This is a genomic window from Zobellia sp. B3R18 (genome assembly GCF_018860715.1).
In the GTDB taxonomy this organism is placed as follows: domain Bacteria; phylum Bacteroidota; class Bacteroidia; order Flavobacteriales; family Flavobacteriaceae; genus Zobellia; species Zobellia russellii.
Genome location: NZ_JAHKQG010000006.1, coordinates 1 through 220,876, shown reverse-complemented (window position 1 = coordinate 220,876; position 220,876 = coordinate 1). Strand labels below are relative to the sequence as shown.

Below are 220,876 nucleotides of genomic sequence, written 5' to 3'. Positions count from 1 at the left end.
CAAGGAGAAGTTGGTCCTCAAGGTCCACAAGGGGATACGGGAGCCACAGGAGCGACAGGTCCACAAGGTGAAGTTGGTCCACAAGGTCCGCAAGGGGATACAGGAGCTACAGGAGCCCAAGGCCCGCAAGGAGAAGTAGGCCCACAAGGTCCACAAGGAGCTACAGGAGCTACAGGAGCAATAGGTCCTCAAGGTCCACAAGGGGATACAGGCGCTACAGGAGCCCAAGGTCCACAAGGTGAAGTTGGTCCTCAAGGTCCACAAGGAGATACCGGTGCCACAGGAGCAACGGGTCCACAAGGTCCTCAAGGCCCGGCCGGTCCGCAAGGAGCCCAAGGTCAACAAGGTCCACAGGGGCAACCAGGTCAAAACGGACAAAACGGACAAGACGGTCAGGATGGGGCTCGGGGTCCTCAAGGCCCTCAAGGTCCTCAGGGTCCTCAGGGACAACCAGGTCAAGATGGTCAAGACGGTCAAACTGGAGCTACCGGCCCTCAAGGCCCAGCAGGTGATCCTGCCACAGACGATCAGACCCTTAGCCTATCAGGAAGTAATTTGGCAATCTCTGGAGGGAATAGTGTTGATTTATCCAGTTTGTCAGATCATGATTGGTACGAGGTAGGTACATCAAATGCTCCGAACAATATAAACGATAATATTTTTACTCAAGGAAATGTTGCTATCGGTAGAACCTCTATTACGGCTAATAGGGCTTTAGATGTTGAAGGTAATGTTGAAATAAACGATTACCTATATATGAATGGTAAGAATACTTTGAGGGCAACTGACGATAATTATTTGCGTATTAATTGGAGCAACGACTATGCCTTAGGAACATTTTTTAATGGAAATGTAAGAATGTATGACGGTTTGGTAGTAAATGAAAGGGGAGCAAATAGTGATATGAGAGTTGAAGGAGACACTGAAACATTTTTACTATTTACAGATGCTTCTTCCGATGAAGTAGGTATTGGTACCAGTTCACCAGATGCTAGATTAGATGTAGAAGGTGGTACAGTACGTTTTTCTGATTATGGATCAAATGCCGTAACGGGTAATGCTACTACGTTAGTAGGTGTTGAGGCAGATGGCGATCTTGTTGAAGTAAACTCTTTAAAAGCGTCGAAGATTTTTTATCCACCATCAATTGAAGTAGATGCTTCAACAAATGGTACTGGAAGAACTATAGACTTGCACGCTCAATATGTTGCGCAATTCGGTTCGCCAATGGTAGCTAGTGCCTCGGCACCAGCAGCTATTCCAACGTATGCCAATACGGAGTTGTATTACTATGTTACTTTTTACGACACGGCAGTTTTTGACAATGTATCCGTAAATGCATCCGGAATAATGACCTATGATGTTATTGGACAACCAGCAAGCTATAACTCGTTGATCAATGTAGTTTTTGTAGTAAAATAATTTAAACGGTAACCAATCGATTTGAAAGCGATAACTACATATAAAAAACTGGCCCTCAGTTTGGTTTTTACCATTCTGGGGTTTGCCGTCTCCAATGCTCAGTATTTATTACGCGCTCCAGATGACACCCCAGAAGAAACCAGAACCAACTTTCGCTGGTATGAAGCGCAGGACACCAGTACCATTCTAAGTACGGATTCCTTCTTGGAAGTAAATGATCAAGGGATTTATTTTGCAACGTACGATGGTACCTTATGTGGTAAGAATGCAACCAGTTATTTTATAGTAACCAATTGTAATTCGCCTTATAATGAAGTAACTCTTGATATTAGTGATAATACGGATAACCTTTCTTCGGGAGCAACAGTGAGTTGGAACCCTCCTTTGCCAGGAGACCAAAGTGCTCCTATGGTTATTGCCACACAAAACGTGGAGCGCTATATAGCTACTATAACTAAGGCTGGTAATGCAAAAAGTCTACCTAGTTTTACAGTCGTCTGTATTGATGAGTCGGCCATTCTGGTCGATGATCTCGTTACTGTAGACGAAGATGATTCAGTGGTAGTGGATATTTTTGACAATGATAGTGAGCTGCCTACACAAGGTACACTTACTGCAACCAATCCGGTAAACGGAACGGTAAATATTGATAATAACGGAACACCTAACGATCCTACAGATGATATTGTGACTTATATTCCGGATCCAGATTACAATGGTCAGGATACGTTCAATTATACGGTCTGTAATATTTTTGGGGACTGTAGTACGGCTACGGTTACAGTAGATGTGCTACCTATTTTGGATACTCTTGATGATAGCATAGCTACTACAGAAGATACGCCGGTTGAATTGGATATTCTTGGGAATGACAATGATATTCCAACAATAGGAACTTTGACGACCACGGACCCAACAAATGGAACGTTAGTATTGGATAACAATGGTACACCCAACGATCCATCGGATGATAGGGTTACATACACTCCTAATGAAAATTTTGATGGAAGCGACTCATTTACTTATACGCTTTGTGATACGGTAGGTAATTGTGATACGGCTACGGTAACTATTTTGGTAACAGATGCCATTGATTTGGATACAGATGATGATGGAATCTTAAATAGTTTTGAAGATTTGAATTTAGATGCCGATAATGATCCGTCTACACATCCAACGGATACGGACAATGATGGCATTCCGGATTATTTAGATATTGATAGTGACAATGATGGTATCCCGGATAACGTAGAGGCTCAAACCACTATTGATTATATCCCGCCTGGCGGATTGGATTTAAATGGAAACGGAGTGGATGATGCCTATGAAAATAATGGTGGATTGGGAATTATCCCAGAAGATACGGACGGAGACGATTTACCGGATTATGTTGATGATGATAGTGATAATGATAATGTTCCGGATAGAATAGAAGGGCATGATCATAATAGAGACGGTATTCCTGACGTTACTTTAATTGGTTCGGATAAAGATCGCGATGGTCTTGATGACGGGTACGAAGGCGAAACGGCAATTGATCTTGATGTTAATGATGAAATAAACGATCCATATAACGATTTGCCAAATACGGACGGCGATGGAGAATCTGATTATAGGGATACGGATGATGATAATGATGGTATCCAGAGTAAAGACGAGGATATAAATATTGATGGGAATTATGCCAATGATGATACGGATGGCAATGGCATACCGGAATATTTAGAGCCTAATGCAGAGGAAGAACCTATTGAGGTATTTAACGTAGTGACGCCAAATAATGACGGAGCCCATGACGTACTGACCATAACTGGGTTGGAAAACTACCCGGATAACTCAATTAGGATTTATAATAGATGGGGTGTTCTTGTATATACTACACAGGCTTACAACACCGAAGGAAACGTGTTTGACGGAACCTCTCAAGGAAGGGTTACTGTTGATGCAGATAGAAAATTACCGGTTGGTACGTATTTCTATATTTTAGATTACAAAGATGCTCAAGGTGAACAAAAATCACTTTCAGGATATATATACATTAACAGATAGCAGTAATGATGATCCCAAATCTCAGAATAACCGCTTACAAACTAGGTGCGCTACTCGCCGTTCTTATTACGGTTGGTATACAGAATGCCGTTGCACAACAAGATTCTCAGTATACCCAATATATGTATAATACGGTGAGCGTCAACCCTGCTTATGCGGGTTCTCGAGGTCATATTAGTACAGCACTCTTGCACCGTTCCCAATGGGTAGGGTTGGATGGAGCTCCTACAACGCAGACTTTCAATATACATTCCCCTATTGGGTATAGGGGTGTGGGCCTAGGTGCTTCAATAGTTAATGATAAAATTGGCCCTACTTCTGAGACTTATATTGATATAGACTTTTCATATACGGTATACACATCCTCGGAAGGTAGATTAAGTTTTGGGCTAAAGGGAAGCGCCCATTTACTGGACGTTCGTTTTTCGGAACTCAATCAATTTACAACAGATACAAGTTTACAGAATGATATAGACAACAAGTTTTCGCCTAATGTTGGTGCAGGTATTTATTATCATAATGAGAGGTTCTATGCAGGTCTTTCCGTTCCACGTATATTACAGACCCTTCATTTTAAAGATGGTCCGGCACCGTCTACGGCCAAAGAACAAATGAACTTTTACTTTATAACAGGCTATGTTTGGGATTTAAACGATAATACAAAGTTTAAACCCGCTTTATTGACCAAACTGGTTACTGGAGCCCCATTGCAAGTTGATATTTCGGCAAACTTTATGTTTAGCGAAAAATTTATCCTTGGAGCGGCCTACCGTTGGGATGCGGCATTCAGTGGTATGCTAGGGTTCAATATTTCCAAGAAGTTCTTGATTGGTCTTGCTTATGATCGCGAAGTTACCGAGCTGGGTAAAGCGGTCTATAATTCGGGCTCTTTTGAAGCCATTTTAAGATATGACTTCATAAGCACAAAGGGTAACTTAAAATCACCTCGTTTCTTTTAGAAGTTTTTATAAAATTGACTCACTTTCCTTAATTTATCATCTTCTCTTCACACGATACTAACTTAAAGGTATTATTTTTGTCCGGAGGCGCTTTTTTTGTGCTTTATAAAAAAGGAGATATTTGAAAGAAGAAGAAGTAATCTTGGTAGACCAAGACAATAACCAAATAGGAACAATGCCTAAAATGGAGGCGCATGAAAAAGCTATGCTTCATCGCGCATTTTCTGTTTTTGTAATGAATGATAAAGGTGAGACTATGTTGCAGCAACGAGCTGCCCACAAGTACCACTCTCCCAATTTATGGACCAATACGTGTTGTAGCCATCAACGTGAAGGCGAGAGCAATATAGAGGCGGGAAAGAGAAGATTACAAGAAGAGATGGGTTTTGTTACCGAACTTAAAGAACTGTTTTCTTTCATCTATAAAGCGCCATTTGATAACGGGTTAACGGAACATGAGTTTGATCATGTTATGATGGGTAGTTATACCGGAGAACCAAAAATTAACCCGGACGAGGTAGCGGATTGGAAATGGATGAAGCCTTCTGATATTAAAAAAGATATGGCACAAAATCCGGATACGTATACGGCGTGGTTCAAAATTATTTTTGAGAAATTTTATGACCACATAAGCCAAAATTCAATTGAGGATGAAAGTAAAGGTTAGTAGAAAGGCCCATTTTAATGCCGCCCATCGTTTGTATCGTAAAGATTGGAGCGATGATAGGAATGCTCAGGTCTTTGGTAAATGCAACAACCCCAATTACCACGGCCATAATTATGAGTTGATTGTTAGCGTTACGGGAGAAATAGACCCCGAAACGGGCTTTGTTATGGATATGAAAGTTTTAAAGGATTTAATTGGCGATAAAGTAGAAGATGCTTTGGATCATAAAAATCTGAATGTTGAAGTTCCGGAATTTAAAGACGTTAATCCAACTGCAGAAAATATTTCAATTGTTATTTGGAACAAACTAAGACCTCATATTAATGAAAGGCACGAGCTTGAGGTTGTATTATATGAAACCCCCCGAAATTTTGTCACCTTTTCAGGATAGAACATAAACTAATAACTATAAAGAAACACTATGCATCCCTTAAAATTCAATCCTATTTTAAAAGAGCGCCTTTGGGGCGGCACTAAACTTAAAGACGTTTTGGGCAAGCCAATTGAAAACGATATCACTGGCGAAAGTTGGGAGCTTTCTACGGTTCCGGGAGATATTTCTGTGGTTTCCAACGGAGATTTGGCGGGTGCGTCATTACAAGACCTAATAGAAAAAGATCCAGAAAGTGTATTAGGAAAAAGTGTTTATGAACGTTTTGGAACCGATTTTCCAATATTAATCAAGTTTATAGATGCCAAACAAGATCTATCCATTCAGTTGCACCCCAATGATGAGTTGGCCAAGAAACGTCACAACTCTTTTGGAAAAACTGAAATGTGGTATGTTATGGATGCGGATGATGACGCTAGCTTAATTGTTGGTTTCAACAAAGATGTTAGTAAAGAGGAGTATGCAGAAAGCATGAAAAACGATACGCTTCTAGACCTTTTAAACTATGAAAAAGTTAAAGAGGGCGATACCTTTTTTATCAATACCGGAAAGATTCATGCCATAGGTGCCGGTGTACTCTTGGCAGAAATCCAACAAACATCAGATGTTACATATCGTGTTTTTGATTTCAATAGAAGGGATAAGAACGGAAACCTAAGGGAATTGCATACAGAGCAGGCTTTAGATGCTATAGACTATAATAAGAAAGATGACTTTAAGGTAAAGTACGATAATACTAAAGACAAGGTCAACCAAATGGTTGATTGCCCATATTTTAAAACGGATTTTCTGGATTTGAATGCAGGAATGACACAAGATGTTACCAATCGTGATTCGTTCACCATTTTTATGTGCGTAGGAGGTGCGGCTACTATTGCCAATGAAAATGGCAGTGTACAAATCCAAAAGGGAGAGACTACTCTTTTACCGGCATCATCCAACACTATAAAAATAACAACAGAGGGAGCGAAACTTTTAGAGGTAACCATTTAACCTCTTAAATATTTCACTCTATATATTTTGTTCAAATTGAGTATAAATAGCGTATTTTTGCGTAAAATTTATTGATAATGGCAAGTGTAAAAGAATTAAAGAAGGATATTAATAATGTCTTGGGAGACATCATAGAAGCGGTATACATTGTAGAAGCTGCCAATGCTAACCAAGAATCTAAAGAAGGAGCAAAGGTTATTGATGAAGCTATTGAGACTTTTGATGACCTTATTCAGAAAGTGAACCAAAGAGGTGTTGAGAATAGAAAGAAGCACCTAAATGCTGTTCGCCAAGAATTGGAAACAAAGGCAACAGGCCTTGTTGAAAAAGTGAACAAACTAGGTTAGACCTAACAAGAATTAAATAAAAAGCCCGCTATTGCGGGCTTTTTTACTTTTTGATCTTTTCTAGATACGTTTTTAATTGTTTACCGTATTTAGATTCCGAGACTTCGGGCGTTAGTACATTATAAATAGAATCAAGATATTTTACGTTGGCATCGGGAACTTCGGTCAAAGCTATATAAGGCGCTATGTAAGAGTTCTTGTTGTTAAGCGCGTAGTTTAAGGAAAAAGCATAACCGCGCTGAAGATTACGGTCGCTAAGCTTCTGAATGGAATCCAATTGCAATGAATCCAAAACGTTTTTAGGGTCGTTGGCCAATTGAATGATCTCTAAGGTTTTCATGTTAAAGCGAGACATGGTTTTTCTGTACTCTTCCAGTTTTATCTGGCTTTCAGAACCCGCAATTTTAGCATTGGTATCAAAAGTGTTCCAAGACGTGTTGATCGTAATTGTACCAGGCTCTCCAAAAAAGGTGATACGGTCGTTTACTTCATTGGCGTCCTTTTTATTTAAATAGAGATAGAAAATCTCTGGACTTTCTAGCTCAGTTGTAAACGTAAAATTACCATCGCCTTCTATTTGTAAAGAATCTATAGTAGTCAGAACGCTATCCGGTACGTGTTGTAAGTAAAGCGTACCTTTTTTTAGTCCCTTTACGTTCCCGGTTACGGTCATGGTGTTTTTTGTGCTGCCTCCACATGATAGCAACAGTAAAGAAATTGCACTTAAAAGAAATATGTTTTTCATGTTCAGTTTTTGGTGGCGCAAATATCTATATTTTTTTTGGTTTACTCATTAATCGGTATTTAAATGCTTTCGGGTACGGGTTGTTCTTTAAATAGGTCTAGTGGTTTAACCTTTGGGTAGTTTACTCAAGAAGCTATTTTTAAAATTGATGAGCAGTTCATAAATGTGCAGTATTTTTGTTTGGATGAGAAGAAAGAATATAGCTAAAATTACGACCAATAAGGGCTATGATTTTATAAATAATTCAATATCTTCTCAATCATTAATTTTTTAATACGGAAGAATATATGAATGCTGAAAATGAAAAATGGATTGCGGCCATTGCTTCCGCGGATTATGTAAAGAACGGAATGATCGTGGGCTTAGGGTCTGGATCTACGGCGGCTTTTATGATTGCGGAATTAGGCAAGCGGATTGCAGGCGGACTGATTATGAAAGGTGTGCCGTCATCCGATGCTACGGCCAGACTGGCCAAACAGGCAGGCATATCACTGCTTTCTTTGGATGAAGCGGGTACCATGGATATCAACATAGACGGTGCCGATGAGTTTGATTCCAAATTTCAGTTGATAAAAGGTGGGGGAGGTGCATTGCTCCGAGAAAAAATATTGGCCCATAATTCAAGATTCAACATCATCATAGCGGATTCGGGCAAACAAGTTGAACGTTTAGGAAAATTTAAGTTGCCCGTAGAGACCATTCCTTTTGCAACGGAAACTATCATTTCAGAATTGAGCACAATGGATTTGAACCCTCGGTTACGCATGAAAAATAATGAGGTGTACAAAACAGATGAAAACAACTGTATTTTAGATATCGATATTTTTCAGAAGGATGATTTAAAAGCGTTGAACGATGTGCTCATTCAAATTCCCGGGGTAGTGGAGACGGGACTTTTCCTTTCTTCTACGGATATAGTTCTTATGGGCCTGGGAAATAAGGTGGTCACTTTAAAAAAGTAGCTTTTTGCCCTCTCGGAAGTTATGGGCAATGGAAAAATGAAACAGATGAAATTCAATATACAAGAGACGTTCAATAAGGAATTACCGGCTGATCCCATTATGGAGAATAGCAGAAGACAGGTAGAAAAAGCTTGTTTTTCATATGCTACTCCCAAACAAACGACTAACCCAAGCCTGATTCATGTTTCACCGGAAATGGCGAACGAACTCGGTATTTCTGTAGAAGACACTCAAACCGAAGAATTCTTGAACATCTTTACCGGTAATAAAGTCCTTGAAGGAACTACACCCTATTCCATGTGCTATGGCGGGCACCAATTTGGTAATTGGGCCGGGCAATTGGGTGATGGTAGGGCCATTAACCTTACGGAAATAGAACATAACGGGAAGCATTGGGCACTGCAGCTAAAAGGAGCGGGTGAAACCCCTTATTCCAGAACGGCGGACGGGCTGGCGGTTTTGCGCTCTTCTATTCGGGAATATCTGTGTAGTGAGGCCATGTACCATTTGGGCGTACCTACTACACGAGCTTTGTCCTTGGCGTTGTCCGGAGACCAAGTGCTTCGGGATGTGCTTTACAATGGTAATGCCGCCTATGAGAAAGGAGCTATTGTTTGTCGTGTTGCCCCTTCTTTTCTTCGTTTTGGCAACTATCAGATTTTTGCCGCACGTGAAGATATCGCTACCATGAGAACATTGGTGGACTATACTATAAAACACTTTTTTCCGGAATTGGGAGCGCCTTCCAAGGCGGTTTATGTACAGTTTTTTCAGGCTGTGGCAGATGCTACTTTAGATATGTTGGTACATTGGCAAAGGGTAGGTTTTGTTCACGGCGTTATGAATACGGATAATCTTTCCATTCTTGGTTTGACCATAGATTATGGCCCTTATGGCTGGTTGGAAGGTTACGACCATGGTTGGACACCAAATACCACAGACCGCCAGCATAGTAGATACCGGTACGGGAATCAACCTAATATTGGGTTGTGGAATCTATACCAATTGGCAAATGCGTTATATCCTTTAATTGATGAGGCAGCACCTTTGGAGAATGTCCTAGAGGGTTTTAAAAACAAGTTTGAGGAAAAGTATTTAGATATGATGAAGTCTAAAATAGGGCTTTTTGAAAAGGATGATTTGGACCAACAATTGCTGAACGATTTGGAAGAAAACCTTCAGCTTACCGAAACCGACATGACGTTGTTCTTTCGGAATTTAGCCGATATTAAAAAGGATGCGGGTAATGTAGATTCTTTCTTGAAAACCATTGGTGAAGCCTTTTATACGCCTGATGAGGTAGAAGGTGCAGTTCTGGATAAATGGACACTTTGGTTTACGGCTTACCAGAATAGATTGATAAAAGAAATGCTCTCAGATGCCGAAAGGAAAGAAAAAATGAATGCGGTAAACCCCAAATATGTGCTACGCAATTATATGGCACAATTGGCGATTGATGATGCGGATAAGGGAGATTATGCTTTAATTGATGAGCTGTTTGTTTTGTTGAAGAAGCCGTACGATGAGCAACCGGAGTATGAAAAATGGTTTGCCAAACGTCCGGATTGGGCACGTAACAAAGTAGGTTGTTCCATGTTATCCTGCAGTTCGTAAAACTAAATGTATGACAGAGAATCCGTCTAAAACAAAAATTGGACTCGGTATGGCCGCTTTGGGTCGTCCGGAATATATAAACATAGATGATGGCAATAGGGATAAGTCCTTAGTTGCTTTCAGGGCCAATGCTTTTAAGGTGTTGGATGCCGCTTATGAGAAAGGGGTGCGATATTTTGATACCGCCCCGTCTTATGGAAAAGGTGAGGAATTTCTAAAAGATTGGCAGGATAACCGGGCACATACAGATGTAGTAGTGGGTACCAAATGGGGCTATACCTATGTGGCCAATTGGCAATTGGGTTATGATGGTCCGCATGAAGTAAAAGAACACTCCCTGGAAAAGCTCACGGAGCAATGGGAGTTCTCTAAGGGGCTTCTTCCTTTTTTGGAGTACTACCAAATTCATTCTGCAACATTTGAAAGCGGCGTGCTACAGAATAAACCCGTATTGGAAAAACTACTGGAGATAAAAAGAACGACCGGACTTACCATTGGGATTTCTACAAGTGGGCCTAATCAAAAGGAGGTTATAGAAAATGCTCTCCAAATACGAATTGATGGCGAGGTGGTTTTTGATAGTTTTCAGGTTACTTTTAATATGTTGGAACAAGCCGTTTTGCCAGTTTTTCGTGATATAAAATTACAGGATAAAAAATTGTTAGTTAAAGAAGCCTTGGCCAATGGCCGCATATTTGAAAATGAAAAATATCCTCAGTATCAATCTTTGTATACCAAATTGAAGACTTTGGCTGAAAAGTATAAAGTAGGTGTAGATGCTATTGCATTACGGTATGTAATGGACAAGGTACAACCGGACTATGTGCTGAGCGGTGCTGCGGATATACATCAGCTGGAACAAAATTTAAAGGCGAATTCCTTCACTTTATATGAGGAAGAATTAGCAGCGCTTACCAAGGAAAAAGTAAACTCCAAAGCCTACTGGGAAGAGCGTAGTCAGTTGAGTTGGGATTGAGTTTCTATTGTAGTTTCGCGTTCATGCTTAAGTTATTCGTATGAACAAAATCTTATTTAATTCAATTTAACTCTGTGCCACATTCAAGACAGTTGTAGTTTCCTTTATCGAAATCTCTGTATGAAATGGACTTGCATACTTCAGATTTACATCGTCTAACCTTGTTATTAGTGAATTCATCCATCAATATAGCTTTACAAGCGAATCTACCCGCTCGAATATCGGTAAATGCATATTCGTTAACAGCTTTTTTATTTTTTCGTTTGATGGTGCCAATTTTTTTTATGAGACTTGTGGTAGACCATGGTTGAATAATATTTCTTATGGCAGGCGCATCTGCGGCAACCTTATTTACAACTAGTTGTTCTATTGAGAAAGAAATACAATTTACTTTTGCAAGGTGATTTTTGTTATTACGATTTTGGAGGAATTCATTAACTTTTTCTACACAAAATAAATCAATTGAATTGTTTACAACTTCCATTGTAAACTTTTTGGATTTTGCATTTTTCTTTAGTTGTTCAGATAAAATTCGATTGCAAATTCTTATACAATCTCTAGGTGAAAACTCAGAAAATAAAATAGTTCTACCTAATCCTCTTTTATCTTCGAACAATGAACCAGCATCCATTATTCTTTCGGAGCTAAAAGCGCTTAATCTTTTATTGAGCATTGTTTGAATTTGTTTAAATTCCCAATTCAATGTGAATGGAAATATACGGTCAGGTCTAGCCTCCTTTTCACAATAAGGTTTTAGAGCGTCCCAAAGAAAAAATTTGAATCCAATACCATTTGTTTCTAATAATTCTAAATCTTTTATTAATTCGGAAATGAATTGGTAACTGGCCTTAGGGTCATTACCCGTTAAGCTTTGTTCGTCAACTTTATCAACTAAAATATAAATAGTTGATATTCCAAGTCGTTTTAGGAATTCTTTTAGATTGATGAAATTATCTTTATGAGAAAGTTTTAACTTTTTATCTAGTTTAATTTTTGAGATGTCTATTTCAGCACCTTTTGATTTGCTAATCACTTTTATTACATCAGAAATAGGTTCTTTGAATCTTTTCCATAAATCAACAAATCTATCTTCAATAGTTTTTAACGAATTGATTGCTTGTTTGGGAAATGATGCGGGCGTTTTAAACAAATAAATTCTACACAGCTTATAAATAAACTGTCTTTCGGAATAGTCAAATTCATAGATATAGTCAAAGTCTTTTATTGAGTCAAGACGGTCAAAAAAAGAAAGCAATAATAATCTATTCAAATAACTAAGGTGATAAGATATACCTATTTCATCGGCTGAAGTAAACTCTGATAAATCGTGGTCAGTGTAACTTATGGTGAGGACGTTGTCGTGGTTTTTAGCTCTTTTTTCAATCATTAAACGTTGAGCAGTTTTACCACCTCCTCTAGGTGCATATATTATGTTAGAAACTGGTGACTCAGGGTCTCCCCAGACATCTTCAAAATAATCAGGATAGATGAAATACTGTTCGATTAAACCACTTTCCTTGTCAGCATTTGTATACTGAAAAGGGTTTTCATTCAATCCTAAACTTTGGATGTATTCTGTTTTGGTCATTGCTTAATAATTAGCTTTGTCCAGCTTTTTCGTATTTATAAAAATACCATATTAGAATTCATAGACAAAGATGCTGATATTTAATTATCATAGGTATTAAATTTCTGTTCCTATTTACAGTGCCGAAGCAACTTCCATCAAGTAGGCACATAGCAGTGCACCGCCCGTACCCACTACATAACCAAAAACAGCTAGAAGTACCCCAACGGAAGTCAACGATGGGTGAAATTCCGCAGCTACAACTGGGGCCGAAGCTGCACCGCCTACATTGGCCTGACTTCCCACGGCCAAGAAAAAGAAGGGTGCTTTTATCAGTTTTGCTACAAGAATCAATAGTCCCGCATGAATAGAAATCCAGACAAGGCCAATGGCAATCAATCCCGGGTTTTCGAGTACTTTACCCAAATCCATTTTCATACCAATAGTGGCCACAAGTAGATAAATGATCATACCGCCTATTTTACTGGCACCGGCACCTTCATAGTTTTTAGCTTTGGTAAAAGATAAGGCTATACCTGCCGCTGTGGCAATGACCACCATCCAAAAGAAACTGGATCCCAAGAAAGAGAGAAAGCTTTTTTGATCACGAACACTTTCAAACGAACTGGTCAGCATATCGCTAATATGATTACCAAAGAAATGTGCAATGCCAGTTGCGGTAAACGCAAAGCAAAGCATCATCATATAGTCTTTTAAGGTAGGTACACGGGTTATTTTTTCGGCGAAAGCGGTAACCTTGACCTTTAAAGTTTCAATAGCGGAAGTATCGGCTTTAAGCCATTTGTCAATTTGTTTGGTGCGGCCTACGCCTAGTAGAATAACAGCCATCCAGATATTGGCCACAACAATGTCTACCAGCACCATGGCGCCGTATTTTTCAGGATTGTATTTAAAGATTTCGTACATGGCCGCTTGGTTGGCACCGCCACCGATCCAACTACCGGCAATAGTAGAAAGCCCTCTCCAAATAGCATCAAAATCGTTTCCCCCTACGGTATCGGGAGAAAAGATAGAAACAACTAAAATAGCAATAGGTCCGCCAATAATAATACCAACACTACCTGTTAGGAACATGATAAGTGCCTTGGACCCTAAGCTCATAATCGCCTTTAAATCTATACTTAATGTCATAAGCACCAGTGCTGCAGGCAGTAAATACCTACTGGCAACATAATACAGACTGGAAGTATGGGTGATAACTTCACCGGTATCGCTCAAGGTTTCCCATTTTTCGGCAACAATACCTGTAGATGCCAATATACCTGGCAATAGGTAACACATAAGCACCCCTGGTACTATACCGTAGAATTTGCTCCAAAAACCGGTCTTTTGGGAAGAGCCATAAAAAATAAAGCCTAGACAGAGGGCTAATAGTCCAAAAACAACGGTATCATCGGTTATTAACGGGGCAGGTAATAAAGGTTCGGTCATATGATTTGTGGGTGCTTTTCCTCAAATATAATCAAATTACCAGATGCTTTTTAATATAGTCTGCTACGCCATTTTCTGTATTGGGTAGGGTAACGGCATTGGCAATGGCTTTTACTTCTTCTCTAGCATTACCCACAGCAACACCACAACCGCTGCTTTGCAGCATTTCAATATCATTGTAATTATCACCAAAAGAAATAACATGTTCTAGTGATTCATCTTCTTGTAACAAAGATTTTATGGCAGATAATTTTGAAACGGATTTTGGCGCAACTTCAATGAGCGTATCATTTGAGCGGTACAGGTTTAGGTGTTCTCCCAGTTTTTTTTCAAGAACAGGGTAGAGGTTATCGGCATCCTCTTTTGTGCTCATTAGCATTATCTTATGGGCACCAATATTGCGTTTTTCCCAGTCCAAAAGCGTTTCGGAGGTAGGTCTAAAGACCGGAGTGGTCTTGGTATATTTTATTTCTTTTTGAACACGTTCAGAATCTTCTTCAACATACCACTCATTGTTGTAATATAAACCGAGTTTGGTATCGTTTACTTCGGCTAAATGATATATTTCATCAAGATGGTCCGTACTAATATGTACGGAGGAAAGTTCTTTATCGCCATCCAGCACCAAGGCGCCATTATAGCAGATGATAGGTTGCTCCTCAATGGCCAGGTCTTTTTGTAAATACGTCATAGCACTTGGCATACGCGCAGACACCAAAATTATTTTTACCTGTGATTTAATTCGATTGATTTCTGCTATCGTAAATTCGGAAACATCACTTTTTGTGGTCAATAAAGTACCATCTAAATCTGAACAGAGTATTTTGTAATTCAAGTCGTTTGGTTTTAAAGTTTGTTAGGTTTGGTCTCAATTTCCTTGTCTGAACTTTTTGGTTTTCTTTTTGTCCGGGTTTTTGAACAAACGCTTAAAAAACCCGTCCCGTTTTACCGGTTCACAGTCCAACATCTCTAAAGTTGCTGGGTTGGGCCGTTTAAACTGCGCCTTTGTAATTTCATTATAGTAGGGATGCTTGTTCATTTCCTGCATCCATTTGGCAAAGATAGGAAGAGCTGCGTTAGCGCCTTGCCCTAAACTGGTGCTTCTGAAGCCTATCTCATGATTGTCCAGTCCCACCCACGTTACATGCACCAATTTTGGCATAATGGCTACGAACCATGCATCCTTATTATTTTGCGTGGTTCCGGTTTTTCCGGCAATGGCATTGTTCAATTTATAAGTAGAGCGGATTCTAGAGGCCGTACCCTTATCAATTGTACCTTTCATCATTTCTACCATAATTTGCCTCGTTTCTTCCGAAAAAGCGGTTTCACGAGCTCTTTTTGGCTTAAATTCGGTTAAAAGGGAATCTTTTCTATCCGTAATTTTTTCAATGAGATAAGGTAAAACAGCTTTTCCATCGTTTACATAACTGGCATAAGCACCCGCTAGTTCATTTAAATATATTTCTCCGGTACCTAAGGCCAAAGAGGGTTGCGCAGGTAGTTTGGAGAAAATACCCATATTTTTGGCCATAGTGAGCACATTGTTGATACCCGCTTTTTCCAAAACTTTTACCGCTACGGTATTTACAGAATGACTTAAAGCTTCTTCCATGGAATAGTTGAGGTAAGCCTCATCTTTCTTTCCGGAATTACTGGGAGACCAGCCTTTTAAATTTTCGTACGCTACTTCTTCCGCAGAAAAATAGGTGCAGGGCAAAGTGCCGGTTTCTAATGCCGTTGTGTAGACAATAGGTTTAAAGGTAGAACCCACTTGGCGTTTACTTTGCGCTACATGGTCATATTTAAAATGCTCAAAATCTACACCACCGATCCATGTTTTAACGGCGCCCGTTTTAGGGTCTAATGCCAAAGAACCGGTGTTCAAGAATTTCATATAATGCGTGATACTATCAATAGAACTGCCCTGAACGGTCTTTTCTCCCTCCCAATCCGTTAAGACCAATTCCTTTTTTATGCTTAGGGAGTCCATGATTTTGTCATGCTCCAACCCTTGTTTCTTCAATTTTCGGTAAACATCCGAGTTTTTAACGACCTTTTCTATCAGCTTCTTATTGGCGCTCCATGGGGCATTTTTTCCATAGCTTTTTTCAAAACTACTTTGTAATGCGGTCATATGCTCACGCATGGCTTCTTCCGCCCAGAACTGCATATTGTAATCTAAAGTGGTATACACTTTTAGGCCGGAAGTGTAGATATTATATTCATTACCTTCCTCTTTTTGCTTGTCATTCCATTTCAACAGTTGTTTTCTTACTTCTTCCCTAAAATAGGGCGCAAGTCCGGCATTGCTGTCAAAATCACGATAGTCCAGTTTTAAGGGGAGGTCGATAATGCTGTCTTTTTGCTCCGCGGAAATATAATCGTTATTGGACATGGCCAGAAGTACCAGGTTTCTTCTGGTTAAACTTCTCTCGGGAAAAATACGAGGGTTATAGCCATAAGTGGCCTTGAGCATGCCCACTAAAACCGCTCCTTCTTCTACCGTTAAATCTTTTGCTTGTTTATTAAAAAATTTAAGGGAAGCACTTTCTATTCCAAAAGTATTGTCGCCAAAAGAAACGGTATTCAGGTAATGCGTAAGGATTTCATCTTTGGAGTAAATGTCCTCTAGTCGGGAAGCAATGAACATTTCCTTTATTTTATCCACTACGATATTGGCTCTTTTTCTATCCCTCCGGGGATATAAATTCTTAGCAAGCTGTTGGGATAGGGTACTGCCCCCACCGGCAGATTGGTCTTGCATAAGTATGGTCTTTACAGCTACACGCCCCAAACTTTTATAGTCTATGCCGTTATGCTCATAAAAACGTTCATCTTCAATGGCTACCAATGCGTTAAGTACATTTTTGGGAATAGCCTCAAAAGCTATGGGCTGCCTGTCGTACAAATAAAATTTACCAATAAGGACGCTATCTGCCGTGTATACTTCCGAAGCCCTTTGGTATTGAAAATCCGAAAGTTCTTCCTTGCCCGGTAATTTACCCCAAGCTCCCCAGTAAATACTTTTTATAAACAGAAAGGAGAAAACTATGAGTGCTATTAGGGCTAGCAGGGTATATCTTAATATTGGAGACTTTATTTTTTTTAAGATCAAATCCGTGAATTTTAGGTGTGCAATATCAAATTAAAAAATGAAACCCTAGGGTTTCTTAACAATAGATTTAACTTCAATTTTCTACTTTTGCGGCTAAATAAATTTCATGCGAAAAATAGTATTCTTTCTGTTCTTAATAACAACACTTTCTAACGCAAATGATGGTGAGTGGTCAAAAACCGGACACCGCACCGTGGGCGAAGTGGCTCAACATCACCTTTCAAAAAAAACCAGAAAGGCACTTAAAAAGTTGTTGAACGGAGAGAGTCTTGCTTATGTATCTACGTTTGCAGATGATATAAAAGCCGACAGGGCCTATAAAGAATTTAGCGCTTGGCATTATGTAAATATTCCCCAAGGAAAAAATTACTCAGATATAGAGCCCAGTGAGCACGGAGATCTTATAATGGGTATCAATAAATGTATTGAAATTATCAAAGACGATAACAGCAAAAAAGAGGATAAGGTTTTTTATCTGAAAATGCTGGTACATTTAATAGGAGACCTACACCAACCCATGCATGTAGGACGTTATGAGGATAAGGGAGGCAACGATATTCAGTTGCAATGGTTCAATACCGGAACTAACCTGCATAGAGTTTGGGACTCCAATATGATAAATGATTATGGTATGAGCTATACCGAGTTGGCTTCTAGTTTACCCCAACTTTCAAAAGAACAAGTAAAATTTATTCAACAAGGTACAATTTATGATTGGGTAGAGGAATCTCAAGAAATTGCAGATAAACTTTATGATTCCGTTGAAGTAGGAGAGAAGCTATATTACCGTTACAGTTACGAATGGTGGGGCACGGTTGAAACCCAACTACAAAAAGGAGGGTTGCGTTTGGCCAAGGTCCTGAACGAACTTTTTTAGATTTAAAAACGAAATAGTTTACCGTTTGGAAATTTTGTTCATAGATATATGGCGCTGCCGTGTACTCTTGAACCTATGGTCTTCCGTATTATTTAACTTGGCATGTTTGGTATTTCTGCCCTGAACTCGTTTACGCCACATCCTAAAACTTTTGGGTTTAAGGTGGTATCTCATAAGTTCAATAGTTTCCTGTTCCGATATGCCAAATTGAAAAGTTATAGCATCAAAAGGAGTGCGGTCTTCCCAGGCCATTTCAATAATTCGGTCTAATTCTCTTTCCGTAAATGTCTGTCTCATAGCATAACAAAAGTAATTAAGGACAAATTAATATTTGAACTCAATAGAACTAAAATTTTGGCTTCTTAACGACATAATACATTTTTAAGTAAAAGTCTATGTTATATTAGAGTAGATGGTTGCGAGGACATTAGTTGGCACCCGGCGGCTAAAGGCAGTGATCTTCTCATAAGTAAAGGGTAAAAAAAATCGGCTATTTTTAATGGCCGATTTTTTTATGTAATAATTCTAAACGTCAGGTTTATGCGCTCATTAATAACTCTGGCCGTTTTTGGAACCTGATGCAGCCAATGTTCTTGTGTAGCACCTTTCATTAGTAAAAGACTACCATGTTGTAATAGAATTTTTTGTTTCAGGTTTTTATCCTTTCTATGTTTTAGGTGAAAGAAACGCTCTTGCCCTAAAGTCACCGATGCAATAATTGGGTTCTTGCCCAACTCCTTCTCATTATCTGCATGCCACCCGTTACTATCCTGACCGTTCCTGTAGAGGTTGAGTAAGCAAGTAGTAAACACTACCCCAGTACATGTTTCAACTTTGTTTTTTATTTCTAAAAGCTGAGGTGTAAACTTATGGGGCGCCATTACCAACTTGGAATAGGAGTAGGGCTTACCGTTATTACCATATAAAGCCGTTAGCCTTGGTTGGGCATAGGTCTTACCGAATACCGTAATATTATCTTGTTGCCAAGGGGTTTCTTCTTTAAGCGACTGAAAATAAGAATCGGCCGTTGCCCTTTTTATAAAATTTGGATAATAGGTAATATCACTATCCGGTAGGTTCAAATTCATTTCGTCCGGGAACAGACCATCTATCATTTAAGAACCGTTTTTAACTCATTCCTGTATTCAGATGGGTTTTGACCTGTAAATGCCTTAAACTGTTTGTTAAAGTGAGAAAAGTTGTTGAAACCGCTTTCAAAACACACCTCGGTAATACTTAAAGGTTGTTCTGCCAAAAGTTTGGAGGCATGCACTAAACGGTACTCATTTACAAACTGAACAAAAGTTTTATTGGTAATCTTTTTAAAGTAACGACAGAAAGAGGGTACGGTCATACTTACCATGTTACTTATTTCATCCAATGTTATTTCTTCCTTAAAGTTGTTCTTAACGTGGTTAAAGACTACGTTAATACGATCATTGTCCTTCACTTCGGTTTCCATAGAGAATCCTTCGGCATTAAGAATCTTAAACTCTTTGGAGCTGCCCAATTCGTTTAAAATATTCAATATGGAAAGTAAACGCTGAAAATGGGTCTGGTATTCCAGAATCTGCATTTTCTCTCCAATCTTTCTTTTGGTCTTTCCGGAAAAGGCTATACCACCTTTTGCCATTTCAAAAAGCGATTGAATCTTTTTCATTTCGGGAATATTAAAAAAATCGTTTCCCAAGAAATCCAATTTCATTTGAATGACCGTTTCGCTTTCATTACCGGTAAGTGTATTGGTAAAACCGCAATGGGGTAAATTACTACCTATTAATATAAGGTCTCCTTTTGAGTAATACGAAACATGGCTTCCGATCTGTCTTTTACCAGACCCGCCATTTACGTGAACGAGTTCTATTTCCGGATGGTAATGCCATACGGTGTTTTTATTATTCTTTGTCGCATCAAACCTTTGATACGTATAAGAATGCCCAAAACTAGGTTCTATGGCCTCAAAAGCGGGCTTCTGATTTGTTAGCGGGGGTTTGCTCATAATACAAAATTAAACAAGGCTAATTCCTTCTTTCTTTGCAAAATTAACTAAAATATGTTCAATATTACCTTATGGGCAATATTGCTGTATATGGAATGGTAAAATAGCACATTTATTGGCGAATTGTGGAGTAGTGAGAGCAGGATAACGGCAGTATGTTTGTATCATATTATTAACCTACCCTGTGTAACAGCGGGATATAAAAAAAAACGATATGAGAAAAGTAGTAAGAACCGCCGCAATGATCGCTTTGTTATTGACTACAACTGCTAGTATCGCCAGCGAGCCCAAGCTTAGTGTTGTACCAAATGAAAATGTAAAAAGCTTTGTTTATGAACTAGATGCCCATGCGGGAAGAACAACCATCAAGTTTATGGATGCAGAGCAGAACGTTATATTCTTTGAAACTGTTGAAAAAGAAAACTATGCCAAGAAGTTTGACCTTTCTAAACTTAAAGATGGTCTATATTTCTTTAAATCAGAAGATGATTTAACTACAATTTCCTATACAATTAGTGTAAACGGAAGCAATGTAGAGGTAATAGACAAAAAAGAAAACAGTAAACCGGTCTTTAGACAAAAAGATGGAATGGTTTATTTAAACCTTTTAAACCTAGATAGCAAAGACGTAGATATTCAAGTTTACGATAGTAGTAACAGACTAGTTTTCTCTGAAAAAAGAGAGAATGAAATGGTTATTGAAAAAGCATTTGATTTTACCAAAGCTTACGAAGGTGAGTATACCGTTGTAGTAAGAGATAGCAAAGAAACTTATTACAAGGAGATTTCGGTAAACTAAGATAGTTTAAGTTGAGTTGAGTTAATTGCCCCTAATGTTGTTGAGAGCGTTAGGGGCTTTTTTTATAGTAATAGATAGCTATAGGCCCAATACATCAAGACCAGTTGTAAAGGCAATCTTGCTATTAAGAGCCACTTGGGAAATCCGGCCGAAGCTTTTTTGCTGGATAGCATATAAAAATGTACCAGTAAGAACACGGCTAGCATGAGTACAATTCCGTAGATAGCATAGTTCTTCGTAGCAGGAATGCAAACACCTATACCTAATAAAATTTCTGCAATACCGCTAAGTTGCACCAATAGCTTGTGGTTGGGTAGATACCGGGGCATAATGCGCATATAGGCTTTTGGTTTTACAAAATGCATAATACCTGCCATTACGTAAACGATTCCCATTACGTACAAGTGCCATGGATAATTCATGATTTAGGAAGGAATTTCTTTAAACGTTCGCGTTTATACTCGGGCAAAGAAGTATTGGTCAAGGCCAACTGTAGTATTTGCGGGTCTTTTTGGCGGGTAAATAATAACTGATAAAAATCCTTAACGGTAAGCGCGTTTTGAGATTGCTCCACCAGCAGTAATTCGTCTCCTACCTTTACTTTACCCTCTTCTAGGATGCGTACATAAGTGCCTGGAAACCCATAATCTATATACTGTTTTAAAATACTTTGGTTTTGAAACCGGATACCCAACTTATAACAAGGCTCTCTAGGTTGTGATACTTGAACCAAGGCACTTCCTATCTTATAAATATCGCCTATACGTATAACGGATTCATCAAAATTACTAACGCTAAGATTTTCTCCGAACATACCCCAGTTCCAATCCAAACTTGGGTATAAGCTTTTCCAGTACTCATAATGTTCCGTGGAGAATAGAAAACAGGCCTTGTTCACGCCTGCATGATATTTACGGTCAATTACGGTATCATTAGCTACATCCGTTTTTCCTAAAAACAGGGGGGCTTCTACCGGGTATTTAAAAATGCCCGTTAGTTCTTCTTTACCGTTCCAGGTAATGGTAGTTGGGCTACCAATGTTAGTTGATATAATTTTCATGAATTAAAAATAAGTAAACCATCCGCAATTAACGAATGATAACTGCGGTTTAAAAAACAATTGTGATGGGTAATCTATTTGCGCTAGTACATTACTAGATTAGTCTATGTTTGTGATCAGTGAGTGTATTTTGTCTTAATATTTCGTTTGCGCACACGAAATGTTTGTGAATATGGTAATTTATTCGTTTTTTTTGTGTTTATTTGATATTTATCTAAGGTAATTTTTTGCAATTTAATCCCCCTGGGCACCTTCTTATGGCGTTATTGACCTTTTTACTCTTTACCGGTTTTGTTGCTTTCTATGCAACATACAAGCTTAGACGCGATAAATTGAACACCAAAGACGGCTATTTCTTGGGAGGTAGATCCTTAACCGGAATTGTAATAGCAGGTTCTTTACTCTTAACCAATATTTCTACTGAGCATTTGGTGGGAATGAACGGTTCCGCATATCGAAACGGAGCTATTATTGTAGCATGGGAAGTTACATCTGCCTTGGCTTTGGTCATTGCGGCCCTGTATTTTGCCCCTCGCTATTTAAAAATGGGATTGACTACCATTCCAGAATTTCTGGAAAAAAGATTTGACGGTCTCACCCGTACTTTTGTGGCGCTCCTGTTAATTATTTCTTTTGTAGCCACTCTGCTGCCTATTGTGCTTTATACAGGTGCTTTAAACATAGAAGCTATTTTTGAAATTTCCGAATTATTGAATGTCACCCAAAGTGAAGGTATATGGATAACTATCTTGATCGTAGGTAGTATTGGTGCCGTATATGCCATTTTTGGCGGCTTAAAAATGGTGGCCTATACAGATACGATAAACGGGTTTGGCCTATTGGTAGCAGGGTTATTGGTGCCTATTTTGGCTTTGCTAAGCATTGGCGAAGGCAATTTGTTTGAAGGAATGGCAACAGTATTCAAGCACAGCCCAGAGAAATTCAATGTGGTAAGTAAGGAGTCGGGAATAGGGGAGGGAGCACGTTCCGCAATTTTACCTTTTGAAGTGCTGTTTACGGGGCTTATGATCAATCAGATATATTTCTGGACCATGCACCAATCCATTATTCAACGGGTTTTGGGAGCGGTAAGTCTAAAAGAAGCCCAAAAGGGATTACTTTATACGGGTTTACTTAAGATATTGGTGCCTTTGGTAATTGTTTTGCCGGGCCTTATCGGCTTTTACTATTTTGGGGAAAGTCTTTATGACAATCCGGATAACGTTTATCCACTTTTGGTAAAAAAAGTTTTACCTCTGTGGCTCACTGGTTTCTTTGTCGCAGTAATGATGGGAGCTATCTTAAGTACTTTTAATAGTGCATTGAACAGTGCTGCCACTGTATTTAGTTTAGACGTTTTTAAAAAATACATACAAAAAGATGCCAGTGAAAAAAAATTGGTGGTCATTGGCAAGAGTACTTCTGCTATTTTGGCCGTTTTGGCAATAGGTATAGCGCCTTTTGTAGCTAATGCGCCAGATGGACTTTACCAGTTGTTACAACAGTTGAACGGAATATTCTTTATACCCATTGCCAGTGTAATTATTGCAGGTTTTCTATTTCCTAAGGTTAGTGCTATTGGGGCGAAAGCCGGACTTATGTTTGGATTGGTATTCTACGTGGCCATGTATTACATTTTTGAAGTGAATCTTCATTTTATTCATATTTGGGGAATAGAATTCGTGCTGAATATATTGATTATGCACCTAGTTTCCGCATTAGGAGAAAAAGAAGAAAAATTTATAATGAAAGATGCGGGGGTATTAAACCTTCAACCTTGGAAGTATGCCAAACCCTTTAGTCTCTTTCTAGTGGTATTTACTATTATTTTATATCTTGTTTTAGGTAATGTGTAAAGCATAACCAATGCCGTGGTGTAGATTAATAGTCGGAGTAAGTAGTTTAAAGCTAAATTGTTAAAGATGGAAAAAACGTTCAGGGATTATGAGGCTGTAGATGTGTCGGCGGCCGTTAAGGAGCATTATAGAAAAATGCGGTCAAAGCAAACGGTAGACTATGTTCAACGTATGCACAAGAAATATTTGACCTATGACAAACCAATGGACCTATGGGAGGCTATGGGACATTTGAATAGATTGATAGACGTTAGCGATCCTGATTTGGATTTGCCCAACGTACAGCATTTAATTCAAAGCGCGGAGGCTATTAGAGAAGACAATCGCCCAGATTGGATGCAGCTTACCGGTCTTATTCATGACCTAGGAAAGGTGATGTTCCTATGGGGAAGCGATGAGGACGGTACCAGCCAGGACGAGCAATGGGGAACCGTAGGTGATGTGTTCGTAGTAGGTTGCGAATTGCCGGATACTTGTGTATATCCTGAGTTTAATAAATTGAATCCGGATATGGCCGATTCCCGTTATAATACGCCTACAGGTATTTATGAAAAAGGTTGTGGTATGGACAATCTTAACCTAGCATGGGGGCATGATGAGTATCTGTTTCAAGTACTCTCTAATCATAAAGAGAACCAACTGCCCAAAGAAGCTATGGTAATGATACGTTACCATTCCTTTTACCCATGGCATACGGGAGGTAGTTACAAAGAGTTGTTGAACGAAGGTGACAAAGAATATTTAGAACTTATTAAAGATTTCAATAAGTACGATTTGTATACTAAGTCGCAAAAGATATATGATTTAGAAGATGTAAAGGATTATTACCAGCCTATTGCAGAAAAATATTTGGGTAAAGGTCCTATAAATTGGTAATAACCCTCTTAAAATTTACAAACGGCCCCTTACTATTAAGTATAGCGGCCGTTTATTTTTTTACCGCAAGAATTTTGATGTTTATAGTGTTTTCACCAATATTTTCTAAATCGTGAACCATTTCTTCCCCACTGCAGGCCCAATAAAAATGGTCACCTTCTTCCAAACGCAGCAAGGCTATTTGTCCGTTAATATTTCTTGAAATCATAAGACCGTCCGTAAAACAGGTGCAACTATAGTCATTAGTATGCCTTCTAAACGGAGTCCGTTCCTTAGGTTTCAATACTATTTCGGTTAGAATTAGTTCTTCATTTTCAAAAAGAGTATCACCAATATTTTCGCTAAATTTTTCTTCTTCTATTTCTTTTAGTTTCTTTTTATCCCAACTGTCAAAATTACCCTTGGGATTAAGTTCTGTAAATACCATACAAAATGTGCTTAGTTTCAATAAACGGAGCAATAACCTGGGCGGAATAGTGTGCTCTTCTTATATTTAGTGTAAATTAATTCTGTCTCCAAAGTTCCTTAAGATTTAACAATTTAGAAAGATTAATAGTACAAAATGTGATTTATTTTTGTTTGATTTTGATATTTAGTGTTGGATTCCTAACATTATTTTGGATTAAAGAATTTATAGAGTAGGTGTAAATTTTGGAGATATCTGCAGTATTTCTAGCTATAATCTATTATAAATAATGAGCGTAGTTTACAAAAAAATCTATGCATAGGGGAAACTCATACTATTTCATGGTTTTTGAAATTTTTCGGGAAGATATGAATTTTAACAAGAAAAAACGCCCAATTGCAAAGTTATGCAACTGGGCGTTTTGTAAGTTTATTTATTAAGTGCTACTTCACCATCTCGTAGCTACGTTTTATAAAATTGGTTAATTCTTCCCCTTTCAACAGACCTTTTGAAAGACGGGCCAAGTCAATAGATTGACTAATTAATCGTTCACGTTTTTTTGCGGTTTTGGTGTTCAATATTTCACCTACCAGCTCGTGATTTGTATTTACGATAAGGTTATACATGTCAGGCATTGATCCCATACCAAACATACCGCCACCACCTCCAGTCTGTTGCATCTCTTTCATACGACGCATAAATTCAGGCTCGGTAATGATAAACGGAGAGGCATCACTATCCATGGCTTCTAGTTGAACGGTATAGCTCTTGTCCGTAATGGCTTCTTCAAGATTCTTTTTAAGGGTTTCCTTTTCCTCATCGGATAATTTAGAAATCTGAGTGTCCTCTTTTTTAATCAAGTTATCCAAATGATCTGCATCTACACGGGCAAAAGAAATCTTCTCTTTAGAGGTTTCCAGTTTTTGCATTAAGTGACCAATGATTGGCGAATCCATCAGCAAAACTTCATAACCTTTAGCTTTTGCAGCTTCAATATAACTATGCTGCGAAACTTTGTCGGAAGCATAAAGAATAACAAGTTTGTCATCCTTATCCGTTTGGTTTTCCTTTATTTTGTCCTGAAGCTCCTCAAAAGTAAAGTAGCTGCCGTCTACGGTAGGGTAGAGTGCAAATTTGTCTGCTTTGTCAAAGAATTTATCTTCGCTTAGCATTCCGTATTCAATAACGATTTTAATATCGTTCCACTTTTGCTCAAAATCCTCTCTACTGTTCTTGAACAGTGAGTTTAATTTATCTGCAACCTTTCTTGTGATGTAAGAAGAAATTTTCTTTACGGCACCATCTGCCTGTAGGTATGATCTGGAAACATTCAAAGGAATATCCGGAGAATCAATTACACCACGCAACATGGTTAAAAATTCAGGAACAATACCTTCTACATTATCCGTTACAAAAACTTGGTTTTGGTACAGTTGAATGCGGTCTTTTTGAACGTTAAGGTCATTGGTCAACTTTGGAAAATAAAGTATACCGGTAAGATTAAACGGGTAGTCTACGTTCAGGTGAATGTGGAACAAAGGTTCCTCAAACTGCATTGGATACAGTTCCCTGTAGAAATTCTTGTAATCTTGATCCTCTAAATCAGCCGGTTGTTTGGTCCAGGCAGGGGTAGGGTTGTTAATAATATTATCTACTTCTTGAGTAGGTGCTGGATCTTCTTCTTTGGCATCTTCTGGCTTAGGAAGCGTCTCTGTTTTCATTCCAAATTTAATTGGAATTGGCATGAACTTGTTATACTTGTTCAGAAGTTCGCTAATACGGTTGTCTTCTAAAAACTCAGTCGAATCTTCGGCAATATGAAGAATAATCTCTGTACCGCGTTCTTGGCGATCACCTGGTTCCAATGTAAAATTTGGAGAGCCGTCACAGCTCCATAATACCGGTTCTGCATCTTCCTTAAAGCTTCTGGTACTGATCTGTACCTTATCTGCAACCATAAAGGCAGAATAGAAACCAAGACCAAAATGACCTATAATGCCGGACTCTTTGGCTCCGTCCTCATACTTGTTCAAGAATTCTTCCGCACCGGAAAAGGCAAGTTCGTTAATATACTTTTTAACCTCGTCTTCGGTCATACCGATACCTTGGTCAATCACGTGAATTTTTTTTCCTTCTTTATCTACTTTTACCTCGATCATAGGGTTGCCATATTCAACTTTGGCTTCGCCTATGGAAGTAAGGTGCTTTAGCTTTAAAGTAGCATCCGTTGCATTGGAAATAAGCTCTCTTAAAAAGATTTCGTGGTCACTGTACAAAAATTTCTTAATCAGAGGAAAAATGTTCTCTACTGAAACATTGATTTTACCTGTAGCCATAAATTATAAATTTTAGAAATGTTCGCGCTAATGCTTGAACTTTGTTTAATACTATTTTTTCATTCTTCGGCATAGAAAAACATAGGTGATGTACACCTGTTTGCTGTTTGTCAAAAAAAATACCATACAGAGAGACTGTGACAAACTGACACGTTCGTATGACGGAATGGTTGCGGTTTGTAATTTTGTTTAATTAATTTTTATTTTAGTTAAACATTTATTATCTTTGAGGAAGATGTGATGAAGATTGCTGTGAAAGGGAAAATTTTCGATCAATATCACGTTTATAATCATTTATTGGTTAGGTTGTTTTTAAAACGTGCTTTCATCTGAAGGCACGTTTTTGTCTTTTGTGATAAAATTGGTATTCCCTTAACAACGAATGCGCGCTCTTAGGCGTAATTTTATATAACTAAATTGTTGGAAAATGGTGGCAAAATCTAAAGCAAGTAAGGTAACGGAAGATAGTATAATCTCTATGTATATGGATTATGTTCTAGAGCATGAGAGCGTACCTAAATCCATTTATAAATTTTGTAAACAAAATAAATTATCGGAGGCCGATTTTTATAGATTATTTGGTTCTGTAGAGAGTTTGCAAAAGGAAATATGGAACAAATTCTATACAAACACAGAAGCTCTTATTCTCAAAAATGAAGCGTATAATAACTTTTCCAATAAGGATAAGATGCTTACTTTTTTCTATACATTTTTTGAAATGCTCACCCTTAACCGTAGTTATGTTCTATTCGCTTTAAAAGAACATAATAGTCCTTTAAAAAATCTAGGACAACTAAAAGGGCTGCGCAAGCATGTTAAATCTTTTGCGGCAGAACTTATTAATGATGCCAATGCTAACAAGAATCTTAAAATTACCAAATATAATCCCCAAGTGTTTTCGAAAGGAGCATGGTTGCAGTTTTTATTCTTGCTAAAATTTTGGATGGACGATACTTCTCCCGGATTTGAAAAAACCGATGTAGCCATAGAGAAATCTATACATACCGTGTTTGATATTTTTGATAATACCCCACTTGAAAACATTCTTGACTTCGGTAAGTTTCTTTATAAGGAAACATTTGCTTAGCCAACTTATAACATACTCACTTTTCCAAAAGAGACGATATGAAAACAATTGATAGTATACCTACAGGTAAAATAGAAAGGGCAGGAAAACTGGTTAAAACAGGTGTTAAAATTGGGGGCAATTATGTTAAATATTACAGTAAAAAGTTGGTGAATCCTGAAATGGATAAAAACGAACTGAACGAAAACAATGCGGAGGATATTTATGACGGACTTAAGAGCTTAAAGGGTAGTGCCCTAAAAGTTGCTCAAATGCTTAGTATGGAGAAAAATATACTCCCAAAGGCGTATGTAGACAAGTTTTCGCTCTCACAGTTTTCCGTACCACCTCTTTCTGCTCCCTTGGTACGTAAAACATTTAAGAAATATTTGGGCAAATATCCAGAGGAGCTGTTCGATACTTTTGAAAAAGATAGTATAAATGCCGCTAGTATAGGCCAAGTGCATAAGGCAACAAAAGACGGTAAGGAATTGGCGGTAAAGATTCAATACCCGGGTGTTGCGGAAAGTATTTCCAGTGATTTGGCATTGGTGAAACCCATTGCCATAAAGATGTTTAATCTTCAAGGAAAAGACTCTGATAAATATTTTAAAGAAGTAGAAAACAAACTCATAGAAGAGACCAATTATTTTTTAGAAATTGAGCAGAGCATTAGTATTACTAAAAGTTGTTCCGGGATTAAAAATTTAGAATTCCCCAAGTATTATGAGGAGCTTTCAAGTGAGCGAATTATTACAATGGATTGGATGTATGGCCAACATCTGGGCGAATTCACCAATAAAAATTTTAGTCAGGAAATAGGTAATAAATTGGGGCAGACCCTTTGGGATTTTTATATGTTCCAAATTCATGGTCTAAGAAGGGTTCATGCTGATCCTCATCCCGGAAATTTTTTGGTAAGTGAGCAAAATACGTTGATTGCCATAGATTTTGGCTGTATTAAAGAGGTACCCAACGAGTTTTATGTGCCTTATTTTGAATTGGCCCAAAAAGAAAATATTGAAAACGACGCAGTTTTTATGGCGAAACTGTATGAGTTGGAAATATTAACGGAAACCGACTCGCCCGAAGAGCTCAAATTCTTTAAAGCGCTATTCAAAGAAATGCTCACACTTTTTACTTCGCCTTTTCATGAAACTAGTTTTGACTTTGGTTCTAATGATTTCTGGGAGAAAATAGCAGATTTAAGTGAACGCTATTCCAAGGATAGTCAGATTCGTAAAATGAACGGAAACAGAGGGTCTAAGCACTTTCTATACATGAACCGGACATTCTTTGGGCTCTACAATTTACTTCATGACCTTAGGGCAAAAATTGATGTAAATAGCTATAAGCAATACCTTCAATAAATAGCATAAGGTTAAATTCATCCTATTAATTTTGCTTATCTTAGAAATTTACGGGTTAATTTGCACCCTGGTTTAAAGCCTTAGCTTTTTAAATTAAAAAAAACCTTCTATGTATAATTCAAAAATTACGGGACTTGGATACTTTGTGCCCGAAAACGTAGTGACCAATGATGATTTGGCCAAGGTAATGGATACCAATGATGAATGGATCCAAGAACGAACGGGTATCAAAGAAAGAAGACATGTCGTAAAGGGTGGTGATACTACAACAACCATGGGCGTAAAGGCTGCAAAAATAGCTATAGAACGTGCAGGCATAGATAAGGATGATATAGATTTTATCGTCTTTGCTACGCTAAGTCCTGATTACTATTTTCCTGGGCCGGGCGTTTTAGTACAAAGAGATCTTGGGATAAAAACGGTTGGGGCCTTAGACGTAAGAAACCAATGTTCCGGTTTTATATATGCGCTTAGTGTTGCAGACCAGTATATCAAAAGCGGTATGTACAAGAATATTCTTGTAATTGGTTCTGAGTTACATTCCCATGGCCTTGATATGACTACCAGAGGTAGATCTGTGTCCGTAATATTCGGAGATGGAGCTGGAGCAGCGGTTGTAAGTAGGGAAGAAGATACCTCAAAAGGGGTTCTTTCTACACATTTGCACAGTGAAGGCCAGCATGCTGAGGAGTTGTCCTTAATAGCTCCGGGTATGGGCAAACGTTGGGTTACGGATATTATTGATGAGAACGACCCTAATGACGAGTCTTACTTTCCATACATGAACGGGCAGTTTGTATTTAAAAATGCAGTAGTCCGTTTTAGTGAGGTAATTATGGAGGGTTTAAAAGCTAATGATTTAACACCTTCGGATATTAATATGTTGGTGCCGCACCAGGCCAACTTGAGAATTTCCCAGTTTATACAGAAAAAGTTTGGTTTAGGAGATGATCAGGTTTTCAACAACATTATGAAATACGGTAATACCACTGCAGCGTCTATCCCTATAGCGCTTACGGAAGCTTGGGAAAGCGGTAAGATAAAAGAAGGAGACCTTGTGGTTCTTGCCGCGTTCGGTAGCGGTTTTACTTGGGGTAGTGCTATTATAAAATGGTAAGCTTATAAAACACAAAACCCCGATGTCTCCATCGGGGTTTCTGTCGTTGATTCTGCTATACTAAACACTAACCATTAACTATAAACATATAGCTTTATCACCGACCAATATTTTTTGAAAGTTTACACTTTTTAGAACGACTTTTATAATAGACGTATATTTTACTAAAAAGTTACATCCTTAAAGAACTTTAACATCATATTTAACATATGAAAAATACCCTTGTATTCGGAGCTTCTCTAAAAACGAATCGATATAGCAATCTAGCGGTTAATCGGCTTTTAGACCATAGCATCAAAACTGAAGCATTCGGTTTACGCGAAGGTAAAATCAGGGATATACAAATAAAGACCAATTTAAATGAATTTCAAAACATTCATACCGTTACTTTGTATATAGGTCCAGCACGTCAGCCTGAATATATCGACAAAATCTTACAAATAAATCCGAAACGTGTAATATTTAATCCGGGCACTGAAAACCCTGAATTTTACAAATTACTGGAATCCAAAGGGATTGAAGCGGTCGTGGCTTGCACCTTGGTCTTATTGGCTACAGGGCAATATTAATTGATCGACGAAAAACATGTAGGTTTTTTCGCATAAAACTTTAACGTTTTAAAGTTTTCTTCTCAACTTGTTATTTCTTGACTGCTTTTATTACGAATAAAATAAAGTCCTATAAATGTTAATAGGCCATTTAAGGGGAGTAGCTCGTAACCTACTTTATACCCGCCCAAATATTCAACAGGAACATTGGCCAGCGCTACAATACAAAGTACGGATAACAGCGCTATAATCCACACATAACCGTCTTTTACGGCGTATTTGGTGAATATACCAAAGGTAAAAAGACCTAGTAAAGGTCCATAGGTATAGGTGGCAACTGTCAATAGGCCATCAATAACATTTCTGTCCAGAATATATTTGAATGCAATAACTGTTACTATGAGCAAGATGCTCATGCCAATGTGAGTGGTTTTCCTAATTCTATTCTGGTCTTTTTCGGCCTTTTCATCAATGCTGAGAAAATCTACGCAAAAAGATGTGGTCAGAGAGGTTAGCGCACTGTCTGCACTACTGTAGGCCGCTGCTATTAAACCTAGCATAAAGGTAATGGCAACTACCATGCCCAGACCACTGTTAAGTGCTATTTCTGGAAATAACAGGTCCGGTTTTGCTTGGCCGTCCATTAATGGTGTTGCAATATTGAACTTAGCAGCATATATGAACAAGAGCGCACCTAGTAAAAGAAAAACAAAATTTACGATTACCAATACCACGCTAAAGGAAACCATATTCTTTTGCGCATCTTTAAGAGATTTACAGGTAAGGTTCTTTTGCATCATATCCTGGTCTAACCCTGTCATGCAAATGGTAATGAACATACCGCCAAGAAAAGACTTTAGAAAGTGGTTCTTGTTAAAAAAACTATCGGTAAATAGTACTTTGTTGTATTGTTTTAGTTCTTCGGACGCTAGGAACTCCGTAAAACTCCAGTCCAGTTTTTGGTTAATGAAGTAGATGCTTAATCCAACGGATAGGAGCATAAAGGCGGTTTGCAACGTATCTGTCCAGACAATAGTTTTTATACCACCTCTAAAAGTGTAGATCCAGATTAGTAAAATAGAGAGAACCACTGTAATTTCAAAAGGAACACCTAATTCGTCAAAAACAAACTGCTGCAAAACAATGGCTACTAAGAAAAGTCTGAAAGCGGCGCCTAAAACCCTGGAAATAAAGAAAGATAAGGCACCCACTTTATAACTTACGGTTCCAAATCGCTTTTTAAGATACTCGTATATAGAGGTTACATTCAGCTGATAATAGATGGGAAGCAAGATAAAGGCGATTACAAAATAGCCCGCCAGATAACCAAAAACCACCTGCATGTAACTAAATTCCGAGGCCTCTACCCAACCCGGTACCGATATAAATGTAACTCCGGAAAGCGAAGCGCCCACCATACCAAAAGCAACCAAGTACCAAGGCGATGATTTCCCCGCTTTAAAAAAATCAACGTTAGAGTCATTTTTTCCCGTAAAATAGGATATCAATAAAAGCAGGAGAAAATAAGCACCTATTAAGATCAGGATGTGGGTGGCGGTCATGTAATAAAATTTCAAACCAAAGTACAAAAAGTAAAAATAGTACGTAATTTTGTGTCTATGGATTTTTCATCTAAACTTCTAGAAAATGCCGTATACGAAATGTCGCAGTTGCCGGGTATCGGTAAACGAACGGCACTTCGTTTGGTACTTCATTTACTAAAGCAGCCAAAGGAACAGACAGACAGGCTCTCTAATGCGTTGTTGGATTTGCGTAGCGAGATAAAGTTTTGTGAGAACTGTCATAATATTTCGGATGTGGCTATATGCGAAATTTGCGCCAATCCCAAACGGGATAGAAGTTTGGTCTGCGTGGTTGAAGATATTAGAGATGTGATGGCCATTGAAAATACGAGCCAATATAAAGGGTTGTATCACGTTCTTGGAGGTAAAATATCGCCAATGGAAGGAATTGGCCCGCAGGATTTAACCATTGGATCTTTGGTAGACAAGGCAAAAAAAGGAGAGGTCAAAGAGTTTATTTTTGCGTTGAGCTCCACCATGGAAGGCGATACCACCAATTTTTATATTTATAAGCAATTGAATGGCTTGGATGTTAATACATCTACCATTGCCAGGGGAATAGCCGTGGGGGACGAGTTGGAATATGCAGATGAGGTTACTCTAGGACGGAGTATTTTAAACCGAATTCCGTTTGAGGGCTCATTGAAAGCGAATTAAAATATAGTAAGTTTAATAAATAGGCGTTTTTTTTGGTATTTTTGCGACCAAATTAGCTTAAAAGCAGAATAAAATAAGAATATGTCAAAGTTTGAACTGAAATTACCGAGAATGGGTGAAAGTGTTGCAGAAGCAACTCTAACCACTTGGTTAAAAGAAATTGGGGATACTATTGAGTTGGACGAGCCTGTTTTTGAAATAGCTACGGACAAAGTAGATTCTGAGGTTCCCAGTGAGGTTGAAGGTGTTTTGGTGGAGAAGCTTTATGATATAGACGATGTAATAAAAGTAGGGGATACCGTGGCTATCATTGAAACGGAACAATCTGTTGAAGTGGCCCAGACCAAGACATCTACCGCTCCGGTTGAAGCATCTAAAGCCACTAAAGAGTCTGCCGCTTTGGTAGAGGAAACTGTAAAAGTGGCCAAAGAAACGGTAAGTGCTCCTGTGCATCAAGTCCAAAAATCGGATTCTGACCGTTTTTATTCGCCTTTGGTGAAAAATATTGCCAAGCAAGAAGGTATTTCTATTGCTGAGCTTGATACCATAGAAGGTACGGGCAATGAGGGGCGGGTTACCAAAAATGATATTCTGGCCTATCTTGAAAATGGCAAAAAAGCAAAGACCCAGCAACCTGTAGCTCCTGCTCCTGCTCCAAAACAAGCGGTGTCTTCCATTGCTGGTCAAATTACTTCGGATGTTGGTATGGCCAATGGTTCAGATGTAAAACAGATAGAAGATGGCGAGGTTATTCCGTTGTCCAGAATGGGCAAACTTATTGCTAAGCATATGGTCAGCAGTGTATCTACTTCTGCTCACGTTCAAAGCTTTATAGAGGTAGACGTTACAAAAATTGTGAATTGGAGGAACAAGGTAAAGAACGCTTTTGAAAAGAGAGAAGGAGAGAAGCTTACGTTTACCCCAATTTTCATGGAAGCCGTTGCAAAGGCACTTAAGAAATACCCTTTAATGAATATTTCTTTGGATGGTGATACGGTAATTAAAAAGAAAAATATAAATATAGGTATGGCTGCCGCCCTTCCGGATGGGAACCTTATTGTTCCCGTGATAAAAAATGCGGATCAATTGAATTTAGTGGGAATGGCCAAGGTGGTAAACGACTTGGCAGCTAGGTCAAGGGAGAACAAACTAAAACCGGACGAAGTTCAAAACGGTACCTATACCGTTACCAACGTGGGTACGTTTGGCAGTGTTTTTGGCACCCCGATCATTAACCAGCCTCAAGTGGGTATATTGGCATTGGGCGCTATCCGAAAAATTCCATCTGTTATAGAAACTCCGGAAGGAGATTTTATAGGTATACGAAGCAAAATGTATCTTTCCCATAGTTATGACCACAGGGTGGTAAATGGAGCTTTAGGTAGTATGTTCGCAAAAGCGGTGGCAGATTATTTGGAAGCTTGGGATATGGATCGTGAAGTGTAAGATTTGGAGACAACACTATTTTGTTAAGGCATTCTCACTTAAAAAGCGTATTTGTTTTAAATCCGTAATTTATTTCGGTTTTTCATTGGGCTTTCGCTATAAATAGATTAATAGTCTTATTTTCATGCGATAGATAAATAACCATCAGGTCGCCAAACCAACAATGCCAATACCAGATTTTAAAACGTTCCCAATACGAATTTTAGATTCGTTCCTTTTCCTTTTATTTTTGACTCCTGTTCTTATGTTTGCGCAAGAGGCAAGTGTAGATCAAGAAGAAAAAGCACCCCTAAAACTTTATATAGATTGTAATTGCGAAAAGAATTATCTAAGGCAAGAAATAAACTATGTAAATCACGTTCGTGATCAGGCACAGGCCAATGTTAAACTCTTTATTTACGATATAGCCAATGGTAGCGGAGGACGTACCTATATGTTGGAGTTTGAGGGTGTAGAGGATTATAAGGATATTTTTGGAAAACTTACTTACGATAGTACCGCCAGCATGACGGATGATGAGGTGCGCAAGGGACTTTTAAAGAAAGTACAATCCGGACTTCTTCAATATGTTTTGGAATCGGATTTAGCGGAGAATATTACGTACACGGTCAATAAAGAAGGACTTGGTGAGATTCAGGAGGTAGATTTTAGGGATCCTTGGAACAATTGGATTTTTGAAGTTTATGGGGAAGCCAAGCTTAAAAGGGAATCTAGTCGTAAAGAGTTTGAATATGAGTTGGGCTTTCAAAGTGATCATGTAACGGAAAAATTACGGATTCGTACGGATGTTGAACTCAATCAGGCCAATAAAGAATTTGTTAGGAATGAGGAAACGTTTACCAGTGAACGTTTTAGGTATTCTGCAGATGGTAGTATCGTTGCCAGTCTATCGGACCATTGGTCTGCCGGTATTTTTGGAGGTGTGCAACATAACACCTTTACGAATCTTGACTTTAAATATTACGCAACCCCGGCCATAGAATACAATATCTACTCGTACAAAGAAGTGCTCCGTAGAGAAATCGTTTTTGCATATAAAATAGGCTACTTTCATAATGATTATATAGAACCAACCATTTTTAGTAAAGAAACGGAAGGTGTTTTTAATCATTCATTAGATGTACAGATAAGGTATCGTCAGCCTTGGGGTAACGTTTATGCACGGCTAAGGGGGTCTACTTTTTTGAATGATTTTGCCAAAAATAGAATTCAGTTGAACGGAAGTTTTTCAGTGCGATTGTTAAAAGGTTTAGCGGCACGGTTTTCGGGCAGGTTCGAGATTATAAGGGATCAGATCAACCTGCCGGGAGGAGATGCATCTCTAGAGGATGTGTTACTGCAGCAAAAACAGATTGCTACTGATTTTGAGACCAGCCTTAGTGTTGGTCTTAGCTATACTTTTGGTTCCGCGTTTAATAATGTTATAAATACTAGGTTGTAGTGCTATTTTTCTTTAATAAGAAAAGTATGGATATGTTTTCTTGAACCTTGTTAAAGGTTATCTTTGTTTAAAAAAATTGCTAAAAACATGGAACTTAATCTTACGCGTCCCATTTGTTTTTTTGATTTGGAAACTACGGGAACTAACGTTGCCAAAGACCGGATCGTAGAAATATCTGTTTTAAAAGTATACCCTAACGGGAATAAGGAAAGTAAAACCTGGTTGGTAAATCCGGAAATGGAAATCCCGGAAGAGGTGGTTGCTATTCATGGTATTTCAAATGAAAAAGTTGCCAATGAGCCAACTTTTAAAGACCTTTCCCGGACCATCTACGCCATGATTAAAGACTGCGATTTAGGAGGGTTTAATTCAGACCGTTTTGATATTCCTCTGTTGGCCGAAGAAATGTTAAGGGCAGAGCTAGACTTTGATATGAAGAGTATGGTCTCCATAGATGTACAGACTATATTTCATAAGATGGAAAAGCGTACCCTAGCGGCAGCATACAAGTTTTATTGTGATAAAGACCTTACCGATGCCCATAGTGCCGAAGCGGATACATTGGCTACTTACGAGGTGTTATTGTCCCAATTGGATAGGTACCCGGAACTGGAGAACAATGTAAAGAAGCTGGCCGAATTTTCTACCCATAGGCAGTTTGCGGATTTTGCAGGCTTTTTAGGATATGATGAGGATGGTGTTGAAATTTTTGCCTTTGGTAAACACAAAGGAAGAAAGGTTCTGGATGTATTGGAAAAAGAACCTGGCTATTTCGGGTGGATTCTTAATGCAGATTTTCCGCTGTATACAAAAAAGGTGCTGACACAGGTTAAATTAAGTCAGCTGAACAATAAGCTAGGTTAAGAACTAAGAGGGTTTCCATGAAAATTATCTGTATCGGTAGAAATTATACAGAACATATAGAGGAATTGGCCAATGAAAGACCAGATGAACCTGTAGTGTTTATTAAACCGGATTCCGCAATTCTACCCAAAGAACAGGATTTCTATATTCCTGAATTTTCCAATGACATACACTATGAAGTAGAGGTATTGGTCAAGATTAAAAAAGTAGGGAAGCACATTAATGAAAAATTTGCCCATACCTATTATGACGAAGTTGGCTTGGGAATAGATTTTACCGCTAGAGATTTACAATCAAAGCTCAAAGAGAAGGGTTTGCCGTGGGAAAAAGCAAAGGGTTTTGATGGTTCAGCGGTCATAGGAGAGTGGCTTCCGAAAACGAATTTTAAAGATTTAAACAATTTAAATTTCTCTTTGTTGAAGAACGAAGGAGAAGTTCAAAAAGGGAATACCGGTCTCATGCTCTGGAAGATAGATGAGCTGGTCTCGTATGTTTCCCGGTTTTTTATGTTAAAAAAAGGCGATGTAATTTTTACGGGTACACCGGCCGGTGTTGGTAGAATTGAAGCAAATGACTACCTTTCAGGTATTCTGGAGGGTCGTGAACTTTTTCATTTAAAAGTAAAATAATGATTTACAGTCTTGATAAAATCAATGAAATGGCAGAAGGAGATGAAGATTTCATCAACTCTGTTATCTCTGTTTTTTTAGAAGAGGTGCCGCAGGATTTAGAAGATCTAGAAGCTGCCCTAAATGAGCAAAACCATGACCAGGTTTACAAATTAGCTCATAAAATTAAACCTAATGTAGATTTGTTGGGTATGGAACAGACGCGTGCCGCTGCCTTACAGATTGAAACGTTGGGAAAAGCAGAAGCCAATATGTCCGAGATACAAGTGGTTTTTCCCTTGTTGAAAAAAGACATAGACCAAGTAGTGGCCGAGCTTAAAAAAGATTTCAATATCTAATGCTTGCTGAAATCATTACCATTGGCGATGAGATTCTAATAGGTCAGATTGTTGATACCAATTCCGTTTTTATCTCCAAAGAACTTAATAAAATTGGGGTATCTGTCTACCAGATTACTTCAATTCAAGATGATAGGGAGCATATTCTTCAGGCGTTGGAAGACGCCAAAAAGAGGGTTCAAGTTGTTATCATAACCGGAGGTCTTGGCCCTACGAAGGATGATATTACAAAGCACACGCTATGTGAGTTTTTTAATGACACCTTGGTAGAAAATGCAGGTGTTTTGGCACATGTAGAAGAACTTTTTAGGAAGTATATTACCACTACGCCAATATCGGATATCAACAGAAAACAAGCTTTGGTTCCTTCTAAGGCCACGGTTTTGCACAATGCCTTTGGTACGGCTCCTGGCATGTGGATCCAAGAAGATGGTGTAGCCTTTGTTTCGTTGCCGGGAGTGCCCTATGAGATGAAGAATTTAATAACGGATAAGGTAATTCCTAAGATCATTTCGGAATTTAAGCGTCCTTATATTTTGCATAGAACAGTGGTTACCTATGGTCTGGGCGAAAGTTCTATTGCGGATAAAATAGAAGATTGGGAAAATAACTTACCTGCTTCCATACGATTGGCATATCTACCCAGTTTGGGTAAAGTAAGGTTACGATTGACCGCTAAAGGTCCGGATAAGAAAGCGCTTGAGGATGCCGTTGATGCCGAGGTACAAAAATTAAATCCGTTGATCGGTGATATTATGTACGGCACTGAGGATGAGGAAACCTTGGAACAAGTTGTGGCCAAACTATGTACGGAAAAAGGATTGACCCTTTCTACGGCCGAAAGTTTTACAGGAGGGAAAATTGCGGAGCAACTAACAGCCTTGCCAGGAGCGTCAGCTTACTTTCAGGGTAGTGTGGTGAGCTATGCCACAGATGCGAAGATAAACGTGCTTAAAGTGCCAAGGGACGTTGTAACAACTTACTCTGTAGTGAGTGCAGAAGTAGCTAAGGAAATGGCAGAAAACGTTAGACACCTGTTCAAAACGCATTATGCTATAGCCACTACAGGTAATGCCGGTCCTACAAAAGGAGATTCGGATGCGGAGATCGGAACGGTCTTTATAGGCATTGCAACACCAAACGGAGTTTATGCCCATAAGTTTAATATGGGAAGCCATAGAGAACGCATTGTAGAGAAGTCCGTTAACAAGGCTTTGGAGCTGTTGCAAAAAGAAATTTCAAAAATCTGAAATATTGTTTTGTGCATCCATAAAAATGATATAAATTTGCACCCTGTTTAAAGAAAAATCAGCGCGATGTCAAAAGTTTGTGAAATTACGGGGAAGAGAGCGATGTTCGGTAACAACGTATCGTTTTCTATCAATAAGACCAAAAGAAGGTTCAATGTTAATCTTTCTAAGAAACGTTTTTATATTCCCGAAGAAGACCGTTGGGTAACCTTGAAGGTTTCTGCAAAGGCGTTGAAGATTATCAACAAAAAGGGTATTTCTGCTGTATTGAAAGATGCAAAAGCAGAAGGATTGGTAAAATAAGCTTAGAATACGATGGCAAAGAAAGGAAATAGAATACAAGTAATTTTGGAGTGTACCGAGCATAAAGAATCGGGACAGCCAGGTACTTCACGGTACATTACTACCAAGAATAAAAAGAATACTCCCGAAAGAATGGAGATTAAAAAGTTCAATCCTATTTTAAAAAGGATGACAATCCATAAGGAGATTAAATAAGTTTTCGTTTTAGCGAGAACATAAAAGCATATTAGTCATGGCAAAGAAGACGGTAGCAAGTTTACAGACAAGTTCAAAAAGATTGACAAAAGCCATTAAAATGGTGAAGTCTCCAAAAAGTGGTTCTTACACTTTTGTAGAATCTGTTATGGCCCCAGAAGCGGTCAACGAATGGTTGTCTAAAAAGTAAGATACTTTTTTAAAGTATGATAAAGCCTCTTCATAAAGAAGGGGCTTTTTTTGTTGTTTACCGCACAGGTTGAAGAAGTTTCAGGGCATAGCCCGTGGGTTTGAATTCACAGTAGTGCTATTTATAGTAAAAACTTCCGCCTTACTTTATTATCTTTGAGCCTATTAATACAAAGAGCACATGAGTTTATTCAAAAATATATTTTCGTCAAAGAAAAAAGAAAGCCTTGATAAGGGCCTGGAGAAATCCAAAACTTCTTTCTTTTCAAAGCTTAGCAAAGCGGTTGCCGGTAAGTCTAAGGTAGATGATGATGTATTGGATAATCTTGAAGAGGTGCTAGTTTCTTCGGATGTAGGGGTAACAACGACCTTAAAAATTATTGAACGTATAGAAGCCCGCGTTTCCAAGGACAAATATATGGGCACGGATGAGCTTAACACCATTCTTCGTGAAGAAATTTCCGGCCTTCTCTCAGAAACCAATCTTGGCAACCAAACGGAATTTTCGATTCCAACAGATAAAAAACCGTATGTAATTATGGTGGTGGGCGTTAATGGCGTGGGTAAAACAACTACCATTGGTAAATTGGCCCATCAATTTAAAAAGCAAGGTCTAAAAGTAGTCTTGGGTGCTGCAGATACTTTCCGTGCTGCAGCCATTGACCAATTGCAGGTATGGGCAGATAGGGTAGATGTACCCATCATAAAACAGAAGATGGGCAGCGATCCGGCCTCAGTAGCTTTTGACACTTTGAGTTCCGCCGTAAAACAGGATGCCGATGTGGTTATTATTGATACCGCCGGACGTCTACACAACAAAGTGAACTTAATGAACGAGCTCACGAAAGTAAAGCGCGTAATGCAAAAAGTTGTGGATGATACCCCGCATGATGTTCTGCTCGTACTTGACGGATCTACAGGTCAAAACGCTTTTGAGCAGGCTAAGCAATTTACAAAGGCTACGGAAGTAACGTCTCTTGCGGTTACTAAACTAGATGGTACTGCAAAAGGCGGAGTGGTTATCGGAATTTCTGATCAGTTTCAAATTCCTGTTAAATATATTGGCGTTGGCGAAGGTATAGAAGATTTACAGGTGTTTAATAAACATGAATTTGTAGATTCATTTTTCAACGTATAGTATCTAGGTTTTGGGGTGGCCAAGTATAAGGTTGCACTAATTGATTACCGCATTTATTTTACCCCATAATTCGTTGTCAAAGCTAGAAAGACCCAATTGGGTTTCTCCCGCACTATCACCACAGCGTACCACCACTAAATTTCTACTGGGAACCACATATATTTTCTGGTCGTTAGCACCTAAAGCGGCGATCATATCTGTTGGAGCATTAGGTATTAGCGAACCTGAAACTACGGTTTGTGAAGTAGTGCTCATGTAGCTTTCTTTGCCATTTAGCCACCATAAATAGCCGTATGATTTATTAATGTCTTGGGAAGTGCTGGTCATTTCATCAAAGTAAGTTTTACTAATAATACGTTCTGCGTCCCAGATCCCTTCATTCTGGATCAATAACCCCCAGCGCGCCATACTTCTAGTGTCGCTAGCGTACAAAGTCAATAAAATCTGTTCGTTCCAAGAGCCGTTCATTCCAATTTTGTCCCTGATTTTGGTGTAGAAATAATCATTAAAGTCTGTTCCCGTAGCGTTGGTTACGATGTCTTTTAACATGGTAAAAGCACCTTGGTGATAGGCCCATCTTTCACCGGCATCGGCTTCATAATTAAAACAGGAGGGTTGTGTACAAATCCATTTTAAGGTCTGTCCTACATAATCTTGCAACCCTGTGCTCATACTCAAATGATTTTTAACAGTTATTAAATCTTGTTTTTCGGTAGTTAAGGAAGACCAATTGGTTCCTAAATAGTCGGAAGATGTATCATTTATAGATAAATAACCTTCGTCTTGAGCAATGCCCACGGTGCTGGAAACCAGCGTTTTTCCGGCCGAGTACCAAATCCAGTTGTCATTTTGGGAATGACCGTTAAAATACTTTTCTATTACGATGCGTCCGTTTTTTAGAACAATAAACCCTTTTGAGTTCTTGGTTTCTAGGTAATCATATAAATTGGGTAGTTTGTCTTCGTTCCAATTTAGTTGTTGTGGGCTAACCGTTTCCCATGATGTACTTCCAGCCTCAGGAAAATACATGCCACTTGGTTCGGTTTCTATTTCCGGCTCAACTTGGGGAGTATCTTTTGAACAGCTACTGAGGAAGGCTAAGATTAAACCTATGATAATACAATTCTTATATTTCATGACTTTGGTTTCATGTTGGACATCAGATGTATATGAAAGTTTAACGTAATTCGGTAAGAAATCGTACCAAAACGGAGCTGTTCGTTCAGCTTGTTGTATTTTTGCGCTGAATTTCTAGTTATGAGAACAAAATCGCAGAAGCAGAATAAAATCAATGTAGTTACTTTGGGGTGCTCTAAAAACGTTTACGACTCCGAAGTACTCATGGGGCAATTGCGTGCCAACGACAAAAAAGTGGTACATGAAGAGGAAGGTAATGTTGTGGTAATCAATACCTGCGGATTTATCGCGAACGCAAAAGAAGAAAGTGTCAATACTATCTTGGAATATGTTCAAAAAAAGGAAGCTGGACAAGTAGATAAGGTGTTTGTGACCGGTTGTCTTAGTGAGCGCTATAAACCGGATTTGCAAAAGGAAATTCCAAACGTAGACGAGTATTTTGGAACTAGTGAATTGCCAAACTTGTTAAAGGCACTTGGGGCGGATTATAAGCACGAGCTTATAGGTGAAAGGCTGACTACTACGCCTAAGAATTATGCGTATTTAAAGATTGCTGAGGGTTGTGATAGACCTTGTTCATTCTGCGCTATTCCAATAATGAGGGGTAAACACCGCAGTACACCAATAGAAGATTTGGTGACCGAGGCCCAAAAATTGGCTGCAAAGGGGGTTAAAGAGTTGATTCTTATTGCGCAAGATTTGACTTACTACGGACTTGATCTTTATAAAAAGAGAAATTTAGCAGAGCTATTACAGGCTTTGGTTAAAGTTGATGGTATTGAATGGATCAGGTTGCATTACGCTTTCCCAACAGGATTTCCTTTGGACGTGCTTGATGTAATGAAGGAAGAACCTAAAATCTGTAATTACCTAGATATTCCGCTTCAACATATTTCCGATTCCATTTTAAAAAGTATGCGGCGTGGTACTACACAGGCCAAAACAACAAAATTGTTGAAGGAATTTAGGGCCGCCGTTCCAGAAATGACCATTCGTACTACCTTGATAGTTGGTTATCCTGGTGAAACCGAGGAAGATTTTCAAACCTTAAAAGACTGGGTTACCGAAATGCGTTTTGAGCGTTTGGGTTGCTTTACCTATAGTCATGAAGAAAATACGCATGCATATACTTTAGAAGATGATGTGCCGGAAGACGTAAAGCAGGAAAGAGCCAATGAGATTATGGAAATACAATCTCAAATTTCATGGGAGTTGAACCAAGAGAAAATAGGGGAGACTTTCCGTTGTATCATAGACCGTAAAGAAGGGCAGTATTTTGTAGGCCGTACGGAGTTTGATTCGCCCGATGTTGATAATGAAGTGTTGATAGATGCCGCTCAATTCTATTTAAAACAAGGAGAATTTGTAGATATAAAGATTACCGAAGCGGCTGATTTTGATTTATACGGTGAGCCTGCGTAATGGCGTAAACTCTTTATTAAAAATTAGAACCTGTTCAGCAATGGACAGGTTTTTTTGTGGCAAATAGTTGTGTATTAGGGTTATTTTAAACGTAATAATTACACTTCAAAATTATTCATTACTTTAGGGGAAACTAATTTTAGCGGTGCGTACTGCTAATTGAACGTATTTAATCAACCTTAAGAATTGTAGTGGAGTATGGACGACTTACGAATTGAAAAAATAGAACTTTTTAAAGTGCCACCACGTTGGCTTTTTCTGAAAATAACAACAAAAAGTGGAATTATAGGTTGGGGTGAGCCTGTTGTAGAAGGTAAAGCGGCTACTGTGGAAGCTTGCGTACAAGAACTATCTCAATATATAATTGGACGTTCGGCCAATGATATAGAAGATATTTGGCAGACTCTGTATGGCGGCGGCTTTTATCGTGGTGGACCTATCCTTATGAGTGCTATTTCAGGTATAGATCAAGCCCTTTGGGATATTAAAGGCAAACATCTTGGAGTACCGGTCTATGACCTTTTGGGTGGTGCAGTACGTAAGAAAATGAAAATGTACTGTTGGATTGGAGGGGACCATCCGGAAGTTGTTCTTGAGCAGGCTCGTGAAAAAGTGGAGCAAGGCTATAAAGCCGTAAAAATGAATGCTACTGGAGCTTTTGCCTGGATTGACTCCTTACAAAAGATAAAAACCGTGGCCGACAATATTAGGTTGCTTCGCGAAGAGTTTGGAGATACGTTGGATATAGGACTTGATTTTCACGGAAGAATCCATAAAGGCATGGTCAAGCGTTTAATTGATGAACTGGCACCATACAACCCTATGTTTATTGAGGAACCCGTACTGAGCGAGAACAAGGAGGCTTTTGATCATATTTATCCATATACCAGTATTCCTATTGCAACCGGAGAGCGTATGTTCTCTCGTTGGGATTTTAAAGAACTCTTACATAGTGGCACCGTAGATATTATTCAGCCAGATTTAAGTCACGCAGGGGGTATTTCCGAAGTACGTAGAATTGCTGCAATGGCAGAGGCTTATGATGTAGCATTGGCACCACACTGTCCATTGGGACCTGTAGCCCTTGCTTCATGTCTTCATGTAGATTTTAACTCCATAAATGCCGTTATTCAAGAAAGTAGTTTGGGCATACATTACAACAAAGGTTTTGATTTGTTAGATTATATGGATAATCCTGAAATTTTTGATGTGAAGGATGGTTATATAGAGCTTCTAAAAAAACCGGGTCTTGGAGTAGAAATTAATGAAGAAAAATTAAGGGAGGGCCAAAAAATTGGTCATAATTGGGCAAATCCCGTCTGGAGAAATGAGGACGGAAGTTTTGCGGAGTGGTAAAAAAATCTGTCTAAATAGCAGTTTTTGAACGATTTACTTCTTAATTTAAAAGAAAATTAACCAACCCGCTATGCTTTATGTTATTGCTTTAGTCTGCGCCCTTACATTTATTATTCTGGGTATTGTTCGCTGGAAAATCCATCCGTTTTTTGTGTTGCTGTTGGCGGCCATAGGCTATGGTTTTATAACCGGAATGAGTGTTACGGCAATAATTGATTCTGTTAATAATGGCTTTGGAAGTATAATGGGTAAAATTGGTCTCATCATTTTCTTTGGTGTGGCCATCGGTACCGTTCTTGAAAAATCGGGAGGAGCAATGGTTATTGCAACCCGTATGATTCAACTTATTGGAGAGAAATCCATTCACTTGGCCATGATGTTAACGGGGTATCTTCTTTCCATACCCGTTTTTGCAGATAGTGCTTTTATTATTATGAATTCGCTTAATAAGGCACTTTCGGAAAAAGCAAAGGTTGCCTACGCTGGTACAACGGCAGCTTTAGCGTTGGGACTTACGGCCACACATGTAATGGTACCGCCAACACCTGGGCCTATTGCCGCAGCGGGAATTTTAAATGCGGAATTGGGTAGTGTAATTCTGTGGGGATTGGTAGTAAGTTCACTGTCATTGGTCAGTTGTTATTTTTTTGCCGCTAAGATTGCTTCTAAGGTAAATGTCCCTATTCGTATGGAAGTTGCGCCAGATGTGGTGCACAGGCCAAAATTGTCACTTTCATTATTATGCATCATAGTACCTATTATTCTAATTGTATTAAAATCGGTTTTTGATTATCCGGAACTAGATATGACAGGCTCTGCTGTGTACCCCATCATAGCTTTTTTGGGAACACCGGTTATAGCGCTTTTAATAGGTGTTATTTTGTCCTTGCTGCTTCCGGAGAAATTAGACCAACATGTATACTCCGCAACCGGTTGGCTCGGAGATTCGTTGCGTATTGCCGCTCCTATTATCCTAATTACCGGTGCAGGTGGTATTTTTGGGGCAATGCTTCAAAATTCAGGTTTTGCAGAGTTGATTACGGAAAGCTTTTCGGGTATGTCCATCGGTTTGTTTTTCCCTTTTCTGTTAGCGGCCTGTTTAAAGACCACACAAGGTTCTTCTACGGTGGCTTTGATTACTACCGCTTCTATTGTGGCACCAATGATGCCTGCCCTTGGTCTAGATGAAACTTTTATGAAGACTATGACCGTTTTAGCTATTGGAGCAGGCTCTACAGTGGTCTCACATGCCAATGATAGTTTCTTTTGGGTATTTACACAATTAACGGGAATGGATGTCAAACAAGGAAACCAGATACAGACCGTAGGCACCTTAATATTAGGTACATCTGCAATGACTTTGATTTTCTGTATTTCTAAAATTATGGGGTGATGTTAAATCGATATTTTACCTTAAACAAATAATTATGAGAAGATTTTTTTTGTTTGCTTTGGTGTTAGGACTTCATGTTACCATCCGATCACAAGAAAAAAAGGATACCTTTTCGGTAGAAATACTTGATGACAGAGCGTTACAACTCATTGATAGTGATGCTGAAATAAAAGTACTGGGAAGCGGGTTTACCTGGACAGAAGGGCCTTTATAGATTGCAGATGGTGATTATCTATTGTTTTCGGATATACCTAACAATACGGTTTTTAAGATTGATGCTTTAGGAAAGCAAAGTGTTTATCTAAAACCTTCTGGATATTTAGGGGAAAGCGATTATGGGGCCGAACCTGGTTCCAACGGATTACTTTTAAGTCCCCAAGGGGAATTGGTGTTAATGCAACACGGAGAACGACGTGTGGCTAAAATGAAAAGTGCATTGAACGCTCCAAAGGCCGAGTATGAGGCGTTGGCGGATTCTTTTGAAGGTAAACGTTTCAATAGCCCTAATGACGGGGTATATGATGCAGAGGGAAATCTCTATTTTACAGACCCTCCTTACGGATTGCCCGAACAAATGGATGATTCACAAAAAGAACTGGACTACCAAGGAGTGTATTGTTTAAAGACATCTGGTGAGGTTGTTTTGGTTGATAAATTATCTCGCCCCAATGGTGTTGCGGTGAGTAACGATGGCTCTAAACTTTATGTTGCGGTTTCCAATCCTGAGCATGCGGTATGGTACCAGTATGATGTTTTTGCACCCGGTAAGGTAGATAATAAAAAGCTGTTTTATAATGTAACTGAACTGGTGGGTCAAAAAGAACAACAAGGTTTACCCGATGGTATGAAAATGCATAGCAAGGGGTATTTGTTCGCTACGGGACCCGGGGGTGTTTGGATTTTTGATGATATGGGAAAACCTATCGCCAGAATCCTTACAGGTGAAAAGACGGCCAACTGTGTTTTTGGGAAGGATGAAAAAATACTGTATTTAACCGCTGATGATTATATATTGAGTGTTTCGCTTAAATAGAATCTGTGGCTAAAAAAACAAAATCCCCACGGTACACTGTGGGGATTTTTGGTTTATGACCTTGCTGTAAATTAAACTATGGTATTTACCTTTTGGGCCCATTTTTCTGCGGTTTGCAATTCTCCGTTAAGTTGTAGGTTGTTCTGAGTGTTGAACAACTCAAAAACCACATCACGACTTGCAGATGGGCTAGTGGTGAAAACAAGTTCTATACGTTCAATAATTTGTTCTACCTTTCCATTTTTCCGTACAGATTTCCCTATTTTGGAGACATTGCAATTTTTTACATCCTTCAGGTCAACAGATAGTTTCTCTAGAGTATCCTTCTCTTTCTTATAGAAGAAAACCACATTTTTAGTGGTGTCCATTCCTATTATAAAATCACCAATATATTCATGCTCGTGTATTTTGCAGTTGTCAAGATTTGCAAAATCGTTCAAAGCGCGAAGCATTTCTTTTTCTTTTTTCTTTACACTTCTGGTAACCAAAACAAAAGGGGCTACACAAATTACTACTGATATGGTCCCAATAAGGGTTGTACCTAAATCTAAATTCATTTTTAAGTTTTTTAAATTGATAAATGGAGCTATGCGCGATGCAAGCCCAATGAAAAAGTGTCAAATTCAGGATTTGACTACGAGTGACTTAAAAATGATTTACCAGAAGTAATGAAAAGGAAATATAATATCCGTTTTACCTAAAGAAACCAGCAGGTTTTGCGAGAAACGGGTGTATTGCGCCAGCTTGCTTTCAAAGCTGCTTTCGCTTATTTTTTGCGTTCCCCATAAGTGGTTTGAACCTTCAAGTTGATTGGGAATGCTGTTAGATGGGGCATCAACTAGGGTTTCGGATTCCGAGGTATGGCAATAAAGCTTGGCACTTACCGCAGCAACCGATTCTTTTTGGGAGTGATTGGAGCTTTCGGTCGTAAGGGTTTGGTCAGTATTTAATCTCATGCCAATGGCACAGCAATAAATTGCTGTTAGCATGAACAGACCAAATAATTGTTTAACCGATTTCATGAGAACAAAGGTAGAATTATATTTACCTGAAAATGCTAAAAAAATGTTATTGATTTAAACATTCCTGAACCTCGTTCAGCCCTTCCATATTATCGGAAAGCACTACTAATGTATCACCGTCTTCAATAACTGTAGAGCCTTTTGGGGTAATATAAACGTCTTCTCTTTTGATCATGGCAATAATGGCGTTCTTGGGGAAACTCAAATCCACTATTTTCTTATCTACCGCAAAACATTGGGGCGTAATTACAATTTCTTTCATGACCGCCTTGGGAACTTCTGCAAGGAACTTCTCTTTTTCATAAATACGTTTTGCTTTTTCGGGCAAACCTACATGAAGCCATTTGGCAACCAGTGCCAACGTGGTGCCTTGTATAAGCACCGAGGTAACCGAAATAAAGAAAACGATGTTAAAGATAATATGTGCCTTGTCTATACCGGCCAATAGGGGGTAAGTGGCAAATACAATGGGTACGGCACCACGTAGGCCCACCCATGAAATATAGAAACGCCTGCGGAGTTTCATTTTTATAAACATAAGGCTGATAAATACGCCTACAGGCCGTGCTACAAAAATCAGGAACAATGAAATGGTAAGGCCAATTCCTATATACGGCACAACGTGACTGGGGAAAACCAGTAGTCCTAAAGTCAGGAAGAGTACAATTTGCATTAGCCAAGCCAGACCATCAAACATACGGAAGATGGTTTTTTTATGGATAAGGTCTTGGTTCCCTAAATAAACGGCACAAATGTAAATGGCCAAAAATCCGTTTCCACCAATAAAATCAGTAGCAGAAAAGGTGATGAACATCAAAGCAATAACCAATACGGGGTAAAGCCCTTCAAAATCTAACTTAATTTTGTTGATAACCAGTTTACTCACCTTTCCAAACCCAAACCCAGCTGCTCCACCAAGTATCATTTGTTGTAGAAAAAGAGGAATAATGGATAGTAAACCTTGGTCTTGATTAATTACCAAAGAAAGAAAGGCAATGGTAAGCACATAGGCCATGGGGTCGTTACTACCACTTTCTAGCTCTAATGTGGGTCTAAGGTTGGTTTTTAAGGCTAGGCTTTTACCTCTTAAAATAGAAAAGACCGCTGCAGCATCTGTTGAAGATACAATAGAGCCCAATAACAGGCTTTCGTAAATTGTAAAGTCGGTAACAAAATGCACGAAGGTTCCCAATGAAACGGCGGTAAGCAATACACCAATGGTAGAAAGTAGAATACCCTCTTTAAGAATGGGTTTTACCGCGGGCCAACTCGTGTCCAATCCACCGGAGAATAGAATAAAGTTTAGAGATACGACACCAATAAATTGAGCTATTTTGGGGTCGTCAAAAACAATTCCTCCAATTCCTTCCGATCCGGCCAACATACCAATACCCAAGAAAAGTAATAAGGTAGGAACACCAAATTTATAAGATGTTTTACCAACAACAATACTAATAAACAGTAATAGAGAGCCAATTAAAACAATATTTTCAATAGTAAGATTCATTCCCTTTGTATGCTTAAAAAGTATCTGTGCAAGATATTGTTTCTAAAGAAGGAAATCAATCAAAAACAAGGGCGAGTTGCCGTAAAGACCAATAAAAAATACAATAGGCGTAGTTGCAGTGTTATATTTAGCGCAACCATTTTTAAGAAAAATTATCTAAGTAAGAGAAAAGAACGTTACAGCATGAAGAAAATACTAATTCTAATTATAATGGGGGTAGCTTTTTTAAGTTGTTCCGATAACGATGAAAGTTTAAGCAATTGTGATTTTGAAACTATAGTAAGTAATGAACAATACAAAAACTCACCGTCTGACCATATAAACATAAATAGTATGGAAATTAATGAAAACTGCTTGAAAATTAGTTTTAGTTCTAGTGGTTGTAGCGGAGACACTTGGGAATTGAAGCTTATAGATTCAGAAGATGTTCTAGAATCAAACCCGCCTCAAAGAAATTTGAGATTGTTATTGAAGAATGAGGAAATGTGTGAAGCATACATCACTAAAGAGCTAACATTTGATATTTCTAACCTGCAAGTAAACGGAGGCCAGGTCCAACTGAATTTAAAAAGCTTTGAGAAAAACATTTTATACAAGTATTAAAAACCAAGATATAACGGTGTTTGAAGGGTGTTGCTTGTTTCGTCCACCTTTTAAAACCCTAAAATATTTTAGTTTATTGCTTACAGTTTGGGTTAAGCGTTAACCAGATTAACCAGTACCTAAGATAGTTAGAATGCCAGTACCATTATAGCTATGCGAAGAGCAAAGTTTATAATACTACTGGCAAAATCTAATTTTACACTATTACTTTTTCTGACTTTTTATAATACTTCTTCCGCAACCAGAAGGAAACCCTAACCAGTAAAATAAGAGCGGGTACTTCTACCAGGGGACCAATTACCCCGGCAAATGCCTGTCCGGAATTTAATCCAAAGACAGCAATGGCTACAGCTATGGCCAACTCAAAATTGTTGCCGGCAGCCGTAAAGGCTACAGAGGTAGTTTTATCATACGTGGCACCAGTTGCTCTAGTAACGAAAAAACCAATGATGAACATTAGTAAAAAGTAGATGAGTAGAGGAACGGCTATAATGAGCACATCCATAGGTATTTCAACTATTAATTCACCTTTTAAAGAAAACATCACCACAATCGTAAAAAGAAGGGCTATAAGTGTCATAGGCGAAATGGTAGGGATAAACTTCGTTGAATACCATTCCTCTCCCTTTAACCAAACCAGAATAAAGCGGCTCAATATTCCCAATACAAAGGGAACACCTAAGTATATAACAACACTTTCGGCAATTGTAGCAATTGAAATATCAACAATAGCACCTTCAAAACCAAAATAGGGAGGTAGTACGGTGATAAAAATGTATGCATAAAAACTATATGCAAACACTTGAAATATACTATTGAGAGCTACCAGTCCGGCACCGTATTCACTACTTCCTTCAGCCAAATCGTTCCAGACCAAAACCATGGCTATACAGCGCGCCAGACCTATTAAAATTAGCCCCACCATATACTCAGGATAGTCCTGAAGAAAGATTATGGCCAATAGAAACATCAATACGGGACCTAAAACCCAATTTAATAATAAGGAAATCGATAGAATTTTTACATTCTTAAAAACCTTGGGTAGCAGTGCATAATTTACCTTGGCCAATGGCGGGTACATCATAAGAATAAGTCCTATAGCAATGGGTATATTGGTTGTACCACTACTAGCGGAATTTATAAGCTCAGGGAGTTGTGGAAATAAATTTCCAACGCCCACTCCTATAAGCATGGCCGCAAAAATCCATAGGGTCAGGTAACTGTCTAAAAAGCTTAATTTCTTAGCCATTGCTATGCGTTTATTTTTGAAAAGACAAAGTAGAGCTCAGTAGCTATCTGTATACTTCTTTCATGATACTTCTCTGCCTGTTGAGGAGTATTGTCAAAAGCTTTAGGGTCTTCAAACGTAATGGGAATACGCTTCTCCGCTCCAGCAATAAAAGGACAACCACCATCTGCCTGGCTACAAGTCATAATTGCAGCAAAATTGGATTGCGGATTAAAATCGTCGTCCAATGTTTTTGAAAAACAGATTACCGGATGTTCGTTCTCTGCATACTTAATGCTGTAAACAGGGTTTTTGTCCTCTGAACGCTTTACCACATCAAAACCCGTATTTTTTAGGGTCTCGGCAGCCATTGGAAAAAGTGCTGTTGCTTCAGTTCCTCCAGAATAGCAAAAGACGTTTTTAATATTGAAATGATACGCCATGGCCTGGGCCCAAACTTGTGAAAGGTGACTTCTTCGTGAGTTGTGAGTACAAATAAAATTTAATCGTATTTCTTCGTTCGCGTCTACCTTACTTTGTATAAAGTCTGTTAAGGGTTGCAATACTTCTCTACGCTCGCTAGATATAGAGTTCACTTCCAAAGAAGCAATGGTCTTTTCAATCTGTTCAAAAGTTTTCATTATGTTCTATTTAGTTGGATATTATAGAATAGTTAACAACAGCCGCTTTTTGGGTCGCAAGAACTACCCTGGCCTAGATTTGAGAATTGTAGTTTAGGTTTTTCGGCAGGAATACCACAATTATCCTTTGCAAGACAATCTGTTTGTTTGGTGGTCAATAAAAAGTTTGTGCCGTCAAAGTCCAATCCAAACTTACCTATAGTTTCCGCTTGGTATTCCACTTCTATTTCCAAGTCTTCAATTCCCAAAGTTTTTTCGGAAAGCTCTATGATGTGAACTAACTTTTCAGGATGTAGCCTGTGGTCGTAGTCATTGGCGTTCCAAAGTTGAAAGTTCACCACCTCTTCTTTACGAACCGTTCCTCCACAGTCTATAAAATGTTTGGTAATCTTACCTACTTCTGTAACATGAAAGTGGTTTGGTACCAATTCCCCGTTAGGTAATTGAAAAGCAATTTTGTCTAGTTTAGAAAGCTCCGTTTTAATTTCTGATAGTTTCATATTGAATTTTTATTAATTGTATTTTTACGATAAAAGGATATAAATTTTTTTAACAGCAATCGCTTTTAGGCAAGTCTTGGTCTAAAAATTTGAACATCACTTCTTTCATTTTTGTCCAATTTTCTTTGTGAATGCAATAACAAACACTTGTACCTTCAACCGTACCCTGTATAAGGCCTAAATTCTTTAGTTCCTTTAAATGTTGTGAAATGGTAGGTTGTGCCAAACCGATTTCATTTACTAAATCGCCACAAACACAGGTGTCAATTTTAAACAAATGCTGTAAAATTGATACTCTGGCCGGATGTCCAAAGACCTTGGCATAAAGTGCAATTTCATTTTGTAGATCGGTGAATATTTCTGTTTTAGCTAATCCCATGTATTTATTTCATAAGTACATTGCAATATTACGATTAATATATTTTCTGCTACGAAGAAAAATGAATTTTAACAGAATTTTGAATAAAAGGTTTTACAGATTATAGTTTTAGAAGACAGTTCAATCGTAACGAGTTTCCTTTGTCGTCATCCGTGACCAGTGCAATTCTGATTTTTCCATCGGGAGTTTTTTCGGCCACGGTAACCGATTCAACTTTAATCGGAGTATCTGAAGATGGAATGGAGGCAACGCTGTATTTGTCCGAAAAGGTATTGTTCTTTATAGGAATGGCGCCTATAAAACTTCCGGCTATTTCACCATCATTATATGCAGTACCTGTTTTTTCTACAGAAGCCGTGAATATGACCAGGTTTTCGTCCTCTAAAATAGTAGCTCCGGAAAAACCGGATTGGAACCCGTCTATTATAGGTAATTCGTAAAGAAGTGTCTCTGGTTCAGGAAATACAGGGCTTATCCCTTCAATATATCCGATTAAATCTGCATATTTAAAACTGAATACAACGTTTTTTCCTCGGTTAAAAAGGTAAATTATGTCATGATAGATCGCTACACCTTCAATGTTCAAGTGTGCGCCACCAAGGGTTTTGTTACTTCTTAAATGATTGTATAATTCTGTAATTTGATAGGTTTTAAAAGAGGTGCTATCTTCTAGTGAGATATGAAGGAAAATGTCTCGCTCCGGAGATTTGGCACCTGACCCAAAAGCCAAGATTTCATTTCCGTTTATAGTTTCCAAAGCCTCAAAGTCGGGCTTTTTTACTTTATCCAGCCTATTACCATTTAAAAATTCCGTGGAATAAATAGTGGTTTGGTCTAGAACGGTTCCCTTATCATCAACCTTGAACAAATATGGGGAATCATCTCCTACCACATAAAAATTTTCGCCAGCTTTGGTGATGCCAGAAGCGCTGGGAACGTTGTGTATCAATTTGGTGTCTACTACCTCAATTTCTAATGCTTGCCTATTGCACGTAGCGGCAAGGGTTATCAGTAATGAAAAGAAGGCGATTTTCATATGAAACGGTAATTTGGATTTTGTGTTGACTGCTTATAGGGAGGAATTGTCCAATCAACCTTTAATTATTTTTTTGGAGTGCGAATTTAAAAGTATTATTGAAATATTTTGAGCCTTGGCATAGGTTTAACACCTTGTTTTTCAAAAATTAAACGGTAACGTTTGTTATGGAGTAAAGTAAAAGTTCTAAGGAGTCATTTGGTAGGATAACTGTACTGGTTTTAGATAGTCCAAGCTTGTTTAATAGCCTCTGAGAAGGAAGGTTGTCCTTTCCCGTTATAGCGATTATCTCGTTTAAATGAAATTCTTTAAATGCTAGGTCCAATAATTTTGACGATGCTTCAAAAGCATAACCTTGGTTGGCATATTCGGGCAGAAAAGCAAACCCTATATCTATACCCTTTAAACCATCTCGATCATGCAATCCGCATGAGCCCAGTTTTGCACCATCTTCTTTGCGAACTACAGTATAGTTGCCAAAGCCTAATCTATTGAACTGTGGTTTTATTTTAGTTTGAATATAGTTTTTGGCGGCATCTGTGGAATGTATGTTTCTATCCCCTATATATTTAATCCAATCCGGAGTATTGAATAGTCTAAGTATGAATGCGGCGTCTTCCTCAGAAGTTGGTTTTATCTCAAGTCTATTGGTGTAAAAACTTTTCATGTATGTTTTTGTAAGAGTAAAATTTCAACTTCTACAGAGGTTTCTATTTTTGAAAGTCTATTTTCTTAAAGTTTAGATAGTTTCGTTAAAACAAAGGCCATTCTATGTCTAATATCAACTTTAATGCGGTTTTTTACGTATAATAAATAAGATTAGTCCTTTTTAGATCTGGTCTTGACCAAAACCAAATCAGTTTTAATACAAAACAATGTCTAAAAATAGTAAAATAGAGAATAGGGGAGGTGTAATAATTATAATACTCGTGGCCTTATTAGCTGTTATGAAAGTAGTTAACAGTAAGTTGGAGGAGAAGATAGCCAGGGCCAATTATAAGCACGTGAGTTATTCCAGTTGGTACAATGCCAAAAGTATCAAACAGATACTAAAAGAGAACCAACGCGATTATTTGGAGTCATTGCGGGGTACGGGACTTGTTGCAGATGATAAACTGGAACAGTTAGATTTTAGAATAGAACTTACAGATGACCTTATCCGAAAATACGAAGAAGAAAAGACCGAGATTCTTTTAGGCTCGGATAATATACCTAGAGAGGCTTGGTCTCAAGATTTGGATGGTGAAATGGGTAAAATTGTAGGTCTGCGGGCATGGGAGGAAATAGGCCTTACAAACCGCGGTTTAGTGGCCCAGATAGACATAGGAATTTTGTTTCTTCAAATAAGTATCTTATTTGGGGTGTTAGGACTGATTATTAATGAAAACCGTAGATTGCAAGAGGTTTTTACCGGTTTTATGATTGGTGTAGGTTTTATAGGTCTGGGGGTTTGTTTTTACGGATACTACTCCATACTTTAATAATCGGTCTTTTGTAGCGGACTTTTTAAATTCCCTAAAAAACTTACCACCATTTTTCTTCAGTACAATTATCAAGGGCGTATAACGCGCCTAACTTTGGAAAAGTTACCTCAAGTTTTTGTTCCTTGGCGGCCTGTTTAAATCTATCTGCGGGTTCTTTCCAATCATGTTGGGCCAAGGCAAATCCGGCCCAGTGTACCGGCATTACTTTTTTAACTTTGGCATCTAGCGCCGCTTGTATGCTTTCTTCCGGGAACATATGTATCTGATGCCATTTTTGGTTGTACTGACCATTTTCCATAAAACCAAAATCAAACGGACCAAGTTTCTCACCTATCTCTTTAAAATGGGAACCATAGCCACTATCTCCGCTAAACCAGATGTTTTGATTCTTAGATGTAAACGTCCATCCTCCCCAGAGCGATCTGGACCTATCCGTTAATCCCCTGCCCGAAAAATGTCTGCTTGGAGTAAATGTTACTTTTATATCATGGAATGTAGTATTGTCCCACCAATCGAATTCCGTTATCAACTTCGGGTCAATGCCCCAAGTGACCAGATGCCGTTTTACTCCCAAGGCTACATAGTACTTTTTGGTTTTGTTTTTTAGTTTTAAGATACTGTCATAGTCTAAATGGTCATAATGGTCATGGCTCAGTACCATCAAGTCTATTTCTGGAAAATCATCGATCAAGCCCAGTGTGTTTTCAGAAAAGCGTTTGGTTTTGAACGGTGCTATGGGAGACGCATTGGGCCCTAACATGGGGTCTATTAGAATGGTCTTGGCATTCATTCTCATTAATACTACGGAGTGTCCGTACCATATGTATTTAAAAGGGGTATCATCCAACAGGAAAGATTCTTTATGGAACGAAGCAACAGGCACTGGAGCGGCAGGTTCTCTTTTCTCCGTATCCGTAAATTGTTTGTACAAAAGTTTTGGAATATCCCAAAAGTTAATGGACATACTGGTTTCTTCAAGATTAAGAAACTTGCCGTCTTTCCAATTTTCCGATTGGCCGTAACGTTCGGTTAAGTCATTTGTTAATTTACCTCCGAACTGCTTTTTAAAATTTTTCATTTGACTGCTCTCCCTTAGATAAACAAATATAGGAGTTTGTCAAAGGTGCGCGGCGTTTTGTAATTGAAAAAGGAAGTGTAAAGTCGTTATATTTTAGCGAAAAGAAGTTTTGAAATTTAGTCTACCATAAAAAGTGCATTGGCAAAAAATAGTTTTCCGTTTTCCCAAAACCCACGAAATAGAGGATTGTCAACAAAATAGATCAATTTTCCCTTACCGTGGGATTCTACCCCAAACACCAAGCTTTCCCCAATTTTCTTTTTGGCATCACTTCCTGCAAAACCAGCAGCAGGTTTGGTGTCTTCTTCCTGCAGATAAACTACTGTGCCTTTGTCCAGGTACTTATAGGCGGCCCCACCTAATTTTAGGCTAAAGTAAGTGTCATTATAACCATAGGCCAAAGGGTGGGTTTGGTCTACTTTGGTCTTGAATATAGCTCCTGTAATTTCTTTTCTAATCTGTTCCCGCTGATTATGGTCGTAAACGGGGATGGCAGAGTTGGAATCTTCTTCGGTTTCCTTTGGTTTCAGTTGAAATTTATCTTCCTTGGCCAGGGCCTTTAAGGCTCCACCTAAAGCTAACAACTTTCCTCCATCGCTTATCCAATCTTTTAACTGGCTCATTCTGTTTTCGGTAAGGAAGCTACTGTAATGACTTCCGTCCGGAAGGATGAGAATATCGTATTGTGAAAGGTTTACATTTTTAAAGTAATCCGTATCCAATATGGTAACAGGGTATTTTAACTGTTGTTCAAAAAAATGCCAGATTTCGCCAAAATTTAGAGTGTAAGTAGGTTCTCCCGAGAGGATGGCTACTTTAGGCCGCTTTATGATTTGTACGGAATTGGAGCCAAAGTCTTTACCATCCTCAACAAACCCTGTTGTGGAGGCTTTTAGGGTCTTATTATGGTTGTTGGCAATGGCGGAAAGAGACTTTAAAAAATCAGGATTGTTTTTATTATCGGCTTTGGTAATTAAAAGTGTACCACGGTTGTATTCGGTGCCCTCCATTGAAAAAGGATTCTTAGCATGCCTAGCTTTAATGCCGCTATTCAGAAGCTCAGCTAAAAATTGGGCGTCGCTAAAGCTGTTCCATTCTACTATAAATGCGTAAGCTTCCTTGGTGATTTTAGCTTTTTCCGGCGCCGATAATTTCGGTTCACGGGTATCTGCGTTTACTCTGGTTTCCGAAGCTACGGCATCAAGTCCGTATGCATAGGGCAAAGACCAAGCGGTAATATCGTAAGTAAGGGAGTCCGTAAGTTTGGTGTTGGGTTCAAAAAGTACTTTTACAAGTGTAGCCTTTTTTTGTTCGGTGCCAATAACTAAGGTGTTTGTATTGGTTTTTATACTACTTACTTTACCTGTACTGTAATTGTAGCCTTTGGCGATTTTATCCGTGGCCCAACCATAATTTATTTCGTGTTGCTCCAATAAATGGGTAAGAGCTTTCAGCTTATCCGTATTGCCGTTAAGAACATAACTCTTGTATTTATAGTCTTTAGGGCGATAGAATTTTTTGAATTCCTCGTTTAATCTTGATACGTTTTTAGAGGCAATCTCTAACGTAGATAATCCGGTGGTGTGATGATGTAGGATTCTGTCCTTTAAGGTAAGGGTGTCACCTGAACCTGTTATGACCCCTAATCCGGCGCTTCCGCTACCACCTTGTTCGTAGGTCATGCCAATACTTCCACTATACGTAGGGTAGGTATCTCCGTAACTAGGATAAAGGAGGTCAAAAATTTCTTTTGTAAAATAAAACCACCCGTTGGCATCAAAATATTTAGCATGGTTCTTCCCCATGGTGGTCTGGAATTCTCTCTGAAAATCCGTAATAACCTCATGAAACGGTTCTGCGGCAGGGGCAAAATAATAAGGGTTGTCTACACCCTGTTCATGAAAATCTACATGTACATGGGGCAGCCATTTATTGTAAGCTTTAATGCGCTGTTGGCTTTCAGTCTGTGTAAGCCATGCCCAATCCCTATTTAAATCAAACATATAATGGTTAGGTCTACCGTTTAGCCATGGCTCGTGATGCTCCTTACTATTAGGGTCTATGGTATTAGGTGCGTTTTTATATTGATAGTACCAGTTTACATAACGTTCCCTACCATCCGGATTCATACAAGGGTCTATGATTACCATGGTATTCTTTAGATATTCCGTTTTCATAGTCAGAATTTCATAGACTGTTTTCATAGAGGCTTCAGTACTTACGCTCTCATTGCCGTGTACATTATAACTCATCCATACAATGGCCTTTGTGGGGTTCCCTTCACCATCTGTGTTTTTTAAGTGTTCTTGGCGGATGTTTTCAATATTTTTTATGTTTTCCGGAGCGGATATGTATGCAAGTAACAAAGGTCTTCCTTCATTGGTTTCGCCATAATTCTCTAATTTCACTCTGGTCGGGTCAGTTTGGGCCAGATACTCGTAATAGTCCATTACACGATGGTGTCTGGTAAACTGTGAGCCCAGTTCATAACCTAAAAAATCAGAGGGCGATTTTATTTCTTGGGACGAGAGTGTAAGGTAAAAACAAAAGGCAAAAACAGATAAGAGAATTTTCATTTGTAAGGTGTTTCCAGAGAATACTACCAAAGCTAATGATTATGGTTAAATAAAGATGCGGTTTCTCCATTAGTGGTATGAAAATTAGGTTGAAGTAATTAACGTATTTTTAGGAAGTCGCATTAGCGAAGAGTTTTATATTTACACCCTTATGGATATTGACTGTTTACCCTTTTACCGGACCGGCTATTTTTCGGAATTTATATGTGATTATCTTGCCCAAGAACCGCAGGTACGCAACTTTTACAACCGGTTTCCCAATCTAGAGAATTTTGAAGGTCAAATAGCTGAAAAGGCTACAAGTTTTCCCGATGCCCATAGGGAAGTGCTCTACGAAGCATTACAAAAGCAATACCAGGGGTTTGATGTAACGGATGAAACCCAGACACACTTAAAAAAACTAAAGGAACCCATTACTTTTACTATAGTTACCGGGCACCAATTAAACCTTTTTACGGGACCGTTATATTTTCTCTATAAGATAGTATCTACCATAAATCTTACAAAGGAGCTTAAAAAAGCATATCCAAAATACAATTTTGTACCTGTGTATTGGATGGCTACGGAAGACCATGATTTTGAGGAAATCAACTATTTTAACTTTCAAGGAAAAAAGTTAAAATGGAATAGAACGGCATCTGGGGCCGTAGGTCACTTGGATACGGAAGGTTTGGATGAAATTTTTGAAGCGTTTTCAAATCAAATAGGGAATAGTACCAATGCCCTTGCGTTAAAAGAGCTTTTTAAGAAAGCTTATTTACAGCATGATAATTTAACCAATGCAACGCGTTATTTAGCCAATGCACTTTTTGGAAATGAAGGTTTGGTCATTGTAGATGGTGATGATAAGAGTTTAAAAAGTCTTTTAGTGCCTTATGCCGAGAAGGATATTTTTGACCAATTGGCACACCGGAAGGTTTCCGAAACCATAGCGGAATTTGAAGCTTTGGAGCAGAAATATACCATTCAGGTAAACCCTCGTGAAATCAATTATTTTTACCTAAAGGAGGGGCTCAGGGAAAGAATTGTGGAGCAAAACGGGGAATATTTTATAAACGATACTGAAATTCGTTTTACGAAAGAAGAATTGCAAAAAGAATTAAAAGCTTACCCGGAACGGTTCTCTCCCAATGTAATCGCAAGACCATTATACCAAGAGGTAATCCTGCCTAATCTATGTTATATAGGTGGAGGAGGGGAAATAGCTTATTGGTTGGAGCTGAAAGCCATGTTCGAGGCCATGCAAGTACCTTTTCCTATTTTGTTGCTGAGAAATTCGGCATTGGTGATAACTGAAAAGCAAACGGAAAAGTTGGCTAAAATGAACTTTGCCGTAAAAGACCTGTTTTTAAAACAAAGTAGCTTCATTAATAAAAAAATCAGGGAAATATCTAATATTGATATTGACTTTGCCCCTCAAAAACAACTGTTAGAGGAGCAATTTAAAGCTTTGTATGATTTAGCAGAACAGACCGATGCTTCTTTCTTGGGAGCCGTAAAGGCCCAAGAAGTAAAGCAAAAGAAAGGTTTGGACCATCTTGAAAAAAGGTTGCTGCAGGCTCAAAAACGAAAACTTAAAGACCACGTGCTTCGCATGACGGAAATTCAGAACGAACTTTTTCCGAATAAGTCTTTACAGGAGCGGAACGTAAATTTCTCCGAGCTTTATTTGGAGTTAGGAGAAAGTCTAGTGCCTATGCTTTTGGATACCTTAAAGCCACTTCAACAAGAGTTCACAGTAGTAAAGGTATAGTTGGCAGTACAAGTTAAGGGGTTAAAAACTCCCCTTCCCAAGATGCATCGGTTCTGGAAAAAAGTACCCTAATATGGTTGGGTCGCTTTAATTTTAGGTACTCAATAGTGTCAGGTACTATTTCAATAGCGCAAAAATGGTTGCGGTCATCTAAATATGTAATGGTATCCGGTGCTTTTATAATACTCCCGGGGGCGACATGGGTAGTGTAGTCTTTTTTATTGCTGTCCGGAACAGCACTCCAGTATTCTTTTAGTATTTCAGGTTTAGTAATTTTTGATGCTTTTCCTTTTATGACAATCTGCAAAAGATTTTCAGGATGATAGAATAATAAACTTACATCTGCTTTATTCTCAATATCCTTAACTTTTTGGGAACGCTTGTCCGTATAGAATACAAGGCTTAGGTTGTCATTAAAATGTCTAAAGACCACTGTACGTTGACTTGGAGTCCCAGATTTGCCCATGGTGGCCAATGTAAAAAACCGAAAAGGATGTCCTCTTTCTGCAATTCCCTTTTTTATTTCGCTTAGGGTTTCATCCCAAAAAATAGAAGTCATTTATATGCTTTTAAATAAAAGTAGAAAAAACTTTTAAAAACGGGTAGGGTATTTGTCAAGTAGAGTGTTATTAGTAAAAATGCTATGAAAAAGTTTTTTAACTAAACGATTTCATGTGTTTAGGTTGGTTTTTTTGATTTTGATGAAAAGTCCGGGTTTGGTATCCCGGACTTTTACTTTTTAAGGATTTCCGTTTAATTCATATTCAATCACCTTTTCAGTAAGTTGATATCCCGCAAAGACGCCTACCCCGTTTTTTCCTTCAATATTGTTAGGCATGATGCTGTACTCAACAAAAGGATTACCATCATTATAATCGTTTAGATAAGTGGCCCGGCGGTTCAAATAAAGCATTTCTTCTACATTAGCCACTTGTAAGGTTATTTTGGCGGTAGTTGAATTTTCAACGTCGTAATTGGTGATAATGGTATTAGCACTAAGAGTTTCCCCATCTCCGATAACATCTGTTAAAAAACTGCTTAGTTCAAAATCTATTATGTAAGGGTAGATCTCTCCTTCGTACGTTTCTTCAGCTATTGCTCCTATTATGTAATAGTTTTTTGAGCCGCTAATATCTTGAAAAGCAATATCCAGATTATAATCTTGGTAGAATTCGTTTTTTTCTCCCGCGGTTATTTTTTCCGTAATGGGCTCAATCTTTTTGGGAATGCTACAGGATGAGGTAAATTCTTGGTTGTTAGCGGAAACCCTTAAAAAATAAGTTGCCTCTCCTTTAATATCAAATTCGGAAGCATCTACCTGATAATTTCTACTTTCCGGATTATAGGTAAGTTGAATTTCATTGTCATCTTCATCACTAATGAGAACGGTTGCATCCTTTATGATGAATGGGTCTGTGTTTGACCCGTAGCCCATGTCATCCACATGGTCATATATAGGGGTTCCTACGGCAGGAACCGCTGTTGAAACATGAACGGTAAGCACAGTATCGGTAGGGGATAGATATCCAATAATATAGATGCCGTCGTCTACATTGAGCAACTCATCTGCATCTACAGGGTCTTGGCACGCGCTACACAGCAGAACTAACATTAAACTTATCTGAATGTATTTGCTCATGGTTAAAATTTAAAGGTGTAGTTAATAGAAGGTATCAATATGAGTACGGAGGTCCGGGTCAGTTGCTTTTCTTCCGGAGCATCTGGGTTGTAAAAATCGTAATCCTTATTCTCAATGGTGTATATAAACGGATTTTTACGGGCATAGGCGTTGTAGAGCGAAAGTCCCCAAGTGCGTTCTCTGTTCTTCTTTTTCTTTTTATGGAATTGAACGCCCAAATCTAACCTATGACTGGTTTCACCTCGAAAATTGTTTCGTTGTGTGGTGAAATTTTCCATTCCCGAATAGTTATAATACGTTGGATAATTGGCAACCGGGAAATTTACCGGTTCCGCAACATGCTGTTGGTTGGGCAAGGTGTAATGGTTGCCGGTAGAAAGTACCCAAGTACCCGATAAGGTTATTTTTTCACTTGGTTTGTAAATACCTACTAGTGATATATCGTGTCTGCGATCATAGCGATCATAGAACTTCTTACCCAGGTTCAATTCATCAAATTGCCTTTCGGACCATGCTAAAGTATAGCCTAGCCAACCCGTAAAAGGGCCTGTTTGCTTTCTAAAAAGTATTTCGGCACCGTAGGCCCACCCTTTTCCGGAGGTAATATTTTCTTCCCAATTGGTATTCTTTCCACTTTCAAAATCGTCAATTGCTAAAAAAGAGGCTCCTTCTTTATAGGCAATGACATCATCTAAGGTCTTGTAATAGCCTTCTAAGCTTATGGAGTAATCTTTGTCAAAGAAATCCTTTGCGATACCTACAGCGAACTGCTGGGAGGTTTGCGGTTTTATATTGTCCGTAGATGAGACCCATAAATCCGTTGGTAGGCCTATGCCGGAACTGGACAGTAGGTGAATATACTGGTTCATCTGCGAATAAGAGGCTTTAAAGGCCAGGTCGGTTTTCATGTTATAGGATAATGCCAGCCGGGGTTCAGGGTTTACATAGTGTTTATCCTTATAATTGAAATAGCTAAGTCTAAGGCCGGGAGACAGACTCAATTTATCCGTCAATTTCCAGTCGTCTTCCGCATAGATGGCACCTTCAAAGGAATTTAGTTCTTGTTCTTTATCTATATCCGCGTTAAATTCATCTTTTAGCAATAACCGCTGTGGTGTAAAGTTGTGCATGGTTGCGTTGGCACCAAACCGGATTGTATGCTGATTGTTCGGATAATAGTCAAAATCAGTCTTTAAGGTATAGTCATTAATACCCGAACTGCTTTTAAACAGGTATTGTTGGTCATCAAAATCTTCCTCAATTGATATTTTAAACTTGTAGTTACTGAAAATCAGTGAGGTGTTAGAGAAAAGTTTATTGTTAAACTGGTGGTTCCAACGAAGGGTAGAGGTGATATTTCCCCATTGCAACCTTGATTTGTCTCTGTTTCCATCATCATAAACACTATTGTCATAGAATTTGTCTTGTCCCAAGTAGTTGCTCCAGAACAATTTGTCTTTTGGACTAAAAATATGATGAATCTTAAAATTGAAATCGGTAAAGTAATACCCCGTTCTATTGCCTTTTTTACTATCTATAAAGGGCCGTGCCATAATATCTGCATAAGTACGGCGCCCGCTGGCAATGAAAGAAGTCTTACCTTTATTAATAGGGCCTTCAAGTAATGCGGATGAGGAGATAAGCCCAATGTTAACCTTGCCTGAAAGTTTTTCTTTGTTCCCATCTTTCATATCCAATTTAATGACGGAGGAGAGTCGGCCACCAAAACGGGCGGGGAAACCACCTTTAAAAGCTTCTACGGATTTAATGGCATCACCGTTAAAGACCGAGAAAAATCCAAAAAGGTGATTGGAGTTGTAGACCACCGCATCATCCAAGATAATAAGGTTTTGGTCCGGTGTGCCCCCGCGAACAAAGAAACCGGAACTTCCTTCGGAACCTCCTTGAATTCCGGGCATGAGCTGCAAGGTCTTCATTACGTCTTTTTCACCTAATAGTGCAGGTATATCCTGAATATCCGCAGGATTGATCTGTACTTTACTCATTTGGGTGACCTTGCTTTCCTTTATGCTCTCATCTGCCGTTACAACAACTTCGTCCAGATTTTGGGTAGATGGTTTTAGGGTGACGGATAGAATTTTGTCCTCCGTTAAATTAATTTGTCGTTTTTCATTTCCGTAACCAATGTATGAAATGATGACTTCATGGTTTCCTTCGGGTAGGGTCAATGAGAAAAAACCATAGTCATTTGTGGTGGTGCCCAATTTTAATTCAGGAACATAAACGGATACCCCCAATAGATGTTCCCCACTTCCACTTTCTGTAACATATCCGCTAACGATATATTTTTCATCCGCTTGATTGGGGGTAAAAAAGTTGTCTTTGAAAATAAAAGGTGTTCTGGAATTTTTTTGAATTCCCTTTTCTATCCTGCAAGGGAGTCTACTCATTTTTGAATGTCCTTGTTGAAATAGAGCAAGAAAAAATGAGGTGCAACAGATGGCTTTTTTCAAGATGTGTTCGTTTTTTGATTGATGTAATTACTGCTTTTGTGCACTGATGAAATGTTTTTATAGCAGTAAATTCTTACGCAAGAAAGTTATAATCTTTAAAGCATGCTGTTAACAAAAAGATAAATAAAATGAACATCAAGAGAGGTCAAAAATGGTTTTTGGTTTTTTCTGCGTCCGTAACCCAATCGGCCAAGATTACCGCGTAAAATAGCTAAAAAAGGTCAGTTTTAACATAATTTAACATTTTGTAGGAATTAGTTTAATTTATTTAAAACCAGTATTTTAAATTATTTGTAATGAAGTGTTGATTTCGATTTTTGCATTTTCTTCGAAATCGCCCTTTTTTGAGCGAAATCCTTGGTAATTTTTGTGAAAAAATTGAAAAATGAACGTTGAGATGGACTTTTGGGTATTGTGAAAAATTTAGCTTTTGATGAGTCTTTTGGGTGGGTATTTTTTGAATTGTAGGAATTTTAGTTTTCAATTTGGCTTACTCCCTACTGTTGTAATTCTGTTATTTGGGGTGATTGTTAAAAACCCGATTATAAATATGTAAAAAGAGTCTTTTTGGGAGAATGGAATTTGCTATTTTTGGCCATGCAAAACAACGTCCTTATACTCGATTTCGGTTCTCAGTACACACAACTCATCGCTAGAAGGGTTAGAGAACTCAACATTTTTTGTGAAATAAAGCCGTATAACAAGCCTCCGGAGGACTTATCCTCTTATAAGGCGGTAATCCTGTCGGGTTCCCCGTTCTCGGTGCGGGCCGATGATGCTCCGCATCCGGATCTGTCCGAAATCAAAGGCAAGAAGCCTTTATTGGCGGTTTGTTATGGAGCGCAATACTTGGCTCACTTTGGTGGCGGCAATGTGGCGCCTTCCAATACTAGGGAATATGGTCGTGCAAATCTGTCCTATATTAAATCTGGCGAAGCGTTTTTTGAAGGTGTTTTGGAAGGTAGTCAAGTCTGGATGAGCCATAGTGATACCATACAAGAACTTCCTGAAAACGGAGTAGTTTTGGCAAGTACACATGATGTTGAACGTGCTGCGTATAAGATTGAAAACGAGGATACTTATGCTATTCAATTTCACCCAGAGGTTTATCACTCTACAGATGGAAAAAAAATACTGGAAAACTTCCTGGTAAACATCGCTGGAGTGGAACAAACTTGGACGCCGGATGCGTTTGTTGATTTGACCGTGGCAGAGCTAAAACAGAAAATAGGTAACGATAAAGTTGTGCTCGGTTTGTCCGGTGGAGTAGATTCTACGGTTGCAGCTGTGTTACTCCATAAGGCTATTGGAAAGAATCTTTATTGCATTTTCGTGAATAACGGTCTTTTAAGAAAGAACGAGTTTCAGGACGTACTTGATCAGTACGAGCATATGGGGCTTAATGTAAAAGGAGTTGATGCTTCGGCACGCTTTTTGGATGCCCTTGCCGGAGAAAGTGACCCGGAGAAGAAAAGAAAGATAATAGGAAAGGTGTTTATAGATGTTTTTGATGATGAGGCGCACCTAGTGCAGGATGTAAAGTGGTTGGCACAAGGCACTATTTATCCAGATGTAATTGAGTCGGTTTCTGCTACCGGAGGTCCATCGGCAACAATTAAAAGTCATCATAATGTAGGTGGTTTGCCGGATTTTATGAAGCTAAAAGTGGTAGAGCCTTTAAAAATGTTGTTCAAGGATGAGGTTAGGCGCGTAGGTAAGAGTATGGCCATAGGTGATGAGCGCTTGGGAAGACATCCTTTTCCTGGTCCTGGACTAGCAATTCGTATTTTGGGTGACATTACGCCGGAAAAGGTGTCTATACTACAGGAGGTGGATCATATCTTTATACAGGGATTGCGTGATTGGGGCCTTTATGATAAGGTTTGGCAGGCCGGAGCAATGCTTTTGCCCGTAAATAGTGTAGGGGTTATGGGAGATGAGCGTACTTACGAAAAATGCGTAGCTTTGCGAGCTGTAGAAAGTACCGATGGTATGACCGCCGATTGGGTGAATTTACCCTACGAATTCTTGCAAAAGACATCAAACGATATTATCAACAAAGTGCCGGGCGTTAACAGGGTTGTGTACGATATAAGTTCTAAGCCGCCGGCAACCATTGAATGGGAATAAATATGAATCAGTTTTTTAAAGTAGGTCTAACATTATTATTGTTCGTTTTTGTGGGGTGCAAAGCTTCTGCACAGAAGTTTACCACGCATGCCGTAAAGAAGGGTGAGACCTTGGAGGGTATAGCAAAACAGTATAGGTTGGATACTGAAACCATACTTAAATTAAATAAAGAGGTAAAACGCGGTGATGAGCTGAGGGCTAATACAATATTGGTTATTCCTAAGGATAGTAAAGCCAAGGAAGTTGCCTCTCAATCTACAAGAAAAGTAGAGCCCGCATCCGTGAAAAAAGATGTTGGCGAAGCGCAAGAAGAACCTATTGGATTTACATCGTACCGAGTAAAGAAAAAGGAAACATTGTACAGTATTGCGAAACGGTTTCACATTACCGAAGAAGCAATTAAGAAATACAATCCAGAATTATACTCTTCGCAACTAAAAAGAAAAATGACATTGAAGATTCCGAAATACCGCAGTGTAAGACCGGAAGACGAGATTGTTGTTAACGAAGATGATTTTGAAATCTATGAGGTAGCTCCCAAAGAAACCAGATGGAGTATTGCTTATAAGTATGGCATTACTGTAGATAGTATGGTGGTCTTAAATCCTGAGTTGTCAAAATCCAATGACTACTTAGCCGTAGGGCAAGAGTTAAAATTGCCAAAGATTGCGGGAAGCACTGTAGATAACCAGCAAACAGAACTGTATACTTCGTACACGGTTCCTCCTAAAATGAATTTCTTTCAGTTAGAGCAGAAATTTGGAGTAAAATCGGATGAAATCGTTCGCTTGAATCCTGAAATTACAGAAAGAGGTGGCTTAAAAGAAGGTATGGTAATTCGTATACCGCAGAAAAAAGCGGATAGCGGAGCCATTAATACGGAGAACTTTAATTTTTATGAGGTAAAGCCAAAACAAACCGAATTCTCACTTACCCGTAAATTCGGTATAAGTTATAAAGAACTTTTAGCATTGAATCCGGATTTGTCCCAAGGGTTAAAAGCGGGTATGATACTAAAATTGCCTAAAGAACAGGAAGGTAATTTTGAGGTTCGTAATTCATTGGTGTTGGATAAAATAAATCTTGTGGATAGTGTTAACACGCAGAACAAGCCAAAGTTGATGTTTCTTTTGCCTTTCCGATTGGATAAGTTGGACCTAAGTGATAAAGATCGTGTAGCTAATATCATAGATAAAAGAAATAGCCTTAAGTATAGTTTGGGGCTTTACTCGGGGGCATTGGTGGCAATTGATTCTATTGCAGATTTAGGAATTTCAGTAGATGTTAAAACTTTTGATAATCAACTGAGCTTGGCAAGAACCAAAGAAATCCTTCAAGGAGAGAACCTTTCCGGGTACGGTGCAATTGTAGGTCCGTTGGATATGCCTTCCTTGAAAGAGACTGCGGTAAGGGCTAGTGGTAAACAAGTTCCTCTTGTAGCTCCTATTCCCGCTAAGAGCGATTTAAGTTTGTCCAATGTTTTCTTTTCGTATACTTCTGAGGAGGTGCTACGTGACCGTCTGATTAGTTATGTACAGGAAAAGCGTACTGCTGAGCAGCATATCATCATTATTGCAGATGACAAGAACAAGGCTGTACAAAAACAACTGTTAGCAAGCTTTCCCGGTGCCGATACATTAAAAGTGGCCCAAGAGGAAAAGAACATCGGTATTAACATAGAAAAGTTAACGGAGCTTCTTTCTGAAGATTCGGATAACTGGGTTTTTGTAGAGACCGATAATTTCAAATTGGTTTCAAGTGTAAGTTCTATTTTGAACTCTAGAAATACAGAGGATATAAAAGTGCGCATGTTCACTACAAATAAAAACAATGCTTTTGATAACGAGGTAATCAGTAATGCCCACTTATCAAATTTACATTTCACTTACCCATCTGTGTATAAAACAGCTTCAAACGATTCATTTTCTAAACGATATGAAAAACGATTTGGAAGTACTCCGGATAGATATGCCGTGCGTGGTTTTGATATTGCGTATGACCTTCTGTTGAAGCTGGCGTACAAGAATAACCTAATGGAAGCTTCCAAGGTTATTGGTGAAACGGAGTATTCCGGTAGTAAGTTTGATTATGAAAAGCATGGTGCTTCTGGCTACTTTAATCAATCATCCTATGTTTTAATGTTTGAGGACCTTCGGATAAAAGAGGCGGAGTAAGTTTAGAAATCAGTAAAATTTATTTCTTTTTTGAATCAGGTAGTACTAACTTAGGGTTTACGAATAGAACAATTAATTCTAAACCCAATTTAGTATGACTTCAAAAGTAACCTACAACGGAGAATTAAGAACCACTTGTGAACATGTGCGCTCCGGTAACACTTTCATTACGGACGCTCCCGTAGATAATAATGGTCTGGGACAGGCTTTTTCACCAACTGATACAGTAGCTACCGGGTTGGGGAGCTGCATGGTTACTATGATGGGGATAAAGGCCAAAGGACTAGGAGTAAAGTTGGATGGTTCTACGGTGGAAATCAAGAAGCACATGGCTGCCGGACCAAGACGTATCTCTAAAATTGAAGCCAAACTCATTTTGCCTTTGGATGTTTCGGAGAAGGATAGAAAAATCTTGGAGCATACGGCAATGACGTGCCCCGTGCACTACAGTTTGCATCCGGATATAGAAAAGGTAATCACATTTCATTGGGAGCTCTAAAAAACAGCCTTTGGGCCATTTGCTTGTTGGTGACCGGTATGGTTTTTTCCCAAGAGGAAGAAATCATGGTTTGGGATGCGGACAGAAAACTGCAATGGTCCGATTTTAAAGGCAGTTATTTTAAAACCGAATGGGCCGCAGCAACAACGGCCAGCGGTATTAGTTACTCGTTTTCATCTTTTAAGAAAGATGGGCAGCTCTATTTGAATTTTGTAGTGCAGAGCGAATTTTACCCCAATAAATCATGGTATCGCCCGGAATTATGCGATTCAATTATTTTAAGCCATGAGCAGTTGCATTTTGATATATCCGAGCTCTATGCCAGGAAAATGCGGGAACGGTTGGCCAAGACTCAATTTACAATGGATGCCAAGGCGGAAGTGAGGGCTATATATAAATCTATTTTAAAAGAGCTAAGCAACTTTCAGAACAAATACGATAGGGAGACCAATTTTTCCAGAGACTTGCAAAAGCAGTTGCTCTGGAACCAAGAAATTAAAGCTGCACTTAAAGAAGAAAAGCCTTCTCAGAATTAAATTCTAAGAAGGCTTTTAATATTTTATTTCTAGGCTGTTAGAATCTAAAAGAAGCTCCTAGTGTTAGGAAGGCAGCACCATAACCCGCTTCTGCAAAACCGGCAATACTGTCTGTAAAATACCAACGACCACCAACAAAAGCGGTTGCGCCAGGTCTGCTATTTAGGTCGTTAAAATCATCTCCGTTATAAATACGCATAGATATCATAGCTCCACCGTATACATCCAGGTTATCAATATCAAAACCGGTATAGTGATAGGCGCCACGAGCTCCTATGACCGTATAGGACCAGCTATAATCCGCATTGTTGAAGTTGCTGTCATAGGTGAATTTTTTGTAACCAAGGTATCCACCAAGACTAACAACACCGGGGCCAGGAACATCCCAAACGCCTCTTTCGTAGCTAGCACTGAACACGGGACTTTGTGTAGAAGTGTCGTATCCGCCGTAATATCCTCCTAAGCCAAGACCTACGTTAATTACGTTTGAGCCTACTTCAAATTCCTGGGCGGATGCAAGCTGCACTACAAACGTAAAGGCAGCTAATAGTGTAAGTGTTTTTTTCATTGTAATAGTGTTTAGTGTAATGTTGTTATTTAGAATAAAATTCTGGGTAAAATTACGTACATATTTTTTAATTGGCTTCTTTCGGCTTGTGAATTCGGTATAGAACACCATTTTATTTAGAGGTTGCAAAAGCATGTTTTTTCTTTGTATAGGAGCTATTCCCACGTAATAGTGCCGTTCATGGTCAAAGTTACTTTCGTTTCGGTATTAACAACTGTGGTTTCATTAAAAACCATTTCCTTTTTATCAAAATCTATATTGTAGTCGGCGCCGCAATCAATAAAGTTTCCGCCGCTAGGTACGGAACATCCAAAGCGGTATTCTTCACCGTTAATAAATATGACCATAGAGATGTCTTTTTCCGCAGAAGTAGTTCCACCGGCATTAAGGTCGTCTCCACCTATAAGAACAAAGCCTTTGTCAAGGTTTTTAGGTTCTGGTCCTTCTTCTGTAATTGGAGTGTTTTCGTCCGTTAAAATCACTGATTTTTCCGTGCCTGTCAAATCTGCACGACCAACGGCAATGTGTCCAACAACGAGCTCAGTGCCAACATCAGAGGTTTCATCACCGGACAATTCAATAGTGCCAAAATTGTTAGTTGTTTCTTCTTCTTCTTCTTCTTCTTCTTCTTCTTCTTCTTGCGGACTTTCTTCCACTTCCTCTTCTTCGTTGGTTTCCACTTCTTGTTCCTCTTCTTGTTCCTCTTCGGAGGTACTCTCGTTCTCTTCTTCTGTAACCGGGTCTTCTTCGCTTTGCTCTTTTGGAACGGGAGGGTCTATGGTTGAATTATCTTCGGAACAGGATATGGTGGTGCTCAGAAGGAGTATAAGTGTGTATATGGATACTATTTTCGGTAAATTCATTGTTCGCGATGTTTAGATGTTTGCGTTTTTAGTTTTGGAGTTATGTCCAGGTTACTGTGCCGTTCATGGTCAAGACAGAATTTGTTTTAGTATTGACAACTTTTGTTTCTAAAAATTGAATTTCCTTTTTTTTCAAGTCGATGAGGTAACTGGTCGTTTGCTGTAACTTGTTATTGGAAATGGGTGGGGGAGTGGTGTATTTGTACGCTACCCCCTCCATTGTGATATTTACGGACAAGGAGCTGAAAGAACTGTTGGCAGATGTTGTTCTTAGGTCTAGGCCAGTGATCAGAAAATAGTTTTGACAATCTTTGGGCTTAGGGCCGTAATCATTTATTTTGGTGTGGATATCTGTAAGTAAGATGGTTTTTCCAATAGCGGAGCTGCCTACGGCAAGGTTTCCGATTTTTAAGGACGTTCCCAAATTTGGGGTCTCTTTTCCGAACAATCGTATCACTCCTGAAATACTACAGGTGTCCTTTTTGTTTTTTCTCTTGCTTAAGTACTTGCTTTTTGGGAGGGATAGATTTAGACCCAGTAGCAGCAGATTAGTGCGGTAATGGTTCAGGTTTATTGCATTCATTTAGAAAAACAAAGTGAGGTTAAGTTTATTGTAATATCATTAATTGGCTGTGTCGCAATTTGCGGCATAGAATTCCAGTTGAGATTTTTGTTCTTCGCTTATAAAATCTTTACAAGTGTCCAGAATTTTTGCTACATCAGACTTTATATCATCACAATCTCTATTCTCGTCGTCCCATTTTTCATCAATGTCTTCAATTAAACGGGCGCAATCAAGTGCTTTTTGTGTGTCGCTAAGGTCGTCTACAACATCTTTTACGGAGCAATTAATAAAAGTAGACAAGGCTAAAAGAAAAGCTGAAAAATAGATTATAGATTTTTTCATGGTTTTGAGAGGTTTGTGGGTGAGGTTGTTATTGTTCGTTATATTCAAAATAGTAATCGGTAAACTTGCCATCGGTTACGGTAATGGATGTGCCGTCTTCAGTTTTTCCCGCAAAATTGAACTCACCAGAAAATTTTTGATTTTCGAAATCAATTGCAGTAATTTTTAGATAAATATTATCTACTTCTTCAAGGTTAGGGTCATCGTCTTCGTTCTCATTGTCATCTGTCACTTCACTTTCGTAATAATTTGCAATCACTCCTTCGTGGAGAAAATCTACTAGGGGGGAATCCCAGGTTTTGCCTGCTTTGAGAGTGGAAAAGTCTTCTCCTACGGCCCATAAAATAATTGTTTTAGCATTTACCAGCCCTAAGCTTATGTCGTAACCTGAGATGTATACCATAAATAGCTCATCGTTCTTTGTAATGCTTGCATAAATGGTATTGAATTGTTTTAAATATTCAGATGATTGAAATTCATTGCTGTTAGCAATAGCAGTCATGGAACCAGTATATAAGGCTTCTTCTTCTTCTTCTTCTTCTTTCTGTTCTTCTTGTTCTTCCTCTTGTTTCTGTTCTTCTTGTTCTTTGTCTATTTCTTCAAATTCATCTGAAAGGTCTTCGGCTAATTCGTTTATGGGATGATTGTCACATCCAACAGCAAAGCAAAGGGAGAGTGCGATGAAGATAATTAAAAATTTGTGTTGGTAGTGGTTCTTCATCATGGGAGTTGGATGTTTGGTTTGGTACGATGAAAGTAAGAAGAAGCGGCCTACTGTACCATGGGCATTTATTAACCGTGATAATCGTTGGGGTATGTGTTGGTTTTTTTGATATAATCGTAATTTCTGCATTTTTATATGTACAAACCTCAAAAAGAACAATTTATCACAATATTTCTTTTGTCTGTGTGGTGCTCACTTCTGCTAAACTGTTAAATTTGGAGAACCATATACCAACTGCGCCAATGCATTTTTTTAGAATAACCAGCCTTGTCATATTCCTTCTGTTATCAGTGTATACAGTAGAAGCGCAGCGGTCCAAAATTGATAGTTTAACTCTTCTTTTACGTAAAGCCAAGAATCAGGATTCGGTTAGGTTAAAAACTTTGAACGAGCTAGCGTATACCTATTATTCCGTTGATCCCAAATCTGGGGTAGATACGTCTCAAGAGGCTATTGATTTGGGGCTTCAATTGCAAAATTATGAAGGCACGGCTACTGCATATGCCTACAGGGGCCATAACTATAGCGCATTGGGTATGGACTCGCTGGCTTTGGAATCGTATGACTTGGCTATGAAAATACGAGAGGAGAACAATGACCTAAAGGGTGTTGCCAGGTTAATTTATAATAAGGGTTTGGTGTATTTTAATGAATCTGACTATGCCAGGGCCAACGATAACAACCGTAAGGCGTACGAGGTTTTTGAGCAAGCCAAGGATAGCTTTTTGATGGCTAAAATGTTAAATAGCATCGGCATTAATTATATGTACCTCTCTAAATATCCTGAGGCCATCAAAAGCTACTTGGATGCTAAGCGTATTTATGAGGATTTGGGGCTTACTCAGAATCGTCAATATGCATCTATTCTTAGCAATATAGGACTGTTGTATGCTAGATTGGAAAAGTTTAAAGAGTCGGAAAAATACCAAAAACAGGCCCTTTTATTTTTTGAAAAGAGTGATTTTCAGGAAGGTGTGGCCAATGCGCTAACCAATCTTGGGCGGGTTTATAATGACACCGGAAACTCGGAAAAGGCCATTGAGAGTTATAGGAAGGCTTATGATATCATGGAGAGTAATACCAATGAAAGAGGTATGGCCAGTGCGTTGACCAATATGGGAATCGCATATACTGAAATGGGAAAATACGCTAAGGCAGTGCCCTATTTTAAACAGACACAGAAAATATACGAGAAGTTAAAGAATACTAATAACCTGGCAATAGTACATCGTTCTTTGGGCGACTGTTATTTTTTAGGAGCGGATAAAAAAATGGCGCTTGCCGAAGAAAATTACGAGACTTCGTATAGATATGCCAAAGAAGCAGGTAGTATAAACTTACAGTTCAATGCTCTTGAACAACTGGCAAGTTTGCAAAGTGCAACGGGAAATTATAAACAGGCGTTTAAGAATAAAACCGATGCCGTAGTGTTGCGAGATAGTTTTGCTTCCGTAGAGAAAAAAGAAGAAATAGCAATTCTTGAGGCAGATTACGAGTACGAAAAAGAAAAATCTGCCCTTTTGGCTACCCATGAAAAGGAACAGGCTGTATCTAATGCAGAAATGGAACGTCAAAAACTTATGATAACGGGTTTGTCCCTCGGGGCACTTTTGATTGTTATTTTTTCGGTTATTGCTTTTCAACTGTATAAAAAAAGAGAACGGGTCTTGTCCGAAAAGAAAATTTCCGAATTCAAGACCAAGGTAGCGGAAACCGAACTAAAGGCACTTCGCTCACAAATGAATCCCCATTTTATTTTTAATGCCATGAACTCCATTAGTGATTATATGGCCAAGAATGATTTGCAGACCGCCAATACATTTTTGGTGAAGTTTTCTAAACTCATTAGGGCCATTTTGGAGAGTTCCGAGAAAAAATGGATTCCGCTAGAAGAAGACCTTGAACTTACGGAACTCTATATGCAAATTGAAGGATTACGTTTAAAGGACAAATTCGTGCATTCCTTTAAGGTGGGCGAAGATGTAGATGTTGAGAATACCATGGTACCACCACTAATCTTGCAGCCTTTTATAGAAAATAGTATCTGGCATGGGGTATCAAAAAAAGAGGCTATGGGGCATATAGATATTTCGGTGAAAACCGAGGGGCAGTTTTTAGTCTGTACGGTAGATGATGATGGGGTAGGGCGAAGAATGAATGGTGCAGCAAAAAAAGGAAAGACTTCAATGGGACTTAAAATAACCAAGAACAGACTTGATATTATAAACCAGTTGAAAAAAGAAAAAGGAAGCATCCAAATGTTCGATAAGGAAGAAGGGCTTCGCGTGGAGTTAAAACTGCCATTGGAACTTCAATTTTAAAGAATTTATGTTGAAAGCGATTATAGTTGATGACGAAAAGCATTGTCAGGATAGGTTACTTTTATTGCTGAAAACCTACGGTACGGTAGAAGTACAGGAAGTGGCCTCCTCGTACGAGGAAGGTCTGGACGCCATAAAAAGATATAGCCCACAAGTAGTTTTTTTGGATATACAGTTACACAATAAAACCGGGTTTGAATTGCTGCAGGCGGTGCCGAGCATTGATTTTGAGGTTATTTTTACAACGGGTTATGATAATTACGCTCTGGAGGCTTTTAAGTTTTCTGCATTGGACTATCTCTTAAAACCAATTGCGGAAGATGACTTGCAAACAGCCTTGGAAAAGCTGAAAAAGAAAATTTCGCTCCAAGAGATATCGCAGAAAATGGAAGTCTTGTTCCAAAATCTTGAGGGGCAAAAGACCAGTGATTTTCAGAAAATAGCGGTACCTACTGTAGATGGCCTTTCTATGATTGCCATAAAGGATATTGTTCGCTGCCAATCGGATATTAACTATACGCATCTGTATTTAAAGGATGATAAGAAACTTACCGTAGCCAAAACATTGAAGTATTTTGAGGCATTGTTGGATAAGCATCATTTTTACAGGACACATCAATCGCATTTGATCAATTTAACTTGTGTGGATAAGTATGTAAGGGGTAAAGGTGGCTACGCACTTATGAACGATGGTTCACATATAGAAGTGGCGGTGCGGAGAAAAGAAGATTTTTTAAAGAAATTAATGGGCTAAAAAAAACCTCCCCGAAGGGAGGTTAATAATTTTATACATCACAAATGGTAACGCCTTCTTTTAAGGCTGCAATTTGATCGTCCCATGTGGGAATGAATTCTTGGGCCACATAGCCTTTAAAACCTGTAGCAAGAATTGCTTTCATGATTGCAGGGTAAAAAAGCTCTTGAGTATCGTTTATTTCGTTTCTACCTGGATTTCCACCGGTGTGGTAGTGTCCAAAATATTGATGGTAATCTTGAATATTTCTAATAATGTCACCTTCCATAATTTGCATGTGGTAGATGTCATATAATAGTTTAAAATGCTCTGAACCTATAGCTTTGCAAAGTTCTACGCCCCAAGCACTGGTATCGCACATGTAATCCGGGTGGTTTACTTTAGAGTTCAAAAGCTCCATTTGAAGGACTACGCCATGTTTCTCTGCAATAGGCATTATTTTTTTAAGTCCTTCAGCGCAGTTTTTAAGTCCTTCTGCTTCATCCATTCCGTTTCTGTTACCGCTAAAGCAAATAAGGTTGGTATAGCCTGCTTCAGCTACTTTTGGAATGTGTTGTGAGTAATCTGCAATAAGTTCTTCGTGCAAAGAAGGGTCGTTCCAACCTTTTTCAATGCCGAAACCAGCGCCCCAGCACATAGAAGCATGAATTCCGTATTTTTTCATTAAAGGCCAATCTTCAGGACCAGTAAGGTCCATTGCTTTAATACCAAGTTCATTTAAGCTTTTTAGGAAATCTTCCATAGGAATATCCTTGTAGCACCAACGGCAAACGCTATGGTGAATATTTTCTTTTAACTTTACACTTTCAGCAGTTGGAGATGCCATGGCATTTGTAGTTTTGCAGGCCACCAATCCAACCGATGCGGCTGCAGATGTACCAATAAATTTTCTTCGTTTCATAATTTTGGCTATTAGGCGAAAATAAAGATAAAATTTTTAGATTTAAAAATGAATATAGCTCCGGATAAAGAAAAGTTAATAGAATTGGCACACTATAGAATGCCATTTGGGAAATTTAAAGGTAGGTATCTGGTGCAACTTCCGGAACCCTATTTGGTTTGGTATCAACAAAAGGGGTTTCCTGACGGAAAATTAGGAATACTACTTAAATCTATGTTGGAAATTAAGATAAATGGATTAGAGCCGTTAATTCATAAGATTCAAAAAGATTTTCCTAGGTAATACCTATGATTTCACTAGGGGATTTATATCTTTGTGCCCCGTAACAAAGAACACCAATATGTCGCAGACAAAGTATATTTTCGTTACGGGAGGTGTTACTTCTTCTCTAGGGAAAGGTATTATAGCCGCATCGCTCGCCAAATTGCTACAGGCACGTGGCTATAAGACAACGATACAAAAATTAGACCCGTATATCAACGTAGATCCAGGTACGCTAAATCCGTATGAACATGGCGAATGCTATGTAACCGATGATGGAGCGGAGACCGATTTGGATTTAGGGCATTACGAGCGTTTTTTGAACGTTCGTACCTCACAGGCCAATAACGTAACTACAGGTCGTATCTACCAAAGTGTAATAGAAAAGGAACGCCGCGGCGAATTTTTAGGTAAGACCGTTCAGGTGGTACCTCATATTACCAACGAAATTAAACGACGTGTTCAATTATTGGGCAATAGTGGCGAATATGATATTGTAATTACCGAAATAGGAGGTACCGTAGGTGATATTGAATCCTTACCTTATATAGAGTCCGTTAGACAATTACTTTGGGAACTTGGTGAAAATAATGCCATTGTAATACATTTAACCCTTGTTCCGTTTTTATCCGCAGCCGGAGAGTTGAAGACAAAGCCTACTCAACATTCCGTTAAAACGTTAATGGAAAGTGGAATTAAGGCCGATGTTTTGGTGTGCCGTACAGAGCACGAGATTTCTGACGAGATAAAAAATAAATTGGCGCTATTCTGTAACGTAAAGCGTGAAGCGGTCATTCAGTCTATTGATGCTTCTACAATTTATGATGTTCCCCTGTTAATGCAGGAAGAAGGTTTAGATACCGTGGTCCTAAAGAAATTGGCTTTGGCCGATGACGTAGAGCCGGATTTAAACCAATGGAAAGATTTCTTAGATCAGCATAAGAACCCGCAGAACGAGGTAAATATTGGCTTGATCGGTAAATATGTTGAACTTCAGGATTCTTACAAATCTATTTTGGAGGCGTTTATCCATGCCGGAGCAGTAAATGAAGTTCGTGTAAATGTGAAGTCCATTCATTCCGAGCATTTATCGGGTAAAGGACTTGAGAAAAAACTTAGTGACTTAAACGGTATACTCGTTGCACCAGGTTTTGGCGAACGTGGAATTGAAGGAAAAATACAGGCCGTACAGTATGCACGAGAGAACAACATTCCGTTTTTAGGTATTTGTTTGGGCATGCAAATGTCTGTTATTGAATATTCCCGTAATGTTTTGGAGCTTGAAGATGCCAATTCAACCGAAATGGATGAGAAAACACCTTATCCGGTAATTAATTTAATGGAAGAACAGAAAACCATCACCAATAAAGGGGGTACCATGAGATTGGGTGCATGGGACTGTGAGCTGTTGGATGGTAGTCTGGTAAAAGAAATTTATAAAGGAGCCGATAATATATCGGAAAGACACCGTCACCGTTACGAGTTCAATAGTGATTTTAAAGAGCAACTGGAGGCAAGTGGACTTAAAGCTACAGGTATAAACAAAGAAACAGGTCTTGTAGAGATTGTGGAAATACCTGAGCATCCTTGGTTTATAGGCGTTCAATACCACCCGGAATACAAAAGTACGGTCGCTAGCCCGCATCCGTTGTTCGTAGGGTTTGTAAAAGCGGCATTAAAACATAAAAAACAATAAACTAATGCCATTCTGGCATAATTTGAGCAATTGGGCATATATTTGCTAATTGACTGAACCAAACCCCTGTACATGATCGCTTTCTAAAATTGAAAGCGGTCTATTAACAATTATTTAGATGGAAGAAAAGAAAGTAGATATAAATTCCATAATCGGTTTTGTGCTGATTTTCGGGATATTGATATTTATGTTTTATCAGAATCAGCCCACTCCCGAAGAGCTAGAGGCCGAAAAAGCACAACAGGAACAAGTTGTTAAAGAGGAGGGCAGTGAGGCTTTACCATCTGAAAATTTAGCACAGTCTCCCACAATAAACCTTCAGGATTCTACGGCTGTAGCTAATTATCAAGGTAAAATAGGTGCCTTTGGGTATACGCAGCCAACCGATAAAATTACCAAGTTAGAGAATGATTTGGTTTCTTTGGAAATAAGCAACAAAGGCGGGCAGATTGTAGAGGCGCGTATGAAACAATACCATACGTACGATTCTATTCCTGTATATTTAATACACGAGGGTAATGCTTCGTTTGGTCTGAACTTCACAACCTCGGACAACCGTGTGCTGAACACCCAAGACCTTTATTTTGAGCCGTCCTTAACAGAGAGCAACGGTAACAGAGTGCTTTCTATGAAAGCCAAAGCGGGCCCTAATAACTTTTTAGAGTACCGTTATGAGATGAAAGAAGGAGATTACCTTGTAGATTTTACCATACGTTCACAAGGACTTAACGGTATTATAGACAGTAGCAGGCCTATAGATTTAGAATGGAATTTAAAGGGTATTCGTCATAATAAAAGTGTAGAGTACGAGAATAGATATACGGAACTTACCTACAATCATGATGATGGTAAAATAAGCTACTTATCACTTACGAGCGATGATGAGGAAACGGAAGAAGATGTAAAATGGCTATCCTATAGACAACATTTCTTTAGTTCTATTTTGGCCGGTAAGACCAACTTTAAGAATGCCGTACTTACTTCTAAAAACTTGGTGGAAGAAGAAAGTAAGGAAACGAAGTTTACTAAACTGTTTGGTGCAAAAGTGCCTTTGGAACTAACAGGAGGTGAGCTAGCGCAGAGTATGCATTGGTACTATGGGCCAACAGATGTAAAAGTGTTGAGTCAATACAAAGAATTAGGCTTGGATGATTCCATACCATTTGGATGGGGAATTTTTGGTTGGTTAAATAGATATTTGTTTACACCATTCTATTCTTTCTTAAGTTCTTTCTTACCGTTTGGTGTGGCCATTGTTGTTATGACCATTTTGGTAAGATTGGCAATGTCTCCCGTAACGTATAAATCCTATTTATCCCAGGCTAAAATGAAGGTGCTAAAACCTGAATTAGCGGAATTAGGAGAGAAGTACAAGGATAATGCTATGAAGAAGCAGCAAGAAACAATGAAGCTGTACGGAAAAGCTGGGGTTAGCCCAATGAGCGGATGTATACCGGCGCTATTACAAATGCCTATTTTCTATGCGTTGTTTATGTTTTTCCCTACATCTTTCGCTTTGCGCCAGAAATCATTTTTATGGGCAGATGATTTATCATCCTATGATGTTGTGGCCAATTTACCTTTTGATATTCCATTTTATGGGGATCACGTTAGCTTGTTCCCAATATTGGCTTCTATTGCCATATTCTTTTATATGACCATGACAACCGGTCAGAATATGCCGCAGCAGCCAGGTATGCCTAACATGAAGTTTATCATGTACTTAATGCCGCTTATGATGTTGTTTTTCTTCAATAACTACGCGAGTGGATTGAGTTTGTACTATTTTGTATCTAACATGATTACTATTGGTATTATGTTGGTTATTAAAAACTTCATTCTTGATGATGAGAAAATTCATGCCCAGATTCAAGAGAACAAGAAAAAGCCTAAGAAAGAGAACAAGTTCCAAAGAAGAATGCGTGAGATGATGGAGCAGGCCGAAGAGCAAAAGAAAACTGGCAAGAGGTAGTTCTAAAATTTACTTACCATCTTTATTATAATAAAAAAACCCTGACGTTAAGTCGGGGTTTTTAGCATAAAGTTAGGTTGGTTTGATAAGATTTGGGACTGTAAAGATGCAGCTTAATCAAGCTTTAAAAAAAAGAGAGTTGTAAAGAGCCCTTTTTTGTATGCTAACACAGGCAGCGGTGTTGTTTATTATTTCGGCACTTGAATTAATTGTTGTTTAACTCAGCATCGTCTTCAAAAAATATACGGGTCATATGCCATTTCAACGCTCTATTCAATCTTACATATCTTATATTAAATCAGTACTTTGTAAAAAAATGTCAATAAAAAAAGGTTGCTAACTTAGCGACCTTTTTCAACAATTGTAATAGTTTAGATTAGTCTTCCGATGCGCTAGGAATAAGAACCATATCTACTGCGTGAATGACACCATTTATGGCCTGAACATCTGCTTTTACTATAGCAATTCCCATATTTCCGGCTCCATCGGTAATTTCAAAAGAGTCTCCAGATGCGGAAAAAGTTAAAGCATCACCTTGTAATGTTGCAGGAGAAACCAAACCATCCGATAAATCGGAGGAAACAATGTTTGCTTCAGCAATTACATGATGCGTAAGTACAGCGGTTAAATCTTCACCTTCAGGAACCGCGGTAAGAGCAGCAAAAGCACTGTTCACCGGTGCAAAAACCGTAAATGGATTATTCTCGGTAGTAGAGCTTAAGATAGAAACAAAATCAGGTTGTCCTTCAGAAGTAAGTGCACCCACTAAAGATGAAAAGTTTTCACTGTCAGCAGTGGCAAACGTTACAACAGTTGGTAAATCTATAACGGTATCTACGGCGTGTATAATCCCGTTTGTAGTAACTACATCAGCTATAATCACCTTGCTGGAACCATTTAAGGTTACACCATCATCTGTATTAACATAGATACTTAAATTATCACCATCTTCATTGGTAGCGGCAGTATTCGCATAGCTATTGCTCAAATCACCTGCGGCTAAAGCTGCTCCCGCTATAACGTGGTTAGATAGAATAGAGTTTAATTCGTTTCCGTTAGAATTTTCAAATGCGGTAAAAGCATCATTGGTAGGAGCAAAAACAGTAAATTTTTGATCGGTACCGCTTAATAAATCCGTAAATACGGTGTTTCCATCTGCGGTCAATGCACCTACCAATTCCGTAAAAGCACTATTGTAAGTAGCGTGATTTACAACATTTGGTAAACCAATAACCTTGTCCACAACATGAATAGTTCCATTGGAAGCTTCAATATCTGCCGTAGCTACAGAAGAACCGTTAATAGTTACCCCATCCATAGTATTCACGTATAGACTTAGGTTTTTTCCATCTACACCGGCTGTAGAAGATGAACTATAATAAGCAGTTTCTAAATCTGCGGCCTTAACGTTACCTGAAACCACATGGTTCAAAAGTACTTGCTTTAAGGTTTCTTCGGGAATATCATCCAAAGATGAAAAATTGTTATCTGCTAAAAAGGCTTGAAAAGCCGAATCCGTAGGAGCAAATACGGTAAAAGGACCGTTACCTTTAAGGGTAGTTACTAAATCGGCTTCGTCAAGGGCTTCTACCAAAATAGACAAATCGGAATCGGAAATGGCGACATCTACAATTGTAGTTTCAGGCATTTCCTGTGGAATTTCGGGAGCGTTGTCATCATCACTACACGAAACAAATAAGATAGATACTAGGGCAAGGGGTAAAAGACCCTTAAAGTTGTTGAGAATCATAATAAAAATGTTAATGGTTTATATTAAAGCGAATAGAATTAAAGATTGACTAAAATCTAATCTGCTTTCTACGTTAAATCTGCGGCAATCTATGACAAAAATATTATTTTGTTTAACTCTTTTGACAAAAAGCTGAACACTTTTGAATTTAATGAAATGCTAAAATTGAATTAGAAAAGGTGGTATCCGTGTTTATTGATTAAATTTGTAGCTTTATTTATATTCATGAAAAAAGTAGTTGTAGGCCTCTCAGGAGGTGTGGATTCAAGCGTAACCGCATACCTTTTAAAAGAACAAGGGTATGAGGTAATAGGCTTGTTTATGAAGAATTGGCATGATGACTCGGTAACTATTTCGGAAGAATGTCCATGGTTAGAAGATAGTAACGATGCTTTGATTGTTGCTGAAAAACTGGGTATACCTTTCCAAACGGTAGATTTAAGTGTGCAATACAAAGAGCGTATTGTAGATTATATGTTTGCGGAATATGAAAAAGGACGTACGCCTAATCCAGACGTGCTCTGTAATCGAGAAATTAAGTTTGATGTCTTTATGGATATCGCCTTGGGATTGGGAGCGGATTACGTAGCTACGGGCCATTATTGCAGAAAAGGGACTATTACAAATGATGATGGGTCCGAAACATATCAGCTTTTGGCAGGTGTTGACGGCAACAAAGATCAGTCCTATTTTCTATGTCAGCTTTCGCAAGAACAATTATCTAAAACCTTATTTCCAATTGGGCATTTGAATAAACCTGAAGTACGACAAATTGCCGCAGATAACAATTTGATTACTGCCGATAAGAAAGACTCCCAAGGTCTTTGCTTTATAGGAAAAGTGCGTTTGCCAGAGTTTCTTCAGCAAAAACTGAAACCTAAAAAAGGGGTTATTGTAGAGGTGCCTTCGGATGTTATCCAGTATCAAAAAGAATTGCCTCAGTTTAAGAACAAATATGCAGAACTGTCTTTTTTCTCTGAGAAACCGGTTTATCAGGTTCAAGACGGAAAAATTGTGGGCGAGCATCAAGGGGCGCATTACTTTACCAAAGGGCAAAGAAAAGGTCTTGATGTTGGGGGGACTAAAGAGCCCCTGTTTGTAATTGAGACAGACGTAAACGAAAACGTAATTTACACAGGACAGGGCAAATCGCATCCTGGTCTATATAGAAGAACACTTTTTGTAACGGATGATGAACTCCATTGGGTACGAACAGATCTAGCGCTCAAGGAAGACGAAACTATGGAGGTAATGGCGCGCATTAGATATCGTCAACCTTTACAAAAGGCTGTTTTGTATAAAATTGATGGTGGTCTATACGTAGATTTTGAAGAAAAACAGTCCGCTATTACCGAAGGACAATTTGTTGCCTGGTACTTAGATGACGAGCTTATTGGCTCGGGCGTAATTTCATAGACAGGCTTTAATATATTTTCCATGCGGAACAGGATTACGGAACTTTTTGGTATTGAATATCCTATTGTTCAAGCGGGTATGGTTTGGACTAGTGGTTGGCGATTAGCTTCTGCCGTTTCCAACGCCGGTGGTTTAGGCCTGATAGGAGCTGGTAGTATGTATCCGCAAGTATTAAGGGAGCATATTCAAAAATGTCAACAAGCAACCCGTAAGCCTTTTGGTGTAAATGTGCCCATGCTTTATCCTGATTTGGATAAGCTCATGGAAATTATAGTAGACCTAGGTGTAAAAATTGTATTTAGTTCCGCAGGGAACCCAAAAACGTGGACCTCCTATTTACAGGAAAAAGGAATCACCGTAGTTCATGTGGTCAGTAGTTTAAAATTTGCGCTAAAATCTCAAGAGGCTGGGGTAGATGCCGTAGTTGCCGAAGGTTTTGAGGCCGGCGGACACAATGGCCGGGATGAAACTACAACCCTTACTTTGATTCCCGCTGTAAAGGAAAAATTAGATATCCCCATAATTGCCGCAGGCGGAATTGCAACCGGAGCCGCAATGCTTGCTACAATGGTATTGGGTGCGGATGCAGTACAAGTGGGGAGTCGCTTTGTGGCGAGTGATGAGGCATCATCACACCTATTGTTCAAACAAAAAGTAGTAGAAACAGGTGAAGGTGGTACACAGCTTACCTTAAAAGAATTGGCTCCCGTCAGGTTGATAAAAAACAAATTTTATAACGATGTTCAGAATGCCTATGCTAAAGGAGCTTCTAAAGAAGATTTGATTTCTTTACTGGGCAGGGCCCGTGCCAAGCGAGGTATTTTTGAAGGTGATATGGAAGAGGGCGAACTCGAAATTGGGCAAGTAGCATCACTGATCCATGATATTAAACCTGCTGCAAGAATTGTAGAGGATATGATGGCCGAATTTAAAATGGCAAAAAAGGCCATGGCATCTTTATAATAAGAATGGCATAAATGGAAACCCCATGATAAAAAAAATCCCTCCGGTTATGGAGGGATTTTTTTTCTTATTAGCCTTCTTTTAAATTGGCCAAGTACTCTATTAGGTCCCGTAATTCCCTTTTAGAAATTAAACGGCCCATTGGCGGCATCGCTGATGGCATATTTTCTCGTTTCTCTATTCGGGATATAGGAATGTCCAAAGGCTCTGCTTCGGAAGTTCTAAGCGTTAGTTCTTCATGGTTTTCGGCTTCAAGGATTCCGTTTACTTTTTGACCGTCTTTTAAAGTCAGCGAGACACTACCATATCCGGGCGCCAATCGTGCGCTCGGTTCTATAAGTGCTTCCAAGAGTTGTTCTCTGGTCAAAATATTACCAATGTTCTCTAGAGAAGGTCCAACATCGCCTCCTGCGCTACCTATGGCATGGCAGCGGGTACATTGTGCTGTTGGGTTTTTGTTGAAAACGTTTCGCCCATTGCGGTAATTACCACCTACTAGAGTTTCCTTAAACGCGTCCATTGAATTCCCATTTTCTTTAAGGGGTTTCAACTGTGCAATTAAGTTTTCGTCTTCTGTGGCTTCCACAGCCTCAATAAGGTCTAGAATAACACTTTGTTTTAGGCGGTCTGCGCTAGCTTGTTTTATCAACCCTTCTAAAACTTCTCCACTTTTCTCAACGGGAAGTTCACCTAGAACACTCAATAATTGTTGTTGCTCACGAACCGAACCTTTTTTGAAAATAGGACCTATAATACTTGGTAGATTCTCTTTTGAAATTTCCATTTTGGACATCAGTCCTATAGCAGTAGTACGAACATCCTTGTCAGCATCTTTCATACCATACTGCATGGCCGTTTCAATTTTGTCAAAACCTAGTTTTCCTAAGGCATTTAAAATTTCGGACCTAACCATTGGCGACTTATGTTTTTTCATAATGGAAAAAAGAGCGTCGTTATGAGAGTCGATTCCCAAATTGGCCAGTGTGTTGGTAATACCGATTAAAATATCTGTATTGGTGTCCTCGATAAAATCTGGAATATCCTTTTCAATTTTTTGCTTTACAACCTTAGGGTCTCTCTTAATTTCACCACGGTAGCGACCATCAACTCTATCCAGTACGGACGGTTCTGCCCAAGTACCAATTGTAGCGAGAGCTTCACCTCTTAGAATATTGGACCTGTTTTTGTCCTTGGCAAAAGTAATGAGGTTCTCAAGGGCTTTATCGTCTCCTACACGAAGTGCTGCATTAATTGCTCTTCTCAACAAAGGCTCCGAGTTGAATTTTTGCACTGTTAACATGTTCGCAAGTGCTGGAAGTGCGGCTTCAATGGAAAAATCATCATTGATTGCCCTTGCAGCCTCAGTAACAATGTATTCGTCTTCGTCATTTAAAAATTCAGCAACAGCAGGGTCTTGAAGTCTTCGTAAAACGAGTACGGCCGCTATTCTCAAGCTTCGGTTTGGATTGTGAGCCAGAGTAGTAATGGATTCGGTTTTACCAATTCTGGACAATGCCAAAACGGCCGCATGTCTCAGATACACATCCTCGTCATTGTTGGCTACAATAAGGTCCAATAGTGGTTGAATGGCGGCTTCGGTTTTAAATCTTCCCAAAGCTTGTGCCGCAAAGAACTTCACTCTTGGATTGTTATGCTTTAGAAGCGGTATTAATTTTGAGCCCGCTTCAGTATATTTTACATCGCCTAAAACCTTAGCGGCCTGGGCAATTATTTCAGGGTCATTGTCGGCTAACAAGGCAACAAGTGGCTCGGCCTCCGATGCCTTTTTATCGGCCAATTGGCCTATTCCCCAAATAGCATGTATACGTGCAAACTGGTTGGAATTTTTAGCGGCCGCTTCTTTAAGGGCCTTGTAGCCTTTTGAGCCATTTTTCACCAATTGAAACTGTGCTTTTTTTCTAATACGCATATCACCATAAGAGAGCAATTGAGTCAACTCGTCCGTAGATTGCTCTTCATAGTCCAAGGTCATAAGACGTTCTGTTTCTTTTCGCTCTGCGGATAAATCGTTTTTGGCATCGCTAACATCAAGTTTCCAAACGCGTCCGTAGTTTTTAGTTTTCCATCCGTTTACCCAGTCGGCCACGTACATGGCACCATCCGGACCAAATTGAATCCCCGTTGGTAGAACGCCACTCAAGATACTTTTGTCCGTATTCAGTTCAAAAGAAGCACCTTTAGGTTTTAAGTCAAAGGCCCAAATATTGGATCGGTCAGGGTTACCCACGAACTCTACTAAAAAGAATTTGTTGAGCCAATCCTTACCTAAAGCGGTACCCGGGTTAAAGGTCATACCGGTAGGGCCGTTATGGAAGTTTTTAATGGGCGGTACAATATATGCGGCCTGTCCTTCCCAACGTGGGGTAAACAGTTTTTCATCCATCCAAACCTTGTAGCCATTGTTTTTAGGGTCTGTGTATTTACCGTACTGCCAATTGGAACGCCAACCGGAATCAGAACCTTCAACAAGGTGTACCAGTCTTTCGCTTTCTCCGGCATGGTCGCCATCGTTATCGGAAGAGATGATGTTTCCATAGGCATCAAAAACAAATTCATGGGTATTTCGTAATCCTCTGGCAAAAACTTCAAAGCTGCTTCCGTCAGGATTGGAGCGTACAATAACCCCTTGGTTAGGGTATTTCAGGGTTTGGCCGTCTGCAGTGGTAAGGTTAGCCCCAATATCGCCAATACCCCAGTAAATCTTACCGTCTGGGCCTTCTATGGCACCGGACATTCCGTGGGCGGCAAAACCTATATGAACGGCAAAACCGTGTGCTAGTGATGTTTTTTCATCTAGGATTAAATCATCATTGGTATCCGTTAAACGCCACATATCCGGGCCTACACCAACAAAAACGTCATCTTCTCTTACTAAAAGAGCTCCAGCAACGTCTGTAATTTCGTCATTAAAATCTTCCAGTATTCGGGTAGATTTATCTGCAATGCCATTGTTATTGGTGTCTTCTAGCATCCAGATTTCATCCTTTTCTACGGTAAGGTCTTTCCAGTCATGGCTACCGTCTTCATTAAGGTCCGGGAACCATTCATTTTCTTCGCTCTTTTCCGGGGCAAATGTTTCATGAAGGAATTTGCGACGGTCCTCTACGGATTGTAGGGAAATAGAAGCGGTCATCCAATCTTGATGCCCTCTAATGTCAAATTCCGAGTTTTTCTGACGATTGGTACGTGTAAGGTACACTTTGCCTTCATCGTCAATTTGCATGGCAATAGGGTCCGGAGCCAAAGAATCTGACGCCCAAAGCGTTAGTTCTAGTCCGTCTGCGATTTTAGGACTTATGCCTTCTCGCATTTCTTTTGCTCTACTGACTTCGGTAAGGGAATCTTCTACAATAACCAGAGGGGTTTCCTTTGGTTTTTTTGGCTTGGATTCACAAGCGCAGAACAGGGTGATTAGAAGCGATACTGCAACTAATTGAGTGAGTTTGGTTTTGTTTGTCATTACTGTTTTGTATTCATTGGTAAGTAGCTGATAAAAATAGGCAATTATGAATACAGTAAACAACTAGCTTTTAATCTTTTTGCTGCGCATGTATGGCCCTTACGATAATCATAGCCTTGTCTTTTTCATCATCTCGCACATAAATGTCCAATTCGCCATTAATGTTAGCGGCAAAACCTGCTAAACGGGCAGATTCAGTAGCATCTTTAATGATAGGGTTGATGTCTACTTCCTTTAACTTCTCTTCAATACGTTGGGCGGTAAAACGGTTTCCCGAGTAAATTTTTACTTCTTTAGATTTCATAACTTTATTTTTATAACAATATGAAGTTAGTGTGTTATAGTAAAATTATGACCTCATAAAAAGTTAATTTTTGATGCTATGGCTTCTATTGATGAAAATGTTATTTGTTTTATGATTTCGTTAGAAAACTGATGGTCACCAAAAGTTGTCCCACATGGCGTTGGCTATGTTCAGCGGCATGAAAAAGAAGCCCTAAAGTGGTTGACGGTAATTTTTTGCGACCCACGGTACGCGGTTCTTTTAAGGTAGCTTCGTTCAATGTCTCGAAAAACAATAATGCTTCCTTAGTTTTATTTTGAAAGTTGAGAACTAAATCGGCGGCGTGTAGTTCTGCAGTCGGTTTTCCTTCATTGGCAAGGTAGGAAAATTGTGAATCCGTTAAACCCTTAGACTTGGCATAGGTAATCATACGGTCCAGAACTCCGGTAATATGTTTTAGGTGAAACCCTACAGAAGCCCTTCCGGCAATTTTAGTCCAGAGTTGGTCTTCGGGAAAACCCTGTAAATAACGTTCTATTTCTTCTGAAGATTGTAAGAGGGCATGAGCAGCGGGCTGCAAAAGCGAGGGAATTCCTGGAACCGGACCTCGCAGCCAAACTTCGGGCTGTGAATTTTGCATGAGTTATAGATTTTAATTTTTAATGGTCTTCGTGGTAATGTTGTTTTAAAATATCATTTCCAAAATCATTGGTCAGATCACGAATAACAGTGTGTACATGGTTGGCGTTGTTTTGGGTATTGTCATATTCAATTAAAATGGTAGGTCCTTGTAAACGGTAGTAGTGGCCTTTACCAGGTTTCAAACTACCTGCCCAAGCAAAAGAAAGCTTGTTTATATCCGCTTTGTCTATTTTTGACGACATAGATTTAGAAAATTCGGCTTCATAGTTGTTCAAGTAGAGGTGTAGAAGTTTTTGAAAGATTGTTTTTTGTTCTTGTGACAGGTCGGAATACCATACGCCATTGGGCTCTAACCTAGATGTGTTCCTGTTATTTCGGGTAAATATTTCGAAAGGTGCTTCATTAGAAAATACGGCTTGTACCAATTGTTCCTTAGATAGGGAGTTGAGCAGTTCAAAACCTAGTTTGGTCTCTTCTTTGAGTACTTCTTTCCCTTTTAAATTTCCGCTTGGCACAACACCTGGATTGGAACCCATAAAAGAGGGTGTAGCGGATACAATAGCTCCTTTGGAGGCTACAAAGTTCAAGGATACATGATGACCTTCAAAGCGCCAACCCCAATATGCTCCTTCCGCAGGTTTCCCAAATATTGAAAAGTGATAGTTTAAGGCGTCTCGCATTGGAGTGCCGTCCGGCATGGTACGTTCGTTGTTTTCTAGCACCGCTAAAATATTTTCCAGCGCCATTATTTCTGAGGTCTTTCTAAACCCTTCATGGCTCAAAGAAGCTTTTAATAGATGGGTGGCAGCCTCTTTTTGTTCTTCATTAAAGTCGTGAAAAGTGGGTCCTTTTCTTGCTATGGGTACATAGTTAAAATTGAAACGCTCTTCGTCGTTAATTTTAAATTGGGCCTTCACTAGAAGGTCTGAATCTAAAGTGTACAAAAAAGTTTGGGCAATATCGTGAAGGTCTTGAGCCTGTGCCTTTACAAATAGGAATACACAACAGGCTAGGAGTACGAATGGTTTTGGTCTCATTTCTATGGTTTTTGGTAAGGAGGTGAGCGAAACTAGTTTAAATTTAATAAACTCTACCCCAATTTACGAACCATAGGATTTGTACCCAATTTTAGTAAACGCTGTAATTGAGGTGGTTTAGTGTAGGTTTGCGCAAGAGGTCTAGTTCCTTTGAGTACCCGGATTTTTTAAAACTACGTAACAGTGCCTCAAAGTTTGAGCCGTTGGTAATCAGTTTTAATTGGTACTCTGCGCATTTAATAATAATCTGGGTCTCGGAAATTTTATACTCGGAAGGGTAAACCTTAAAATATCTTGATATACGGCTAGGTACGCCCAATTTTGTTAAAATATGCATTGGCGATAGATAAAAGGTATCTATAGTTTCTTTGCCTCGAACCAAACTAATGGATTCTATCTCTTCCTTTAAAATGGGAATGATACTGTCATGATTATCAAAATTACCAACAACCATAACCCCCATTGGTAAAATGTCTAGATTGCACTTTGTCTGACTTAAAAGTAAATCCGTTTTGTAATCCTTGTTTTTAAAATCTACAAGACGAAACTTGTATTTTGGATTAGGCTTTAAAAACTTAAAAAGGCTTGCAGCGGGTTTTGCAGTTAGAGGAGAAGTGCTTTTCATTCCTGTTCTGTAGGTTTGGTTCGTTGTTAGGCTTTTAGGGCGGTATTCTACATACCATGAGGGGACTGCAATTTACAGAATAATGATGATATTTTTTGGCTGTTAGTACCATGTTGCGGCATAAAACAAGGTTATCAAAAATGCGTTTTATCGATCAGTAATAGTGTTAGTAAGGGGTGGGAATTTCTTTTTATTCCATTTAAAAGTTATCAACATAAACGTTGGTGATAACTTGTTGAAAACTTTTTTGAGCTTTATTCGTTGTTGTAGCTGTTTGTTTTTTATGGGGACCTTTAGAGAAGCCCACGAGCCTTGATTTCCAGATACTTATTAATGGTGTTCATGGTTAGGTTTTCTGGCTTGGTCAAAATGGTTTGAATGCCATATTTCTGAAGTTCCTTTTGCATTAAGCGTTTTTCCAAGGCAAATTTTTCGGCAATAGTCTTGTGGTAAATGGCCTGAAGATCTTCTGCATCCGTAGAAATTAGTGTATCCAATTCTGTGTTCTCAAAAAAGATTACAACGAGCACATGTTTTTTGGAAATAGCGCTCAAGAACGGAAGCTGTCTTTTTAAGGCCGATATGTGTTCAAAGTTAGTGTAGAGCAGTAAAAGGCTTCTTTGATTCACTTTTCGCTTTATATGCGCGTAAAGCATGCCAAAATCCGAATCTGAAAATTGAGTGTCAATACTAAAAAGTTTTTCCAGGATGGTATTCAAATGTGTGATTTTCTGGATGGCCGGAACAAAGGATTCTATTTTTTTTGAGAATGTAATCATTCCCGTTTTGTCGTTTCGCTTTAGGGCAACGTTTGAGAAGGCTAAAGCGGAATTAATAGCATAATCTAAAAGTTTAAGCTCGTTAAATGGCATTTTCATTACTCGGCCCGTATCAATTATGGAATAGATTGGTTGGGAACGTTCATCTTGATATTGATTGACCATCAACTGATTTTGTTTGGCGGTAGCCTTCCAGTTAACAGTTCTAAAATCGTCACCTTGTACGTACTCCTTTATCTGTTCAAATTCTTGAGTATGCCCAATGCGGCGTATTTTTTTTAGGCCAACCTCGGTCAGTCGGTTATTGATGGCCAAAAAGTCATATTGCTGCATCTGAATGATACTTGGGTATACGGGTACCATTTGATCCTTTTGAAAGACAAACTTGCGCTTTACTATTTTTAAAGGCGATGACGCAAATACGTTTAAATTTCCAAAAACATACTCGCCACGGTCAACAGGTCTAACGGTGTAGCGGTATTCTTTTTTATCCCCTTTTGATAAACTGGTTTTATATTCAAAATTGCGCTTCTGAAATTGAGCGGGAAGTTCATCTATAATTGATACATGGACTAGAAATGCATACTGACTCTCAAACTGTATTAAAATAGGGTTTAAATCGCTGTTGGATAATTTTTTTGGTAATATCCTAGATGCTTTTATACCTGTTTTAGCGGTATATAATAAATACGCATCAAATAAGAAGAGCGCAATTAAAAGTAGGGTTAAAAGCCATGTAATAGGGTAGAGCATCGGCACCCAATAGCTGAGTATAAAGCTGGCGGAAAGAACAGTGATATACCTGAAAAAAACGTTGTGTATGTAGAACGATTTTAAAAATTGCATGCCTATCTCGGAATTTCTACCGACTCCATTATCATTTGAATTACGCTTTCCGTGGTCATGCCCTCCATTTCACGTTCGGGAGTTAAAATTACCCTGTGGTTAAGAACTGGCACCAAAGCTTTCTTAATATCTTCTGGAGTTACAAAATCCCTTCCGTTAATTGCAGCAAAGGCTTTTGCGGCATTTAAAGTAGCAATGGAAGCCCTAGGTGACCCACCCAAATAAAGATGCGGGTGGTTTCTTGTTTTGGAAATGATTTCGGCAATGTACCGTATAATTTTTTCCTCAACTATAACCTCTTGAATGTTCGCTTTAAAACCAGCTAATTTTTCGGGTGTAAGCACACCGTTTATCATTTCTTTTACGACAGTACCTTTGCGTTCATGATGAGTTTTTATAATCAGAATTTCCTCATCAAGCGAAGGGTATTCTACTTTTATTTTGAATAGAAAACGATCTAGTTGCGCTTCTGGTAAGGCGTAAGTTCCTTCTTGATCAATTGGGTTTTGCGTAGCCAATACCATAAATGGAGCTTCCATTTTGTAAGTGGTACCGTCCATGGTTATTTGACGTTCTTCCATGGTTTCGAACATGGCGGCCTGGGTTTTTGCCGGAGCCCTGTTTATCTCATCAATAAGCACGATATTGGAGAAAATAGGTCCTTTCTTATATTCGAACTCGGAAGTTTTTATATTAAAAATTGAGGTACCTAGAATATCGCTTGGCATAAGATCCGGTGTAAATTGAATCCTGCTAAAATCGGTTTTTAAAGTTTTGGCAAAAAGCTTTGCGGTAATGGTCTTGGCAATGCCCGGGACCCCTTCAATAAGCACATGCCCATCTACTAAAAGGGACACAATGAGAAGTTCAACAAAGTTTTCTTGGCCAATAATAACCTTGGAAAGCTCGTTTTTGATTTCGCCAACGGCGTTCTTCAAATCTTCTAGAGGAACGCGATTGTTAAAGTTGAGGTCTTCATTTTGAATCTCATTATTTTCCATGTGATTTCTTTTTAAAATTTTCTATGGCCGAATTCAGTTTTTGTAACTCATTATCGGTTAGGTTATCCTTTACTTCCAATTGTGCTATAAGTGAGAAAAGTGCTTTAATTTCTTCCTTGGTATGATGGCTTCGCGATGCTAAATTGATGTAAAACTCGTCGTCCTTATTCAATGTATTCAAATAGAAACGGGAGCGGATGTATTCCAGAAAATGAACCACCTTATGTTCCGCAATTTGTTTTCGTTCCCCTTTTTCAAAGTACATATCGGCAATGGTACGGGTAAAGGCCAGCGTTTGGTTTTTAAGCGGGTTAATTACCGGTATGGCCCTTTGCTTACGTTTTCCTTCAAAAAATACATAGATAACAATACCGATCAGGGCAAGATAGTAAGCCCACCTAAATTCTTTGGTATTGAGAAAAACGTGCATAGGTGATGTGTAAACCGCTTTTCCGCTTTTGTAATGGTTATCCATATAAATTGTTCGGGAATCGTCTAAATAGGATAGAAGCCCCGCCGTATATGTTTTGTTGTTGTCCTTTAGAATAAAGTAGTTTGTAAAAGCTTTAGGAAAAGTACTTAGAATAATCTCTCCTTTTCCAAATGACCTTTTGATTACGTTGTTTACTTCTTCATCTTTCTTTTGGGTCTTCTCTATATTGGTTACAGTTCCTAAGATAGTCATGGAATCCGTCCCGTATTTCACAAAATACGTAACGTAATCTTCTTTGTTAAAAACGTAGCCGTCTTCTGAATCTAGCGCAGGGTTCACCAATCTGTGTTTATGGGACCGTATGTTTTCTAATCCGCTAAAAAGGGTAGCGGTATTTAGCTTAAGAGTGTCCAAAAGTTTTTCTTCGTAATCTTCAGAAGCTATAAATAATGTATTGCCCTTTTCTACCCAGTCTAAAAGAGAGAACAGTTCCGAATCACCAAAACTTACATTGTTGTTTACAAAAAAGTAGGTTCCGGAAGCTTCTTCGTTAGTTTTAAGGAATTCAAAAGGAGGAATATTAACCTGCTTAATTTTATTCGGAAAAAGATGTTCCATAACATCGTTCAACACAAAAGTGCCATAGGGTATTTTGTGCTTGGCCACGTAAGAGTTGGTCCAGTTGATCTGTTTGGGACTGTTATATTGAATAACCATTAACAGGGCCACCGTAGCTATGGATACCACAATATATTTTAGACCTTTTTTATCCATTGGAGCTTATGATTTTTTCAATGGATTCAAATGTTCCTTTTGCTTTTTGGTAGGCGGTTTCATCAATATAAAAACCTCCGTACCAAGTAAAATTGTATAAACGGGTAATTGCGGTAAACGGACTTTGGAGATCGGTTTTTGAAATTTCTTTTAAGTAGTCATCATTGGTTTTTTGCAGTTCCCATGAAATGAGTTCTTTCTCGCTCATTAATTTTAATACCTGTAAATAGGAGTATCGTACCGCCAACCGGAAGTCCTTTTGGGAAAGGGCTTGGTTAATTAAATCCTGAATATTTTCATTTTTAATTATATGCTCTTCCTCTGAAAGGGAAACCAAGGCCTTGTTTTTTGAGGCTTGTTTAAGTGCACTGGCGTTGATATTTAGAAAAAACCGAATGAGAATATAGATCAGTACACCTAGAAGCAAATAAGGTACAAGGCGTATGAATGCGGCAAGAATGCCAGAAGCTTCCTCAACACCAAAAATATTCTCAAGAATACGGAGCATGAGGTTGTTGAGCCAGCTTTTAAAATCGTCCCACCAAGTGGGGTCTATTTCGACAACTTCATACTGAAAATCCTTATCCTCATAAAATTTGCTTAGATCGGAGTCGCTAATAGTCTTGACTTCAAGAGGAGCGGAGTCATAGACAATATTTAGAGAATCTTTCTGCGCAGAAAGAATTCCGGCCCAGTATATGCCTAGCAGTAAAAGGAAATGCAGTTTTCGCATATTTATTCGTCAGCCGTTCCTCCAAGATTTTTTATACGTTCGTAAGTACCCGTAAAGTTCTTTTTTTCGTTTAAATCAAAATAAATTAAGACACTGGCCACAATAGAAATGATGTTCAATAGAAACTGGGCAAGCGTACTTATAATTCCCAAAACAATAGAAATAGGATCTGCAACGGTAAAATTTTCGGCATCTATTTCACCGGAAAGTATACCCATCTTGGCGTAGGTATATATCGTAGCCGGTAAGGCAAAAGCATAACCGGTAACCGTAACTATGATACCCACAACAAAAAGTGAAGCAAAGGTTACCCACCAATATTCTTTTACCAAAGTAAAACTATTGCTAAAAGCATCTGAAACTCCTTTTCCTTCAAAAGCAAGGATACTAAAGGATAGCACCAGCGGTACATAAAGAAAAACACCGGGAATAATACAGAAGAGAAAACCGCACCCAACACATAGTGCCACTAAAAAGCCGAGCCCGATAAATTTCCAAAAGGAGCTATAAACGTTTTCCTTAATTTCGGTAAAGTCTATATTTCCGTTGTACTTTATATATGATTTGATGTAAAACAAGGTAGTAGCTTGGGCCATTACATAGGTAGTGACGGTGGCGATAAGAAATACTAGGGCAACCACAAAAACGACCAAGCCACTAACGGCGGAGTTGGAGCTACTTATGCTAAAGTTCATGAAATCTCCTATCTGGAACATATAAAAACCGTAGCTAATAAGCATAACCACTAGAAAAGGAGCGATAATCTTAAAGAAGACACCAAAAAACGTTTTGAATTCGTTTCGCAAAAAGCCAAAGGTGTCCGATAAAATTTGGCTCATTTCCCGTTGTTTTTTGAACTCTATAAACTGTTTCATGCGGTTGGTTTTTTGTGAAGTTGTTTAGGATATATAACGTAGTAAAAGAGAATTAGTACCAAGGAAGATAAAATTATAAAAATGGCCAAAGCATCCGGCATTTCTGTATGTCTTGTGACAAAGCCTTCTAAAAAACCGGCAATGATGAAAAAAGGAACCGTACTGAGCATAATTTTTAATCCGTTTTGCACCCCTCTTTTAAAAGATTCCAGCCTAGTATATGTACCTGGGAATAGAATGCCGTTGGCCAACACCAGTCCGGCACATCCCGCAATTATAATTACGGATATTTCTATGGTGCCATGAATCCAAATGGTACGTGCAGACTCCCAAAGTAATCCTTTTTCGTAAAAGAAATATTGAAAACTACCCAACATAATTCCGTTTTGCATCATAACGAACAAGGTGCCAATACCCAATAAAATACCGTATGCAAAGGCCATAAGCGCTACCCGAATATTGTTGATGGTTATGCCAAGAAACATATTAAACTCCCCCATTTTCTTATAAACGGCCATGGGGTCTCCCTTGTCAATATTTTCCAAGGTCATATTTACATAGCCATCACCCAAAATTGAACGAACAAACGTACCTTCGTTTGCGGCAGAAAATGCACCTACCAGACTAAAAAAAACAAATACCAGAAAGGCGATCAGTAATTCGCGTTGGTGATGGTAGAACATCGTAGGGAATTCGGTTTTCCAAAATTCCACAATACGGTTTTTAGGTTCACGTTTGGTCTTGTAAATTTTTTGGTGGGCCTGAGAGGCCAAAGTGTTGAGGTAAAACTCTGTATTGCTGCCGGCATAAAAGGTTTTGGCGTAGCTAAGATGGTCCGTAATTTCAATGTAGAGGTCGGACAATTTATCTGGTGTCAATGCCGTTTTGTTGGTCAGGGCATTTTCAAAAGTAGCCCATTTGTCTTTATTTTGCTTTACAAAGGCGGCTTCGCGCATCAACTTTTGGTTTATACCAAAGAAACGAAACTATGGAACAATTTCAAATAGAAACAGCCCAAAATATAACCATTAACCAGCATACGGCACATCTAGGAGACCGCATGCTTGCTTATATGATAGATAGCTTTATCATTCTAGCCTATACCATAATCATGATTATGGCACTGCTTTCTTTGGATATTGATTTTGGGGATATGTGGGCGCTCTATATGCTTATTAGTTTGCCGGCCTTTCTGTACTATGTGCTTCTAGAAACGTTTATGAACGGGCAGACCGTTGGTAAGACCGTTATGAAAATACGAGTGGTAAAACTAGATGGTTCCAAACCCGGTTTTTCTAGTTATTTTGTGCGGTGGATATTACGGATTATAGATGTAGTACTTACTTCCGGAGGTGTTGCGGTACTTACTATTTTAATTAGGGGCAATGGTCAACGTGTAGGAGATATAGCCGCAGGAACAACCGTAATTAGTGAAAAGAAAAGAGTCTCTTTAAAAGATACCTTGTTACGCGATTTACCTGAAGATTATAAACCTCAATTTCCACAGGTTACCATTTTTAAGGACCGTGAGATGCAGACGATCAAGGAATTTTATGATTCCGCCAAACGCAACGGAAATCATAATGTAATTGTATCTTTGAGCGATCAAATAAAAAAGGTAACGAGCATAGCTACGGATATGACACCTTTGGATTTTGTGGATAGAATAATCAAGGATTATAGTTACTACACGCAACAACTGTAATCTGGTTTAAATATTCTTTCCAACGTTGCACGGTGGCCCAAAATATTAGGAACACTCAAAAATACATTTTCACACATGTTTTATTTTTTAATCGATATTTTGGGAACTATTGCTTTTGCCATTTCCGGGGTTTTGGTGGCGATGGATAAGAAGCTGGACCTTTTCGGGATTTTTATAATCTCGTTCGTAACTGCGGTAGGCGGGGGCACCTTACGTGATATGCTCATAGGTAATACGCCCGTACTTTGGATGCGTGAGCCCGTGTATATTACGGTTATTGCCGGGGCCGTTGTTTTTTCGGTGATTTTTGTGAGACACTTAAAATATCTGAGAAAAACCTTATTTCTGTTCGATACTATAGGAATTGGCCTCTTTACCATGTTGGGTATAGAAAAAGGATTAACGGCGGACTTGCTGCCCGTAATGTGTGTGGCACTAGGCACCATTACAGCTTGTTTTGGAGGTGTTATACGCGATATGCTGTGCAATGAAATTCCCGTAATCTTTAGAACCAAGGAGATTTATGCAACGGCCTGTATTCTTGGGGGTATAAGTTATTTTATACTCGTACTTCTTCCTATAGACGGAGCCTACGCTTATATTGCCGCTATCCTAATTATTATCATTACCAGATTGTTGGCGGTCAAATTTGGACTTGCCCTACCTAATATTTATAAGAAAGTAGACGTATAAATAATTGATTTTTATTCTATGACCTCCGCTTTTTGAATATAGATATTCTGTTGCGGCCAATCTCCCTCGCCAATTTCTACGCTGTTAATTTTATCTACAACATCCATTCCTTCTATGACCTTTCCAAAAGGCGTAAACTCGCCATCTAAATGGTAGGATCCTGGTTTGGTGACCACTATAAAAAACTCGTAAGGTGATGCCAGCATATGCGGATTGTCAATCTCACTACTGGGCATAGAGATTACCCCTCTATGGTGTTTATGGCCTTTTCGCGTGTCGGGAGGAAGAAGATATCGTCCAATCTCGCTTCGTTTTTTTCCCGTTTTTCTATCGTCTGAATTGCCCCCTTGAATGATAAAATTCTTCACTATCCGGTGAAATTGGGTGTCGTTAAAGTAGCCTTTACGTGTTAAGTAAATAAAATTGGCCTTGTGGTACGGCACATTGTCAAAGAGTTGCACGGTAAAACTCCCGAACCGGGTGGTGATTTTTACTTTATCAACTTTGAGGTCTTTTTGGTATTCAAAGAAAAAGTCGATGGCATTTTCTTCCGTCAGAACAAATTCCTTTTCTTTTTCTATTTCAGAAGAATCAATTTGAACAGAATCTTTTTTCACTTCGGCTTTAACCGTAGACTTTTGCTTTTCTTTAGGACTTTCGCCACAGGATGCGAGAAAAATAAGTGGTAATATTGCTAATCTAAAAGAATTTCTGATTGTCATGAATTTTGATGATTTCTCTATTCGAATCCCAAAAATAAAGAATCTGCCTTTACCCGGGGAAGCTTCGCATTTAAAAATGGCTCCTCAATTTAGATTAGAGGAACTCCAAAATGCTCGTAAAAAGCCTCAAATAACAAAAAAAGCCGCAGTTATGGCTCTTTTTTATCCAGATGAGGCAAATCTAACTCGGTTATTGCTCATTTTACGTAAAAGCCACCCAAAAGATGTCCATTCCAATCAGATAGGGTTTCCTGGAGGACAGGTCGAAGCCCAGGATATCGATATGATGGAGACAGCTTTGCGGGAAACTTATGAAGAAGTAGGGGTAGACCCTAGAAATATTGAGGTAGTAAAATCATTGACGGAAATTTATATTCCACCTAGTAATTTTGATGTTCATCCTTTCATTGGGCTATATAATAGAACGGAACCCTTTTTGCTACAAGAGACAGAGGTAGAGGAACTGGTAGAGGTGCCCCTGCTGGATTTTATGGACGATAGCAATATTTTTACCCAAGAAATGACGACTTCTTATGCCTCAAACGTACCCGTACCTGCCTTTAAATTAAATGGTTATACCGTTTGGGGCGCTACCGGAATGATGTTAAGTGAAATCAAGACCTTGTTACAACAGGTTTTATAGGGGTAAATTCGTATTTTTGTGCCCTATGGGCATATTTAAGGAAAATCCTTTCGGGCATATTCTGTTTCTAAAAAAATGGCTTATCCGCATTTTAGGATTGGTAACACATTCAAGGTACAAGCGTTTTAACAGTTTGGAGATAGAGGGGTCGGACATTATCCGTTCCTTACCGGACAAGAATGTGCTTTTTGTTAGTAACCATCAAACCTATTTTGCAGATGTGGTTGCTATGTTCCATGTGTTCAATGCCAGTCTTAAAGGGCGGGACAATAATATAAAGAACGTAGGGTATATCTGGAACCCCAAGTTAAACATGTATTATGTTGCCGCTGCGGAAACCATGAAAAAAAGCCTTCTGACCAAGATATTTGCCTATGCGGGCTCCGTGAGCGTAGAACGTACTTGGAGAGCGGAAGGAAAGGATATTAAGCGACAGGTGAAAATGAGCGACATCTCAAGTATTGGGAAGGCGCTTAATGATGGTTGGGTCATAACTTTTCCCCAAGGTACGACCACTCCATGGAAGCCCCTTAGAAAGGGTACCGCCCATATCATCAAAAAATATAAACCTGTAGTGGTTCCTGTTGTTATTGATGGTTTTAGACGTTCTTTTGATAAAAAAGGGCTTCGAATAAAGAAAAAGGGTATTCTTCAATCTATAGTTATTAAAGAACCTTTGGATATAGATTACGATAACGAGTCGTTTGATGCCATTATCGAAAAATTAGAGTATGCTATAGAGCAACACCCATCATTCTTAAAAGTAATCTCCAAAAAAGACTTGCTTGCCTACGAAGAAGAAAATGAGTTACGTAGGTACAGAAACCGACATAAAATTTAGACTTCCAGTTTTCTAAGTTCTTTATAATTCTTCTTTAGCTTCCTTAGGAGCAGTCCGTAGAGGAGGAAATAAATACCGCCAAAGAATGCAATCATAACCACGCCCAATATGGCCATGGAGACCATTAAAGTAGTTTTTAACTTTTCTGGAGAAACATTTTGTGCATTGCCCGCCATTTCCGTAAAATTATCCATAAAACTATCGTTCAGGTAAATGCCTATTATAACTATAGCTATGAATACTAATATGGTAGACAAGGAAAATATAACGTAGTATTTAACAGTTCTTCTGGTCCTAATAATTTTGCGCATGAGATTCTTGGCGCTATCCAACACGGAAATTTCTTTATAGCGCTTATAGAAAAGGTATACAAAGTAGAATACCACCACGTAATAAATAATGGTCATGGCCAAGAAATAATGGTCTACAACGGTGTTTTCGTAAATGCTCATACTCTTCCTAAAGGAAGGTATTAAGTAGAGTAGATTGGGTAAAACTATTTCTAGGATGCTAATAATGAGAATCCATTTGACAATAGAGGATGATTTTCTCCATGTCATTTTATGTATATCACTATAGGTCAGCTTAGGGAGTTCATCTCCCTTCTTCTGCCAATCTTTCTTTAAAAGTTCCAGTTCGTCCATCATCTCCTTAAGGATTCAATACGGTTCTTAATTTGGTCTTGATCCGGTTCATCTTCACACGGGCATTAACTTCAGTAATACCAAGGGTTTCACTTATTTCGCGATAATCTTTGTCCTCTAGGTACAAAAACACTAGGGCCTTGTCTATATCGCCTAATTGCTTTACCGCCTTGTACATAAGCTTTAACTGCTCTTCTTGGGTGGCATCGTATTCGTCGGCTTTTATTTTAAAAATTACCGATTCATAGTCTTGTGTCTGAATACGCCTTTTAGATTTTCTATATAATGTAATAGCTGTATTCAGAGCCACACGGTACATCCATGTACTAAACTTAGATTCGCCCCTAAATTTTGGATAGGCCTTCCAGAGCTGAATCGTTATTTCTTGAAACAGATCATTGTGCGAATCCCTATCGTTGGTATACAATGTACAGACCTTGTGAACAATGTTCTGATTGTTCTCAAGTTCCGTCACAAATTGATGTTCCAGTTCGTTGTTCACGGCAAGGTGGTGGTTGTTAGACTATAAGTAGCCCAAAAAGATTAATTGTTACAGAGATTATTTTACTGAATGGATAAAAAAAGAGATGTAATATGTTTTTAAGAATAAATAGCATTGGTTTTTAGGTGGTTATGTAACAAAAGAGAAAGTGTTTTTCTACCTGTATTTCTGTTTTATTTTTGAGTTTTAAGTTCTAGAATGAGAATAAACCATGATTTCAATGAATTTTCTTACATTTTAGAGAATTTAAATATAATAAAACCTTTAGTTTATCGGTTGGGGTACACAATGAATGTTTAATTTTGCCCATATTTTTTATACATGTCAGATACAGATGCACTTAACTTACCAAAATCTAGTTTACCGCGAATTGTAATTGTTGGTGGTGGTTTTGGAGGGGTAGCCTTAGCAAAAAAACTAAGTAAGAAAGAGGTTCAGGTAGTTTTATTGGATAAGAACAACTACCATACGTTTCAGCCACTTTTATACCAAGTATCTACAGGTGGTCTGGAACCGGATTCCATAGCTTATCCCATTCGGAAAATTTTACAGGATTATAGCAATTTTTTTTTCCGTCTAGCGGAAGTGCAAAAGGTAGAGCCTGAGTCCAAAAAAATTGTAACCAATATAGGAAGGCTTTCCTATGATTATTTGGTAATAGCCGCGGGGTCTACCACAAATTTCTTTGGTAACACAGAAATTGAGCAGAACGGTATGGCCATGAAAAGTATACCGCAGTCGTTGAATCTTAGAAGTCTTATTCTTGAGAATTTTGAGCAAGCCTTGTTAACGGACGATCTTCATGAGCGAGATGCTTTAATGAATTTTGTAATTGTTGGTGGAGGTCCTACGGGTGTGGAACTGGCAGGTGCCTTGGCAGAGATTAAAAAAGGAATACTTCCAAAGGATTACCCCGATCTGGATACGCGTAGGGCACAGATAAATTTAGTACAGTCCGGAGATAGTCTATTGAAGGGAATGAGTGAGAACGCTTCAAAAAAAGCGGAAGATTTTCTAGAGAGCCTTGGTGTAAATGTTTGGAAAAATACACGTGTTGTGGGCTATGACGGCAAAACGGCCCGTACAAAAACAGAACTTGTGTTTGAGGCGGCCACGTTGGTTTGGGCAGCGGGAGTAAAAGGTGTGCCTATTGGCGGTCTAGAAGCGGAGGAATTCTTGGTGAGGGGTAACCGTCTTAAAGTAAACGAGTTTAACCAAGTTCAAGGGCAGGATAGTATTTTTGCCGTTGGCGATATTGCCTGTATGCAAACCGAAGATACGCCCCATGGCCACCCTATGATGGCGCAACCGGCTATTCAGCAGGGAAGGAACCTTGGTGAGAATTTATTACGATTGGTGCGTAATGAACCTATGAAGCCTTTTGTTTACAAGGATAAGGGTAGCATGGCTACCGTTGGCCGTAACAAGGCTGTGGTAGACTTAAAGAATTATAGGTTTCAGGGTGTTTTTGCTTGGTTCGTGTGGATGTTCGTTCACCTGTTTTTTCTAATAGGCTTTAGAAATAGGGTAGTTGTCTTTGTAAACTGGGTATATAATTATGTGCGTTTTGATAGGGAAGCACGATTGATTATACGTCCCTACCAACGCGACTATTCACTGTTTAAAGATCAAAAAACCTTATAGATCGATGCTTGATATGGCGTAAGCTCAAAATGGTTGTCGATTTTGTTGTTTTCCGCATCGTCATTGGAAATAATAAGATGCGCTTTATCAAAACGTACCTCGTCTATAGTAACCGAGCTTCGTTTGGTAGAAAAATTCAACAGAACTAGAAAACGCTCGTCTTCCCAAGACCTTAAATAGGCATACACTAGTTCATTATTCGCCAATAATAATTGGTACGCCCCATATACCAAAGCAAGATGGTCCTTGCGCACCTGTACCATTGTTCTAAAATAGTTAAGAACCGAGTCTTTTTCCGGTTCCTGTTCGGCAACATTTATTCCTTCCTTGTAATTTTCATTTATTTTAAGCCATGGTTTGGCTTCGGAAAACCCGGAGTTATGTTGTGTGTTCCATTGCATTGGGGTACGGGCATTGTCCCTTCCTGCGTGTTTCTCTTCTTTTAGGAAAGTTTCTAAATCACCTCCCGCTTTTTTAATGGCTTTGTAGCGGCTATGGGTATTTATATCCTGATAGTCGGAAATAGAATCAAATTTTATATTGGTCATACCTATTTCTTCACCATAGAGAAAATAGGGTGTACCCCTCATGGAAAGCAAAAAAGTCTGCAATAGAGTAGCCGAGTTTTGCCAGTGTGTTTTTGAATCATTCCCCCAACGGCTAACGCTTCTTGGAAAATCATGATTGTTCAAATAAAGGCTTCCCCACCCTTTTTGTGCAAAAACCCCGTCCCATTCCGAAAAGACTTTCTTAAACTCCGTAAGCTTCCATTGTTCTTTTCTCATTTTAAAGGTCTCGCCCGGTTCACGGTCAAGGGACATTAAATCAAAATGAAAGAACATATTAAGTTCCTTGCGGTCTTCGTCAACAAAATTAAGGGCCTGTTCTTGGTTAACACCAGGTGCTTCACCAACGGTCATAACATCATATTTGCTTAGTACCTTTTGGTTCATTTCTTTTAGATACTCGTGCAGGTGTGGTCCATCTGCATAATAAGGGATAAAATCGCCTTTGTATTTTTCGGGAAGCTCCGGGTAATTGACATCTTTAGAAATGGTTGATATCACATCCATTCTAAAACCATCTATTCCTTTATCAAACCAGAATTTCATAAGGTCGTACACCTCTTCCCTTACCTTAGGGTTTTCCCATTTTAGGTCAGGTTGTTTGGCGGAGTAATAGTGCAGGTAATATGAATCTGTTGGTTCATCATACTTCCAAGCGTTACTATCTTCATCAAAATAGCTAAATCGTTTTGGAGGAGTACCTTTTTCGGCGGGCCACCAGTGGTAATAGTCCCTATATGCGTTGTCTCTGGATTTTCTGGATTCTACAAACCATTCGTGTTCGTCACTACTGTGGTTCACTACTAGGTCCATTACCAAGCGCAGCCCTCTCTTTTTCATTTGGGTCATAAGCTCGTCCATATCATCCATGGTGCCGAACTCGGCCATAATATTTCTATAGTCCGAAATATCGTAACCGTTATCATCATTGGGAGAGGTATAAACAGGATTTAGCCAGATAATATCAACGCCAAGACTTTGGATGTAATCCAGTCTTTTAATAATGCCCTGTAAATCTCCAATACCGTTACCGGTGGTATCTTGAAAACTTCTAGGGTAAATCTGATAGACTACACCTTCTTTCCACCATTTTCGTTCGGTATTATGTTTCATTCTTAGCTATTTAAATTTAAATATAGAGTATGTAAACGGAACAAAATAGCATAGTGGTATATAGAGTTGAACTACAACGTTTTCGGTTCATAAATATATTTTTTAGATGAAAAATAGGCCCCAAAGCGCTTTATGATACTTGCTTGCGAATCGTTAAAATTGTCAGAAAAAACCTCGTTTTTAGGGTGGGGTTCTTATATTTATCGAAGCAAAACCAAACTATGATTACACTTGTCCGAATCATATTTCTTCTTTTATGTATGGCTATAGGTAAGGCCCAAAGCTCGACTGTAGATATAGATTTCAGCAAATTTCAATTTGACCCATCTTCTAATTTTTATACCAAGAATTTTTCATATCCTGCGTTTATGGACAATGAAATGCACACTCAATCAACTTTTGGCTATGAGTTGGATGAAAAATTTCTTGTTGAGCTCAGAAATTATTACGATACCTACCGTGATGTAGATTTTTATCAGTTGGCACTTGAGTTCAAATATTACCCAACAGATAACTTTTATTTGGTTAATGGCATACGTATGGAACGGGCATTGAGCAAGTATGATAATGAAGTGCCTAAGCCCCAATTTATGATGACCAATGGGGTTGGTTACGATGTAAACAAAAATTTCATGATGGAGGCAAGGCATGATTTGAACATCACAAAGGAAAAAAATAAGGCCGCAGGAAAATCAAGTATGTTTTCGGTTTTAAGTAAAATTAAATTTTAACTCTTGTTCTCTATTTTCTTGGGTGGTATTTGTTCATGACATCCGTAAGATGGGTGCGGTCTACGTGCACATACACTTCTGTTGTAGTAATACTTTCGTGTCCTAGCATCTGTTGAATGGCTCTTAAATCGGCTCCGTTTTGTAGTAGATGGGTGGCAAAAGAATGCCTAAAAGTATGCGGACTTATACTCTTTTTCAGGTTTATTGCTACGGCCAGACTTTTAATGATGGTGAAAATCATGGCGCGGGTAAGTTGCCTACCCCTTCGGTTTAAAAATAGGATATCTTCAAACCCTTTTTTTATGTCTTGGTGCACCCGTACTTCGTTTCGGTAGATGGTAATGTACTTTTTGTTTACCTCGCTAATGGGTACAAAACGCTGTTTGTCTCCTTTTCCGGTCACTTTTATAAATCCTTCTTCAAAAAATAAATCGGAGATTTTGAGGTCTACAAGTTCTGAGACTCTTAATCCGCATCCATAAAGAGTTTCTAGCATGGCACGGTTTCTTTCGCCCTCAGCTTTTGAAAGGTCTATCGCACCAATAATGCTGTTGATTTCATCCTCGGATAGGGTATCGGGTAACTTTCTTCCAATTTTGGGCGACTCTATTAAATCCAAGGGGTTGTCTTCCCTGTACCCTTCAAAAACTAAATAATTGAAAAAACTTTTAAGTCCGGAAATAATTCTTGCCTGAGACCTTGGGTTCATGGTCTTTGCTACCTCGTAAATAAACTGCTGTAATGTTTCTTTTTTGATTTGCTTAGGGCCGTCCTCTAAAGAGTTGCTTTTTAAAAATGCAATAAGCTTACTAATGTCCCAACTGTAGTTTTTAATGGAGTTATCGGAAAGGCCACGTTCTATTCTAAGATAATGCCCGTAGTCTTGAAGCGCTTGATCCCAATTCATAATGTAAAGTTAACCATTGTGAGGTCATGATTTTTTATTTTTTAAATGGCTGCAAAAATAAAACGCAATTTTTTCTGTAAAGAATTGACGCTAAGTAAAGTTTTCTATCTTTGGTTATGATATAACCATGGGCCAATTTTTATTTTGTCCGTTATTTCCTTCTCCTAAAATATTTCTTTACGGAGCGATAACGGATTAAGTTAAGGTTCTTAAAATAACCATAATCATGAAAATTAAATTTTGCGTTATTCTAACGTTTGTTTTTTTTGGCGTACAAAGTAGTATTGCACAAACCGTAATACAGGGTACAGGCCCTTCTAGCGGGTTTAATATGGGAGACATAAAATTTGGGGGAAAGGCCGGAATTAACTTTACAACTTGGTTGGGTAATGACTTGGATGGTGTTTCAGCTAAGGTAGGTGCTTATTTTGGTGGTATTGTAGAAATACCCGTTATGGATAATTTTTATGTGCAACCTGAATTAATTTTTGCTCTTACAGGTGCCGATTTAGGACCTTCCAATGTTAATTTGGCGTATGTTCAGATACCTATTATTGGTAAATATCACATTACAGATGAGATTGCTGTTGAGCTAGGTCCTCAAGTAGGTTTTCTTTTGGCAGATAACTGGGATAAAGACTTACAGGGTCAAGATATTGAGTCAATTGAGCTTGGTTTAAATTTAGGGGCTGGTTATAGGATGGATCAAAATTTTTATTTTCAGTTCAGAATAGGGGTGGGACTTACAAAAATAGTAGAAACTCCAGCAATCGTAAATGGAGAAGTGGTGAAACTTAAAAAAGTGAGAAACGGAGGTGTATCCGTTGGTGCCGTATACTTTTTGTAATCTATAAAACATATCAAAATATAACGGCCGCTATTAGCGGCCGTTTTTAATTTCTCTTGTTAAAAAATCACATTAAAAAGTTTATTTTTGAAGTATGAAAGTAATCATTATCAACGGTCCTAACCTGAATCTGTTAGGGAAGCGTGAGCCTGAGGTTTACGGTAACAAAACATTTGAAGATTATTTTGCTGATCTACAGTTTAAATTTAAGGACGTTCAGCTAGAATATTTTCAATCTAATATAGAAGGGGAGCTTATTGGTAAAATACAGGAGGTGGGCTTTTCCTATGATGGTATTGTTTTAAATGCTGCAGCCTACACACATACTTCCGTAGGTATTGGAGACGCTATAAAAGCGGTATCTACGCCTGTTGTTGAGGTTCATATTTCAAATACGCACAAGAGAGAAGAGTTTAGACATGTATCCTATATTTCTCCCGTAGCAAAAGGAGTAATCCTTGGTTTTGGGCTTCTTAGTTATGATTTGGCCATACAGAGTTTTGTGAAGTAATTGGCTAGAATCTTCTTGCATTAAGTCGAATTTTAGCAGTATTGGCACCTATTTAAAAGGTTTAACGTCAACCGTCTCACAACAATTTTTGATTTGTAACTACAACAAAAAGGCAATGAACTTCGTTTAGCCTTTAGTTTTACCAAACAACCAGCACAAACCAAATTTAAAATTGCCATGATCAAATCTTTCTGTTTATTCCTGACCTTGACCTTTTCGTGTATTTCGTTATTTGCCCAAGAGGGCTTTAAAATTGGCGCCCATGCGGGTATGCCTATAGGAGATTATAATGATTTTGTTAGTGTGGTCATAGGTGCCGATGTAGGCTATATGTGGGCTCCTAACAAGGCCTTTGATTTAGGGGTGAAAGCGGGTATAGTTCACGGTTTTGCCGAAACCTTTACCGGTCAAAATGTTACTGTAGATTACCCTAGTGTTCAATTTTTACCACTTGCAGCCTCAGTGAGGCTTTGGCCTTCAAAAACCTTTTCTATAGGTGGTGATATTGGAAACGCTTTTGGACTGAACGAAGGAAATGATGGTGGATTTTACTATCGCCCACAAATTGGATTTCAAGTAGGGCCAAAATCTGAGCTGAACTTTTCGTACACGGGCATCACAATAAACGATAGCACATGGAATACCATAACTATGGGCTTTGTCTATACCTTTTTATCCGCTAGACACTTTAGATAAGCTTAACTTAAGAGGGTGTTAGGCTTGTGCGGTGTTATCGCTCAAGTACTTTTTTTCCACATAAAAAGTGGCAAAGGGTAGGAGGGATGCAACCAGTAGTATAATTCCTTTTTTGATGCTCCATTTCTTTTCCATCCACAGAACTACGGCCAAAATAATATAGGTGATAAAGAGTACGCCGTGCGCGTAACCCACATATTTGTTGGGCATGGGTAGACCGGCTAAATATTTTAACGGCATAGTTACGGCAAATAGGGCCAAATAGGAGATACCTTCTAAAATTGCTGTAATCCGAAAAAAATTGAGCATACGGAATGGGTTTTTATTGTGTTCGTTCTAATAAAAAATAATGGGCCCGTGAGATGTATTTGAGAACATTCTTATCGGGCCCATTTCTAATTTAATCTAATCTAATTGCAATTTATTATAAGTGTATCACCTCATCGTAAGCGGCTGCTACGGCTTCCATAACAGCTTCGCTCATAGTTGGGTGAGGGTGAACGGCTTTTAAAATTTCGTGACCTGTAGTCTCTAATTTTCTGGCAACAACAGCTTCGGCAATCATATCGGTAACACCGGCACCGATCATATGACATCCTAACCACTCGCCATATTTGGCATCAAAAATAACCTTAACAAAACCATCTGGAGTACCGGCTGCTTTTGCTTTACCGCTGGCAGAGAAAGGAAATTTACCAACTTTGATGTCCAATCCTTTTTCCTTGGCTTGCTTTTCAGTAAGACCTACAGATGCAATCTCCGGTGTACAATAGGTACATCCTGGAATGTTGCCATAGTCCAACGGCTCAACATGCATATCCGCTATTTTTTCAACACATAGAATACCTTCGGCAGAAGCAACGTGTGCTAGCGCCTGACCTGGAGTTACATCACCAATAGCGTAGTACCCCGGTATGTTGGTCTGGTAGTAATTGTTTACTAATATTTTATCCCTATCGGTAGAAATCCCCACGTTTTCAAGACCAATGTTCTCAATGTTGGTTTTGATACCAACAGCAGAAAGAACAATGTCCGCTTCTAGAATTTCTTCTCCTTTAGCAGTCTTTACGGTAGCTTTTATGCCTTCACCGGAAGTGTCAACAGAAGTAACCTCTGCAGAAGTCTTGATTTTTATACCGGCTTTCTTTAAGCTGCGCTCCAGTTGTTTTGAAATATCCTCATCTTCTACCGGTACTATATTGGGTAGGTATTCCACTACGGTTACTTCAGTGCCCATAGCGTTATAGAAATAAGCAAATTCAATACCAATGGCACCACTACCAACAACAACCATTTTTTTAGGTTGCTCTTTTAAGGTCATAGCCTCACGGTAGCCTATAATTTTTTTACCATCTTGTGGTAAGCTAGGCAGTTCGCGGCTACGGGCTCCGGTAGCGATAATAATATGGTCTGCACCGTATTCTGTTTCTTTGCCTTCGTCATCCTTTACGGATACCTTTTTGCCTGCTTTTAAAGTTCCGTATCCTTTGATGACCTCAATTTTATTTTTCTTCATCAAAAACTGGACACCTTTACTCATACCGTCTGCAACGCCACGGCTTCTTTTGACCACAGCATCAAAATCCTTATCCACATTTTCTGCGGATAGACCATAGTCTTCGGCATGCTTTAGGTAATTAAAAACCTGAGCTGATTTCAAAAGTGCCTTGGTAGGGATACAACCCCAGTTTAAGCATACACCGCCTAGATTTTCTTTCTCGATAATGGCCGTTTTAAAGCCCAATTGAGAGGCTCTAATGGCGGTAACATATCCTCCGGGTCCGCTACCCAAAACAATAACATCGAAATTGCTCATATTTTTTATTTTTTTGCTGTTGTAAATTTAAGAAGCCAGCTATAGCTAAGCAGGTGCAAAAGTACAAAACCTAACGGAAAGATTAATACCAAAATTAAAGTCTAGTTCTAAAAAGAGGAAGTTTGGTACTGCTTTGAATCAAGATTTTGTGGCGTACATAACAACTCACTTCTCAAACATGTTCTTGTTATATTGGTCCGAGTGGCCTTTTGGAATGGAAAGTGATACCCATGCCGTACCCTTGATCATTTTACCCAAAAGAACAATTTGGCCCACATGGCCACTGTAATGTGCAAGTTGTCTGTGTACGGCTTGGACTATGCTGTGGTTCTCGTTTCGTATCTTAATTACCGTATCAAAATTTTCTGTAGATACCGATTTTAAAGCGTTGAAGAGACATTGCCAACCACTTTCCCAAGCGGCTAGCATTTCTGTTTTTGTTGTGGAGGGGTTCTCAAATTCGTCCTCGCGGTTGCGCCAAGGTTTTTCTCCATCCTCGGTCAGGAAGTTGGTCCAACGGCTTAACATATTGCCGGACATATGTTTAACTATCAGGGCAACAGAATTGTCATTTTCGTTCAACTTCCAGTGAATATCTTCTTCGCTGAGTTGTTCAAAAGTTCTGTCGCCCATCGTTTTGTATCTATTAAATTCAAAAAGGGCACTTTCAATAAATTTCTCAGGATAGTTCATACATGCTGTAATTAATACTATAAAATTATTGAATTACAGGAGTAAGGGCACTATTCCGCAGGCACAAAATTTAGCGCAACTCCATTTATACAGTGCCTTAAGCCAGTGGGCTTGGGGCCATCTTCAAAAACGTGCCCTAAATGACCACCGCAGGTAGCACAGTGTTCCTCGGTTCTTTTATAACCAATTTTATAATCCACATCATAACCCACATTTCCTTTTATTTCTTCGTAGAAACTAGGCCATCCGCTACCGGAATCAAATTTGGTATTGCTTTTGAACAACTCCGTGCCGCAGGCAGCGCAGACATAAGTGCCTTCTTGTTTGTTTTCCAATAAATCCGATGAAAAAGGGTTTTCGGTAGCGGCCATGCGCAGTACATAATATTCGGCATCCGTAAGTTCTTTTTGCCACTCCGCATCCGTTTTTACTACGCTAAAGTTTGTTTCTTTTTTGTCTGATGTTTTTTGAGCGGTTTCTTTCTTTTGAGAATTCCCTTGGCACCCTACAAGGGCAAAACCAATGGCAATAAGTATATTTTTGTACATAGCGTTTTAATTTTTTTACGTTTTCAATTAGACGAAAGTGAAGCTTCTTCCTTTCAAATTTAACTGTATTTACGATAATTTTCTGGAATGGTTTTGGTTTCCCCTAAAAACTGAACACCCTGCTCTAATCAGGGCAGGGTGTCTATTTTAGTTTTTTCGGCGAATGTTACTTGAACGATGCTTTTAAAACATCGGCTTCCGTAAGACCCATGCTGCTCATTACCGCAGAAATGCTGCTTTTGTCTATTTTGGCAGTTGCAGCTTGACCAGGCACTATAACGAATCTGAAAAGCTGGCCTTGTGTAAATTGGGTTTCTAAATTTGATAGGTCATAGTTGCCAGAGATAAGGATTTCTACATCTTTTGTAGTATGCCCCGGAGTATATTGAATGGTTCCTTCGTTTGTAAAGAAAGCTTGGGGTATAAGATTCCAAACATCATCTTGGCTACCGTCTTGAAATTCTACTGTTCTGTCATACTGGTATACTAATACGGCATCGTTGGGCAATACCTCAAAACTTGTAAAATCTTCAAAGACTAAAATGCTTTCATACAAATTATCTTCTGATATATAAGAGAAGTCTACATCATCTACTTCAAAAACTTGAGCTTCTCTGCCATCAAATCCGTTTTCACCATCACGTCCGTCAAATCCTGGAGGGCCGGTTGGACCTTCACAGGCAGTAAAAAAAAGTGTAAAGAATGTGCCGAGCAAAAGAAGGGATTTTTTCATAGTATTCATTTTATAGTTGAAAATTTTAAAGATATTTAAGAATCTTTTTTCAAAAAGCGTTCCATTTTTGAATTATTCGTATCTTTTATTTGTAACATTGAAATGCTGACATAAAGTTAATTAACAAATATGTAACCTTTTTTGTAAAGTTGCTTAGATTTGTCAGCATTACTTAACTAATCGAACACTATGCCACAAGTAACTGTTTTTAGTCTTTTCTCCGAATTTGATATTGATCTTTTTAAATCAGGTAAACATTTTAGATTATATGAAAAACTAGGTTCCCATCCAATGGAATTGAATGGTGTTAAAGGCACTTATTTTGCGGTCTGGGCTCCATCTGCACGTGCGGTATCCGTAATCGGTAATTTTAATAGTTGGGATGATAGCCAGCATATGTTAAATGTAAGATGGGACGGTAGTGGTATATGGGAAGGTTTTATTCCCGAGGTTGGCGAAGGTGAAATTTACAAGTATAAAATTTACTCAAATAACCATGGAGCGGTAACTGAAAAGGCCGATCCTTTTGCAAGATATTGTGAGCATCCCCCAAAAACTGCTTCTATTGTTTGGAAAGCGGATTACACATGGGGAGATACGAAATGGATGGAAACCCGTAAGGAAAAAAATGCATTGGATGCTCCGTTTTCTGTCTACGAAGTACATTTGGGTTCTTGGAAACGTGATAAAGACGGAAACTTTTTAACCTATGAGCAACTGGCCAAAGATTTGGTGGCTTATGTAAAGGAGATGGGCTTTACCCATGTAGAGTTCATGCCTATTATGGAGTATCCTTACGATCCTTCTTGGGGATATCAGCTAACCGGATACTTTGCGCCCACATCAAGATTTGGAGATCCTGAAGGTTTTAAACTATTGGTAGATGCGCTACACCAAGCAGAGGTTGGAGTTATTTTGGATTGGGTGCCTTCGCATTTTCCTGAAGACGCACATGGCCTTGGCTTTTTTGATGGTTCTCACCTTTATGAGCATCCAGACCGTAGAAGAGGGTATCACCCAGATTGGAAGAGTTTGATTTTTAACTACGGAAGAAACGAGGTACGTGCCTTTTTGATCAGTAATGCCATTTTCTGGCTAGATCAGTTTCATGCAGATGCCTTGCGTGTAGACGCGGTAGCTTCTATGCTTTACTTGGATTATTCTAGGGAAGAAGGCGAGTGGGAGGCTAATATGTACGGAAATAATGAAAACCTTGAGGCCTTATCCTTCATTAGGGAGTTTAATGAGGCCGTTTATGGTAGTTTCCCTGATGTGCAGACCATTGCGGAAGAATCTACGGCATTTTCTGGAGTCTCTAAACCTGTTATGTACGGAGGTTTGGGCTTTGGAATGAAATGGATGATGGGATGGATGCACGATACACTAGAGTACTTTAAGAAAGAACCTATCTATAGAAAGCACCATCAGAATGATCTTACGTTTAGTGCAACCTATGCCTTTACGGAGAATTTTATGTTGCCATTTTCACATGATGAGGTAGTATACGGTAAGCAATCATTGGTGTACCGCATGCCTGGCGATGAGTGGCAGCGTTTTGCAAACTTGCGTTTGATGTTCGGTTATATGTTTACCCATCCCGGAACCAACCTTATTTTTATGGGTGGTGAATTTGGACAGACTTCTGAATGGAACTTTCAAAAAAGTTTGGATTGGGACCTTACGCAGTATGAAGTTCATAGTGGAATACAAGAACTTATAAAGGATTTGAACGCTGTTTATAAAAATTTTCCGGCCCTCTATCAGAAGCAATTTAGTCCGGATGGCTTTCAGTGGATAGATTATGGAGACCATGAAAACTCGGTACTTACGTATATTAGAAGAGGCCATGATACGGAAGATGATATCTTTATTGCATGCAACTTTACACCTGTTCCTAGGGAAAAATATAGAGTGGGTATACCTAAGACCTCAGGTAAGCTAAAAATCATTCTAAACAGTGATGATAAAAAGTACGGAGGAGCGGGAATTGACCCTAAAATTTCGGGGATAAAGAAAAAACCTTGGCATGGTCGCGAACAATCCGTAGAATTGACTATTCCACCTTTAGGTATTGTTATTTTTCAGTAAGTTGCTCTACTATAATGACAATAGTTGGTAAATGTTGTGAAATCATTTCGTTTTTAAGGTTTAAAGTCTTTTTTTTGTTAGTCTTTAAATATCAAACTAATGATAACCAATACAGAACTAGAATATAAAGGAAACCTTTACCCAAATCATATTGTAGATTATGTAAGGGATAAGGATAAGTTCTATTTTACTACCGAAAACGGTGTAATCTTAGAAGTCACGGTAATTCAGGATAGGACCATACGGTTCCGTTATGCTACGGAGCATGCGTTTCAGCCAGATTTTTCATATGCCGTTGATCCTAACGCGAGCCGAGGGTATAGTCACCTAGATTGCTTGGAAACAAAAACGGAATACATTATAGAGACCTCAAAACTTCAGGTCCTTGTAGACAAAAAAACATTACGTACCCAAATATCCGATTTAAACGGTAATATCATCAGTGAAGATGAATTAGGCTTTCACTGGGAAGAAAACTACGAACACGGCGGTAATACTGTGAAGATGAGTAAAATAACTCAGAATACGGAGAGCTTCTACGGTATGGGTGATAAAGCTACTCATAGTAACCTTAAGGGAAAAAGGGTCAATAATTGGGTAACCGATCAATACGCATATGGTAAAGATCAAGACCCATTATATAAAGCGATTCCATTTTATATAGGCCTGCACAGCGGCCAAGCATACGGTATTTTCTTTGATAATAGTTTTAGAACCCATTTTGATTTTGCTCACGAACGCCGTTCAACCACAAGTTTTTGGGGAGATGGTGGTGAAATGAACTATTACTTTTTCTACGGACCGGAAATGCATAAAGTGGTAAGAGCGTATACCAACCTTACGGGAGCGCCAGAACTACCGCCTTTATGGGCTTTGGGCTATCATCAGTCCAAATGGAGCTATTTTCCGGAAAGTAATGTAAAGGATATAGCCAAACAGTTCAGGGACCTTAAAATTCCATGTGATGCCATTTATTTGGATATTGATTATATGGACGGTTTTAGGTGTTTTACATGGGATAAAAAGAGATTTCCCGAACCCAAACGTATGATCGATGAACTATATGAAGACGGTTTTAAGACCGTAGTCATGATTGATCCGGGAATTAAAGTGGACAAAGATTATTGGATATATCAAGAAGCTGTAGAAAACGATTATTTCTGTAAGCGGGCAGATGGTCCACGAATGAAGGGTAAAGTATGGCCCGGGGAATGTAATTTTCCTGATTTCACCAATCCTGAAGTGCGGGAATGGTGGGCGGAACTTTATAAGGAATTTATGGCCGAGATAGGGGTGCATGCCGTTTGGAACGATATGAACGAACCTGCGGTAATGGAAGTACCTTCTAAAACGGCACCATTGGATACACGTCATGATTATGACGGCCACCCTAGTAGCCATAGAAAAGCGCATAACATTTACGGTATGCAAATGGTACGGGCAACCTATGAAGGTGTTAAAAGATATGTGTACCCTAAGAGACCCTTGGTTATTACGCGAGCGGCTTACTCCGGTACGCAACGTTTTGCTTCAACTTGGACGGGAGATAATGTAGCCACTTGGGAACATCTATGGATAGCCAATGTGCAAATGCAACGTATGTGTATGAGCGGTTATTCTTTTGTAGGTTCGGATATTGGCGGTTTTGCGGAACAACCAAACGGGGAGCTTTTTGCCAGATGGATTCAATTAGGGATTTTTCACCCTTTCTGCAGAGTGCATTCCAGTGGAGATCATGGCGATCAGGAGCCTTGGTCCTTTGGAACGGAGATTACGGATATTGTTAGAAAGTTCATAGAATTACGTTATGAATTGCTACCATACCTGTACACAATGTTTTGGAGGTATTCAAAAGAAGGAACTCCAATGTTGCTACCTATAGTTTGTTATGACCAAGAAGATACGCAAACGCATTTTAGAACGGATGAGTTTATTTTTGGAGAACAGATTTTGGTATGTCCAATTCAAGAGCCAAATGCTAAAGGGCGCAGAATGTATATTCCTAAAGGGAATTGGTACAATTATTGGAACGATGAAATTGTTGAAGGAGGGAAAGAAAAATGGGTTGTAGCAGATATTGATAAGATTCCACTTTTCATAAAGGCAGGTGCCATTATTCCAAAATATCCGGTACAGCAATATGTAGGAGAGTTGGAAATTAAAGAACTTATATTGGATGTATATTTTACCGAAGGAGAGGAAAACTCTGCGGTCTATGAAGATGCCGAAGATGGTTATGCCTACGAAAACGGAAAATATAGTCTAAGAAATTTTAAACTTCTGGGTAAAGAAGGGGAACTTAAAATACAACAATTTAAAGACGGGGCTTTTATTACCAGTTACGAGACGTTTAAAATCAATTTGCACGGTCTTCCCTTTAAAATTGGTAAAGTACAGATAGATAACGAAGATGTGGATTTAAAAACTATTATGCCAAATGGGGATAATACGGTTCATGTAAGCAAAGATTTTACGCAATTGCGCATAACTGCCATTTAAGTTTTTTCGTATTTTACAGGTCTAAACATAACCGTTATGAAAAAAGTAATTTTAGTTCTCGCCCTTTTCTTAGGGGTAGCTTCCTGTAAAACAAATCCGTTTACAGGGAAAAAAGTGTTGAATTTTTATCCGAACAGTCAGCTTTTTCCAACTGCATTTGCTCAGTATGACCAATTTTTGACGGAAAACAAAGTGGTTGAAAATTCGGCGGATGCCAAAATGATAACAAAAGTGGGGCAACGTATATCTTCCGCAGCAGAGAGATGGTTGACCGCCAATGGGTATTCCGGATATCTTAAAGATTATAAATGGGAGTACAATCTGGTAGATGATAAAACAGTGAACGCTTGGTGTATGCCAGGAGGGAAAATTGTTTTCTATACAGGTATTTTGCCCATTTGTGCCGGTGAAAGAGGTGTAGCCGTTGTAATGGGGCATGAAGTAGCGCACGCACTGGCCGATCATGGCGCACAACGTATGAGCGCCGGAACGTTACAACAATTAGGGGCGGTAGCCGGAAATGTGGCTATTCAAGATCCACAGAAAAGGGAAATGTTCAACCAAGCCTATGGTGTTGGTTCTCAAGTAGGGGTAATGTTGCCGTTCAGTAGAAGCCATGAGACAGAAGCGGATCGTATAGGTCTTCAGATTATGGCTATTGCAGGTTATGACCCTACGGAAGCGGCCGAATTGTGGAAACGTATGAAGGCCAATAGTGGAGGTCAAGCTCCGCCGGAGTTTATGAGTACGCACCCTTCCAATGATACTAGGATCAATAATCTTACGGAATGGGCTCCAGCGGCAAAAGCTGAGGCCAAAAAGTTTGGGGTTACTAGTTTTCAGTAAATCTTACAATTATTGTATATTTAAAACCGTTCTCAAAAAGAACGGTTTTTTTATACCATTATGCCAAAAACCAACCTTCCAAAAGGAAGTAAAAAACTACTGAATGCTTGGGCATTCTATGATTGGGCCAATTCAGTTTATAATTTGGTCATCTCTTCAGCGGTATTTCCTATTTTTTACGGAGCCTTAACCTTGGTCAAGGACAAGGAAGGTAATGTTCTAGATGACACAGTACGCTTCTTGGGAGTAGATTTTAATAATGATACTTTAATTAGTTACGTAACGGCAGCGGCTTTTTTGGTGGTCTCGTTTTTAAGTCCGTTTTTAAGTGGAATTGCGGATTACGTAGGCAACAAGAAAATATTTATGAAGTTCTTTTGCTATCTGGGGGCTCTCTCGTGCATAGGGCTCTATTGGTTTAGCATGGATTACCTCTGGTTTGGCCTGTTGTGCTATTTTACTGCTTTAATAGGATTTTGGTCTAGCTTGGTTTTCTACAATTCGTATTTGCCGGATATCGCTTTTCCCGAACAGCAAGATGCTATAAGCGCAAAAGGATATTCTTTGGGATACATTGGTAGTGTAGTTCTTTTGATTATTTGTTTGGCAATGATTTTAAAGTTTGATTCGTTTGGGTTTGAAGACGAATCAACACCTACCCGGCTCTCTTTTGTGCTAACGGGCTTATGGTGGATCGGTTTTAGTCAATACACTTATTATCATCTCCCCAAAGGGAATAAAAAGGAAACTTTTACAAAGGATATACTGTTTAACGGTTTTAAGGAATTGAAGCTTATTTGGTCAAAGATAAAGACCAACGTGCCGTTAAAGCGATATTTGGGTGCGTTTTTCGTGTACAGTATGGCTGTACAGACCATTATGTTGATCGCTACTTATTTTGGAATAGAAGAATTGGATTGGGGTACCACGGATTCCACTACGGGGCTGATTGTTAGTATTTTGCTCATTCAGATTGTTGCGGTTTTAGGGGCTTTTGTAACGTCGCGTTGTTCATCACGTTTTGGCAACATCAACGTTTTAATTGTTTTGAACCTTATTTGGATTTTCATCTGCATTTTTGCCTATACAATTACCACACCTATGGAATTTTATATAACCGCCGGGGCGGTGGGCCTTGTGATGGGGGGTATACAATCCTTATCTAGATCAACATATTCCAAGCTATTACCGGAAGATGCGGTAGACACCACTTCTTATTTTAGTTTTTACGATGTTTCGGAAAAAATAGGAATTGTGATAGGAATGTTGAGCTATGGTTACATTGCCCAGATTACTGGAAGCATTAGGTATTCAATCATATTTTTAGGCCTATTTTTCTTAATAGGGATGTTTCTTTTAACGCGGGTAAATAAAAAAGCCTCTATAAAAGAGGCTTAGTTAGATGACTGTAGTAATCGCTTTTTGATGTATTATCCTTTAGAAACATCGCCCGAACCCGATGTTTTTGTATCTATTTTTTTGGGGTTCCCGCGGTAGCTAATATCTCCGGAACCGGAAACCCTTGCTTTTAATTTTTCGTTTACCGTAACTTTTATATCCGCAGAACCGGAGATTGTGGCTTCTACATTATCGGCATTTAAATCGTAGGCCCTAATGTCTCCAGAACCGGAAATTGTAGCTTCAAAATCATGAGTATTACCACTTAGGTTCATATCTCCAGAACCGGACATGGAGGCCACAAGGGCATCCGTTGTAACATCTAAAGTAATATCACCCGAACCGGACATAGATGTTTTGAATCTGGAGGTTTTTAAAGTAGTGTGTCCAACAATATCCCCGGAACCGGATAGACTTAGCGCATCAATACGTTCTACAGGTACTTTTACTTTTATGCTGCCTTTGTGTAAAGAAGGCCTTATGCTTATGCCTTTTTTGACTCTTATGACCAATTTTTCACCCTGTACTTCGGTAACGATGTAATCCAATAAATTCTGTTCTCCGCTAATCACTAGTTCTCCTTCATTGCCTTCTACAAGGTCTACGTCAAAAGAGCCGGAAACCGCAATGGCATCGTAATCGCCAACGCTACGCTCTATACTCACTACATTTCCATTGCCTTTAATGCCTTTTCCCCATTGTGCGGAACAAGAAACGGCTGCTAATGCTAAACTTAATACGATCCAATTTTTCATGACTGTTTGTTTTAATTGATTATGATGATGATTTAATTTTTATAGAATGATACGCCCCCGTAGTCGCTAGAAATAGAAACGGAATTACCACTATTGTTAGAACCGTAATAGCCTTTGTAAAACCTACTTGTATTTTTTTCTTCGCTTATATTAATTTCAAAATCATCCTTACCACTAACGCCTGAATAAGATGTTTTAATCTCAAAGTTGAAGTGGTAATTAGGATCATAGCCTATTTTAACCCCGGTATAGTCTGTTCTTAGTTGCATATTTCCGGCATCTTGGGCCATGTTCGCTATTTTTAGGGAGCCGTAATCCGCTACGATATCTACATTGCCGTGAACCGTACCCAGTTGAACATTAATATAATCTCCTGTTCCATGTATGTTGTTGACTTCGGCAATTTCAATTTTACCATAGTCGCTGTTATATTGCAAGTTTTTCATTTGGGCTACGGAACCGTTGGTGTAGTCTGCACTAATAATCAAATCACCTGCTTTTTCAATGTGAAAACCGGAGTAATCAGCTGAAATTTTACCGCTGTTAATAAAGGAAATGGTAGATTTTGTAGTGTAATCAAAATTCAATTGATTGTTCCTGCCACGCAGTTCCCCAATATCCAACCTGCCATAATCGCAGTTTATTTTTGCATGCCCGTCTACTCGGTCAATACTAATACTGCCATAATCATTGTCTAGATCAACATTGTTCTTTACCGGCAACTTTATAGTATAGTTGATTTGCATGTTTACATTATTGCTTTTTCCCCAGTTCCACCCCCATCTACTATTATTGTTATCAATGTTGGTTCTAGCGGAAACTATGCTTTTTGAGGCTTCAAAATCTACTGAAATCCCATCTAATTTTTCCTGAGCTTTTTCTTCGTTATTGCTGTTGGTCTTAATATGAACTTCAATAAGAATGCGGTTTTCGTTCCAAGAAATAATGTTCACATTGCCATAGCTGTTGTTAACTTTTAAAAGAGCATCGGCATTGACGTAAAACTCCTTTTTTATGGTTTTTTCTTTGCTGTGTTTGCCTTTTGGTTCTCTGGTGTTTGCCATGAGTAACATGGGAACCATCAGAAAAAATAGGGCAATGGATTTATATTGTAGTTTTTGCATTATCGTAATTTTTTAAATTTTTTATGGTTTCAATTGTATTGAGAACGTCCTGTAATAGGTCAATACGCGTTTGAAAGTTTGTGATCATTGCACTTAAAATGAGTTTACTGTTGCCTCCATTAACCAAGTCTTGCTCCAATTGGGTGTAATTGGTTTCCAGTTTCTTAAGTTGTATCATGGTGTCATCAATTATCTTTTTGGTTTCGGGCGTGCTTTCGCTTTTAAGTGTGTTGACCTGTTGTTCAATAAGGCTCGCAAAATAAAATTCAGTACGTGATACTTCCGGTGATATCTGGGCAACCTGCTGTTCCAAAGACGGCTTTGATTTATACACGTTAAATACAATTGTACATAGAATTGCAATAGAGGCTGCAATGGACAAAGGTTTCCACCAAGATTTGTTCTTTCCGGTTAAGGTCTTAGTGCCTTGTTGGGTGTCCAGTTTTTCTAAAAACCGTTGCTCGTGGCCATGGGCGGGTGCCTCAAGGTCAAAAGAACCTTCTAGGTTTTTGAATAGTTTATCTATATTGTCTTCTTTCATCTTAAGCTTCCATCAATTTATTTCTTAGGCTCTCCTTGGCCCTGGAAATAGTGGTTCTACAATTGGCATAACTCATATTCATAATTTCACCGATTTCTTCATAATCGTAACCTTCAATAAGATGTAAGGTCAAAGAAATTCTGTAGTTGTCCTTTAAACACTTCATGGTTTCCATCACTTTTTGAGCCTTCGTTTCAGTTAACGCATGAGGGTCTGCGACACCTATATCATTATCTTCAACCTTGTACAATACATCTTGTATGGCAACTTCGTTTTTTTTCTGTTGCTTTCGGTAGTGATAGATACTATTGTTTATTACAATGCGTTTTAACCAAGAGCCAAAAGTTACCTCGCCTTTAAACGTATGCAGTTTCGTAAACGCGTTCAGAAACGATTCTTGCATGACATCTTCGGCTTCATCGCTCTTTTTTACAATACGTACGGCCGTGTTGTACATGGCCTTGTAATAACGATTGTAAACTTCGAGCTGGGCACTTTGCTTTCCGTCCAGACACATTTGTAATAAAGTGTCAATATGTTCTCTTTCTTGGCTCAAAAAGTGAAAGGTTTTCTTAAAGATGACCTAAGATATGGATTGTTACAGTTTGGTGGGAAAAATAAATGAACGGCATTTCTTTGGGTATGGCATAAGAATTGTCAATATTGCACCGATAGAAAAGGCACTATTCTACATTTTAGTAATGTTTACAGTGTCTTAGAGGAATATGAAGATAACAGATAACTAAGGGTTTCTGTCATTAAAATGACAGAATGACCGCAATTGATACTATGGGAGATCCTAAATTCACGAATTTTGACAATATGTCGCTACAGTCCATTGATGAAGATGCTGAGCTGATACCCCTTTTGACCGCAGAAGACGAGGAAGAGATGAGTAATGAAGCCTTGCCAGAAACACTACCAATATTGCCTTTACGCAATACCGTTTTGTTTCCTGGTGTGGTAATTCCTATTACAGCCGGCAGGGATTCGTCTATTAATTTGATCAAGGATGCCAACAATGGGTCCAAGGTAATAGGTGTGGTATCTCAAAAAGACAAGGATACTGAAAACCCTACGGTAAAAGATATAAACGTTCTGGGAACGGTAGCCCGTATATTAAGAGTGTTGAAGATGCCCGATGGAAATACTACGGTAATCCTACAAGGTAAAAAGCGTTTTGAAGTAGCTGAAATACTTACCGAAGAGCCTTATATGACTGCTACCGTGAGGGATACCAACGAGCAAAGGCCTAACCAGACCGAGCCGGAATTTTTGGCCATTATAGAGTCTATTAAGGACTTGGCTCTAAAGATTATTAGAGACAACCCGAACATACCAAGTGAAGCCTCTTTTGCAATTAAGAACATTCAGAGCAATTCATTTTTAATCAACTTTGTTTCGTCCAATCTTAACCTTGGCGTAAAGGAGAAACAGGAATTGTTAGAAATTAACAATCTTCAGGAGCGTGCACTTGCCACATTAAAACATATGAACCTTGAGCTTCAGAAATTGGAGTTGAAGAATGATATACAGTCCAAAGTACGCAATGACATGGACCAACAGCAGCGTGAGTATTTCTTGCACCAACAAATGAAGACCATTCAAGAGGAGTTGGGCGGAGTTTCGCATGACGATGAAATTGTTGAAATGCGCAAGAAAGCCAAAAAGAAAAAGTGGGACGCAAAGGTAAAGGAGCATTTTGATAAGGAATTGTCAAAAATGCAGCGTATGAATCCACAAGTGGCCGAGTATTCCATCCAAAGAAACTATTTGGACCTATTTCTAGATTTACCATGGAACGAGTTTTCAAAGGATAAGTTCGATTTGAAAAGGGCTCAGAGAATATTGGATAGGGATCATTACGGACTAGAGGACGTAAAGCGAAGAATCATTGAATATTTAGCGGTTCTAAAGCTTAGAAACGATATGAAGTCTCCTATTTTATGTCTATACGGACCTCCGGGCGTTGGTAAAACCTCGTTGGGTAAATCCGTAGCGGAAGCCCTAGGAAGGGAATATGTAAGAATATCTTTGGGAGGTTTAAGAGATGAGGCCGAAATACGTGGGCATCGTAAAACCTACATTGGGGCAATGCCAGGTAGGATTGTTCAAAGCTTGAAAAAGGCAGGAACGTCCAATCCCGTTTTTATTTTAGATGAGATAGATAAGCTATCCAGTAGTCATCAAGGTGATCCATCGTCCGCAATGTTGGAGGTTCTGGATCCAGAGCAAAATGGTGAGTTCTACGATAATTTCTTAGAGATGGGTTATGACCTTTCTAAAGTGATGTTCATAGCAACGGCAAATAACTTGTCAACTATTCAGCCGGCGCTACGTGACCGTATGGAAATCATAAACGTTACGGGGTATACTATTGAGGAGAAGGTTGAAATTGCAAAACGTCATTTGCTTCCAAAGCAACTAAAGGAGCATGGTCTTAAACCAAAAGACCTTTCCGTTGGAAAACCGCAATTAGAAAAAATAGTAGAAGGATATACGCGTGAGTCCGGAGTTCGTTCTTTGGAAAAACAGATTGCTAAAATGGTACGTTATGCGGCCAAAAATATTGCAATTGAAGAAGAGTACGATGTAAAGGTGACCAATGAAATTATAGAAAAGGTTTTGGGTCCTGCACGTTTGGAGCGCGATAAGTATGAAAATAATGATGTAGCAGGGGTTGTAACCGGTCTTGCATGGACAAGTGTTGGTGGAGATATTCTTTTTATAGAATCAATCTTGTCCAAGGGTAAAGGAGCTTTAAATATTACCGGAAATCTAGGAAAGGTAATGAAAGAGTCCGCCACTATTGCTATGGAGTACATTAAGTCCAATGCGGATAGGTTTGGGATAAATTCAGAAGTGTTTGATAAGTATAATGTTCACATTCACGTTCCGGAAGGCGCTACCCCTAAAGATGGTCCTAGTGCTGGTATAACCATGTTAACCTCATTGGTTTCTTTGTTTACGCAAAAGAAAGTGAAGAAAAGTTTGGCCATGACAGGAGAAATAACGCTAAGAGGAAAAGTGTTGCCTGTTGGTGGTATAAAGGAAAAAATCTTAGCGGCTAAAAGAGCAAGAATCAAAGAGTTAATTCTTTGTAAAGACAATGAAAGAGATATTTTAGAGATAAAAAAAGAGTATCTTAAGGGCTTAAAATTCCACTACGTTACAGATATGCACGAAGTGGTAGATATTGCTATTACGGCCCAAAAAGTTAAGAACGCTAAAAAACTCTAATGTCTAAGATTACAATTGCCATAGACGGATTTTCTTCTACCGGAAAAAGTACTTTGGCCAAGCAATTGGCCAAAGAATTAGGTTATGTATATGTAGATACGGGCGCAATGTATCGTGCCATAACGTTGTTTGCTATGCGTAACGGATTTATTGGTGGCAAGGAAGAACGACTTGAAGATTTGGTGAAATTGTTACCAAAAATCAGGTTAAAGTTCGTTCCCAATCCTGATCTTGGTTTTGCCGAAATGTATCTCAACAATGAGAACGTGGAGAAAGAAATACGCACCATGCAGGTTTCTAAACATGTGAGTAGAATTGCTGAACTTGAGGAAGTACGTTACATGTTGGTAGAAATGCAAAAGGCTATGGGCAAGGAAAAGGGCATTGTTATGGACGGCAGGGATATTGGTACCGTAGTTTTCCCCGATGCCGAGCTTAAGATTTTTATGACTGCATCTCCACAAGCAAGAGCAACGCGCAGATATAAAGAGTTGTTGGATAGGGGGGAGGAAGTCTCGTATGAAGATGTGTTGGAAAATGTGCAGAAGCGAGATTTTATAGATTCCCACCGCGAATTTTCTCCATTGCGTAAAGCGGATAATGCCATAGAGTTCGATAATAGTGATATGGGACTCAAGGAACAATTTGAACGGCTACTCAGTATAGCCGATCGCTGTATTGAGAAAGTATAAAAAAACGTGCCAGAAATTAATCTGGCACGTTTTTTATTTGTTTTCGGTTCTTTTTAGATATTAGGGATAACAAGAACTTGATCAGGGTGAATAACATCCGGGTTAGTCAATACACCTGTGTTGGCAGCAAAAATCTGCTTGTATTTCATTGGGTCCCCGTAATATTGTTTTGCAATTTTGCTCAAAGACTCACCGCTCTTTACCGTATGTCTGTGATACACAGAAGAATCACCTACCGAAATATTGGCCTTAAGATCAGAAGGGTTTTCGCCGCCCAATTGCTTTATCTTGTCCCAAAGCAAATTCTTTTCATATTGGGTGTTGGCTTCGCCTTTAATTTTTAGCACACCGTTTTCTTCGGAAACATCTCCATTTTTTATACCTAATTCTTCACCAAGATTTAAAACTTCTTGATATTTTGCTTTAACGCTCATACGTAATACTTTTTAATGGTTAATATTCTTGACCCCAAGATAACGATAAAACCACTGTTTTACGTATAAAATGGAGTAAAAAAAGGTTGCAGTAACAATGCTGTGGTAATAAGGTTGGTAAACTAATAAAAAAGATGTATTTTTGCACTCCTTTTTTACAAATTCATCAAGAGCGAAAAGGAAAGATAAAAAATTGACATATAACAACTTCTGCGATCATTGTTTAACTCTTGTGCCATCGTAGAATACAAATTTAAGATCAGCAAATGGCTGAAGAAAAAGCAACAGCTCAGGTAGAGGAAACTTCTACCGAGGCAAAACAAGAAGTAAAAGAACAAGCTCCTAAGCAAGATCCAAAAGAATTTTTGGAAAACTTTGATTGGGAGAAATACGAAGAAGGTATTGAAAGAGTAGATGACTCTAAATTAGAGGAATTTGAAAAGTTGGTAGCTGAGAACTTCGTAGATACTGCCGATGAAGAGGTAGTTGAAGGTAAGGTAGTTTATTTGACCGACCGTGAGGCGATCATAGACATCAATGCCAAATCTGAAGGTGTTATTTCTTTGAACGAATTCCGTTACAACCCTAACTTAAAAGTGGGTGATAAGGTTGAAGTTCTTATAGACATCCGTGAAGATAAAAGTGGCCAATTGGTACTTTCTCACAGAAAGGCTAGAACCATTATGGCTTGGGATCGTGTAAATGCGGCCCACGATAAAGAAGAAATTGTTAGTGGTTTCGTTAAATGTAGAACTAAAGGTGGTATGATCGTAGATGTGTTTGGCATCGAGGCGTTCTTGCCAGGTTCTCAAATTGATGTGAAGCCTATTCGTGATTACGATCAGTACGTTGGTAAGACAATGGAATTCAAAGTGGTTAAAATTAACCATGAATTCAAGAACGTTGTAGTATCTCATAAAGCGTTGATCGAAGCAGATATCGAAGAGCAGAAGAAAGAAATCATCAGCCAGTTAGAAAAAGGACAGGTGTTAGAAGGTGTTGTGAAAAACATTACTTCTTACGGTGTGTTCGTTGATCTCGGAGGTGTTGATGGTTTGGTACATATTACCGATCTGTCTTGGAGCCGTATCAACCACCCGAACGAGGTTGTAGAATTGGATCAGAAAATCAATGTTGTTATCCTTGATTTTGATGAGAACAAATCTAGAATCCAGTTGGGTATGAAGCAATTGGAGAAACATCCTTGGGATGCCTTGAGCGATGAAATCAAAATAGGAGACAAAGTAAAAGGTAAAGTAGTTGTAATCGCAGATTACGGTGCATTTATTGAGGTTGTTGAAGGTGTCGAAGGTTTGATCCACGTTTCTGAAATGTCTTGGTCTACGCACTTGCGTTCAGCTCAGGATTTCGTGAAAGTTGGTGATGAGGTAGAAGCTGTGGTATTGACATTGGATCGTGAAGATCGTAAAATGTCTCTTGGTATCAAGCAATTGACTCCAGACCCATGGACTGATATTACTACTAAATACCCTGTTGGTTCAAGACATTCTGGTATCGTTAGAAACTTTACCAACTTTGGTGTTTTTGTAGAGATGGAAGAAGGTATTGACGGTTTGATTTATATCTCTGATCTATCTTGGACTAAGAAAATCAAGCACCCATCTGAGTTTGTTTCTGTTGGAGACAAAATGGAGGTTGAAGTGTTAGAGTTGGATGTTGAAGGTCGTAAGCTTAGCTTAGGTCACAAACAGACTACTGAGAACCCTTGGGATAAGTACGAAGCTGAATTTGCTGTTGATACTGTTCATAAAGCAACTATTACCGATATCGTTGATAAAGGTGCTACAATAGACTTTAATGAAGATATCACTGCTTTCATTCCGCAACGTCATTTAGAGAAGGAAGATGGTAAGAAATTAGGTAAAGGAGACGAAGCCGAATTTAAGATCATTGAGTTCAACAAAGATTTCAAACGTGTTGTTGCAAGTCACACTGCTATTTTCAGAGAAGAAGAGCAGCGTAACGTTAAGGCGGCACAGAAGAAAGCTGCTGCATCTGCAGAGGAAGCTAAGCCTACTTTAGGTGATGCTAACGAAGCATTGCAAGCGTTGAAAGATAAGATGGAAGGTAAGAGCTAAATCTTACACTAATCTATATAGAAATCCCCATAGCCTTTTGGTTATGGGGATTTTTTTTGGTCTATAAAACTATTTTTAAAGGACTTAAGAAGCTTCTAGATTTTATTACTTTGGAAGAAAACGGTATACATTTAAAAATCACTTTTTTTCTAACTAGAATTCCCTATTTTTGTTGAGCTAAAGCAATAGAGCAGTATGGGGCAAAAAGTACTTCTTTCTGAAAAGGAAATAAACATCATACTCCATCGTTTGGCATGTCAACTTCTCGAAAACCATCTAGATTTTAAAGATACCGTACTTATAGGCATTCAGCCTAGGGGTATTTTTGTGGCAGATAGGTTAACCAAAATTTTGCAGGAAGAATACGGCGTAAAGGAAATTAAGCTAGGCTTTTTGGATATCACTTTTTATAGGGACGACTTTAGAAGGGGGGATAAAACCTTGGAAGCAACCAAGACCAAAATAGATTTTTTGGTGGAGGATAAAAAAGTGGTACTTATAGACGATGTACTGTATACCGGGCGTAGTATTAGATCTGCATTAACGGCAATCCAATCTTTTGGGAGACCTTCAGAAATAGAGTTGCTAACCCTTATAGACAGGCGTTTTAGTAGACATTTGCCTATACAGCCAAACTATAGGGGCAGGCAGGTAGATGCTATAAACGATGAAAAAGTTAAGGTTCTTTGGAAAGAGAACGATGGTGAAGACGTGATATATTTGATAAATAAATAACAATGGCGGAACTGAGTGTAAAACACTTACTGGGAATCAAATATTTAAATGAGAATGACATTCAGCTCATTTTCGAAACCGCCGATCATTTTAAGGAAGTTATTAATCGTTCGATAAAGAAGGTGCCTTCCTTACGGGATATTACTATTGCGAATATCTTTTTTGAGAACAGTACCCGAACTAAGCTATCTTTTGAGCTTGCAGAAAAAAGATTGTCTGCGGATGTCATTAACTTTTCGGCGGGCCAATCATCGGTTAAAAAAGGGGAGACCCTAATAGATACGGTCAACAACATCCTATCTATGAAAGTAGATATGGTGGTTATGCGCCATCCCAATCCTGGGGCGGGAATATTTTTGTCCAAACATGTTAAAGCATCTATTGTCAATGCTGGAGATGGTGCTCATGAACATCCTACCCAAGCACTTTTAGATTCTTATTCCATTCGTGAAAAATTGGGTGATGTTGCAGGTAAGAATGTTGTGATTGTTGGGGATATTTTACATTCCCGCGTAGCGTTGTCCAACATATTTGCTTTAAAGCTTCAAGGTGCGAACGTAAAAGTATGTGGGCCTAAGACCTTACTGCCAAAATATGTGGAATCATTAGGGGTAGAAGTAGAAACGGATTTAAGAAAGGCTTTAAACTGGTGCGATGTGGCAAATATGTTGCGAATCCAGAACGAAAGACTGGATATTAGTTATTTCCCTACCACTAGGGAGTATACGCAGCAATTTGGTGTCAACAAAAAATTGCTGGACAGTTTAGATAAAGAGATAGTAATTATGCACCCAGGTCCAATAAACAGAGGTGTGGAAATTACCAGTGATGTGGCGGACTCAAAACAGTCCATTATATTAAATCAAGTAGAAAATGGAGTTGCCATTCGTATGGCAGTGATTTATTTATTAGCTTCAAAAATAAAATAATAAAAGTATGATTTTCGATTCGGACGGTTCTACAACTATCGTTTTTCAAGAAAATACCACGCTTTCTATTTTCTTAAAAAACCTAAATGACGCTTACCCAAAGATAAAGAATGACAATATTGTCGTAAACCTTTTTTCCTTTTCAAAGTTGAAGGCAGATGATGTTCTTGAGTTTTTGCAAATTTCGGATTTGCATAAAAAAGCCAAGAAATCTTTTGTTTTGGTAACAGATAAGGTTTCTTATGATGAGGTGCCGGATACCATAATGGTAGTGCCAACCATTCAAGAAGCCCACGATATCATAGAAATGGAAGAAATTGAACGAGATTTAGACCTATGAGTAACTATCACCTGTCTCAAGTAAACATAGCTAAGATGCGGGCTCCAATAGATAGCCCTGTAATGGCCGATTTTGTAAATGACCTAGATCGTATAAATGCCATTGCAGACAAGAGTACGGGTTTTGTCTGGAGACTTAAAGGTGAGGACAACAATGCTACCGCCCTGCGCGTTTTTGAAGATGATTTTCTTATTATCAATATGTCCGTTTGGGAATCCAAAGAAGCTTTGTTCAATTTTACCTATGCCTCGCAACATGCGGGTGTCATGAGAAGAAAAAAGGAATGGTTTCACCAAATGTCAGATATGCACATGTGTCTGTGGTACACAAAGGAAGGTCATGAACCCACTCCGGATGAGGCTAAAGAACGTCTTAGGTACCTTAATGAGTATGGTGAATCTCCTTATGCGTTCAGTTTTAAAGGGCAATTTACGGTTGAGGAAGCCTTAAGCTATTCGCCTAAGAACTAGAAAAATGAAACTGCATATTCTTGGTTGCTACGCTGCAACACCTCGTACGTTAACCAATCCTACTTCTCAGGTTTTGGAAGTCAAGAACCATATGTTTTTGATAGACTGCGGCGAAGGTACCCAAGTACAGTTACGAAAGCATAAAATAAAGTTTTCGCGCATTAACCATATTTTTATTTCCCATTTACATGGTGATCATTTTTTTGGTCTCCCAGGTTTGGTTTCCACTTTTCGGTTGTTAGGCAGGGAAAAAGAATTGCATATTTACGGCCCCAAGGGAATTAAAGAAGCTATTACCTTACTCCTAAAGCTTGGTGATTCATGGACCAATTATCAACTGTATTTTCATGAGCTTTCAAATAGGGAATCGGAAATTGTTTTTGAAGACGATAAAATTTCTGTAGAAACTATTCGGTTAAATCATCGGGTATATACAAACGGTTTTCTATTTAAAGAGAAACCAGGGGAGCGTAAACTTAATGTAGAAGCGGTTGCAAAGTATAAGGTGGATAGGGCCTATTTTCAAAATATAAAAAACGGCAAGGATGTTACGTTAGATAATGGAACTGTGGTTCCTAATGCCAAGTTGAGTTTTGATCCGCCAACCCCTAAGAGTTATGCTTATTGTAGTGATACCGGTTATAAGCCAGATATTGTTGGTCAAATCAAAAACGCTACGGCATTGTATCATGAGTCCACTTTTTTGGAGACAGAGGCCCATTTAGCGGTAAAAACTAAGCACTCTACGGCCAAGGAAGCAGCGGCAATCGCCAAAGCGGCAAACGTGGGTTTGCTGGTTTTAGGTCACTATTCTACCCGATATAAATCCATAGAGTTTTTTAAAGGCGAAGCATTGGAAGTTTTCTCCAATGTAGAACTTGCCGATGACGGCAAGTTTTTTGAGTTTTAGTTTCCTTCCTACTTTTTCGTTACCAATCTTTTGCTGAACTTTGGTTAAAAGGATTTTAGCAAGAAAATTATGCAGAAAGATTTAGGCGATTATCGCAAATCATATGAAAAGAGTGCCCTTTTGGAAGATTCCATTTCGGATAATCCTATGGAGTTGTTTCAAAAATGGTTCTATGAAACGGAAGCATCGGACGGAGTGGATGAACCAAATGCTATGACCGTTTCAACTATTGGTTTGGACGGTTACCCTAAAAGTAGGGTGGTGCTTTTAAAAAAGTTTACCCATGAGGGATTTATATTCTATACCAATTACCATAGTGAAAAGGGCAAGGCAATAGCCGCTAACCCAAATGTGTGTATTTCCTTTTTTTGGCCTAATATGGAAAGACAGATTATTATAAAAGGCAAGGCCGAAAAGATTGCCGAAAATATGTCTGACGGTTATTTTGAGTCCCGCCCGGATGGGAGCAAGCTTGGAGCCATTGTTTCTGAGCAAAGCTCTGTTATTGCATCTAGGGAAGATTTGGAAAATAAGTTAAAGCAATTAGAGCAAGAATACCAGGACAAGGAAATAACAAGACCGGACTATTGGGGCGGGTATATTGTAAAACCGCAATCATTGGAATTTTGGCAAGGAAGACCTAACCGCTTGCATGATCGTATTAGGTATAGCTTAATTAATGGTTTGGATTGGAAAATGGAAAGATTGGCACCTTAAACCGAAGGTTAGAGCAAAATTTGGAAGGGGCTAAACATTTTTAAAACTTTAAATTTGGGTTAAATGAAAACATTGATAATGGTCAGGCATGGGAAATCTTCTTGGGATTATTCGGTGAGCGATAAAGATCGGCCGCTTCAGGAAAGAGGTGTGAACGATGCACTTTTAGTGTCCTCCAAGTTTAATTCTCAAGGAGAAAATATAGACGCCGTTTTTTCAAGTCCCGCAAATAGGGCATTGCACACCGCTATGATTTTTACTAGACAGCTCAATATTTCTTTGTCCTTGGTACAGATTACGAACGAACTGTATGATTTTTCAGGGGAATCGGTTTTTGACTTTATATCAAACCTTGATGATTCGTTAGATTCTGTGATGATTTTTGGTCATAATCACGCTTTTACCCATGTTGCCAATTCTTTGGGAAATACCTATATTGACAACGTTACGACCAGTGGCCTGGTACAGCTCAGTTTTCCGGTCAATAGCTGGAATTCAGTAACAAAAGGAACAACAAAACAAACCATTTTCCCGAAAGACCTTAGATAAATGATAAAGACAAATTACAAATATATAAACAGAGAAATAAGCTGGTTGCGTTTTAACGAAAGAGTGCTTCAAGAGTGCGAGGATGAGAATGTACCGTTAATAGAACGTCTTCGGTTTTTAGGAATTTTTTCCAACAATTTAGATGAATTTTTTAAAGTGCGTTATGCTACCGTAAAACGAATTTTTGAAGCGGGAAAATCGGGCAAAAGTGTTTTAGGTGGTGAGAAGGCCAAGGATTTACTGGAAGAGATTACCAAATTTGTAATTGAGCAGCAACGCAAAAGTGTTGAGATTTTAGACGAAATACAGAAGGAGTTAGAAAATCAGGATATCTATCTTCTTAAGGAAAACGAATTGACCGAGAAACAAGGGGAGTTCGTTAAGAAATACTTCATTCAAAAGGTGAGTCCGCAGCTTATGACCATCATTTTAAATGATTTGGCGGAGTTTCCAATGTTAAAGGATACAGCGGCATATTTAGCCGTAAAGATGGTTTTAAAGAGTGATGATCGCACCAAACGTACCTTTGAGAAAAAGGAAAAACGATATGCACTTATTGAAATTCCTAAGGGTATTGACCGTTTTGTGGTTCTGCCTAAAGAGGGTGATAAGAACTATGTGATTATTCTGGATGATATTATCCGGTATTGTATGGACAGTGTTTTCCCTATGTTCGATTATAAGTCCATATCCTCTCATATGATCAAGATTACGCGAGATGCGGAACTTGATATAGATAATGATTTAAGTAAAAGTTTTATTGAGAAAATTTACTCCAGTGTAGAACATAGGAAAATTAGTGATCCGGTACGTTTTGTATATGACAAGAACATAGAGTTGGATACGTTGGATTTTCTTAAGGATAAAATGGGGATCGAGGATGCGGATAGTGTTATACCGGGAGGTAGATATCATAACAAGCGGGATTATATGGGTTTCCCTAGTTTGGGAAGAGAAGATTTAATGTACAGTAAAATAGCTCCCTTACCGGTAAAAGGTTTAAATCTTGAAGGTAGTCTGCTTGAGAAAATAGCTGATAAGGATTATTTGCAGTACACGCCTTACCATACATTTTCATATGTGCTTAAATTTTTAAGGGAAGCCGCTCTAGATCCAAAGGTAAAAGCGATCAAGATTACGGTATATCGTCTTGCCAACGATTCTCAGGTGGCCGCTTGTTTGTCCAATGCGGTTAAGAATGGAAAACAGGTGACCTTGCAAATAGAACTTCGCGCACGTTTTGATGAACAAGCCAATATTAGATATGCCGAGGAACTTCAGGCGGAAGGTGTAAAACTCATTTTTGGTGTACCAGGGCTTAAAGTACATAGTAAGATATGTATGATAGAAAGAGAGGAAAACGGGGTGCTGAAGCGCTATGGATTTATAAGCACAGGTAACTTTAACGAGTCTACTGCAAGAATTTATACGGATTATACACTGTTTACGGCAAATGAGCGTATTCTAAAAGAATTGAATAAGGTTTTCGATTTCTTTGAGACAACCTATAAAATCAATAAGTACAAGCATCTAATAGTGTCTCCACATTATACCAAATCTTTTTTTATAAAACTGATAGATAAGGAAATAGCGAACGCTAAAGCGGGTAAAGAGGCGTACATCAAAATTAAGATGAACAGCTTTACTTCGTATAAAATGATAGATAAATTGTACGAAGCCAGTAATGCCGGTGTTAAGATACAACTGATCGTGCGAGGTATCTGCTGCTTAATACCCGGTATAAAAGGTATGAGCGAGAATATTGAGGCCATTAGTATTGTAGATAAGTTTTTGGAACACCCAAGAATCTTTATTTTCTGTAACGATGGTGATACCAGAGTGTTTATTTCTTCTGCGGATTTTATGACCCGTAACCTAGAGAATAGGGTAGAGGTAGGTTGTCCTATTTATGACGAAGATGTAAAACAAGAGTTGATAGATACGTATGAAATTTCTTGGAACGATAATGTAAAAGCTAGAGTGTTCAATGAAGAACAGAATAACGCTTATCGTGTAAATGATAAGCCTAAGCTACGTTCGCAGTTTGCTACATATGATTATTACAAAAATAAACTAGGTCCGGATATTTCAATGGCAGAGTAAGGAATAATTAGGGTTTCAGGTTTTAGGCTAAAGCATATGGGCTTTTCTAAAACCTGAAATTCTTACCCGTGAATGCTTTCGTTCTTACTTAGGTTTTTCATTATTTCAGCCTCAAAATCTAGGAGTGCTTGCCATTTCTTGTCCACTTCTTCACGATTTCCATATTGCCTTGCAAATTTTAGGAACATGGTGTAGTGCCCGGCTTCACTTACCATAAGCTTATGGTAGAACTCAGCAAGTTCTTTATCCTCCAGTTCTTCAGATAGCAATCTAAAGCGTTCACAGCTTCTGGCTTCGATCAATGCGGCGTATAAAAGACGATGTACCAATTGGGTGGTGCGGCTTCCGCCTTTTGGAAAGAATTTGATCAATTGAAGAACATACTCATCTTTTCTATCCCGTCCTAAACTTTGTCCTCTAGCCGTAATACGGTCATGTACCATTTTAAAATGGGCCATTTCCTCTCTAGAAAGTGCTATCATTTCCTCCACCAACTCGGTATACTCGGGAAAACTTATGATTAATGATATGGCCGTGCTTGCTGCTTTTTGTTCGCAGTAGGCGTGATCGGTCAAAATCTCATCTATATTTTTCTCAACAATATTCACCCATCTGGGGTCAGTTGGTAACTTAAGGCCTAGCATAATTATATTTTTCGTAAAATTAGCAAGAATCTTTGTAAACTATAACTAGAATTTAGCATCTTAAATATCCAGTTTCCCCTAAAGAATAATTAGTTTTGTAGATAGTTGTTTTTTATTAGACCGAAAGGTTAAAAAAGCAGGGTTGTTACCACTTGTCAAGAAACCCGAATAACAGATTATGGAATTAACCAAAATAGACCAAAAGCTCCAGTCTTTATTAAGCACTAATTTAGACTCGGAAACAAATTCATGGTTGCAACAAAAATTAGAGCAGATCATTGGCTCAAGTTCTACTAAGGACCTGTATATGACCTATAGCCTGCTGGCTAGTAAAATAGATTCAGGCACTATTCTGAATCTAAGTGAGGATGCGGATGCAGTAACCCAATATTTAAAAACTCAAAAAGCTACAACGCTTCAGGTAGCGCGTATTTATCTATTGATAAAGGTGCTATATGCCAACGAAGATTTTTTTGTGCCCAAAGTGGCCAATTTAATTCAAGTTGCAGATATTGGTGAGCTCGAAACTTTTCTGAAATTTCTAATCTTATTGCCCAATGCGGAGAATTATAAGCAGACCGCAGTTGAAGCTTTGCGTACGAACATTGCCACTATTTTTGAAGCGATAAGTATGCGGAACCCTTACCCGGCAAAATATTTTAATGATCAGCAATGGAACCAAATGTTTTTAAAGGCTGCCTTTATGCAGTTAGACCTCTCCAATATTTTGAATATTGACGAGCGGGCCAATAAGGACTTGGCACGGATTATCTCAGATTATGCACATGAACGTTGGGCGGCTTCAAGGGAGATTGAACCTTTGTTTTGGAGACCGGTCGCGGGATTTTTAGATGATAATTTATTGAAAGATATGGAGCGCTTGTTTGCAAGTGATAATCCTGTTGAAAATAAAGTGGCCGCATTATGTTGCTATAATTCCGAAGCGTCAAAAGCGAAAGAATTACTGGATAAGTATCCCGAAATAAAAACTCAAGTAGAGCGTAAAATTATTACCTGGAAAAATATAAAAGATTAGTATGGAAGATAAAATGATGATAATCGACCCGCATGTACATATGACATCGCGAACTACGGACGATTATGAGGCTATGGCCGCGGCCGGAGTAGTAGCTATAATAGAACCTTCTTTTTGGTTAGGACAGCCAAGAACGCAAGTGGGTTCGTTTCAAGATTATTACAGTAGTTTGGTAGGTTGGGAGCCTTTTAGGGCGAGCCAATTTGGTATTCAGCATTATTGTACCATCGGCTTAAATTCCAAAGAAGCCAACAATGAAGCATTGGCGGAGCAGGTTATAGAGCTTTTGCCATTGTACGTGCACAAGCAGAACGTTGTAGCTATTGGAGAAATAGGGTATGACGACCAGACGCCAGCGGAGGATAAATATTTCCGTATGCAACTGGAAATGGCCAAAGAGTTAGACATGGTAGTGCAAGTGCATACGCCCCACCGCGATAAAAAAGCAGGTACTTTAAAAAGTATGGAGGTGTGTTTGGAACATGGTTTAGACCCTTCAAAAGTGGTTATTGACCACAATAACGAGGAAACCGTTAAAGACGTTCTTGATAGAGGTTTCATTGCAGCGTTTACCATTTACCCAAAGACAAAAATGGGTAACGAACGTATGGTAGAAGTGGTCAAAAAATATGGTAGCAACAATATCATTGTAGATAGCTCTGCAGATTGGGGTGTTAGTGATCCTTTGGCGGTGCCAAAGACGGCAAACCTTATGCTTAAAAGAGGAATTGCAAGAGAGGATGTTGTAAAGACATGTTATCAAAATGCATTGGATATTTTTGGTTCCAATGGTAAAATGAAGGAAGAGCACTGGTTAAAGCCTAATGGAATTAATCAAACGCAACTTTTTAATGATAACAGTGTTTTGAGGGGGCAGGAGCCTAGGATAGATTCTGATCAGATTACATAATGAATCGCACGTTTCTTGGTTATGCACGATTGGCAAGACCTGCTAATTTACCGACTGCTGCGGCCGATATTTTGGCCGGTGTAGCTATTGGAGGTATTTTTGTAGGTGGTCTTCAAACTGATTTTCTAGGTTCGGAGCGGTTTTTTAATGTGATATACCTAATATTTTCATCCGTACTTCTCTATGCGGGAGGCGTAATTCTAAACGATGTATTCGATTTTAAGATCGATCAAGTAGAACGTCCCGAAAGGCCTATTCCTAGAGGTATCGTTCCTTATAATTCGGCGGCGTTATATGGCGGTGTTACTTTAACTGTTGGCGTACTGTTGGCATTCCTTGTGTCCGTAACGTCCGGAATGGTTGCTGTAGCATTGGCATTTGCCATACTTTTATATGATGCAATTGCTAAGAAATATGATTTTTTCGGGCCTTTAAGTATGGGGCTGTGCAGGGGAATCAACTTGTTATTGGGCATGTCCATCTTAAATGATTTTAGTTTTTGGTTCATGGCCTTCATACCCATCGTATACATCTTTGCGATTACTTTAATAAGTAGAGGGGAAGTGCATGGAGAAAATAAAAATCATATTGTATTGGCAGGAGTTCTCTACGGAACCGTAATTTTAGCCGTTGCAACTATGGCTTTTCTACATACGGATGCGCTTTTATTTCCGTTATTGTTTTTGATATTGTTTGCGTTCACGGTTTTCAGGCCTTTGATAAGAGCACATTCCATAAACTCACCGGAGAATATCAAAAAAGCGGTTATGGCGGGTGTCATAGCGTTAATTTTATTGGATTCGTCCATTGCCGTAGCTTTTTCGGACTGGTGGTATGGGTTGGTTATTTTGGCACTGCTTCCGGTGTCCAAGAGCCTATCAAAATTATTTGCGGTTACCTAAGGTCAATTGTTATTGGCGTTCAAAAGAAAAATGATGTTTAAAACGATAGAACAAAAATTTGAGGTTTCATATCAATATGGCCTTCACTTTACCCAAAACTTGTTCGGTACCGAAAATACCTTGTTCAAGGATATTATTAAGGCCTATAAAAATGAGCCTGTTAAACTTCTTTTTGTGGTTGATGATGGTGTTGCGGCTGCGCACCCGGCACTTATGGACAATATAAAATCTTACTGTAAGCACTATCCTGAAAATCTGGTGCACATGAAGAGCATGATAGTCCAAGGGGGCGAAGCATGTAAAAATGATGAAAGTCAAGTTGAAGCAATACTTAAAGGAGTTAGCGAATATGCTATTTGCAGACATTCATTTGTTGTGGTAATTGGTGGAGGAGCGGTAATTGATATGGCAGGATACGCCGCGGCAATTGCGCATAGAGGTGTAAAATTAATTCGTATACCAACAACTGTTTTGTCTCAAGATGATTCCGCTGTGGGCGTTAAAAATAGTGTGAATGCTTTTGGGAAAAAGAATTTCATTGGCACTTTTGCGCCACCATATGCGATTATAAACGATACGGATTTTCTAAAAACCTTAGAGCAACGCGATTGGATTTCCGGTATTTCCGAAGCCTTAAAAGTCGCATTGATCAAGGATAAGGTCTTTTTTGAGTATTTGGAGGAAAACGCATATAAATTGCGGGATAGAGACATGGAAGCAATGCAGTACACGATATATAGGTGTGCCGAAATGCATATGCACCATATTGCCCAAGGCGGAGACCCTTTTGAGAGTGGTTCGTCCAGACCTTTGGATTTTGGGCATTGGGCGGCCCATAAATTGGAATATATGACCAATTACGCCCTACGTCATGGCGAAGCCGTTGCAAAAGGCATAGTATTAGATGTGGCTTATGCGCATTTAACAGGTTTGATTAATAAAGCGGATTTAGACCGTGTGGTGGCTGTTTTCCAGAACATTGGTTTTGATTTAAGCTTTCCATTGGCTTCCGAGAAAGAGGTAAATGAATTGCTGAACGGAATAGAAGAGTTTCGCGAGCATTTAGGAGGAGAACTTACTATAACACTTATTTCTGATTTAGGTGTTAAGCATGATGTTCATCAGATTGACCGCCAGACCATGAAAAAGGCACTGGACATGGTAAACGAAATTTCAAAACTTAAAGTAGGGTAGTTTGCAGATAGATAACAATTTTCAACTCACTTATTGTACCAATATTCACCCCGGATTTGATTGGAAGACTACGTTTGATAGTCTAAAGGAGCATGTTCCCCAGATAAAGCAAAAAGTAGCTTTGGACACACCTTTTGGATTAGGGTTGCGGTTATCCAACAAAGCTAGTGAAGAGCTTGCCATGAACGGTAATCTGGAAGAATTCAAGCAATGGTTGGGCAAGAACAAAGTGTATGTTTTTACTATGAACGGTTTTCCATACGGCAACTTTCATAATGAACGTGTAAAGGATGATGTACATACCCCGGATTGGACCACTGCTGAACGATTGATCTATACCAAACGTTTGTTCGATCAGTTAGAGGCTTTGCTTCCTGAAGGTATATCTGGTGGAATATCTACCTCTCCAGTGAGTTACAAATATTGGCATACTACGGAAGAGGCTACAAAATCAGCTTTTGAGACCGGAGCAAAGAATATGGTGGAAGTAGCCATTCATCTACATCACATAGAAAAGCGAACTGGAAAATATGTGCACCTAGATATAGAACCGGAGCCAGATGGCATGTTGGAAAACAGTGACGAGGTGCTTCATTTTTTTAGGGATTACCTTATACCCATCGGAACGTCCGTAATTACCGATAAACTTGGTTTGGATGCTTCAGAAGCCAATAAAATTATACACCGGTATCTTACAGTCTGTTATGATATCTGCCATTTTTCATTGGCCTACGAAGAACCTTCGGACACATTTAAGAAGTTCGCCGACGCGGGAATAGCGATTGGAAAAATTCAAGTTAGTGCGGCCCTGAAAATACTTGCCAATCCGTCAGGAAATGATGAAATATGGGAGGCCTTGGCTCTTTTTGATGAGCCTACATACCTGCATCAGGTTACCGAACAGGTGGATGGAAAGGTAAAAACCTATAACGATCTGCCTATTGTCTTGGAACATAAGCGTGATTTTAAGGAGTTACGTGCGCATTTTCACGTACCTATATTTTTGGAACGGTTTGGGGTGTTGGATTCTACGCAAGACCATATCGTAAAAGTGATGGAATATTTAAAAAATAATCCTGTTTCCGAGCACTTGGAAATAGAGACCTATACATGGGATGTTCTTCCCTCCGCTTTGAAAAGAGACCTTTCGGAGTCTATTGTCAGAGAGATTGAGTGGTTTGTTGAAAAGTTTTAGAGGATGAAAAAAACGCTAGTGATTAATGTTGTGGGCTTGACCCAGCGGCTTATTGGGGAACATACCCCATTTATAGAATCTTTCTTAAAAAAGGGAAAATCGGCTTACATAAGTCCAATTTTACCAGTAGTAACATGTTCGGCACAATCTACTTACCTAACGGGTAAAACACCTAATGAGCATGGTATTGTTGGCAATGGATGGTATTTTAAGGACGAATGTGAAGTGAAATTCTGGCGTCAGTCCAATAAATTGGTACAGAGCGAAAAGCTTTGGGACCAATTAAAAAAGGAAGACGAACATTTTACATGTGCCAACCATTTTTGGTGGTACAATATGTATTCTAGTGTAGATTATAGCTTAACGCCAAGGCCAAACTATTTGGCTGATGGCCGAAAGATTCCGGATGTATACTCTTATCCTCCGGAGCTCAGGGATACATTGCAAGATGAGTTGGGTACTTTTCCGTTATTTCAATTTTGGGGCCCAAAAACCTCTATAAAATCTAGTAAGTGGATTGCCGATGCTGCCATTCGTACGGATGAGATGCACAATCCAACATTGTCTCTTGTCTACCTTCCACATCTAGATTACAACTTACAGCGCCACGGGTTGGATTTCAGCAAAATAAAAAGGGATTTAAAGGAGATAGATGCTGTTGTTGAGCAGTTGGTGACTCATTTTAAACAGCGTAACGCGCGTATTGTATTGCTGTCGGAATATGGTATTACGGATGTAAACAACCCTATTCATTTAAATAGAATTCTACGTTCCAAGGGGTATATCGCTATTAGGGAAGAACGTGGGTTGGAGCTTTTGGATGCGGGGCAGAGTAGGGCTTTTGCGGTGGCCGATCATCAAATTGCACATGTGTATTTGAACGACCCATCTATAAAATTAGAAGTCAAAGCTTTATTGGAGACCGTTTCTGGAGTAGAAAAGGTTTTGACAGGTGAGGAGTTGGAAAAAGCTAATTTAAAGCATGAGAGGTGTGGAGACCTAGTTGTGGTAGCAGATGCCGATTCTTGGTTTACCTATTATTTTTGGTTAGATGATGCCAAGGCACCGGATTACGCACGTATGGTTGATATTCATAAAAAGCCAGGTTACGACCCAGTAGAAATGTTGACAAACCCAAAAGACAAATTGGTTATGGCAAAAGTTGTAGCTAAGTTGTTGAAGAAAAAAATGGGTTTTAGAACGGTTATGAATATTATTCCGCTAGATGCTACTTTAGTAAAAGGTTCTCATGGTAGAATTCCCGAAGACAAGGCAGATTACCCTATATTGATAACCGATCAGATCAATTCTTCTTTTGAGGATGATATAGAAGCTACGGATGTGTATACTATCCTTAAGGAGCACGTAACGGAGGAAATATGAAAAATTTCTTTAAAATAGTGGGCGTTGTATTCGCCATTCTTTTCACTTGGGCCGCCTATCTACAGTATAATGACCCGGATGCTACTACGTGGTATCTTATTTACGGACTTGCGGCATTGGCCTCTGCTTTGTTCGCAATGAACCGTTTGTCTGTTTATGTGGCTATATCTTTTTTCTTTTTAGCCGTAATTGGTACGTATACCCAATGGCCGGAGCAATTTCAAGGTTTTGCTATTGGTGAAGGTGATATTGTAAATATTGAACGGGCTAGGGAAGCAGGTGGTTTGTTGATTATTGCCGTAATAATGTTGGTGTACGCACTAAGAATCCGGTTTGAAAAAGGGCTAAAGATCTAAATCAAAAGTTTTTCTAAGTAAATCTATGGCAGGGTTTTTCTCCCTGAGCTTTTCATATTTTTCTTCTGGAGTAAACGCAAACTTTTTTGCAACGGTTTCGTTTACGGTAATCTTTAATTCAATAAAGTAGTTGTTCAGGTTTCTTCTCAAATGCTCCATAAGTCCATATTGCTCGCGCTCAATTTCCTTTTTCATGGTTTCATTGGGTAATTCAATCCAAATGGTTTTACCCTGAACTAGTTTTGGAATATCTACATTAAGGTTGGAGGCCAAAATTTTCTTTCCGTCGTTATCAATTTTCTGAATATAATCTGCCCAATGTTGTTGCATTTCCTCTTCGGAAAAAGCATCTTTTGGGAGCTTACTTTCATCAATTGTTTCATCCTTTCTGCTAAGCTCATGTTCTTTTTTTGCCTTTAAACTAGACAGGGAAAGCCCTGAAACCCTTCTTTCTCCACCTATACTGAGTTTTTTTACGGGTACAGCTTCAGGTTGTGGCTGTGCTGTTTCCTGTATTTTGGGCTCCGCAACGGCAATTGAACTTGGAGAAGGAATTTTTTCCTCGTTTTGATAGGTTTCCTCTCGTTTTTCGGTAGAAACAACAGGTTCAGGAGTAGTCACTTCTGGTTGCTCTTTTGGAGCGGGAATACTAGTGTTTGCCGGTGTTTTTTGAACTGCGCCATTTCCTTTGAAAAAGGATGCTGGAGCTATATAATCAATGTTAGAACCGTCTAGGAAGTCGGATTCAGAATTTTTTTTTTCGGCCTCAAATCCAATTGAAGCTAGTTTCATTAAGGTAAGTTCTACCAGCAACCGTTGGTTTTTACTAGTCTTATACTTCAGGTCACAGTCATTGGCAATATTCAAAGCTTGAAGAAGAAACTGCATTGAGGTCTTCTTTGATTGCTCTAAATAGTTCTGTTTGGCCACATCGCCTACTTCCAAAAGGTTAATGGTGTCTTGGTGTTGGCAAACCATTAAGTCCCTAAAATGAGAGGCTAATCCGCTGATAAAATGATGCCCGTCAAAACCTAATGATAGGGTTTTGTTAAATAATAAGAGTAGTTGCGGTATGTTATGAGTCAGAATTAAATCGGTCGCAGCAAAATAAGTGTCGTAATCAAGAACATTTAAATTTTCCGTCACGGCCTTTCTGGTCAGTTCTTTTCCTGAAAAACTAACGACCCTATCAAAAATTGAAAGGGCATCCCTCATTGCACCATCTGCCTTTTGGGCTATGATATGTAGTGCATCATCATCTGCAACAATGCCTTGGTTCTCAGCAATGTATTTTAGATATTCGGCAGCATCTTTAACGGTGATTCTCTTAAAATCAAATATCTGACAACGAGAGAGTATCGTGGGTATAATTTTATGCTTCTCGGTGGTGGCCAAAATAAATATGGCATGTTTTGGCGGTTCTTCAAGTGTTTTTAGAAAAGCGTTGAAGGCCGATTGCGAGAGCATGTGAACCTCATCTATGATGTAAACCTTGTATTTGCCCACTTGTGGTGGTATGCGTACTTGGTCTATAAGATTACGGATGTCATCTACCGAGTTGTTGGAGGCGGCATCCAGCTCAAAAATATTGAATGCAAAATCTTCACCTTCACGTTCCGTTCCATCAGAATTTATCTGTTTGGCAAGAATACGGGCGCAGGTAGTCTTACCAACTCCTCTAGGGCCGCAAAATAAAAGGGCCTGTGCCAAATGATTGTGTTCAATGGCATTGGTCAAAGTATTGGTAATGGCCTGCTGCCCCACAACATCCCTAAATGTTTGAGGTCTATATTTACGTGCCGATACAATAAAAGGTTCCAAAAAAAACTATGGTTTAGAATTTACATCAATTCAATCCTACAAATATAAAAATAGGAATGGTACCAGTGTTTTATTTCGGTGGGATAAAGTCTTTATTTATCAACAATTGTACTAATTTAGCGCGTTGAGCAGGTCTCCTTATCGCTGCCGTGAAAACGGGAGAGGAAAGTCCGGACACCATAGTGCAGCATAGCGGGTAACGCCCGTCGTCCCGTTTAACGGAATAGGACAAGTGCAGCAGAAAGTATGTACAGGTAATGCTGTAGTGAAACCAGGTAAACTCTATGCGGTGAAACGTCATGTAAATCGGTGCTTGAGGGCTGCACGCCCGAGCCGAAGGGTAGGCGGTTTGAGCCTAACAGTAATGTTAGTACTAGATAAATGATAAGGGAGTTCCTTTGGGGCTTAACAGAATCCGGCTTATGGCCTGCTTTATTTTTTCTTCCAAGAATTCAATTTTAATCTTGGTCAGGATTTTCAAAAAAACTGAACATACTACTTCCGTATTTTCGGTTTTCCACAAAATTGTTGATATGGGATAGGTCCATTTGGCTGGCATGTTCTATAATAAGAAGGCCATTATCCAACAATAATTCATTTTCAAAAACCAGTTCAGGTATTTTTTCAAATGACTCCAAAGGAAGGTCGTAAGGCGGGTCCGCAAAAATGATAGTTGATTTTTCCCGGGATTTTTCAAGGTAACTAAAAACATCACTTTTAAAAGCAGAAATACTCATTTCTAGATTTTCCGAGGTTTCGTTAATGAACCGTATACACCCATAGTCTGCATCTACGGCACTAATTTGTGTGGTGCCTCTAGAGGCAAATTCATAACTAATATTTCCTGTTCCGGCATATAGGTCCAAAACTACGAGTTCGTCAAAATAATAACGGTTGTTTAAAATGTTGAACAGGGCTTCTTTGGCCATGTCCGTAGTAGGGCGAACCGGTAATTTTTTGGGAGCTGTTAATCGCTTTCCTTTGTGTAAACCTGAAATGATGCGCATTAAAAGGCGTTTATTACGGTAAAATCAATAGTTTCTTCTGGTCGGTCTATGCCTGGGTGTTCGGTAAATGAGGGGTAGAAAATGGAAACATCTTTTACGTAGTTGTAACATAGGTCGTAAATATCATCGCCTTTTTCAATATCACCAAAGAGTTTTAGACAAACCGATTCCGTGTCAAGCTCCAGTTGCTCCAACGTAAAGAGCAGGTAGTAGAGAAAATCTTCTTTGGTTACAAAATTGAAGCTGTTGAACAACAAAAGTTTTTTTGATGCGATTACCGTAACGTCCATTTGGCGTTGCGAAGTATGTATATAACACACAGCTTCTTTATTGGTAGCATGGTTGTTCAGTAATGACTCTACCATTACGGTGCCATTGTGCTTAAAGGTAAATTCGCCAAAAAGGTCGTAGATGTAGTTGTTGATGTTTACAAAAGGAACATAAACATTGTTAATCTCAAAACTTTCAAGTTCATCATAAGCCAAATGGTCGTTGGCCAAGATTTTGGTGTTGAACTTTAAATAATTGGCCAGCTCGTTTTCATTGAACAAAGCTTTTGGTACAAGGCTGAAGAGGTTGTTTCTGTGTACGACAACTATTTCTGAAAACTGCTCTTTTTCAATGGTATGGGATGAAAATAAGAGCTTTAAACGTTTTAATATTTCATACGGGGTAAGTTCTTTTGCAAAAACTACCTTTTCAGAATTTAGTATAGTATTCGCTACGGTATCAAATACACAAAAAGAAAGTCCATTCAAGCTAACTTGAATGGACAGTTTTTTAAAATTTTCCACTGGTTCTCCAGTATTATTTTTTGTCTGCTTTTTTGTCATATATAGGGGGCCAGTTACCAGCAGTACTAACTTCGGTAAGTGAGCCAATTTTTATGTAAGCACCGTTTACCTCTTCCACACCAACTTCTGCTTTTTCTTTCTTTAAAAGAGTAGGTTGTTGGTCGTAAAGAACAACAGCCTTGTCTACTTTAGCCTCATAAACAGGGGCTTTGTAATTTCCTTTAACAAGAACATCAGCTTTCATTTCAAACTTCTCACCATTTTTAGCGAAAGGAACTTCCATAAGAGTCTTGTAACGAGTATCGTTCTTGAAAAGTGAATCTTTAACTGAAACGGTACCTAAGGTATCTATAATTTTTACTTCTTTAAGAAGGTCAATTTGGTAAGTTTTATCAAACTCCATGTATGAAGAATCGCGTTGCTGAGTAATAGTGTATTCAGCAGTATCGATAAATTTAATCAAACTGTTAAAATCATTGGCGTATTTTCTGTTCACCGTTTTGTAAGCTTCTTGAGCGTTTCCTATATCTTTCAATTTAGCAATAACTTGCCCGAAACGTTCTTCCTTTACTTTGTTGAATTCGATAGGCCCCGTAACTGATTGGTATATAAGGTATGCCAAACCTACACAAGCTACCCACAGTACAATTTGAATTATGGTCTTCATTTCTTAAGTGTTAATTATATTTAAGTGGTTGTGACAAATCTACAATTTTTTTTCAATCGCAAAAGTTTTTCGCCCAAAAATCCTGTTTATCTTTGATACCTATGACAATGTTGAACGATGCTTCTTTTTACAAAATTTTAAAGGAAAAATTTCCGCACGAACCTACCCTTAAGCAAGCGATAGCGCTACAAAAACTAGCTACGTATATACTTTCTGACAGAAAGGATGATGTGTTCCTACTTAAAGGTTTTGCGGGAACAGGTAAAACTACCTTGGTGGGGACCTTGGTAAGTAGCTTGTGGAAGACCACTATGAAGGCAGTGTTAATGGCACCCACAGGAAGGGCGGCAAAAGTCATGTCCAACTATGCAAACACCCAGTCCTTTACAATTCACCGAAAAATATATTTCCCTAAAAAGCAGGGCGGCGGCGGTATTCAATTTGTTTTGGCTCCCAATAAGCATAGAAATACCATTTTTATAGTAGATGAGGCTTCTATGATTCCGGATGCACCTACAGATTCCAAGCTTTTTGGTAACGGTTCGCTTTTAGATGATTTAATACAATTTGTTTATGGAGGACATAATTGCAAACTAATTTTAATTGGTGATACCGCTCAGTTGCCACCCGTGCACCTAAACCTAAGTCCGGCGTTAGACCCTGATAAACTGGCGTTAAATTACGATAAGGAAGTGGTTCGCCTAGAACTGGATGAGGTAGTGCGCCAAGCCGAAGATTCGGGTATTTTGGTTAATGCTACCCTGCTTAGGGAGCAATTACAGAGTAGTTTTGTAGATGAGTTTAAATTTCATTTAAGCAATTTTAGAGATATAGTTAGACTGGTTGATGGGTATGAGATTCAAGAGGCAATAGATTCAAGCTATTCTGAAAACGGAAAAGAAGAAACCGCATTTATCGTGAGGTCCAATAAGCGGGCCAACCTGTACAATGAGAACATTCGTAGTCGGATTTTGTTCCTGGAGAATGAGATATCTGTTGGGGATTATATGATGGTGGTCAAGAACAATTATTTTTGGTTATCGCCCAATACGGAGGCCGGTTTTATTGCAAATGGTGATATAATTGAGGTGTTAGAGCTGTTTGCAATAAAAGAACTCTATGGTTTTAGGTTTGCGGAAGTAAAGGTGCAAATGGTAGATTATCCTAATCAAAAACCTTTTGAAACAGTTCTACTGTTGGATACAATAAAAGCGGAAACTCCATCGCTACCTTACGAAGATGGGAATAGGCTTTACCAAGAGGTAATGAAAGATTTTGTGAATGAATCTTCTAAATACAAGAAGTTTCTGGGCGTGAAGAATAATAAATATTTTAACGCGCTCCAGGTAAAATTTTCTTATGCCATTACTTGTCACAAGTCTCAAGGAGGCCAATGGAATACGGTTTTTGTAGAACAGCCTTATTTACCAAATGGGGTGGACAAGGAATATCTTAGGTGGTTGTACACCGCGGTTACCAGGGCAAAAAAACAATTGTATCTTATAGGTTTTAAGGACGATTTTTTTGTTGGTGATGAATAGGCTAAATTGCACTCGTACAGGGTATTAATTTTAAGGTCGTACGGACCGGAAATAATAGTGTTAAGATGACATCGGAAACCATAATCAGTATTTTTTTAGGTGTAGGTTTAGCCGCTTCGGTAGGGTTTCGGGTATTCCTGCCTCTGTTTGCACTTAGTTTGGCCTCGTATACCGGAGTTTGGGAATTAAACGAAAGTTGGCAGTGGATAGGAAGTTTTGCAGCCGTAATAGCATTTGGAGTCGCAACTTTGGTGGAAATTTTTGCCTACTTTATACCGTGGGTAGATAATGTTTTGGATAGTTTTGCGGTACCTTTGGCGGCCATTGCAGGTACGGCCGTAATGGTCTCTACGGTGGCAGATCTAGATCCAGTGGTAACTTGGTCTTTGGCTATAATTGCAGGTGGCGGTACGGCTACGGCCATAAAAGGGGCCGGGGCAACCGGTAGGTTGGCCTCTACGGCTTCAACAGGCGGTTTGGCCAATCCTGTGGTTTCTACCGTAGAAACGGGCACGGCGGTCGTGGTAACCACGGCATCCATATTCGCTCCTGTACTTGCCGTAATTTTGGTCATAATTATTTTGGTAGTGATTTTTCGTATTTACAGAAAATTAAGACCCAAAAGAAATGACCGGACGTAACAATAGAATAAAAACTATAATTTGTATATAAAGTGAAAATAATAGCCATGATACCTGCCCGTTATGCGGCATCTAGATTTCCTGCAAAACTGATGCAGGACTTGTCGGGAAAGCCCGTTATACTGCGCACTTACGAAGCGGCAGTAGGAACCAAGTTGTTTGATGAGGTATACGTGGTAACGGATAGTGATGTCATTTTTAATGCTATAAGCAACGCCGGCGGAAAAGTCCTGATGAGCCAAAAAGAGCACGACTGTGGAAGTGATCGTATAGCGGAAGCGGTAACCAATATGGATGTTGATATCATTGTAAACGTTCAAGGAGACGAACCTTTTACGGATAGGGAAAGTTTGGCCGGGGTCTTGGAGGTGTTTAAAAATGATCCGGAGAAAGAGATAGATTTAGCCTCGTTAATGGTCAGGATTACGGACAAAGAGGAAATAAGCAACCCCAATACGGTAAAAGTAATTGTGGATAACCGTAATTTTGCACTGTATTTTTCCCGTTCGCCAATTCCTTATCCCCGAAATAAAGAGATTGAAAGTGTATACTACAAGCACAAAGGTATTTACGCCTTTAGGAAAAGGGCTTTAATGGATTTCCAGAGACTGCCTATGCTGCCTTTGGAAGCTATTGAAAAAATTGAAGCCATCCGATATTTAGAATACGGCAAAAAAATTAAAATGGTAGAAACTACCGTTTCGGGAATAGAAATAGATACGCCCGAAGATTTGAAAAGAGCGCAAGCAGCATGGAAGTAGATTACAGTAATATAAAGGTAATTGGCTTTGATGCCGATGATACGCTGTGGGTAAACGAAACCTACTTTAGGGATACCGAACAAAAGTTCGCCAAGCTTCTAGAGGGATACGAAACCATGAACACCATTGATCAGGAGCTCTTTAAAATGGAGATTAAAAACCTTGAATTGTATGGGTATGGTGTAAAGGGGTTTATGCTTTCTATGGTAGAATCTGCTTTGCAGCTTTCTAATAATCGGGTTTCTCAAGACACAATAGGTGAAATTTTAAATCTTGGTAAGGAGATGTTACGCCAACCTGTGGAATTATTAGACGGTGTAAGAGAAGTTTTACGTAAATTAAGCAATAATTATCGGTTAATAGTTCTGACCAAAGGTGATCTTTTAGACCAAGAGCGTAAATTGGAAAGGTCAGGACTTTCGGAATTCTTTCATCATGTGGAGGTTTTGAGTGATAAAAAAGAAGAAAACTATCTACATTTGTTGAACCATTTAGAGATTGATGTGAATGAATTTTTGATGATAGGAAATTCATTAAAATCAGATGTGTTGCCGCTTATTGAAATTGGTGCTCAGGCGGTGCATGTGCCCTTTCATACTACATGGCAGCATGAAGAAGTTAAAATAGAGAATGGTGATTATAAGTATCTGAAAATAAATAAATTATCGGATATAGTTGAGTATTTGAAATAGCTTATGGAGGTAAAGAAAGAAGTGCAGGTAAAACATAAAACTGTAGGTAAAAAGCCGGAATTCAAGAATTTTCCCATGGTGCCTAGAGTTGTTTTTGGCAAAGGAAGTTTTAATCAATTGGGAGATATTTTACTACCCAAAAGAAAACATTCCGAAGCTCCTTTTATTTTCTTGGTAGATGATGTTTTTGAGGGAACCGAGCTGGCTCAAAGAATCCCATTAATTTTCAACGATCAGATTATATTTATCTCTGCGGAAGAGGAGCCTAAGACAGTGCAAGTTGATGCTTTGGTTCACAAAATAAAGAAAGAATATAAAGACTTGCCAAGCGGTATCGTTGGTATTGGAGGGGGCACTTTGTTGGATTTGGCCAAAGCAGTGGCTATTTTATTGACAAACGAGGGCAGTTCATCAAAATATCAAGGGTGGGATTTAGTTCAGAAACCATCTATTTTTCATGTTGGTATTCCTACAATTAGTGGCACAGGTGCCGAGGTTTCTAGAACCACAGTTTTGCTTGGGCCTGAGAAAAAACTGGGAATCAACTCTGATCATACCACTTTTGGTCAAGTGCTGCTAGATCCGGATTTAACCCAAGGGGTTTCAAAAGAACAATGGTTTTACACCGGTATGGATTGCTACATCCATTGCATAGAATCGCTTACAGGTACGTATTTGAACGCCTTTAGCCAGAGTTACGGAGAAAAGGCTTTGGAGTTGTGTAAAGAAGTTTATTTAGATGATTTATCTGAAGAGGATTCACGGGATAAGTTAATGATGGCTTCTTGGCATGGAGGCATGAGCATCGCATATTCTCAAGTGGGCGTAGCGCATGCCATGAGTTATGGCCTGGGATATTTGTTAGGTGTTAAACATGGTATTGGAAATTGTCTCGTTTTTCAGCATTTGGAAGAATTCTATCCAGAAGGTGTGGCGCTTTTTAATAAAATGAAAGAAAAACATGGTATTGTTCTACCTACAGGTATTTGCTCTAATTTAAGTGAAAAAGAATTTGATACCATGATTTCTGTTGCAATGAACATGGTTCCCCTATGGGAAAATGCACTTGGAGAGAATTGGCGAGACACCATTACTCCTGAGAAATTGGAATCCATCTACAGAAAAATATAGCCTTATTAGATGTGTAACACAATCGTTTCCCTAGCTGGGAACGCTAATTTTTCTTTGTTGAAACTCTACATATACTCATGCAAAAACTAGCTCAATTTATTTACTTCAAGGTAATGGGCTGGAAAATGGTAGGTCAATTTCCCGGTCATCTGAACAAGTTTGTAATTGCAGTGGTGCCACATACCAGTTATATGGATTTTTTTCTGGGCCTGCTCATCAGAAAAGTTTGGAATGAGCAAATCAATTTTGTGGGTAAAAAAAGCCTGTTTACATTTCCCTTTGGATATATCTTTAGACGGTTGGGAGGAGAGCCCATAGATCGCAGTAAGAACAATGATATGGTTTCCGCTACGGTAAAGGTATTCCAAAAACGGGAAAAGTTTAGGTTGACCATTGCACCCGAGGGTACGCGCAAGAAAGTAGACAAATGGAAAACAGGGTTTTACTATATAGCCAAAGGAGCTCAAGTGCCTATTGTTTTGATAGCTTTTGATTTTGGAAAAAAACAGGTCAAAATTTCGGAGCCCATGCTTACTACCGATGATAAAGAAGCGGATTTTAAAGTTTACGAAAGCTTTTTTAAGGGGGTTGTAGGTAGGGAACGTAGATCATGACTTTTTACAAACTATTCTTTTTAGGAGCCAACCAACTGTAAATCTTTTAGTTGCTTAGGTTTCCATATTTTTAACATTTTTTTTTAAAACCATCTAGTTCGTTCTTCGTAGGTATAGATAAATAAAACACGAATAGATGAACAAAAATGTAATACAACTCAGTTTAGCAATCGCTTTAGGTTCTTTCTTAATGGTCTCATGTGATAAAGATGATGACGATACGGTAGAGATGCAACAACAAGAGGAGCAAGTACAGTTATTTGCTTCTAACAATAGCAATGGAAATGTTACGGTTTATGATATGACAAAGGGAGAAGTCAAAACATTGACCACAACTTCTACCGCCGCAGAAGGTATTTATTATGATCATGATACAGATGAAATTATCCAGGCATCCAGGTCATCGGGCCAATTGAATGCATTTGCGAATATTTCTACTTTTTTGGTAGATGCAGCACTTACGGCATCAGTTTCTAGTTCTGCGGATTTAGAAAGCCCAAGGGATATTGCTGTAAACGATGATTTTATTGTAGTTGCCGATAATGCCGATGTAGATGGAAATGCGGACACACCCGATGGAAGGTTGTTTATATACACCAGAAGTAATGGGGAAATTACGTTACGAAATATAGTAACTACAGATTTTGCACTTTGGGGAATTGAAATGGTAGAAGATGATTTATATGCCGTAGTAGATAAAACCAATGAATTGGCTGTTTTTACAGAATTTACAGCAACGAATACTACAAATGCAACAGTGAGTGCGTCAAAACGGATTGCAATAGAAGGAATTGTCCGTACCCATGGTTTGGCTTATGATAATGGAACAATGATTCTGACAGATGTGGGTGATGCCGCGTCCGATTCCGATGGGGCTTTTCATATCATCTCTGATTTTGATTCTAAATTTGGTGCGGTCGCAAACGGAGAGGTTATGGCAGTGGCCAATAACCAAATTAGAGTATCTGGAGCCAGTACCTTTTTAGGTAATCCAGTTTCCGCCGAATATGATGCAGATTCAAAAATGGTATTTATAGCAGAAGCAGCTAATGGAGGAGGCCGAGTTTTAGCTTTTTCAAATACAGATGCTGGTGGAGATATAGCTCCTTCAGTTAATAACAGTTTGGCTTCGGCTTCATCACTTTACTTTTATTCTAACAAGTAAACAGATTGTAGAGCATAAAAAAAGCGACCTGAAAAGGTCGCTTTTTTGTTTTATGGATGCTGGAATAAATTATTCTTGCATGGTGTGATATACGTTCTGTACATCATCATCTTCTTCAATTTTCTCCAAAAGCTTTTCTACATCTGCCGCTTGTTCATCCGTAAGTTGTTTGGTTACTTGCGGAATACGCTCAAATCCAGAAGAAAGAATCTCTATTTTCCGGTTTTCCAATTCTTTTTGAATAGCACCAAAGCTCTCAAAAGGAGCGTAGATAAGGATTCCGTCTTCATCAACAAAAACTTCTTCGGCACCAAAATCAATAAGTTCTAATTCCAGTTCTTCCGGGTCAATTCCTTCTGCAGGAATTCTAAAGTTGCAGGTATGGTCAAACATAAATTCTACAGAACCCGAAGTTCCCAAGCTACCATCACATTTGTTGAAATAACTGCGAACATTTGCTACGGTTCTTGTGTTATTGTCCGTTGCCGTTTCTACCAAGATTGCAATTCCGTGAGGGGCGTAGCCTTCAAATAAAACAACTTTATAATCACCAAGACTTTTGTCACTTGCTCTTTTAATAGCACGTTCTACGTTGTCTTTAGGCATGTTTACAGACTTGGCATTCTGTATAACCGCCCTTAATTTTGCGTTGGAGTCTGGGTCTGGCCCACCTTCTTTGACCGCCATTACAATATCTTTGCCTATACGTGTAAAGGCTTTGGACATTGCGGACCATCGCTTCATTTTACGTGCTTTTCTAAATTCAAAAGCTCTTCCCATAATCTGTAACTAAATATTTGTTGAACGTAGCAAATTTAATAAAAATGGTAAGGGTTGCAAGTAACTGAGCGTCACCAATTCAATAAGGATGCATTTTGACTCAGGTTTACGTGAAATCTTCACATTTTTTATTCGCTTTCTATAATCTCTTCAATGCTGTGTGCCAATTTAAAATCCTTTTCCGTCACGCCTTCTGCGTCATGTGTATTGAGTCTAATGTTCAAAGAATTGTATACATTACTCCAATCCGGATGGTGGCCCTGTGCTTCGCACTCAAATGCAATACGGGTCATAACCGAGAAGGCGTCTTTAAAATCCTTGAACTCAAATGAAGTTTCTATTGCGCCATCAACATATTCCCAACCGCTAAGTTTGGCAAGTTGGCTTTCAATTTCTTGTTCCGTTAATTTTTTCATAGTATTCTAGTTAATTTTTGTTCGTGTGAGTAGGGACTTTGAAAGTAAGCAATTCAATGTAAAAAAGAGCATAATTTTAAATTAGCGCATTACATGATGGTCAATTATATCTTGATATCCGTACTGTAAATTTTTGGGCAACTTGTTATCCTTTGGCAATACGGCAAGATAACGCTCTTCATTGGTGGTAAACACCCTTTTGTAAATAGGGGTGAATTCTCCAATGCGTTCAATCACTTCCTTTATAAAATCTTCATGGTGAACAAGGTCGTTACTTCCCAAGTGAAAGATTCCGGTTTTATCCCTGTTTATAAGATAGTGTATTTGCTGTGTAAGCTTATCATCGTTGGTTACGTTTAAAACCAAATTAGGGAAAACTTCCACGGGAGCATTGTCCCAAATATATTTTTTAATATCCTTTATTCTTGGAGAACTATTACCAAAAACCATAGGTACCCTAAGGATGCCCATTTTTTTCTGGGGCAGCCTAAGAAGCATGTTTTCAATTTTAATTTTTAACCGTCCGTATACACTTTCGGATAACGTCTTGTCATGTTCGTAGGAAGGGTATTTCCGGTACGCATCAAAAACATTGGCCGAAGACAGGAAATAGAGACGGCATTCATTCTCGTTCAAATATTCAACCAGATGTTGATGTGCCATGATTTGAGCGGCAAAATTACCCCGAACGGCAGAAATAATTATTTGAGGACGTATTTTGTTTAAGATTTCATGTACGTCATCCTCTTCCATATCATATTTGAAGAACTGTTGGTTGTCTTCAAACGAACGCCTGGCCGAGTTGTAGGTACCGTACGTATCAAAATAATTGCACAGTTCCTTGTATATGGCATTACCTAAAAAACCACTGGCGCCCAAAATGAGAATCTTTTTACTTCCGTCGTCCATCTTTCCCCTTCTCTTACTCATATATGTTGTTTACCCCTTGTAAAAAGGTGGTTTTACAACAGTAGCCGATACTGCGTTTTTTCTAATTTGAATATGTATTTTGCTGCCTGTTTCTGTAAACACGGTAGGTACGTAACCAAGCCCTATGCCTTTGCCCAGTGAGGGTGACATGGTACCGGAGGTAACTACGCCAATTTTATTTCCTTGTCCGTCTACAATGTCATACCCCTGCCTTGGTATACCTCTTTCGTCTAGTTCAAAACCAATGAGTTTACGTTCAGGAGCGTGTGCTTTTATTTTTGCTAAAGAATCACTATTTACAAAATCTTTAGTGAATTTAGTAATCCACCCAAGGCCTGCTTCAAAAGGAGAAGTACTATCGTCAATGTCGTTTCCGTAAAGGCAATACCCCATTTCTAAGCGTAAAGTGTCACGAGCGGCAAGTCCTATAGGTTTAATGCCATGGGCGGCACCGGCCTCAAAAACTTTGTCCCAAACTTGCTGAACTTCACTGTTCTTACAGTAAATTTCAAATCCGCCAGAACCAGTATAACCTGTTGCAGAGATAATAACGTGTTCAATTCCTGCAAAATCGGCAACTACAAAATTATAGAATTTTATACTGGCCAAATCTACAGAAGTTAAAGACTGCATGGCTTCAACAGCTTTAGGCCCTTGGATGGCAAGAAGAGAAAACCCATCGGAAATATTACGCATTGTAGCACCTATTTCTTCATTGTATTTAGAAATATGGGCCCAATCTTTATCAATATTGGAAGCGTTTACTACCAAGAGGTAGGTTTCTTCTTTAATGCGATATACGATCAAGTCATCTACAATGCCACCTGTTTCGTTGGGCAGGCAGCTGTATTGTGCTTTTCCAATAGTGAGTTTTGAGGCATCGTTAGAAGTTACTTTTTGAATTAATTCAAGTGCTTTTGGGCCTTCAATAAGGAATTCACCCATATGGGAGACGTCAAAAACGCCTACACCTTTACGAACGGTCTCATGTTCTACATTTACGCCTTCGTAAGAAACAGGCATATTATACCCGGCAAAGGGCACCATTTTGGCTCCCAATGCTTCATGGGTCTTGGTTAATGCAGTATTTTTCATTGTACTTCTGTATTTAGGTTCACAAAGCTATTGAAATATTTAACTATAGTATAACCGCAGTTTGTTATGTTTTGCATAATCTTTGTAAATTACCCGAACACAAAAAATAATTTTCTAAAAACAAATAGGATGGTGAGACTACTTTATGTAATGGTGGCGTTATTGTTGGTTCCTTTGGCCAACATAGCACAAGAAGGGCCTGCAGATTTTCTTCCTGCGGATTTTCATAAAGGTAGGAGAGACGCCGTTCGCGCAATGATGCCGGCTAATAGTGTTGCCGTATTTTTTGCCAATGCCGTACGAAATAGGGCAAATGATGTGGATTATGTTTATCATCAGGACCCTAATTTTTATTACTTAACGGGATACAATGAGCCTAATGCCGTTCTGGTTCTTTTTTCGGAAGACCAACAAATTTCGGGGGCCAGTGATAATGAAATATTATATGTACAAGAAAAGGACCCACGGGCCGAGCAATGGAACGGAAAACGTTTAGGGGTTGAAGGAGCGAAAGGTAGACTGGGTTTTAAAACTGCTTTTAACGGAAGTGCTTTTAAAGCGGCAGAAATTAATTTTAAGGATTTTGATAAAGTACTGTTCTTTGATTTTGAAAATGACTATCGCGATTCTAGGGACGAAGCAGATTTGTTCGATTTGATTCAGGCGTTTAAGGTAAAGGCCAATTACCCTGCGGATTATGATAGTTCAAAAGATAGATTCTACTCTATGATTACCTCTACGGATGTTGAGAACAGTGCTAATGTTGCTCAGATTTTAGGACGTTATTTGAACAGGGATGAAAGCTTGAAAGAAGATGAACTCATAAATGGATTTGTAAATGCTGAGGATGATAAGTTACGGAGCGAAATAAAGGAAAAAGTGTCCTTAAAATTAGCGGCGAACAACTTAAATTCCTCTATGTTAAGTGAAATTATGGCGAGCCTTCGTGAGACTAAGCTTCCAGAAGAGATGGTGCTTTTGAAAAAGGCTGTTGAGATTTCTGCGGTGGGTCAAGTTGAGGTTATGAAAGCCATGCATCCCAACATGTCTGAAACGGAGATTCAGGGGGTGCACGAGTATGTTTATAAGAAATATGGAGCCGAGTATGAAGGCTATCCTTCCATTGTAGGAGGGGGTAACAACGGTTGTATTTTGCATTATATTGAAAACAATAAACCTAAGGTAGGTGATGATTTGGTATTGATGGATTTGGGAGCGGAATATCACGGGTATACTGCAGATGTTACTAGGACTATACCTGCAAATGGAAAGTTTACAAAAGAACAAAAAGAAGTTTACGATATTGTTTATGACGCGCAGGAGGCAGGTATTAAGGCAAGCGTAGTGGGGGCTCCGTTTCAGGCACCGGGTCAGGCAGCGAGTAAAGTGGTTACAGAGGGATTGATGAAACTGGGCATTATTACAAAAGAGAAAGACGCCCGTATTTACTTTCCTCACGGCACTTCTCACTATTTGGGTTTAGATGTGCATGATGCCGGCACTTATAGGCCCTTTCAAGAAAACACGATTATAACCGTGGAGCCCGGTATTTATATTCCGGAAGGTAGCGCGTGTGATGAAAAATGGTGGGGTATTGCGGTACGAATTGAAGATGATATCCTAATTACAAAAGATGGCCCGGTTAATCTATCGGCTATGGCTCCTAGAAAAGCTGAAGAAATAGAGAAAGTAATGAAACAGCCAAGTCCGCTGGACAAATTTGAACTTCCTACTTTAAACTAGTAAAAAAAGCCCCTAAAGAATTTTCTTTAGGGGCTTTTTGTTTGCTATCTATTCAGTAGATATTGCTTTAGCTCGTCGTATTCCTTAATTGAAATAGCCTTCTTTTCTTTATCCATTACCTTTTGGATTTGCTCTGGAATTTCAACGGACTTTCCAATGGTGTCTTCTACTACATCCAAGAATTTAACCGGATGTGCGGTTTCTAAGAAGATACCATACGTATTTGGGTGTGATTCCTGATATTTTTTCAATCCTAAATAACCAACGGCACCGTGTGGGTCTGCAATATATCCGCTCTCACCGTATATCTTCTTCATGGTCTCCCTTGTTTCTGTATCTGTAAAAGAATAGGAGCTGAGGTTCTCTTTTAGCGTATCAAAATTGTCTTGATACAAATGTCTAATACGGATAAAATTACTCGGGTCACCCACATCCATAGCATTTGAGATAGTAGCTGTAGACGGTTTAGGTTTGTATTCTTCCGTTTGCATAAACTGGGGAACGGTATCGTTAACATTCGTAGAGGCAATGAAGTGCATTACGGGCATACCCAAACGTTGGGCTACCATTCCGGCGCATACATTTCCAAAATTTCCGCTAGGAATGGAAAATACAATTTCTTTTCCTTGGGATTTTGCCTGTTTGTAGGCAAATAGAAAATAGAACAATTGGGGCAACCACCGTGCCACATTAATAGAGTTGGCAGAGGTCAATTGCATTCTTTCTAGAAGGGCTTCGTCTAGAAATGCGGTTTTTACCATTTTTTGACAATCATCAAAAGTACCGTCAACTTTAAGGGCTGTTATATTTTTACCTAAAGTGGTCAATTGGCGCTCTTGAATATCGCTCACTTTTCCGTCCGGATATAAAATTACCACACGAACACCTTCTACGCCTAAAAAACCATTGGCTACGGCACCGCCAGTATCGCCGGAAGTCGCTACCAAAACGGTCACATCTTGTTTTTCGCCTTCGGAAAAATAACCGAGACAGTTGGCCATAAAACGGGCGCCTACATCTTTGAACGCCATGGTGGGGCCGTGAAAAAGCTCTAACGTAGCTACGTTATCTTCAATTTCTACCACTGGAAAGTCAAAATCTAGCACCTTGGCTATAATTTCTCTAAGTCTATCGTTAGGGATTTCCTTGGATACAAATTGGTGAATGGCGTTGAACGCGATTTCGTGATCCGTAAGGTCTTCAATATGTTCAAAAAATCGCTTTGGAAGCGGTTCTATACGTTCTGGAAAATAAAGGCCTTTGTCAGGAGCAATTCCTTTAATTACGGCATCTTTAAATGAAACGTCGGGTGCTTTTTTATTTAGACTATAAAAATTCATTACTGTAAAATCTTAATTCCTTCACTATTAATTTTAGATACATGAACGTCATAGTCAATACCAATGTTCTTGTATACTTCTTTGATTGCTTCACCTACCTTTTGAGCGGTGTCTATGCCTTTGCTGAATGCAAAAATTGAGGGCCCTGAACCTGAGATACCGCAACCTAGAGCACCTGCTTTTAAAGCTTCGGTTTTAACCTGGTCAAAACCAGGTATAAGAATGGAGCGTATAGGTTCTACGATATGGTCTTCCAAAGAACGTCCAATAAGGTCGTAATTTTCGGTATATAGACCGGCTATAAGACCACCTACGTTACCCCATTGTTTGATGCCATCGGCCAACGTAATATTGGTCTTAAGAATCTTCCTGGAATCAGATGTCTTAACTTCTATCTGTGGATGTATTACCGTAGCGTACAATTCGGGTGGCGTATGAATGGGGACAATATCCAATGGAGCATAACTGCGTACTAAAGTAAACCCGCCAAATAGGGCAGGGGCTACATTGTCCGCATGGGCTACACCGCTTGCCAACCTTTCGCCTTCCATTGCAAATGTAACCAGTTCAGCTGTCGTGAACGGTCTGTTCAAAAGCTCGTTCATGGCCCAAACGGCACCGGTAGAACTTGCCGCACTACTTCCAATACCACTACCGGCTTTAATTTTTTTATAGATTTCTATTTCAAACCCACCTGTATAATCACTTTTTTCCACAAGCGCCAAACCCGCTACACCGGCAACATTTTGCTCGGTTTCCATAGGTAAATCCTGACCTTCCAGTTTGGTGATGCGAATGCCTTTTTCTTGGGTTTTCCTAACTACCATAATGTCGCCTACATTATCAAGGGCAACGCCTAATACGTCAAATCCACATGAGATGTTGGCAATTGTGGCCGGGCAAAATACTTTGATTTCCTCCATAATTAGAAATTTCCAATTCTGATGATATCGGCAAAAATACCGGAAGCGGTAACATCGGCACCTGCACCTGCCCCCTTAATAATCATAGGCTGATTTGGGTAACGTTCCGTGTAAAATAAAACGATATTGTCACTTCCTTCTAAGTTATAGAAATCATGTCCTTTTGGTATGGCTTGTAAACCTACGCTTGCCTTTCCATCTTCAAACTGTGCAACGTATTTTAGTTTGCTATTAGCGTCGTTAGCTTCTTTGTACATGGCCTGAAAATCTTCTTCATGCTTTATCAGGGTAGCAAAAAAGTCTTCGTTATTATCGGTATCCAAACTTTCTTGTGGTAAGAAAGATTTGTTTTCGATATCGGTAATTTCTAGCTGATTTCCGCTTTCACGAGCTAAAATCAATATTTTTCGCATTACATCTACACCGCTCAAATCAATCTTTGGGTCAGGCTCTGTATACCCTTCTTGCTGGGCCTGTTTTACGATATCGTGAAAAGTAGTCTTGTCATTAAAATTATTAAAGACAAAGTTTAAGCTTCCAGAAAGTACCGCCTGAATTTTGAGGATTTTATCACCTGAAGCAATTAAATGCTTCAAGGTGTCAATGATTGGAAGACCTGCGCCTACGTTTGTTTCAAACAAAAACGGAGCATTGTAAGTTCTAGCCAATGATTTTAATTCTTGGTAATTTTCAAAAGCTGACGAGCAAGCAATTTTGTTGCAAGTAACAACAGAAATGCTGTTACCCAAATAGGTGTTATATGTTTTTGAAACCTCTTCACTGGCCGTATTATCTACAAAAATGCTATTACGGTAATTAAGTTCGTTCACTTTTTGCATGAACTTAACTTTATCCGCTTTTTCACCAGCAGCTAATTCTGATTCCCAGTTTTTAAGGGGAATTCCGGTTTCATTGAAAACCATAGTACGGGAATTAGACATACCTATTACACGTATGTTCAATTTTAGGTTTTCCTTCAAAAATTTCTTTTGTTGATGCACTTGGTTCAAAAATTTGGAGCCAACGTTACCAACACCCATTACAAACAGGTTCAATTGTTTTATATTCTCTTCAAAGAATTCTTCATGAAGCGCATTCAGGGCCTTTTTAACATCTTCTTTTTTGATGACCGCAGATATATTTCGCTCTGAAGCCCCTTGCGCAATAACCCTTAGATTAACATTGTTCTTACCTAATGTGCTAAACATTTTACCGCTTAAACCTTGATGGCTTTTCATGTTGTCACCAACTAGTGCTATGATGGCCAAGTCCTTTTCCGCAATGACAGGTTTAATTTTGCCTCTCTCAATTTCATATTCAAAAGCAGTGTTTACGACTTCTGTCGCCTTATCGATATCATCCGCGGAAATACCAACACAAATTGAATGTTCGGACGAAGCTTGAGTAATTAGAACAACACTTATCTCTGATTGGGAAAGCACCTCAAAAAAACGTTTTGAAGTTCCTGGTATCCCTACCATTCCTGGGCCTTCCAAAGATAAAAGGGCAATATTCTCAACGTGACTGATACCACGTACGGTCTTCCCTTGTTTATTCTTGTTCTTGGTAATAAGGGTACCTGCGTTTTCAGGTTCAAAAGTGTTTTTGATTACGATAGAAATGCCCTTGGCCAATACAGGTTGAATAGTTGGGGGATATAAAACTTTAGCACCAAAGTGCGATAGCTCCATGGCTTCTTCGTATGATATGTGCGGGATGGCCTTTGCTTGTTTCACCAGTTTTGGATTAGCAGTATACATGCCGCTAACGTCCGTCCAAATTTCAAGGAATTCCGCATTCACTGCTGCAGCTACAATAGCGGCGGTATAATCCGATCCTCCACGTCCTAAAGTAGTGGAGTTTCCATTTTCGGAGGAAGCAATAAAACCTCCCATGACAATGATTTGATGCTCGTCCACATTAAAGAACTGCTCACAATTAGCATTGGTCAGGTCAAAATTTACTGCAGCCTTACCATTAATATTATTGGTCTTTATGAGTTCCCTACTATCTACATAACCAGCATTTAACTTTTCCTGTGAAAAGTATTCGCTAATGATATAAGATGATAAAAGTTCGCCATAGCTAACAATTTTATCCGAAAGTCTTGGAGTGGTCTCGCCAATTAAGGAGGCGCCTTCTAGTAAGGTCTCCAAAGTGTTCAATTCGCTCTTCACCTTACTTAGCACCTTACTTTGTGCACTTACGTGAATGAGAGCTTTTACCGTATCTAAGTGTCTATCTTCTATTTCTTTCAAGATAGATTTGTACCCTTGGCTCTGGGATGAGGCTAAGTGCGCTGCATTCAATAATAAGTCTGTAACACCGCCAAAGGCCGAAACTACCACAATGGTTTTTTTGGCTTCTGTGTTAGCAACAATATTTTTTACTAATGATATGTTAGAGGCGTTGGCAACAGAAGTGCCGCCGAATTTTAAAACTTTCATGTTAGATGAAATTTACTCTTAAAAAATAGATTGGATGCGAAATAACGCGAAAACGAACTGATATGTTTTTGTCTACCCCAAAGGGGTGGTGGTGCCAAATGTGTTGATTGAACCATTGGTCGTGAAGAAAAATTCAGTTGATATGTTTGCGATATGCTGGTACATTGTAAAAATGAAAGCATCAAAAGTAGTACTTTTGGATTCTTAATCAAATTTTTGTTGTTAGTTATTGAGCGATAATGTTAATTACTTACATTATTCAGATTTTTGTGAGATTTTCGCAAAAAATTAATGGCTAAAGTCTAATATTTCGGCAAAACGGCTAACTATATAGAACTAGTTACATACTTAAGAACCAGATAATTCTACAATTTTATACATGAAAATCTTCTCGTCAAAGCAAATTTATGAAGCTGATAAGGCTACAATTAAAAAGAACAATATTTCTAGTGACCAATTAATGGAAGGGGTTGCCGTTCAACTTTTTAATTGGTTGCACCTTAGGATTCAAGGGGCACCGGTTAAAATTCACTTGTTCTGCGGAATAGGTAATAATGGGGGAGACGGTATTGCGTTGGCGCGGCATTTACAAGAACATGGTTATAATATTGGAGTCTATGTTGTAAACTATAGCAAGAAGCGGTCAGATGATTTTTTGGTGAATTTAGACCGATTAAAAGACCGAAAAATATGGCCGGAATTTTTGGATGATAGCTCAGTGCTTCCAGAAATTGGTCGTGATGATATTATTGTTGATGCTATTTTTGGCATTGGACTTAACCGTGCTCCCGATTCTTGGGTGGTGAATTTGTTTGAACATATTGAAAAATCTAAAGCCTTTGTGCTTTCTGTGGATATTCCTTCCGGTTTATTTACAGATAGAGTACCAGAGGACGAAAAAGCAGTTGTAAAAGCGAACCATACCTTGAGCTTTCAAGTGCCTAAATTGGTTTTTTTCTTGCCCGAAACTGGCATTTTTACGGAACAATGGGAAGTTTTAGATATTGGTCTTGACTCCGAATTTCTGGTGAATACGGAAACGGAATATGAGCTGATAGGAAAAAATGAAATGCTTCCTGTTTACATTCCCAGAGAGAAGTTCTCGCACAAGGGTACCCACGGGCATGGATTGATTGTGGGCGGTAGCTATGGAAAAATAGGAGCGGTTCACTTGGCTTCAAAGGCCTGTTTGTATGCGGGTAGCGGTTTGGTTACGGCTTTTGTGCCCAAATGCGGATATATTCCGTTGCAAACCAATTTTCCAGAGGCCATGGTTTTAACCGACAACGATGAAAATCATATCTCAAAAATTGAATTTGATATTGACCCCACGGTAGTAGGTGTTGGTGTTGGATTAGGAAAGGATGCGAGTACCGTAAAAGCATTGGATGAGTTTTTGAGGGCGAACAAAAAGCCTCTGGTTATAGATGCTGATGCGCTTAATATTCTTTCAGAAAACAAGGCATTGCTGGGTAAAATTCCTGCTCAGACCGTGTTAACACCGCACCCAAAGGAGTTGGAGCGATTAATTGGAAGCTGGAAAGATGATTTTGACAAGCTGAAAAAAGCCAAAGAATTTTCAAAGAAATATGATTGTGTATTGGTGATTAAGGGTTCTCATACGATTACTATCTATGATGATAAGGGATATGTAAACACAACGGGTAATCCGGGAATGGGGACAGGTGGTACAGGAGATGTTTTAACAGGGGTGATAACGGGTCTGATAGCTCAGGGTTACAACCCACTTAACGCGGTCGTATTTGGGGTTTATTTACACGGAAGAGCAGGAGATATAGCTGTGGAAAAAACCGGATATCAAGCACTTACGGCATCTCATGTTGTTGACGCAATTGGTTTGGCCTTTATAGATTTGTTTGCTCAACCGGAAAATGGGCCTGAGCAGAGCGGTGGAGAGGCGTCAGCAGAATAATAAACTGACTGAAAGACATAAAAAAAGCCTCAAGATTCTAGAATCTTGAGGCTTTTTTTATGGAATAAAACAATATTATTTGGTCTTAACCCGTCTTTTTACCCAAGCTACCGCATTATCAAACTCAATAAAAAATTTCATTGGTTTTTTGTAGAAGAGTTTTTCAATTTTAAAGTTGTGCATATCTATTTCCTTTACGGAAACAATAGCCATTGCCTTAAGGTTGTCTAACTGTCTCAAATAGGTGTATATGGTAGGGTCTACGGCATAAGAATTTTTTCTTAGACTTATGTAACCAAAATTTTTGTCCCTAAAATGTATTTCTGAAATTCCTATGATTTGGTATACTCTTTCCAATGTAAGTGTTGCTCCTTCATCGAACAGCGAAACCATATAGTTTTCGTAAACCTGTATTTTTCCAACATCTAATTGATACTCCCTGACTATAACAGTCTTTTTTGGTCGTCTCACTTTCATTTTAAATATATTATAATGTCCTGTGACGAATGTATATGTATCGTAATCTTTTGCGAAAAATAATAGACTAAAAGCGTAAATATCGTTTATAGTGCTATTGCTGGAAAATAAATGTGTTGTGTTTCTTACTTCAAAATTTTATCATAAGAAAAAAGGGAGTCAATTTATTTGACTCCCTTTGCTCACATTTCCTACGTTAAGTTTATGTATTAGAAGATTTTTCTGCTTTTTTGATTTCTATGGTAAGCTCTTCCTTCTTCTCGTCCAAATCCATCAAAATAGTATCTCCTTCATCAAGTTTAGAGTTCACTATTTCTTCGGCTAGAGCATCTTCAATATACTTCTGGATGGCTCTTTTTAAAGGTCTAGCTCCATATTGCTTATCAAAACCTTTATCTGCGATATAATCTTTGGCTTTATCGGTAAGATTTAAATCATATCCAATATCCTTAATTCTTGCGAATAGTTTGCGAAGCTCAATATCTATGATTTTGTGAATGTCTGCTCTTTCCAAAGCATTAAAGACAATAACATCATCAATTCTGTTTAAGAATTCAGGAGCAAACGCTTTTTTAAGCGCACCTTCGATAACACTCTTTTGGTGACTCTCTTCTTGGGACTTCATGGCAGATGTTCCAAAACCGATGCCTTGACCGAAATCTTTCAATTTACGGGCTCCAATATTGGAGGTCATGATGATTATAGAGTTTCTGAAATCTATTTTTCGTCCTAAACTATCCGTAAGGAATCCATCATCTAAAACTTGCAAGAGCATGTTAAATACATCTGGATGTGCTTTTTCAACTTCATCCAATAAAATCACAGAATAAGGTTTGCGTCGTACTTTCTCCGTCAGCTGGCCACCTTCTTCATAACCCACATATCCCGGAGGTGCACCTACTAATCTAGATATGGCGAATTTTTCCATGTACTCGCTCATGTCAATACGGATTAAAGCGTCTTCCGAATCAAAAAGTTCTTTAGCCAATACTTTAGCCAATTGCGTTTTACCTACCCCGGTCTGACCTAAGAAAATGAACGAACCAATAGGCTTGTTAGGGTCTTTTAGTCCGGCACGGTTTCTTTGTATGGCTTTGGCAACCTTTGCAACCGCATCATCTTGACCAATTACATTGGATTTTATGAGGTTGGGCAATTCAGCTAATTTATTGCTTTCCGTTTGCGCTATTCTGTTTACGGGTATACCGCTCATCATAGAAACTACATCCGCTACATTGTCTTCGTTAACCGTTTCTTTATGGAGCTTACTGTCTTCTTCCCATTTTTCTTGCGCAGTGGCTAAGTCTTTCTCAAGTCGCTTCTCGTCATCACGTAACTTAGCGGCTTCCTCGTATTTTTGTTTCTTTACAACACTATTTTTAAGTACGCGAACGTCTTCTAGCTGTTTTTCCAGTTCTAGAATCTGCTTAGGAACATCCATATTCACAATATGAACACGCGAACCGGCCTCATCTAGGGCATCAATGGCCTTGTCCGGTAAAAAACGATCCGTCATATAACGGTTGGTTAACTTTACACAGGCAACAATAGCCTCGTCCGTATAGTTTACGTTGTGGTGATCTTCGTATTTACCTTTTATATTATGAAGAATTTCAATAGTCTCTTCAACAGTAGTAGGTTCTACGATTACTTTTTGGAAACGTCTTTCTAGAGCACCATCTTTTTCTATGTACTGACGGTATTCGTCTAGCGTAGTAGCACCAATACATTGTATTTCGCCTCTTGCCAAAGCAGGTTTGAACATGTTGGAAGCATCCAAACTACCCGTAGCGCCACCAGCGCCAACAATGGTGTGGATTTCATCAATAAAAAGAATAACATCATCATTCTTTTCAAGTTCGTTCATAACGGCTTTCATGCGTTCCTCAAACTGCCCACGGTATTTTGTACCGGCAACCAAAGAGGCCAAGTCTAGCGTTACTACTCTTTTATTGTAAAGAATACGTGAAACTTTCTTGTTTATGATGCGCAAAGCCAGACCTTCGGCAATGGCACTTTTACCAACACCGGGCTCACCTATTAATAAAGGGTTGTTTTTCTTTCTTCTGCTTAGAATTTGCGAAACTCTTTCAATTTCTTTTTCTCGTCCAACTACAGGATCCAGTCTGTTTTCCTCTGCCATAAGGGTAAGGTCACGACCAAAGTTGTCCAATACAGGAGTTTTAGACTTCTTATTGCCTTTTTGTCCGGCAGTAGTGCCAAAACTTCCTTCATTTCCTTCACTGTCATCATTATCACTAGGAAATGATTCGGAAGTTGGAGAGTCTACAATATCATCATCGCTTGTAATCATAAATTTAAACTGTTCCTTAACGCCATCGTAATCAACTTTTAGTTTGTGAAGTAGTTTCGTGGTAGGGTCATTTTCGTTTCTCAAAATACATAATAGTAAATGTGCAGTATTGATCGAGGAACTTTGGAAAAGCTTAGCCTCTAAAAACGTAGTTTTAAGGGCGCGCTCTGCCTGTCTCGTCAAATGCAGGTTCTTTTTATCTTTTTGTAAAGTGTTCGGGTTTGGGTTGGAAGGGCTAAGAATTTCTACCTTACGCCTAAGATGATCTAAATCGACCTCCATAGCGTCAAGAATACTAATTGCTTTGCCGTTGCCATCTCGTAAAAGCCCCAACATTAGATGCTCGGTACCAATGAAATCATGGCCTAACCGCAGCGCCTCTTCTTTACTATAAGCAATTACGTCTTTTACTCTCGGTGAAAAATTATCATCCATAAATTTATCCTTTCATCTATAAAATTAGTAAAACTATACCAATCTAACGCAAATAGTGTACCTAATATTAGAGAAAGTAGCTTGAAATATTGAAAAAGGAATGCCCCTAAAAGGTGCTTGGGGTAAGAAGGGTGGCTTTTTGGTATTGAAAAAGTGTTGATAAATTGTTTAATAAAGAAGGGCGTATGTGCTTTAAAGGCTATCATTTTGTGTATATTGGCATGTTTTTTAACTAAAATAATTCTAGGATTTAAAAATGGCAGAAGGAGAAAAATTGATCCCGATTAACATCGAAGAGGAAATGAAATCTGCTTACATCGACTATTCGATGTCAGTCATTGTGTCACGTGCTTTACCTGATGTCAGGGATGGTTTAAAACCAGTTCACAGAAGGGTGCTTTACGGGATGTACGAACTTGGGGTGCGATCCACTAGTTCCCATAAAAAATCTGCGCGTATCGTGGGTGAGGTTCTAGGTAAGTACCACCCGCATGGTGATACATCCGTATATGACTCTATGGTGCGTATGGCACAAGAGTGGAGCTTGCGCTACATGTTAGTAGATGGTCAAGGTAACTTTGGGTCCGTAGATGGCGATAGTCCTGCGGCAATGCGTTATACCGAGGCAAGAATGAGAAAGATTGCCGATGACATGTTGGCGGATATAGATAAGGAAACCGTAGATCATCAATTAAACTTTGATGATTCTTTAAAAGAACCTACCGTTCTTCCTACCCGTGTACCTAACTTATTGGTAAACGGAGCTTCTGGTATTGCGGTTGGTATGGCAACAAATATGCCTCCCCACAACTTAACAGAGGTTGTAAACGGAACCGTAGCCTATATTGAGAATAATGATATTGAGATCGATGAGATCATGACCCATATCAAAGCCCCTGATTTTCCAACAGGAGGTATTATATATGGATACGATGGAGTTAAAGAGGCTTTCCATACTGGTAGAGGTAGGGTAAAGATAAGAGCAAAGGCTGTTGTAGAAGAGGTACAGGGTAGGGAATGCATTGTGGTTACAGAGATTCCGTATCAGGTGAACAAGGCGGACATGATCAAGAAAACAGCCGATCTTGTTAACGAAAAGAAAATAGAAGGCATCTCTAGTATTAGGGACGAGTCCGATAGAAATGGAATGCGTATCGTTTATATCTTAAAACGAGATGCCATTCCTAACATTGTTCTTAATACCTTATATAAGTATACTGCACTACAAAATTCTTTTAGTGTCAATAACATTGCGTTGGTAAACGGCCGTCCGCAGTTATTAAACATAAAGGAAATGATTCATTATTTTGTGGAGCATCGCCACGAAGTAGTGGTAAGGCGTACGGAGTTTGAACTTAAGAAAGCGGAAGCTCGTGCCCATATTTTGGAAGGGCTGATTATTGCATCTGATAATATAGATGAAGTAATTGCAATTATTAGGGCATCTTCTAATGCAGATGAGGCAAGGGGGAACTTGATGGAACGTTTTAAATTAACGGAGATTCAAGCAAAAGCCATTGTGGAAATGAGACTTCGTCAACTAACAGGTCTGGAGCAGGATAAGCTACGTGCCGAGTATGATGAGATTCTTGTAACTATTGCCGATCTTAAAGATATTCTTGCTAGAAAAGAGCGTAGAATGGAAATCATTAAGGAAGAGCTGTTAGAGGTAAAAGAGAAGTACGGAGATGAACGTCGTTCCGAAATTAACTTGGCCGGTGGAGATTTAAGTATTGAGGATATGATACCGGATGAGCAAGTAGTAATTACTATTTCGCACGCTGGATATATCAAAAGAACCCCGGTTTCTGAGTACAAGACACAGAACAGGGGAGGTGTTGGTCAAAAAGCATCATCTACTAGAAATGAAGATTTCTTGGAGTATCTTTTTGTAGGAACCAACCACCAGTACATGCTATTCTTCACTCAGAAAGGTAAGTGTTTCTGGATGCGGGTTTATGAAATACCGGAGGGTAGTAGAACATCAAAAGGTAGGGCTATCCAAAACCTGATTAATATTGAGCAGGATGATAACGTTAAAGCGTTTATCTGTACCCAAGATCTTAAGGATGAAGAGTACGTAAACAGCCACTACGTAATTATGGCCACCAAAAAAGGTGTGGTTAAGAAAACTAGCTTAGAACAATACTCACGTCCAAGACAAAATGGAATCAATGCTATTGGTATTCGTGAAGACGATGAGTTGCTAGAAGCAAAATTGACTACCGGTACTAGCCAAATTTTCTTAGGTTTGAAGTCTGGTAAGGCTATACGTTTTGAGGAAAGTAAGACACGCCCTATGGGTAGGAACGCTTCCGGTGTGCGTGGTATTACCCTAGCGGACGATAATGATGAGGTAATTGGCATGGTTTCCGTTCATGATATGGAAGATAACCTTCTTGTAGTTTCTGAAAATGGATATGGTAAACGTTCCAATATAGATGATTACCGTATAACCAATAGAGGAGGTAAAGGAGTTAAGACCATTTCTATTACTGAAAAAACGGGAGGTCTTGTTGCCATTAAGAATGTTTCGGATTCGGATGACCTAATGATTATCAATAAATCAGGTATCGCTATTAGAATGAGTGTAGAGGATCTTCGGGTTATGGGTAGAGCCACACAAGGGGTTCGTCTTATCAATCTAAAAGGTAACGATTCTATTGCGGCAGTAGCTAAGGTGATGAAGGACGAAGACGATCTTACGGATGCAGATGTATTGGATATAGATGTTAAGGCAGAAGAAGATGGCACGGCTCTTGATATTGACAATACCGAAGGAACAGAAGAAGAATAAATTTTGAACTATAATTATAACACTAATATTTAATTAAATTGAAAATGAAACGTAGATTTTTAATAGTTGCGAGCCTTTGTTTTTGCATGGTAGGATTCGCACAGAAGAACGAAATAAAAGCAGCCGAAAAGGCTATGAAAGCTGGTGATGCTGCTTCTGCAAGTAGCGCACTTGAAGCTGTTTCGGGTTCCATTTCAGGAGCTGATGCAAAATTACAGGCGCAATACTATTTCGTAAGCGGTAAAGCCTATGCAGATTTAGCGAAAAAAGGTGATGCCAGTGCTTTCAAAAAAGCAGCGGATGCTTTTCAAAAAGTGATTGAAGTAGAAGAAAAAAGCGGAAAGAAAAAATATTCCGATGAAACTCAACAACACATGTCTGCCTTAAGTGCTGATTTGGTAAACTCTGCTGTAGAAGATAACGGTAACAAGAAGTTTAAAGAAGCTGCGGAGAAGTTGTATACCAGCTACAAGATTAGCCCAAAGGATACATCTTACCTTTACTATGCGGCAAGTAGCGCTGTAAACGGTGGTCACTATGAAGAGGCGTTGTCTTACTATAACGAACTTCAAGAAATAGGTTACGACGGTAGTGGTGTTATCTATAAAGCTACTAATGTAGAGACAGGTCAAGAAGAGGAGATGGACAAAACTCAAAGAGATTTGATGGTAAAGTCTGGAACTTACAAAGACCCTAAAGATGAGAGATCTCCGTCTAAGAAAGCTGAAATCGTTAAGAATACGGCTTTAATCTATACTCAATTAGGACAAGATGATAAAGCTTTGGAAGCTTATAAAGCGGCAAGAGCTAACGATCCAGAGGATGTAAACCTGATCTTGAACGAAGCCAACCTGTATTACAAGATGGGTGATAAGGAAAAGTTTAAAGAGTTAATGGCGGAAGCAGCTTCTGTAGCTCCTGATAATCCAGATTTACATTACAACATTGGGGTAATTAACATGGAGCAGGGTAACTTGGAAGATGCGAGAGCTTCTTACAAGAAAGCTTTGGAAATCAACCCTGGTTACACTAATGCTCAGTTAAACCTTTCTACAACTTACGTTAACGAAGGTAACGGTCTAATTGATGAGATGAACTCGTTGGGCAATTCTAAAAAAGATATTGCTCGTTATGATGAGCTAAAAGAAAAGAAAGATAACCTTTTCACTCAAGGAGCTACTGTATTGGAGGATGCTTTAAAGTTGAACCCAGATAACCAAGGTATCTTAACGCAGTTGAAAAACATCTATGGCGCAATGGGCGACACGGAGAACTTTACAAGAGTTAAGAAGCTTTTAGGAGAGTAATCCCTGTTTATAAACACAAAAAATCCCCTTGGAATTTTTCCTAGGGGATTTTTTTTATGCCGTTTTTTTGGGTCTAAACAATTTGTTTAATTACCCTAAGTTTATGGGTGTAACTACCTGTTTCATTATTGAATATTCCGGTATGGTCAATACGATCTATCCGTACTTTTCCATCTACGTGAATGATGTAGTTATTTTCCATGATAATGCCAACATGGTAAATTTCACCTTCATTGTTGTCAAAAAAAGCTAAATCCCCAGCTTCGGTTTCCTCAATAAAACTTAATGCATGACCTTGGCCGGATTGATCGGCCGCTTTTCTAAGTAGCCGGTACCCGTTAACTTTATACACCATTTGGGTGAATCCTGCAGCGTCAATACCAAAAGGAGTTTTTCCGCCCCACAAGTATGGAGCGTTCAGGTATAGTAATGCCGTCTGTATGATTTGGCTTTTGTCTTTTTTGTTACCGTTGCATTTACCGTCAAAAGTATGGGAAAGTATAGAGCAATTACTTGTTGTTGATCCTAGAATCACGGGTAAGAGAACTGAGTTTTCCGTTTCTACGAAAGAAATAAGGTCTGAAGTGTAACTTACGTTTTTAGAAGACTCTATACTCTTATATGTCTCTTCGGAAATTAGGGTCATTTGGTGATTGTTCACCCATCCTTCAAATTTATCGAAAGCAAGGCGAATGCGGCTCCAAGCCTTTCTACGCTCCAAGACTTTAAAATGTTCGCCGTATACCAATTGAGAAACCATTTCTGACGTTTCATCGGCATTTACACGAACGGAAACTATACTTAGGGGACAAATTCCGTATTGCATATGTTTGGTTGAATGAAGGTGTTCTTTATCGTTCTACAATTATTGCAGAAGCTCCACCTCCGCCATTACATATTGCGGCAGCCCCTATTTTTGCATTGTTCTGCTCTAAGACATTCAACAGCGTTATAAGAATACGCGCCCCAGAACAACCTAATGGATGTCCTAGGGATACGGCACCACCATTTACGTTTACATTTTTATCCGTTAACCCCAATAGTTTCATATTAGCCAATCCTACCACGGAAAACGCTTCGTTAAACTCAAAGAAGTCTATGTCATCTATTAAAATACCAGCTTTGGCAATAGCTTTTGGAAGTGCTTTGGCCGGTGCGGTAGTGAACCATTTTGGTTCTTGAGCGGCATCGGCATAACTTTTAATAGTAGCCAAGGGTTTTAAATTTAATTCTTTCGCTTTTTCTTCGCTCATTAAAACCAGTGCAGCAGCTCCATCATTAATAGTAGAAGCATTTGCTGCGGTAACCGTTCCGTCTTTTGAAAAGGCTGGACGCAGTGCGGGAATTTTATCCATTCTCACATTCTTGAATTCTTCGTCTTCGGAAACAACTACAGGCTCTCCACGACGCTGAGGTACTTCTATTGGCGTTACCTCATTGTTGAATTTCCCGTCTTTCCATGCTTCTGCGGACCTTTTGTAAGACTGCACGGCAAAATTATCTTGGTCTTCTCGGGAAAACTTGTATTCTGTTGCACATGCATCGGCACAAACTCCCATAGCTTGTTGGTCGTAAGCATCTACCAGACCGTCTTTTTGCATTCCGTCTTCCAAAGTAGTGGGGCCAAATTTTTGTCCGTTTCTCATATGAACATAATGCGGAATAAGGCTCATATTTTCCATTCCTCCGGCCACTGCAATTGAAATATCGCCTAGGGCAATAGCTTGAGCTGCCTGCATAACGGCTTTCATACCGGAAGCGCAGACTTTATTTATGGTAGTACAGGGTACATTATCAGGAATTCCTGCAAAAATTGCCGCCTGTCTTGCAGGCGCTTGTCCGGTTCCTGCTTGAACAACGTTACCCATTAAAACCTCTTCAACTAGATTGGGTTCAAGATTTATTTTAGCGAGTGCCGCTTTTATGGCCGAAGCCCCAAGTTTAGGAGCTGGAATTGAGGATAACGCTCCCATAAAACTACCTATTGGAGTTCTGGTGGCAGATACAATGACTACTTTTTTCATATTAAGACAAGAATTTCTCGTATCACAAAACTAAGAAATTAATAGGCAATACATTTCGTTGTTTTGATAAAAGCCCCTCGGAAGTTTATAATTTTCTATTTTTGACTCAGATACATGGCCCATGCGCAATTTTTTGGATAGACTTTTTAAAAACCAATCGCTTTTATATAAGTATTTTCTATACTTGGTATCGGTGGTTTGTATAGTTTTATTCTTTCCCCAAGGGGGAAAATTTAAATACGAGTTTCAAAAAGGAAAACCATGGCAGTATGAGAATCTGTATGCTCCTTTTGACTTTTCCATACAAAAAAGTAATGAAGATATTTCTAAGGAAAAGACCGAGCTTCTTAACAATCAAATAGATTATTTTAAACTAGATACTTCTGTTAAACAAGAAGTAGCCCAAGAATACGAGCAAAAATTTTCTACGGTATTTACTGGCGAACGATTTAGTCCAAGTGCCTTGGAAGCTTTGGATGGAGCGGGGAAGGATATCCTAGAACAGTTGTATAAAAACGGAGTTCTGGCAAAAAACAGTAAACCAGGGGTAAAAGAACAGTTCTATCTCGTAAATGATAACCAAGCGGAGCGTGTTGCGGTCAGCAATTTTGTTCAGATTAAGGACTTGAGAACTGTACTTAAAAAAATTCTTCAAAAGAAAGATTTAGACATATATGCTCAAGAATATCAAGACTTGTTCTTGGATATTGTGAGGCCAAACATTACGTATGATAAAAATCTCTCTGAAAAAGCGCTGAATGAAGCGTTATCAGGCATATCACATACCAGGGGAACGGTAGATGAGGGAAAACTCATTATAGCCAAAGGAGAGGTTGTTGAGGCCGAAAATTTAAATGTGCTGAACTCTCTAAAAACGGAATATGAGTCAGAATTATGGACGGCCAACAACTATTATTTTATATTGTTCGGTTATACCGTTTTGGTTGCCCTAGTGCTCATGATGCTTTTTCTCTTCCTAAAAAAGTATAGGAGAGAGAATTTTGAGAATAGCACTAAGGTTACCTTTATTTTCTTTAATATTCTGTTCATGGTGTTTGTTACCACTATGGTAGTTAAATATGATGAAGCCTTCGTTTTTGTAGTGCCCATTTGCATTTTACCCTTGGTGCTTAAGACCTTTTTTGATGCTAGGTTAGGTCTTTTTGTTCATGTGTTGACCGTACTTATTTTGGGCTTTGTAGTTCCCAACAGTTTTGAATACATCTTTCTACAGATAATTGTGGGAATCGTTACTATACTCACGGTATCCGAACTTTATAAAAGAGCCAATCTTTTTATATCCGTAGGCCAGATTACTTTGATATATGTTGTGGGCTATTTGGCTTTTCATATCATACATGAAGGAAATCTGGACAATATTCAATGGTTTACGTTGGGGCTTTTCTTTTTGAACGGAATGATAACCCTTTTTGTGCAACCACTTATATATGTATATGAAAAGGTCTTTGGATTGGTTTCCGATGTGTCTTTGTTGGAACTATCGGATACCAATTCTAAGCTATTAAAGGAGCTTTCTAATAAAGCTCCGGGAACTTTTCATCATTCATTACAAGTAGCGAACCTAGCGGAAGCTGCGGCAAACGAAATTGGTGCAAATGCCATGTTGGTCAGAGTAGGGGCGCTATATCATGATATTGGGAAAATGAACCACCCCACTTATTTTACGGAGAACCAGATTACCAATGTAAACCCTCATGATGAATTGTCGCCAAAGGATAGTGGTAAAATAATAATCAACCATGTAATTGATGGAATTGAACTGGCCAGAAAAAACAAGATACCGGATCGAGTCATAGATTTTATACGATCGCATCACGGTACATCTTTGGTTTATTATTTTTATAAAAAACAACAAGAGTTGGAAGAAGATGTGGATGAGGCTAATTTTAGATATCCAGGGCCCATACCTTTTTCAAAAGAAACGGCCATACTTATGATGGCAGATTCGGTTGAAGCCGCATCCAAGAGTTTAAAGAATCCTACTTCGGGTATTATTGAAGAATTTGTAGACAAAATTGTAGCGGGCCAAATGAGTGCCGGACAGTTTTTGAACGCTAATATTACCTTTAAGGAGATTGAGGCGATAAAAAAGATTTTTAAGCAAAAATTGATAAACATCTACCATCTGCGAGTGGAATATCCTGAATGATAAGGGGGTATGAATATTAGAAAGTAGGCGATTCAAATTATTTTAGAGGCCATCTAGAAATAGTTTTAAACTTATTGAAAAAAATAAAGAAAATAGTTGCGAACTTGAATACAAAAACATACATTTGCAACCGCAATTTTAGCCACGGAGACGTACTAAAATTAAGTTCATTGAAGAGATTACTGGAGAGGTGCCTGAGTGGCCGAAAGGAGCGGTTTGCTAAATCGTCGTAGGTGGAAACACTTACCCAGGGTTCGAATCCCTGTCTCTCCGCAATAGCTGTCAAAGCAAATTGCGAGGGCAGAAAAATTTCTCAAGTATTGAAATAATATTGATAACCACTCGGGGTGTAGCGTAGCCCGGTTATCGCGCCGCGTTTGGGACGCGGAGGTCGCAGGTTCGAATCCTGCCACCCCGACAAAAACCAGTTCAGAAATGAACTGGTTTTTTTATTTTCAAAGAAAATAATTCTAATAGAATAGCGGCTCAAATAATCAGTTACTAAATTTATAGTTTTCAACTTCTTTTTAATTTTTAAATTAATTAGACTTTCGTTTAACTTTTTTTAATGAAAAACCATAGCCATGACAAGTTTGTATACACTTGCATTTTATCTGTAAATAAGGATTAAATTCCAATAGTATCTAGACTAAGAAACCCATTGCTTATTAAAAGCTGAACAAATAGCTGGTAAAGTGAAAGCGATTCATTTCACAGATGGTACAATATTATTAAAAAAGCTCTTTTCCCAGAAAACAGGATGACGCAATAAAAGTAAATATACTAGCCTGATTTTACCATAAACTGACAGTTGGACCTGTCAATAAATTTGGTATATTTTTTGTAAATCGGAAATTAAGTATTTTGTTTTTCAGCTCACCAACGGGTGAGTTTCATAATCTATTGTTTAATATTAAATATCTTCTGTTATGCAAACACAAGCTATTGATAATCGAGCAATGAATCATGAAAGTGCTCAGCAACGTTTCCGGGTAGAAAAGTTTGATATGAACGTGCAAGATGAATATATTCAAGTTCGTATCGCTTCCCCCGTATTAAAGCCTAACAACTATAGCGTTGAAATCAAGAATGATAAGCTTAGACTCAAACTCATCGGCAATGATGACGGCAGTAAGCCATTGGCGCTTCCTCTAGTCTGTGATTTCTATCTTCCCAAATCTGGATACAATGAAATAGGAAAGCAAATTTTTAAGAACGAAGTGTTGACTCTGACTTTATTTAAATCTACTCTTAAGCCAGAGTTGCAGCGAATATTGGCTTTACATACGGCTTAACCCTTAATATGCTTTGTTATGAAAAAAACCAAATATCAAATAGGGTTGGGGGTGTTTTGTTTTTTTACTACTGTTTTTGGGGCATCCCTAAAGCTTTGGCACTACCCTTATGGAAATTTCTTTTTGCTTCTAGGGTTGATTAGCATGCTCGTCTTAATGGTATTGCTTATTCCTAGGGAGAATAGTTTTTTAGATAGGTTTTCAAAATAATTCAAGTAGAACATCAGATTTTGATTTCTGCATTTATAAAATACTATTTATTATCTATAGAAAGTTTAATTGTTTAAATATCAGTGTAATATGTCATTTTTTCAGTTTTTGAAATTTTGACAGAATACATTTTATTTGGCATTCATTTTGCCTCTTACCGTACACACATTTGGATGAAGTTTAACTAAAAAAAATTAAAGCTATGAGTAATCTAGTGAATGTAAAAAATGGAGGTTTTGCTAATTCAAATTATAACAACCTTAGCCTCCCAAGTTGGTCTTCTTGGATAGATGAAGTGTTCAATAGAGATTTTCCTTTGGTTTTTACCTCTAATTTTAACTTAGGAATGACCTTGCCTAAGGTAAACATTAGAGAAACTAAAGATGCTTATGTTGTGGATATGGCCGTTCCAGGTCTCAAAAAATCCGACTTTGAAATTGATATTGACAATAAGGTACTTTCAATTACCAGTGAAGTTGAAAAAAGTAATGAACATAAAGATGACAATTATATACAACGTGAGTTTGGATATTCTTCATTTAAACGTTCTTTCACATTGCCTGAAACGGTAAAAGAAGATAAAATCAAGGCAGGTTATAAAGAAGGAGTACTTACGATTCACCTTCCGAAAAAGGAAGAAGCTATACAAAAACCGCCACGAAGTATTAGAATTTCATAACCTAAAATGGCTTATTCAAGGTCGGCAATGCCGGCCTTTCTTATCTTTTATATTTAAAATAGGATTGTATAACCGTAAATATTATAAAGATGAAAAAATACACTGTGATGCTATTGGCAGCTTTCTTATGCACCGCTTGCAATAGTCAAGAGAAAGAGAGCAGAGATAAACATATAGCTCAAAATAAAGAAAATACGACATATACACCTATGGGTAGCTGGAAAATTAATAAGGAATTTGATGAAGCGGGAAACTTAATTCGTTATGATTCTATCTACTCTTATTCGTCTGGCAGCAATCTGGATGAGCTTGCCTCATTTGACCGAGATAGTGTTCTAAAGTCAATGCAATCAAGATTTTATAAGAACTTCTCAAGCTTCAACTTTGACCAAGAAGGGTTTGGTGATTTCTTTAAAGAAGATTCACTTTTTACCAGACGTTTCTTTAGCGATGATTTTTTTGAAAGTGATTTTGGCAAAGATTTTATGAGAATTGACGAAATGCACGAACAAATGGAAGCGATGCAGAAACACTTTTTAAATCGGTATAAACCATTAATAGAGGCTGATGACGATAAGGATTCAACGAAACGGCAGTAGATAAACGGAAGAACAATTAAGTTGAAAAGTCCGGCATTTCTTTGCTGGACTTTTTTAATTGAAAATTAAAAGCGTCATTTTTTAGTAATTTGATTTTCCCTTTGATACCTTATTTCTTTAACTATCAAGAAAACTTCTTAATATATTCAGAAGGGGTTTTCCCATATTTTTTACGAAAACATTTGCTAAAATACTTAGGGTTTCGAAAACCTACTTCATAACTTACTTCGGAAATATTCATTTTACTTTGTTCAAAGTAAAGAGCCGCCCGTTTTAGCCTTATTTCGCTAATAAATTCTTTTGGAGTAAAATTAGTCCATGCTTTTATTTTAGAGAATAACATTGTACGGCTTACTCCTAATTCTTTACAAAATGTAGCAACATCAAACTCGGCGTTGGAAATGTTGGATTCTACAATTGTCATGGCTTTTTCCAGTAATTTTTCATCTAAGGAAGTTACGGTTAGCTCACTGGCCAAGAGATGGGTTTCACTTGAGAATTTTTCTCTCAAACGTCTTGAAGATTCCAACAGGTTTCGTACTCTTAATTTAAATTCTTTAATATTAAAGGGCTTGCTAATGTAGTCATCTGCACCACTTTCCAGACCTTCAAATTTATATATTAAGGAGGTACGAGCTGTAAGTAAAATTACGGGTATATGGCTTGTTTTAATATTTTGCTTAAGGTGCACACATAATTCTGTTCCGAACATTTTAGGCATCATTACATCGCTTATAACCAAGTCAGGATTAAATTTCAGTGCTTTTTTCAACCCTTCTTTTCCATTTTTAGCCTCTTTAATTGCATATTCTTTACCTAGGAAATTTTTAAAAAATGATCGTAACTGGTCATTGTCCTCAACAATTAAGATTAAGGGCAATTCATTGTTTGGGCGAAGGTTTTCAATTGGGTCATCAAAAATTAACTCTTTATCCCCATGGGTTAATTGAGAGGTGTATTGTGCAATATCATCACTGAACTTAAAATCAGGAATGATTTCCTCTTCTGAAAGATGTTCTTTTCCTAGCGGTAAACTTACTTTAAAAATGGCTCCCTTTCCTTCATTATTGAGAGCCTTTATAGATCCATGGTGCAACTCAACGGTGTTTTTGGCAATGGCAAGCCCTATGCCTGTTCCTTTTGTATAATTGGGGCCTACGTTTTTTTCTTCGGGTACTTCAAAAAACCTATCAAAAACCTGCTTAAGATAGGGGTAGGGAATACCAATTCCTGTATCTTTTACATCTATAAAAATGTTTTCATGGTTTTTGTAAACATAGATACCAATTTTGCCACCGTTTGGCGTATACTTAAATGCATTGGAGATGAGGTTATAAAAAACTTGCTCTAGTTTATATCTATCGTAGAAAACTAAGATTTCTTCGTGGGAACTCTCAAAAGTATAAGTGTATTTTTTATCCTTGGCATATTCTGTAAAGGACAAATATATTTCCCGTAGAAATTTTATGATATTTCCTTCGGCGGCTTGCAGTTTGGATTGGCGGTCTTCTAATTTTCTAAAGTCCATTAACCTATTGATTAATTGAAGTAGGTGATTGGCACTACTTTCTATGACCAACAATTTTTTATACATTAGGCTACTACCTTTATAATCTGCAAGTATTTGTTGTAAGGGACCTAAAATTAGGGTTAGGGGAGTTCTAAAGTCATGTGATATATTGGTGAAAAACTGCAGTTTGGCTAAATGATTTTCTTCCTGTCTCTTATTTTCTAACTGCTCCCATCGTAAATCCTGTTTCAACCGCGCCTGAGATTTTACAATGAGGTATAAACTGAAAGAGCCAATAGCAATTAGTAGACCATATAGGGCAAAAGCCCAATTGCTTTTCCATGGGGCAGGTTTAATGGTGATTTTTAGCTGTGTTGCGCTTTCATTCCAAATACCATCATTATTTGCACCTTTTACCTCAAATAGGTAATCTCCTGGTTTTTGAAGTGTATAAAAAGCTTCAGTATTTTTTGTGAATGTCCATGTGTCATCTAAACCAACCAGCCTGTAGGCATAACTATTGTTATTGGGGCTTATATAACTTGGCATGGAATAATTAATGGAAAAATGAGAGTTCTGATGATTCAGGGTAATTTCATCGGAATAGGTTATGGTGCTCGTTAATATTTTCCGTTCATCATTTATGGGTATGGATTTGTTCTTTATTTGCAAATCCGAGAGGATAATTTTTGGAGCATAGGTATTGGTAATTAGTTTTTTAGGATTAAAAAATGTGACCCCTTCGTTACCTCCAAAATAGATTTTTTCATCATTTAATCGCAAACCTGCGTTTGGGCTAAACTCATTACTATTTAATGAATAGCGTTGGTCGTAAACCACAGACTCTTTGGAGCTAGCATTGTATTTAACTATTCCTTTATCAGTACTCAGCCAAAATTCATCTTTGGCATTTTCAATAATAGTGAATACTGAAGAAACGGAGTTTTCTTTATTTAATGGTATTTGTTCAAAATCTAAACCGTTAAACTTAAATAAACCTTCGGTTTTTGTGCCAACATAAATTTGTTGCTTACTGTCTTCAATCACCGTCTTAATATCATTACCGTAAAGTGTACTTCTAAAGAATTGAGATACTTCATATTGGTTTTCTTCCTCATCTTTAAATGTTATTAGGTTTAAGCCTCCCAAACCGCCAGCCCAAATCCTACCCATACTATCTATACATAAGGTTTTTATAACGTTTGACGAGAGTACCGGGCCTGTTTTCGACTTTTTTCCATAGATTCTAAAAGTCTTGGTTTTTAAATCATACCTGACCAGTCCTTTGCCAAACGTACCTATCCAGTATACTTGGTCTTTTGCTTCTTTTATTACGTATACACCCGTATTCTTGAGGTAGTCTTTAAGCTCATTGGATATAACATCTTCCAACATTTTTTTTGAATGGACATCATACACGAGAATACCATAGTTTAAAACCCCCGCCCACAGTACGTTTTTCTTAGAAAGGTATAAGGTTTGAATGTTGTTAGGCCTAAGTTCTTCAGCATCCGATAAATTAAGGGTCTCAAGTTTTTTGTTTTTTGGATTCAGGATGGTAATATCTCCTCCTTCCGTGCCAAAGTATATATTAGAGGAATCATCTGAAACAATTGAGTTAACTATATTATTATCAATATCATGATTGACAAAATTCACGAAGTTTTCATTAGACTCTGTCCATATATTAACACCACCACTATATGTGCCCAACCAGATGGTTCCATTTTTATCCTTAAAAGCAGATTTAATAAAATTTTGACTTAATGAGTTTTTTGCCCTATTGTTACTTTTTAAATCCCATATCTTTTTTTCGGGCCCTATGACCCGTACCCCATGTGAAGTTCCTAGCCAAACGGATCCATCATTGGAAGATTGAACAACGCGCACATCTGCAGAGAGGGGAATAATCTGTTCGTTGTGTAAAAGAAATTTTTCATTCTCAGTGTTGAACAGCATATAGCCGTTGTATTTGGTTGCTATACCTAAGGTGGTAGAATCTATTTGGTTTATATCTTGAATGAAAAGGTTTTCAGTCCCGTCATTGTATTTAAACTGTTTAAAGGTAAATCTATCATTGTTTTTACTCTCCAATCTGGCCAAGCCCTTGGTAGTCGCTATCCAGATCCGTTTGTTTTCATCAATAAAAATACGTTGTATGTTCTCGCCTGGCAGGCCATTGGCATCACCTTCTTTGTACAGTATATGGGTAAAGTTGTTTTTAGATTTGTTAAAGATTGATATTCCATTTGCCGTACCGAACCAAATTTCTCCATTCCCTATTTCTTTACTGCAAATAACTACAGCGTTGCATAAACCATCAGGACCGTTTCTTTTATAAAAGCTCTTAAAAGTATTTTTAACGGGATCGTACCGGTTAAGCCCATTATAGGTTCCTACCCAAATGTATCCATCACTATCTTCATTTATAGATAGAATGTCGCTATTGCTTAAACTGGTCGAATCTCCAGGAACATATTTAAAAATGTCAATGTTGGTGCCATTATATCTGTTTAAGCCATTTCGGGTGCCAAACCACATTTGCCCCAAACGGTCTTGTTCAATAGCAATTACCGAATTGTTTGAAAGCCCATTCTCTACTGATAAATGGCGAAAATGGAAATCATTTTCTTGCGCAAGAAGGCATTCTCCTAGGAGGAGAAAAAAAATCATAAACCGGTTACGATTCAGTGTTGACATTCGTGATTTTTAGTTTCTTGACACAGTTTTGATATGAAGCAAGTATTATAAAAAAATGATTTAATCTTTCTTGGCAGCCATATGGTTTTATGGAAAGCCTTGGAACTTAAAATGATGCAAAAAACGGAGTGGGCAATTTTAACAATGGAGCAATGTCGGTTTTCAAAATTAATGAAAAGAAGGAATTACCAAAATTATTTTTTTGGTGAAGTGCTAATTCTGTTTTAGAAATGACTACATCGGGACAGTACAGGATGCTATCATTTTATTTGAAAGTTAATTTTGAGAGATATCTATTGATTTCAAATGGAAATGAAAAAATGCATTGTTGTTTACCTGTTCCTTTTTTGCATGGTTTTGTGTGGAACCTTAATGGGGCAAACTAATATAAAGGAGACAAAAACGTTTCCGGAGATTCAACCACCAGCGGGGCGCATTGCTATTGTTGCAGATGGGAATTCCCCTGATCCTGATGATTTAGGGGGTACTGCTGTTTCTTTGGCACTATTAAGAGCTGCAAATCTAGATAATAGACTTGTGCATTATTCCCATAGTTGTGATTTGGTTAGGGGTGACCGAATTTCTGAACGAGCGGAAAATGAAAGACATGCATTAATGCAGAGTTCGTGCGATGTTACTGCAAGAAGGTGGGGTGGTTTTTCGGACTTAACTTTTTTAGATGCTAGTTGGCAAAAAGAAAAAACGGTGAACGATTTAAAAACTGCAATTAACGCTTCATCCGAAAAGGATCCGCTTTGGATTATCGAGGCAGGGGAGCCCGATATTATTGGAATGGCCCTAGATGCATCGGAAAAATCAAAACATAAATATGTAAAAGTAGTAACGCATCATCCAGCTAATGATAATGCGGGAGACTTTTACACATGGCAGCAAATATTGGATTTTGGAGTGGAAGAAGTTCGTATTCCGGATCAAAACACCCATTTAAAAGTAGCATTGCCAGAATGGGATTGGGCCAAAAACCATCCGGATTCTAGACTGCAACAAATCTGGCTTCAGGGGAAAATTGCCGAAGTAGATGATGTTGTTAAGTTTCAAAAGGGAAAATGGGATTGTTCGGATGCAGGTATGATTTTGTACTGGATAACTGGAGCAACGAACGGAGGACTGGAGTTGGGAACTGTAAAAAATGTAAAAGCACTTTTGTTGGATTTCATAGATAAGAATTAAAATCAAAAATTTTTGAACTAAACTTAATATGGAGCATGGAAAATCTAGTATAGAATCTCTTACAGGATGTTATTTGATAAATCAACTATTTCTTAAAGGGATTTCTATAGTTCTCTTTTTAACGGCAATTACGGTTAAGGGGCAGTCATTGCAACATCCCATAATTTATACAACACAACAGGAAAGAGATTTTGTTTTAGAGAAAATTAAAAAATATGATTGGGCAGAAAGTGTCGTCTCTCAATTGCATGAACATGTAGATGGAGCTTTGGAAGTTCATCAGACCCATCCGTTGATTATTTTAAATAGAATACCCGCGTTTGAGGTTCATGACCATGAGAACAAAGAAAGAGAAGCCGGCCCAATAGCAGCTGCGCATAACGAGGTATTGTCTCTAGCGGCTAATGCAGGAGCGCTATATTTCATAACACAAGATGAAAAATATGCACAGTTTGCAGCTGATATTTTAGCCGTGTACACAGATGTTTTGTTTATTAAAACGCCCGAAACCACTACTATATGCGGGTATGCTTTTTTTGATCCAAGAACTACATATGCCCCATTTGCCGTAGCCTACGATTTTATCTACAATTATTTAAAGCAAAAAAATGTAAAGGTCTTTGATAAAGACAAGGGTCACTTAGTTGCTTTTGATAATACTAAAGCACAAAAGGCAATTGCCAATATGGTAGGCAATGTTCTGCAAGAATATGGAAAGCCGGATGTACATGGTAAGAGAGTTTCCAACCATCCTATACTTACCGCACCTGGAGCACTATTTGGAATTTTATGTATTGAAGATGACATGGAACGTGAGCGTTTGTTCAAAACTTTTTGGGAGAAGGGTACAGCGCATCAAAACTCGTTCAAGAACACCATCTTGCCTATGTTCTCGGGGCAAGGAATTTGGCCGGAATCACTTAGCTACAGTTTTATGCCCATTATTATGATGGTGTTGAATATTGTAGATAGTGTAAAACCGGAAATGAACGTAGCGGCAGATTATAAACATGTTCTTGAAGGAAACTTTCTATTCGATTATTTACGGCACCCCAACAGGACCTTTGTTAGATACGGAGATTCAAAACGGTATAATGACTTTACAGGGGATTTGTATAGATACACATTGAACCTTGCATCAAGAAAAGGATATAAGACATTGCAGAATAAAGCGGAATTAGCTCTTAAAAATTCTTATGAGGCCAATGGAGGTCATAGACCAAACCTATCCACGGGTAGTGTCTTTGATAATTTTAATTTGTTGGAGCTATTTTGGGGGCAGTCCGTACCCAAAAAAATAAAAGACTCGGTTAACTTGGATAAAGCCACCGTTATTGTAGACCATGCGGGTATAGCTCTTCAACGAAATTATGTTGATGAAAATAATGAAACGTATGGATTATGCGGTATTATAGGCGGAGCTCACTACGTACATAGTCACCTTACGGGAATAAGTATGGAATTGTATGGAGCGGGCTATATAATGGCGCCCAATGCGGGTCTGCCGGCTTCTGTTCCTGAGCGAAAAATTCCTTTGCACGAACACTATTTCAGATTATACGCGGGAAATAATACAGTAATCGTGAACGGTTCTTCCCATGGGCGGGACGAGGGTTCATGGAAGGGCAAGGCTAATGTTTGGCAGAATAAAACGGTAAATATCGCAGCGGAACCCAAGCATTTGGAAGAAAGAATATCCAAAGAGTTCAATTTTGCTACTCAATTCTTGGATGATACCGTAAACAATGCAAAACAGGAACGTACCTTAAGTATTATAAGAACTAGCGCAACTACGGGATATTATTTTGATATGTTTCGCTCTAAATCCAATGATGAGAATAAATTCCATGATTATGTCTATCATAATATAGGCGATAGAACTCAAATTTTTACTTTGGAAAATCAGGAATTGGCACTAAAAAAAACAGACCGCTATCAAAATGACATTGGTGACGTAGTGAAGTCTCCCGGATGGCGTTATTATGAGGACACACAATCAACTAAGGCTACTAAAAAAGGAATAAAGGTTAGGTTTGATATTGAATTTGACAATACTTACATGCACCTTTTTATTCCAGAAGGAGTTTCTAGGGAATACACCAAAGCATTGGCACCTCCAACTCGCGAAGCAAAAAACGGGTATATAGATAAAAAGACGCAAGTATTGGCCGTTAGGCAACAGGGCGAAGCTTGGGATAGACCCTATATTGGAATATTTGAACCTTCAACTCAAAAAGAAGCTAGTATTCAAAAGGTAGAACCATTATGGGACGAAGATAAGATTGTAGGTGCCATTGTAATCTCCAAAGTTGAAGATTCGCTTATAACCGACATTATCATTGTACAGGACAGGGACAATGCCATTTATAAAAATGATGAATTGAACCTGTATTTCAAAGGGCGATTTGGTGTAGTTCGTAAGACGGCTAAAGCTCATGGTGCTAATATAGTATTATACATAGGAGAAGGAGAGGTGTTAAAATTGGGTTCTAAAGAATTAAAGTCAAACTCTTTAAAGAGAGGGGTAATACAATTTGACGCGGAGTAATAAACATCGAGCATGTTTCTGGTATGACTTGTAATAGATTCAATTTTAAGTTATCAAGAAAATCACTAGACCTAATGATATGTTAGACAGGATTTGGAAAACTAGTAAAATTTCTAAAGGAAAAACTGAAGCCAACGGCTTTTTAAGTAGAATTTAGAGCGAAGGTTCGTAACAAGATAAGCAGAGAAAAGTAAAATTTCCAGTCTTTAGTCAGAACTTAATTGTCATAGGATCGTTAAACCCCTCAAGTTTAAATTGAAAAAAGCAGATATAGAAAAATAATTTGATTTCTATTTACAAATAAGAATTGTTGTGTACTAAAAATATAAGATGAACCTAATTCTAAAAACTAGTCTTTTTTGTCTAATTCTTTATTCTTTTTCTTGTGGCAGTAACGCTAAGAATATGACTAATCGTTTAAAAAAAACTGAAACAAATAATGAACAAGCACCCAATATCATTTTCTATTTGGCAGATGACCAAGATGTATATGATTATGGCTGCTATGGTAATGAAAAAGTACATACAACTGCCGTAGACCGTTTAGCCCAAGAAGGTTTATTGTTCACAAATGCGTTTACCGGTCAAGCAATTTGTGCACCAAGTAGATCTCAACTCTTTACAGGAAAATATCCATTAAAGAATGGTTGTTTTGCCAATCATACTGCTACGAGACCAACCATTGAAAGTGTTACCGACCACATGAAAAAATTGGGGTATGAAGTAGTATTGGCCGGAAAAAGTCATGTAAAACCCTCTAATGTTTATCAATGGGATAGAGAATGGCAACCAGTACCTAAAGAAAACGTACCAAGAGATTACATTCCGTTAGATAGCATAGAAAATTATTTAAAAAATAAGACTAAACCATTTTGTATGTTCATAACCTCAAAATATCCGCACGGAAAATATTTTGAAGTTGATAACCCTAAAGCAGAGGATATTAAATTCTATCCATTTAATGAGGATAAAAAGACAGACCCAGAATATGTAAAGTCTAAAGCAGGTTACTATAGAAGTATAAAAGAAGATAATACGCAACTAGAACGTGTTTTAAATTTAGTTGACACGTATTTAAGGAACAATACACTTTTTATTTATAGTGCAGATCATGGTGTTTCTGGCAAATTCACTGTTAAGGATATTGGTCTTAAAGTACCCTTAGTAATGCGTTGGCCAACGGTAATAAAGGCTGGCACAGTCTCTGACCAACTTGTTCATTACACAGATGTACTCCCCACCTTTTTGGATATTGCAGGCGGAAAAGCTATGCCAGATATGGATGGCAAAAGTTTTCTACCAATACTTCAGGGTAAGGATGTTGAAATAAACGAATATGTATACGGTGTTAGAACCAACCAAAATATACTGAATTCAGAAATTTTCCCCTCAAGAATGATTCGTAACAAGAAGTACAAATACATTAGAAACTTTAATTCTCTAGAAGTAGTAGAGAATAATCTCACGGGAAAAACATATGTAGATTACTTTATAAAAAGAGGGGCAAATAAATTTAAAAATGAACCATTTGAAGAGTTATATGATATTGAGAACGACCCATTTGAACAGTACAACTTGGCAAATGTTGAAGAATTAAAATCAGTAAAAGACACCCTTTCAAAAAAAATGTTCATTTGGATGAATTCTCAAGGCGATCTTCTTAATAAAATCGCCGGTAATATGCCCATTATAACTCCTAGTGGAAATAAAGGATTTAAGTTGGATCAAGATACGCCAACACGACAAATTGCCGATTCACTAAAAAACACATTGCAAAAAGAAGACTATACCATAATTGAACATTGGTAAACATAAAAGATGTAACATGAATAGATTTTTATATATCATATTATTTTTGGCAACCTTATTATTTTCATGTAAAAATGAAAATAATAAACCTATTGTAACCCAAGATAAAAAACCGAAAAACATATTGTTCATTGCAGTTGATGATCTGCGCCCAGAATTAAATTTTTATGGTGCCAAACACATAATTTCACCAAACTTGAACAAATTGGCCAGTGAAAGTTTAGTCTTTAACCGAGCATATTGTAATATACCGGTATGCGGTGCATCAAGAGCAAGCATACTTACTGGTATGAGACCTACAAGAAATCGTTTCTTTGATTATAGCACTAGAGCAGATGTAGACGTACCCTTTGCTACTTCATTACCTAAGTTTCTTAAACAAAATGGTTATACAACACGATCAAACGGTAAAATTTATCATCAAATAGATGATGATAGTTTAGCTTGGGATGCCATTTGGTTTCCTGACGGTAATATTCGTAATTATCAACTTAAAAAAAATATTGAAGAAAACGGAAATGCCAATTTAGCTGTTGCAGGAGCTACCGCATTTGAAATGGCAGAAGTTAATGACACCGCTTATTTTGATGGTAAAATTGCCCAAAAAGGTATTGCCGACCTAAAATTGCTGAAAAACGAGAAAAAACCTTTTTTCTTGGCTCTAGGTTTTATGAAGCCACACCTACCGTTTACTGCACCAAAAAAATACTGGGACCTTTATGATAGAAACGAAATAGAATTACCTCAAAGTTATGTACAACCAGAAACTACACCTAGTGAAGCCTTTCATAATTTTGGAGAATTGCGTAACTATGGCAACATTCCTAAAAGTGGGGAAATCCCTGATGATTTAGCAAAAGAACTCATACATGGTTATTATGCTTGCGTAAGTTATGTTGATGCGCAAATTGGTTTGGTATTAGACGAGTTAAAACGCTTAGATTTAGAAGATGATACAATAGTTGTTCTTTGGGGAGATCATGGTTGGAATTTAGGAGATCATAAATTATGGTGTAAACATGTCACATTTGAAACGGCTTTAAGAACACCCTTACTACTAAAAGTTCCAGGAAAAACCAGTGGTCAAACAACAGATGCTATAACAGAATATATAGATATTTACCCAAGTATTGCAGAACTTGTTGATATTGAAAATGTTCCAAAAACCGTACAAGGCAAAAGTTTTGTCCCTCTTTTAAAAGGTGAAAAATCTAGTAAAGATTGGGCAGTAAGTAAATTCAAAGATGCCGTTACATATATCAAAGGCGATCTATTTTATACTGAATGGATCAAAGATGATGGTACTGCCTACGCAAGAATGTTATTTGACCATTCAACAGATTCTTTAGAACTTGATAATTTGGCAGAGAAACCCGAATATAGGGAAAAGGTGAAGGCGCTTTCAAAAGACTTAAGGGAAAAATGGGGCAAAGATTTTTTAAGCGAATGACAAATTAACTGAAGTTTACAAAAATGAAAAATAACACGATTTGGAGTGTTCTATTGTTAATAATGACCCTACATAGTATAAAGGCTCAGGAGAAGCAAAATGTGCTAGTATTTTTAATAGACGATTTAAGAACAGAATTGGGCTGTTATGGAAACGATATGGTTAAAAGCCCTAATATTGATAAGTTGGCCAGTGAGGGTACACTATTTACCCGTGCCTATAGCCAGCAAGGAATCTGCGCTCCATCACGAATAAGTATATTAACTGGGTTACGTCCCGAAACCGTTGGTATTTATGATTTGTTTACCCCGCTTAGGTCAGTACATAAGGAGATGTTAACGGTGCCTAAATATTTTAAAGAGCATGGTTATAAAACCGTAAGTATTGGTAAAGTCTACCATCATGGGAGGGACGATATAGAAAGCTGGACCAATTTTACTCAAAAAGAACCCAACTCATGGGCAAGCCAATCCAATCTAGAGCTTATCGAAAAATTTCAAAAGGAAGGTCGAGAAAACACAAGAGGCCCTGCTTTTGAAAATGCAGATGTACCTGATGAAGGTTATAAGGATGGCAGGGCAACCCAACATGCCATACAAACTTTAAAAGAACTGAAGAATGATGATTTTGTAATGTTCGTAGGACTTACAAAGCCTCACTTACCATTTAATGCACCTAAAAAGTACTGGGATTTATATGATAAAGATTTGTTCGTAGTACCATCTCGGAATGAGCCTATAAATATGTACACTAATGCCCTTACGAATTGGAACGAACTACGTGCCTATTATGGTATTCCCCAGGAAGGTACTTTAGACGATAATCTTACAAGAGATTTAATACATGGCTATTATGCATCAATTAGTTATATGGATGCTCAAGTTGGTAAGATAATGACAACGCTGAATGATTTAGATTTGAGAAAAAATACCCTTGTTGTTTTTATGAGTGACCATGGCTATAAAATCGGTGAGTATGGAGCATGGTGTAAGCATACCAATTTTGAATTGGATGTACGGGTACCTTTGATAATTAGCAACAATTACGATGGTAGCGCCCCTCAAGAAATGCAGGTGTCAAAAGCCTTGGTTGAAAATGTTGATTTGTTTCCCACTCTTGTGGAAGCCTGCAATCTAAAAATGCCTTATTTGGACGGAAAGAGTTTATTACCGTTACTTAAAAATCCAGATGTAACGTGGAATGATGGTGCATATAGTTTATATCCAAGAGGAGAGAAAATTATGGGTTGTACCGTTACGGATGGTTTATGGCGGTACACGGAGTGGCGAGATAGCCAAACGCAACAGGTTAAATCAGTAGAACTTTACAATCATAGTGATGGCAATCCAATAGCTGTGGAAAATCTTGCGGGCAAGACAGCGCATAAAAGGGTTGAGACAAAAATGAAAACCTTGCTGAGAGAACGTTTCCCTAGAACTGATTATTCGTTTTATAAGTGATAGAGTAATTAAGGAAATAGTTTAATGTATCACGTTCAATACCTAGTAACGGCTCTTTGCTATGGGAAAGAGTAATGTAAATATGATGTCTGTTTTTATAGTAGGATTTTCTTTTTTAACGGCAATAATTTTTGTTCTACACAGCCGTGGTTTTTTAATAAGGAGTTTTTATAAAGGGCGTGTATAACATATCTCAAACGAGCTTTACAGTACAGTGCAGGACACCTTTTTTTATGCAAAAGCCTAATTTTAAATTCTTTTCTAAGCAATTTTTTTGATGACTTAAAAAAAATGCTTTGGATTGATTACCGATAAAAATAGTCAAGCAAAACTATTTGTGGTTAGAATTAAAATAATCTAATAAAAAGATAAATGTCAATTAAACCAGAAACAACAACTTTTGATGCTATTGTAGTGGGTACCGGAGTCAGTGGAGGATGGGCAGCAAAAGAGCTTTGCGAGAACGGGCTTAAAACTTTAGTTCTGGAACGTGGAAGAATGGTACAACATGTAGTTGATTATCCAACTATGAACCTTGATCCGTGGGACTTACCAAATGGAGGTGAGACCCCAGCTAAAATAAAGGAAAAATATCCAAAGCAATCGCGTTGGGGTTTTGATGAAACCACACGTCATTTTTTTAATGACGATTCAAAATATGATTATGATGAAACAAAAAGATTTGATTGGATTCGAGGTACACAGGTTGGTGGCCGTTCCCTCATATGGGGCAAGCAAACCTATCGTTGGTCAGATTTGGATTTCGAAGCCAATGTCAAAGATGGTATTGGTGTAGACTGGCCTATTCGATATAAAGATTTAAAGCCATGGTATGAGCATGTGGAAAAACATGTAGGTATTAGTGGAGAGGCCCTAGGGTTGCCCCATTTACCGGACAGCGTGTTTTTAAAACCTATGGAACTCAATTGCGTGGAAGAGCATTTAAAGAATGGTATTTCTGAAAAATATGATGATCGTGTACTAACCATAGGTAGGGTTGCTCATATTACGGAAGGGTCAAAACCGGGGGCAGGAAGAGGAACCTGCCAATACAGGAACCGTTGCAAACGCGGGTGTCCGTACGGTGGTTATTTTAGCTCAAATTCATCAACACTTCCCATGGCAGAGGCTACAGGAAATATGACGCTAAGACCAGATTCTATTGTTTGCGAGGTATTGTACGACAAGGAAACAAAAAAAGCTACAGGAGTCAAGATTGTAGACGCCAATACTAAGGAAGTAATAGAGTTTAAATCTAAAATAGTCTTCTTGTGTGCTTCGTCCATGGCTTCTACGGCAATTTTGATGCAATCAAAGTCAGATGTTTTTCCAAACGGTATGGGCAATGCCAGTGGTGAATTGGGACACAATATCATGGATCACCAATTAGGTGGTGGTGCAAGCGGAAAAATAGATGGCTATGATGATAAGTACTATAAAGGACGAAGACCTAACGGGTTTTATATACCAAGGTTTAGAAATGTAGATTCCACCTCTAAAAAAGTAGATTTTATACGGGGTTACGGATACCAAGGTAGTGCCGGGCGTAATGACTTTAGTACTTTGATTCCTGAGTATGCCTACGGAGAAGAATTGAAAGCAGCCATGCTGGAACCTGGAGGTTGGCGAATTAACTTAGGCGGTTTTGGAGAAGTATTGCCGTATCATGAAAACCATATGTCATTAAATTATGATAAGCTTGATGACTACGGTTTACCTACAATTGTTTTTGATGCCGAGTTCAAAGATAACGAGAAACGGATGAAAAAAGATTGGATAGAGCAGGCCCAAGAAATGTTGGAAAATTCAGGCTTTAAAGATGTCAGGGCCAACAAAAGGGAATCGTACATGGGAGGCGGTATTCACGAAATGGGTACGGCTAGAATGGGTAAGGACCCAAAAACTTCGGTTTTGAATAAATACAACCAGCTGCATGAAGTGCCTAATGTATATGTTACCGATGGGGCTTGTATGACCTCTGCAGGATGTCAAAATCCTTCACTAACATACATGGCTCTAACGGCAAGAGCAGCCAATCATGCTGTAGAGGAATTAAAGAAAATGAATATTTAAACAACTGTTTTGGAAAGAAGAAAAGCACTAAAGAACATTGGGTTATCGCTAGGTTCCTTAACCATGTCATCTGCCGTAGTCACACTTATTCAAAGTTGTACCCAAGAAAAAAAGGTTTCATGGAACCCTGTATTTTTTTCACCCGATGAAGCTGATATTGTTTCAAAGACCTTAGAGGTAATGATACCTAAGACTCCAGATGTGCCTGGAGCAACAGATTTGAACTTGGCCCAATTTATAGATGGCTATCTAGATGTTATATCTACGGAAAAAGAAAAAACTGCATTTAAAGCAGGTGTAGAGCAGTATTTGTCTACAACCCTTGAAAAATCTGGAAAGAACGTTTCAACTGATTTAACGGAAGGTGATATAGAAAAAAGGGTGGCCCATTATTTTAAGGCTGATGCCGAGAATAAAAAGAAATGGAATATGGAGGTAGCTGCCTCCGAAAAGGAGGGAGCTCAACTACTATCCGATGATGCGGTTAATTTTTTTGTTTTGAATTCATTACGAAACAGGGGAATAGAAGCTTTTAAAGTCAGTAAAATTATTGGGGAAGAGGTCTTGGCCTATGACCCTATTCCGGGCGCGCAAAAAGGATGTGTAGATTTACAGGAAGTATCGGGAGGCAGAGCTTGGTCTTTGTAACTTTCTTTATGCTCCATATCTTGGTCAATTACATTTTTAGTACCAACTTATTGCCACATTTATCCGAGAACAACAAAGCCCAGCTTTAAAAGCTGGGCTTTGTTGTTCTTCCCAAATAGTAATGGGTAATTTTATTTAGCCGGTTGAGGATACGAAAAGCGGTAAGTTCCTGAACCCAGTTCAAGCTGTACACCTTGCTGTGTTTGCTTTAAGTTTTTTTGCATTTCGGCTTTTAACTTAGCGCTGTTTAGCTTAATGTTTTCTAGTGTAGCTCCCGATAACGTTACAGATGCGGTAGTATTAGCGGGTATGGTTACTTCATAATGAAATTCGCCATCTTTTATCTCCCAGTCAGATTTTATTTTTCCATAAAGGGATATGAATTCAGCCTTTGCAGCTGTCAACCCTCCACCTGGGTGAGGGTCAAATATGATGTGTTTATAACCTGGTTTTTTAGGGTCTATTCTCAATCCTCCTACATGGGTATAAAGCCATTCTCCAATGGCACCGTACGAATAGTGATTAAAACTGTTCATACCTTCAATAATAGTCCCGTCAGGTTTTTGCGTGTCCCATCGTTCCCAAATAGTAGTGGCTCCCATGGTTATTGGATAAAGCCAGGATGGAAATTCCTTTCTGTTGAGTAACATAAAGGCCAAATCATCGCGTCCTATTTTGGAAAGGGTTGTGCAGAGTAGGGGAGTCCCTAAAAACCCTGTAGTCAAATGCCCGAATTTTTTCACGTCCTGAGCGAAGTATTCAGCGGATTTTTTCTTTAAATTTTCAGGAATCAGATCAAAGGAAAGGGCCATTGCATAAGCTGTTTGCGTGTGAGAGACCAAACGCCCGTTTGGGGTAACATACTCCTGTACAAAAGCTTTTTTTATGTTTTTGGCTTGCTGAGCATATTTCTCAATGTCTTCGGTTTTTCCTAATACTTCGGCTATTTTGCTAAAGAGTGATGTGGAATAATAAGCATAGGCGGTAGCAATTAAATCTTTTTCGGTTACGGAACCATTGTAGTCGGGTTTGTCCGCATTATAGGCTAACCAGTCTCCCCAATGCCAATGTTTAGGGTCGTTCCATAAATAATCGTCACCAGATTTTTTGGCCATGTAGTCAACCCAACCTTTCATACTGTCGTATTGCTCTTCCAAAATGCGTTTATCGCCGTATGATTGATATACGGTCCAAGGTATTATTACAGCGGCATCTGCCCAGCCAGTGGCACCACCTTTAGCGCTAACACCCTTGCCTCCCGTTAAAATGTCAGGCACTACGTTGGTCACGGATCCGTTATCGTGCTGGTCCAAGGCTAAATCTTTTAACCATTTTGTATAAAATGTAGCTACGTCAAAATTAAAAGCAGCAGTCATGCTAAAAACTTGAGCATCACCTGTCCAACCCGCTCGTTCATCGCGCTGTGGACAGTCTGTAGGAATATCTAAAAAGTTGTCTCGTTGTCCCCATTGAATATTACTCTGTAATTGATTGATCATTGGGTCTGAAGTTGTAAAACTTCCGGTAGGCGTGATATCCGAATGAATCACAATTCCTGTAATAGCGTCAGGATTTAGGTTACCTGGGTAATCTATAACCTGTATGTATCTAAAACCATGGGAGGTAAAATGTGGTTCAAAAATTTCTTCTCCTTCACCTTTTAAAATATAGTTGTCTGTTGCCTCAGCTGCTCGTAGGTTTTTGGTGTAAAAATTACCATCTTTATCAAGGACTTCCGCAAATTTAAGGGTCACCTTATGGCCTTTAGGACCTTTAACCTTCATTCTGGCCCAGCCCACTATGTTTTGTCCTAAATCCAATACCAACTCTCCTTTGGGGGTGGTAATGAGCTTTTTGGGTTTTATTTCTTCAGTTGCTCTTACCGGAGGTCCTTGTGGCGCTACCAGAATATCTTTGGAATGGTCTAAGATTTCCACTTTTTTCCAATTACTATCATCAAATCCGTTTTGATTCCAACCGTCCATTTCTAATCGGGCATCGTATTTTTCACCATTGTACATATCAGATTCAAGTATAGGGCCGTAAGATGCTTTCCAATCACCATTACTTACTATAGTTTCACTACTTCCATCGGCATAGTTTATATGTAATTGTACTAAAAGGGCAAGTTGGTTTCCGTAAAAGGCATAATCGCCTTTCCAGCCTATGTTTCCTCTATACCAACCATCGCCTACAATAGCACCTATGGCATTATTGTCTCTCAGCATATTCGTTACATCGTAGGTCTGGTACTGCAACCTTTTGTTATAGGTAGTGTAGCCAGGCGTAAAAAGGTCATTACCTACTTTTTTCCCGTTCAGGTAAAGTTCATAGACTCCCAAAGAAGTGGCTTGTACCTTGGCCGAAACAATGGTTTTATTCGTTTGGAACTCCGTTCTAAAGTACTGCGACGGATGTGATTTTTTTTCTGCAGTAATGTCGTTCATAGCAATGTACGATGCAGTCCATAGGGCTTTGTCTAAAATACCCATTTCCCAATAGGCGGGAGTACTCCACGCCGAAGCTCTGTTTTTGTTGTCCCAAACCCGGACTTGCCAATATACTCGCTGCATAGATTGCAGTTTAGGGCCTTCGTAGATTACGTTTACGGATTGGTCACTTTCAACTTTTCCTGAAGTCCAAATAAGATTTTTACCTTCTTGCAGATTAACCTTTGAGTCCGCTACGCGAATTTCATAAGCTGTCTGGATCACATTTCTCTCGTCTGAGTTCAATTGCCAACTTAATCTGGGTTTGAGGACGTCAATACCAATAGGGTTGGTTTTGTATTCTGTAACTAGCTGGTACACCTGGGCCTTTTTTATGCTGAAGGCCGTTAGTCCCATGGTTAGGATAATAAGGAGTAAAGAGGTGATCTTTGTCTTGTGTTTCATTTTCAGCGAGTTTGAGTTGTTCTTGTTGAGTTAATTAGTATTTTAGTTTTTCTCTGTCCCAAAATTCCGAAGACCCGGTACAATTTTAATGTTCAGCATGGAATTATCCACAGGCCATTTTAGCACTACCAATTGTTGGCTATAGTCGTCCCAAATAAAATCGGATGGATTTCCGTTTTCAGGAGATTTGTAGACTTCAAGACCTATGTTTTTTAATGGGTTGTGATACAGTATAAAATCATCGTTGATAATAATTGAGAAACCATCAGGGTAATGCCGGTCTGCTCCAATGAAAATTTTAGAGGCTCCTTTACTATTATTGGATTTTATCTTTAAATTGAGTGTACGCGTCGCAAAATTGTATAAGAAAGATTGTATATCTCCGGCAATTATTTGAGGGAAAGGTCTTGAAATAATGTCAGTAATATATTTTCGTTCTACTGTTCCCGCATCCATTTCATCACTAAAAATCGCCCATGTAGATGGGCCGCCAGGAAGGAAGTTTTGCATGCTTCGGTTTCCTAAAAACCAAGCTTTTATAGAACCTATTCCCATGCGGTCAAAAATCTCCGCTGTTTTTATGTAAAGCTCCCTGTACTCTAATTGGCCAAGGTGACCAGATGTAAGAGTGTCTGTAGTAGCAAAGGTGGGAAAGCCCCATTCGCCTACTAAAATTGGCGCTTCAAGCATGTCAGATTCCCTATCGAACCTATCCATAACAGGCTTGATGAAATCTATTTTGTTTTGGTAAATGTGCGGTGCGAAAATGATATTTTTCCGATTTACGGGTGCCGTTATCTCTGCATATTGATTATTGTCAATTCCTTCTCCTTTGTTCATGAAAATGGATTGGAGCAATATCTTTTTATCAGGATTTATATTATGGCTTTCGTCTATAATTTTTTGATATAATGGTATTAAGTACGTATTGGTCAAATCCTCATAGGAAATATTCATGGTCAATTTTCGTGGCTCGTTTACAATGTCATAGCCAAGAACAGAGGTATCGTTCGCATATCTTTTCCAAATTACTTTCCAAGCGTTAATATAGGTTTGGTGTTCATTTTTCTTGTTTGTCCAAAACTCTTCCCATGAAAATCTGGTAACCCCGTAGACCGTTAGCTTAAAGACAGTTTTCATGCCAGAGTTTCTTCCTAGGGAAACAAGTGAGTCTAGTTTTTTTAAGTACGTTTGGTCTAGGCTTCCACCAGGAAAGGAACTTAACTTGCCCAACTCTAAACGGATGACCTGAGCGTTGGCGCCCATACGCACCATTCTTTTATAATCGTCAGAATCAAAAAAAACTTCTCCTTTATGGTCGTTAGTGTTAATTACAAAACCCCGTGTAATAACGTGCCTGCCGGAATCATCTCTAAGTCCGTGTTTAATTTGAGATATTGCGGTCATAGAGGTTAAGAGCAATGCTAGTAACCCAACATTTTTTTTATTTGATATAGCTTGGAATTTATTTTTCATTTTCGGAGGTAAAATACGTTCTTGGATAGTGATATCTATCTTGTACTATCCTGTTTAATAAATGTTCTTATGCCAATAGCCACGTGTTTATTTGGAGCCATTAAGCTGAATGGTTTGACATTCTGAATATTTGGAGAACCTATTTTCTTGATCCCAAACCCTCACTTTCCAAAAGTACGTTTGGCCATCTTTTAGATATATTCTTCCATCTTTATAAGCTTTGGCAACCTTTTGGATTACTTGGCCACTGTTCCATAAATCACCTATATTTTGGTCTAATTTTTTCTTTGAGGTAGCCAATAAAATTTGATAGGAGGTTTGTTCAAAGTTTTTAGTGGGTACCTGCCATTGAAATTCGGGTATAGATTGTGGTGCTTCTGTAATGTTGACCTTTAATGCTGTAGGACCATTGAAATAAGTATCACTTTTTTCATTTATAAGTGCATTGCACTTGGTCCTTAGCTTCTCTAAAACGGATTTAAATTCTGGGTCTTTAGCTAGGTTCTTTGTTTCTTGTGGGTCGTTTTTTATATGATACAGTTCTTCGAGCGACATATTATTTACATACCTGAAATATTTCCATTCTTTGGTGCGTACCCCTTCACTGGGTGGTATATGTTCAAATTCCCAGAGATGTTCAAACAGAACGGTATCTCTTTTCAAACTGGTTTGTTCTTTTGTGGCAACGGGCATAAGACTTTTACCGTGCCAATTTTGTGGAATTTGAATTCCTGCCAAATCCAAAATTGTAGGTGCAATGTCTATGTTAAGGGCCATTTCTTTACTGTCCTTCTGGTTTTTTACACGTGGGTCAAAAACAATCAGTGGAACTCTTAGTGAATTATCATATAACAACCATTTACCGGCCATTTGGCGCTCTCCTAAAAAGTATCCGTTATCACCCATTAGAATGATGACTGTGTTCTTATAAAGCCCTTTCTTTTTTAGTTCTTTTCTAATTTTTTTTATTTCTCGGTCAATGCCGGAAATCATGCGGTAATATCCTTTAACACTATACTGGTATTTCTCAGGTGTGTCATAACGCCATCTCCATCTTAATCTGTTAAAACCGGATTTAACAAAATCTGGCTGTGATTTAAAGTATAGGTCATCAGAGAGTTTTGCTGGTGGTATGATTGTGTTTTTAAGAAGTTTATCCGATTCGTCTTGCCAAAAATATTGGTCTTTGGCTGAGTCGTGCGCATGGGGCGCACTAAAACTAAGTGACAGGCAAAAGGGTTGAGAGCTATTTTTTGAATCTATAAAATCAATTGCTTTTTGACCCGTATATCTGGTAAGGTGTACTGTGTCCTTACCTATTGTTTTGTAGTAATACCCACGTTTGTCCGGGTATTTATCTTTACGGTCATAAGATTCAAACTCGTTAAATTGTTTTTTGAGTCCATCATAGTGTACACCATATTTTCCGTAAAAGGCAGTATAGTATCCGTTATCCTTTAAAATTTTAGGATAGGAATTTTGCATATATACATCACGAATTTTCTTTGTACTAAAATTGTAGTTGTGTGAACGTTCGTAAAGCCCAGTAAGGATACTGGCCCGGCTTGCCGCACAAATAGGCGTGGTGACCATAGCGTTCTTAAAATAGGTGCCTTCTTTGGCCAATTTGTCCATTTCCGGGGTGGAAATGAGTTCATTACCTGCGTAACCCAAAGCATCAAACCGCTGATCGTCCGTTAATATGAAAATAATATTAGGTTTGTCATGATTTTGGTCTGCTGATTTTTGTCCCCAAAAGTTTATGGAATGCACCATGGATAGAACTAAAATAATCAGGCCTATTTTGTTTTTTTCTATTTTCATTTGGATTTTTTGTTTTTAAGAAATCAGCCCCAGTCTAGGAAAAGAATTGTTTAATTTTTTATTGGCTTCTTTTTGTAAAAGAGAGAAGTCCTGTTGATTTAAGGGTAAATATGGTTTGTACCCGTCTGTCAATAAAACTCCTTAAAGAACTTTATTAGGATAAATACCCTCCGGAATACATACAAATAGACCAGAGGATATTTTTTGAATAGTGGGGTGCTTAATGGATAGTGTTTAGTTGTTTGGAGTAGGGTAGGGCCTATTCCTAACTGGGTCGTTAAGGCTGTGACCTATTCCATTATTGAATACGTAATTATGGTTCCTTACCGTTTCGTTGTTACCTCCTCCAAATGCCGAGTTGGGTAAAGGAACGGGGTTTTGGTTTATTTGTATGCTCCACAGGGCGTTACGTCTCATATAGATCACACCGTCTTCCCCGGGTATAAGGGTTTGGAATTTAACGCTAACATCCGTTTCTAATAAGACATTGGTCTGGGTAATGTAGGTAGTAACGATATGATACTTTAGAATTAATCGTAAGACATCTAAGTCTGCCCTTGCCATTATTTCTTCAGGAGTCTCTCCTTCCTCAATTTCTTCGGAACCGGTTATAAGATCTATAACGTCTCCATTTCCTAAGAAGGAGTTGTTATTGAGAAGAAGGTAGGTTCGTTCATTATTGGCTGAATTGTATTCATCAACCATATCGGCAGCTTCAATTGCGGCCTTTAGATAGTTGAAATTATCACCTATTAACTCACCTTCATCATCCAATTCCAATGCTCGGCCAGAATTTATGAATTCCCAAGCTGTAATTTCTGCAAACGGATCTACTATATCCACTTCGGGTTCAAAAACGAAGCGTTCTTGAACAGGAAGGTCGCAACCTATGAACAGGCAAACTATGCTTAGAATGCTCCAAGTTTTAAGAATATGTATACTTTTCATTTTTTTAATTTTATGTTTTCAGTTTAATAACCAGTAGTTTGCTCCAGATTTTCATTTTCTAGCAAGTGTTCTTCAAAAACCGGTAGAAACAAACGCTCCTCTGTTAATGGCACTCCTTCTTCGGAACTACTTAAAATAGGGTTCATAATTTCGATAGCTCTTCCTGTTCGTATAAGGTCCCACCATCTGTGGGCCTCTCCAAACAACTCCAATTGACGCTCATCTAGAATGAAAAGCTCCCTTTCTTCAACGGAAACTCCAAATTCTATTGCATCTACAAGAGGAAGCTGTCGGGCGGTCCTGATTTCGTTTACCAACTCTAAGGCCCTGGCATCATTGCCCAACCTGTTTTCCAGCTCGGCTAAATACAGAAGTGTTCCGGAATATCTATATAGAACAATATCCGTATCATCAAACTGAACATTATAATTGGACTTATTGTATTTGGCCATTCTGGCCTCTCCAATTTCTCTCACACTTAAATCTGCTCCTCCCTCTCTAGAAAAATAGAAGCGATAGTCTCCATATATTGGAACAAGAGAGTCTCTTTCTGTACCGTTTTCATCTGTAATAATGATAGTTTCTGCTAATGCGGGTTCTGTGTCCGGATATTTTGTAACCCACTCTAAAGAATCTACAGGGAATTTTTCACGCCATTTGTTCTCTAAATTTGTGGACATTAAATAAGAGGGTACACCTGCAAAAAAGAGGCTGAAAATTCCAGATCTGTTTACATTGCCTCCACCGGCAGGTTCTGTAATGTTATAATTAACTGACATAATCAATTCCGGACCGGTTTGGAATTTTAACGGCCCTGCTTGATCGCCTTCTAGACCATTGTCGTTCAGGAAAAGGTTTTGCCAATCTTCCGGGGTGTTGGTCAAACTGAACCTATTGCTGTTCACTACTTTTAAAAGTGCTTCACGAGCGGCTTCATCGTTGCCTAGATAACCATAAACTTCAGCTTGTAGAGACCACAGGCTCGTTAAGGAAAACCTGTAGGGATCTGTTAATCTGTTTATGGTGAAATTTTCTTCAGCGGCCAACATGTCCGGTATAATGACCTCATTTATTATAGTGTTGGCATCCGTTCTAGGTTTGGCCAATGCCTCTATGTCTTCGGCACTTGCTGTGGGCTCCATAAATAAAGGAACATCGCCCCAAACACGTATGGCTTGAAAATAGGCAAAAGCTCTAAGGGCTTGTGCCTCCGCTAATAAGTTGGCGTCAAAATTTGGTATAGTTGGAATTTGTGAAATGGCAAAATTTGCTCTATTGATCATATCGTACCAGTTGCCCCAGTCCAAAGCTTGACTATTTCCTTGGGTTACATTGTTATTGGCAAGTTCCGCGTTATTTGGATTGGCAGCTTCATTAAGGTCATAATTGTCAGCCCTGAACTCGCCCCAATAAAAATGTTGGAGCCTCACGGCACCTTGCATGGCGTCATATGTACCTATTACCGAGCCTAAAGCGTCTTTGTTGGTCCTGAAAAAACCATTTGGGTTAATTTCACTTATTGGTGATTCGTCTACCAAATCGTCGCACGATAGTGCAAATGAAACAACCAAAGTAGCCAAGGCTATTTTTAGTATATGTTTATGTGTGTATATAGATTTCATTGTTTCTTAATTTTAAAATTTAAGATTTAAGCCTAATATTACTTCACGGTCGTTTGGAAATCTTAAACCATCATTACCTGGTTGAAGTGGATTACCGCGTGTTCCCAATTCTGGATTAAATCCTGTGTAATTTGTCCAAGTAACCAGATTATTGGCAGATATGTAGAATGCACACTTTTTAAAGATGTTCATTTTGTCCAAAACTGATTTTGGTAACTCGTACCCAAGACGAACAAATCTTAGTTTTATGAAACTTCCATCTTCAACAAAAAAGCTATTGGGTCTTTCCCGGTTCTGTGCCACTCGGGTCAATCTAGGATAAACGGTAACATCTCCTGGGTTCTGCCAAGCACCGTCAATACGAAAAGGACCAGGAGTTTCTACACTATTGTTTAAATCATCACGTTCTTCGTCCCATCTTTTCCAAACGTCATTACCAAAGGTGTAATCCAAAAGGAAGCTTAAACTCAGTTCTTTGTACTTAAAATCATTGGAGAAACCACCAAAGGTTGTAGGTAGTCCATTTCCAATGGTCTGGCGATCTTCGGTAGTAATATTAAAATCTCCGTCTAGGTCTTCCCATATGATGTCTCCACCTTGTGGGGTAGCTCCTCCATTTTTCATTTGGTTAACATTACCCGTATAGTTCTGGCCGTTTAGGGTATAATTCTCAAAATCTCCGGATGCATTAAAATTAGGTGTAAGCTGTACGCCGGCATCGGTATACGCATTAGACTCGTCATATTGGTAAACACCAAGGTTTTTGTATCCTGAAATGTTACCAATTGGCTGTCCCTCCTCAATTAAGTAATCACCGCTTCTAAAAGGAGTGCCTCCTGCTAATTTGGTAACTTCATTTTCTTGGATAGTGATATTAAAGTTACTGTTCCAACTAAAGTCTTTTGTTCTTAATATGGTACCGCTAAGATTAAACTCAAGCCCTTGGTTCCTTACGGCTCCAACATTTTGGCGAATACCGTTAAAGCCAGATTCTTCCGGTAATTGAACGGTTGCCAACAAATCTTCGGTATCTTTTCTCCAAGCTTCAAATGTAAACGTTAACCTGTTCTTGAACATACCAAGATCAAAACCAAGGTTGGTTTGGTTGGTGCTTTCCCAGCTTAACTCCGGGTTACCGAGCCTAGTAGGAGAAACTCCACTTACGTCGTTATAAATGGCTCCTGGTAAAAATGCCGAAACAAAATCGTAATCTCCAATCCTGTCATTACCGGTCTCACCATAACTAGCTCTTATAAGTAAATTATTAACAACACCGCTATTCTTAAGGAAAGGCTCGTTACTAACACGCCAGCCTACTGAACCCGATGGGAAATAACCAAATTCTTTATTGTCACCAAAACGAGATGAACCATCACGTCTTATAGTACCACTTATGAGATAGCGGTTGTCAAAATCGTAATTAAACCCTCCGAACAAAGAGAACAGATTACTTCGGGAGTTGAAGGTTTGCCCAGCATTGATTGCAAGGTCTTCCGGTATGGCATTATTAAATGTCCTAATGTCTTCAGAGACAAATTCAGTACTGTTAAGACCAAAATTCTCTCCAAAACGACGCTGAATCTGCATACCTGCGAACCCTGATACACTATGTTTTCCAAAAGTGTTGTTGTAGTTCATGAAATTTTCTTGCTGGATGTCGTAATCTATTCGATCTCGAAAACTTCCCTCTGCATTTACTGCTCTTCTACTCAATACCAATAATGGAGAAAATATATTATCTCTTCTTAGCCTAAAGTTTAGACCCAGTGTAGATTTTAGGGAAAATGAAGGGGTAATTTTATATTGTATGGAATTAAAACTTTGACCTCGCCAAGTTCTTAGTTTCTGGGTACGTAGTTCAGCTTCTGCCAGTGGGTTTTGTCTACTGAACAAATCAGGTGTGTAAGTGCCATCAGGCTGAAAGAGTGGGTAATATGGAATACGCTGCACCAGTTGTGTAAAAACCTGAAATTCGCTTAAACCGTTAAGCTCTTCAAAAGACCCATTAAATGAAGTACTCACCGTCAGTTTTTTACTTGGTGTAAAGTCTAATTTAAATCTAGTGTTGATTCTTTTAAAATCACTGTTAAGGACAATACCGTCCTCTTCTAAATATCCTGTATTCCAATAGGCTTTTAATTTATCGCTGCCAGAACTTAGTGAAACATTTATTTGATTACGGATGCCGGCTTTTGTAATCAAATCTTGCAAATCAGCAGAATTTCTCACCAATAGGCTTAGTGAATCCCTATCACGACCGGCAGGGGTTTCCCTTTGTTGGGGTGTTCTTCGTACATCTTCATAAAATAAGCGCTGTCTTGTATTGGATACCGGAATTGCACCGTTTAAGGTATTGATTCCTGTTACAACATTTACGTCTACGTTTACTTCCCCCGATTTTCCCGACTTGGTTGTTATAAGTACTACACCATTTGCTCCTCTTGTTCCATAAATAGCTGTAGTAGCTCCATCTTTTAGCACTTCTAAGGAGGCAATATCATTTGGGTCTATGTTATCTATGTTATCTAGTTGCTGCCCATCTACCACATAAAGAGGACCCGTACCGCCAGCGCTAAAGGTAGAAGTTCCCCTTACTCTAATATCAAAAGAACCACCAGGGCCACTGTTTGATGCGATTTGAACTCCCGCTAAACGACCTTGTACCCCTTCAAAAGCGTTGGTAGGGGTGACTTGGGCAATATCTTCAGACTTTACAGAAGACAATGCACCTAGTACTTTTTCGCGAGAAACTGCAGCGTAACCAATTACAACTACTTCATCTAAAGCTTGTGAATCTTCTTCAAGAGTAACATCTATTACCGTTTTTTTACTAGAAGATCGTTCTACGGTTTTATAACCTATGTAGGAAAATACTAGAGTTTTACTGCCGTCGGAAAGTTTAATACTGTAATTACCATCAAAGTCGGATACCGATCCGTTGTTAGTGCCTTTTTGTACAATGTTCACACCTGGTATGGGCAGGCCGTCCGCAGCAATTACCGTTCCATTGACCGTCTTTTGCTGGGCACTGGCATAGTAACTGGCCAAGAACATTATGGACAGAGCCAAAAAGCGTTTAAAATGTTCGTGAAAGTTTCTTTTCATCTCGTTAAATTTAGTTTTGTTGAGTATTTGTTTGAATCGAACAGGGGAGGAAGCAGTCTTAGTTTTACTACCAGGTCTTAGGCGCCTATTAAGAGAGAACTATATCCCTTTTCCCATTAAATTCGCTTGACCAATGATACTTATTTGGATTAAAAGTACTTGCCTGTACCATGCTGAAATTCAGTAGTTTTGTACGTTTTTACCCCTTTGAAGTATTATTGTGTACCATCTATAACAGCGATAAAATAATATTTATGTTTAAGGTAAAATTTAAGTTATTGATTTGGGGGTGGATATAGTCTAATACAAATTTAGGCTAAGTGTATTGTAGGAGGAATTGGTGCTTTTCCCGATTGTGGTCTGAGTGATAACGTTTGATTGCTGGGTATCCCAAGATTGATGAAAATGTTCTCTAAAGCGTATGAATAGAGTTGTGCAGTTCCTTTTTGGAATGGGTATGGAGCCGTTGCATTTCTTCTACACATTAATCTCAAAATGTTCCGGATTATATTTCCGCTTGCCAATAGATATAAAATGTTCTTTTCGAGTTTTAAAGTGTGTAAATACAGTAAAAAAGGCGCATAAAAAAGAGGGACAAAATGAATTTGCCCCTCTTTACCAACTAACTCAAAACAACTCAAAAAAAAATTGTCAACAATGTAAAACAGTGCTCATGTTTTATCGGTACCCATTGTTGGTTGGATCTGACTCCAATAACGCAGGATTTATTTGTAATTCTTGTAATGGAATAGGTAATAACACATGGTAAGGTTTAATATTCAGATTAGGTTGCCAGAAACGGTATTCCAAATTTTGGACTACATCCATTAAAATTCCCCATCTTATCAAATCGTACCGTCTATGGGCCTCACCCGCTAACTCCCACTTACGCTCATCATAAATGGCCTCCCTAAATTCTTGTTGGCTGAGTCCTACAAGCTCCCATTCAGATTGTGTAGCATAAGCCCGCTCTCTAACTGCATGAATGTATTGATATGCATTTGCTGGACCGTTTAGTTCATTTTCACATTCGGCCGCCATAAGGTAGACATCGGCCAACCTAAATATTAACCTATTGTCTTTGTGATTAAACCTAGGAGAATCAGATGTGTTTAAATTCCAGATTTTTGGCATGTAAGGGAAGTTAAGTTCAAACCCTAAATAATTGTCCATCACATTTAAAGGCCGTCTTAAATCGTTAAGAGGAAATTTTTCGGCAAAATCTTTTGATGCAACTTGTAAACCAGTTCCGTTAAAAGCTTCGCCATTGGCAGAAAGAGCACTTGCCAATGCAGCACGTTCACTAGAGTTCTTTGGTTCGTCTCTAAGACGTGGACTAAACATACTTGGCCTCCAGTTTCCGTTACCAAAAACACTAGGTAAACTACCATCGGCCCTTACCGTACCTTCTTCAAATTGGCCTCTAATATCTTTGGCAAAATCCAAGGACCAAATAATCTCTGCATTGTACTCATTTGAGGGGGCAAAAACTTCTTCATAAGTAGGCAATAATGAATGGCCGGACTGGTTCATGATTTCTAAACACTTATCCAACGCAGGTCTCCAGTCTTTTTGTTTCATGTAGATTTTTGCAGCTATAATGGCTGCTACCCACTTAGAGGCTCTCCCGCTATCGTCACCGCTATAGGAACTGGGTAAGTTTGCTTGTGCAAACTCTAAATCAGCCATGACTCCACTAATAATCGTAGCCTCATCTGTTCTTCCTAAAACTCTAACCTCGTCCAACGGTAATGCTTCGGTATAATATGGTGCGTCTCCCCAAAGATTGGTAATATGCCAATAACATAAAGCGCGTATTAATGTAGTTTCGGCAATTATATTGGTCTGTGCTTCTTGGGATATTGCATCGTTACCCGTTACTCTTTCAATTATGATATTCGTATTGAAAATAACTCTGTACAAATCTTTCCAAGTATCCGAAACACTCATTTTTTGAACGGAAACATCTGCCAATGCCTCATTCATGGAGTAATTGCCAATAGGCTCTACAAAATCAGCGGCACGGTTAGGCTCAATTATATCTGCACCATTGTCATAAAAATGATCTAGACCTACTTGCCCGTAGATAGAGTTGTTCTTTAGAATTGCGTATATACCGTTCACAGCCTGTCTTGCGTCGTTTTCCGAAGCAAAGAATGTTTCAGGGGCAATAAGGGCTCTTGGCTCCTCTTCTAAAAACTTCTCACAGCTAAATCCTGAGAAGATTACTAAGACATATAAAATTATAGTTTTTGTTTTCATCTGTGTTGTTGTTAAAAAGTTACGTTTAGACCAAGTGTTACAACTCGCGGATTAGGATATTCTCCATTAGAGTATCCTTGGGCTATATTACCCAGACCGTTTCTCCCAAAACTACTGGTCTCAGGGTCTATTAATCTAAAATCGGAAAACAGTAATAGGTTACTTCCGGAAACATAAAGACTCATGTTTTTGACTGTGTCTCCCCATCCCATTTTATCCATTGGAAAATTATATGCCAATCTTGCCGTTTTGAGTCGTACATGCGATCCGTCTTCTACATATTCCGAGTTACTAGGGGTATTGGTTACAGAGTCCGCACCAGCTCTTGGAATATCTGAGGTAGTATTGCTTTCTGTCCAACGATTACGTAAGTCTCCAAATTTTGTGGTTTCTCCACGGTTAAAGTAGTGGTTACGTGTTCTTAAGTTGAATACTTCATTGCCTTTAGTTCCTTGAAAATGAAAGGAAAAGTCCAAGTTCTTATAGGTAAATGTATTTTGTAGTCCAAAAATCAGGTCTGGGGTAGGGTCTCCCAAGACAACATTATCTTCGGTTGAAATTATACCATCTCCATTTAAATCTTCAAACCTGGATCCACCAACCACTTGGGGAGAAGTTAAGCCCGAAGCATCAATTTCTTCCTGACTTTTCCAGGTTCCCAAATACCTTACTCCCGTAAAGACTGGAACCGGTTGGCCTACTATAAGGCGTGTATTTCCTGATCCCAAAATTTCATCGACTGTAACATCTATAAAATCAACGCCGCCAAGATCCAATATTTTGTTTTTGTTGGATGACAATGTTAAGGTAGAGTTCCAGCTAAAGTTATCATTTTGGATATTTTTGGAGTTTACAAGAAGTTCCCATCCTTTATTTTCCAATGATCCAACATTTTGCAATTGGCTGGTAAAACCGGTCTGTCTAGGAATGGTAACGTCTAACAGTAAGTCGTTTGTTTCTTTCTGATAATAGTTAAACTCCGTAAATAGAGCACCACCGAACATTGATGCTTCCAAGGCAATATCAAAAGAAGTGGTAGTTTCCCATTTTAAACTGGGGTTGGAAGGTCTTCCTAGGGTCAATCCAGGAATTTCGGAACCGTTCAGGGTCGTATTCGCTTCGGTCAATAACCCTAGGGTTCTATATGGACCAATAGCTTGATTACCAGACTTGCCATAACTTGTTCTCAGCTTTAAATCTTTAAAAAAGCTTTGGTTTTGCATGAAGCCTTCTTCGCTTATTTTCCAGGCTCCTGCCACAGAAGGGTAAAATTCATACTTGTTTCCTGAAGCAAATACAGAGCTACCATCTGTTCTTCCCACTAAGGTGAAAAGGTATTTATCCTTATAAGAATAGTTGATTCTTCCAAAAAATGATGCAATCTGAAATCCAGTATAGTCACTGTTAATTACAGATCTTGTAGGATCGGAGAAACCTAAATTGTTGAATCCAACGGCATCGCTAGTAATACCAAATGCTTCTGCTTCGGTAACTTCGGTCGATACTTTTTGAAACGAAGCGCCACCAAGTAAGGTTAAGTTGTGGTTTTCACTAAAATCTGATTGGTATTGAATTGTGTTCTCATTGTTCCAACCGTTACTGGCAACAGTGCGTACACTTGCTCTACCCAAATCATCTACTATAAGTAAATCCGGACTTTGGCTAGAGATAAACCTATTTTGCTTGGTGTTATTGAATTCTGGACTAAATGTAGATCTGATCATCCAATTTTCCCATGGTTTGTATTCCAAATAGGCCGTGGCCAATAGATTATTGGTAAAGGTTTCATTTGTATTCAAAGCAATATTTGCTATTGGGTTGGAGAAAGGGGTACCAATAACTTCATCAAAACCGTTAAAAGTTCCGTCATCATTATAAATAGGTTGAGTGGGTAATATGGCAAAGGCGTTTCCAAAACTTACCACTCCGTTATCTTGACTTATCCTAGAATAGTTAATGCGAAACCCTGTTTTTAGTTTTTCATTTAGCTTAATGTCTAAATTTGAGCGGAAAATATATTTCTGTATTCCAGAACTCTTTATAATACCATCTTGATCGAAAAAATTTAATGAGTTGTAATAGTTTACGTTCCCATTTTCAGATGATCCGGCAATAGAAATATCCGCATTGTAGATAGGAGATGGGTCCATTAGCAAATCGTACCAGTCATTATCCGGATAGCTAGATGGGGCGTTAGGAAATGGCTCTGCGGCCGATCTAAACCGGGCACTTTCATTTGTAAACGCTATTTGTTCTGCTTGGGTAAGCATATCAGGTTGTTCAGGCACCATTTGCATACTGGTATATAAGCCTACACTAACCTGCGGTTTTCCAAATCCGGCTCCAGCACCATTTTTAGTAGTTACCAACACCACACCATTTGCTCCTCTAGAGCCATAAATGGCAATAGAAGATGCATCTTTTAGAATTTCTATGGATTTAATGTCATTTGCATTAATATTGTTGAGGTTAAAATTGGTTCCTACTACAATACCATCTATTACCCAAAGAGGCTCGTTGCTTCCTGTGATTGAATTTCCTCCACGAACCCTAATTACGGTACCTGCCCCTGGCGCACCACTAGTTTGGGTAACTTGTACACCGGCGGCTCTACCTTGAAGTACTTGATCTACACGTGAAGATGGTACTTGGGTAATGTCTTCGGAACTTACGGATGCAACGGAACCGGTCAAATCCGATTTTCGCTGTGTACCGTATCCAATAACCACAACTTCGTCCAAGGCTTGGGTATCTTCGCTCAAGGTTACGTTTACTATAGTTTTGCTACCAACTTCTTCTTCCGTGCTCCGGTATCCTATGTAGGTGAATATTAAAATATCGGACCCATCATTAAGGTTAATCGTATAGTTACCATCAAAATCGGATACAACACCGTTTGTTGTCCCTTTTTGCACAATATTTACTCCGGGAATAGGTACGCCTTGTACATCAGTTACCGTTCCGGTTACATTGGTTTGTTGTGCAGTAGCGTAAAAGCTAGCAATGTTCAATAGAAACAGTGTTAACAACCATTTCATTTTCTTTAAATTAGGTTCTTTCATTTCTTTTCCCTTTTGAGTTTAAATCGATTGGTGTTAAGTTTTTTAAGCAATAGAAGGCTCGTATATTAGAGCTGATTTGGAGGTAAAATATGACTCTTAATCTTTTGTTAACAACATGACAATATTATGTTAACGGGATGAGTTAACTTACCTGTACTATGCTGTAAATAAAGTGTTTTGTACTTTTTTACTCCTTTTCTGAACGGATGTATACCTCTTTCGTTTCCCGTATTAAAGGATGAGGAATAATGGTGTAGAATTTAAGAAAGACGTAGTGGTGTACAAGTACATGGAAAGCCTGAAAAGTTGAATGGTAGTATGTATTGGAAAAACTGTTCTATGGATTTAATTGAGTTATTTTTGATTTTCCGTATGCCAGAATAGAGAGGAAATTAATGTGGAAATATAGGGCTATGCTAAAGTATATTGAGGGCTATTTTATGTATTAGAATAGGAGATGTAAAACGAGTGACAAAGCAAAAAAATAGCAGCTACATGATTCTAATGTAGCTGCTATTTTTTAAAATTGTATTGAAGAATTCTATCTAGGTATGCCTAAAGATTTGTCTTCTGAAACTTCTTGCTAAATAGTAAGAAGAGTAGCCCACAGAGTAGCCATGCAGGAAGGGTCACGAATGAAAGGAATACATCAAATTGAATTGAAATAAAATAAAATAATCCAAAGCTGATGGCCCATGCTAGAAATACGGATCTGTTGAACTTGATATTGGCAATCTCAGCATAGTTTTTAACTATTCCGGCCTGCTTGTGGAAGAAGTGCTCAAAAACAATAACGGCGCCAAAGGGTGCGAGTATAAAGCCGTACAGAGCTACAAACCCTAGGAGTTTCATAGCAAAAGCGGGGAATAGCCCGGCTATGGTTGCAATGGTTCCGGCAATGATGGTTACCCAGAAGGTAGACAGTTTAGGTAAGATGGCCTGAAAAGCCAAGCCTGCTCTATATATTGTAGGGTTAGCAGTGGTCCATCCGGCAAGTACCACCGCTATGATACCAAATATGCCTATGGCGTTGTTGGCTAAAGGACCTGGTGCCACCGGTGGAGCCTCTCCATTGGAGAGAAATGCTTGTGCTTCTGGGGATTTTAGGTAGACTGCATAGAGTAGTGCGGCCGCAATCCATGCCATGTAATGGCCCACATACATACCTGCAGCAGTGGTCCATCCCGCATTGGCATTCTTTGCAAACCTGAATACAGAGAGATCGGACATGCCCACATGCATGGCGGCATTGGCAAACCAAGACCAGATAACCACGTGCCAGAAGGTGTATTTAAGCTGTCCGGGGAAGGGCTCTGAACCTTCTCCCCATATATTCCAGAAATCGGCAAAACTCTTTACGCCCAATTGATTTAAGGCTACAATACCTGAAGCCAAGAAGGCCAGTACAATTATGGGCGACATATAATTGGCGGCCTTGGATACGGTATCGTATCCTTTTGAGGCAATGAGCGAGATTACAGCACCAATAAGGATTACGATAATGACCCATGTAGCGCCGTTAGGTGTGGTATCGGTCAATTTTGGCATTTCCATATCAAAGGGGATTCCCACGGCGGTGGCCGAAACGGTTATCATGGCGCCGGCAAGAAAACAAAATAAGATACCGTTGGCCAGGTTATAACCTATGACCAGTTTTTTGCCGCATATTTTTTCGAATTGATAGTAGAGGGTTAGCCTGTTTGCCACGGCAATCTTTGCAGTAAGAAACCTCCAGCTCAGTACGGCTAGCAGGTTACCTATAAGAAGCCCTACAATCAAGTCAAAAGCACTGACACCTGCAGTTAAGAACAGTGGGCCAATCATAAATTCGGTACCTGCGGCATGTTCTCCCGCATACATTCCCAAAAAGCTCTTCCACCCCTTTAGTTTGGAGGTGGGTACGGGCTCTCTTTCAAATTCTCCCCCTGCTATTTCCTCAATTATTTCTTCCTCGTGATGGTTTTGGCTCATACTATTGGTTGTTTAGTTGAATAAGATGTTTAGGTAAGTCCTCTACGCGTTCGCAGCATAGTTGGTCCATGACCTGTTTGAACTGCGTCCTTAACATGGCAATGGTGTGGTCGCCTCCTTTGTTTCCCAGTGCCCCGCACCCGTAGAGGAATGACCTTCCCATAAAGGTGAACTTTGCCCCGCTGGCCATGGTCCTTGCGATATCGGGACCCGAACGCAGTCCGCTGTCCATCATGATCTCTATCCGGTCACCGTATTTTCCTGCTATCTCGGCAAGGGAACTAATGGTGGACTGAGCGGCGTCCAGCTGCCTTCCGCCATGGTTGGAAACGATGATGCCGTCGAACCCCATGCGAATGGCGTCCTGGGTGTCCCGTTCCGATGCCACGCCCTTGAGTACGAGTTTCCCCTTCCATCTGTCGCGGATGGGCCCTATCCTTTCCTCGTTCAACCGTCCCGAAAAGGTTCTGTCCATGAACTGTCCCAACTGTTTCAGGTTGAGGCCTTCGGGCGTATAGGGCCTCAAGGTCTCAAAAGTGGGCTGCCCGTATTTCAGGGTGTTCATGGCCCAAGTGGGCCTGCCCAGAATCTGCAGGATATTGGCCAGCGACATTTTCGGGGGCAGTGCCAGCCCGTTGCGGATGTCCCGCGGCCTGTATCCAAAGGTGGGCACGTCGCAGAGCAGTACCAGTACGGGGCAGCCGGCGGCCTCGGCCCTGTTGATGATATCGTCGCGAAGGGCATCTTCGGCGGGGTTGTACAGCTGGAACCAGGCATTGCCCTCTGTCAGTTCGCTGGCCCGTTCTATATCCATCGTGGTAACGGTGCTCAGGATAAAGGGTATGTTGTTCTTGAACGCCGATCTGGCCAATATCTCGGGCGAATTGGGCCACATCAGTCCCTGGAGCCCAACGGGGGCTATCCCGAACGGGGCATCGAACTCCATGCCCAAAACTTTGGTCCTGGTCGAACCGGTCCCCTGGTTCCTCAGGTACCTAGGTTGTAACTGTACCTTGCGGATGTCCGAGGTGTTCCTTGCTATGCTTACGTCCTCGTTGCAGCCACCGTCCAGATACTCAAAGGCGAACCTGGGTATACGTTTCATGGCCTTGTTTCTCAAATCGTCCATTGAAGGATATGCGGGGTTGAATTCCTTGTTCATAAGATGGGTCTATTTTAGGCTGAACGGCCGGTGTTTCTTGATAGCGTAGTTTTTGTCCAGGAACGAGGGCTCCAGCTCCGTATCGGAAATAACGATTGCGGCCCCAAGGGCGGACCCCAACGATGAATCCGTTGTGCTGAGCTTCATGTTCCCCATGTAATGGGATAGGAGCTGGATGTAGATCTTGTTGTCGCTAAAACCCCCGTCCACATAAAGTTGGTCTATTTCGGAACTCCCCATCGCCGCCCTTACACTTTTCTCCTGGAGCAGTACCAGTTCCAGCATCAGCTGGTGGTAGGCATGCTCGAACCTGTCGTAGGGTATCGAGGTGCTCTCGGGCATGTCCGCTGAGGACATGGTGTCCCATTTGAACATGTGCACGAAATCCTTGTTGATCTCGAAAAAGGTATCCTGATCGAACTCCACCTGCTTATGGGCGTCAGGGGAGACGTTGAAGTGCTCCGCGAGCGCCCTTACCTGTAGCTTGTACTCGTTGCCCAGGAACAGGCGGGAAACCTTTACGGGACTTCCGTCTATCCTCATGTTGAACAAGGAGCCGTTCCCGATATCGCCGGTACTGAGCATCCCCGGGTTAAAAGGGTTTATGGAAATGCTCCATGTGCCCGTGGAGACCAATATGAAAGGTTTTTTGGCGCTCTTGATGTAGGGCAGTAGGGCGGAGGAACTGTCGTGTATGCCAACGCCCATTTTGATCGTCCTGCCCTTATAGTCCACCGGAACGGTCTTTCTGGAAGACACCAGTGGCGGTAATTTCTTGTCGATGCCCTCTTGATAGACCCATGAATGGTAGTCCTTTTTTTCGAAGTCCCAGAGCATGGTGTGGCACCCGATGCTCGTATATTCGCTTACCGGGACCCCGGTGAACAGATAGCTCAGGTATTGGGGCAGGTGCAGGGAGTACCTTATTTTTTTGAAGGTTTCCGGTCTGGTCCTCTTCAGCCAATATAGGTGCATACCGGTGTTGAGCATGCCCAGTTTTGGGGAACCGGTTACCCTTGACAGTTCGTTCTCGGGCCCGTATTCCTTGTAAAATGAATCAAGGATATCCCCGTTCAGGGGCTTCATGTAGTTGTAGAGGGGCGTGAGCGGTTTCCCGTTTTCGTCCATGTGTACCCAACTGGCGCCGTAACAGGAAAAGTTCAAGGCCTCTATTTCAAATTCGTTGGAAATTAGGATTTTATCGAAAGTTTCCTTTACCCAGTCCTCCAGTGCCCTGAGGTTTTCGGTAGGGTAGCCGTCCTCATCGGTTATCTCTTCAAAACGTACGTATTCACGGTGCACCTCCTGGAAGTTCCCGTCAAAAAGAAAGAACTTTTTGTTGGTCTTCCCGATATCGAATACCGCCGTTACTTTAGTTTTCATGGTGTTGTGGTTATAGTCCGGATGCGACAGAGTCAGCGCCTCTTTCCTTAATTAAATTTTCTCTTACTTTTAAAGATCGATAAGCGTCTAAAGGACTTAAAGCTCCACCTCTGTTTAATCTTGCTCTTTCCAATAGAGGTCTAACATCCGTACGGTAGGCATCTTGAAGAATTTCTTGACATTTGACCACATCATGATTCAATTGTGCCTCGGTCAATAGTTTTTGGTCTACAAGTAGAGCTTTTGCGTGCGCCTCCTGTATGGCCTCTAAAGATTGAATCAAATCCTCTAATGGATCTTTTATGTTATGGCTGGCATCTATCATCCAAGCCGGATATGGATTTTGAGGATTATTTTCCATTCCATAAACCAACGCATTAAAAATCAAAAACAGGGCATAAGGTTTAACACTACCAACGGTAAGGTCATCATCGCCATATTTGCTATCATTAAAATGGAAACCTCCCAGTTTACCCTTTAACATTAATGTAGAAACTATTTGTTCAATATTGGTGTTAGGTAAATGATGTCCCAAATCTACCAATGTATATGCTTTATCTCCACATGCGTTGGCAAGCATGAATGAAGTTCCCCAATCTTGAATTACCGTACTATAAAAATTGGGCTCATAAGGCTTATATTCTATGAACATTTTCCAGTCTTCGGGAAGGGTTTTGTAGATATCCTTAAGGCTATCTTCTGTATTTTGTAATGCAGATTGAAAATTGGTCTGTCCAGGAAAATTAGAACCGTCCGCTAACCAAACCGTTAAACTTTTGGAACCTAGCTTATCTCCAATTTTTATTACCTCTATATTATGTGCTACAGCCTGTTCGCGAGAAGCTTTACTTGTGTTGCTCAAAGAACCGAACTTGTAACTTTCCTTACTGTCCTTTTGGTCCTGGAAGGTGTTGGAGTTGACAGCATCGAAGATAATATCGTGGGAGTCTGCGAGATCCTTTATGGAGTTGTAGTCCGTTGGAACATCCCATGGAATATGTAAAGATATGGCGCCCGCACTTTGTGTAAGTGAATGAATCAGTCCCACATCGTCTATCTTCAGCTCTAGGCTAGAGGGTTCTCCTTGAAACCCGAAACGACCGAAGCGAGTACCGCCGGCCCCTAAGGCCCAACTGGGTATAGCTACTTGGAAGTCCTGTAGTTTCTTGATAATTGCGTTAACGTCGTTCCCCTTGTTGGAAAGGGTATGTGCTAAAAAGTCGAAACGTTCATTGTGACCGGTGATTCCTTTTTGGTTGGCATCACCAAGCCGATTTTTATCTATTCTCATAAAGTTCTTGATTTTGGTAAAAATACTTCCATGGGCCGTACGGCCCATGGAAATAAAAACAAACTAACTCAAAACGATCTATCTTACAAAGGCATTCGCCATGCCCCCGTCCACATTGATAATGTTCCCTGTGGTCTTGTTCAATACGCCCACGCATGCAAATACCCCGTCCGCGATATCCTTGGGGTATATGATCTCGTTCAGGAGGTTGCGTTTGGCGTAATGTGCGGGAAGCTCCTCAACGGTAATCCCGTAGGCCTTTGCACGTCCCTCGGCCCAATCGCCTTCCCATATCTTGCTGCCCACGATCACCCCGTCCGGGTTTACGGTATTGACCCTTATCTTGTCGCCCCCCAGTTCCGCGGCCAATAGGCGCGCCATATGCTGCTGTGCGGCCTTCGCCGTTCCGTAGGCCACGTTGTTGGGCCCGGATACGAGCCCGTTCTTGCTGGCTATGCTTATAAAGTCACCGCCCTTGTCCTGTTTGCGCATGATGGCCACGGCCTGTTTGGCCAGTTCGAACTGCCCCTTTACCAGGACGTCCTGCAGTATGTCCCAATCCTTTTCCGAGGTGTCCTGTAGGGGTTTTGAAATGGCGAGACCCGCGCTGTGCACCACGATGTCCACGCCCCCGAACTCCAGACATGCCTTTTTATAGGCGTCGGCTACCGATGCGCTTTTGGTGACGTCGCACACGGCATAGCTAGCGGTATCCCTTGGGTAGGTGGCTACGCCTTCCTTCAGCCTGTCCTCGGCAATATCGGTCAGTACCACGTTTGCGCCCTCCGCGGCGAGCTTGTCGGCAATGGCCTTTCCTATGCCGCCCCCCGCACCGGTGACCAGGGCTACTTTACGTGACAGAGGTTTCTCCTTTGGCATACGCTGCAGTTTGGCCTCTTCCAACAACCAGTACTCGATATCGAAGGCCTCCTGTCTTGGCAACGATGTATATTCCGTGATGGCTTCCGCACCGCGCATGACGTTTATGGCGTTGACATAGAACTCATTGGCCACACGGGTGGTCTGCTTGTTCTTCGCGAAGCTGAACATGCCTATTCCCGGATAGATGATGATCACCGGACTGGCATCCCTAACGGCGGGGCTATTGGCACGTTTATGGTCGTCGTAGTACGCTTGGTATTCCTTCCTGTACTGTTCAAAGGCGGGACTGAGCTTGGCGAGCACGGCTTCCGTATCGGAAAGGTCCTCGTTGGCATCCAGTTTCAGTACCAACGGCTGGATCTTGGTTCTCAAAAAGTGGTCGGGGCACGAGGTGCCCATGGGC

At 39.0% G+C, this 220,876-nt stretch carries 191 protein-coding genes, 2 tRNA genes, 1 other RNA gene and 1 pseudogene; 104 read left to right on the top strand and 91 right to left on the bottom strand.

Features of this window, described 5'->3' with window-relative positions; translation table 11 throughout:
- From KO513_RS19755 to KO513_RS04585, 7 genes and pseudogenes are all read left to right on the top strand, one after another.
- A pseudogene (locus tag KO513_RS19755) lies at positions 1–1,422 on the top strand (collagen-like protein); the annotation flags it as partial.
- Positions 1,423–1,443: 21 nt separating this feature from the next.
- Entirely contained in the window at positions 1,444–3,471 is a 2,028-nt protein-coding gene (locus KO513_RS04610; protein ID WP_215912474.1) for a gliding motility-associated C-terminal domain-containing protein, read from the top strand.
- An 8-nt stretch (positions 3,472–3,479) separates the two neighbouring features.
- The gene (locus KO513_RS04605) at positions 3,480–4,430 is read left to right on the top strand and encodes a PorP/SprF family type IX secretion system membrane protein (RefSeq protein ID WP_215912488.1); all 951 of its coding nucleotides are present in this window, start codon (positions 3,480–3,482) and stop codon (positions 4,428–4,430) included.
- 121 nt (positions 4,431–4,551) lie between these two features.
- The gene (idi, locus tag KO513_RS04600) at positions 4,552–5,097 is read left to right on the top strand and encodes an isopentenyl-diphosphate Delta-isomerase (protein ID WP_215441057.1); all 546 of its coding nucleotides are present in this window, start codon (positions 4,552–4,554) and stop codon (positions 5,095–5,097) included.
- Positions 5,081–5,488, top strand: a complete 408-nt coding sequence (locus KO513_RS04595; RefSeq protein ID WP_215912473.1) for a 6-pyruvoyl trahydropterin synthase family protein — start codon at positions 5,081–5,083, stop codon at positions 5,486–5,488. Before idi ends, KO513_RS04595 begins: the two co-directional genes overlap by 17 nt.
- A 30-nt stretch (positions 5,489–5,518) precedes the next feature.
- Positions 5,519–6,481, top strand: coding sequence for a type I phosphomannose isomerase catalytic subunit (locus KO513_RS04590; RefSeq protein WP_215912472.1), 963 nt, complete (start codon positions 5,519–5,521; stop codon positions 6,479–6,481).
- Positions 6,482–6,558: 77 nt separating this feature from the next.
- Positions 6,559–6,828, top strand: a complete 270-nt coding sequence (locus KO513_RS04585) for a hypothetical protein (protein ID WP_215441054.1) — start codon at positions 6,559–6,561, stop codon at positions 6,826–6,828.
- Positions 6,829–6,871: 43 nt separating this feature from the next.
- Here KO513_RS04585 and KO513_RS04580 read toward each other — a convergent pair whose 3' ends face one another.
- A complete protein-coding gene (locus KO513_RS04580; RefSeq protein WP_215912471.1) occupies positions 6,872–7,573 on the bottom strand; it encodes a DUF4369 domain-containing protein in 702 nt (233 codons plus the stop codon).
- 287 nt (positions 7,574–7,860) lie between these two features.
- Between KO513_RS04580 and rpiA the strand changes: the two genes are divergently transcribed.
- Genes rpiA through KO513_RS04565 form a run of 3 tightly spaced genes read left to right on the top strand, consistent with a single transcriptional unit; the run spans position 7,861 to position 11,125 of the window.
- A complete protein-coding gene (gene rpiA, locus KO513_RS04575; RefSeq protein ID WP_215912470.1) occupies positions 7,861–8,535 on the top strand; it encodes a ribose-5-phosphate isomerase RpiA in 675 nt (224 codons plus the stop codon).
- 45 nt (positions 8,536–8,580) lie between these two features.
- Positions 8,581–10,149 carry a protein adenylyltransferase SelO gene (locus KO513_RS04570; RefSeq protein ID WP_215912469.1) on the top strand — a complete coding sequence of 523 codons (1,569 nt, stop codon included), beginning with the start codon at positions 8,581–8,583 and terminating at the stop codon, positions 10,147–10,149.
- Between the two features lie 10 nt (positions 10,150–10,159).
- Positions 10,160–11,125 (top strand): aldo/keto reductase, encoded by a 966-nt coding sequence (locus KO513_RS04565; RefSeq protein WP_215912468.1) that lies wholly within the window; start codon positions 10,160–10,162, stop codon positions 11,123–11,125.
- A gap of 61 nt (positions 11,126–11,186) precedes the next feature.
- On the opposite strand, the gene KO513_RS04560 is transcribed toward KO513_RS04565, so the two are convergent.
- From KO513_RS04560 to KO513_RS04545, 4 genes are all read right to left on the bottom strand, one after another.
- Positions 11,187–12,713, bottom strand: coding sequence for a P-loop ATPase, Sll1717 family (locus tag KO513_RS04560; protein ID WP_215912467.1), 1,527 nt, complete (start codon positions 12,711–12,713; stop codon positions 11,187–11,189).
- A 114-nt stretch (positions 12,714–12,827) separates the two neighbouring features.
- Positions 12,828–14,144, bottom strand: a complete 1,317-nt coding sequence (locus KO513_RS04555; RefSeq protein ID WP_215912466.1) for a DUF819 family protein — start codon at positions 14,142–14,144, stop codon at positions 12,828–12,830.
- A gap of 31 nt (positions 14,145–14,175) precedes the next feature.
- A complete protein-coding gene (locus KO513_RS04550) occupies positions 14,176–14,979 on the bottom strand; it encodes a Cof-type HAD-IIB family hydrolase (RefSeq protein ID WP_215912465.1) in 804 nt (267 codons plus the stop codon).
- Between the two features lie 33 nt (positions 14,980–15,012).
- A complete protein-coding gene (locus tag KO513_RS04545; RefSeq protein ID WP_215912464.1) occupies positions 15,013–17,262 on the bottom strand; it encodes a penicillin-binding protein 1A in 2,250 nt (749 codons plus the stop codon).
- A gap of 106 nt (positions 17,263–17,368) precedes the next feature.
- Here KO513_RS04545 and KO513_RS04540 point away from each other — a divergent pair, with 106 nt between their 5' ends.
- Positions 17,369–18,139 carry a S1/P1 nuclease gene (locus KO513_RS04540; protein WP_215912463.1) on the top strand — a complete coding sequence of 257 codons (771 nt, stop codon included), beginning with the start codon at positions 17,369–17,371 and terminating at the stop codon, positions 18,137–18,139.
- Between the two features lie 18 nt (positions 18,140–18,157).
- Here the strand turns inward: KO513_RS04540 and KO513_RS04535 are convergent, their stop codons facing one another.
- The 3 genes from KO513_RS04535 to KO513_RS04525 form a co-directional block, all read right to left on the bottom strand.
- On the bottom strand, positions 18,158–18,436 hold the full coding sequence (locus KO513_RS04535; RefSeq protein ID WP_215441039.1) for a TIGR03643 family protein: 279 nt from the start codon (positions 18,434–18,436) through the stop codon (positions 18,158–18,160).
- Positions 18,437–18,651: 215 nt separating this feature from the next.
- A complete protein-coding gene (locus KO513_RS04530; protein WP_252735681.1) occupies positions 18,652–19,254 on the bottom strand; it encodes an alpha-ketoglutarate-dependent dioxygenase AlkB family protein in 603 nt (200 codons plus the stop codon).
- Positions 19,251–20,138 carry an AraC family transcriptional regulator gene (locus KO513_RS04525; RefSeq protein ID WP_215912462.1) on the bottom strand — a complete coding sequence of 296 codons (888 nt, stop codon included), beginning with the start codon at positions 20,136–20,138 and terminating at the stop codon, positions 19,251–19,253. Before KO513_RS04525 ends, KO513_RS04530 begins: the two co-directional genes overlap by 4 nt.
- 214 nt (positions 20,139–20,352) lie before the next feature.
- Here KO513_RS04525 and KO513_RS04520 point away from each other — a divergent pair, with 214 nt between their 5' ends.
- Entirely contained in the window at positions 20,353–20,937 is a 585-nt protein-coding gene (locus KO513_RS04520; protein ID WP_215912461.1) for a hypothetical protein, read from the top strand.
- Between the two features lie 62 nt (positions 20,938–20,999).
- On the opposite strand, the gene KO513_RS04515 is transcribed toward KO513_RS04520, so the two are convergent.
- Both KO513_RS04515 and KO513_RS04510 read right to left on the bottom strand, forming a co-directional pair.
- Positions 21,000–21,359, bottom strand: coding sequence for a DoxX family protein (locus KO513_RS04515; RefSeq protein ID WP_215912460.1), 360 nt, complete (start codon positions 21,357–21,359; stop codon positions 21,000–21,002).
- Complete coding sequence (locus KO513_RS04510) at positions 21,356–21,997, bottom strand: MOSC domain-containing protein (protein WP_215912459.1); 642 nt, start codon at positions 21,995–21,997, stop codon at positions 21,356–21,358. The genes KO513_RS04515 and KO513_RS04510 overlap by 4 nt, the downstream gene beginning before the upstream one ends.
- 257 nt (positions 21,998–22,254) lie before the next feature.
- On the opposite strand from KO513_RS04510, the gene KO513_RS04505 reads away from it, so the two are divergent.
- Together KO513_RS04505 and KO513_RS04500 are read left to right on the top strand one after the other, a co-directional pair.
- The gene (locus tag KO513_RS04505) at positions 22,255–23,853 is read left to right on the top strand and encodes a solute:sodium symporter family transporter (RefSeq protein WP_215912458.1); all 1,599 of its coding nucleotides are present in this window, start codon (positions 22,255–22,257) and stop codon (positions 23,851–23,853) included.
- Positions 23,854–23,919: 66 nt separating this feature from the next.
- Positions 23,920–24,729, top strand: coding sequence for an inositol oxygenase family protein (locus KO513_RS04500; RefSeq protein WP_215441033.1), 810 nt, complete (start codon positions 23,920–23,922; stop codon positions 24,727–24,729).
- A gap of 52 nt (positions 24,730–24,781) precedes the next feature.
- On the opposite strand, the gene KO513_RS04495 is transcribed toward KO513_RS04500, so the two are convergent.
- Positions 24,782–25,156 carry a hypothetical protein gene (locus KO513_RS04495; RefSeq protein WP_215441031.1) on the bottom strand — a complete coding sequence of 125 codons (375 nt, stop codon included), beginning with the start codon at positions 25,154–25,156 and terminating at the stop codon, positions 24,782–24,784.
- A gap of 422 nt (positions 25,157–25,578) precedes the next feature.
- Positions 25,579–27,471 (bottom strand): molecular chaperone HtpG, encoded by a 1,893-nt coding sequence (gene htpG / locus KO513_RS04490; protein ID WP_215912457.1) that lies wholly within the window; start codon positions 27,469–27,471, stop codon positions 25,579–25,581.
- A gap of 427 nt (positions 27,472–27,898) precedes the next feature.
- On the opposite strand from htpG, the gene KO513_RS04485 reads away from it, so the two are divergent.
- The 4 genes from KO513_RS04485 (at position 27,899) to KO513_RS04470 (ending at position 31,593) form a co-directional block, all read left to right on the top strand.
- Positions 27,899–28,558 carry a TetR family transcriptional regulator C-terminal domain-containing protein gene (locus KO513_RS04485; protein ID WP_215912456.1) on the top strand — a complete coding sequence of 220 codons (660 nt, stop codon included), beginning with the start codon at positions 27,899–27,901 and terminating at the stop codon, positions 28,556–28,558.
- A 38-nt stretch (positions 28,559–28,596) separates the two neighbouring features.
- Complete coding sequence (locus KO513_RS04480) at positions 28,597–29,907, top strand: ABC1 kinase family protein (RefSeq protein ID WP_215912455.1); 1,311 nt, start codon at positions 28,597–28,599, stop codon at positions 29,905–29,907.
- Between the two features lie 109 nt (positions 29,908–30,016).
- On the top strand, positions 30,017–31,024 hold the full coding sequence (locus tag KO513_RS04475) for a 3-oxoacyl-ACP synthase III family protein (RefSeq protein WP_215441023.1): 1,008 nt from the start codon (positions 30,017–30,019) through the stop codon (positions 31,022–31,024).
- A gap of 209 nt (positions 31,025–31,233) precedes the next feature.
- Complete coding sequence (locus tag KO513_RS04470) at positions 31,234–31,593, top strand: CoA-binding protein (RefSeq protein ID WP_215441021.1); 360 nt, start codon at positions 31,234–31,236, stop codon at positions 31,591–31,593.
- 62 nt (positions 31,594–31,655) lie between these two features.
- Here KO513_RS04470 and KO513_RS04465 read toward each other — a convergent pair whose 3' ends face one another.
- The gene (locus tag KO513_RS04465; RefSeq protein ID WP_215912454.1) at positions 31,656–33,134 is read right to left on the bottom strand and encodes a sodium:solute symporter; all 1,479 of its coding nucleotides are present in this window, start codon (positions 33,132–33,134) and stop codon (positions 31,656–31,658) included.
- A gap of 57 nt (positions 33,135–33,191) precedes the next feature.
- Here KO513_RS04465 and recR point away from each other — a divergent pair, with 57 nt between their 5' ends.
- The 11 genes from recR (at position 33,192) to ftsY (ending at position 41,605) form a co-directional block, all read left to right on the top strand.
- Positions 33,192–33,812 (top strand): recombination mediator RecR, encoded by a 621-nt coding sequence (gene recR / locus KO513_RS04460; RefSeq protein WP_215912453.1) that lies wholly within the window; start codon positions 33,192–33,194, stop codon positions 33,810–33,812.
- A gap of 81 nt (positions 33,813–33,893) precedes the next feature.
- Positions 33,894–35,258 carry a dihydrolipoamide acetyltransferase family protein gene (locus KO513_RS04455; RefSeq protein ID WP_215912452.1) on the top strand — a complete coding sequence of 455 codons (1,365 nt, stop codon included), beginning with the start codon at positions 33,894–33,896 and terminating at the stop codon, positions 35,256–35,258.
- A gap of 244 nt (positions 35,259–35,502) precedes the next feature.
- Complete coding sequence (locus tag KO513_RS04450; RefSeq protein WP_215912451.1) at positions 35,503–36,699, top strand: hypothetical protein; 1,197 nt, start codon at positions 35,503–35,505, stop codon at positions 36,697–36,699.
- Between the two features lie 87 nt (positions 36,700–36,786).
- The gene (locus tag KO513_RS04445; RefSeq protein WP_215912450.1) at positions 36,787–37,563 is read left to right on the top strand and encodes a 3'-5' exonuclease; all 777 of its coding nucleotides are present in this window, start codon (positions 36,787–36,789) and stop codon (positions 37,561–37,563) included.
- 17 nt (positions 37,564–37,580) lie between these two features.
- Positions 37,581–38,192: a fumarylacetoacetate hydrolase family protein gene (locus KO513_RS04440; protein WP_215912449.1), complete on the top strand. Its 612-nt coding sequence runs from the start codon at positions 37,581–37,583 to the stop codon at positions 38,190–38,192.
- Positions 38,192–38,530, top strand: a complete 339-nt coding sequence (locus KO513_RS04435) for an Hpt domain-containing protein (protein WP_215441013.1) — start codon at positions 38,192–38,194, stop codon at positions 38,528–38,530. The genes KO513_RS04440 and KO513_RS04435 overlap by 1 nt, the downstream gene beginning before the upstream one ends.
- A complete protein-coding gene (locus KO513_RS04430; RefSeq protein WP_215912448.1) occupies positions 38,530–39,780 on the top strand; it encodes a competence/damage-inducible protein A in 1,251 nt (416 codons plus the stop codon). The genes KO513_RS04435 and KO513_RS04430 overlap by 1 nt, the downstream gene beginning before the upstream one ends.
- Before the next feature lie 66 nt (positions 39,781–39,846).
- Entirely contained in the window at positions 39,847–40,083 is a 237-nt protein-coding gene (gene rpmB / locus KO513_RS04425) for a 50S ribosomal protein L28 (RefSeq protein ID WP_155597461.1), read from the top strand.
- Between the two features lie 12 nt (positions 40,084–40,095).
- Positions 40,096–40,278 (top strand): 50S ribosomal protein L33, encoded by a 183-nt coding sequence (gene rpmG / locus KO513_RS04420; RefSeq protein ID WP_038234759.1) that lies wholly within the window; start codon positions 40,096–40,098, stop codon positions 40,276–40,278.
- Positions 40,279–40,315: 37 nt separating this feature from the next.
- Positions 40,316–40,468, top strand: a complete 153-nt coding sequence (locus tag KO513_RS04415) for a DUF4295 domain-containing protein (protein WP_215441009.1) — start codon at positions 40,316–40,318, stop codon at positions 40,466–40,468.
- Between the two features lie 180 nt (positions 40,469–40,648).
- Positions 40,649–41,605, top strand: coding sequence for a signal recognition particle-docking protein FtsY (gene ftsY, locus KO513_RS04410; protein ID WP_215441008.1), 957 nt, complete (start codon positions 40,649–40,651; stop codon positions 41,603–41,605).
- Positions 41,606–41,641: 36 nt separating this feature from the next.
- Here ftsY and KO513_RS04405 read toward each other — a convergent pair whose 3' ends face one another.
- Positions 41,642–42,742 carry a serine hydrolase domain-containing protein gene (locus KO513_RS04405; RefSeq protein ID WP_215912447.1) on the bottom strand — a complete coding sequence of 367 codons (1,101 nt, stop codon included), beginning with the start codon at positions 42,740–42,742 and terminating at the stop codon, positions 41,642–41,644.
- 120 nt (positions 42,743–42,862) lie between these two features.
- Between KO513_RS04405 and rimO the strand changes: the two genes are divergently transcribed.
- From rimO to KO513_RS04385, 5 genes are all read left to right on the top strand, one after another.
- Positions 42,863–44,164 (top strand): 30S ribosomal protein S12 methylthiotransferase RimO, encoded by a 1,302-nt coding sequence (rimO, locus tag KO513_RS04400; RefSeq protein ID WP_215912446.1) that lies wholly within the window; start codon positions 42,863–42,865, stop codon positions 44,162–44,164.
- Positions 44,165–44,362: 198 nt separating this feature from the next.
- Positions 44,363–45,520 (top strand): galactonate dehydratase, encoded by a 1,158-nt coding sequence (gene dgoD / locus KO513_RS04395; RefSeq protein ID WP_215912445.1) that lies wholly within the window; start codon positions 44,363–44,365, stop codon positions 45,518–45,520.
- 70 nt (positions 45,521–45,590) lie between these two features.
- Entirely contained in the window at positions 45,591–46,913 is a 1,323-nt protein-coding gene (locus KO513_RS04390; protein ID WP_215912444.1) for a GntP family permease, read from the top strand.
- A gap of 34 nt (positions 46,914–46,947) precedes the next feature.
- Positions 46,948–47,127 carry a hypothetical protein gene (locus KO513_RS19635; RefSeq protein ID WP_252735680.1) on the top strand — a complete coding sequence of 60 codons (180 nt, stop codon included), beginning with the start codon at positions 46,948–46,950 and terminating at the stop codon, positions 47,125–47,127.
- A complete protein-coding gene (locus tag KO513_RS04385) occupies positions 47,128–47,946 on the top strand; it encodes an SMP-30/gluconolactonase/LRE family protein (protein WP_371735359.1) in 819 nt (272 codons plus the stop codon). It abuts the gene before it with no gap.
- Between the two features lie 71 nt (positions 47,947–48,017).
- Here the strand turns inward: KO513_RS04385 and KO513_RS04380 are convergent, their stop codons facing one another.
- The 3 genes from KO513_RS04380 to KO513_RS04370 all read right to left on the bottom strand — a co-directional run bounded on the left by KO513_RS04380 (position 48,018) and on the right by KO513_RS04370 (position 50,475).
- On the bottom strand, positions 48,018–48,503 hold the full coding sequence (locus tag KO513_RS04380; RefSeq protein WP_215440999.1) for a hypothetical protein: 486 nt from the start codon (positions 48,501–48,503) through the stop codon (positions 48,018–48,020).
- Positions 48,504–48,602: 99 nt separating this feature from the next.
- On the bottom strand, positions 48,603–48,968 hold the full coding sequence (locus KO513_RS04375) for a hypothetical protein (RefSeq protein WP_215912443.1): 366 nt from the start codon (positions 48,966–48,968) through the stop codon (positions 48,603–48,605).
- Positions 48,969–49,014: 46 nt separating this feature from the next.
- Positions 49,015–50,475 (bottom strand): potassium/proton antiporter, encoded by a 1,461-nt coding sequence (locus KO513_RS04370; protein ID WP_215440997.1) that lies wholly within the window; start codon positions 50,473–50,475, stop codon positions 49,015–49,017.
- A 183-nt stretch (positions 50,476–50,658) separates the two neighbouring features.
- Here KO513_RS04370 and KO513_RS04365 point away from each other — a divergent pair, with 183 nt between their 5' ends.
- On the top strand, positions 50,659–51,078 hold the full coding sequence (locus KO513_RS04365) for a hypothetical protein (protein ID WP_215912442.1): 420 nt from the start codon (positions 50,659–50,661) through the stop codon (positions 51,076–51,078).
- 196 nt (positions 51,079–51,274) lie between these two features.
- Here KO513_RS04365 and arsB read toward each other — a convergent pair whose 3' ends face one another.
- From arsB to KO513_RS04335, 6 genes are all read right to left on the bottom strand, one after another.
- Complete coding sequence (gene arsB, locus KO513_RS04360; RefSeq protein WP_215912441.1) at positions 51,275–52,327, bottom strand: ACR3 family arsenite efflux transporter; 1,053 nt, start codon at positions 52,325–52,327, stop codon at positions 51,275–51,277.
- A gap of 2 nt (positions 52,328–52,329) precedes the next feature.
- The gene (locus KO513_RS04355) at positions 52,330–52,947 is read right to left on the bottom strand and encodes an arsenate-mycothiol transferase ArsC (RefSeq protein ID WP_215912440.1); all 618 of its coding nucleotides are present in this window, start codon (positions 52,945–52,947) and stop codon (positions 52,330–52,332) included.
- A 32-nt stretch (positions 52,948–52,979) separates the two neighbouring features.
- Positions 52,980–53,447, bottom strand: a complete 468-nt coding sequence (locus tag KO513_RS04350) for a DUF6428 family protein (protein ID WP_215912439.1) — start codon at positions 53,445–53,447, stop codon at positions 52,980–52,982.
- A 49-nt stretch (positions 53,448–53,496) separates the two neighbouring features.
- A complete protein-coding gene (locus tag KO513_RS04345; protein ID WP_215440992.1) occupies positions 53,497–53,826 on the bottom strand; it encodes an ArsR/SmtB family transcription factor in 330 nt (109 codons plus the stop codon).
- Between the two features lie 100 nt (positions 53,827–53,926).
- On the bottom strand, positions 53,927–54,862 hold the full coding sequence (locus KO513_RS04340; RefSeq protein ID WP_215912438.1) for a DUF6929 family protein: 936 nt from the start codon (positions 54,860–54,862) through the stop codon (positions 53,927–53,929).
- Between the two features lie 148 nt (positions 54,863–55,010).
- Entirely contained in the window at positions 55,011–55,529 is a 519-nt protein-coding gene (locus tag KO513_RS04335) for a GNAT family N-acetyltransferase (protein ID WP_215440989.1), read from the bottom strand.
- 208 nt (positions 55,530–55,737) lie between these two features.
- On the opposite strand from KO513_RS04335, the gene KO513_RS04330 reads away from it, so the two are divergent.
- A complete protein-coding gene (locus tag KO513_RS04330) occupies positions 55,738–56,343 on the top strand; it encodes a DUF4337 family protein (RefSeq protein WP_215440987.1) in 606 nt (201 codons plus the stop codon).
- A 43-nt stretch (positions 56,344–56,386) separates the two neighbouring features.
- Here the strand turns inward: KO513_RS04330 and KO513_RS04325 are convergent, their stop codons facing one another.
- A complete protein-coding gene (locus KO513_RS04325) occupies positions 56,387–57,424 on the bottom strand; it encodes an MBL fold metallo-hydrolase (protein WP_215912437.1) in 1,038 nt (345 codons plus the stop codon).
- Positions 57,425–57,540: 116 nt separating this feature from the next.
- Positions 57,541–60,000 (bottom strand): M14 metallopeptidase family protein, encoded by a 2,460-nt coding sequence (locus tag KO513_RS04320; protein ID WP_215912436.1) that lies wholly within the window; start codon positions 59,998–60,000, stop codon positions 57,541–57,543.
- 151 nt (positions 60,001–60,151) lie between these two features.
- Here KO513_RS04320 and bshC point away from each other — a divergent pair, with 151 nt between their 5' ends.
- A complete protein-coding gene (bshC, locus tag KO513_RS04315) occupies positions 60,152–61,753 on the top strand; it encodes a bacillithiol biosynthesis cysteine-adding enzyme BshC (RefSeq protein ID WP_215912435.1) in 1,602 nt (533 codons plus the stop codon).
- Between the two features lie 13 nt (positions 61,754–61,766).
- Here the strand turns inward: bshC and KO513_RS04310 are convergent, their stop codons facing one another.
- From KO513_RS04310 to KO513_RS04300, 3 genes are all read right to left on the bottom strand, one after another.
- Positions 61,767–62,312: a pyridoxamine 5'-phosphate oxidase family protein gene (locus KO513_RS04310; protein WP_215912434.1), complete on the bottom strand. Its 546-nt coding sequence runs from the start codon at positions 62,310–62,312 to the stop codon at positions 61,767–61,769.
- Between the two features lie 180 nt (positions 62,313–62,492).
- Positions 62,493–63,392, bottom strand: a complete 900-nt coding sequence (locus KO513_RS04305) for a DUF4249 family protein (protein WP_215912433.1) — start codon at positions 63,390–63,392, stop codon at positions 62,493–62,495.
- A gap of 2 nt (positions 63,393–63,394) precedes the next feature.
- The gene (locus KO513_RS04300) at positions 63,395–65,803 is read right to left on the bottom strand and encodes a TonB-dependent receptor (protein ID WP_215912432.1); all 2,409 of its coding nucleotides are present in this window, start codon (positions 65,801–65,803) and stop codon (positions 63,395–63,397) included.
- A gap of 660 nt (positions 65,804–66,463) precedes the next feature.
- Between KO513_RS04300 and guaA the strand changes: the two genes are divergently transcribed.
- The 4 genes from guaA to KO513_RS04280 all read left to right on the top strand — a co-directional run bounded on the left by guaA (position 66,464) and on the right by KO513_RS04280 (position 71,205).
- Positions 66,464–67,996 (top strand): glutamine-hydrolyzing GMP synthase, encoded by a 1,533-nt coding sequence (gene guaA, locus KO513_RS04295; protein ID WP_215912486.1) that lies wholly within the window; start codon positions 66,464–66,466, stop codon positions 67,994–67,996.
- Positions 67,997–67,998: 2 nt separating this feature from the next.
- On the top strand, positions 67,999–70,170 hold the full coding sequence (locus KO513_RS04290) for a LysM peptidoglycan-binding domain-containing protein (RefSeq protein ID WP_252735678.1): 2,172 nt from the start codon (positions 67,999–68,001) through the stop codon (positions 70,168–70,170).
- 94 nt (positions 70,171–70,264) lie between these two features.
- A complete protein-coding gene (locus tag KO513_RS04285) occupies positions 70,265–70,669 on the top strand; it encodes an OsmC family protein (protein WP_215912430.1) in 405 nt (134 codons plus the stop codon).
- Positions 70,657–71,205: a DUF922 domain-containing protein gene (locus KO513_RS04280; protein ID WP_252735677.1), complete on the top strand. Its 549-nt coding sequence runs from the start codon at positions 70,657–70,659 to the stop codon at positions 71,203–71,205. Before KO513_RS04285 ends, KO513_RS04280 begins: the two co-directional genes overlap by 13 nt.
- Before the next feature lie 37 nt (positions 71,206–71,242).
- Here the strand turns inward: KO513_RS04280 and KO513_RS04275 are convergent, their stop codons facing one another.
- The 5 genes from KO513_RS04275 to KO513_RS04255 form a co-directional block, all read right to left on the bottom strand.
- On the bottom strand, positions 71,243–71,773 hold the full coding sequence (locus tag KO513_RS04275) for a hypothetical protein (RefSeq protein ID WP_215440970.1): 531 nt from the start codon (positions 71,771–71,773) through the stop codon (positions 71,243–71,245).
- A gap of 155 nt (positions 71,774–71,928) precedes the next feature.
- Complete coding sequence (locus KO513_RS04270) at positions 71,929–72,636, bottom strand: hypothetical protein (RefSeq protein WP_215912429.1); 708 nt, start codon at positions 72,634–72,636, stop codon at positions 71,929–71,931.
- Positions 72,637–72,676: 40 nt separating this feature from the next.
- Positions 72,677–73,219, bottom strand: coding sequence for a hypothetical protein (locus KO513_RS04265; RefSeq protein ID WP_215912428.1), 543 nt, complete (start codon positions 73,217–73,219; stop codon positions 72,677–72,679).
- A 39-nt stretch (positions 73,220–73,258) separates the two neighbouring features.
- Entirely contained in the window at positions 73,259–73,543 is a 285-nt protein-coding gene (locus KO513_RS04260; RefSeq protein WP_215440964.1) for a hypothetical protein, read from the bottom strand.
- Between the two features lie 28 nt (positions 73,544–73,571).
- Entirely contained in the window at positions 73,572–74,267 is a 696-nt protein-coding gene (locus KO513_RS04255; protein ID WP_215912427.1) for a hypothetical protein, read from the bottom strand.
- Between the two features lie 26 nt (positions 74,268–74,293).
- Between KO513_RS04255 and KO513_RS04250 the strand changes: the two genes are divergently transcribed.
- Together KO513_RS04250 and KO513_RS04245 are read left to right on the top strand one after the other, a co-directional pair.
- Positions 74,294–76,588 (top strand): tetratricopeptide repeat-containing sensor histidine kinase, encoded by a 2,295-nt coding sequence (locus KO513_RS04250; RefSeq protein ID WP_215912426.1) that lies wholly within the window; start codon positions 74,294–74,296, stop codon positions 76,586–76,588.
- A 7-nt stretch (positions 76,589–76,595) separates the two neighbouring features.
- A complete protein-coding gene (locus tag KO513_RS04245) occupies positions 76,596–77,342 on the top strand; it encodes a LytR/AlgR family response regulator transcription factor (protein ID WP_215912425.1) in 747 nt (248 codons plus the stop codon).
- Between the two features lie 31 nt (positions 77,343–77,373).
- On the opposite strand, the gene KO513_RS04240 is transcribed toward KO513_RS04245, so the two are convergent.
- Positions 77,374–78,243, bottom strand: coding sequence for a hydroxypyruvate isomerase family protein (locus KO513_RS04240; protein WP_215912424.1), 870 nt, complete (start codon positions 78,241–78,243; stop codon positions 77,374–77,376).
- Positions 78,244–78,291: 48 nt separating this feature from the next.
- Between KO513_RS04240 and KO513_RS04235 the strand changes: the two genes are divergently transcribed.
- The 3 genes from KO513_RS04235 (at position 78,292) to yidC (ending at position 82,172) form a co-directional block, all read left to right on the top strand.
- The gene (locus KO513_RS04235; RefSeq protein WP_215440954.1) at positions 78,292–78,525 is read left to right on the top strand and encodes a DUF3820 family protein; all 234 of its coding nucleotides are present in this window, start codon (positions 78,292–78,294) and stop codon (positions 78,523–78,525) included.
- Between the two features lie 58 nt (positions 78,526–78,583).
- The gene (locus tag KO513_RS04230) at positions 78,584–80,200 is read left to right on the top strand and encodes a CTP synthase (protein ID WP_215912423.1); all 1,617 of its coding nucleotides are present in this window, start codon (positions 78,584–78,586) and stop codon (positions 80,198–80,200) included.
- Positions 80,201–80,318: 118 nt separating this feature from the next.
- A complete protein-coding gene (gene yidC / locus KO513_RS04225; RefSeq protein ID WP_215912422.1) occupies positions 80,319–82,172 on the top strand; it encodes a membrane protein insertase YidC in 1,854 nt (617 codons plus the stop codon).
- A 376-nt stretch (positions 82,173–82,548) separates the two neighbouring features.
- Here the strand turns inward: yidC and KO513_RS04220 are convergent, their stop codons facing one another.
- Positions 82,549–83,922: a fasciclin domain-containing protein gene (locus KO513_RS04220; RefSeq protein ID WP_215912421.1), complete on the bottom strand. Its 1,374-nt coding sequence runs from the start codon at positions 83,920–83,922 to the stop codon at positions 82,549–82,551.
- Positions 83,923–84,147: 225 nt separating this feature from the next.
- On the opposite strand from KO513_RS04220, the gene mnmA reads away from it, so the two are divergent.
- Together mnmA and KO513_RS04210 are read left to right on the top strand one after the other, a co-directional pair.
- A complete protein-coding gene (gene mnmA, locus KO513_RS04215; RefSeq protein ID WP_215440946.1) occupies positions 84,148–85,338 on the top strand; it encodes a tRNA 2-thiouridine(34) synthase MnmA in 1,191 nt (396 codons plus the stop codon).
- 21 nt (positions 85,339–85,359) lie between these two features.
- A complete protein-coding gene (locus tag KO513_RS04210; RefSeq protein WP_215912420.1) occupies positions 85,360–86,301 on the top strand; it encodes an NAD(P)H-dependent flavin oxidoreductase in 942 nt (313 codons plus the stop codon).
- Between the two features lie 70 nt (positions 86,302–86,371).
- Here the strand turns inward: KO513_RS04210 and KO513_RS04205 are convergent, their stop codons facing one another.
- From KO513_RS04205 to KO513_RS04155, 11 genes are all read right to left on the bottom strand, one after another.
- Positions 86,372–89,782, bottom strand: coding sequence for a PVC-type heme-binding CxxCH protein (locus KO513_RS04205; RefSeq protein WP_215912419.1), 3,411 nt, complete (start codon positions 89,780–89,782; stop codon positions 86,372–86,374).
- Between the two features lie 70 nt (positions 89,783–89,852).
- Complete coding sequence (locus tag KO513_RS04200; protein WP_215912418.1) at positions 89,853–90,086, bottom strand: putative signal transducing protein; 234 nt, start codon at positions 90,084–90,086, stop codon at positions 89,853–89,855.
- A 109-nt stretch (positions 90,087–90,195) separates the two neighbouring features.
- Positions 90,196–90,705 (bottom strand): DinB family protein, encoded by a 510-nt coding sequence (locus KO513_RS04195; RefSeq protein ID WP_215912417.1) that lies wholly within the window; start codon positions 90,703–90,705, stop codon positions 90,196–90,198.
- A gap of 19 nt (positions 90,706–90,724) precedes the next feature.
- On the bottom strand, positions 90,725–91,744 hold the full coding sequence (locus tag KO513_RS04190) for a DUF3500 domain-containing protein (RefSeq protein ID WP_215912416.1): 1,020 nt from the start codon (positions 91,742–91,744) through the stop codon (positions 90,725–90,727).
- Positions 91,745–91,835: 91 nt separating this feature from the next.
- Entirely contained in the window at positions 91,836–92,369 is a 534-nt protein-coding gene (locus tag KO513_RS04185) for a hypothetical protein (protein WP_215440936.1), read from the bottom strand.
- A gap of 293 nt (positions 92,370–92,662) precedes the next feature.
- Entirely contained in the window at positions 92,663–93,994 is a 1,332-nt protein-coding gene (locus KO513_RS04180) for a DUF58 domain-containing protein (RefSeq protein ID WP_215912415.1), read from the bottom strand.
- A gap of 2 nt (positions 93,995–93,996) precedes the next feature.
- Positions 93,997–94,995 carry an AAA family ATPase gene (locus tag KO513_RS04175; RefSeq protein ID WP_215912414.1) on the bottom strand — a complete coding sequence of 333 codons (999 nt, stop codon included), beginning with the start codon at positions 94,993–94,995 and terminating at the stop codon, positions 93,997–93,999.
- A complete protein-coding gene (locus tag KO513_RS04170; protein ID WP_215912413.1) occupies positions 94,985–96,202 on the bottom strand; it encodes a DUF4350 domain-containing protein in 1,218 nt (405 codons plus the stop codon). Before KO513_RS04170 ends, KO513_RS04175 begins: the two co-directional genes overlap by 11 nt.
- On the bottom strand, positions 96,195–96,935 hold the full coding sequence (locus tag KO513_RS04165; RefSeq protein WP_215912412.1) for a DUF4129 domain-containing protein: 741 nt from the start codon (positions 96,933–96,935) through the stop codon (positions 96,195–96,197). Before KO513_RS04165 ends, KO513_RS04170 begins: the two co-directional genes overlap by 8 nt.
- Positions 96,936–96,937: 2 nt before the next feature.
- Positions 96,938–97,810 carry a hypothetical protein gene (locus KO513_RS04160; protein ID WP_215912411.1) on the bottom strand — a complete coding sequence of 291 codons (873 nt, stop codon included), beginning with the start codon at positions 97,808–97,810 and terminating at the stop codon, positions 96,938–96,940.
- Positions 97,807–98,766 carry a stage II sporulation protein M gene (locus KO513_RS04155; protein WP_215912410.1) on the bottom strand — a complete coding sequence of 320 codons (960 nt, stop codon included), beginning with the start codon at positions 98,764–98,766 and terminating at the stop codon, positions 97,807–97,809. The genes KO513_RS04160 and KO513_RS04155 overlap by 4 nt, the downstream gene beginning before the upstream one ends.
- A 32-nt stretch (positions 98,767–98,798) precedes the next feature.
- On the opposite strand from KO513_RS04155, the gene KO513_RS04150 reads away from it, so the two are divergent.
- Together KO513_RS04150 and KO513_RS04145 are read left to right on the top strand one after the other, a co-directional pair.
- Positions 98,799–99,515, top strand: coding sequence for an RDD family protein (locus KO513_RS04150; RefSeq protein WP_215912409.1), 717 nt, complete (start codon positions 98,799–98,801; stop codon positions 99,513–99,515).
- 75 nt (positions 99,516–99,590) lie between these two features.
- Complete coding sequence (locus KO513_RS04145; protein WP_215912408.1) at positions 99,591–100,208, top strand: trimeric intracellular cation channel family protein; 618 nt, start codon at positions 99,591–99,593, stop codon at positions 100,206–100,208.
- Positions 100,209–100,219: 11 nt separating this feature from the next.
- On the opposite strand, the gene KO513_RS04140 is transcribed toward KO513_RS04145, so the two are convergent.
- A complete protein-coding gene (locus KO513_RS04140) occupies positions 100,220–100,930 on the bottom strand; it encodes a peptidylprolyl isomerase (RefSeq protein ID WP_215912407.1) in 711 nt (236 codons plus the stop codon).
- Between KO513_RS04140 and KO513_RS04135 the strand changes: the two genes are divergently transcribed.
- Together KO513_RS04135 and KO513_RS04130 are read left to right on the top strand one after the other, a co-directional pair.
- Positions 100,929–101,573, top strand: a complete 645-nt coding sequence (locus KO513_RS04135) for an NUDIX hydrolase (protein WP_215912406.1) — start codon at positions 100,929–100,931, stop codon at positions 101,571–101,573. The two genes, KO513_RS04140 and KO513_RS04135, sit on opposite strands and share 2 nt — an antisense overlap.
- A gap of 25 nt (positions 101,574–101,598) precedes the next feature.
- Positions 101,599–102,414: a lysophospholipid acyltransferase family protein gene (locus KO513_RS04130; RefSeq protein WP_215440918.1), complete on the top strand. Its 816-nt coding sequence runs from the start codon at positions 101,599–101,601 to the stop codon at positions 102,412–102,414.
- Here KO513_RS04130 and KO513_RS04125 read toward each other — a convergent pair.
- On the bottom strand, positions 102,411–103,061 hold the full coding sequence (locus KO513_RS04125) for a hypothetical protein (protein WP_215440915.1): 651 nt from the start codon (positions 103,059–103,061) through the stop codon (positions 102,411–102,413). The two genes, KO513_RS04130 and KO513_RS04125, sit on opposite strands and share 4 nt — an antisense overlap.
- 4 nt (positions 103,062–103,065) lie before the next feature.
- Positions 103,066–103,560 carry an RNA polymerase sigma factor gene (locus KO513_RS04120; RefSeq protein ID WP_215912405.1) on the bottom strand — a complete coding sequence of 165 codons (495 nt, stop codon included), beginning with the start codon at positions 103,558–103,560 and terminating at the stop codon, positions 103,066–103,068.
- Between the two features lie 321 nt (positions 103,561–103,881).
- On the opposite strand from KO513_RS04120, the gene KO513_RS04115 reads away from it, so the two are divergent.
- Positions 103,882–105,204, top strand: a complete 1,323-nt coding sequence (locus KO513_RS04115) for an NAD(P)/FAD-dependent oxidoreductase (RefSeq protein WP_215440912.1) — start codon at positions 103,882–103,884, stop codon at positions 105,202–105,204.
- Here the strand turns inward: KO513_RS04115 and KO513_RS04110 are convergent.
- Positions 105,189–106,883, bottom strand: a complete 1,695-nt coding sequence (locus KO513_RS04110; RefSeq protein ID WP_215912404.1) for a glycoside hydrolase family 13 protein — start codon at positions 106,881–106,883, stop codon at positions 105,189–105,191. The genes KO513_RS04115 and KO513_RS04110 overlap by 16 nt on opposite strands.
- 221 nt (positions 106,884–107,104) lie before the next feature.
- Between KO513_RS04110 and KO513_RS04105 the strand changes: the two genes are divergently transcribed.
- Entirely contained in the window at positions 107,105–107,614 is a 510-nt protein-coding gene (locus KO513_RS04105; protein ID WP_215912403.1) for a hypothetical protein, read from the top strand.
- Positions 107,615–107,624: 10 nt separating this feature from the next.
- On the opposite strand, the gene xerD is transcribed toward KO513_RS04105, so the two are convergent.
- Positions 107,625–108,521 (bottom strand): site-specific tyrosine recombinase XerD, encoded by an 897-nt coding sequence (gene xerD, locus KO513_RS04100; protein ID WP_215912402.1) that lies wholly within the window; start codon positions 108,519–108,521, stop codon positions 107,625–107,627.
- 226 nt (positions 108,522–108,747) lie between these two features.
- Here xerD and KO513_RS04095 point away from each other — a divergent pair, with 226 nt between their 5' ends.
- The 3 genes from KO513_RS04095 (at position 108,748) to KO513_RS04085 (ending at position 110,575) form a co-directional block, all read left to right on the top strand.
- Positions 108,748–109,368 carry a porin family protein gene (locus KO513_RS04095; protein ID WP_215912401.1) on the top strand — a complete coding sequence of 207 codons (621 nt, stop codon included), beginning with the start codon at positions 108,748–108,750 and terminating at the stop codon, positions 109,366–109,368.
- 94 nt (positions 109,369–109,462) lie between these two features.
- Positions 109,463–109,879, top strand: a complete 417-nt coding sequence (aroQ, locus tag KO513_RS04090) for a type II 3-dehydroquinate dehydratase (RefSeq protein WP_215912400.1) — start codon at positions 109,463–109,465, stop codon at positions 109,877–109,879.
- A 177-nt stretch (positions 109,880–110,056) separates the two neighbouring features.
- The gene (locus KO513_RS04085; RefSeq protein ID WP_215912399.1) at positions 110,057–110,575 is read left to right on the top strand and encodes an outer membrane beta-barrel protein; all 519 of its coding nucleotides are present in this window, start codon (positions 110,057–110,059) and stop codon (positions 110,573–110,575) included.
- 18 nt (positions 110,576–110,593) lie between these two features.
- On the opposite strand, the gene KO513_RS04080 is transcribed toward KO513_RS04085, so the two are convergent.
- From KO513_RS04080 to KO513_RS04060, 5 genes are all read right to left on the bottom strand, one after another.
- Entirely contained in the window at positions 110,594–110,884 is a 291-nt protein-coding gene (locus KO513_RS04080; RefSeq protein WP_215912398.1) for a DUF3817 domain-containing protein, read from the bottom strand.
- 115 nt (positions 110,885–110,999) lie between these two features.
- Entirely contained in the window at positions 111,000–112,391 is a 1,392-nt protein-coding gene (gene lpdA, locus KO513_RS04075) for a dihydrolipoyl dehydrogenase (RefSeq protein WP_155600434.1), read from the bottom strand.
- A gap of 165 nt (positions 112,392–112,556) precedes the next feature.
- Entirely contained in the window at positions 112,557–113,084 is a 528-nt protein-coding gene (locus KO513_RS04070; protein WP_215912397.1) for a DUF1572 family protein, read from the bottom strand.
- A 50-nt stretch (positions 113,085–113,134) separates the two neighbouring features.
- Positions 113,135–113,632 (bottom strand): peptide-methionine (R)-S-oxide reductase MsrB, encoded by a 498-nt coding sequence (gene msrB, locus KO513_RS04065; RefSeq protein ID WP_215912396.1) that lies wholly within the window; start codon positions 113,630–113,632, stop codon positions 113,135–113,137.
- Positions 113,633–113,798: 166 nt separating this feature from the next.
- Positions 113,799–114,365: a collagen-like protein gene (locus KO513_RS04060; protein ID WP_215912395.1), complete on the bottom strand. Its 567-nt coding sequence runs from the start codon at positions 114,363–114,365 to the stop codon at positions 113,799–113,801.
- A 189-nt stretch (positions 114,366–114,554) separates the two neighbouring features.
- On the opposite strand from KO513_RS04060, the gene glgB reads away from it, so the two are divergent.
- From glgB to KO513_RS04040, 4 genes are all read left to right on the top strand, one after another.
- Positions 114,555–116,453 carry a 1,4-alpha-glucan branching protein GlgB gene (gene glgB, locus KO513_RS04055; RefSeq protein WP_215912394.1) on the top strand — a complete coding sequence of 633 codons (1,899 nt, stop codon included), beginning with the start codon at positions 114,555–114,557 and terminating at the stop codon, positions 116,451–116,453.
- Positions 116,454–116,552: 99 nt separating this feature from the next.
- Positions 116,553–118,952 carry a glycoside hydrolase family 31 protein gene (locus tag KO513_RS04050; protein ID WP_215912393.1) on the top strand — a complete coding sequence of 800 codons (2,400 nt, stop codon included), beginning with the start codon at positions 116,553–116,555 and terminating at the stop codon, positions 118,950–118,952.
- Between the two features lie 36 nt (positions 118,953–118,988).
- Positions 118,989–119,798, top strand: a complete 810-nt coding sequence (locus tag KO513_RS04045; protein ID WP_215440894.1) for a M48 family metallopeptidase — start codon at positions 118,989–118,991, stop codon at positions 119,796–119,798.
- 60 nt (positions 119,799–119,858) lie between these two features.
- Positions 119,859–121,196 (top strand): MFS transporter, encoded by a 1,338-nt coding sequence (locus tag KO513_RS04040; protein ID WP_215912392.1) that lies wholly within the window; start codon positions 119,859–119,861, stop codon positions 121,194–121,196.
- A 32-nt stretch (positions 121,197–121,228) separates the two neighbouring features.
- On the opposite strand, the gene KO513_RS04035 is transcribed toward KO513_RS04040, so the two are convergent.
- Genes KO513_RS04035 through KO513_RS04020 form a run of 4 tightly spaced genes read right to left on the bottom strand, consistent with a single transcriptional unit; the run spans position 121,229 to position 124,172 of the window.
- The gene (locus KO513_RS04035; RefSeq protein ID WP_215440892.1) at positions 121,229–121,951 is read right to left on the bottom strand and encodes a head GIN domain-containing protein; all 723 of its coding nucleotides are present in this window, start codon (positions 121,949–121,951) and stop codon (positions 121,229–121,231) included.
- Positions 121,952–121,983: 32 nt separating this feature from the next.
- On the bottom strand, positions 121,984–123,075 hold the full coding sequence (locus KO513_RS04030) for a hypothetical protein (protein WP_215912391.1): 1,092 nt from the start codon (positions 123,073–123,075) through the stop codon (positions 121,984–121,986).
- The gene (locus KO513_RS04025; protein ID WP_215440890.1) at positions 123,056–123,616 is read right to left on the bottom strand and encodes a hypothetical protein; all 561 of its coding nucleotides are present in this window, start codon (positions 123,614–123,616) and stop codon (positions 123,056–123,058) included. The genes KO513_RS04030 and KO513_RS04025 overlap by 20 nt, the downstream gene beginning before the upstream one ends.
- 1 nt (position 123,617) lies before the next feature.
- Positions 123,618–124,172, bottom strand: a complete 555-nt coding sequence (locus tag KO513_RS04020) for an RNA polymerase sigma factor (RefSeq protein WP_215912390.1) — start codon at positions 124,170–124,172, stop codon at positions 123,618–123,620.
- Between the two features lie 233 nt (positions 124,173–124,405).
- Here KO513_RS04020 and lon point away from each other — a divergent pair, with 233 nt between their 5' ends.
- Both lon and cmk read left to right on the top strand, forming a co-directional pair.
- Complete coding sequence (gene lon / locus KO513_RS04015) at positions 124,406–126,856, top strand: endopeptidase La (protein ID WP_215912484.1); 2,451 nt, start codon at positions 124,406–124,408, stop codon at positions 126,854–126,856.
- Positions 126,856–127,548: a (d)CMP kinase gene (gene cmk, locus KO513_RS04010; RefSeq protein WP_215912389.1), complete on the top strand. Its 693-nt coding sequence runs from the start codon at positions 126,856–126,858 to the stop codon at positions 127,546–127,548. Before lon ends, cmk begins: the two co-directional genes overlap by 1 nt.
- Before the next feature lie 53 nt (positions 127,549–127,601).
- On the opposite strand, the gene KO513_RS04005 is transcribed toward cmk, so the two are convergent.
- Positions 127,602–127,982, bottom strand: a complete 381-nt coding sequence (locus tag KO513_RS04005) for a LysM peptidoglycan-binding domain-containing protein (RefSeq protein ID WP_215912388.1) — start codon at positions 127,980–127,982, stop codon at positions 127,602–127,604.
- Between the two features lie 266 nt (positions 127,983–128,248).
- On the opposite strand from KO513_RS04005, the gene rpsA reads away from it, so the two are divergent.
- From rpsA to ppk1, 9 genes are all read left to right on the top strand, one after another.
- Positions 128,249–130,081 carry a 30S ribosomal protein S1 gene (gene rpsA, locus KO513_RS04000; protein ID WP_215912387.1) on the top strand — a complete coding sequence of 611 codons (1,833 nt, stop codon included), beginning with the start codon at positions 128,249–128,251 and terminating at the stop codon, positions 130,079–130,081.
- A gap of 195 nt (positions 130,082–130,276) precedes the next feature.
- Entirely contained in the window at positions 130,277–130,816 is a 540-nt protein-coding gene (gene pyrR / locus KO513_RS03995; RefSeq protein ID WP_215440884.1) for a bifunctional pyr operon transcriptional regulator/uracil phosphoribosyltransferase PyrR, read from the top strand.
- Between the two features lie 2 nt (positions 130,817–130,818).
- On the top strand, positions 130,819–131,745 hold the full coding sequence (locus KO513_RS03990) for an aspartate carbamoyltransferase catalytic subunit (protein WP_215440883.1): 927 nt from the start codon (positions 130,819–130,821) through the stop codon (positions 131,743–131,745).
- Positions 131,746–131,752: 7 nt separating this feature from the next.
- A complete protein-coding gene (locus tag KO513_RS03985; RefSeq protein ID WP_215440882.1) occupies positions 131,753–132,085 on the top strand; it encodes a ribonuclease Z in 333 nt (110 codons plus the stop codon).
- Entirely contained in the window at positions 132,082–132,555 is a 474-nt protein-coding gene (locus KO513_RS03980; protein ID WP_215912386.1) for a DUF3291 domain-containing protein, read from the top strand. Before KO513_RS03985 ends, KO513_RS03980 begins: the two co-directional genes overlap by 4 nt.
- 4 nt (positions 132,556–132,559) lie before the next feature.
- Positions 132,560–133,465: a ribonuclease Z gene (locus KO513_RS03975; protein ID WP_215912385.1), complete on the top strand. Its 906-nt coding sequence runs from the start codon at positions 132,560–132,562 to the stop codon at positions 133,463–133,465.
- A gap of 69 nt (positions 133,466–133,534) precedes the next feature.
- Positions 133,535–134,182 carry a pyridoxamine 5'-phosphate oxidase gene (gene pdxH / locus KO513_RS03970; RefSeq protein WP_215912384.1) on the top strand — a complete coding sequence of 216 codons (648 nt, stop codon included), beginning with the start codon at positions 133,535–133,537 and terminating at the stop codon, positions 134,180–134,182.
- A gap of 63 nt (positions 134,183–134,245) precedes the next feature.
- Positions 134,246–134,731 carry a SixA phosphatase family protein gene (locus tag KO513_RS03965; RefSeq protein WP_215912383.1) on the top strand — a complete coding sequence of 162 codons (486 nt, stop codon included), beginning with the start codon at positions 134,246–134,248 and terminating at the stop codon, positions 134,729–134,731.
- A complete protein-coding gene (gene ppk1 / locus KO513_RS03960) occupies positions 134,732–136,834 on the top strand; it encodes a polyphosphate kinase 1 (protein ID WP_215440875.1) in 2,103 nt (700 codons plus the stop codon).
- A 62-nt stretch (positions 136,835–136,896) separates the two neighbouring features.
- On the opposite strand, the gene KO513_RS03955 is transcribed toward ppk1, so the two are convergent.
- Positions 136,897–137,478 (bottom strand): tRNA-(ms[2]io[6]A)-hydroxylase, encoded by a 582-nt coding sequence (locus KO513_RS03955; RefSeq protein WP_215440873.1) that lies wholly within the window; start codon positions 137,476–137,478, stop codon positions 136,897–136,899.
- Positions 137,479–137,656: 178 nt separating this feature from the next.
- Between KO513_RS03955 and KO513_RS03950 the strand changes: the two genes are divergently transcribed.
- The 7 genes from KO513_RS03950 to KO513_RS03920 are packed head-to-tail and all read left to right on the top strand — an operon-like array spanning position 137,657 to position 144,454.
- On the top strand, positions 137,657–138,514 hold the full coding sequence (locus KO513_RS03950; RefSeq protein ID WP_215912382.1) for an EboA domain-containing protein: 858 nt from the start codon (positions 137,657–137,659) through the stop codon (positions 138,512–138,514).
- Position 138,515: 1 nt separating this feature from the next.
- Complete coding sequence (locus tag KO513_RS03945; protein ID WP_215912381.1) at positions 138,516–139,424, top strand: TatD family hydrolase; 909 nt, start codon at positions 138,516–138,518, stop codon at positions 139,422–139,424.
- Entirely contained in the window at positions 139,424–140,326 is a 903-nt protein-coding gene (gene eboC / locus KO513_RS03940) for a UbiA-like protein EboC (protein ID WP_215912380.1), read from the top strand. Before KO513_RS03945 ends, eboC begins: the two co-directional genes overlap by 1 nt.
- A gap of 30 nt (positions 140,327–140,356) precedes the next feature.
- Positions 140,357–141,520 carry a 3-dehydroquinate synthase gene (locus tag KO513_RS03935; RefSeq protein WP_252735676.1) on the top strand — a complete coding sequence of 388 codons (1,164 nt, stop codon included), beginning with the start codon at positions 140,357–140,359 and terminating at the stop codon, positions 141,518–141,520.
- 1 nt (position 141,521) lies between these two features.
- Positions 141,522–142,715 carry a metabolite traffic protein EboE gene (gene eboE, locus KO513_RS03930; protein ID WP_215912379.1) on the top strand — a complete coding sequence of 398 codons (1,194 nt, stop codon included), beginning with the start codon at positions 141,522–141,524 and terminating at the stop codon, positions 142,713–142,715.
- 3 nt (positions 142,716–142,718) lie between these two features.
- Positions 142,719–144,098 (top strand): alkaline phosphatase family protein, encoded by a 1,380-nt coding sequence (locus KO513_RS03925; protein ID WP_215912378.1) that lies wholly within the window; start codon positions 142,719–142,721, stop codon positions 144,096–144,098.
- Positions 144,095–144,454 carry a transmembrane 220 family protein gene (locus tag KO513_RS03920; protein ID WP_215912377.1) on the top strand — a complete coding sequence of 120 codons (360 nt, stop codon included), beginning with the start codon at positions 144,095–144,097 and terminating at the stop codon, positions 144,452–144,454. The genes KO513_RS03925 and KO513_RS03920 overlap by 4 nt, the downstream gene beginning before the upstream one ends.
- Here KO513_RS03920 and KO513_RS03915 read toward each other — a convergent pair.
- Positions 144,443–146,275 (bottom strand): DNA polymerase III subunit gamma/tau, encoded by a 1,833-nt coding sequence (locus tag KO513_RS03915; protein WP_215912376.1) that lies wholly within the window; start codon positions 146,273–146,275, stop codon positions 144,443–144,445. The genes KO513_RS03920 and KO513_RS03915 overlap by 12 nt on opposite strands.
- Before the next feature lie 125 nt (positions 146,276–146,400).
- Here KO513_RS03915 and rnpB point away from each other — a divergent pair.
- Positions 146,401–146,713: RNase P RNA component class A (gene rnpB / locus KO513_RS03910), an RNA gene on the top strand.
- 20 nt (positions 146,714–146,733) lie between these two features.
- Here the strand turns inward: rnpB and KO513_RS03905 are convergent.
- The 3 genes from KO513_RS03905 to KO513_RS03895 are packed head-to-tail and all read right to left on the bottom strand — an operon-like array spanning position 146,734 to position 148,743.
- Positions 146,734–147,282, bottom strand: a complete 549-nt coding sequence (locus KO513_RS03905; RefSeq protein WP_215440857.1) for an RsmD family RNA methyltransferase — start codon at positions 147,280–147,282, stop codon at positions 146,734–146,736.
- Positions 147,282–148,115, bottom strand: a complete 834-nt coding sequence (locus tag KO513_RS03900; protein WP_215440855.1) for a DUF3822 family protein — start codon at positions 148,113–148,115, stop codon at positions 147,282–147,284. Before KO513_RS03900 ends, KO513_RS03905 begins: the two co-directional genes overlap by 1 nt.
- Positions 148,090–148,743 carry a hypothetical protein gene (locus tag KO513_RS03895; protein ID WP_215440853.1) on the bottom strand — a complete coding sequence of 218 codons (654 nt, stop codon included), beginning with the start codon at positions 148,741–148,743 and terminating at the stop codon, positions 148,090–148,092. The genes KO513_RS03900 and KO513_RS03895 overlap by 26 nt, the downstream gene beginning before the upstream one ends.
- A 101-nt stretch (positions 148,744–148,844) precedes the next feature.
- On the opposite strand from KO513_RS03895, the gene KO513_RS03890 reads away from it, so the two are divergent.
- The 7 genes from KO513_RS03890 to KO513_RS03860 all read left to right on the top strand — a co-directional run bounded on the left by KO513_RS03890 (position 148,845) and on the right by KO513_RS03860 (position 155,288).
- Positions 148,845–150,284: an ATP-dependent DNA helicase gene (locus KO513_RS03890; protein WP_215441066.1), complete on the top strand. Its 1,440-nt coding sequence runs from the start codon at positions 148,845–148,847 to the stop codon at positions 150,282–150,284.
- 65 nt (positions 150,285–150,349) lie between these two features.
- Entirely contained in the window at positions 150,350–150,925 is a 576-nt protein-coding gene (locus KO513_RS03885) for a DUF4126 domain-containing protein (RefSeq protein WP_215912375.1), read from the top strand.
- Between the two features lie 47 nt (positions 150,926–150,972).
- The gene (gene kdsB / locus KO513_RS03880; RefSeq protein WP_215912482.1) at positions 150,973–151,686 is read left to right on the top strand and encodes a 3-deoxy-manno-octulosonate cytidylyltransferase; all 714 of its coding nucleotides are present in this window, start codon (positions 150,973–150,975) and stop codon (positions 151,684–151,686) included.
- Entirely contained in the window at positions 151,677–152,378 is a 702-nt protein-coding gene (locus KO513_RS03875) for an HAD family hydrolase (RefSeq protein WP_215440850.1), read from the top strand. The genes kdsB and KO513_RS03875 overlap by 10 nt, the downstream gene beginning before the upstream one ends.
- Positions 152,379–152,381: 3 nt before the next feature.
- Positions 152,382–153,509 carry an iron-containing alcohol dehydrogenase family protein gene (locus KO513_RS03870; RefSeq protein ID WP_215440849.1) on the top strand — a complete coding sequence of 376 codons (1,128 nt, stop codon included), beginning with the start codon at positions 152,382–152,384 and terminating at the stop codon, positions 153,507–153,509.
- Positions 153,510–153,586: 77 nt separating this feature from the next.
- Positions 153,587–154,123 (top strand): 1-acyl-sn-glycerol-3-phosphate acyltransferase, encoded by a 537-nt coding sequence (locus KO513_RS03865; RefSeq protein ID WP_215912374.1) that lies wholly within the window; start codon positions 153,587–153,589, stop codon positions 154,121–154,123.
- 136 nt (positions 154,124–154,259) lie between these two features.
- Entirely contained in the window at positions 154,260–155,288 is a 1,029-nt protein-coding gene (locus tag KO513_RS03860; RefSeq protein WP_215912373.1) for a hypothetical protein, read from the top strand.
- Between the two features lie 69 nt (positions 155,289–155,357).
- Here KO513_RS03860 and KO513_RS03855 read toward each other — a convergent pair whose 3' ends face one another.
- The 4 genes from KO513_RS03855 to gcvT form a co-directional block, all read right to left on the bottom strand.
- Positions 155,358–156,068: a YebC/PmpR family DNA-binding transcriptional regulator gene (locus KO513_RS03855; protein ID WP_215912372.1), complete on the bottom strand. Its 711-nt coding sequence runs from the start codon at positions 156,066–156,068 to the stop codon at positions 155,358–155,360.
- A gap of 128 nt (positions 156,069–156,196) precedes the next feature.
- Complete coding sequence (locus KO513_RS03850; protein WP_215440832.1) at positions 156,197–156,484, bottom strand: 4a-hydroxytetrahydrobiopterin dehydratase; 288 nt, start codon at positions 156,482–156,484, stop codon at positions 156,197–156,199.
- Between the two features lie 81 nt (positions 156,485–156,565).
- Entirely contained in the window at positions 156,566–157,414 is an 849-nt protein-coding gene (locus KO513_RS03845; protein ID WP_371735324.1) for a sugar nucleotide-binding protein, read from the bottom strand.
- A gap of 9 nt (positions 157,415–157,423) precedes the next feature.
- A complete protein-coding gene (gcvT, locus tag KO513_RS03840) occupies positions 157,424–158,509 on the bottom strand; it encodes a glycine cleavage system aminomethyltransferase GcvT (RefSeq protein ID WP_215912371.1) in 1,086 nt (361 codons plus the stop codon).
- Positions 158,510–158,638: 129 nt separating this feature from the next.
- On the opposite strand from gcvT, the gene KO513_RS03835 reads away from it, so the two are divergent.
- Positions 158,639–160,252 carry an aminopeptidase P family protein gene (locus KO513_RS03835; protein ID WP_252735675.1) on the top strand — a complete coding sequence of 538 codons (1,614 nt, stop codon included), beginning with the start codon at positions 158,639–158,641 and terminating at the stop codon, positions 160,250–160,252.
- Positions 160,253–160,296: 44 nt separating this feature from the next.
- Here the strand turns inward: KO513_RS03835 and thrC are convergent, their stop codons facing one another.
- The 3 genes from thrC to thrA are packed head-to-tail and all read right to left on the bottom strand — an operon-like array spanning position 160,297 to position 164,962.
- Positions 160,297–161,592, bottom strand: coding sequence for a threonine synthase (gene thrC / locus KO513_RS03830; RefSeq protein ID WP_215912370.1), 1,296 nt, complete (start codon positions 161,590–161,592; stop codon positions 160,297–160,299).
- The gene (locus KO513_RS03825; RefSeq protein ID WP_215440828.1) at positions 161,592–162,515 is read right to left on the bottom strand and encodes a homoserine kinase; all 924 of its coding nucleotides are present in this window, start codon (positions 162,513–162,515) and stop codon (positions 161,592–161,594) included. Before KO513_RS03825 ends, thrC begins: the two co-directional genes overlap by 1 nt.
- Before the next feature lie 2 nt (positions 162,516–162,517).
- On the bottom strand, positions 162,518–164,962 hold the full coding sequence (thrA, locus tag KO513_RS03820) for a bifunctional aspartate kinase/homoserine dehydrogenase I (protein ID WP_215912369.1): 2,445 nt from the start codon (positions 164,960–164,962) through the stop codon (positions 162,518–162,520).
- Positions 164,963–165,341: 379 nt separating this feature from the next.
- Here thrA and KO513_RS03815 point away from each other — a divergent pair, with 379 nt between their 5' ends.
- Positions 165,342–166,895, top strand: a complete 1,554-nt coding sequence (locus KO513_RS03815) for an NAD(P)H-hydrate dehydratase (RefSeq protein WP_215912368.1) — start codon at positions 165,342–165,344, stop codon at positions 166,893–166,895.
- Between the two features lie 75 nt (positions 166,896–166,970).
- Here KO513_RS03815 and KO513_RS03810 read toward each other — a convergent pair whose 3' ends face one another.
- On the bottom strand, positions 166,971–167,372 hold the full coding sequence (locus KO513_RS03810) for an STAS/SEC14 domain-containing protein (RefSeq protein ID WP_215912367.1): 402 nt from the start codon (positions 167,370–167,372) through the stop codon (positions 166,971–166,973).
- 202 nt (positions 167,373–167,574) lie between these two features.
- The gene (locus KO513_RS03805) at positions 167,575–170,121 is read right to left on the bottom strand and encodes an ATP-dependent Clp protease ATP-binding subunit (protein WP_215912366.1); all 2,547 of its coding nucleotides are present in this window, start codon (positions 170,119–170,121) and stop codon (positions 167,575–167,577) included.
- A 256-nt stretch (positions 170,122–170,377) separates the two neighbouring features.
- Here KO513_RS03805 and gyrA point away from each other — a divergent pair, with 256 nt between their 5' ends.
- Positions 170,378–172,918: a DNA gyrase subunit A gene (gene gyrA, locus KO513_RS03800; RefSeq protein ID WP_215912365.1), complete on the top strand. Its 2,541-nt coding sequence runs from the start codon at positions 170,378–170,380 to the stop codon at positions 172,916–172,918.
- 44 nt (positions 172,919–172,962) lie between these two features.
- Positions 172,963–174,225 (top strand): tetratricopeptide repeat protein, encoded by a 1,263-nt coding sequence (locus tag KO513_RS03795; protein ID WP_215440821.1) that lies wholly within the window; start codon positions 172,963–172,965, stop codon positions 174,223–174,225.
- Positions 174,226–174,298: 73 nt separating this feature from the next.
- On the opposite strand, the gene KO513_RS03790 is transcribed toward KO513_RS03795, so the two are convergent.
- Positions 174,299–175,051: a C40 family peptidase gene (locus KO513_RS03790; protein ID WP_215912364.1), complete on the bottom strand. Its 753-nt coding sequence runs from the start codon at positions 175,049–175,051 to the stop codon at positions 174,299–174,301.
- A 25-nt stretch (positions 175,052–175,076) separates the two neighbouring features.
- Positions 175,077–176,249 (bottom strand): acetyl-CoA C-acyltransferase, encoded by a 1,173-nt coding sequence (locus KO513_RS03785; protein WP_215912363.1) that lies wholly within the window; start codon positions 176,247–176,249, stop codon positions 175,077–175,079.
- A 121-nt stretch (positions 176,250–176,370) separates the two neighbouring features.
- Between KO513_RS03785 and KO513_RS03780 the strand changes: the two genes are divergently transcribed.
- The 6 genes from KO513_RS03780 (at position 176,371) to KO513_RS03755 (ending at position 181,202) form a co-directional block, all read left to right on the top strand.
- Positions 176,371–178,419 carry an HD family phosphohydrolase gene (locus tag KO513_RS03780; RefSeq protein WP_215912362.1) on the top strand — a complete coding sequence of 683 codons (2,049 nt, stop codon included), beginning with the start codon at positions 176,371–176,373 and terminating at the stop codon, positions 178,417–178,419.
- Positions 178,420–178,603: 184 nt separating this feature from the next.
- Positions 178,604–178,692, top strand: a tRNA-Ser gene (locus KO513_RS03775).
- 70 nt (positions 178,693–178,762) lie between these two features.
- Positions 178,763–178,837: transfer RNA gene (locus tag KO513_RS03770), tRNA-Pro, on the top strand.
- Between the two features lie 511 nt (positions 178,838–179,348).
- Positions 179,349–179,714 (top strand): hypothetical protein, encoded by a 366-nt coding sequence (locus KO513_RS03765; RefSeq protein ID WP_215912361.1) that lies wholly within the window; start codon positions 179,349–179,351, stop codon positions 179,712–179,714.
- Between the two features lie 412 nt (positions 179,715–180,126).
- Entirely contained in the window at positions 180,127–180,603 is a 477-nt protein-coding gene (locus tag KO513_RS03760) for an Hsp20/alpha crystallin family protein (RefSeq protein WP_215912360.1), read from the top strand.
- Between the two features lie 89 nt (positions 180,604–180,692).
- Entirely contained in the window at positions 180,693–181,202 is a 510-nt protein-coding gene (locus KO513_RS03755) for a hypothetical protein (protein WP_215912359.1), read from the top strand.
- A gap of 124 nt (positions 181,203–181,326) precedes the next feature.
- Here KO513_RS03755 and KO513_RS03750 read toward each other — a convergent pair whose 3' ends face one another.
- Positions 181,327–185,412: a hybrid sensor histidine kinase/response regulator transcription factor gene (locus KO513_RS03750; RefSeq protein ID WP_252735674.1), complete on the bottom strand. Its 4,086-nt coding sequence runs from the start codon at positions 185,410–185,412 to the stop codon at positions 181,327–181,329.
- A gap of 372 nt (positions 185,413–185,784) precedes the next feature.
- Between KO513_RS03750 and KO513_RS03745 the strand changes: the two genes are divergently transcribed.
- The 7 genes from KO513_RS03745 to KO513_RS03715 all read left to right on the top strand — a co-directional run bounded on the left by KO513_RS03745 (position 185,785) and on the right by KO513_RS03715 (position 196,591).
- Positions 185,785–186,603 carry a hypothetical protein gene (locus KO513_RS03745; protein WP_215912358.1) on the top strand — a complete coding sequence of 273 codons (819 nt, stop codon included), beginning with the start codon at positions 185,785–185,787 and terminating at the stop codon, positions 186,601–186,603.
- A 28-nt stretch (positions 186,604–186,631) separates the two neighbouring features.
- Complete coding sequence (locus KO513_RS03740) at positions 186,632–189,151, top strand: hypothetical protein (protein ID WP_215912357.1); 2,520 nt, start codon at positions 186,632–186,634, stop codon at positions 189,149–189,151.
- Between the two features lie 405 nt (positions 189,152–189,556).
- Complete coding sequence (locus KO513_RS03735) at positions 189,557–190,960, top strand: sulfatase family protein (RefSeq protein ID WP_252735673.1); 1,404 nt, start codon at positions 189,557–189,559, stop codon at positions 190,958–190,960.
- Positions 190,947–192,410 (top strand): sulfatase, encoded by a 1,464-nt coding sequence (locus KO513_RS03730; protein ID WP_252735672.1) that lies wholly within the window; start codon positions 190,947–190,949, stop codon positions 192,408–192,410. The genes KO513_RS03735 and KO513_RS03730 overlap by 14 nt, the downstream gene beginning before the upstream one ends.
- 23 nt (positions 192,411–192,433) lie before the next feature.
- Positions 192,434–193,870, top strand: a complete 1,437-nt coding sequence (locus KO513_RS03725; protein WP_215912355.1) for a sulfatase — start codon at positions 192,434–192,436, stop codon at positions 193,868–193,870.
- A 372-nt stretch (positions 193,871–194,242) separates the two neighbouring features.
- A complete protein-coding gene (locus KO513_RS03720; RefSeq protein WP_215441592.1) occupies positions 194,243–195,943 on the top strand; it encodes a GMC oxidoreductase in 1,701 nt (566 codons plus the stop codon).
- Positions 195,944–195,952: 9 nt separating this feature from the next.
- Complete coding sequence (locus tag KO513_RS03715; RefSeq protein WP_215912354.1) at positions 195,953–196,591, top strand: gluconate 2-dehydrogenase subunit 3 family protein; 639 nt, start codon at positions 195,953–195,955, stop codon at positions 196,589–196,591.
- A 131-nt stretch (positions 196,592–196,722) separates the two neighbouring features.
- On the opposite strand, the gene KO513_RS03710 is transcribed toward KO513_RS03715, so the two are convergent.
- The 13 genes from KO513_RS03710 to KO513_RS03650 all read right to left on the bottom strand — a co-directional run.
- Positions 196,723–199,485: a glycoside hydrolase family 78 protein gene (locus KO513_RS03710; RefSeq protein ID WP_215912353.1), complete on the bottom strand. Its 2,763-nt coding sequence runs from the start codon at positions 199,483–199,485 to the stop codon at positions 196,723–196,725.
- Positions 199,486–199,527: 42 nt separating this feature from the next.
- Positions 199,528–200,961, bottom strand: coding sequence for a cellulase family glycosylhydrolase (locus tag KO513_RS03705; protein ID WP_215441586.1), 1,434 nt, complete (start codon positions 200,959–200,961; stop codon positions 199,528–199,530).
- A gap of 87 nt (positions 200,962–201,048) precedes the next feature.
- On the bottom strand, positions 201,049–202,785 hold the full coding sequence (locus tag KO513_RS03700) for a sulfatase family protein (protein ID WP_252735671.1): 1,737 nt from the start codon (positions 202,783–202,785) through the stop codon (positions 201,049–201,051).
- Between the two features lie 234 nt (positions 202,786–203,019).
- Positions 203,020–203,733 (bottom strand): hypothetical protein, encoded by a 714-nt coding sequence (locus tag KO513_RS03695; protein WP_215912352.1) that lies wholly within the window; start codon positions 203,731–203,733, stop codon positions 203,020–203,022.
- 23 nt (positions 203,734–203,756) lie between these two features.
- Positions 203,757–205,355 carry a RagB/SusD family nutrient uptake outer membrane protein gene (locus tag KO513_RS03690; protein ID WP_215912351.1) on the bottom strand — a complete coding sequence of 533 codons (1,599 nt, stop codon included), beginning with the start codon at positions 205,353–205,355 and terminating at the stop codon, positions 203,757–203,759.
- A 12-nt stretch (positions 205,356–205,367) separates the two neighbouring features.
- The gene (locus KO513_RS03685; RefSeq protein WP_215912350.1) at positions 205,368–208,460 is read right to left on the bottom strand and encodes a SusC/RagA family TonB-linked outer membrane protein; all 3,093 of its coding nucleotides are present in this window, start codon (positions 208,458–208,460) and stop codon (positions 205,368–205,370) included.
- Positions 208,461–209,138: 678 nt separating this feature from the next.
- Positions 209,139–210,722 carry a RagB/SusD family nutrient uptake outer membrane protein gene (locus KO513_RS03680; RefSeq protein WP_215912349.1) on the bottom strand — a complete coding sequence of 528 codons (1,584 nt, stop codon included), beginning with the start codon at positions 210,720–210,722 and terminating at the stop codon, positions 209,139–209,141.
- Between the two features lie 11 nt (positions 210,723–210,733).
- Positions 210,734–213,784: a SusC/RagA family TonB-linked outer membrane protein gene (locus tag KO513_RS03675; RefSeq protein WP_252735670.1), complete on the bottom strand. Its 3,051-nt coding sequence runs from the start codon at positions 213,782–213,784 to the stop codon at positions 210,734–210,736.
- Between the two features lie 555 nt (positions 213,785–214,339).
- Positions 214,340–215,755, bottom strand: coding sequence for a purine-cytosine permease family protein (locus KO513_RS03670; protein WP_215441578.1), 1,416 nt, complete (start codon positions 215,753–215,755; stop codon positions 214,340–214,342).
- 1 nt (position 215,756) lies between these two features.
- Positions 215,757–216,917 carry an alpha-hydroxy acid oxidase gene (locus KO513_RS03665; RefSeq protein ID WP_215912348.1) on the bottom strand — a complete coding sequence of 387 codons (1,161 nt, stop codon included), beginning with the start codon at positions 216,915–216,917 and terminating at the stop codon, positions 215,757–215,759.
- Positions 216,918–216,926: 9 nt separating this feature from the next.
- The gene (locus tag KO513_RS03660) at positions 216,927–218,300 is read right to left on the bottom strand and encodes an FGGY-family carbohydrate kinase (protein ID WP_215912347.1); all 1,374 of its coding nucleotides are present in this window, start codon (positions 218,298–218,300) and stop codon (positions 216,927–216,929) included.
- A 10-nt stretch (positions 218,301–218,310) separates the two neighbouring features.
- On the bottom strand, positions 218,311–219,591 hold the full coding sequence (locus KO513_RS03655) for a sugar isomerase (protein ID WP_215912346.1): 1,281 nt from the start codon (positions 219,589–219,591) through the stop codon (positions 218,311–218,313).
- 78 nt (positions 219,592–219,669) lie between these two features.
- On the bottom strand, positions 219,670–220,876 hold a 1,207-nt coding region (locus KO513_RS03650), incomplete at its 5' end, for an SDR family NAD(P)-dependent oxidoreductase (protein ID WP_215912345.1).

Excerpts from the sequence above, each read along its gene's own strand:
- KO513_RS03980 (WP_215912386.1), top strand. The coding sequence starts at position 132,082 with ATGAGTAACTATCACCTGTCTCAAGTAAACATAGCTAAGATGCGGGCT.
- KO513_RS03985 (WP_215440882.1), top strand. The coding sequence starts at position 131,753 with ATGATTTTCGATTCGGACGGTTCTACAACTATCGTTTTTCAAGAAAAT.
- KO513_RS04415 (WP_215441009.1), top strand. The coding sequence starts at position 40,316 with ATGGCAAAGAAGACGGTAGCAAGTTTACAGACAAGTTCAAAAAGATTG.
- KO513_RS03795 (WP_215440821.1), top strand. The coding sequence starts at position 172,963 with ATGAAACGTAGATTTTTAATAGTTGCGAGCCTTTGTTTTTGCATGGTA.
- htpG (WP_215912457.1), bottom strand. The coding sequence starts at position 27,471 with ATGGCTACAGGTAAAATCAATGTTTCAGTAGAGAACATTTTTCCTCTG.
- KO513_RS04560 (WP_215912467.1), bottom strand. The coding sequence starts at position 12,713 with ATGACCAAAACAGAATACATCCAAAGTTTAGGATTGAATGAAAACCCT.
- KO513_RS03845 (WP_371735324.1), bottom strand. The coding sequence starts at position 157,414 with ATGAGTAAGAGAAGGGGAAAGATGGACGACGGAAGTAAAAAGATTCTC.
- KO513_RS04330 (WP_215440987.1), top strand. The coding sequence starts at position 55,738 with ATGTCTAAAAATAGTAAAATAGAGAATAGGGGAGGTGTAATAATTATA.
- KO513_RS04465 (WP_215912454.1), bottom strand. The coding sequence starts at position 33,134 with ATGACCGCCACCCACATCCTGATCTTAATAGGTGCTTATTTTCTCCTG.
- KO513_RS04530 (WP_252735681.1), bottom strand. The coding sequence starts at position 19,254 with ATGATAGATGGTCTGTTCCCGGACGAAATGAATTTGAACCTACCGGAT.
- guaA (WP_215912486.1), top strand. The coding sequence starts at position 66,464 with ATGCAAAACAACGTCCTTATACTCGATTTCGGTTCTCAGTACACACAA.
- rpmG (WP_038234759.1), top strand. The coding sequence starts at position 40,096 with ATGGCAAAGAAAGGAAATAGAATACAAGTAATTTTGGAGTGTACCGAG.
- KO513_RS03950 (WP_215912382.1), top strand. The coding sequence starts at position 137,657 with ATGGAATTAACCAAAATAGACCAAAAGCTCCAGTCTTTATTAAGCACT.
- KO513_RS03855 (WP_215912372.1), bottom strand. The coding sequence starts at position 156,068 with ATGGGAAGAGCTTTTGAATTTAGAAAAGCACGTAAAATGAAGCGATGG.
- KO513_RS04140 (WP_215912407.1), bottom strand. The coding sequence starts at position 100,930 with ATGACAATCAGAAATTCTTTTAGATTAGCAATATTACCACTTATTTTT.
- KO513_RS04135 (WP_215912406.1), top strand. The coding sequence starts at position 100,929 with ATGAATTTTGATGATTTCTCTATTCGAATCCCAAAAATAAAGAATCTG.
- KO513_RS03660 (WP_215912347.1), bottom strand. The coding sequence starts at position 218,300 with ATGAAAACTAAAGTAACGGCGGTATTCGATATCGGGAAGACCAACAAA.
- KO513_RS04380 (WP_215440999.1), bottom strand. The coding sequence starts at position 48,503 with ATGAATTTAGATTTAGGTACAACCCTTATTGGGACCATATCAGTAGTA.
- arsB (WP_215912441.1), bottom strand. The coding sequence starts at position 52,327 with ATGGCTAAGAAATTAAGCTTTTTAGACAGTTACCTGACCCTATGGATT.
- KO513_RS04430 (WP_215912448.1), top strand. The coding sequence starts at position 38,530 with ATGCTTGCTGAAATCATTACCATTGGCGATGAGATTCTAATAGGTCAG.
- KO513_RS03805 (WP_215912366.1), bottom strand. The coding sequence starts at position 170,121 with ATGGATGATAATTTTTCACCGAGAGTAAAAGACGTAATTGCTTATAGT.
- KO513_RS03990 (WP_215440883.1), top strand. The coding sequence starts at position 130,819 with ATGGCGGAACTGAGTGTAAAACACTTACTGGGAATCAAATATTTAAAT.
- KO513_RS04335 (WP_215440989.1), bottom strand. The coding sequence starts at position 55,529 with ATGAAAAGTTTTTACACCAATAGACTTGAGATAAAACCAACTTCTGAG.
- rpiA (WP_215912470.1), top strand. The coding sequence starts at position 7,861 with ATGAATGCTGAAAATGAAAAATGGATTGCGGCCATTGCTTCCGCGGAT.
- KO513_RS04045 (WP_215440894.1), top strand. The coding sequence starts at position 118,989 with ATGAAAAAAGTAATTTTAGTTCTCGCCCTTTTCTTAGGGGTAGCTTCC.
- KO513_RS04565 (WP_215912468.1), top strand. The coding sequence starts at position 10,160 with ATGACAGAGAATCCGTCTAAAACAAAAATTGGACTCGGTATGGCCGCT.
- KO513_RS04130 (WP_215440918.1), top strand. The coding sequence starts at position 101,599 with ATGGGCATATTTAAGGAAAATCCTTTCGGGCATATTCTGTTTCTAAAA.
- KO513_RS04115 (WP_215440912.1), top strand. The coding sequence starts at position 103,882 with ATGTCAGATACAGATGCACTTAACTTACCAAAATCTAGTTTACCGCGA.
- KO513_RS04050 (WP_215912393.1), top strand. The coding sequence starts at position 116,553 with ATGATAACCAATACAGAACTAGAATATAAAGGAAACCTTTACCCAAAT.
- yidC (WP_215912422.1), top strand. The coding sequence starts at position 80,319 with ATGGAAGAAAAGAAAGTAGATATAAATTCCATAATCGGTTTTGTGCTG.
- KO513_RS04110 (WP_215912404.1), bottom strand. The coding sequence starts at position 106,883 with ATGAAACATAATACCGAACGAAAATGGTGGAAAGAAGGTGTAGTCTAT.
- KO513_RS03815 (WP_215912368.1), top strand. The coding sequence starts at position 165,342 with ATGAAAATCTTCTCGTCAAAGCAAATTTATGAAGCTGATAAGGCTACA.
- KO513_RS03955 (WP_215440873.1), bottom strand. The coding sequence starts at position 137,478 with ATGCTAGGCCTTAAGTTACCAACTGACCCCAGATGGGTGAATATTGTT.
- KO513_RS04035 (WP_215440892.1), bottom strand. The coding sequence starts at position 121,951 with ATGAAAAATTGGATCGTATTAAGTTTAGCATTAGCAGCCGTTTCTTGT.
- xerD (WP_215912402.1), bottom strand. The coding sequence starts at position 108,521 with ATGAATTGGGATCAAGCGCTTCAAGACTACGGGCATTATCTTAGAATA.
- pyrR (WP_215440884.1), top strand. The coding sequence starts at position 130,277 with ATGGGGCAAAAAGTACTTCTTTCTGAAAAGGAAATAAACATCATACTC.
- KO513_RS04195 (WP_215912417.1), bottom strand. The coding sequence starts at position 90,705 with ATGCAAAATTCACAGCCCGAAGTTTGGCTGCGAGGTCCGGTTCCAGGA.
- KO513_RS04500 (WP_215441033.1), top strand. The coding sequence starts at position 23,920 with ATGGAAAAAACGTTCAGGGATTATGAGGCTGTAGATGTGTCGGCGGCC.
- KO513_RS04040 (WP_215912392.1), top strand. The coding sequence starts at position 119,859 with ATGCCAAAAACCAACCTTCCAAAAGGAAGTAAAAAACTACTGAATGCT.
- KO513_RS04450 (WP_215912451.1), top strand. The coding sequence starts at position 35,503 with ATGTTTGCGCAAGAGGCAAGTGTAGATCAAGAAGAAAAAGCACCCCTA.
- KO513_RS04455 (WP_215912452.1), top strand. The coding sequence starts at position 33,894 with ATGTCAAAGTTTGAACTGAAATTACCGAGAATGGGTGAAAGTGTTGCA.
- KO513_RS04475 (WP_215441023.1), top strand. The coding sequence starts at position 30,017 with ATGTATAATTCAAAAATTACGGGACTTGGATACTTTGTGCCCGAAAAC.
- KO513_RS04005 (WP_215912388.1), bottom strand. The coding sequence starts at position 127,982 with ATGAGCGTTAAAGCAAAATATCAAGAAGTTTTAAATCTTGGTGAAGAA.
- KO513_RS03685 (WP_215912350.1), bottom strand. The coding sequence starts at position 208,460 with ATGAAAAGAAACTTTCACGAACATTTTAAACGCTTTTTGGCTCTGTCC.
- KO513_RS04605 (WP_215912488.1), top strand. The coding sequence starts at position 3,480 with ATGATCCCAAATCTCAGAATAACCGCTTACAAACTAGGTGCGCTACTC.
- KO513_RS04445 (WP_215912450.1), top strand. The coding sequence starts at position 36,787 with ATGGAACTTAATCTTACGCGTCCCATTTGTTTTTTTGATTTGGAAACT.
- KO513_RS03885 (WP_215912375.1), top strand. The coding sequence starts at position 150,350 with ATGACATCGGAAACCATAATCAGTATTTTTTTAGGTGTAGGTTTAGCC.
- KO513_RS04255 (WP_215912427.1), bottom strand. The coding sequence starts at position 74,267 with ATGATGAAGAACCACTACCAACACAAATTTTTAATTATCTTCATCGCA.
- KO513_RS04300 (WP_215912432.1), bottom strand. The coding sequence starts at position 65,803 with ATGAGTAGACTCCCTTGCAGGATAGAAAAGGGAATTCAAAAAAATTCC.
- KO513_RS03675 (WP_252735670.1), bottom strand. The coding sequence starts at position 213,784 with ATGAAAGAACCTAATTTAAAGAAAATGAAATGGTTGTTAACACTGTTT.
- KO513_RS04310 (WP_215912434.1), bottom strand. The coding sequence starts at position 62,312 with ATGACTTCTATTTTTTGGGATGAAACCCTAAGCGAAATAAAAAAGGGA.
- KO513_RS04555 (WP_215912466.1), bottom strand. The coding sequence starts at position 14,144 with ATGACCGAACCTTTATTACCTGCCCCGTTAATAACCGATGATACCGTT.
- KO513_RS03850 (WP_215440832.1), bottom strand. The coding sequence starts at position 156,484 with ATGAAAAAATTAACGGAACAAGAAATTGAAAGCCAACTTGCCAAACTT.
- KO513_RS03690 (WP_215912351.1), bottom strand. The coding sequence starts at position 205,355 with ATGAAATCTATATACACACATAAACATATACTAAAAATAGCCTTGGCT.
- eboC (WP_215912380.1), top strand. The coding sequence starts at position 139,424 with ATGAATCGCACGTTTCTTGGTTATGCACGATTGGCAAGACCTGCTAAT.
- KO513_RS03825 (WP_215440828.1), bottom strand. The coding sequence starts at position 162,515 with ATGGAGGAAATCAAAGTATTTTGCCCGGCCACAATTGCCAACATCTCA.
- KO513_RS04165 (WP_215912412.1), bottom strand. The coding sequence starts at position 96,935 with ATGCGAAAACTGCATTTCCTTTTACTGCTAGGCATATACTGGGCCGGA.
- KO513_RS04405 (WP_215912447.1), bottom strand. The coding sequence starts at position 42,742 with ATGAAATATAAGAATTGTATTATCATAGGTTTAATCTTAGCCTTCCTC.
- KO513_RS03700 (WP_252735671.1), bottom strand. The coding sequence starts at position 202,785 with ATGAAAATAGAAAAAAACAAAATAGGCCTGATTATTTTAGTTCTATCC.
- KO513_RS04305 (WP_215912433.1), bottom strand. The coding sequence starts at position 63,392 with ATGAGCAAATACATTCAGATAAGTTTAATGTTAGTTCTGCTGTGTAGC.
- KO513_RS04160 (WP_215912411.1), bottom strand. The coding sequence starts at position 97,810 with ATGAAACAGTTTATAGAGTTCAAAAAACAACGGGAAATGAGCCAAATT.
- KO513_RS04510 (WP_215912459.1), bottom strand. The coding sequence starts at position 21,997 with ATGAAAATTATATCAACTAACATTGGTAGCCCAACTACCATTACCTGG.
- lon (WP_215912484.1), top strand. The coding sequence starts at position 124,406 with ATGGGAGATCCTAAATTCACGAATTTTGACAATATGTCGCTACAGTCC.
- KO513_RS04595 (WP_215912473.1), top strand. The coding sequence starts at position 5,081 with ATGAAAGTAAAGGTTAGTAGAAAGGCCCATTTTAATGCCGCCCATCGT.
- KO513_RS04325 (WP_215912437.1), bottom strand. The coding sequence starts at position 57,424 with ATGAAAAATTTTAAAAAGCAGTTCGGAGGTAAATTAACAAATGACTTA.
- KO513_RS03760 (WP_215912360.1), top strand. The coding sequence starts at position 180,127 with ATGAGTAATCTAGTGAATGTAAAAAATGGAGGTTTTGCTAATTCAAAT.
- KO513_RS03975 (WP_215912385.1), top strand. The coding sequence starts at position 132,560 with ATGAAACTGCATATTCTTGGTTGCTACGCTGCAACACCTCGTACGTTA.
- KO513_RS04205 (WP_215912419.1), bottom strand. The coding sequence starts at position 89,782 with ATGACAAACAAAACCAAACTCACTCAATTAGTTGCAGTATCGCTTCTA.
- KO513_RS04240 (WP_215912424.1), bottom strand. The coding sequence starts at position 78,243 with ATGAAACGAAGAAAATTTATTGGTACATCTGCAGCCGCATCGGTTGGA.
- KO513_RS04265 (WP_215912428.1), bottom strand. The coding sequence starts at position 73,219 with ATGAATGCAATAAACCTGAACCATTACCGCACTAATCTGCTGCTACTG.
- KO513_RS04590 (WP_215912472.1), top strand. The coding sequence starts at position 5,519 with ATGCATCCCTTAAAATTCAATCCTATTTTAAAAGAGCGCCTTTGGGGC.
- KO513_RS04270 (WP_215912429.1), bottom strand. The coding sequence starts at position 72,636 with ATGAATTTACCGAAAATAGTATCCATATACACACTTATACTCCTTCTG.
- KO513_RS04340 (WP_215912438.1), bottom strand. The coding sequence starts at position 54,862 with ATGAAAATCGCCTTCTTTTCATTACTGATAACCCTTGCCGCTACGTGC.
- KO513_RS04245 (WP_215912425.1), top strand. The coding sequence starts at position 76,596 with ATGTTGAAAGCGATTATAGTTGATGACGAAAAGCATTGTCAGGATAGG.
- KO513_RS04230 (WP_215912423.1), top strand. The coding sequence starts at position 78,584 with ATGTCGCAGACAAAGTATATTTTCGTTACGGGAGGTGTTACTTCTTCT.
- KO513_RS04345 (WP_215440992.1), bottom strand. The coding sequence starts at position 53,826 with ATGGGATTAGCTAAAACAGAAATATTCACCGATCTACAAAATGAAATT.
- KO513_RS04250 (WP_215912426.1), top strand. The coding sequence starts at position 74,294 with ATGAAAGTAAGAAGAAGCGGCCTACTGTACCATGGGCATTTATTAACC.
- KO513_RS04060 (WP_215912395.1), bottom strand. The coding sequence starts at position 114,365 with ATGAAAAAATCCCTTCTTTTGCTCGGCACATTCTTTACACTTTTTTTT.
- KO513_RS04525 (WP_215912462.1), bottom strand. The coding sequence starts at position 20,138 with ATGAGCAAACCCCCGCTAACAAATCAGAAGCCCGCTTTTGAGGCCATA.
- KO513_RS04505 (WP_215912458.1), top strand. The coding sequence starts at position 22,255 with ATGGCGTTATTGACCTTTTTACTCTTTACCGGTTTTGTTGCTTTCTAT.
- KO513_RS04570 (WP_215912469.1), top strand. The coding sequence starts at position 8,581 with ATGAAATTCAATATACAAGAGACGTTCAATAAGGAATTACCGGCTGAT.
- KO513_RS04585 (WP_215441054.1), top strand. The coding sequence starts at position 6,559 with ATGGCAAGTGTAAAAGAATTAAAGAAGGATATTAATAATGTCTTGGGA.
- KO513_RS03665 (WP_215912348.1), bottom strand. The coding sequence starts at position 216,917 with ATGAACAAGGAATTCAACCCCGCATATCCTTCAATGGACGATTTGAGA.
- KO513_RS04085 (WP_215912399.1), top strand. The coding sequence starts at position 110,057 with ATGATCAAATCTTTCTGTTTATTCCTGACCTTGACCTTTTCGTGTATT.
- ftsY (WP_215441008.1), top strand. The coding sequence starts at position 40,649 with ATGAGTTTATTCAAAAATATATTTTCGTCAAAGAAAAAAGAAAGCCTT.
- KO513_RS19635 (WP_252735680.1), top strand. The coding sequence starts at position 46,948 with ATGAGAAGATTTTTTTTGTTTGCTTTGGTGTTAGGACTTCATGTTACC.
- KO513_RS03725 (WP_215912355.1), top strand. The coding sequence starts at position 192,434 with ATGAAAAATAACACGATTTGGAGTGTTCTATTGTTAATAATGACCCTA.
- KO513_RS04210 (WP_215912420.1), top strand. The coding sequence starts at position 85,360 with ATGCGGAACAGGATTACGGAACTTTTTGGTATTGAATATCCTATTGTT.
- KO513_RS04290 (WP_252735678.1), top strand. The coding sequence starts at position 67,999 with ATGAATCAGTTTTTTAAAGTAGGTCTAACATTATTATTGTTCGTTTTT.
- KO513_RS03935 (WP_252735676.1), top strand. The coding sequence starts at position 140,357 with ATGATGTTTAAAACGATAGAACAAAAATTTGAGGTTTCATATCAATAT.
- KO513_RS03745 (WP_215912358.1), top strand. The coding sequence starts at position 185,785 with ATGGGGCAAACTAATATAAAGGAGACAAAAACGTTTCCGGAGATTCAA.
- KO513_RS04030 (WP_215912391.1), bottom strand. The coding sequence starts at position 123,075 with ATGCAAAAACTACAATATAAATCCATTGCCCTATTTTTTCTGATGGTT.
- KO513_RS04125 (WP_215440915.1), bottom strand. The coding sequence starts at position 103,061 with ATGATGGACGAACTGGAACTTTTAAAGAAAGATTGGCAGAAGAAGGGA.
- KO513_RS04190 (WP_215912416.1), bottom strand. The coding sequence starts at position 91,744 with ATGAGACCAAAACCATTCGTACTCCTAGCCTGTTGTGTATTCCTATTT.
- KO513_RS04485 (WP_215912456.1), top strand. The coding sequence starts at position 27,899 with ATGGTGGCAAAATCTAAAGCAAGTAAGGTAACGGAAGATAGTATAATC.
- KO513_RS04470 (WP_215441021.1), top strand. The coding sequence starts at position 31,234 with ATGAAAAATACCCTTGTATTCGGAGCTTCTCTAAAAACGAATCGATAT.
- KO513_RS04435 (WP_215441013.1), top strand. The coding sequence starts at position 38,192 with ATGATTTACAGTCTTGATAAAATCAATGAAATGGCAGAAGGAGATGAA.
- rpsA (WP_215912387.1), top strand. The coding sequence starts at position 128,249 with ATGGCTGAAGAAAAAGCAACAGCTCAGGTAGAGGAAACTTCTACCGAG.
- KO513_RS04220 (WP_215912421.1), bottom strand. The coding sequence starts at position 83,922 with ATGATTCTCAACAACTTTAAGGGTCTTTTACCCCTTGCCCTAGTATCT.
- KO513_RS03755 (WP_215912359.1), top strand. The coding sequence starts at position 180,693 with ATGAAAAAATACACTGTGATGCTATTGGCAGCTTTCTTATGCACCGCT.
- KO513_RS04095 (WP_215912401.1), top strand. The coding sequence starts at position 108,748 with ATGAAAATTAAATTTTGCGTTATTCTAACGTTTGTTTTTTTTGGCGTA.
- KO513_RS04180 (WP_215912415.1), bottom strand. The coding sequence starts at position 93,994 with ATGCAATTTTTAAAATCGTTCTACATACACAACGTTTTTTTCAGGTAT.
- thrA (WP_215912369.1), bottom strand. The coding sequence starts at position 164,962 with ATGAAAGTTTTAAAATTCGGCGGCACTTCTGTTGCCAACGCCTCTAAC.
- KO513_RS04105 (WP_215912403.1), top strand. The coding sequence starts at position 107,105 with ATGATTACACTTGTCCGAATCATATTTCTTCTTTTATGTATGGCTATA.
- KO513_RS04375 (WP_215912443.1), bottom strand. The coding sequence starts at position 48,968 with ATGAAATCGGTTAAACAATTATTTGGTCTGTTCATGCTAACAGCAATT.
- KO513_RS03670 (WP_215441578.1), bottom strand. The coding sequence starts at position 215,755 with ATGAGCCAAAACCATCACGAGGAAGAAATAATTGAGGAAATAGCAGGG.
- dgoD (WP_215912445.1), top strand. The coding sequence starts at position 44,363 with ATGGACGACTTACGAATTGAAAAAATAGAACTTTTTAAAGTGCCACCA.
- KO513_RS03905 (WP_215440857.1), bottom strand. The coding sequence starts at position 147,282 with ATGCGCATCATTTCAGGTTTACACAAAGGAAAGCGATTAACAGCTCCC.
- KO513_RS04235 (WP_215440954.1), top strand. The coding sequence starts at position 78,292 with ATGAATATAGCTCCGGATAAAGAAAAGTTAATAGAATTGGCACACTAT.
- KO513_RS04480 (WP_215912455.1), top strand. The coding sequence starts at position 28,597 with ATGAAAACAATTGATAGTATACCTACAGGTAAAATAGAAAGGGCAGGA.
- KO513_RS04155 (WP_215912410.1), bottom strand. The coding sequence starts at position 98,766 with ATGCGCGAAGCCGCCTTTGTAAAGCAAAATAAAGACAAATGGGCTACT.
- cmk (WP_215912389.1), top strand. The coding sequence starts at position 126,856 with ATGTCTAAGATTACAATTGCCATAGACGGATTTTCTTCTACCGGAAAA.
- KO513_RS03790 (WP_215912364.1), bottom strand. The coding sequence starts at position 175,051 with ATGCAATACGGAATTTGTCCCCTAAGTATAGTTTCCGTTCGTGTAAAT.
- KO513_RS04145 (WP_215912408.1), top strand. The coding sequence starts at position 99,591 with ATGTTTTATTTTTTAATCGATATTTTGGGAACTATTGCTTTTGCCATT.
- kdsB (WP_215912482.1), top strand. The coding sequence starts at position 150,973 with ATGATACCTGCCCGTTATGCGGCATCTAGATTTCCTGCAAAACTGATG.
- lpdA (WP_155600434.1), bottom strand. The coding sequence starts at position 112,391 with ATGAGCAATTTCGATGTTATTGTTTTGGGTAGCGGACCCGGAGGATAT.
- KO513_RS04350 (WP_215912439.1), bottom strand. The coding sequence starts at position 53,447 with ATGAAACTATCAGAAATTAAAACGGAGCTTTCTAAACTAGACAAAATT.
- KO513_RS04440 (WP_215912449.1), top strand. The coding sequence starts at position 37,581 with ATGAAAATTATCTGTATCGGTAGAAATTATACAGAACATATAGAGGAA.
- KO513_RS03655 (WP_215912346.1), bottom strand. The coding sequence starts at position 219,591 with ATGAGAATAGATAAAAATCGGCTTGGTGATGCCAACCAAAAAGGAATC.
- recR (WP_215912453.1), top strand. The coding sequence starts at position 33,192 with ATGGATTTTTCATCTAAACTTCTAGAAAATGCCGTATACGAAATGTCG.
- rpmB (WP_155597461.1), top strand. The coding sequence starts at position 39,847 with ATGTCAAAAGTTTGTGAAATTACGGGGAAGAGAGCGATGTTCGGTAAC.
- bshC (WP_215912435.1), top strand. The coding sequence starts at position 60,152 with ATGGATATTGACTGTTTACCCTTTTACCGGACCGGCTATTTTTCGGAA.
- KO513_RS03835 (WP_252735675.1), top strand. The coding sequence starts at position 158,639 with ATGGTGAGACTACTTTATGTAATGGTGGCGTTATTGTTGGTTCCTTTG.
- KO513_RS03740 (WP_215912357.1), top strand. The coding sequence starts at position 186,632 with ATGGAGCATGGAAAATCTAGTATAGAATCTCTTACAGGATGTTATTTG.
- KO513_RS03965 (WP_215912383.1), top strand. The coding sequence starts at position 134,246 with ATGAAAACATTGATAATGGTCAGGCATGGGAAATCTTCTTGGGATTAT.
- KO513_RS03705 (WP_215441586.1), bottom strand. The coding sequence starts at position 200,961 with ATGAAAAATAAATTCCAAGCTATATCAAATAAAAAAAATGTTGGGTTA.
- pdxH (WP_215912384.1), top strand. The coding sequence starts at position 133,535 with ATGCAGAAAGATTTAGGCGATTATCGCAAATCATATGAAAAGAGTGCC.
- mnmA (WP_215440946.1), top strand. The coding sequence starts at position 84,148 with ATGAAAAAAGTAGTTGTAGGCCTCTCAGGAGGTGTGGATTCAAGCGTA.
- KO513_RS04365 (WP_215912442.1), top strand. The coding sequence starts at position 50,659 with ATGAAGAAAATACTAATTCTAATTATAATGGGGGTAGCTTTTTTAAGT.
- KO513_RS04580 (WP_215912471.1), bottom strand. The coding sequence starts at position 7,573 with ATGAAAAACATATTTCTTTTAAGTGCAATTTCTTTACTGTTGCTATCA.
- KO513_RS04285 (WP_215912430.1), top strand. The coding sequence starts at position 70,265 with ATGACTTCAAAAGTAACCTACAACGGAGAATTAAGAACCACTTGTGAA.
- KO513_RS04170 (WP_215912413.1), bottom strand. The coding sequence starts at position 96,202 with ATGGATAAAAAAGGTCTAAAATATATTGTGGTATCCATAGCTACGGTG.
- KO513_RS03695 (WP_215912352.1), bottom strand. The coding sequence starts at position 203,733 with ATGAAAAGTATACATATTCTTAAAACTTGGAGCATTCTAAGCATAGTT.
- ppk1 (WP_215440875.1), top strand. The coding sequence starts at position 134,732 with ATGATAAAGACAAATTACAAATATATAAACAGAGAAATAAGCTGGTTG.
- KO513_RS04355 (WP_215912440.1), bottom strand. The coding sequence starts at position 52,947 with ATGAAAACTTTTGAACAGATTGAAAAGACCATTGCTTCTTTGGAAGTG.
- KO513_RS03890 (WP_215441066.1), top strand. The coding sequence starts at position 148,845 with ATGACAATGTTGAACGATGCTTCTTTTTACAAAATTTTAAAGGAAAAA.
- KO513_RS03900 (WP_215440855.1), bottom strand. The coding sequence starts at position 148,115 with ATGACAAAAAAGCAGACAAAAAATAATACTGGAGAACCAGTGGAAAAT.
- KO513_RS03785 (WP_215912363.1), bottom strand. The coding sequence starts at position 176,249 with ATGAAAAAAGTAGTCATTGTATCTGCCACCAGAACTCCAATAGGTAGT.
- KO513_RS04535 (WP_215441039.1), bottom strand. The coding sequence starts at position 18,436 with ATGAGACAGACATTTACGGAAAGAGAATTAGACCGAATTATTGAAATG.
- KO513_RS03780 (WP_215912362.1), top strand. The coding sequence starts at position 176,371 with ATGCGCAATTTTTTGGATAGACTTTTTAAAAACCAATCGCTTTTATAT.
- KO513_RS04185 (WP_215440936.1), bottom strand. The coding sequence starts at position 92,369 with ATGAAAAGCACTTCTCCTCTAACTGCAAAACCCGCTGCAAGCCTTTTT.
- KO513_RS04495 (WP_215441031.1), bottom strand. The coding sequence starts at position 25,156 with ATGGTATTTACAGAACTTAATCCCAAGGGTAATTTTGACAGTTGGGAT.
- KO513_RS03720 (WP_215441592.1), top strand. The coding sequence starts at position 194,243 with ATGTCAATTAAACCAGAAACAACAACTTTTGATGCTATTGTAGTGGGT.
- KO513_RS04515 (WP_215912460.1), bottom strand. The coding sequence starts at position 21,359 with ATGAATTATCCATGGCACTTGTACGTAATGGGAATCGTTTACGTAATG.
- KO513_RS04260 (WP_215440964.1), bottom strand. The coding sequence starts at position 73,543 with ATGAAAAAATCTATAATCTATTTTTCAGCTTTTCTTTTAGCCTTGTCT.
- KO513_RS04080 (WP_215912398.1), bottom strand. The coding sequence starts at position 110,884 with ATGCTCAATTTTTTTCGGATTACAGCAATTTTAGAAGGTATCTCCTAT.
- KO513_RS04540 (WP_215912463.1), top strand. The coding sequence starts at position 17,369 with ATGCGAAAAATAGTATTCTTTCTGTTCTTAATAACAACACTTTCTAAC.
- KO513_RS04175 (WP_215912414.1), bottom strand. The coding sequence starts at position 94,995 with ATGGAAAATAATGAGATTCAAAATGAAGACCTCAACTTTAACAATCGC.
- KO513_RS03870 (WP_215440849.1), top strand. The coding sequence starts at position 152,382 with ATGGAGGTAAAGAAAGAAGTGCAGGTAAAACATAAAACTGTAGGTAAA.
- KO513_RS04070 (WP_215912397.1), bottom strand. The coding sequence starts at position 113,084 with ATGAACTATCCTGAGAAATTTATTGAAAGTGCCCTTTTTGAATTTAAT.
- KO513_RS04200 (WP_215912418.1), bottom strand. The coding sequence starts at position 90,086 with ATGAAATCTAAAGAAGTAAAAATTTACTCGGGAAACCGTTTTACCGCC.
- KO513_RS04320 (WP_215912436.1), bottom strand. The coding sequence starts at position 60,000 with ATGAAAATTCTCTTATCTGTTTTTGCCTTTTGTTTTTACCTTACACTC.
- KO513_RS03875 (WP_215440850.1), top strand. The coding sequence starts at position 151,677 with ATGGAAGTAGATTACAGTAATATAAAGGTAATTGGCTTTGATGCCGAT.
- KO513_RS03765 (WP_215912361.1), top strand. The coding sequence starts at position 179,349 with ATGCAAACACAAGCTATTGATAATCGAGCAATGAATCATGAAAGTGCT.
- KO513_RS03920 (WP_215912377.1), top strand. The coding sequence starts at position 144,095 with ATGAAAAATTTCTTTAAAATAGTGGGCGTTGTATTCGCCATTCTTTTC.
- KO513_RS03945 (WP_215912381.1), top strand. The coding sequence starts at position 138,516 with ATGGAAGATAAAATGATGATAATCGACCCGCATGTACATATGACATCG.
- gyrA (WP_215912365.1), top strand. The coding sequence starts at position 170,378 with ATGGCAGAAGGAGAAAAATTGATCCCGATTAACATCGAAGAGGAAATG.
- thrC (WP_215912370.1), bottom strand. The coding sequence starts at position 161,592 with ATGAATTTTTATAGTCTAAATAAAAAAGCACCCGACGTTTCATTTAAA.
- msrB (WP_215912396.1), bottom strand. The coding sequence starts at position 113,632 with ATGTACAAAAATATACTTATTGCCATTGGTTTTGCCCTTGTAGGGTGC.
- KO513_RS03810 (WP_215912367.1), bottom strand. The coding sequence starts at position 167,372 with ATGAAAGTGAGACGACCAAAAAAGACTGTTATAGTCAGGGAGTATCAA.
- KO513_RS04370 (WP_215440997.1), bottom strand. The coding sequence starts at position 50,475 with ATGAATCTTACTATTGAAAATATTGTTTTAATTGGCTCTCTATTACTG.
- KO513_RS04520 (WP_215912461.1), top strand. The coding sequence starts at position 20,353 with ATGAGAAAAGTAGTAAGAACCGCCGCAATGATCGCTTTGTTATTGACT.
- KO513_RS03860 (WP_215912373.1), top strand. The coding sequence starts at position 154,260 with ATGAACAAAAATGTAATACAACTCAGTTTAGCAATCGCTTTAGGTTCT.
- rimO (WP_215912446.1), top strand. The coding sequence starts at position 42,863 with ATGAGAACAAAATCGCAGAAGCAGAATAAAATCAATGTAGTTACTTTG.
- KO513_RS03710 (WP_215912353.1), bottom strand. The coding sequence starts at position 199,485 with ATGAAACACAAGACAAAGATCACCTCTTTACTCCTTATTATCCTAACC.
- KO513_RS03865 (WP_215912374.1), top strand. The coding sequence starts at position 153,587 with ATGCAAAAACTAGCTCAATTTATTTACTTCAAGGTAATGGGCTGGAAA.
- KO513_RS03750 (WP_252735674.1), bottom strand. The coding sequence starts at position 185,412 with ATGTCAACACTGAATCGTAACCGGTTTATGATTTTTTTTCTCCTCCTA.
- KO513_RS04025 (WP_215440890.1), bottom strand. The coding sequence starts at position 123,616 with ATGAAAGAAGACAATATAGATAAACTATTCAAAAACCTAGAAGGTTCT.
- KO513_RS03680 (WP_215912349.1), bottom strand. The coding sequence starts at position 210,722 with ATGAAAACAAAAACTATAATTTTATATGTCTTAGTAATCTTCTCAGGA.
- KO513_RS03895 (WP_215440853.1), bottom strand. The coding sequence starts at position 148,743 with ATGAAGACCATAATTCAAATTGTACTGTGGGTAGCTTGTGTAGGTTTG.
- KO513_RS03925 (WP_215912378.1), top strand. The coding sequence starts at position 142,719 with ATGAAAAAAACGCTAGTGATTAATGTTGTGGGCTTGACCCAGCGGCTT.
- KO513_RS04275 (WP_215440970.1), bottom strand. The coding sequence starts at position 71,773 with ATGAAAAAAACACTTACACTATTAGCTGCCTTTACGTTTGTAGTGCAG.
- gcvT (WP_215912371.1), bottom strand. The coding sequence starts at position 158,509 with ATGAAAAATACTGCATTAACCAAGACCCATGAAGCATTGGGAGCCAAA.
- glgB (WP_215912394.1), top strand. The coding sequence starts at position 114,555 with ATGCCACAAGTAACTGTTTTTAGTCTTTTCTCCGAATTTGATATTGAT.
- aroQ (WP_215912400.1), top strand. The coding sequence starts at position 109,463 with ATGAAAGTAATCATTATCAACGGTCCTAACCTGAATCTGTTAGGGAAG.
- KO513_RS04390 (WP_215912444.1), top strand. The coding sequence starts at position 45,591 with ATGCTTTATGTTATTGCTTTAGTCTGCGCCCTTACATTTATTATTCTG.
- KO513_RS04150 (WP_215912409.1), top strand. The coding sequence starts at position 98,799 with ATGGAACAATTTCAAATAGAAACAGCCCAAAATATAACCATTAACCAG.
- KO513_RS03735 (WP_252735673.1), top strand. The coding sequence starts at position 189,557 with ATGACTAATCGTTTAAAAAAAACTGAAACAAATAATGAACAAGCACCC.